Source organism: Brevundimonas naejangsanensis (genome assembly GCF_003627995.1).
GTDB lineage: Bacteria > Pseudomonadota > Alphaproteobacteria > Caulobacterales > Caulobacteraceae > Brevundimonas > Brevundimonas naejangsanensis_B.
On sequence record NZ_CP032707.1, the window covers coordinates 2,405,456 to 2,630,638 of the forward strand.

Genomic DNA, 225,183 nt, shown 5'->3' on the forward strand with positions numbered 1-225,183 from the left:
TTCGGCACGCCCGCCCAGCGCGCGGCCTCGGTCGGCTCCTGGGCGAAGACGTCCAGCGCCGCGCCGCCCAGGCGGCCGTCGCGAAGCGCCGCGATCAGGGCGTCCTCGTCCACCAGCTGCCCGCACGCGACGTTGACCAGAAGGCCCGACGGCCCCAGGGCCTCGATCACCTCGGCCGAGATCAGGCCCCGGTTGCTCTCGTTCGCCCGGCAGGCGACGACCAGGATGTCGGACCCGCGCGCCAGGTCGATCAGGCTGTCGGCGCGGGGCCAAGCGGCGTCCTTGTCGCGCGGTCCCCACCAGCGGACGTCCATGCGCATGACCTCGGCGCGCCGCGCCACGGCTTCGCCGATGTGGCCCAGGCCGACGATGCCCAGGCGCTGGCCGCCGAGCGAGGTGGTGATGCTGCGCGTGGACAGGCTCCATTCGCCCGCGCGGATCGTGCGATCCCCCTCGGCGATCTGGCGGCGCGCGGCCAGGATCAGACCGATGGCGTGGTCGGCCACGTCCTCATGGTTCACGCCGGGCGCGTGGGTGACGGGCAGGCCGCGCGCGCGGCACCACTCCACGTCGATGCCGTCGTACCCGGCAGTGAAGCAGGCAATCAGCGACAGGTTCGGCAGGCGCTCGATCAGGGCCTTGTCCAGCTCGAACTCGCCGGCGACGACCAGGGCGCGGATATCCTGCGCCGCCTCGATCGGCGGCCCTTCCCAGAAGCGATAGACGTCGTAGGCGCCTTCCAGGAAGGCGCTCAGCGGGGCCAGATGCCGCTGCATGATCAGGACGGCGGGACGCTGGGTCATGGGCGCAGACTATCCCGCTTTCGCCGGAGCGCCAGTCTTCTCCTTTTCACCGCTCATCCCGGCGGACGCCGAGATCCAGTGCTTTGGCGACAGGAGCGACGTTCGATCTCCTGGTGACTTGGGCTCTTACTGGATCCCGGCGTCCGCCGGGAGGAGCGGGAGGGGAGGGCATAGAAAAACGGCCCCCCGATTGCTCGGAGGGCCGCTTGTCAGTCTGTCCGCTGGATCAGCGACCGAACTTCTGGTGCTGGATGCGCTTGGGAATGATGCTGTCCGCGCCCAGGCGGCGCATCTTGTCCTGTTCGTAGGCTTCGAAGTTGCCCTCGAACCATTCCACATGGCCGTCGCCTTCGAAGGCGAGGATGTGGGTGGCCAGACGGTCGAGGAACCAACGGTCGTGGCTGATGACCACGGCGCAGCCGGCGAACTCTTCCAGAGCCTCTTCGAGGTTCTGCAGGGTTTCGATGTCCAGGTCGTTGGTCGGTTCGTCGAGCAGGATCAGGTTGCCGCCGGTGGCCAGGGTCTTGGCCAGGTGGACGCGGTTGCGCTCACCGCCCGACAGTTGGCCGACCTTCTTCTGCTGGTCGCCGCCCTTGAAGTTGAACGAGCCGACATAGGCGCGGGTGTTGATCTCGCGCTTGCCGACCATCATCACGTCGGTGCCGCCCGAGATGGCCTGCCAGATGGTGTCGTCCGGCTTCAGGTCGTCGCGCGACTGGTCGACATAGGCCAGCTTGACCGTCTCGCCGACCTTGATGGTGCCGCCGTCGGGCTGTTCCTGACCGGTGATCAGCTTGAACATCGTCGACTTGCCGGCGCCGTTGGGGCCGATGACGCCGACGATGCCGTTGGGCGGCAGTTTGAAGTTCAGGTCGTCGAACAGGACCTTGTCGCCATAGGATTTCTTCAGGCCGGTCACTTCCAGGACGACGTTGCCCAGGCGCGGGCCGGGCGGAATCTGGATGGCGGCGAAGGTCTGGGCCTTGGCGGAGCTCTCCTGCTCGGCGACCATCTTCTCATAGGCGGCCAGACGGGCCTTGGACTTGGCCTGACGGGCCTTGGCGCCCGAACGGACCCATTCCAGTTCGCGGGTAAGGGCGCGCTGGCGGGCTTCCGATTCCGACTGCTCCTGCACGACGCGCTTGGTCTTGGCTTCCAGCCACGAGGAGTAGTTGCCCTCGTGCGGGTGGCCCTTGCCGCGGTCCAGCTCCAGCGTCCACTTGGTCACCAGGTCCAGGAAGTAGCGGTCGTGGGTCACCAGGATGACGCAGCCGGGGAAGTTCTCCAGGTGGTGCTGCAGCCAGGCCACCGACTCGGCGTCCAGGTGGTTGGTCGGTTCGTCGAGCAGCAGCATGTCGGGCTTGGACAGCAGCAGGCGGGCCAGAGCCACGCGGCGCTTTTCACCGCCCGACAGGTTGGTGACTTCCCAGTCGTCGGGCGGGCAGCGCAGGGCTCCCATGGCCTGGTCGATGCGGCTGTCGATGTCCCAGACGTCGCCGGCGTCGATCTTCTCCTGGAGGGCGGTCATCTCCTCCATCAGCTCGTCGGTGTAGTTTTCGCCCAGTTCGTTGGCGACTTCGTTGAAGCGGTTGACCCACTGCTTCTCTTCGCACCAGGCCTCGACGTTCTGGCGAACGTTCAGGTTCGGGTCGAGCTGCGGTTCCTGCTCCAGGTAGCCGCGCTTGACGCCGTCGGCGGCGCGGGCCTCGCCCTGGAACTCGTGGTCCAGGCCGGCCATGATCTTCAGCAGGGTCGACTTACCCGAGCCGTTGACCCCGACGACGCCGATCTTGGCGTCGTTGTAGAAGCTGAGCCAGATGTTCTCGAAGACCTTCTTGCCGCCGGGATAGGCCTTGGTCAGGCCCTGCATCTGGAAAATATATTGTTGCGCCATGAGGTGCGTTTACGCCCTGTCGTCTGATCGAATGGGAAGTCGCGCGGGATGTAGCCGTCGCGCGCCCTTTGAGCAAATCTCTAGCCGTAACGCGGGGCGGTTTGAAGGCGCTGCATTCCTGCGACGGTCTCTATCCGCTGCGACCGTTAGGGGACGCTGCTGGCGGCGCTAGGGCCTGGTAGGCAGGACCGCCATCAACGCCCGCGTGAAGCCGACGGGGGCGACCGTCAGGTGGTCCTCGTCTTCCAGCACGGTCGACTGCACGCTCAGACCCGGATAGGCGCGCGATTTCAGCAGCCGCTCCATGGTGCGCATGTCGCCGACCATGTCCGTCTCGTTGTCGTGGCGGGCGGTGGGGCCGGGGCCTTCGAAGCCGCCGACGTACATGAAGACCTGAGCAGGCAGGTCGCGGTGGGTGCGGGCGTAGTCCGCCTCCATCTTCATCATGTGACGCTTGTCGTACCAGAAGGAGGGGCTGCCCAGCACATAGCCGCCGAACATCGTCGGATCGGTGAACATGATCTGGGCGCCCAGCAGACCGCCGTAGGAATGGCCCAGCAGAACGCGACGGGCCGGATCGGTCCGGAACTTCTGGTCCACGAAGGGCAGGGCCTGGGTCTTCAGATAGGCCTGATAGGCCGCTCCGCCGCCGTGCACTGCGTCGCCCGAACTGCGCGGGCCGTTCGGCGTCGGGGTGTAGTCGCGGCGGCGGCTGTCGGCGCCGCCGTCGCCTCTGGCGTAGGACAGGCCGACCAGGATGAACTCCTCGATCACCGGACCGTCCAGATTCACGCGCCGCGCGATCTGGCGGATGATGGGGAAGGCGTAGTCGGCGTCGGTGACATAGAGGACCGGATAGCGCCGGTTCGGCTCGGCCTCGTAGCTGGCGGGCAGGCTGACGAAGACCTCGTAGTCACGGCCCGAGACCGGATCAGGCACGCTCCAGACCTGGGTGCCCTGCAGCACATAGGGCGCGCCCTCGGCGGTGGATTCGGCCGTTGTACGGGCGTCCGCCCGCTCGCCGCAGCCCGCGGCGAGGCTCGCCGCCACCAGCATCGTCGCCAGTCCCAATGCCCGCATGGTAGCCCCCTCAAGCTTCACCTTGAGGGCAGGGTTCAGGGCAAATGCGGCGCGGAAAGGGCGGTCAGGCGTAGTTGAAGCTGATCGAGATGCGCTGTTCCTCGGCGCGGTTGGCGGGCACCTCGTGGCGCAGCCAGCTTTCCCACATCAGCACCGTGCCGGGCGCGGGCTTCAGATAGACGAAGGGCTGTTCCGCTTCGCCGGCCTCCGGCGTCAGGCCGGGGCGGGCCATCATCATGGCCAGGCGCGGGTCCTCGATCTTCAGCGAAGAGGCGCCGTCGGGTACGTGGATGTAGATGGTGCCGGACAGGACGGCGTGCGGGTGGATATGGCCGGTGTGGCCGCCGCCGGGCATCAGGACATTGACCCACAGATTGTCGAGCTGGAGCTTCTTGGCCAGATCGAAATTCAGAGCCTTGGCGAAGGTTGCCGCGTGCTTGTCCAGCAGGCGCTTCAGCGCCGCGAACTCGGGAAACCGCTGCGGCAGGTCGTTGATCGAGCCGTAGGAGGTGTAGCCCGGATAGTGGTTGGCCCGGCACCATTCGATGCCGGCCTCGTCCTCCTCGGCCATGACCAGGCAGAGGTCGAGCAGTTCCTCGTTCAGTTCGGGCCAGCCGCGCGTCTGGGCGAGGGAGGCTTCATAGACCTGGGTGGCGAAGAGGGAGCGCAGGGACATGGGGCGAAATAACGCGTCCGGTTTGGCGCGAGAAGCAAAAACGAAGGAAGGCAGGCCGACCTCTCCCTCCCCGTCACGGGGAGGGAGAGGTCGGCGTTCAGAACCCCAACCCCGCCTCGCCGCGCAGGATCGCCTCGGCCTCCGGGCTGTGCTTGGCGTCGGAACGGTCGTGCAGCACCAGGGCGGGCAGCAGGCGCAGCGGCGCCTTGCCGGTCTTGATCGCCTGGACCAGCACCCGCTTGGCCGGCTGGTCCGCATAGGGCTGGATCGGTCGGATGGCGAAGGAGCCGGCCTTGGGCGACAGCAGCGACAAGATGTCCGCCAGGCGGTCGGCGCGGTGGATGATGACGATGCGGCCGCCTTCGCGTACCGCCTTCAGCAGGAAGCCGGCCCAGGCCGTCAGGCCGTCGTCAGCCATCCAGGCCCCGCGCTTGCCTTCGGCCGGGGCGCGCAGGGCGCCGGGATCGTCGAAGAAGGGCGGGTTGCTGACCGCCCAGTCGAAGGGCGGCAGGTCCAGGGCCCGAAAGCCGCGCGCCACGTCGCCGTCCAGGATGGTCGTGCGGGCCTCGGCGCCGTTCAGGGCGGCGTTCTGGCGGGCCAGGGCGGCGGCGGCGGCGTCGCGCTCCAGTCCGGTCAGGAGGACGCCGGGGCGCCGGGCAGCGACCTGCATCAGCACGGCGCCCGCGCCGCAGCCGGCCTCGATCAGCCGCTCGCCGGGGCGCGCCTCGACGGCGGCAGCCAGCAGGGCGGCGTCCATCCCCGCGCGATAGCCCTTGGCCGGTTGGCGCAGACGCACGCGTCCGCCCAGCAGGGTGCATTCCGCGACGTCGGCGACGCAGGCGGCGAGGGAGGCGGGGGCGGACTCGTCTTGACCCATCATGGCGCCGCCACCATTGTGCGCCGCGTCGCGTTCGGGCAAGCGGATGCGCATCAAATCCGGGCGAATCTCCCCCTTCGCCCCCAGTGTTGAAAGAGATTTTCGTGGACGCAGCTCTCGCCGTCGCTTCCCGCCCCAAGGGCGATGTGGAGGCCCTTGTTCGTCTCGCCAAGGACGACATGGCGGCGGTCGACGCCCTGATCATCGCCCGCATGCAGTCCGACGTGCCCGTGATCCCCCTGCTGGCCGAGCATCTGGTGTCGGCGGGCGGCAAGCGCCTGCGGCCGCTGCTGACGGTCGCCGCCGCGCGCGCGGTCGGCCAGGCGGACGACATCGAGGGGCCCAAGAAGCTGGCCGCCTCGGTCGAGTTCATCCACACCGCCACCCTGCTGCACGACGACATCGTCGACGGCTCGGAAATGCGCCGGGGCAAGGTCGCGGCGCACCTGATCTGGGGCGCGGCCTCATCGGTGCTGGTCGGCGACTTCCTGTTCGCCCGCGCTTTCGAGCTGATGGTCGAGACGGATTCCCTGCGCGCCCTGGGCATCCTGGCCACGGCCTCGGCCGTGATCGCCGAGGGCGAGGTGCTGCAGCTGACGCGCGCCCATGACCTGAACCTGGACCTGGACACCTATCTGCAGATCATTCGCGCCAAGACGGCCGAGCTGTTCGCCGCCGCCGCCGAATCCGGCGCGGTCGGGGCGGGCGCGACGGACGCGCAGGTCGCGGCCCTGCGCGACTACGGCATGGCCCTGGGCATCGCCTTCCAGCTGGCGGACGACGCCCTGGACTATGGCGGCGCGACCGAGACCCTGGGCAAGAATGCGGGCGACGACTTCAACGAGGGCAAGGCCACCCTGCCGCTGCTGCTGGCCGTCCAGCGCACCAAGGGGACCGAGGACCTCTTCTGGGACCGCGTCATCACCAAGGGCGACCGCCAGCCCGAGGATTTCGAACGGGCCCGCCAACTGATCCTGAGCAGCGGCGCCTTAGCCGCCACGCTCGACACCGCGGGGGACTATGCCGACCGGGCCAAGGCGGCGTTGCAGGTCCTGCCTGCCGGCCCCTGGCGCTCGGCGCTGGAAGACCTGGCCGATTTCGCCGTCAGCCGGGCGACCTGATGCTGGCGGCTCTGCTCGTCGCTGGGCAAGTAGCCGCGCAGGAGCCGCCGCGCTTCACCATGACGCCTGAAGCTGGCGACGCCCTGACGGCGGAGCTGTTCCGGCTGGAGCCCTCGAACGTCGATGCGCAGGTTGCATCCCTGCTGGATGGCGGGCGTGATCAGCAGAGCGGGGAAGTGGTGGCGGTGCGGTCGCCCGACGGGCTGAACATGGCCTATCGTGAGGGTACGCTGCCTTACGGACCGATCGTTCTCTATGCCGGATCAGAGGTGGAGTGGCAGCCGGACTCCATCTGCCGCATGACCCGCGATCCAGAAGGCGTTGTCGATAATTCCGAGCGCGCGGCGCGGTGGTGTCTCAGCTTCGTGATGCGATGGGCGCCGACGGTGGTTATCCCGCCGGCGCCGGTTCACTAGCGGCAGGCGAGATGAACTTCACCCTTCCCACTCGATGGGGAAGGGGGCGGGGATGGGGTGAGCGCGAGACAGGTGGAGCGAGCGAGACGCGACGGCGTCTCCGAGACCTCATTCCAGACGGCCTGCCTACATCCCCGCCCAACCCTCCCCCATCGAGGGGGAGGGCTTGCAGAGTATTTATTTCAGGCTGGCGCAGAAGCGCTGGATGCGGGTGCAGGCTTCTTCCAGCGCCGCGTCCGAGGTGGCGTAGCTGACGCGGAAGTAGGGGCTCAGGCCGAAGGCCGCGCCCTGGACCACGGCCACGCCCTCGGCGCTCAGCAGTTCAGCGGTGAAGGTCTCGTCGTTGTCGATGACCACGCCCGACGGCGCCGTCTTGCCGATCAGGCCCTCGATCGACGGATAGACGTAGAAGGCGCCTTCCGGCGTGGGGCAGCGGACGCCTTCGGCCTGGTTGAGCATGGAGACGACCAGGTCGCGGCGCTTTTCGAAGGCGGCGGCGCGTTCGGCCAGGAAGTCCTGCGGTCCGTTCAGCGCCTCGACCGCGGCCCACTGGCTGATCGAGGCCGGGTTGGACGTCGTCTGGCTGGCCACCTTGCGCATCAGGTCGATCAGCGGCTTGGGGCCGCCCGCATAGCCGATGCGCCAGCCGGTCATGGCGTACGCCTTCGACACGCCGTTCACCGTCAGGGTGCGGTCGTAGAGGTCGGGCGCGACCTGGGCGATCGTCAGGTATTCGAATCCGCCATAGACGAGGTGCTCATACATGTCGTCGGTCAGGATCCAGACCTGCGGGTGCTTGCGCAGCACCTCGGCCAGGGCTTCCAGCTCGGCGCGGGTATAGGCGGCGCCGGTCGGGTTCGACGGCGAGTTCAGGATGATCCAGCGGGTCTTGGGCGTGATGGCCGCGTCCAGCACCTCGGGGCGCAGCTTGAAGCCGTCGGCTTCCTGGCCGATCACGGTGACGGGCTCGCCGCCGGCCAGCAGCACCATGTCCGGGTAGGAGACCCAGTAGGGCGCCGGCACGATGACTTCGTCGCCGGGGTTCAGCGTGGCCACCAGGGCGTTGTAGATCACCGGCTTGCCGCCCGAGGCGACGTGAATCTGGTTGGTCTCGTACTTGAGGCCGTTCTCGCGGGCGAACTTGGCGACGATGGCCGCCTTCAGTTCGGGCATGCCGTCGGCGTCGGTGTACTTGGTCTCGCCGCGGTTGATCGCCTGGATGGCCGCCGCCTTGATGTTGTCCGGGGTGTCGAAGTCCGGCTCGCCGGCGCCCAGGCCGATGACGTCGCGACCCTGGCGTTTCAGTTCGCGCGCCTGGGCGGTCACGGCCAGGGTGGCCGAAGGCTTGACGCGGGCGAGGGCGGAGGACTGAAGGCTGGACATGTCTATCCCGTCTGGAGGATGTGAGGGCCGGGGGAGGCGAGGCTTGCATACGAAACCCCGCCGGGGGGCACAATGTTTGTGCTCTCCGCCGAGCAGGAAAAGGCGATAAAGGCGAAGTTCATGCGAAGAGTCGTCGATTTTCTGCTGAACATGGAGGCGCGGCGCTGGCGGACCCTGGCGGTCAGCGTGCTGCTGCTGGGCGGAATCGTCGTGCTGTTCGCCTTTGGCAAAAGCCATCTGGCCCTGGGCGCGGAACACCGGCTGGAGTCCTGGCTGGCGGGCTATCGCGTCGGGCCGTGGGGATTGATCGCGGCCATCGTGGTCTTCACCCTGTCGGCCTTCATCGGCGTGCCGCAGTTCCTGCTGATCGCGGCCTGCGTCGTGGCCTTCGGGCCGTGGTTCGGCTTTCTGTACAGCTGGATCGCGACGGTGGGCTCGGCGGCGGTCACCTATTGGCTGGGGCGTGGGCCGACCGCGCGGACGCTGGAGCGTCTGGGCGGCGGGACGGTGGAGCGCATCCGTAACTTCGTCGGCCGCAACGCCTTTTCCGCCAGCTTCATCATCCGCAACGTGCCTTCGGCGCCCTTCATCGTGGTGAACATGGCCTTCGGCGCCGTGCGGGCGTCGTTCCCGGCCTATCTGGCCGGGTGCGCCCTGGGCGTGCTGCCCAAGACGGCGCTGGTCGCCTTCTTCGGCGGGTCCTTCATGGCGGCGGTCAGCGGCGACGGGGTATGGACCTCGCTGATCCTGGCGGCGGTCGCGGTCGCCTGGCTTGTGCTGATGCTGGCCGTGCGCGAATGGGTGAAGCGCCGCGAGGCGGCGCGCAACCTGTAGTCGATTGATCGGAAGAAGATTGATGCTGAAGCTCTATTATTCGCCCGGCGCCTGCGCCATCGCCTCGCACATCGGCCTGGAAGAGGCGGGCGCGACCTATGAGGTTGAGAAGATCGACCTGCGCGCCGGCCAGCAGCGGACGCCGGAATATCTGGCGATCAATCCGGCCGGCGTGACGCCGGCGCTGGCGACGCCCCGGGGCGTGATCACCCAGAACGCGGCCATCCTGGCCTATGTCGCGCAGACTCATCCGGACGCCAGACTGGCCGATCTGGACGACCCGTTCGCCTTCGCGCGGTTGCAGGCCTTCAACGGTTGGCTGGCGTCGTCGCTGCATCCGGCGATCGGCAAGGCGCTGTTCTCCAGGCCGCCGCTGGAGGGTCCGGCCAAGGACGAGGCGATCCAGATCGCGCTCCAGAAGTACGACCTGGCGGAAAACCACCTTCTGGCCGGCGCCTGGGTCATGGGCGCGGATCATTCGATGGCGGATGGCTATCTGATGGTTTTCACGCGCTGGGCGCGTCAGGCGGGGCTGCTGGATCTGGCGCGCTTCCCCAAGCTGAATGCGCATCTGGACCTGGTTCAGTCGCGCCCGGCCGTGCAGCGCGTGCTTAACGCCGAGGGCCTCGCCGCCGTCTGAGCGGTCGCCTCGCAAGCGGGGCTGGAAAGCTTGACCGGCAAGGCTTTCCAGCCTTGCCGTGACAAGCCTGTGATCGAGGCGTCATAGGCGCTTGCAATCGCCGCGTCATGAGGGCAAACGGGCCTGTAGTCGGCTAGGCGAAGACGGTCAGGACAGCTTTGCGCCCGCGTGGAGCAGGGGAAGGGCGTCGCCGGAGCGGACGAATAAAACTCACGCCCTTGCAGGCCCGAACAAGCGGTAACCGACGCCCATGCTTTCACCCCTCTTCGGCATGATTTCCAATGACATCGCTATGGATCTGGGGACGGCCAACACCCTGATCTACATGCGCGGCAAGGGGATCGTCCTGAACGAGCCGTCGGTTGTCGCCCTGCGCAACGTCGGCGGCCGCAAGATCGTCCACGCCGTCGGCCTGGAGGCCAAGCAGATGCTGGGCCGCACGCCGGGCCACATGGAAGCCATCCGCCCGATGCGCGACGGGGTCATCGCCGACTTCGAAGTCGCCGAGGAGATGATCAAGCACTTCATCCGCAAGGTTCACAACCGCAAGGGCTTTGTGAATCCGAAGATGATCGTCTGCGTTCCGTCGGGCGCCACGGCGGTGGAACGTCGCGCCATCAACGACTCCTGCCTGAACGCCTCGGCCCGCCGCGTCGGCCTGATCGACGAGCCCATGGCCGCCGCGATCGGCGCCGGCCTGCCGATCCACGAGCCGACCGGCTCGATGGTCGTCGACATCGGCGGCGGCACGACCGAAGTGGCCGTGCTGTCGCTGTCGGGCATCGTCTATTCGCGTTCGGTCCGCGTCGGCGGCGACATGATGGACGACGCCATCATCAGCTACATGCGCCGCAACCATAACCTGCTGATCGGCGAAACGACCGCCGAGCGCATCAAGAAGGACATCGGCACCGCCCGCATCCCGGCCGACGGCGAAGGCCTGTCGATCGAGGTCAAGGGCCGCGACCTGATGCAGGGCGTGCCGCGCGAAGTGAAGATGAGCGAGCGTCAGGCTGCTGAAGCCCTGGCGGAACCCGTCTCGCAGATCGTCGAGGCTGTGAAGGTCGCCCTGGAAGCCACGCCGCCGGAACTGGCCGCGGACATCGCCGACAAGGGCATCATGCTGACGGGCGGCGGCGCCCTGCTGCGCGGCCTGGACGTCGAGATCCGCGACCACACCGGCCTTCCGGTTCAGGTGGCCGACGATCCGCTGTCCTGCGTCGCCATCGGCTGCGGCAAGGTGCTGGAACACCCGTCGTGGATGAAGGGCGTCCTCGAGTCCACGCTCTGAGGCTGTAGCCTGTCGCCGGCCGACTTCTCGGGGGCGCGGTTCGTGCGATAGGCTTTCACCCGCCGGCGGACGCTGATCCGCCGGTCCCGATTCTCTAGCAGGAAGGCTGGCCGTGGCGTTTCGCGACGGACCGTTCGAGAATCTGAAGGTGCCGCTGGCCTGGACGGCCGCGGTCACGGTGGTCGTCGGCGTCGTCGCCGCCGTCATGCTTCTGCTCGCCGATCGCCGACATTCGGCTGTCGATGAGTTGGAGCCCGCGCGTGCGGCCTTCGAGGTCGGTGCGGGGACCGCTGGCGGCGTGCTGGCCGCGCCCGTCCGCTGGACCGGCGGCGCCATCGACTATGTGAAGGGTTATTTCTTCGCTGTTTCCGAGAACCGCAGGCTGCGTCACGAACTGGTCGAGATGCGGGCCTGGCGCGACGAGGCCCTGGCGCTGAAGAACGTCAACGCCCGCTATGAACAGATGCTGGGCGTGCAGACCGAGCCGCCCGTGCCCATGGCGACCGGCCGGGCCATCACCGACGCGCGCGGCCCCTTCGCCCGGTCTCGCTTGCTGAACGTCGGCGGCGCCAAGGGCGTGCGCATCGGCAATCCGGTGCTTAGCGAGCACGGCGTGGTCGGCCGCATCGCCGGCGTCTCGCCGGGGATCAGCCGCATGGTCCTGCTGACCGACGTGGCGTCGCGCGTGCCGGTCCTGATCGAGCGCACCGATGCGCGGGCCATGTTGACCGGCGACGGCAGCCCCAGCCCGCGTCTGGATTATGTGCGAGGCGCCGGGGCGGTGCAGGCGGGCGACCGCGTCCTGACCTCGGGCGACGGCGGCGGATTCCCGCGCGGCCTGCCGGTCGGCGTCGTGGCCAAGGGCGTCGACGGCTCCTGGCGGGTCAAACTCTACAGCGACCGGACGGCCATCGATTATGTCCGCGTGGTGCTGTTCCAGGATTTCGGCCAACTGGCCGACCAGAACGCCCTGAACGCGCCGCCCCTGGCCAGTCTGAACACCGCGCCGCCGCCCAGCCCGGCCCAGGCCGCGGTCATCCAGGATGTGGCCACGCGCCGCGCCGCAGCGGCCGCGGCCGCCGCTGAACGTGTGCGCGCCGCCAACGCCGCCCCGCCGCCGGTCGCGCCTGCGCCCTCGGCTTCGGCGCCGCCTGCTCAGCCGGCGGCCCAGCCCGCCGCTTCTCCTGAGGGGGGGCCGGATGAGGCGCACGATCACGGTGCGTATGGTCGGTCCGATGCAGTGGATCGGCTATCCGGCGCTGATCGCTGCGGCCGCCACCGTCCTCTTCGCCATACCGCTGCGCCTGTTCGGCCTGCCGCTGCCCGAGCCGGTCTGGCCCTTGGTGCTGGCCTTCGCCTGGCCGCTGATCCGCCCGTCGATGCTGGCGCCGGCCGTCCTGTTCGTCCTGGGTCTTTTCCTCGACCTGTTCTGGGGTGGGGCGTTGGGCCTTTGGGCGATCAGCCTGCTGGCGGTTTACGGCGTCATCCTGCTGGCGGCCAAATTCCTGTCGGGCCAGGCGACCATCGTGCTGTTCGCCCTCTATGTGATTTCGACGGGGCTGGCCTTCACCGTGGCCTATGCGGTGACGCGCATGGATGCGGGCAATGGGCCCAGCCTGCTGGCCATGGCGGGGCAGGTGATTCCGACCTTGCTGCTGTTCCCGCTGGCGGACTGGCTGATCGAGCGGTTCGACGACGCGGACGTGCGATTCCGATGAGCAGCGAACCGTCCATCTTCTTCTCCGACGTCAACGAGCGGCAGGGCTCATTCCTGCGCCGCACCCTTCTGCTGGGCGGTGGCGCGACGCTGGGCATCGTCGCCCTGACCGGCCGCCTGGCTCAGCTTCAGGTGGTCCAGGCCGAGGAATACGCCACCCTCGCGACCAACAACCAGTTCAACTTCCGCCTGGTCCCGCCGCCGCGCGGCCTGATCAAGGACCGCAACGGCGTCGTCATCGCCGGCAATCGGCCCAGCTTCCGGGTCCTGGTCGTGCGCGACGAGACCAAGGACCTGGACCAGACGCTGGATCTGCTGGGCCAGTTGCTGCCCGACACGCTGGAGCGCCGCCGCACCATCATCCGCGAGGTCAACGCGGCTCCGCGCTTCTCTCCGGTTCCCGTCAAGAGCGACCTGACCTGGGAGGAGTTCTCCCGGGTCAATTTGCACGCCGCCGAGCTGCCGGGCGTCATGGCCGACATGAACGAGGCCCGCTACTACCCCCACGGCGGGGCCTACGCCCATGTCGTCGGCTATGTGGCCAAGGTCTCGGACCGCGATGTGAAGGCCATCCGCGACAAGGGCGAGGATCCGCCCTCGATCCTGTTCAATCCCGGATTTCGGATTGGCCGACAAGGCATTGAAAAATCGTTAGATCTTGACCTCCGTGGCGTCGCTGGCGGCAACCGGGTCGAGGTGGACGCCCGTGGCCGCGTCGTGGCCGAGGACATCGCCGGATCGCGGCCGGCGGTGCAGGGGGCCGAGGTCGTGCTGACGCTGGACAACGACGTCCAGCAGCGCGCGCTGGAGGTCTTCGGCGAGGAGTCGGGCGGTTGCGTGGTCATGGACGTGCGCAACGGCGACATCCTGGCCATGGTGTCGTCGCCGTCGTTCGATCCCAACCTGTTCGTGTCGGGCGTGCCGTCCAAGGTCTATCGCGCCCTGGCTGACTATGAGCGCAAGCCCCTGCTAGACAAGGCCATCTACGGCACCTTCCCGCCGGGCTCGACCTTCAAGATGACGACGGCTCTGGCCTTCCTCGACGCCGGCATCGATCCTGCCGAGCGCGTCGTCTGCACCGGCGGTTATCGCTACGGCGGGCGCACCTTCCGTTGCTGGAAGCGCGGCGGGCACGGGGCGATGGACATGCACAACGCCATCAAGAACTCGTGCGACACCTACTTCTACCATCTGTCCAACCGGGCGGGCGTGGACCGGATCGCGCGGGTGGCCGAGGATCTGGGCTATCATCAGACTTATGACATCGGCATCGCCGGCCAGTCCAAGGGGCTGATGCCGACGACGGCCTGGGTCAAGAAGGCGCGGCCGCGCGATCCCGTCTGGCATCCCGGCGAGACCCTGTCCGTGGCCATCGGACAGGGGGCGGTGGCGGCCACAGCCTTGCAGCAGGCGGTCATGGTGTCGCGCCTGGCCAACGGCCGAAAGGCGATCCGGCCTCGGCTGATCAAGTCGATCGGGGGCAAGGAGCAGCCCTCGGGCGGCGACGTGCCGGACCTGCCGTTCAGCGACCAGCACCTGGACATTGTGCGCGCGGGCATGGCCGCCGTGGCCAACGACGTGACCGGCACCGCCTATCGCGCCTCGCAACTGGGCCTGGGCGACATCAAGATGGCCGGCAAGACCGGCACGGCCCAGTCGCGCGACTACAAGGCCGGGGAATCGCGCGGGCCGCGCAACGCCGTCTGGAGCCGTCGCGACCACGCCCTGTTCGTCGCCTTCGCTCCGCACGACGCGCCGCGCTACGCCATCGCCCTGATCATCCAGCACGCCCCGTCGGGCGGCTCGGCCGACGCCGCGCCGCGCGCCCGCGAGGTGATGAAGGTGGCCCTGCTGAAGGACCCCGAGATGCGCGCCCGCATCGAACGTCCCCTGCCGCCCGAGCCGACCGGCCCGATCAGCGAGGAGGAGGCCAATTTCGGCGCCGCCCCTGATGCGCCTGTCGACGAGGCTGCGCCGTCCGCCCGTCCGGCCCCCGCCGCATCCAGCGGGCCGCGCCCCTATCTGTCGGAGGAGCCGCGATGACCGCCTCGGCCCTGACCCGCCCCGGCGAGCGCGAACGCCTTTCAGTCAAGTTGGGCCAGATCGACTGGCGGCTGGTCATCCTGGTGACCATCGTCTCCGGCGTCGGCGCGTTGATGCTCTATTCGGTGGGCAAGCAGTCGTGGCAGCCGTGGGCGGCCAACCATCTGATCCGTTTCGGCGTCTCGGCGGTGCTGATGCTGATCCTGGCGCTGATCAGCCTCCGTTGGTGGTATCGGCTGGCCTATCCGATCTATTTCGTTGCTCTGTTCCTGCTCGTCTGCGTTGAGTTGTTCGGATACACGGCGATGGGGGCGACGCGCTGGCTGGACATCGGCGTCACCCGCATCCAGCCGTCCGAGATCATGAAGATCGGCGTCGTTCTGGCCCTGGCCCGCTGGTATCACGGCGCCTCGGCCCAGGACGCCCGGCTCAGTTGGAAGCTGCTCTGGCCCGTGACGATCATCGGCGCGCCCTTTCTGCTGGTGGCGCACCAGCCGGACCTCGGCTCGGCCATGCTGATCGGCCTGACGGGGGCGGCCATCATGTTCATGGCAGGCTTGAGCTGGCGGATCATCGGCGCGGCGGCCATCGCCGCCATGGTGCTGGTGCCGCCCTACATCATGTTCGGCATGCACGAGTACCAGCGCCACCGCGTGCTGACCTTCCTGAACCCCGAGGCCGACATGTCGGACAAGGGCTATCAGATCGTCCAGTCCAAGATCGCCATGGGTTCCGGCGGCCTGCTGGGCAAGGGCTTCGGCCTGGGCAGCCAGAGCCAGCTGGAGTTCCTGCCCGAGAAGCAGACTGACTTCATCTTCGCCGCCATGGCCGAGGAATTCGGTCTGGTGGGATCGGTGGGCCTGCTGGCCTGCTATGTGGCCATCATCCTGATCAGCCTGCGGATCGCCTCCCTGTCGCACAGCCACTTCGGCCGTCTGGCGGCGGCGGGGGTGACGGCCACCTTCGCCGTCTATGTGCTGATCAACGGGGCCATGGTCATGGGTCTGGCGCCTGTGGTGGGCGTGCCCATGCCGCTGCTGTCCTATGGCGGCACCGTCATGCTGACGGTCATGATCGGCTTCGGCCTGGTGATGGCGGTCAAGGTCAATCGTTACGCCGAATTGCCCAAGGGACACGGCCTCTTCTGATCCAGCCGCAGCGGCGTTAATCTAGGGCCATGACGGACCCGACCGACGCCGCTCCCATCCCCAAGGCTGATCCGGCCATGTTCTCCGACTGCGGCGACACGCCCTGTCCGCAGCCGATTCTCGCCGATCCCAAGAATGAGGCGGCGGTCCAGGTCGAGGGCCTGCGGATGCGCGACAACCCGGCCGAGTGGGCCTTCGTCCGCCTGTCCAAGCTGATCGAGGAGTTCGAGGCCAACCTCGACAAGGACGAGGAGATCGGCGCCCGTGTCGTCGGCCTGCCGGGCGAGGGGACGATGCAGATTCTGGACGTCGGCTTCTGGGGGCCGGACCTGATCATGTTCTTCGGCCGCAACGCCGACGGCAAGCCGGTGCGTCTGATCCAGCACTACAGCCAGATCAACGTGGTGCTGAGCGCGGTCAAGAAGCCCGAGGAGCGCGAGGCGCGCCGCATCGGCTTCCAGCTCAGCGAAATGGTGCAGAAGACCAATCCGAAGCCGACGGGCTGACTTTGCCACGCGTCATCCCGGCCAAGCGGCGCGAGCCGCGCCGAGCCGGGACCGCCACGGGCGCAGGACTGTCAGATGTCGGCGCTTCCGGCGGTCCCGGATAAGGGCTGCGCCCTTTCCGGGATGACGAAGAATGGCCGGGATGACAGATTATAAGGCCGCAGCCCAGTCGGTGGCGCGCACCAGACTGTCGATGATGCCGGGCTCGGACGAGGCGTGGCCGGCGTCGCCGATGATGTCCAGATGAGCCTCGGGCCAGGCGCGGTGCAGCGACCATGCGCCCGAGATCGGCGTCACCACGTCGAAGCGCCCCTGGGCGATCCAGCAGGGGATTTGGCGGATGCGGTCGATGTTCTCGAGAATCCAGTTCTCGCTGTCGAAGAAGCCGCCGTTGGTGAAGTACCAGTTCTCGATGCGGGCGAAGGCCACGGCGAACTCGGGGTCGGCGAACTTGTCCGGCTTGCCCGTCGGCCCCTGGATGCTGACGGTTTCGCCTTCCCAGGTCGACCAGGCCACGGCGCAGCGGTTGCGCTCCTCGACGTCGTCGCCGGTCAGACGCTTGTAGTAGGCGGCCATCAGGTCGCCGCGCTCGGCCGCGGGGATGGGCGCCAGGAACCGCTCCCAGGCGTCGGGGAAGATCATCGAGGCCCCCTCCTGATAGAACCAGTGCAGTTCTTTCCTGGTCAGCAGGAAGATGCCGCGCAGCACCAGGGCCAGGCAGCGCTCCGGGTGCTTGATGGCGTAGGTCATCGACAGGGTCGAACCCCAGGACCCGCCGAACACCACCCACTTGTCGATGCCCAGCATGACGCGCAGTCGCTCGATGTCGGCGACCAGATCCCAGGTGGTGTTGTTCTCCAGCGAGGCGTTGGGCCGCGACAGGCCGCAGCCGCGCTGGTCGAACATGACGATGCGGTATTTGGCCGGATCGAAATAGCGCCGCATCCCCGGATTGACCGCCCCGCCGGGGCCGCCGTGCAGGACGATGACCGGCACGCCGTGGGGATTGCCGCTTTCCTCGTAATAGATCTCGTGAATGCTGTCGGTCTTCATCCAGCCCGAGGCGTAGGCTTCGATTTCCGGGTAGAGGTCGCGGCGCGGAGTGCTGTTCACGGTTGATGCCATTCTGAAGATTGCTCGGGCCTGTTCGTCAGGCCCTGGCGAGGTTGGACTGTAACGCGGCGAAGACGATCAGGACCCATCCGGCGATCATGAGGGCGCCGCCGATCGGCGCCACGGCGCCCATGGCGGGCAGGTTCATCAGGCCGATCATGGCCAGGGCCAGGCAGAAGATCAGGCCGCCCGCGCTGGCCAGCCATCCGGCCAGGGTCAGCAGGCGTCCTGATCCGAACAGCGCCAGGGCGGCGGCGAGTACGGCGTGCACCATCTGATAGTGGCCGCCCGTCGTCAGCAGCGTCTTGACGGCGGGGGCGGCGCCGTGGGCCGCGAAGGCGCCGAGGGCCACAGCCATGGCGCCGTTGAAACCAGCGAAGGCGAGCAGTTTGCGGTCAGGGCTCATGCCTAATGTCTAGACCACAAAAAACGCGAAGTCTGCTATCGCGGCGCCCATGACGTCCGCTCCGCGCATGGCCCTGCAATACATCCTGCTGTTCAGCGCCAGCGGCGTGACCCTGCCGTTCGCCGGCCTGTGGTTCCGCGATCAGGGGCTGAGCGGCGCCCAGATCGGCGCCCTGTTGGCCATTCCCATGCTGGCGCGGGCGCTGACGGGGCCGCTGCTGGCGGTCTGGGCCGACGGATTCGTCCTGCGGCGCACGCCCATCGCCCTGCTGGGCCTGGCCATGGCGGCGGGATACGGCGGGGCGGGCCTGGTCGAGGGTTTCCTTCCTTGGGCGCTGTGCTGGCTGGTCGGGGCGACGGCCGCGGCGGCCCTTATCCCGCTCAGCGACGTGATGACCCTGCGGCTGGCGGGGCGCGACGGCTTCGCCTTCTCCCTGCCGCGTGGCTGCGGTTCGGCGGCCTTCGTCGTCGCCAATCTGGCCATGGGCGCGCTGCTGACCCACGTCTCGTCGGACGCCGTGATCGTCTGGGCGGTCGCGGCCTCGCTGCTGATCGCCGTCACGGCCTGGCGCGTCCTGCCCGCCGAGCCGGTGGCGGAGGGCGGTCCCGTCTCGCGGCTGGAGCGGTTCCAGGGCCTGGGGCGGCTGCTGCGCCGGCCGGTCTTCATGGCGGCCATCTTCGCCATCGGGGCGGTGCAGGCGACCCACGCCTTCTACTACGGCTTTTCAGCCATCGCCTGGCGCGCCCAGGGCATGGCCGAGAGCGTGACGGGCATGCTGTGGGCTTTTTCCGTCGTGGTCGAGATCGGCTTCATGTGGTGGATCGAGCCGTGGCGGCGACGCGCCGGGATCGGGCCCTGGACCATGCTGTTCATCGGCGCGGGCGCGGCCGTCCTGCGCTGGAGCGCCATGGCCTTCGCCCCGCCGCTGTGGCTGCTGGGGCCGCTGCAAATGCTGCACGCCCTGACCTTTGCCGCCACCTATCTGGCCGGGGTGCAGATCGTCGAGCGGCTGTGTCCGCCTGACAGCCATACGGCGGCCCAGACGTTGAGCTCGGCCCTGTCGGCCGGGGTGCTGATCGGCCTGGCGACCCTGGCGAGCGGCCCCTTGTACGACGCGGTCGGGCTGAAGGCCTATCTAGGCATGGCGGCGCTGGCGATGGTCGGCGGCCTGGTTGGCCTCTGGGTGCGGTCGCAGGACCCGGCCGCGTCGAAGCCCGCTTCAGGCCACGCTTGAGCGGGGCAGGGGGGCCAGGCGACGCGCCATGGCCGAGGCCGCCGTCTTGACCGCTGTGCGGACGGTGCCTTCGCTCTCGCCGTCGGGAATGCGCAACAGGCCGATCGAGGGGGAGTTCAGACTGTCCGGAAGGTCCGCCAGGACCCGGTAGAGGATGTAGCTTCCGGCGTCCTCTTCGGCGTCGGACGCGGCGACGGCCGAGACGCCGGCCGTCGCCAGATCACGCAGGATGTCGGCGACGGGCGCGGTGACCCGCGCGACGCCCGGGCCGGTGCTGTCCAGGCGGCCAGCCTCGCCCAGGCGGCGGTTTTCGGCGCGCATCTGCACGCGGAAGGCCCCGGCATGACTGGTTCGACCGACCAGCAGCAGGGCCGAGCATTCGCCGCGCGCCAACTGTTCGGTGAGCCGCTCGGCCAGGGCGTCGGGCGAGGCGTCGCCGGGCGTCGCGAGCGTGCGCGCTCCAGGCGGATTCCAAGGTTCGCCGGACAGGTCCTCGATCGGATCCCAGGCCCGATAGAAGGGCGACCAGACGCAGATGGCGATGACGGGCCGCCGGTCAGGGCGGCCGCTGGAATCCAGATCCATCAAAGGAGAGAGGCCCCCATTTGCGCCCCCCGGCGCGTCTCTGTGCGAGACGGTGCTGCGAAAAGCGGCATCAGGTCAAGTCCGCGAAGCGCCGAAGTGCGGTGAAGCCGAGGCGCCGGTCAGCCAAGGTCGCCCACGGCCGCGTCCAGCAACATGAAGGCGCGGCCTTCGTCCGTCGCCAGCCGGGCCTGCACGTCGCCGGCGTCTCCACGCTCGGCCTGAAGTTTCAAGCCGTGGGCGAAGGCGCGGACATAGGCTTCGGCGTCGGTGCGCAGGTCGTCGTCGCTCAGCACCCGGCGCGACACGCTGCGGACGGCGGCGGGGGCCACGCGGCGCACGATCTGGCGGGCGCGAGCGGGGTCGTGGCCGGCGAAGGCCTGGGCGGCCTCTTCCACGCGTGGGCGCGGCAGCAGGGCGTTGGGGTCGACCCCCATGCGCCGGATGGCTGCGGTGACGCGCGCCGCCAGGGCGTCGATCTCTTGCGGCGAGCCGATGGCGGCCGTCAACTCCAGCGGTTCTGACGGGTCGGCCTGGGGGGCGGGCGGCTGTTCGGGCTGGACCAGGTCCTGCCAGTCGAGCGACCCGCCCGCGTCCAGCACGGGGTCGGCGGGCGGCGTCTCGATCGGGGCCGGAGCGGCGGGAATGGCCTCGATCCCGGCATCGGGGGCGACAGGGCGCAGACGGCCGCGCAGGCCGAAGCTGGACGTCAGGCTGGACGGCGGCGCCGCTCGCCTGGGTTCGGTCGAGGCCGGGGGCGCGGCCTCGCGCGGAGCCGGGACGGTCGGGCGACGACGCGCTCCGCCGTCGCTGGACACGGCGCCCATCAGGCGAACCGCCTCGGTCAGCATCTCATAGTTCCGGCGCACGCGGTCCTGGAAGCCGGCGTCCAGGGCCTCGGTGTCCTCGGCCGCCTTTCGAGAGGCGGCGGTCAGGGCGTTCAGGCCCTCCTCGACCGTGGCGCGCACGGCGTCGACCCGCGCCCGGGCCTCGTCCGGGAGGCGGGCGGCGCGTTCGTCCATCTCGGCGACAGCCTGTTCGACGGCGCCCAGGATGTCTGTCACTTGGGCCAGGGTGGTCTGCAGGCTTTCGACCAGCTTCTCGCCGGTCATGTCGACCATGTCGGCCGTCTGGGCGACGATGCGGCGGGCGCCGTCGATGCGGGCCTCCGCGGCCTCGTCGGCCTTCTGCGCCGCGTCGAACAGGGACTCGCCCAGACGGTCGGCGCGGATCTGCGCCTGTTCGATCGCGGCCTGGGCGGCGGCGCGTTGCTCGTCGGCGGTGGCCTGCAGGGCCTCCAGCGCACGCCGCGTCTCCTCGACCAGCAGGTCGCGGGATTCGGCGGCCAGGGCCTCGAACCGGTCCAGCGACAGCTTGGTGGCATGGTCGAAGCCGTCGGCTTCGCGTTGCGACATCTCCACCAGGGCCTTGAACTGGTCGACCACGGCATCGACCTGGGCCTTGATGGCGGCGGCGGCATGGTCGCCTTGCCGGTTCAGGTCTTCGGCGGCGGCGCGAGTCTGGGACAGATGATCCAGAAGTTGGGCGCGCTGACTCTCGATCTGGGCCGAGAAGTCCTCCTGGTCGGTGCGCAGGGCGTAGGCGGCCGTGACCAGGGCGGCGCGCTGCTGCCCCAGACCTTCCTCGACCGACTGGATCTGTTCGGCGACGCCGGAACCGGCGGTCTCCAGCCGCAGGGTCTGACGCGCCAGATCGTCGGACGCGGCCCGGGCGGCTTCCTGCGCCTCGTTGGCGGCGGCGGCCAGGTCGGCGGCGCGTGCGGCGAGGGCGGCCTCGGCCTCGCGCAGCTGGGTCTGGGCCAGGTCGGAGGCGTCGGCGACCATGCGCGACTGGCGCTCGACCGTCTCGACCACGGCCGAGGCCTGGCCTTCCAGCTTGCCGCCCAGCACGCCCATCTGTTCGCGCTCGTGCGACAGCTGTTCGGCGAGGCGGCGCGCCGTGCCGCCGGCCAGTTCCGCCGCCTCGTTCAGCAGACTGGATTCCTTGACGAGGGCCTCGCGCAGGGACGCCAGGTCGTCGCGTGCGCGTTCCGCCGACTGGGCTGCGCGGTCGATGTCGTCGCGCAGGGTGTTCAGCACCTGTCCGGCCTGATTGGCGGCCAGGGCGGTCGGGCCGACCAGGGCGTCGGCCATTTCGCGTGCGCGCCGGGTTTCCTGGGCCAGGCCGGCGCCCTGACGCACCGCGTGGGCGAGCAGGATGGACAGGCCGACGGGCGCCAGCAGGATCAGGGCGTAAACCGCCAGGCGCAGGGGATCCAATTCCAACATTCCCGAGCCCAGCTCATAGGCGAACCAGGACGCCAGGCCGCCGACCCACAGGGCCGAGGCCAGGCCGGCGATCAGATAGGCGTTGCCGGCCCCGGCCGTGGCGGGTGTCTTGCCCCCATGCTTGGCCGTTTGGCGGGCCGGAGGCGCTGCGGGCGGGATGGTCGCGGGCGGGGCGTCGGCGGATTCGGCGAAAGGCGACAGGGCGCGCTCGGCCTTCTCGGCCTCGGCGGCGCGCTTCTCGGCCAGGGCCTGCTGCTCGGCCAGGCGGCGGCGCTGGCGCTCGGACATGGGGCGCGGCGGCATGGAGTTGGGTGCGGGTTCGAGAACGGGCTGGAGTTCGGCGGGCGACAGGGACGCTTCGTTCGCGGCCTCGACGGCTTCAGGCGTGGTCGAGGACCCCGTCTCCAGGGAGGCGGGTTCGGACTCGGTCAGGTTGAGCGGCGGCCGATGGCGGGATTTCATGGGCGTCGTTCTCGATCACTAATCGCCAGGCGAAAGGCGGCGAAGGGCGCAGGCGATGGACCCTAACGGCTGGATCGGAAGGCGAAAAGGCTCGTGCGCGGAATAGGTCGCCGATTGACGACGGCGATCAGCGTGATCTGTGGATCAGCAGGAGGCGGGGGCGGTCACTTGGACCTTGGTCGCCGGCTTGTTGTCGCCGCATTCCCGCACCCTTTGGATTTCGCGGTCGGGCTTGGGCGGCGCGTTCAGATCGACGCCGAATTGCGACAACGCCGCTGCGGCGAGCAGGGCGATCAGGCCGGCCAGCATCTCGATCAGGGCTTGCATAATCTCAATATGCCAGAATCCGCTTCGGGCGACAATGCGGCGAAGGCGTGAAGCGTCACCATTGACCCGACTGATGCGAAAATGGAACGATCCGTCCCGGCCGGCGTCTGAACTGAACGGGACGCGCATTCGGCCGTCACCCGAATCAGCCATTGCGGGGGGTATGCGAGCAGACCAGTTCTACGAGGGCAGCCTGCTGGAGACGGCCACCGGGGTGTGGCGGTCGGCGACGGCGCACCGGTTCGCCCCCCTGATGGAGAACAAGGCCTATTTCGACGCCTTGTCCTCGGCCCTGCACAAGGCCGAGCGCTCCATCCTGATTCTGGGCTGGCAGTTCGACCCGCGGACGCGCTTGAATCCCGAGGGCCCGCTGACCGATCAGCGCGCCGAGATCGGCCATCAGTTGAAGGCCCTGGTGCGGCAGAAGCCCGAGCTGGACGTGCGGTTGCTGATCTGGCGCTCGCCGCTGCTGATCGCGGCGACCCAAGGCTTCTATCCGCACAAGGCCCAGCGCTGGTTCCGGCGGCGCATCGTGGAGTTTCGCCTGGACGGTCCCGGCATTCTGGGCGCCTGCCACCATCAGAAGGTGGTGGTGATCGACGACCGCATCGCCTTCTGCGGCGGCGGCGACATCTCGACGGACCGCTGGGACACCGAGGAGCACGCCTCGGGAGATCCGCGCCGCTGCGAGCCGACGGGTATCATTCCGCCCCCTCGGCATGAGGTGATGTGCGTGATGGACGGACCGGCGGCCAAGGTCCTGGGCGACCTGGCGCGTGAGCGCTGGCGGCGGGAGACGGGCGACGTGATCGGCCCCCATCCGGCCGCCGGAGGGGCCGACCCCTGGCCCGACGGAGTGGCGCCGACGCTGACCCAGGTCCAGGTCGGCGTGTCCCGCACCGAGCCTCGCGTGCACGGACGGCCAGAGGTACGCGAGAACGAGGCTCTGCACCTGGAGGCCATCCGGCGCGCGCGGTCGCTCATCTATCTGGAGAACCAGTATTTCACCTCCCCCCTGCTGGCGGCGGCCCTGGCCGAGCGGCTGGCCGAGGAGGACGGGCCTGAGGTGGTCCTGGTCTCGACCGGCCGCAGTCCCAGCTGGTTCGACGGCCTGACCATGGACACCGCCCGGGCCGAGGTCCTGTATCGGCTGGAGCAGGCCGACCGCCATGATCGCTTCACCGCCTTCTATCCGGTGACGGCCGAGGGCGAGCGGATCATTGTCCACGCCAAGATGACGATCATCGACGACAAGCTGCTGCGCATCGGCTCCAGCAATCTGAACAACAGGTCCATGGGGCTGGACACGGAATGCGACGTCTCGGTCGAAGCGACGACCGCCGAACAGGTCGAAGTGATCCGCCGTTTCCGCCATCACTCGCTGGGCCACTTCATCGGCGTTTCGGGCGCCGCCTTCGCCGAGGCGGAGTCCCTGCTGGGATCGGCGGGGCGGGCTATGCAGACCTTCGGTTCGGACCGGATGAAGCTGCTCGGCGCGGCCGAGCCGACGCGGATCGAGCGGATGTTCGCCGAGTGGCAGTTCGGGGACCCGATGTCCGCGTCCGACGCCTGGCGGCCGTGGAAGCGGCTGAACCGCTCGCACCGCACCCGGCCGCGCTCGGAAGGCGGTCAGGCGCCGGGCTGACCGACCTCGAAATCGATGATCAGCGGCAGATGGTCCGACGCCGTCCGCGCCAGGGCCGACATTGACGTCATGGCCCCCGTCACCCGAATTTCGGGGCTGACGAAGCAATGGTCGATGCGAATGGCGGGAAAGCTGGACGGAAAGGTCTTGATCGAGGGCTTGAGCCCCAGGCGCCGCTGGGCGTCGTCCAGCCGCCGCGCCAGGGCGTGATAGGGGCGGGTGATGGAGGTGGCGTTGAAGTCGCCGGTCAGGATGGTCGGCCCCTGGCACATGGGGTCGCCGAGCCAATCGCGGCCGACCAGGGCGGCGGCCTGAAGGCGCTGCTCGCGCGGCACCAGGCCCAGGTGGGTGTTCAACACATTGACCACCACCCCGTCGAAGTCGATCGCCGACCATAGGGCGCCGCGCGGCTCCAGGCCCTTCAGATTGGGCAGGGTGGGCAGGGCGGCGGCGCGGACGAGCCGTTCGGGCCGGTGGGTCAGGATGGCGTCGCCGTAAAGCTCGGCCTCGACCCGCATGGCGGGGTGGAACTGCACGCTCATGGCCAGGCGCTGGGCGATGGCGAAGGCCTGGTCGACCCAGCCGGTGCGGGCGCGGCCGACGTCCAACTCCTGCAGGCAGACGACGTCGGGCTCGTGCTCGGCGATGACGTCGGCGATGCGGTTCACGTCCAGCCGGCGGTCGACGCCGACGCAGCGATGAACGTTGTAGGTCAGAAGTCTCGGCATGGATTCCTTGCCCAGCACACGCAGCGACCGTCGCGCTTCAATGCGGCCGTCGCGAGGTCCCCTGTAACCGGGCTAGATGACAACCAGCTTATCAGGAATCTCATTCACATCAGCGGGCCGAGGCGGAAACCGTTCCGCCAGGACCCGGCCGCACAGGCTGACCGCCTTTTCGAAGCCCTCGACCGGCTGATCCTGGCGCAGGGCGCCCGTCAGGGCGGCCACGGCGTCGGCCCAGACCTCGGGGCTGACGCAGGAATGGATGGCCTCGTCGGCCACCAGCTCGACCTGGTGATCGTCCAGGGCCGCGAAGATCAGCACCCCGGTCCGCGCCTCGGTCAGGTGCAGGCCGTGGGCCAGGAACTGCTGCAGCGCGGCGCGGCGCACCCGGGTCCGCTTCAGCGCGGCGGGCGTCAGCAGGCGCCGGACCGGCGGAATCAGGGTGACGAAGAAGACCGCCAGGAAGATCATGGCCTGAACCAGGGCATAGGCGCCCAGCGCTCGGCCGATCGCGCCCACGCCGCCCGTGTCATGCGCCGCCTGCCAGCCGCCGCCGAACGCCAGCCAGTCGCCGTTGAAGCCGAAGGGGATGAGCCCCAACGGCAGCAGCAACGCCGCCGCCGCCGCCCAGCCCAGGCTGACGTCGCGATAGGAGGACACCTGCCGCGCCACGACGCAGAAGATCTCGCCCGAGGTGTCGGCCTCGGCGCGGGCGATGGCCTGGGCGACGCGCGCATGGTCTTCGTCCGTGAATCGCATCACCACCCTCCCGAGGCGCCGCCGCCGCCGAAGCCGCCGCCGCCACCGCCAAATCCGCCGCCGCCGCCGCCGCCGAAGCCGCCGCCGCCCCAACCGCCGCGTCCCCCGCGACCCTGGTTCCTCAAGGCCTCGCTGGCGGCCCAGATCAGGATGGGGGCCAGGCCGTTCCCCCGACCGCGATGTTTCCGGCCGCCAGCCGCCGCGCGCGCCATGCTGAAGACGATGAAGGCGAAGATCATCAGAATGACGACGGCGGGCAGGACGGGCGTTGTCCGCTCGGGGGCGGCGCTCTTGGCCGCCTCGGCGCGGGCCTGGGCCTCGGCCGGATCGGCGGTCAGCTGGGCGATGATGGCGTCGGTCCCGGCCAGGATGCCCGCCGCATAGTCGCCCTGGCGGAAGGCGGGCAGGATGTCGTTGCGGATGATCAGCGAGGAATAGGCGTCGGTTAGCACGCCCTCGAGCCCATAGCCGACCTCGATCCGCACCTTGCGCTCATTGGGGGCGACGATCAGCAGGGCGCCGCCGTTGTTCGCCTTCTGGCCGATGCCCCAGTGACGGCCCAGTTGATAGCCGTAGTCCTCGATCTCCTGATCCTGCAGCGAGGGCAGGGTGACGACCACCAGCTGGTCGCCGGTCTGCTGCTCCAGGGCCGCCAGCTTGCCGGTCAGGGCCTGTTCCTGTTCGGGCGTCAGCAGTTGGGCATCGTCGACCACCCGACCGGTCAGGGCCGGGAACTGGATATCGGCGGCCAGGGCGGGAAGGCCCGCCAACCACAGGACGAGGCCCAGCAGCAGCGCCGCGATCAGGAGCGGCGCGGGCCGGTCTTTCGCTGCAAGGGCCGAAGGGGTCATGTCAGGCTTACTGCGCCGCCGGAGCGGGAGCCGGAGCCGGAGCCGGAGCCGGAGCCGAGGCCGGGGCTGCGGCGGGCGGGGTCGAACCGGGCGCGGCGCCTGGCGCGGTCGCGGGCGCGCCGCCTCCGGGCTGGGCGCCGGGTACGCCGAGGTTGAAGTTCACGCTCGGGGCGCTCTGGGCCTCGGCGGTGGCGGTGAACAACTGCATGGGCTTGGAGCCGCTCTGCAGCGTCTTGGCCCAGATCACCGTCGGGAAGGTGCGCAGGCTGGTGTTGTAGTCCCGCACGGCTTCGTTGTAGTCGCGGCGCGCCACGGCGATGCGGTTCTCAGTGCCTTCCAGCTGCGATTGCAGGGTCAGGAAGTTCTGATTGGCCTGCAGTTGGGGATAGGCCTCGACCGTGACGAGCAGCCGCGACAAGGCCGACGACAGCTCGCCTTGAGCTTGTTGGTATTGCTGGAAGGCGGCGGCGTCGCCCAGTTTGGAGGCGTCGATGTTGACGCTGGTGGCCTTGGCGCGGGCCTCGATCACCTGGGTCAGGGTGGTGCGTTCCTGAATGGCCGCGGCCTGGACGGTGGCGACCAGGTTCGGCACCAGGTCCGAGCGGCGCTGATACTGGCTCTGGACGTCAGCCCAGGCGGCCTGGGCCCGCTCTTCCTTGGTCGGAATGGTGTTGTAGCCGCAAGCCCCCACGGCCGGGGTCAGGACGACGACGGCGGCGACAGCCGCGATGCGGGGCGAGAAACCAGCCATGAAAGTCCTCCGAGCGGTCGTCAGGACCGCTGATCCGCTAAAGACTATCGGAGCCGAAAGGCTCCGCTTCAAGGCTGGAATTTTCAGAGAATGATCCCCCTTCCCCCTCGATGGGGGAAGGGCAGGGGATGGGGGTGAGGGCGGGACGCTTCAGGGAGTGGTGCACGAGGCGCGCCGGGCATCTCCGCCGCCCCATGGGATGTCGCCTGCCTGCACCCACCCAACCCTCCCCCATCGGGGGGAGGGCTAGCAATTTCAGCCGCCCAGGTCTTCCGGCTCCACGCCCGCCGCGCGGCAGGCGGCGGTGTAGGTGTTGGCCAGCAGGCAGGCGATGGTCATGGGACCGACGCCGCCGGGGACGGGGGTGATGCGGCCCGCGACCTCGACGGCTTCGTCGAAGGCCACGTCGCCGACCACGCGGGTCTTGCCCTCGGCCGCCTTGACCGGATCGCGCGAGGGGACGCGGTTGATGCCCACGTCGATGACGGTGGCGCCCGGCTTGATCCAGTCGCCCTTGATCATCTCGGGACGGCCGACGGCGGCGACCAGGATGTCGGCGGTGCGGCACAGGGCGGGCAGGTCGCGGGTGCGAGAGTGGGCCACGGTGACGGTGCAGCTTTCGCCGATCAGCAGCTGGGCCATAGGCTTGCCGACGATGTTGGAGCGGCCGACGATGACGGCGTTCAAGCCCGACAGGTCGCCCAACTGGTCCTTCAGCAGCATCAGACAGCCCAGCGGCGTGCAAGGCACCAGGCCCGGCAGGCCGACGGCCAGGCGCCCGGCGTTGACCACGTGGAAGCCGTCCACGTCCTTGTCCGGCGAGATGGCGTCCAGCACGGCGGTCGAATCGATGTGCCTGGGCAGGGGCAGCTGGACCAGGATGCCGTGGATGCCCTTGTCGGCGTTCAACTGGGCGATCAGGGCCAGAAGTTCGTCCTGGGTCGTGGTGTCGGGCAGGCGATGGGTGTCCGACCGCATCCCGGCCTTCAGCGTCGTCTCGCCCTTGTTGCGGACATACAGCTGGCTGGCGGGGTCTTCGCCGACGATGACGACGGCCAGGCCGGGCTTGAGGCCGTGCGCCTTTTCCAGCCGCGCGGCGGCTTCTGCCACGCGCGTCACCAGGGTCTGCGAGAAGGCCTTGCCGTCGATCAGGGTCGCGCGGGCGGGTTCGGCAGCCATGGCGGCCTCCATTATCCGGAACTGGAAAGCGTGGCCGCGATTTACAGCCGCCGTGCTTCGGCGTCTATGATGGACGCCTAGAAAGAGGTTTTTCATGCGCCACTCCCTGTTCTTCGCGGCCAGCGCGATCGCCCTGCTTACTGCGGGGGCAACTGTGGCGCAGTCGGCGGTCGATGCCCGGCTGGGCGAGGAGGTTCGCGGCCGTCTGGAGGAGAACGACGCCCGCACCCGGGGCGAGAACGCCTATCGCTACGACGACTATCGGGTGCAGTTGCGCGCGGGCCAGCGGCTTCAGGCGGAGCTGAGGTCCGACGACTTCGACGCCTATCTTGAGGTTTTTGCCGAAGGGGAGACGGCGCGCGCGGCCCTGGCCAGCGACGACGACGCGGCGGGCGAGTTGAACGCGCGCTTGCGGTTCACGGCGCCCCAGGCCGGGCGCTACATCGTGCGCGCCCGCACCTTTGCCGGGCTGGAGACCGGCGACTACGTCCTGGCGCTGAGCGAGCGGCCGGCCGTGCGCGCGCCGCGGCCGGGCCGGATCGCCATCGGCCGTGACGTGACGGGGCGGCTGACCTCCAACGACGCCGAGGACGACGACGGACGGGTCTATGACGCCTACGCCTTCCGCGCGGCGGCGGGCGAGCGGGTGGCCATCCGGCTGGATTCCGACGATTTCGACGCCGTGCTGCGCGTCGGCCGCATGGTCGGCGGCTCCTTCGTGCAGCTCGCCGAGAACGACGACGGCGGGAACAGCGGATTGAACGCCCGCCTGATCTTCACGGCGCCCGAAGCGGGAGAATATGTCGTACAGGCGACCGCCTACAGCGACGGGGCCGAGGGCGGCTATCGCCTGTCGCTGGAGCAGGGCCCGCCGCCGCCTGAAACCAGGCCCGCCGTCATCGGCGAGGAGATTCGCGGACGCCTGACCGACGCCAGCAGGGTCAGCGATTCCGGCGCTCCGTCGGACCTCTACCGCTTCACCGGCCGCGAAGGACAGCGGGTGGCCATCAGCCTGAACGCCGACCGCTTCGACACCTACCTCGAACTGTTCGACGCCAACCACAACAGCCTGGCGACCGACGATGACAGCGGCGGCGACCTGAACGCCCGCCTGACCTACGTCCTGCCTCAGGACGGCGATTACCTGGTCGAGGCGCGCGCCTTTTCCAGCGGCGAGGGCGCCTATACGCTGAAGATCGAGGAGGTCGCGCCGCCGCCGCCGCCTGCCGCCATCGCCTTCGGCCAGACGGTCGATGGGGAACTCGCCGACGGCGACGCCACGGATGACGAGGGCCGGCTTTACGACGCCTATGGCTTTAGCGGGACCGAGGGGCAGCGCGTCCAGGCCGTCATGCGCTCCGGCGATTTCGACGCCTATCTGCAGATCGGCGCGGCGGGCGATGGGTTCTCCGTCCTGGCCAGCGACGACGACGGCCTGGGGCAGGGAACGGACGCCCGCCTGACGTTCACCCTGCCGTCGACGGGAGACTATGTCCTGCGAGCGCGCCCCTGGGCGCGCGACAGCCAGGGCTTGTATTCTCTGGAATTCATCGATCTGGGCGGCGAGCCGACGCCGGGCAGCCTGCTGGTCGGGTCCACCGCGCGCGGGACCCTGTCCGAGCGGGACGCCATCACGGACGACGGAATTTATTACGACGCCTATCGCTTCCGGGCCAAGGCCGAGGAGAAGCTGCGTTTCACCATGATCGCCCCCAGTTTCGACGCCCTGGTCGAGGTCGGCGAGGAGCGGGACGGGGAGTTCGTCAGCCTGGCCCAGGACGACGACGGCCTCTCCGACACCCATGCCCGCCTGAACTGGACCGCGCCGCGCGACGGCCTCTATGTCGTGCGTGCCCGCAGCTATGGGCCGAACGCGACCGGCGACTATGTGCTGATGGTGGAGCGCCAGCCCTGAGCGACGCGGCAGACAGCACCGCAGCCCTGATCCTCGGCCGCAAGGACCAGCATCTCGATGTCGTCCTGGCCGGCGGCGGACGACACGCCCTGTCGGCGGGCTTCGACGACTGGCGTTTCGTGCACGAGGCCCTGCCGGACCTGGACCACGCCAGCATCGACCTGGGCGTCGACTTCCTGGGGCGGCGGCTCAAGGCGCCCTTTCTGATCAGCGCCATGACCGGCGGCCCGGCCCGGGCCGAGGCGATCAACGCCCGCCTGGCCGAGGCGGCCCAGCACCTGGGCATCGCCCTGGCGGTCGGGTCGCAGCGCGCCGCCCTCGAGGGCGGGGCGACCGGCGGCCTGGACGCCGGCCTGCGGCGCAGGGCGCCGGACACGCCGATCCTGGCCAATATCGGCGCCGCCCAGCTGACGCGCGGCTTCGGCCGGGACGAGGCGCTGCGCGCGATGGAGATGATCGGCGCCGACGCCCTGGTCGTTCACCTGAATCCTCTGCAGGAGGCCTGCCAGCCCGAGGGCGACCGCGACTGGTGGGGCGTGGGCGCCGCGCTCCAGGCCCTGATCCGCGACCTCGACGCGCCGGTCATCGTCAAGGAGACGGGGGCGGGCATCTCCGCCGTGACGGCCCAGCGCCTGATCGCCATGGGCGCGGCGGGCGTCGACGTCGCTGGGGCCGGGGGCGCCAACTGGGGGCTGATCGAGGGCGAGCGGGCGACTGATCCGGCCGACAAGGCCCACGCCCTGGCCTTCGCCGACTGGGGCATTCCCACCGCCCGCGCCGTGGCCGAGGCGCGCAACGCCCTGCCGGACGCCCTGCTGATCGGTTCGGGCGGCGTGCGCGACGGCGTGGACGCGGCCAAGGCCATTCGCCTGGGCGCCGACCTGGTCGGCATGGCCTCCGGCGTGATCCAGGCGGCGACGGTGTCGACCGAGGCGGTCATCGACCGCTTCCAGCTGGCGATCCGCCAACTGCGCACGACGTGTTTTTGCGTGAACGCCGCGAATTTAGCGGCGCTTAAACGAGTTCCGTTGCTTCCTGCCAAATGAACTGGGCATTTCCGCCCCTTACGATTCGCGCCGCACTTTTGAGGAGATTCCCATGCGCGCCTTGCTGATGACGTCGGTCCTGACGGCGGCCCTGGCCGTGGCCGGCGGTGCCGCCGCCCAGAGCACCCTCCGGCCGGGGCAGACCGTCACCGGAAACTTCAGCGGCAAGGACGCCCGCATGGACGACGGGTCGCACTACCGCTGCTACGTCGTCCAGACGCAGCAGAACCAAGTCTATACCGTCACCATGCGGTCGTCGGACTTCGACGCCTATCTGATGGCCGGCCCCGGCGCCGACTGCGACGACACCACGGTCAGCAATGACGACGGCCCCGACATGGGCACGGATTCCCAGCTGCGCTTCACCTCGACGGGCGGACTGTGGGTCATTCGCGCCAACACCCTGAGCGAGGGCGAGACGGGCTCCTTCCAGCTCAGCGTGTCCGCGGGTCAGCAGCTGCGTCCGACCACCCAGGTCCTGCCGATCTCGGTCGGGGAGGGCCGTCAGGGGCGGCTGGAGTTCAGCGACCGCCAGGCCAGCGACGGCTCCTTCTACGACTGCTACGCCCTGACCGTCAGCCGCGCCGGCCGCGTCGCCGTGCGCATGGATGCGGCGGGGTTCGACGCGTACCTCTCGCTGCATGAAGGACCTCAGTGCGACGGAGACAGCCTGGCCTCCGACGATGACAGCGGCGGTGGCACCAGCGCCATGATCACCCAGGACCTGCGTCCGGGCGCATATTCCTTCCGCGCCAACAGCCTGAGCGCCGCTCAGGAAGGCGACTACACCGTCACCGTCACCACCATGCGCTGACAAGGAAAAGGCTCCGGCTTCGCCGGGGCCTTTTTCAATAGAAGATGCTGTCAGGGGCGGCGGGCGGCGCTTTCGACAGGGCGGACTGACGCGCCTCGCGTTCGGCGGCGTAGTCCGGCCGGGGCGCATCGAAGCCGAAGTTGTAGTCGTTCCGGTCCAAGGTCGGCGCCGGAGGCCGGGCCGGCGGGGGCTCCAGCGGAACGGCCACGATGATCGAAGTCGGCGCGGGCAGGGGCGGATACCATTCCAGCCAGGCGCTTTCGACCGGCAGGTCTGACGCCGCCGGTCCCTTCAGCCTTTCGGGATCGTGGTGATAGCCGTTCCGTAATTCGCCGACCGAGAGGATTGGGCCCGGCCGCAGATTCGGCTCGCGCGGGGGGACCACCTCGATGGCGATGGTCGGGCCCGCCTGGCGTTCGCCGTGGGCCGCCGAAGTAGAGTTCCAGGCCGCCCACCCCGCCGCGCCCAGTCCGGTCAGGGTCAGGGCGGCGGCGGTCAGCAATGCGGCGGTCAGCAATGCGGCGCTCTTGGCCATCGGCGGCGTCCTGCTTTCGTGCTGAGACGAAAGCGATCGAGCCGCCGAAGGGTTCAGGCCGAGGGCAGCAGATCACCCGCGAAGGCGCGGTAACGGCCCGCGCGCACGCCTTCGGTCGCCCGGGCGATGTCCGGGGCGAAGTAGCGGTCTTCGGCATAGGGCTCGGCCGCCTCGCGCACGATGGCGTAAACGGCCTCCAACTCCTTCGACGAAGTCAGCGGACGACGGAAGTCGATTCCTTGCGCCGCTGCCAGAAGCTCGATTCCCACCACGGTCGCCGTGTTGGCGGCCATGTCCAGCAGGCGGCGGGCGCCGTGGGTGGCCATGGACACGTGGTCTTCCTGATTGGCGCTGGTCGGCACGGTGTCGATGACGCAGGGGTGGGCGACCATGCGGTTCTCGGCCACCAGGGCCGCCGCCGTCACCTGGGCGATCATGAAGCCCGAGTTCACGCCGCTGTCCTTGACCAGGAAGGCGGGCAGGTCGGTCATCTTGGGATCGACGAGGATGGAGGTGCGGCGTTCAGAGATATTGCCGATCTCGCACAGGACCATGGCGATCTGATCTGCTGCATAAGCAACGGGTTCTGCGTGGAAGTTGCCGCCCGAGATGACGTCACCGTCCTCGATGAAGACCAGCGGATTGTCGGTCACGGCGTTGGCCTCGCGCTCAAGCATGGCGGCGGCGTTGCGCAGCACGTCCAGCGTCGCGCCCATGACCTGCGGCTGGCAGCGCAGCGAGTAGGGGTCCTGCACCTTGGCGCAGTCGTGGCGGTGGCTGTCGCGGATGGCGCTGCCGGTCAGCAGTTCGCGCAGGCGACGGGCCACGTCGATCTGACCCGGCTGGCCGCGCAGGGCGTGGATGCGGGGATCGAACGGCGCGTCCGAGCCCAGCAGGGCGTCGACCGACAGGCCGCCGGCGGCGATGGCGGCGGCGAAGACGTCTTCGGCCGCGAACAGGCCGGTCAGGGCCAGGGCCGTCGAGCACTGGGTGCCGTTCAGCAGGGCCAGACCTTCCTTGGGGCCCAGGACGACCGGCTTCAGCCCGGTCTTGGCCAGGGCCGAAACGGCGTCCAGCGTCTGACCTTGCCAGCGGGCCTCGCCGACGCCGATCAGGACGCAGCTCATGTGGGCCAGGGGGGCCAGATCGCCCGAGGCGCCGACCGAGCCCTTGGCCGGGATCAGCGGCAGGACTTCGGCGTTGACCATGCCGATCAGGGCCTCCAGCGTGTGACGCCGCACGCCCGAAGCGCCCTTCGACAGGCTGGCGATCTTCAGCACCATCAGCAGGCGGGTGACGTTCTCGTCCAGCGGCGCGCCGACGCCGCAGGCGTGGCTGAGCACCAGGTTCTTCTGAAGGGTTTCAAGGTCTTCTGAGGCGATGCTCGTGTTGGCCAGTAGGCCGAAGCCGGTGTTGATGCCGTAAACCGTGCGGCCCTCGGCCAGGATGGCGGCGACGACCGCGGCGCCCTTCTCGACATTGGCCCAGGCGGCGTCGGTCAGGCTGACCGTGACCGGGCCGCTCAGGGCGGCGCGAAGCTGGGCGAGGGTGAGCGGCGCGGCGCCGATTTCAATGGTGGTGGTCATAAGCTTACAGGTCCAGCGAGGGCAGGTTCAGGCCGTGTTCGCGCGCGGCGTCCTTGGCGATTTCGTATCCGGCGTCGGCGTGGCGCATGACGCCGGTGGCCGGGTCGTTCCACAGGACCCGCTCCAGACGCTTGGCGGCTTCCTCGGTGCCGTCGGCGACGATGACGACGCCCGAGTGCTGGCTATAGCCCATGCCGACCCCGCCGCCGTGGTGCAGCGACACCCACGACGCACCCGACGCCGTGTTCAGCAGGGCGTTCAGCAGCGGCCAGTCGGACACGGCGTCCGAGCCGTCCATCATGGCCTCGGTCTCGCGGTTCGGGCTGGCGACCGAGCCGCTGTCCAGATGGTCGCGGCCGATGACGATGGGGGCGCTCAGTTCGCCCGAGGCCACCATCTCGTTGAACATCAGGCCTGCGCGGTGACGGTCGCCCAGGCCGATCCAGCAGATGCGCGCCGGCAGGCCCTGGAAGGCGATGCGCTCGCCCGCCATGTCCAGCCAGCGGTCCAGGCCGGCGTTGTCGGGGAAGAGCTTCTTCATCGCCTCATCCGTCTTGCGGATATCCTCGGGATCGCCCGACAGGGCGGCCCAGCGGAACGGGCCGATGCCGCGGCAGAACAGCGGACGGATATAGGCGGGGACGAAGCCGGGGAAGTCGAAGGCGTTGGTCACGCCCTCGTCGAAGGCGACCTGACGGATGTTGTTGCCGTAGTCGACGGTGGGGATGCCCATGGCGTGGAAGTCGAGCATGGCCTGAACGTGGACGGCCATGGATTTCCGCGCGGCGGCCTCGACGGCGGCGGGGTCGCTGACGCGCTTCTCCTCCCACTCGGCGACGGTCCAGCCCGAGGGCAGGTAGCCGTTGACCGGGTCGTGGGCGCTGGTCTGGTCGGTCACCAGATCGGGACGCACGCCGCGCTTGACCATTTCAGGCAGAAGATCAGCTGCATTGCCCAACAGACCGATCGACAAGGGTTTCTTGTTCTTGAACGACTGCTCCAGAAGGGCCAGGGCCTCGTCCAGGGTCTCGGCCATGACGTCGACGTAGCGGGTGCGCAGGCGGAACTCGATGCGGCTGCGCTGGCACTCGATGGTGATGCACGAGGCGCCGGCCATGGTCGCGGCCAGAGGCTGGGCGCCGCCCATGCCGCCCAGGCCCGCCGTCAGAATCCACTTGCCCGACCAGTCGCCGCCATAGTGCTGCCGACCCGCCTCCATGAAGGTTTCATAGGTGCCCTGAACGATGCCCTGGGTGCCGATGTAGATCCACGAGCCGGCGGTCATCTGGCCGTACATGGCCAGCCCCTTCTTATCGAGCTCGTTGAAATGCTCCCAGGTCGCCCACTTGGGCACCAGGTTGGAGTTGGCGATCAGCACGCGCGGGGCGTCGGCATGGGTGCGGAACACGCCGACCGGCTTGCCCGACTGCACCAGCAGGGTCTCGTCGGCTTCCAGCTTCTGCAACTGCTCCACGATGACATCGAAAGCCTGCCAGTTGCGGGCCGCCTTGCCGATGCCGCCATAGACGACCAGGTCCTCAGGACGCTCGGCCACCTCGGGGTCGAGGTTGTTCATCAGCATCCGCATGGCGGCTTCGGCCGCCCAGGTCTTGGCGGTCTTTTCAGACCCGCGCGGGCTGCGGATGATGCGGGTGTTGGGCGTGGCGCTCATCGATTCCTCCATGCGGCCCCGTATGCAGTTTGGGCCGTCTATGGGGGGCAGTGTTATGTCTAGACATTAACGCGCGCAAGGGGCAGTTTCGCGTCATGGATCAGGAGCCGCTTCATCGCCGCATCGCGGGCGACATCGAGCGCCGCATCGCCTCGGGCGAGTGGCGGCCGGGCTTCCGCATCCCGACCGAGGCCGAGCTGACGGCGGAATACGGTTGCGCCCGCATGACGGTGTCGCGCGCCATGTCGGACCTGTCGGCGCGCGGACTGGTGGTGCGTCGCCGCCGCGCCGGGACCGTGGTGGCCCATCCGCCGGTCCATTCGTCGGCCCTGGTCTCCATCCCCGGCATCCAGTCGGAGGTCGAGGGCAGGGGGCTGGCCTATTCCCACCGCCTGCTGGGCCGGATCGTCCGCCCCGCGCGCGCCGACGAGGGACTGGGCGAGCGGGTGATCGAGCTGGAGACGCTGCATCTGGCCGACGACCTGCCCTTCGTTTTCGAGCGCCGCCTGATCTCGCTGAGCGCCGCCCCCGAAGCGGAGGCCGCCGATTTCACCGCCCAGCCGCCGGGCGGCTGGCTGCTGGCCCACATGCCCTGGACCGAGGCCGAGCATCGCATCTCGGCCGTCGGCGCCGACCACGAGACGGCGGCGGGGTTGGGTCTGGCCGATGGCGCGCCCTGCCTGCGGCTGGAACGCCGCACCTGGCGCGACGGCCAGGGCGTGACCTGGGCCTCACAGATTTTCCCCGGCGCGGCCTATGATCTGGTCGCGCGCTTTTCCCCGACCAAAGGATGACCCCGATGAGCCAACCGTCTGAAGCCCTGGGGTGGCGCTCTGTGGCGGATCTGGTGGGCCACCATCCCGACGCCCCCGTCGCCTTGATCGGCGCGCCGCTGAATGAGCGGTCGCTGACGCCGGGTCGGTGCGACCTGGGCCCCAAGACTCTGCGCGCCGTCCTGCCGCGCCTGTCGACCTATGACGTCGAGACGGGGCTGGAGCTGGAGATCAAGGTCCACGACGCCGGCGACGTGGCGCTGAAGGCCGTCTCGCCTTTCGATTCCTTTGAGCCTGTACGCGACGCCGTTGCGGCTCAGGCGCATCGCGCCCTGACCATTCTCGTCGGCGGCAACAACGCCATCACCCGTCCGGGCGTCCACGCCCTCGGTCTGGATCGCGTCGGCGTGCTGACGCTGGACGCCCATTTCGACCTGCGTGACACGGATCAGGGCCTGACCAACGGCAACCCGATCCAGGCCCTGCTGGACGACGGCATGGACGGCCGGCGCATCAGCCAGGTCGGCCTCGCCCCCTTCGCCAACACCCGCCGCGCGCACCAGAAAGCTGAAGCGGCCGGGATCAGCGTCCGTACGGCGCGCGAGTGCCGTCAGCGCGGTCTGGAAAGCGTCGTGGTCGAGGAACTGGAGCGCCTGTCGTCGCTGTGCGACGTCATCTACGTCGACTTCGACATCGATGTCATCGACCGCAGCCAGTGGCCCGCCAGTCCCGGCGCGCGCCCCGGCGGGGTCTCGGTGCACGACTTTTTCGACGCCGCCCGCGCCATTGGGGCCTGTCCCAAGGTGCGCGCCGTTGACCTGACCGAATACGACCCGTCGCTGGAAGTCGGCGACCTCGGCTCCCTGACCGCCGGGCGCTGGTTCTGCGAAATCCTGGCTGGAGTGGCCGCGCGATGATCACGATGTTTTTCCCTTCTCCCCTCGTGGGAGAAGGTGGGCCGCGCAGCGGCTCGGATGAGGGGGCTGCCAGCCTCTCGTGCTTCATTGGCCAATCATCCCTCTCGCTTCGTGAGCCACCTTCTCCCACGAGGGGAGAAGGCTCATGATCTACGACCGCCTCATCACCGATTGCCACGTCGCCACCATGACCGAGGGCGGTGCCCCCTATGGCGCGATCGAGGACGCCGCCATCCTGATCAAGGACGGGCGCATCGCCTGGGTCGGGCCGCGTGCCGATCTGCCTGTGCATAAGGCTGTGGAAACCGAAAGTTTGGGCGGCCGCTGGGTCACGCCAGGTCTGATCGACTGCCACACCCATCTGGTCTTCGGCGGGGACCGCTCGGGCGAGTTCGAGCGGCGACTGGAGGGCGCGACCTATGAAGAGATCGCGCGCGCCGGGGGCGGCATTGTCTCTTCGGTCAAGGCGACGCGCGAGGAGACGGAGGATCAGCTCTACGCCTCGGCTTGCAAACGTCTGGAGGGGCTGAAGGCCACCGGCGTCACCACGGTCGAGATCAAGTCCGGCTATGGCCTGGACCACGACGGCGAGCTGAAGATGCTGCGTGTCGCCCGGCGGATCGGGCGCGAGGCCGGGGTGCGGGTCCGCACCTCCTATCTGGGCCTGCACGCCGTGCCGCCCGAGCATAGGGCCGACCGCGCCGCCTATGTGGATAAGGCTGTGGATGACATCCTGCCCGCCGCCCACGCCGAGGGTCTGGTCGACATGGTCGACGCCTATTGCGAACCCATCGCCTTCTCGGTCGAGGAGGTCAGCCGCCTGTTCGACAAGGCCGAGGAACTGGGATTGCCGGTCAAGCTGCACGCCGACCAGCTGTCGAACGGCGGCGGCGCGGCGCTGGCCGCCCGCTATCACGCCCTGTCGGCCGACCATATCGAGCACACGACCGAGGCGGGCGTGAAAACCATGGCCGAGGCGGGCGTGACAGCGGTCCTGCTGCCCGGCGCCTTCCTGATGCTGCGCGAGACGCAACTTCCGCCGGTCGCCTTGTTGCGTCAGCATGGCGTGGCCATGGCGGTGGCGACGGACTGCAACCCCGGCACTTCGCCGCTGACCTCCATGACGGCGGCGATCAACCTGGCCTGCGTCCAGTTCCGCCTGACGCCGGAAGAGGCCTTGGCGGGCGCCACGCGGAACGCGGCCCGCGCGCTGGGCCTGCAGGACGAGATCGGCACGGTCGAGGCGGGCAAGGCCGCCGATCTCGCCGTCTGGGATATCAGCCGCCCCGCCGAACTGGCTTACTGGCTGGGCAAGCCGATGCTGCATCGCCGCTATCTGGCGGGACGCGCGGCCTAGGACTAGCGTGGCTCCCTCGATCGGGGAGGGAGCGAGCATGGCGGAAACACGGGCGGACGTCGTTATTCTGGGCGGCGGGCACAACGGACTGGTCTGCGCCTTCTACCTGGCGCGGGCCGGGCTGAAGGTGACGGTGCTGGAGCGGCGGGGCGTCGTCGGCGGCGCGGCGGTGACGGAGGAGTTCCATCCCGGGTTCCGCAACTCGACCGCCAGCTACACCGTCAGCCTGCTGAACCCGCGGGTGATCGCCGACATGGAGCTGCCGCGCCACGGCCTGCGGGTGGTCGAGCGGCGAGTCGCCAACTTCCTGCCTCTGGAAGATGGGCGCTACTTCCTGGCCGGCGAGGGCCGGACCCAGGCCGAGGTCGCCAGATTCTCGACCCGCGACGCTGAACGCTTGCCCGACTATGAGGCGCGGCTCGAGACGGTGGCCGCCATCCTGCGCGACTTGATCCTGACCACGCCGCCTAACGTCGTCGAGGGCGGCTGGCTGGCGGCCTTGCCGGAGATGCTGAAGGCGGCGTCGCTGGGGCGGCGGGTTTCGGGGCTGGGCATGACCGCGCAGCGCGACCTGCTGGACCTGTTCGCCAAATCGGCGGGCGACTGGCTGGACGGCTGGTTCGAGAGCGATCCGATCAAGGCGCTGTTCGGCTTCGACAGCGTCGTCGGCAACTACGCCAGCCCCTATACGCCCGGCTCGGCCTATGTGCTGCTGCACCACGTCTTCGGCGAGGTGAACGGCAAGAAGGGCGCCTGGGGCCACGCCATCGGCGGCATGGGGGCCATCACCCAGGCCATGGCCGCCGCCTGCGCCGAGCAGGGCGTCGACGTCCGGCTGGACGCGCCTGTCGCTGAGGTGCTGACCGAAAAGGGCAGGGCGGTCGGCGCTGTGACCGAGGCGGGCGATGTGGTCCGCGCCCGCGCCGTCGTGTCCAACCTGCATCCGCGCCTGTTGTTCGACCGGCTGGTCGATCCCGGCGTGGTCCCTGCGGACTTCACCGAGGGGATGAGCCGCTACGCCTCGGGCTCGGGCACCTTCCGCATGAATGTGGCCTTGTCCGAGCTGCCGCGCTTCACCGCCTTGCCCGAGCGGGGCGACCACCTTACGGCGGGCATCATCATCGCGCCGACGCTGGCCTACATGGACCGCGCCCACGCCGAGGCGCGGCTGAACGGCTGGTCGTCCAAGCCCATCGTCGAGATGCTGATCCCCTCGACCCTGGACGACCGTCTGGCGCCGGAGGGCCAGCACGTCGCCAGCCTGTTCTGCCAGCACGTTTCGCCCGATCTGGCGGACGAGCATCGCGACACGGTGGCCGATCTGATGATCGACACGGTCGACGCCCATGCGCCGGGCTTCAAGGCCTCGGTGGTGGGGCGGCTGTCGCTGGGGCCGCGCGATCTAGAGCGGCGGTTCGGTCTGATCGGCGGTGACATCTTCCACGGGCGGCTGACGCTGGATCAGCTGTTCAGCGCGCGGCCCGTTCTAGGCCACGCCGATCACCGGATGCCGGTCCCCGGCCTCTACCTGTGCGGGTCGGGCGCTCACCCCGGCGGCGGCGTGACGGGAGCCCCGGGGCACAACGCGGCCCAGGCGGTCCTGAGGGATCTCAAAAGGCGTTAATCTCGTCAGGGTTGTGACGAGGACGAAATTCAATCTAGTGTTGCTTCGCTTGTTCGGGGGAGCAACCTATGGATGTGGAAGAATTCATCTCGCGATGGTCGACGGCGACGATCAGCGAGCGGTCGCACTATCAAACCTTCATCAGTCAACTCTGCGCCCTGATCGGCGTGCCGGCGCCGGACGAGGAAAGGGTCGGCGACCTGGATTACTGCTTCGAGCGGCCGGTGCGCTTTGTCCACGAGGACGGAAGCAGTCAGTCAGGCGCCATAGACTGCTATCGGCGCGGCGCCTTTGTGCTCGAGGCCAAGCAGTCGAGGAAACGGGGGGCGGGCGGCGACCTGGATCCCCTGCCGCACCTGGCTTTGTTGGCGGGGCGCGGGCGCAAGCGGGTTCAGCCCTGTGGCGGCGCTCTTGAGCGCATCATGCTCAACGCCAAGCGGCAGGCTGAGAACTACGCCAAGGCGCTGGACGAATGGCCGCCGTTCATCGTGGTGGTCGATGTCGGTCGTTCGATCGACCTCTGGGCGGACTTCAATCGCCAGGGCAAGGGTTACGCCCCCTTTCCCGACCGCGCCCGCTATCGCATCGGGATGAACGACCTGCGCGACGCCGCCGTGCGTCAGCGTCTGCGTTCCGTCTGGGCGGACGCCATGAGCCTGGATCCCGCCGCCCACGTGGCCGAGGTGACGACCGACATCGCCGAGCGTCTGGCCTGGCTGGTGCGGTCGATCAGCAGCCGGATTCCCAAGGACGAGAACGGCCGCGCCGATCCGGTCGCCAAGGCCGCAAGAGCCAGCCGAACGGCGCTGTTCATCATGCAGTGCATCTTCGCCATGTTCGCTGATAGCGTGAACTTGATCGAGAAGCGGGGTTTTCTGCGGTTCCTCGAGAGCTACCGGGGCGCGGCCGACCGTTTTCACCTGGGGGCGGACGACTTCTTTCGACGCATGGACCAGGGCGGCCATTGCGCCGCCATTCGCCAGGATCTCAAGCGTTTCAATGGCGGGCTGTTTCAGCATTCGGCGGCCCTGCCGATCACCGAAGCGGAACTCGAGGCACTGATCGCGGCTGCCCAGCGCGACTGGGCCTCGGTCGAACCGGCGATCTTCGGGGCCCTTCTGGAGCAGGCGCTCGATCCGGCCGAGCGCGTTGAACTGGGGGCCCACTATACGCCCAAAGCCTATGTCCGGCGGCTCGTGGAAGCGACGGTCATGGAGCCACTGCGCGCCGATTGGGAGGCGCATGAGGCCGATGCCCTGGGCGCTTATCTGCGCGGCGAAGTGCTGGGCGCGCGCGGGATCGTCCGCCAGTTCCACACGACCCTGTGCAAGACGCAGGTGCTGGATCCTGCCTGCGGCACAGGCAATTTTCTCTATGTCGCCATGGACATGATGAAGGATCTCGAAAGTGAAATCCTGACGTCCCTGGCTGATCTGGGCGAAGGCCAGGCAGCGCTGGGCCTAGACGGCCACACGGTCACTCCTGAACAGTTCTGGGGCCTCGAGAAGAACGAGTATGCGGTCTGGATCGCCGAAATGGTGATGTGGATCGGCTATCTCCAGTGGCATTTCCGGACGTGGCGCAACGCCATGCCGTCCGAGCCCATCCTGCGCAATTTTCATCGCATCCATCAGGTCGATGCGCTGATCACCAGCGATCGGGAAGAGATCCGACGCGACGCCGTCGGTCGTCCCCTGACCCGCGTACGGACGATGCGAAGGGGCCCGGCGGGCGTCGATCCGCTTGGCCCGCGTCATGAGGAACGCGAGGTGGTGCGCCTGATCGATCCGCGCCCGACGGCGTGGCCCGCGGCGGACTTCATCATCGGCAATCCGCCCTTCATCGGCGGAAAGGACCTGAGGGCCGAACTGGGCGACGGCTATGTCGACGCCCTGTGGCAGGTGCGCCAGGGGCGCTTCCGCTCGGCCGATCTGGTCGCGGCCTGGTGGGATCGCGCGGCCGAAATTCTGACCGCCAAGGGGAGTCGGTTGCGTCGGTTCGGCTTCATCACCACCAACTCCATCAACCAGACCTTCTCCCGCCGTGTGCTCGAGCACCACCTGAACGGCGAGCCGCCGATGCGCCTGACCTTCGCCATTCCCGACCATCCGTGGATCAAGGGCGTCGGCCGCGCCGACGTGCGGATCGCCATGACGGTGGCGGAGCGGGGGCGGCCCGATGGTCAGGGACGACTGCTGACCGTGATCGAAGAACGCGAGGCCGAGGCGGAAACGCCGGACATCGTCTTTCGCGAACGACGGGGCGTGATTGGTCCTGACCTGACCCTGGGCCTTTCCCTCAACGCGCCGAAGGCGCTGAAAGCCAATGCCTTGCTCTGCTCGGCGGGCGTCAAGCTGCATGGCGCAGGCTTCATCGTTTCCGAAGAGCGCGCCGCCATGTTGCTGGCGGCGTCGGACGAGGAGGCGGGGCGGCCCATCTTCGCCTATCGCAACGGTCGTGATTTGGCGTCGCGGCCCCGCGATGCGCGCGTGATCGACCTGTTCGGATGGTCGGAGAGAGAGGCGCGGCTGCGCCATCCCGCCGTCTTTCAGCACCTGCTTGAAACGGTGAAGCCTGAGCGGGATCTGAACAACCGCCAATCCTACCGCGACAACTGGTGGATTTTCGGCGAGCCGCGCAGCGAGTTTCGTCCGGCGCTGGAGGGCCTGTCCCGTTACATCGCCACGGTCGAGACGGCCAAGCATCGCTGGTTCCGTTTCCTCGAGGCCGACGTCCTGCCCGACAATGCGGTGATCGCCATCGCCTCCGACGACCCGCGCGTGCTGGGCGTCCTGTCGTCACGGGTGCATGGCCTGTGGGCGCTGGCCCGGGGCGGGCGGCTGGAGGATCGGCCCACCTACACCAAGACGGCCTGTTTCGATGCCTTTCCCTTTCCTGAACTGGACGGATGGATCGGAGAGGAGACCGGGGTTCTGGCGAAGGAAATCGACGACTTGCGTCAGGATGTTCTGGCCCGTCATGACGATCTGACGATGACGGGCCTCTACAACCTGCGTCAGCGCCTGATCGTCGGTGCAGACTTCAGCGCCGCAGAAAGGGACCAGTATGAGCGGGGGCACGTCCATTTGCTTCATCACCTGCATCAGCGCCTCGATGACATGGTGCTGACCGCCTACGGCTGGGACGGTGGCATGGGCGACGACGCCATGCTCGGTGCGCTGATGGCCTTGAACCGCGCGCGACGGGAGGAGGAGATGAGGGGAGTGATCCGCTTCTTGCGCCCGGCCTATCAACAGGGACGGGTCAAGGTTTCGGTCCGCGCCGTTCAGACCGAGGTGTCGCTCGATAGGCCCATCGTGCGCGAAGCGTGGCCCGGGACGCCCGCCGCCCTCGCGGGCGCCCTTCTCGAACACCTGAGGCGCGAGGGCGGTCCGTTGCGGCCGGTCGAACTGGCGCGCCGTTTCAGTGATCGGCCCGGACGTCGGATGACGGATCGGATCGAGCAGACCCTGGCGGTCCTGGCGGTCGCGGGTTCGGTCCGGCGCACGGACGACGGCTGGTTCTCGCCGCGCCGGGTCTGATTTGGCCTAGCCGTGGGCTGCGGCGATCATTAAGTCAGTGAGGGCGGTTCCGGCGGGACCGCCCTTTGCTTTACCGAAGAATTCCAGCCTCGACCGACGACGCGCCCGCGTCGGCCGTCGGGGAAACGAGATGACCATGCTTGAGAAGACGTTCGAACCCAAGGCCGCCGAGCCGCGCATCTACTCCCAGTGGGAGGAGAGCGGCCTGTTCGCCCCGCGCGCGGCCAAGCCCACTGACGGCGCCGCCGACGCCTATTCGATCGTCATTCCGCCGCCGAACGTGACGGGCAGCCTGCACATCGGCCACGCCCTGAACAACACGCTCCAGGACATCCTGGCCCGCTATCACCGGATGAAGGGCAAGGCGGTCCTTTGGCTGCCGGGCACCGACCATGCGGGCATCGCCACCCAGATGGTGGTCGAGCGCAAGCTGGCGGCCGAGGGCGCGCCGGGTCGGCGCGACATGGGCCGCGACGCCTTCATCGAGAAGGTGTGGGAGTGGAAGGCCGAATCCGGGGGGACCATCGTGCGCCAGCTGCGCCGCCTGGGCGCGTCGTGCGACTGGTCGCGTGAACGCTTCACCCTGGACGAGGGGCTAAACGCCGCCGTCCGCAAGGTCTTCGTGCAACTGCATAAGGACGGCCTGATCTATCGCGACAAGCGGCTGGTAAACTGGGACCCGCATTTCCAGACCGCCATCTCGGACCTGGAGGTCGAGCAGAAGGAGGTCGACGGCGCCTATTGGCACTTCGCCTATCCGCTGGCCGACGGCGTGACCTATCAGCACCCGGTCGCCTTCGACGAGGACGGCAAGGCGACCGAGTTCGAGACGCGCGGCTTCATCGTCGTAGCGACGACCCGGCCTGAGACCATGCTGGGCGACACCGGCGTGGCGGTTCATCCGGAGGACGAACGCTACAAGGGCCTGGTCGGCAAGTTCGTGACCCTGCCGATCACCGGCCGTCGCGTGCCGATCGTCGCCGACGACTACGCCGATCCGACCAAGGGCTCGGGCGCGGTGAAGATCACGCCGGCGCATGATTTCAACGACTTCGGCGTCGGAAAGCGCGCGGGACTTGAAGCCCTGAACGTGATGGACGCCTTCGGCCGCATCACCGCCGCCGACACGCCGGACGTGCCCGCAGAATACGAGGGCCTGGACCGCTTCGCCGCGCGCAAGGCCATCGTCGCCCGCGCCGAGGAAGAAGGCTGGCTGCGCGAGATCGAGAAGACCAAGCACATGGTCCCGCACGGCGACCGCTCGGGCGTGGTCATCGAGCCGTGGATGACGGACCAATGGTACGTCGACGCCAAGGTCATGGCCCAGCCCGCCCTGAAGGCGGTCGAGGACGGCGCCACCGTCTTCGAGCCCAAGAGCTATGAGAAGATTTATTTCGAGTGGCTGCGCAACATCGAGCCGTGGTGCATCTCGCGTCAGCTGTGGTGGGGCCATCGCATCCCCGCCTGGTATGGCCCGAATGGCGAAATCTACGTCGCCGAAACGGAAGAGGACGCCCGCGAACAGGCGCTGTCGGACTATGATTCCGAGGTCATGCTGACCCAGGACGAGGACGTTCTGGACACTTGGTTCTCGTCCGCCCTGTGGCCCTTCTCGACCATGGGCTGGCCGGAGAAGACCGAGGATCTGGAGCGCTTCTATCCGACCAGCGACCTGGTCACGGCGGCGGACATCATCTTCTTCTGGGTCGCCCGGATGATGATGATGGGCCTGCACTTCATGGACGAGGTTCCGTTCAAGCGGGTCATCATCAACGGTCTGGTCCGCGACGAGAAGGGCCAGAAGATGTCGAAGTCCAAGGGCAACGTCATCGACCCGCTGAACATCATCGACGAGCTGGGCGCCGATCCCTTGCGCTTCACCATGGCGATCCTGTCGGGCACGCGCGACATCAAGCTGTCGAAGCAGCGCATTGAAGGCTATCGCAATTTCGGCACCAAGCTGTGGAACGCGGCTCGCTTCAGCCAGATGAACGAGGCGCGCCGCGTCGAGGGCTTCGACCCCGCAGGCGTGCAGCAGACGATCAACCGCTGGATCCGCGGCGAACTGACCAAGGCCGAGCGCCAGGTGGCGGACGCCATCGAGGGCGGGCGCTTCGACGATGCGGCGGGCGCGCTGTACCGCTTCATCTGGAACGTCTTCTGCGACTGGTATCTGGAGCTGGCCAAGCCGGTGTTCAACGGCTCGGACGAGGCGGCCAAGGCCGAGACCCGCGCCATGACGGCCTGGACCATCGACCAGACGCTGAAGCTGCTGCACCCGGTCATGCCCTACATCACCGAGGAGCTGTGGGCCGAACTGGGCAAGGAAGGCCCGGCCCGCGACGGCCTGCTGATGGGCGAGACCTGGCCGGTGCTGCCGGACGCCTTCGTTGACGCGGACGCCGAAGCCGAGATCGGCTGGCTGGTGGAGTTGATCGGCGAGATCCGCGCCTTGCGGGCCGAGATGAACGTGCCGCCGTCGGCCAAGCCGCCGCTGGCCTTCGTCGCCCCGGACGCCGGCACGGCCGAGCGCATCGCGCGTCACCGCGACCTGATCCTGACGCTGGGCCGCGTGTCCGAGGTGGCCGTGGCCGACGCCGCGCCCGCCGGGGCTGTGACCTTCGTCTCGGGCGGGGCGACGGTCGCCCTGTCGCTGGCCGGGATCATTGATCTTGCCGCCGAGCGCGCGCGCCTAGAGAAGGAGATCGCCGCCTTCGACAGCGACATCGGCCATGTGAACAAGAAGCTGGGCAACCCCAACTTCGTCGCCCGCGCCGCCGCCGAAGTGGTCGAGGAGCAGCGCGCAAAACTGGCCGAGGCCGAGGAAGGCAAAGCCAGGCTCCAGGCCGCCCTCAAGCGGCTGGAAGCTCTGTAAGGACTTCCAGGGCGTGAGGATCGACCTGCTTCTCGTCGCGCGTGGCGTCTTCGACACCCGCGCGCGCGCACGCGCCGCCATCGAAGCAGGCTTGGTGAAGGCGGACGGCCGCCTGGTCGCCAAGCCCTCCGAAAAGGTCGCCGAGGACGCCGAGATCGAAGCCGAGGCCGCTCATCGCTGGGTGGGACGCGGCGCGCTGAAGCTGGAACGGGCGCTGGACCTGTGGCCGGTGGCGGTCCAGGGGCGCATCGTGCTGGATGTCGGCGCCTCGACGGGCGGCTTCACCGAGGTCTGCCTGGATCGCGGCGCGGTGCGGGTCTTCGCCGTGGACGTCGGCACGGGGCAACTGCATCCCAGGGTCGCCGCCCATCCGCGCGTGACCAATCTGGAGAGAACGGACGCCCGCGACCTGACGCCCGCCGTGATCACTGAGGCGCCGTCTCTGATCGTCTGCGACGCCAGCTTCATCAGCCTGTCGAAGGTGCTTCCGGCGGCCCTGGCCCTGGCGGCGTCGGGCGCGGACCTGATCACCCTGGTGAAGCCTCAGTTCGAGGCGGGCGGTCCCAAGGCGGTCGGCAAGAAGGGCGTGGTCAAGGATCCGGAGGCCCACGCCGCCGCCGTGGCCAGGGTGCGCGCCTGGCTGGAGCAAAGCGGCTGGCCCGTGCGCGAGGTCGCCGACAGCCCGATCACCGGCGGTGACGGCAATGTCGAGTTCCTGCTCTGGGCGCGCAAGGCCTGACCCCAAACGATTTGAGGGCCGCCGGATGTCCAGCGGCCCTCATCACATCGTCGATTGACAGGGGGGCTGAAACTTAATCGACGACGCGATAGCGGCCCGATTGGTCCATGCAGGTGCGCACGTAGCGCGTCTCCATGCGACCGTCGGGAAGGCGGATGTTGCTCTCGGCCAGGCGGCACTCGTCGGTGTCGCGGCGCGAAGCGGCGTAGGAGTCGGGATAGTCCCGATAGTAGTCAGAACCATCGCGGCGATCGTCGTAGCGACGGTCGTCATAGCCGCGGTAGTCGTAGGGCCGGTTGTCGTAGCCATAGGCCGGGGGGACGTAGGTTCCCGAATAGCCCGTGTCGCGACGATAGGGGCTGTTGCAGGCGGCAGAGCTGTTGCCCACGCCTGCGCCGATCGCGGCGCCCAGGACGCCGCCCAGGGCGCTGCCCTCGGTGCGACGGCCACGCGCGGCCAGTTGCGAGCCGGCGACGGCGCCGATCGCGGCGCCCAGCAGTCCGCCCGTCGTGGCGCGTTCACGCTGATCGCGGACGCAGGGATCGTAATAGCTTCCCTGGCTGTAGGAACCGTAGCCGTAGGCCGGCGGATAGCCGTAGCTCTGGGCCGAAGCAATGCCGGGAAGGGCGACGGCCGAAGCGCAGGCAATGATGGCGACGGCAGCGGCCGAGGCTTTTTTCGAGAGAGGAGCAATCATCGTTTTTGTCCCTTCGACGGATGTCGTCCTGAACGGGTCAGGCCGCCGTCTGTTGCAGCCCTTGATAGGGCGGCGAAGCTGAACGGCTTTTGATCGCTGCGTTCATCTTCGTTCATGTTTCGATTTCGACGTCGAAACGGCTAGAAGCCGCCGCATGACGCATCCGATGACGCAGACGCTGACCATCGCCCGCATGGGCCATCAGGGCGACGGGATCGCCGACACCGCCAATGGGCCGGTCTTCGTGCCCGGGGCCCTGCCCGGCGAGGTGGTGGCGGCCGAGGTCAAGGACAGCCGGGCCGCGCGCTTTGAATTGCTCGAGGCCAGCCCCGACCGGCGGCCGATCCATTCCGAGACCTATGCCGAATGCGGGGTCGCGCCGCTGCAGCACTGGGCCGACGAGCCCTATCTGGCCTGGAAGCGCGAGGTGGTGATCCAGACCCTGGCCCGCGAAGGGCTGGAGACCGAGGTCGAGCCGACGGTGGCGACGCCCTTGGCCAGCCGTCGCCGTCTGGCGCTGCACGCGCGCAAGGGACCGGACGGACGAGTCATCCTGGGCTTCAAGGCGCGCAAGTCGTGGCGGGTGGTCGAACTGACCGACTGTCCGTTGTCGGACCCGCGCCTGACTGCGGCGCTGCCGGCGCTGGCGAGGGTCGCCGCGCCCTTCCTGGGCCATCCGAAGTCGGCGCCGACGCTGCACGTCACCTTGACCGACGCGGGCCTGGACGTCGACGTGACGGGCGTCGAGAAGCGTTCGGGCGGCCTGAACGGGGACCAACTGGCTCTGGCCATCGCCGCCGCGGCCGAGGCCGATCTGGCCCGGCTCAGCCTGGACGGAGACACGCTGGTGATGGCGCGCCAGCCGCGCGTTCGCTTCGGCCGGGCGTCCGTGCCCCTGCCGCCCGCCGCCTTCCTGCAGGCGTCGCCTGCCGCCGAGGCGGCCATGGTCGAGCGCGCGGTGGCGGCGGTGAGAGGGGCCAAGAAGGTCGCCGACCTGTTCTGCGGCGCAGGCACCTTCACCTTCCCCCTGGCCGAGGTCGCCAGCGTCATGGCCGCCGATTCCGCCGCCGCCTCCATCGCCGCGCTGAAGGCTGGCGTGAGCACGGCCCACGGCCTGAAACCCATCGAGGCCCAGGCGCGCGACCTGTTCCGCCGGCCGCTGTCCCCGCATGACCTGAAGGGCTGCGAGGCCATCGTCCTGGACCCGCCGCGCGCCGGCGCGCTTGAGCAGACGCAGCAACTTCCGGGGACCAAGGCCTCGGTCATCGTCGGCGTGTCGTGCAATCCCCAGACCTTCGCTCGCGACGCGCGGGTGTTGGTCGACGCCGGTTTCCGGCTGGAGAAGGTCACGCCGATCGACCAGTTCATCTGGTCGACGCACATCGAACTGGTCGGCGTGTTCCGCCGCTGATCAGGACGCAAGATCGAACAGGTCCAGTTGCGGCCGAGCGTCGGCCGGGACGCGGAACTGGCTTTCATCCAGCGCGTGGCGAGGGCCATCCAGGCCGTAGCGTTTGACCGCCGCCTTGAAACGGGTGGCGATCAGTTCGGCGACGGGGCCGGTTCCTTTCATCCTCTGGGCCCAGTCGGGGTCGTAGTCCTTGCCCCCGCGCGCCTGGCGGACCAGGGACATGACCCGCGCCGCGCGGTCGGGCCGGGCGTCGGCCAGCCACTCGCGGAACAGGTCCTTGATCTCCAGCGGCAGGCGCAGGGTCACATACATGGCCGAGGTCGCGCCGGCCTGCTGCGCCGCCTCCAGCACGGCCTCAAGCTCATGGTCGTTCAGCCCGGGGATGACGGGAGCGAAACCGACGCCGACCGGGCATCCCGCCTCGGCCAGACGGCTGATCGCCTCCAGCCGCTTGGCGGGGGTGGAGGCGCGCGGCTCCATCGCCCGCGCCAGCTTGCGGTCCAGGGTGGTGATGGAGACGAAGGCCGAGGCCAGGCCCCGCCGCCCCATGTCGCCCAGGATGTCGGTGTCGCGGGCGATCAGCACCGACTTGGTGATGATGCTGAACGGCTGTCTGAATCGTTGCATGACCTCCAGGATCGAACGGGTCGATTTCGTCTCGCGCTCTACCGGCTGATAGGGGTCGGTGTTGCCCCCCACGTGGATGCGCCGACAGACGTATCGGGGCTTTGAGAGCTCCTGTTCCAGCAGACGCGCGGCGTCGGGCTTGAAGAAGATCCGGCTCTCGAAATCCAGGCCCGGGGATAGGCCCATCCAGGCATGGGACGGACGGGCGTAGCAGTAGATGCAGCCATGTTCGCAGCCCTTGTAGGGGTTGATGGAGCGATCGAAGCCGACGTCTGGACTGGTGTTACGGGCGATGATGGTGCAGGCGCGTTCCGGGGACAGGGTGGTGCGAAGCGGGGCGGCCGCCTCGTCCTGATCCGTCCAGCCGTCGTCGTAGGCCTCGCGCCGGTCGGCTTCATACCGACCCGAGGCGTTCGAACGTGCGCCGCGTCCACTCATCGCCTTACTCATGGGGGCATGATGCGGCTATGAGCGGAACAAATCAAGAACAAAATGGGCGCGCCGGGAACAGGGGCGATGGGGGACTCGGCGTTCCTTAGCGTCTGGCGGCGTTGGGTCTGCGGTCGCGCCGGTCGCCGCCCGGGCGGGGGCCTTCGCGGCGCCAGCGGACGGACAGGCTGGCGTCGCCTTCACCGCCGAACTTGGAGCTGATCGCCAGGTTGCGGCGCACCTGCCATTCGACGTTGACCGCCGCCCCGCCTTCGCCGCCGCCGATGACTTCCAGATAGACCTTGTCGGTGATGTAGCGGCCGCCCGCGACCGTCAGGCTCGAGGCCTCGCCGCTGAAGGACAGCCGGTCCAGCCCAGCCAGTTCGCGGAGGTTGCCGATGACGTCGAAACCGCCGCCGCCCGCCAGCGAGGCCACGGCCGAGGCCAGCTGGGCCGCCTCGAACGGCGATAGCTGCGCCGCCGAGCGGCCGAACAGCACCTGCGACAGGATTTCGTCCTGGGGCAGGGCAGGGGTGGAGGTCAGGGCGATCTTGGGCTCGGCCGCCGTGCCGGTGACCTTGATCACCGCCGTCAGGGCCGGGTCCTCGCGCACGGCCTCGAGGTTCAGGCGAATGCGCGCCGGATCGGTGGAGAGCGTGACGGAGCCTCGGTCGTCGAAGACGAACCGCTTGCCGGCGAACTCATAGTCGCCGCGCACCACATTGGCTGTGCCCGTCAGCTGCGGCCGGGTGATGGTGCCGCGCACGCGAGCGTTGGCGGACAGCTCGACGTTCAGCCCCCGGCCGCGCACGTGAATCTCGCGCCCGGTCAGGTTCAGGTTGAGGCCGATCTGGGGGCCGCGCCCTCTCTGTTCGGTCTCGACCAGGTCGCCGCCGGGGCGGTTGATCTCGACCACGTCCATCTTCACCACCCCGTTCGAGCCGGGCAGGTTGGGCGAGATTTGGCCGTCGTCGATATCGAGATCGCCGCTCAGCTGGATGTTGCCGTCGGCGCCGCGGACGGCGGTCAGCTGGCCGTTGGCGCGGGCCTCGGCGATGTCGTTGTCGATGATGCGGAAGCGGGTCAGCTCCAGCCGCAGGGTCGAGCCCGAGCCTTGGCGCAGGCCGATGTCGCCGCCGCCGGAGACCACGCCCTTGACGCCGTCGGTGGCCTCGAACCGTTCGATCACGGCGCGGCTGTCGTCGAAGCGGCTGGCCAGGGTCACGTTCTCAAGCCGCAGGCCCGTGACGCTGTCGCGGAAGGCGCCCTGGCTGAGGTCGAGGCGGCCGTTCAGGCGCGGCGCGTTCAGCGTTCCCGCCAGGGTCGCGCGGCCGTTCACCTGGCCCGACAGCGACTGGGCGCCGCCCAGGAACAGGTCCCAGATGGGCTGGATCTGCCCCTGGATGGCGACCTGGCCGGACATGTCGCGGGTGCGGGCGATCGCCAGGCGCAGCGGGGCGGCCGAGGCCTCGACCGGCAGGGACACGTCGGCCGTCGCCTGAACCGCCGTGCCGTCCTGGGCCTGAGCCCGCAGCCGCAGGACGTTGTCGTTCAGTTCGACGCTCAGCGCCCCGTCGACGGCCAGGCCGCGCGGCGCGTCTATGCTGCGCAGCTGGCGCAGGTCGACATTGGCCGAGCCGCGCAGGGTCTCGCCCTGACCCTGAAGGGACACCCGGCCGGTGACCTGGCCGCGCAGGTCTGGGGCCAGGGAGCCGATCTCGACATTGGCCAGGTCGGCCTGGACAACGCTGCCCTGCTTGTCCTGCTTCAGCTCGCCGGTCAGCACCCCGCCGCCGACGCCCAGGTCCAGGCGGGCGACGCGGCCGTCGCCGCTGATGGCGAACACGGCCGGACCGCGGGTGGTGAAGGCGACGTCGCGCACACGCCCGCCGCCGCGCAGGGTCACGCTCTGGGCGCCGCCCTGGCGCGAGTATTCCCCCGTGCCGTTGAACTGGATCGGATTGGCGCCGCCGACGTCGGCGGCGAGGGTGAAGGGCAGGCGCTCCAGCGTGCCCTGGCCCTTCAAGGCCAGATTGCGCACGGTCCAGGTCTGGCCGGCCAGGCGGACGTTGCGTCCGGTGACGTCCAGGATGGCGGTCTGATCGCCGCCGCCTTCGGTCAGCCGAACCCGGCCGCTGGCCTCGCCCGAGGCCAGGAAGGCGCCCTGGCGCGCGCTGAAGACCAGATCGGCGCTGGAGGGGAAGTTGTTGGACAAGGCGACGTCTCCGCGCGCCGTCACCCCGCCGGCGTTCACGTCCACGTCCGTCAGCCGCAAGCGCGGCCCGCCCAGGTGGAAGTTGCCCGAGGCGCGCGCCGGTCCGTAGTTGGAGCCGGAGTTCAGCACGATCCGTCCGTCCGAGGCGTCGTCCCCCTTGCGGAAGCTGAGGATCAGGTCGGCGTTGGTCAGGGTCAGCCCTCCCGCCGCCAGCTTGTCGAAAGCGGCGCGCAGGTCCGCGCGCGGCTGGGCCCAGGTGCCGGTCAGGGCCCCGTCGCCGGTCATCGCGCCGTCGATGGCCACGGGACCGACCCCGAACGGGCCGTGGGCGTTCCAGTCCAGCGCCAGGCGCAGCTTGGAGCCTTCGATCAGGCCCTGGGCGCCCATGCGACCCGCGGCGCCGGTCAGTTCGGCGCTATCGACCGACACCACGCCCTTGTTGAGCGATCCCGTCATTTGCAGGCGCGGCGTCTGGCCGAGCAGGCGGTCCAGTTCTTCCATGCCGACGGCCATGCCCGCGCCCCGCCCGTCGAAGCTGAAGGTCCAAGGGGCGCCGGCCCTGGCCGAGGCGGCGCGGATCGGTCCGCTGAAGGCGCCGCGCGCGGCCGGTCGGATGCGCGACAGATCGGTCAGGACGGCCTGGCCGTTGAAGTTCAATCCGCCGTTCAGGCTGCGCCCGCCGGATCCGGTCAGGGTCAGGCCCTGGCCGCGCAGGTCGGCCTTCTTCACGAGATAGGCGCCGTCGACTATCCGGGCGCCTTCCAGTTGAAGGCGCGGCGTCGCCCCCAGCAGGGCGCCGATGATGCCGGCCGAAGAGCCGCCGACGGCGCGGGCGTCCGTCGTCACGTCGTATCGGCCCTTGTTGGCGGCGATGTTAACCGGGCCGGAAATGCGCGCTGCCCGATAGGAGGCGAGGTCGGCGTTCAGCAGACTGGCCGAGCCTTGCAGGGTCCAGACCTCCGCGTTGCCCTTGAACACGCCAGTATAGGCGGCCGGCCCCGCGATGGGCCGGCCGATCAGGCGGCTGAGCGACGGGGTGTTGATCTCTAGGCTGATGCCTTCGGGCGCGGTGCGGTCGCTTGTGCGGATCAGGCCGCGCGCGCTGGACTCAATGTTGTCGGCGATCAAGCGCCAAGCCACGCCCTGCACGCCGTCTTGCGCGGGGTCCGGCGTGGTGGCGAAGCCGAAGCGGGCGGTGCGGCCGATGCGCTCGACGAAGGGCTGTAGCAGGTCCGAGCCCGAGAAGTCGGCATAACCCGAAATCCGGGAGCCGTCGTCGCCATAGCGGCCTTTCACCAGCAGGGGGGTGAAACGACCGGTGCGCACCGCCACGTCCACGACCTCGCCGTTGACCACGGCCACGGCCGAGAAGGGCTGGTCCGGCGAATAGCCGAGGGCGCCGGCGATGGGGCCCCCTTGCGCCTCGGTGGCGCGCAGGTTGACGCGCAGGTCCTCGGGCTTGTCGCCGAAGGCGGCGGCCAGGCGCAGATAGTCGCCCTTGCGGCTCAGGCTGTAGGCGTCGACGTTGGCCTTCTTGACGCCCTTGCGCGGAATGGCGGCGTCGCCGCTCAGGGCCCAGCGGCCGTATTCCTTGGAGAAGTCCTCCAGCAGTTCGACGTTGGCGCTGAAGCGGTCGATGTCGACCGACAGGGCCTGCGGGGCGCTGGGCTCGAGCTTCGGCTCCAGTTCCGGGCGGCGGATCAGGCGGATCTGGCCGGCCGTGATCTCGGTGGCGTGAAAGCGCCGCGCCAGCAGCGGCCAATAGGACCAGTCGACCCGAACGTCCGTGGCCTCCAGCCACACCCCTTGGCGTCGGTTATGGTGACGCGCTTGAGCCGGAAGTCATCGAAAAGGTCGCCTTGCAGGCCCTCGACGTTGATGCGGCCGTAGCGGCTGATCTTCTTGCCGGCCACGAAGCTGGTGATCAGTTCTCGACCGGGATCGGACACTAGATACATCCGCCCGCCGACGGTCAGGATCACCGTGAGCGCCAGCAGACCCGCGACGACCATCCCTGCGATGAAGGCGGCCAGTTCCAGGCGCGTGCGCTTGCGCTTCGCCTTTTCCGCGGGGGTGTCGGCGGCGGCCTCGTCCGGTTGGTGGGGCGGGGGAGTGTCGGTCAAAACGCCTGGCCGATGCTGACGTAGAGCTGGAACCCGGAATCGCCTTCGCGCTTGTTCAGCGGAAAGGCCACGTCGGCGCGCACGGGACCGAACGGCAGCTTGTAGCGGACGCCCATCCCCGCGCCGTAGCGCATGTTATTCAGGTTGGGCGTTTCCTGGAAGCCGACGGCGCCGGCGTCGACGAAGGCCACGGCCTGGAACTTCTCGCCGATGTCGCGACGCACCTCCACCGAGGTCTCGAACATGGACAGGCCGCCGCGCGGCTTGTTGTTCGGCAGGCGGGGGTTGATGCCCTGAAAGGAATAGCCGCGAACCGACCCGCCGCCGCCGGAATAGAAGAGGCGGTCCGAAGGCACCGTCAGTTCCTGGCCGCCGATAATGGAGCCGACGCGGAGACGTCCAGCCAGCACCGTCCTGGCGCCGTCCTGAAGCGGCAGGTAGGCCGTGGCCTGGCTTTCGGTGCGCAGGAACAGCACCGTGTCCTCGCCGGCCACTGCCGTGGGCTGGGCCGAGACTGACAGGCGATAGCCCGTCGTCGGGTTCAGGGGATCGTTCGAACGATCCATGTAGGCCCCGCCGCGCACGGTCACGATGGCCAGGTCGCGGTCGAAGGTGAGCGGCTCCTGGGTGACCGGATCGAACCGGTTTTCGGTGTACTGGCCCGCATCGACGCCCAGGCCGTAGCTGAACCAAGAGGTCTTTCCGAGGCGCTGCGACAGGTCGGCGGCGACTGTGATGGCGCTGCGATCGTAGGCGTCGGTCTGTTCGTTGACGATGAAGGACGACAGCTTCAGCGTCCGCCCCGGCCGCCGCCAGTGGGGCAGGGACCATTCCCCGCCGATGCGGCTGTCGATGCTGGCCAGGCGGGCGCCGTATCTCAGGGTGTCGGCGCGGCCGAAGCGGTTGTAGCGGGTGCGGAACACGTCGACGCCGGCGCCCTCGGCCGTCGAATAGGTGGCGCCGGCCTCCAGCAGGCTGCTCGGTCGGTCGGCCAGGGTGACCACCACCGGACGCAGCCCATCGGGCCGCACGTCGTCCAGCGGGGACAGGGCTACGCCGACCCCGTCATAAACGCCGGTGTCCAGCAGGCGGCGCTCCAGTTCCGCCACATCCTCGGGGTCATAGCGATCGCCTGCGGTCCAGGGCGCCAGACGTTCCACCCAGTCGGCGCTGGTGGGGCCGCGCGTGCGCAACTGGATGCCATCCAGGCGCACCAGGGCGCCGGATGCGATGTTGAAGGTCGGCTGAACGGCGAAGGCGGCGTGATCCACCACTACGCGTCGCGGCTCGGCCTTGGCGTCGGCGTAGCCGCGCCGGGTCAGCCCCGCCACCAGACGCCCTTCGGCCGCCAGGATGTCCGCCGCACGGCCAGGTTCCCCCGGGGGCAGCTTCATTTCTGCGACGACCGCCTGGCCGGTCTCGACGTCCGGCGCGGGGGCGACCCAGTCGACCACGGTGTCGCCCAGCAGGAAGCGACGGCCCGGCGACACCTGCACCACGGCGACGGGGTGCTCCTCGCCCTCGACCTCATCCTGGAGCGAGGCCTGGTAATAGCCTTCCGAACGCAGCAGGGCCTCGGCCGAGCTTAGGGCCGCTCGGGCGCGGCGGCGGGCCTCGAATCGATTGGCGGGCGCGCCGTCGACTTCACCGATCGCACGCTCCAGCTGCCGTTTCAGTTCAGCATCCAGTTCGCCGCGAATCTGGGCTCGGGGCTCCGCCAGGGCGTGGCTGCTTATGCCGCACAGCGCCATCCCGGCGAGAAGGAGAGGAAGCCTCGACGTCAATTCTGAACCCTGGCTGCGTACGGGCGACTCGGAGACAGCGGCTCCGAGCAGTGGAATCAGTAAAACAGCGTATCGCTTTCCGGCTGCACCGTCTGTTCGGAGGTGCGCTGGTCCGTCGGCAGGGCTTCGACCGGCGTCGCGGGTTCGACGGCTTCGGGGGCTTCGTCCGTGACGGGGGGCGCGGATTCCTCGGCGACGGGGGCGGCTTCTTCCACCATGGGCGGTTCCGCAGGCTGCGGCCGGGGCTGCGGCTCTTCACAAGCGGCCAGGGCGGCGGTCGTGGCCAGGCTCGCGCCCAGCAGCAGTCGGTTCAGGATCGAGCGGTTCAACGGAAATCCCCCTTTTGGGTTGCAACGTGGATCAGGCGCGCGAGTTCCCGCCGTTTCAACCCCCGAATGGACTGGCCATCCTGAACCTCGGGTGAACCTCGTCCTCGTTAAACAGCGCAGTCGCAGCATTTCCGGTTCGATCCGAAATTCTATCAACATTTTCTGCAATTGACGGCTTGTCGGTTCGATCGGACGCTCGTATGTTCCGCCCCGCTTCGCCAGTGCGATGTGCGCCCCTAGCTCAGTTGGTTAGAGCATCTGACTTTTAATCAGAGGGTCCCCGGTTCGAGCCCGGGGGGGCGTACCATTTTCCCCTTATTTTGCAGCTATTTGTGCGACCCTGGTCTCGGGCGTTCTCCGCTGCACGTCTCCTTGGGGTCCATATGGGGTCCACATAGTTTCGCATTTCATCGCGTTGCAACAGGTTTCATTTGTTCCTGCACTATCTGTAGGCGGCGTCGCCGCGGGCCCCTGAGATCGACATGGCGTCTACTGGGCGCGCCAGTGTTCTCAGGCGAGGTCCCATCGACGCGTCGCGCACCTCGGGCACGATTGCTCAGACGCCAGTGGAGCCAGGGGCGCCTTTCCTACCAAACCAGGGAGCGGAAAGACTCAAAAGAAAGGCCCCGCCGGCAGCGCCGGCGGGGCCTTGAGATCATGGCGCGAGGTGCTTTCGGTCCAATGCAAACTTGTCTCCATGACAGCCGCGTCCGAAAAGCGAGCGTCGGGCTCCGGCCAATACGACAAAACCCCCGCAACGCCTCGCTGCGGGGGTTACTGCCCGGGAGCCTCACGCCTGGCGAAGGGATCAGGCCAGCGGCAGGGCCGGCTTGATGATGGCCTCGCAGGGGCCAAAGCCGATGGAGACGTAGCCGTCAGCCGTGGCGCGGGCCGACAGGGCGATCTGGTCGCCGTCCTCGGCGAAGGTGCGGACGCCGCCGGGGATTTCAACCGGCTCTGCGCCTCCGCGGGTGATTTCCATCAGCGAGCCGAAGCCTGAGCGTTCCGGGGCCGAGATGGTGCCCGAGCCGAGCAGGTCGCCGGGGTTGAGATTACATCCGTTCGAGGCGTGGTGAGTCACGATCTGGGCGACGGTCCAATACATATTGGTCGCCGGGCCTTCGCTCAATTGCATGGCCGCGACGCCGTCCTTGCGCATGGCTTCGCTGGTGATGGAGACCTTGAGGTCCACCGACAGAGCGCCGCCGGCCTGGTCCGCTTCGTCCCAGATGTATGGCAGCGGCTGGGGGTCGCCTTGCGGGCGCGCCTTCTGGGCCACGAAGAAGGGCGCCATGGCTTCGATGGTGATGACCCACGGCGAGATCGTCGACATGAAGTTCTTGGCCAGGAACGGGCCAAGCGGCTGGTATTCCCAGGCCTGGAAGTCGCGCGCGGACCAGTCGTTCAGCAGGCAGAAGCCGGCGACGTGGTTCAGGGCGTCCTCGATCCTGATCGGCTGGCCCAGTTCGTTGCCCGCACCGATCCAGACGCCGATTTCCAACTCGTAATCCAGACGCTTGGTCGGTCCGAACGACGGCGCCTCGGCGGTCGGGGCCTTGGTCTGGCCATTGGGGCGAACCACCGGCGTCCCTGAGACGCGGATCGACGAGGCCCGGCCGTGGTAGCCGATCGGCACGTGCTTGTAGTTGGGCAGCAAGGGGTTTTCTGGCCGGAACAGGGCGCCCACGTTCATCGCGTGGTGGATGCCGACGTAGAAGTCCGTGTAGTCGCCGATCTGAGCGGGAAGATGCATGGTGCAGTCTGCGGCGGGGTGCAGCAGGGGCTGGACCTTTGCGGCGTTCGCATCCTCGGTCAGCAGCGCCGACAGGGCGTGTCGCAGAGCCCGACGCTGGCTGGCGGGCAGGCCCATATAGGTGTTCAACGTCCTGGCCTCGAGCGCCTCGGCCGACTGGCCCGGCAGCAGGCCTGCGCCAAAGGCGGCGCGGACATCGAGGATGAAGTCCCCGATGGCGACGCCGATGCGCGCATCGCCACCCCGCGGCGAGAAGACGCCCAGCGGCAGGTTCTGCACGGGGAAATCGGCGTGGCCGTTGGCGCCCTCGACCCAGGTCTTCAGATCCGGGGCGTGGGTATGGTCGACTACTGGACGGCTCACGAGTGGGGATTTCCTTTTTCGAAATTGGACCAGACGTCGTCGTAGTCCAGCTGCATGGCGGGGCTTTCCATGGCGAAGTCGGTCGTGCGGATCACGGCGCGGCTTTCGAACATGAAGGCCATGGTGTTTTCTTGCTTGTGCGGCTTGAGGTCCGCGTTGACGGCGGCGTCGTAGCTGGCCTGATCGGGGCCATGGCCGCTCATCTGGTTGTGCAGCGAGGCGCCGCCGGGCGAGAAGCCGTCGGCCTTGGCGTCATAGGCGCCGGTGATCAGCCCCATGAACTCGCTCATGACGTTGCGGTGGAACCACGGCGGGCGGAAGGTGTGCTCGGCCACCATCCAGCGCGGCGGGAAGATCACGAAGTCGCAGTTGGCCGTGCCCGGGGTGTCGGTCGGGCTGGTCAGGACCGTGAAGATCGACGGATCGGGGTGGTCGAAGCTGACGGTGTTGATGGTGTTGAAGCGACGCAGGTCGTAGCGGTAGGGGGCAAGGTTGCCGTGCCAGGCCACCACGTCGAACGGCGAGTGGTCCAGGGTCGTGGTCCACAGGCCGCCCTGGAACTTCTGCACCAGCTCGACCGGCTGATCGATGTCCTCATAGGCCGCGACCGGCGTTTCGAAGTCGCGCGGGTTGGCCAGGCCATTGGCGCCGATCGGACCCAGATCCGGCAGGCGGAACAGGGCGCCGTAGTTCTCGCAGATATAGCCCCGCGCGCTGGCGCCCTTCAGTTCGACCCGCATGCGCACGCCGCGCGGAATGACCGCGATCTGCTGCGGCTCCAGGTCGATCACGCCGAACTCGGTGACGATGGTCAGTCCGCCCTGTTCAGGCACGATCAGCAGTTCGCCATCGGCGTTGAAAAACACCCGCTCCATCGAGCGATTGCATGCGTAGACGTGGATGCCGATGCCGCCGCCGGTCCCGACGTCGCCGTTGCCGCCATAGGTGACGATGCCGTCGATGAAGTCGGTCGGCTCGCTCGGGATCGGCAGGGGATTCCAGCGCATGCGGTTGGGCGAGGGCGGCCGCTGGAACGGGGCCGTCTCCAGCCGGGTCTTGACCTCATAAGGCTTGAATGCCCCGTGGTTGGCCGAGGGCCGAAGGCGATAGAGCCAGCTGCGGAAGTTGTGCAGGCGGGGCGCGGTGAAGGCCGTGCCCGACAGTTGCTCGGCATAGAGGCCGAACGGGGTCTGCTGCGGCGAGTTCTGGCCAACGGGCAGGGCGCCTTCAATCGCCTCGCTGGCGAAATGGCTGCCGAAACCGGTCATATAGGCTCGCTGGTTTGAGCCGGAGACACCCCCAGACGGCGGGTTGTTCGAAGCCTGAACGATCATGTGCATCCGTCCCTATTTAGTTTCATTTGAAACCAGTTTGACGCGACGCCCCGAGGGTGTCAACTGTCGGTCATGAGCCCGAAGCCCGCTTTCCGCCTCGACGACTTCATCCCCTATCTGCTGTCCGTGGCGGCCAATGCGGTCAGCGACGCGGTGGCCGCCACCTATCGGACCTCGCATGATCTGGGCACGCCGGAATGGCGGCTGATCGCCGTCCTGGCCGAGGATGGCGCGCTCACGCCGCAAGCCATCGGGCGTCGCACCCGCATGGATAAGGTGACGGTCAGTCGCGCCGCCGTCGTCTTGCTAGAGCGGGGCTTTGTGCGCCGCTCTCCCAATCCCCTCGATCAACGTTCGCATATGCTGAGCCTGACGGCTGCAGGCCAAGCCGTCTATCAAGAGGTGGCGCCCCAGGCCCTACAGGTCCAGGCGAGAATCCTGGAGGGCTTCACGCCCCAGGAGATCGAAATGCTTTCGCGCCTTCTGACCCGAGCGGAAGCTGCGGCCTCCTCTGGTTCGAGATGACACGGGATCGCTGATCCTCAAGCCGCCCCTCACGTTTATTTGAGAAGCTCGGACAGAGCCCTGGCGCAGGCCATGACGTGCAGACGCGAGGCCTCGACATCAAGGTTGTTCAAAGCCACCACGCCGACGCTGGCCTCGATCCCGCTGAAGGTGTTGCCGGGCATGAGCACGGGGCTCGCCACGCCCACGGCTCCGGGCTGGATCTCGCCGATCGAGACGCTGACTCCTTTGGCGCGGGCCTGAATCACGGCCTCGCTGTCGGTGTCAGACGGCGGACGGCTGGCCAGGATGGCGTGGCCAGCGGCCCCGCGCGTCAGCGGGTGGCGGCTGCCGATCCTGTAGGTGACATGCAGGACGCTGGCGTCGGCATCGACCACGTCGATGGGAATGCAGTCCTGACCATCCGCGATCGAGATGAAGGCCGAGGCATTGGATTTGTTGGACAAGTCCTGGAGCAACGGTCGCGCGATCGACCGCAACTGCGGGGCGAACCGCGACGACAGGGGCAGGACGCCAGCGCCCAGGAAGAACTTTCCGCCAGACGCCTTCATCACCAGGCCGTGCAATTCCAGCGTCCGCACCAGTCGGTAGGTGATGGCGCGATGGAGGCCCATGCGCACGGCCAATTCGGCGACGGTCAGGCCTTCCGCGGCCTGTGAGACGGCGTGCAGGGCCGTCAGCCCGCGGTCGAGGGTCTGGACCACGTTCGGGTCTTTTTGGGCGTCCTTGCCAGCGTTTCCGACAGTTGACTGACGTGGAGCCATGCCGAGCGAATCCTTCCTCTAGAGGGGGCCTCGATCACCTAGCACGCCCCCCGCGTCCCGCGACCTGGTCTCGCATGCCTCTTGACACCGTTGGGCCAATGAGATCGATTTTAGAGCATACAAGCTCGATAAACGAGCATTCAATAATGAAAGGGAGATCATGGACGGTCACAACATGATCGGCGCTGACGCGAAATCTGCGGGGTCCTGCCCGTTCAGCGGCGCCACGCCGTCGCCCGTCGCGGACGTTTCCCGGGCGGGCAAATGTCCGTTCGACGCGACTCCCGAGACCTTCGACATGTTCGAGGGGCCGTATCAGATCGATCCGGCCGAGGCCCTGCGGTGGTCGCGAGACCGCGAGCCGGTCTTCTTCAGCGAGAAACTGGGCTACTGGATTGTCAGCCGCTACGAGGACGTGAAGGCGGTCTTCCGCGACAACATCACCTTCTCGCCGTCGATCGCCCTCGAGAAGATGACGCCCAACTCGGCCGAGGCGAACGCCGTCCTCAAGAAGTACGACTATGGCATGAGCCGTACCTTGGTGAATGAGGACGAGCCGGCGCACATGGCGCGCCGCCGCGTCCTGATCAACTCGTTCCTGCCCGAGAACCTGATTCATCACGAGGACATGGTTCGTCGCGTGACCCGCGAGTGCGTGGATCGGTTTATCGACAGCGGCGAGACCGATCTGGTCAAATCCATGCTGTTCGAGGTGCCGCTGACGGTCGCTCTTCACTTCCTGGGCGTGCCCGAGGAGGACATGGAGACGCTGCGCAAATATTCGATCGCGCACGTCGTCAACACCTGGGGACGGCCGACCGTCGATGAACAGGTCGCCGTAGCCGAGGCCGTGGGCAACTTCTGGAAGTTCTCGGGCGAAGTCCTCGACAAGATGCGCAAGGACCCGTCGGGCAACGGCTGGATGGAATATTCCATCCGCATGCAGAAGGAGATGCCGGGCGTCGTCACCGATTCCTACCTGCATTCGATGATGATGGCCGGCATCGTCGCCTCGCACGAAACCACGGCCCACGCGTCGGGTAACGCCTTCCGCCTGATGCTGGAAAACCGTTCGGCCTGGGAAGCCATCTGCGCCAATCCGGCCCTGATCCCCAATGCGGTCGAGGAATGCCTGCGCTTGTCGGGTTCGGTCGTGGCCTGGCGCCGTCTGGCCATGAAGCCGGCGGTGGTCGGCGGCGTGGATATTCCCGAAGGCGCCAAGGTGATGGTCGTACAGGCCTCGGCCAACCACGACGAGCGCTTCTTCGAGAACGCCGATGTCCTGGACATCTATCGCGAGAACACCACCGATCACCTGACCTTCGGCTATGGCAGCCACCAGTGCATCGGCAAGAACCTGGCCCGGATGGAAATCCGTATCTTCTTCGAGGAGCTGACCAAGCGTCTGCCTCACATGGAGATCGTGCCGGATCAGGAGTTCCACTACCTGCCGAACACGTCGTTCCGCGGTCCTGACAACCTGCTGGTTCGCTGGGATCCAGCCAAGAACCCCGAGCGCGCCAACCCGGGTCTGCTGGAAAGCCGGCTGCCGGTGAAGATCGGACCGCCGTCCAAGCAGGACCTGACCCGCGAAATGGTCGTGGCCGGTCTGGAACGCATTGGCGAGAACGTCCTCGGCGTCACGCTAAAAGACCCGAAGGGCGCGAGCCTGCCGCGCTGGAGCCCAGGTTCGCACGTCGATTTCGAAATCGGCGAATACAGCCGCAAATATTCGCTGTGCAGCGAGCCCTCGGCCGATACGCTCAACATCGCCATTCTGCGCGAAGACGGCGGGCGCGGCGGGTCGCTCTATTTCCATCAGAGCCTGAAGGAAGGGATGACGGTCCGCATTCGGGGCCCAAGAACCACTTCCGCCTCAAGGAAGACGCCGCCAGCTACACTTTGATCGCGGGGGGCATCGGCATTACGCCGATCATCGCCATGGCCGATCGCCTGAAGGCCCTGGGCAAGCCCTATCGCGTCCACTACGCGGGACGCGCCCGCGCCAACATGGCCCTGGTCGAGCGTCTGCTGCGCGACCACGGCGACGTCGCCACGCTTTATTGCGCCGACGAGCAGCGTCGCCTCAGCCTGGCCGAGGTGATCGGCACGCTCCCGCAGGACGGACACGTCTATGCCTGCGGCCCGGAGGAGATGCTCGCCGAGCTTCAGACCCGGATGGAGGCCGCGCCCGACCGCCTGCACATCGAGCATTTCTCGGCGGTCGGCACGGGGTTGGATCCCGACAAGGAGACGGCCTTCGAGGTCGAGCTGGCCGACAGTGAGCGCACCCTCACGGTGGCGGCGCACGAAACCCTTCTGGACGCGCTCGAAGCCGCTGGCATCGATGTCCAGAGCGATTGTCGCGAAGGCCTGTGCGGCAGCTGTGAGGTGCGTCTGCTCGAAGGCGAGGCCGATCACAGGGATAAGGTCCTGACGGCGTCCGAACGGGCAGAGGGCGGCCGCCTGATCTCGTGCTGTTCGCGAGCCCGTGATGGCGGACGACTGGTGCTCGCCCTCTAAAAGGCGCGCGCCCAACAATAAGAAACGGACAATAAGTTCATCAAATTGCGCCCGGTCAGCCGGGCCGGGGAGACCATAGTGAAACGCGTTAATCTCATGGTGGCGAGTACAGTCGGCACCACATTGGAATGGTACGATTTCTTCGCCTTCGCCATGTGCGCGGTGCTGGTGTTCGACAAGCTCTTCTTCAGCGCGGCGGACCCTTTCATGGCCACGCTGCTGGCGCTGGGCACCTTCGCGGCGGGCTTTCTGGCCCGCCCGCTGGGGGGCGTCATCTTCGGCATTCTGGGTGATCGGATTGGCCGCAAGCAGGTGCTGGTCGTCAGCCTGCTGATGATGGGCTTCGGCACCTTCGCTGTCGGCCTTCTGCCCACCTACGCCACCATCGGCATAGCCGCGCCCATTCTGTTGCTGGTCCTGCGCATCGTTCAGGGCATCGCCGTGGGCGGCGAGGCGACGGGCGCCATCCTGATCATCGCCGAATCCATGCCGTCGCGGCGCCGCGCCTTCTGGACCAGCTTCACCATGTTCGCCGGTCCCCTGGCCAATGTGCTGGCCGCCGTCGTCATCCTGGTCGTCCAGCGTCTGTTCGGCAGCGACGGCTTCCTGGAATGGGCCTGGCGCGTGCCCTTCTTCCTGTCGGCGCTTCTGATCTTGCTGGGCTTCTGGACGCGTCGCCGGGTCGAGGAATCCCCCGAGTTCGTCGAGCTCGCCTCCAAGCGCGCGACGGTCGAACACGCCCCGCTCAAGGAAGCCTTCGCGACCCAGTGGCGCCGCATGCTGACGGCGTTCTTCCTGAAAGCGTCCGAGAACACCTTCCTCTACATTTTCAGCACCTTCCTGGTGCTGATGGCGACGACCTACCTGGGCTTCGAGCGCGGGCCGGTGATGACCGCCCTGCTGTGGGCCTCGCTGTTCGAGGTCGGAGTCGTCCTCGTCGCCGCTCTTGTGGCGGACCGCATCGGCCGTCGTCCGGTCCTGCTGGTCGGCTTGTTCCTGTCGGCCATCACCAGCTTCGCCCTGTTCACGCTGAAGCCGGCTGAGACCACCCAGATGGAGCTGCAACTGTTCACCATGCTCTGCATGGGCTCGCACGGTATCATTCTGGGAGCCATGGCCGCCTTCATGGCGGAGCTGTTCCCGACCCGCATCCGCTTCACGGCCCTGTCGACCAGCTATCAGCTGGCGTCGGTGGCGGGCGGCTCGATCGCCCCCATCCTGGGCGCGATCCTGCTGAAGGTGACCGGCAGCGGTCTCGCCGTCGCCATCTATGCAGCCGTGATGTCCATACCCGCGCTGATCGTGGTCTTCCGCACCCCGGAAACCCGAGACAACCCCGCGCCTGACGCTGTGGCTCGGGTGAGCCCGAGCGCTGCGGCCAACTGATCGCTGGCCGTCTCTTCCCCGATGGCCTTCGGGCGTTCGGGGAAGGGACGGCTCGCTCCAGAACAACAAATAAGAACGAGGAAACCCCTATGGCGACCACCTTCTGGCGGCGTGCGACCCCGTGCGCCCTGAGCCTCCTGGCGACCTGCGCCCTGGCCCCCTGGCGCACGCCCAGGATGCTGCGGCCCAGCCTGTCGTCTTCGCACCCCTGCCTTACGATGACGATTTCTCCTATCTGGCCGACCCGGCGCTGCGCACCTCCCCGTGGGCGAAGCTGAAATACATCCCCGTGGGAGGGCAGGCCTATCTGACCCTGGGCGGCGAGGCGCGCCTGCGCACCGAAACCCGCGAGCACCTGAACTTCGGCCGAGGCGTCGAGGATGACGGGTTCGACTTCCAGCATCGCCTGCGCCTCTGGGGCGACCTGAACCTGACGCCGAACCTGCGCGTCTATGGCGAACTGCAGGCCACCGGGACCAATGGCGACAACGTCCCGACCCGCAACCCGGTCGACCATAACGACATCGAGGGGCATCAGCTTTTCGTTGAATACGCGGCTGACTACGGCGACGACGGCCGCTTCTTCGCTCGCGGCGGGCGACAGGAAATCCTGCTGGGCAAGGGGCGGCTGATGGACCCGCGCAACGGGCCCAACACCCGTCGCGCCTATGACGCCCTGCGCGTCCAGGCCGCCCAGGGCGACTGGCGTCTGGGCCTGATCGGGGGCCAGACGGTGCGCGATCTGAACGGCGCCTGGGCGAACGAAAGCAACAGCGACTTCACCTTCCTGACCGCCCACGCGGCGCGCAAGGTGGACGGCGTTCTGGGCAAGGGCGAGATCGAGTTCGTCTACATCCATACCGACCAGGAGACGGCCCGCGTCGCCGACTTCATTGGCGAGCGCGACACCTATTCGCTTCGTGTCGCCGCGAAAAAGGACGCCCTGTCCTATGACGTCGAAGCCATGCTTCAGGGCGGCGAGACAGCCACGGGCCAGGATGTCGAAGCCTGGTTCGTCGGGCTTGAGGCGGGCTATCAACTGCCCGGAGCGTGGAAGCCGCGTATCGGCGCCCGCATCGACGCCGGCTCGGGCGATGACGACCCGACCGACGACAAGGCCCAGGGGTTCGACGCCCTGTGGGGCCGCGGTCAGTCCTTCACGCCCGAGTTCGGCTATACCAACATGGTCCACGCCGGGATGAACCTGAACCTCAATCCGATCCCTAAGCTGAACGCCAACTTTGGCGTGACGGCCCTGCGCCGCCTGTCACGAGACGACGGCGTCTACAGCCTGGCGCCCGCGCTGATCCGGGGCGCCGATGAGGGGCAGTCGCGAGAGGTCGGAATCCGAACCACAGCCCGCTTCGACTACGACTGGAGCCGCCACGTCTCCACTGGCTTCATGGTCAACCACGTCTCGGCCGGCGACTTCCTCAAGGAAACCGGCGACGGCGAAGACCTGTTCTACACTTCGGTTTTCATCACCGCCCGTTTCTAGAGCGGCCGCATCTCCTGAATACATCAGGGTCTCACCCAGGCAGCGGGGTGAGACCCTGATTTTCAGGGAGAGGTTGCGGAGACAGCCGGAAGGGGAGTGCGGCGCATTCGAACTGGGGGTGTCGTTTCGCGGAATGGCCCCTATGCACAAAATGAGGCTTGGGGGCGAATAGCCGGACCTGACTCATCTCGGTCAATCCGAGAGTCCGCTTTCGGGATGGATGGTCGCCACGCCTGAGTGTCCGCTTGCGGACCGGGGACCTTCGTCGCTAACCGACCCTCAGGAGACTTTATCTTCGCGCGCCCTGTGAGATCAGGAAGGCAGACACGTCATGATGGCGATTACGATGCGCCTGACTTAACGGCGAGCGTAACTCTGTGCCGCCGGATCGAAGATCGACCCTAACGGCCAAGTTGACGTCCGCGCCCCTGGCGACGAGATGTCGAACTGTTTCAAGATGACCCTCTCTTGCCGCGTTGATCAGCGCAGTTTCATCATCCACGACGATGGCGTTTACGTCCGCGCCCTGTGCGATGAGATAATCAACCACCTCTGTATGGCCATGTGCAGCGGCGGCGATAAGGGGATTCCCGTCGCCAGCGGCTGGCTTGTTGACATTGGCGTCTTGCTCCAACAGCAGGCGGACCATGGCGATGTCGCCCTTTGCGGCTGCGACAATCAACGGTGTTCCGTCGCCGGAACGGAAATGATCAACATCCGCTCCATGGGCGATAAACACGCGGGCAGCTTCCGTTTCACTGTTTCGAGCCGCATCCACGAGCCAACCACCTGATGCAGTAGGGGCTACGCTTTGAGCTGCAGCGTTGAGCGCCATGCCGCCGATGACAATAGCCAGCGCCGCAGCACTGAGGAGCGTTGCCCCGCTGGAAAACCCCGTCGACTTGGACATGCATAGCTCCCTAGTGAGAGCCAACATGACAGAAACCGCGCTCTTGCCAGCTTAAGGTTTTGTCATGCGCCCGCGAGCGGACCGTCCCAATCGGAGGGGCGTCTCATGAAAACACTGATGCTGAGTTTTGGAACTGGTGAAAATTTTGATCTCGGTGGACATCGAGATGACGGCCGCTCGCGCCGCCTCGCAGCCCTTCGGGCGGCTTTCGAGCTAGGTCCCGCGTGGCACGGCGGGCGGGACGCACTCTTTCTCAGGACGGACAAGACTGTCGAGGAAGTCGTTCAATACGTCCTGCGCTTGATGGATGATCGTGATCTACGGTTGGTCGTGGAAATAGCCGATGGCGCAGACGTGAGGTTTGGGGGAACGCGTTTCGACGAGGATGGGTTCGACAAAATTTTCTCGATGGCGACAGAGGTCGATCATCCGAAAGTGTGGGCTGAAGTTCACGCTGCCCATGCAGCAGCACTAGCCAATGGCGGAAGCGACGAGGGCGCTCCTGGCCCCGCCCGCAATACGGCCCCAACTTCTATGGAGCCTACGTCCGTGATCTTGACGGCAACAAAATGAGCTTCGTTTAATTCCGCGAGCCTGCCTGATCTTTCAATGGAAAAGTCCGCTTCGGTCGTGATCGGAATTTCGCTTAAGGGTGGGAAGCGGATGATGCTGGATTATGCGGCCCGCATTTCTCCAGCGTTCAAAAACGGCGTCACTGCCGCCATCGCGCGCTGGACGTATTCCGCCTTCTCGCCGACGGGCGCGACGTAGTGGATGGCTTCTTCCGCGTCATACGGGGTCGCCGAGCGCGCAATCATCCAAGCGGCAAGGTATTGTGAGGCTAGGCAGCCACCGGCAGTCGCGACATTGCCATGGGCAGCGAAGGGCGCATCCACGACATTGATGCCCGCCTCAATGACCCAAGGCTTAGTCGTCAAATCGGTGCAGGCGGGCAGGTCGCCGATCAGCCCCAGCTTGGCTAGTAGAAGCGTGCCAGAGCACTGGGCGCCGATCAGCTGACGAAACGGGTCCAGCGGGAGGAGCGACAGGAACGTGGGGTCGGCGGCGTAATCGCGGGTCTTGATCCCGCTGCCAATCAGCACGGCGTCGGCGTCGGCCAAGAACTCCAGCGGCTTCTGGCGCTGGATCGTCACCCCAGCCATCGAGGTGACTTCCGGCGTAGGACAGGTGATGTGGGCTGCCCAGCCCTGTGACTTCATCCTGTTCAAGATGCCTGCTGCGATGAAGGAATCGAGCTCGTTGAATCCGTCAAGAGTTAGGATCGCGATCTGCATGACTGGCCTGGCTCGGGAGATGAGGATGAAGAGACAGCACGTTTGCCGGGTTACGCTGCCGACTCAAGAGCGGACATTCTCAGCGTCTGCAAAGAGTGGTTTGCGGACCTACCCCGCACTCTCTGGCAGGCGGCAATAGGCCTCCAGCAATGCAGCAAAGGACGGAGCGACCTGCTCGACCGTGCCCAAATCATGATCCCAGATGTAGACGGCGTCACTGCGATCTTTCATGCGAAACGAGAGCAGGTTGCCCGAGCTATCGGTCGCGAAAGGGGCCAGATCATCAGGATAACCGAGCGGCCTCCAATCTCGGGTAGCTTCGACAGCCTCGTCTGGTGTCAAGAAGTCGCCCAGGTGCGGAAGATCCGATCTATCGTCTATTGCGTCCCATAGTTCGACGGTCGGTCTCGGCAGGCCAATGGTTAGGACCGCGCTGCGATAGGAGCCTGGATAGGTGTAGGCCAACGCCTTCTCCGCCCGTTCCAAGGCGACCGGACGCACCTCAACTGGTGGATAGGCCTCGTGAGACCAGCGTTGACTAAGAGCGCCAAGCCAAGCCGCTGGATCATTTTTCATAGCCACCTCACAGCTTGCTGCTTCAACGGGGGACGGCGCAGTCATGCCCACAATTAGGGCCGCCGCAAGCGATGAGAGAAGGTTCATGCCTCGATCCTAGCCGGGCAGGCAATGTCCGCAACGGGTCGAACTTGGCCCTCGGCACACTGCCCAAAAGCGGACGTCCGCGCGAGGATCGGAATGTCGGCTTTCGGCGCAGGTGCGAATGGCCGCTCCTGGCGCTTCCCGACGGTGGGCTTGACCCTGTATCTACTACAGGGTGCACGATCCGCTCATGGCTAATTGCTGCGGCGACACCCTGTGCGAAACGGATCGGCCACCGGAAGGCCGATGGCGACTAGGACGGCGGACCGACACCAAGGTCGAGACTATCCGCTATTACGAGCGTATTGGCCTGCTGGCCGCGCCTGCTCGCACCGAAGGCAATTGCCGCGCCTATGGCGAGGCGGAACTGAACCGCCTCTCCTTCATCCGCCGCGCCCGCGATCTGGGCTTCTCCATCGAACAGGTGCGCGACCTTCTGGCTCTATCGGATCGCCGCGATCAGTCCTGCGCCGAAGTCGATGAACTTGCAGGGGCGCATCTGGCCGAGGTCGAACGCAAGATCGCCGATCTGGAGGCCCTGCGCCGCGGACTGTCGGCTCTGCTATCCCAATGCCGCAACGGCACGATCTCGACCTGCCTGATTATCGAGGCCCTGGGGCCCAGGCAGGCCGACTAGATGTCAGGCGAGGTGGCAATGGCCGCTCTTGATGCTGTGGCGCGAGGAGATGCTGAGAGCGTAGACTGGCAACTGACAGGGAGGCGATCGTGGTCGCGGAGGTCCAAGTCCGAGAGCCGAATCCTCTATCGGTGGCCGGCCGACACCGGGGCAGAGGAGAGGCTGCAAGCGACGCTCTCCTCATTCCAATCCACCGCGATCGTCGGGTGCTCGATATTGAACTCCGTCTTCAGTAGTCGCTCCACCGCCTGGACCACTGTGCGTGCGTCCACCTCCGGCGTCGGCCGCACATGCATGGTCGCCAGGGAGCGACCGGAGGTGATGGACCAGATGTGGACGTGGCTGATCTCGGCGACGCCCGGCACCGCTTCTTTCGCCCGCTTGATGACCGCATCCGGCGTGGCGTCGTCGGGAGCCCCTTCCAGCAGGATGTGCAACGACTTTCCAAGCAGCTTCCAGGCGCTGCCGAGGATGAGCAGGGACACCACCACGGACAAAATCGGATCGATCGGCGTCCAACCGGTCAGGGAGATGACGATGGCCGCAGCTACGGCTCCGACCGACCCCAGAAGGTCTCCCATGACATGCAGGGCGGCGCCCTTGATATTGACATGTTCGGCGTCTCCGCGGGTCAGGATCCAGAACACTAGGACATTGACAAGGAGTCCCGCGATGGCGACGGCCAGCATCGGCTCTGCCAGCACCGCCGATGGCGCCCGAAAGCGCTGCCACGCCTCGTAGACGATCCACCCGACAATGGCGAAAAGCGTGATGGCGTTGATGAAGCCGGCGACCACCTCGAAGCGAAGGTAGCCGAAAGTTCGTCTGGCATCGGCCAAGCGACGGCCGAAGCGGAAGGCGAGGTAGGCCAGTCCGAGTGCCGCCGCGTCGGCCAGCATATGACCCGCATCCGCCAGCAACGCCAGCGAGCCCGAAAGCAGGCCGCCGACCGTTTCGACGATCGTGAAGGTGAAGATCAGGCCAAACGACAGAAGGACCTTGCGCTCGTTGCCCTGGGTGACGACCGGCGTGTGGTCGTGATCGTGGCCCGCATGATCATGACAGGCGTGTGCGTGCGACATGGAATGCCCCTTCCGGAACTCAGTTGGGCGCAGCTTCACGCGTTCGCTGCATGAAAACGGGGGCGGTGATGAGGATCAAGCCAACATTGGTCGCCACATGACCCCAATCGAAATAGGCGACATGGATGACCAGCATCGTCGTCTCAAGCGTCAGCATCAGCATCGACGCCAACACAAGTACGGGGCGCCCCAAAGACCGCGAGAAGAGCGGGGCCACCACTGCGATCGCCAGCAAGACCTCCACCGCACCGAGGGCGCGGACCATTTCCAGAGAAACCTGGGCCGGCCATGACAGGAGAATGACCAGCATGTTCATGGGTTCAGTCAGCTTGGCGTAGCCGGCGGCCAGGAAGAACATCGCCAGCCAGCCCTGCAGGGTCCAAATTGCGAGGTTTCGGTAGGTTTCGGGCCAATGTCTCATGCCTTTTCAGCCTCCGGCATGCGACGTCGCGTTGAGAAACAGGTCGTGGCGAGGCCCTCCAACACACGTGTTGGAAGAGCTGTCGCGCTATACGCCTCGCCGGCCGCCCGGGTCCGGGCGCGCTCGACAGATGCGGCAGGCGCAGCAGCCCCGGGCGCATGTTCAAGAAGGCCGTCGCCTGCCGCGAACATCGAGCGTCCGACGCAGGCAAGACCAGAGGCGCCTTTCGGCAAAGACCCATCGACACTTGGCCGCAGGGCGATGATGGAGGCCATTGGAACTGCTCCCGCTATGACATCCGACATGGAATGGAGTTTCCAACGATGGGCAGGTCAACCCCCTCGCCATCTCCCTTTCGCGCCGCTTCCTGCCCTCCGAACCACGAGCATTTGCGTCCGAAAGTCATTCGCCCTAGGGCGATTGACTAGTCCATTAAAGACCAATGGTCGCATTCGAAAAACTCGAAGCTCAAGCAGACGGTTGACTCTCCCATAGGGGCAAAGTTTAGACCGGCCACGGTTACTGCTGAAAGGTTTGCCTCATGTCGGCCCCGCCGTGCGGATTTATAGATTTGTCGATTCCCGATATGAAATTCGGAGGCTGTGTCGCTTCCATTGAGAAGGCGAACCATACAGTGGATGCCCCCGCTTCGATCAGGGCCGATATCCAGGCACACAGCATTAAGGTCGCGACCGGTTCCAGTCGTCAGGGTCGGCTGAGGTCGCTGAATGTCGCGGGCTATCCGGCAAGGGAGGATTGAGCATGGACAGGCGGAAGATCACTTCCCTCGCCGTCGGCGCCGCCCTCCTGGGGAGCGCTGGCTTTGTGCTGGCTGGCCTGCCCACTACCGTCCAGGCCTCGGAGATGACGGTTTACAAGAGCGACTCCTGTGGCTGTTGCGGCGGTTGGGTCGAACACATCCGCAAGGCCGGCTACGCCATTCGTATCGTCCCGACCGACGACCTGGGCCCGGTGAAGGCGCGACTCGGGGTGCCGGAATCTCTTTGGAGCTGTCACACGGCCGTGGTCGACGGCAAGGTGATCGAGGGGCACGTCCCGGCCATCGCTGTGAACGCCTTCCTGAAGGCTCCTGGCGCCTCACGAGGCATCGGCGTGCCCGGAATGCCGATCGGGTCGCCCGGCATGGAGGCGCCCGGCTATGTTCCGGATCGCTACGACGTCATGCGCTTTGGGGCGGGTCGAACCGCGCCCTTCATGACGTTCCGAGGCGCTGAGCCTGCAGCGCGCTAGCCGCAAGCGGTCCCCTAAGATGGTGAGGGACGCGCGCGCCCGGCGCGTAGATCACATCGCGGCCAGTGTCGGCCAGAGACTGTGGAGACTGCGCGTGCGTCATTCAAACCTCGCCTCTTTCGTGGCCGTCGCAGCGGCTGTGACGAGCCTTGCCGGGCCGGCGGCGGCGCACGCCCGTCTCGTCAGCGCGACGCCGGCGCCCGGTTCCGCCGTGTCCGCGCCCCGGTCGATCAGCCTGACCTTCAGCGAGCGGACCGTGGCGGCCTTTTCCGGCTTCGACGTCGTGAACGCCGCGGGCGCGAAGGTCGCCACCAGGGTCGCTGTCTCACAGGACGGCAAGACCCTGACCGGGACGCTGGCGCGGCCGCTGCCCGCCGGCGCCTATGTCGTCAATTGGCGCATCGCTTCCAAAGACGGCCACCGCATGACCGGCCGCTACGACTTCACCGTCCGCTGAAATGGTCGACATCTGGATCGTCGTCCTGCGCGGCGTGCAGTACGCCGCCGGGGCGTTGCTGCTGGGGCTGCCCGCCTTCATGCTCTACAGTCAGCGGGCCGTCGCGTCGCTGGAGCTGCGCTGGCCGCGTCAGGTCCTGATCTGGGCGGCGGCGGCGCTGGCTGTGGCCGCGCCCGCCGCCTTGCTGGCCCAGACCGCAATGATGGCCGGGTCGTTGAATGAAGCCGTCAAGCCCGCCTCCCTGGCGTTCATGGTCACAGGCATGGGATTGGGCAAGGCGCTGATGGTGCGGACGCTGGCGGCCGCCCTGGCCCTGGGGGCGACCCTGCTGCTGCGGCCCGGTCGTCCGACGTGGAGCGTGCTGACGCTGCTGGGCGTCATCGTCTCGGCTAGTTTCGCCTGGACCGGCCACGGCGCGGCGACCGAAGGCGCGGGCCATGCGGTGCATCTGATCTCGGACGTGGTCCACGCCGTGGCCGCCTCCATCTGGATCGGGGCCCTGGCCGCCTTCGCCGTCCTGATAGGTCGGCGGCCGTCCAGCAATCCCTCCTGGGACGCCAGCGTGGCGCGTAGCCTGACCGGCTTCGCCGGGGTCGGCACGGCGGCGGTCGGCGCCCTGGTCGTGACCGGCCTGATTAACAGCGCCTTCCTGGTCGGGCCGTCGAAGGCGCTTGAACTGTGGACCAGCCCCTATGGCGATCTTCTGATGATCAAACTTGTCCTGTTCGGCCTGATGGTCGGCCTGGCGGCGGTCCACCGCTTTCGCCTCGCGCCTCTGATGGCCAGGGACGCCGGTCAGGCGCTTCCCCATCTGAAGAAGAGCCTGACGGTCGAGTTCGCTGTGGCCTTGGCGATTCTGGCCGTGATCGCGGTCATGGGAACGCTGCCGCCACCCGCAGCCCTGTAGCGACGGGTCCTAGAGGGCGGCCTTGCGGCGGGCCGCCCGCACCGCCCGCACGGTCTTCAAGTCGCGCGCCAGGCGGATCCACAGCAGGATGAAGCCCGTTACCACGATGCTGAGCGTCAGGGCCGTCAGGCCGATCAGTAAGGGGTGGTTGAAGTTGTCGCCGTCCTCGAAGTCCAGGATGTGGAGCCGCCAGAAGAAGTCGTAGAAGCGCCAGACCGCCGAGCGCCGCGTCACCACCTCGCCGGTCTGCGGCGACAAATAGAAGGTAGTGCGCTCGGCGTTGTTGAAGTCCACGCGCCAGATCGGCCCCTCGCGCCCCGTCTCCTTCGGCGCCTGATCCAGCAGGACCGCCGGCCTGGGCGCCGCCTCGCCTCGATAGGCCGCGACCGCCAGGGCCGAGGCCTCGTCCGCCGTCATGGCCGTGAAGGGCCGGCCGGTCGCAGCGGCCACGGTGACGGGCGCGCCCTCAAGCGGGGTCAGGACCCAGGCCGGCCCGCGCTGCGTGGTCTTCAACTCGGCGCGCGCGGGCGCCACGCCGGCCAGACGCGCGGCTTCGGCCAACGGCAAGGCCTGATCCAGCGGCAAGGCGGCGGGCGCCGCAGCCTTCAGACGGTGCTCGCTGCGCACGGTCTCGATCGGAATGGCGGTCATGACCAGGCCGCCCGCGACCCAGAACAACACCTGCAGCCCCACCGCCAGGCCCACCCACTTATGAATCTGGGTTGAATAACGCAGAACCTTCATCGCTTCCCCCTCAAGCTCAAGGCGCAGCGGCCGCGACGGCCGAATGAACCCTATACGCCTATCGACGCGCGCCCCCTCATGCGCTTTCAAGGGAAGGAACGACGGGGCGCGTATCCACCGTCGGGGCCGCGAGGATTTGCAATGACCGACGACATCGAGCGCATGCTGGCGACGCCGCTTTCGAGCGACGAAGCGGCGCACCTGACTGGGCTGGAAGGCCGCGTCTGGCGGCGCATAGAGGAGCGGCAGGCGCAGCGCCGCCAGGGTCAGGTGCGCCTGGCCGTCCTGGCCTTCGCGCTGCTGGTCGGCGTGACCAACGGCGGCGTCCTCGGCCAGACCTTCAAGCCCCGGCCGTCCGACATTCAGGTCTTCAGCGTCTCGGCCGGCCTGTCGCCGATGACGAGCGTCGAGTTTGGCGGATGAGCTCGAACTGGAAGTCGATCGCCCTGACCGTGGTCCTGGCGGGCCTGGCCAGCGCCGGCGGAGCCTGGCTGGGCGCCGGCTGGATGATGCAACGGCATGAGACGCCCGGCTTGCATGAGATCGTGCATCAGAAGCTGGACCTCACGGTCGAACAGGACATCCGCCTGGACGAGATCGAGGCCCGCTTCGCCGTTCGGCGCGAAGCGCTGGAGGCCGACGTCCGCGCCGCCAACCGCGAACTGGCCCAGGCCATCGCCGCCAGCCAGGGCGACAGCCCCGAGGTGCGAGCCGCGGTCGATCATTTCCACGACGCCATGGGCGCGCTTCAGAAAGCGACCATCGCCCATGTGTTCGAGATGCGCGCGGTGCTGACGCCGGAACAGGCTCGGGTCTTTGACAGGGAAATCGCCGGCGCCCTGACGCAAGAGCCCAGGTAAGCCCGGGGTGGCGGCCGACGACGACACAGACGAAATCCGTGCCGCGCAGGGCGATCGACGCGCCTTCTCCGCCCTGATGGCGACGACCAGCGGCGAGCTGTACCGCTTCGTCCGCCGGTATGTCGGCGATGCGGACGAGGCTCAGGACCTACTGCAGGAAACCTACGCCTCCGCGTGGCTGGCCATCCGGCGCTATGATCCGACGCGGCCCTTTGCGACGTGGCTGCGCAGCATCGCCGTCAACAAGTGCCGCGACTGGGGCAGAAAGCGGACCGTGCGCCGCATTGTGCGCGGCGTCATGGGATTGGACGGTCCCGAAGCCATGGCCGTGGGCGAGGAGGCGCCCGAGGCCGAGGCACGGCTGGACGCCCGCCGCCGCATGGCCGACCTTGATCGCGCCCTGGCCGACCTGCCCGACGCGCTGAAGGCGCCGCTTCTGCTGGCCGCCCTGGAAGGCCGCTCTCACGCAGAGATCGCCGAAGTCCTCGGCGTCACCCCCAAGGCGGTGGAAACCCGCATCGCCCGCGCGCGACAGAAACTGAACCTGGCCCTGATGGGTTGAGGCCGACGCACGTCGAAAACCAGAGGTCTGGACCTTGGCAGAGCCTGCGGCGCCCTGCCGCAACAGGGGGGGCGAGGGGCCATCGCATTCTTCGCGTATCACCATCATCCTCTTTCCCGCGCGCCAGCCTTGGCGAACGGCTACCTTGAGATCTGAACGACATGGCGACATCATCCCTGGACCGTCGAACCCTGTTGAGAGGCGCCGCCCTGGGCGGCGGCATCCTGGGCCTTCAGGGCCTGTTGCCCGCCTGGGCCCAGACGGGGTCGGCTGGCTTGCGCGCCGACCTGCCGACGCTGACGGGGCCGAACATCGACCTGACGGTGGGCCGCTCCGACTTCACCGTCGGCGGCCGCACGGGCCACGCGGTGACGGTCAACGGCCTCTTGCCCGCGCCCCTGCTGCGGATGCGCGAGGGCCAGAACGTGCGGCTGTCGGTCACCAATACGCTGGACGAGGACACCTCGATCCACTGGCACGGTCTCCTGCTGCCCTTCCAGATGGACGGGGTGCCGGGGATCAGCTTCCCCGGCATCAAACCGCGCGAGACCTTCGTCTATGAGTTCCCGATTAAGCAGTCGGGCACCTACTGGTACCACAGCCATTCGGGACTTCAGGAAGCGATCGGCCACTATGGTCCCATCGTCATCGACCCGGCGGGCGCCGATCCGGTCGGGTATGACCGTGAGCACGTCCTGGTCCTGTCGGACTGGAGCTTCCTGCATCCGCACGAGATCCTCGACAAGCTGAAGAAGAGCCCCGGCTACTTCAACATGCAGAAGACCACCCTGGCCGGTCTGCTGGACGGATCCGACCGCATGAACCTGGCCGAGCGGCGGATGTGGGGCTCCATGCGCATGGACCCGCGCGACATCCTGGACGTCAACGGCTCGACCTATACCTACCTCGTCAACGGCCACGGGCCGGACGAGAACTGGACCGGCCTGTTCCGGCCCGGCGAGCGGGTGCGGCTACGCGTCATCAACGCCTCGGCCATGTCGATCTTCAACGTCCGCATTCCTGGGCTGGCCATGACCGTGGTCAACGCCGACGGCGAGAACGTGCGCCCGGTCGAGGTGGACGAGTTCCAGATCTCGGTCGCCGAGACCTATGACGTCATCGTCCGTCCCACTGAGGATCGCGCCTACACCATCGTCTCCGAGGCCATCGACCGTTCGGGCATGGGCCGGGCGACGCTGGCGCCGCGCCTGGGCATGGCGGCCGAGGTCCCGCCGCTGCGTAAGGTCCCGAACCTGACCATGAAGGACATGGGCATGGGCGGCATGGATCATGGCGGAATGGACCACAGCGCCATGGGCCACGGCGCTGCCGACGCCGACCACGCGGCCATGGGCCACGGTACGGCGGCGGGCGCGGCCGCAACCGCCGCGCCGATGAACCACGGCGGCATGAGCCACAACATGCGCGACCCGAACAACGCCCCGGCCGACATGGCGGTCGGCGTCGGCGTGGACATGATTTCGCCCGCCCCCTCCAACCGCCTGGCCGACAGGCCCCAGGGTCTGGATGACGTCGATCACCGCGTACTGGTCTACGCCGATCTGGTCTCGCTGACGCCGAACCAGGACCGCCGCGAGCCCTCGCGCACCATGGAGATCCACCTGACCGGCAACATGGAGCGGTTCATGTGGGGCTTCGACGGGCGGAAATTCTCTGAGGTTGTCGAGCCGATCCGCTTCGAGCTGAACGAGCGCGTGCGCGTCACCCTGGTCAACGACACCATGATGGCCCACCCCATCCACCTGCACGGCCACTTCTTCGAACTGGTGAACGGTCATGACGGCCACCAGCCGTTGAAGCACACGGTCAACGTCGCCCCCGGCGGCAAGGTCACCTTTGACCTGACCGCCGACGCGCCCGGCGATTGGGCCTTCCACTGTCACCTTCTGATGCACATGCACGCGGGCATGTTCAACGTCGTGACCATTCGCCCGCTGGATGGAGCCGCCTCGTGAAGTCCCTCTCTCTCTCGCTTGCGCTCGCACCGCTGATGCTGGCCGCGGGCGGCCCCGCCCTGGCCCAGAGCCATGCCGGACATGCCGGACATGCGCCCGCTGCCGCGCCCGCTGCTCAAGCGGCGACTCCGTCGGCCAAGCCCGCGCACGACTGCCCGATGATGCGTGACGGCAAGCCCTGTCCCATGCACGGCGCAGCCTCCAGCGCACAGGCCGGACCGCACGGCGGCCATGACATGAGCGGTCAGCCCGGACCCGGCACTGCTGCGGCCGATCCCCACGCGGGCCACGCCATGGCTCCGGCCACAACGGCCCAGGCTGACCCGCACGCCAGCCACGACATGAGCAGCCACGCTGGACACAGCGCTGCTGCGGCCGATCCCCACGCGGGCCACGCCATGGCTCCGGCCACAACGGCCCAGGCCGACCCGCACGCCGGCCACGACATGAGCAGCCACGCTGGACACAGCGCTGCTGCGACCGATCCCCACGCGGGCCACGCCATGGCTCCGGCCCCAGCGGCCCAGGCCGACCCGCACGCCGGACACGACATGAGCAGCCATGCCGGACACAGCGCTGCTGCGGCCGATCCCCACGCGGGCCACGCCATGGCTCCGGCCCCAGCGGCTCAGGCCGACCCCCACGCCGGTCATGACATGAGCGCGACACGCGGCGATCCGAATATCCCGACCAGCGTGGACGCCGTCGGCGGCCGCATGGTCGAGACTCCGCCCCCCGCCGCGGCCCGCGCAGCCCCGGCCCACGCCGCCGACCTGCTGTTCGACCCGGACGTCATGGCTGCAGCGCGCAGGCAGTTGCTGGCCGAGAACGGCGACATCCGCTCGACCGCCGTATTCATCGACACCATCGAAGCCAATTTCGGCGACGGCGCCGAGGGCTACAGCTGGGAAGCCCAGGGCTGGACGGGCGGCGACATCAACCGCTTCTGGTGGAAGACCGAGGGCGAAGGCGAGTTCGGCGGCAAGCTGCACGAGGCCGAGTTCCAGGCCCTCTACAGCCGCGCCATCGCCCCCTTCTGGGATCTGCAGGCAGGCGTGCGCCAGGACATCCGTCCCGACGGCGACGACACGACCCACCTGACCGTCGGCGTCCAAGGCGTGGCCCCCTACTGGTTCGAGATGGGCGCCGCCGCCTTCCTGTCGACCGAGGGCGACCTGACCGCCCGCTTCGAAGCCGAATACGACCAGCGCATCACCCAGAAGTGGATCCTGCAGCCGGCGCTCGAACTGGACATGTCGGCGAGCGACATCCCGGAACTGGAGCTCGGCTCGGGCCTGACCTCGGTCACGGCGGGGCTGCGCCTGCGCTATGAAATCCGCAAGGAGTTTGCCCCCTATGTCGGCGTCGAGTGGAGCCGCTCGCTGGGTGACACGGCCGATTACGCCAAGGCCCGCGGCCAGGATCCCGAGGACACGCGCTTCGTGGTCGGCCTCAAGGCCTGGTTCTAACACTGAAGGATAGCTGACAATGATGCGCACCTTGGCTTTCACCACTGCGCTGGCTCTCACCGCCGGCGCGGCCTTCGCGCAGGATCCCCACTCCGGCCACGCCGGAATGCACCCGCAGGCATCAGCCGCCTCGGGCATCGTCACCAACCCCGCTGACGGCGCCATGACGCACGGCTCGCCGGAGCGCTTCAACGTGACCTTCCCCCATCCGATGATGCTCAGGACCGTCACCCTGACGATGGAGGGCCAGGCGCCGATTGTGGTCACGGCCCCGGAAGCGCCCGCCGCTCTGAGCGTCGGCGCCCCCTTGCCGCGTCTCGCGCCCGGAATCTATCGGGCGACGTGGGCCGCAGAGGCGCCGGACGGCCACCGGATGACCGGGACCGTCAGCTTCATGGTTCACTAGGAAGGGCGCGGCCCGAGGCTCCGGCCTCGGGCGCTTTGGGCGCTCATGTCTCGTCCACCGAAACCCGGGAGATGGCGTCGGCGGCCTGCCGTTACAGTTTCACGCTTCGCAGTCGCGCGGCGTTGGCGATCACGCTGACCGAGGACAGCGCCATGGCGGCGGCGGCGATGATCGGCGACAGCAGAATGCCGAAGACGGGGTAGAGCACGCCCGCCGCGACCGGCACGCCCAGCGCGTTGTAGATGAAGGCGAAGAACAGGTTCTGTCGGATGTTGCGCATGACCGCGCCCGACAACTGCCGCGCCCGGACGATCCCGGTCAGATCACCCCTGAGCAAGGTGACCCCGGCGCTCTCCATCGCCACGTCTGTGCCTGTGCCCATGGCGATGCCGACATCGGCGGCGGCAAGGGCGGGCGCATCATTGACCCCGTCTCCAGCCATCGCGACGACTTCGCCTGCCGCCTTGTGCCGCTGCACCACGGCGCTCTTCTGATCAGGAAGAACCTCGGCCTCGACCTCGTCGATGCCGAGCTGGCGGGCCACGGCTTTCGCCGTCGTCCAGTTGTCGCCGGTCAGCATGACCACTCGTATTCCCTGCGCCTTCAGCGCCGCTAGCGCTTCGGGCGTCGAGGCCTTGACCGGGTCGGCAATGGCGAAGATCGCCGCGACGCGGCCATCGACCCCCATGAAGATCGCCGTCGCTCCATCCTCGCGCAGCCGGTCGGCCTCTTCAGCCAGCGGCGCCACGTCGACGCCCTGTTCAGCAAGGAATTTCGCATTGCCGAGCGGGATGCGCTGGCCGTCGACTACCCCCAGCGCCCCCTTGCCGGTCGGCGAGTCGAAATCGGCGACCGGCGCGGTCGTGACGCCACGCTCCTCGGCCGCCCGCACGATGGCGAGCGCCAACGGGTGCTCGCTGGCCCGTTCCACGCTGGCGGCGAGACGCAAGGCTTCCTCTTGCGTGAACCCCGGTGCGGCGACGATGGCTGTGACGGCCGGCCGGCCCTCGGTCAGCGTGCCCGTCTTGTCGACGATGATCGTGTCGACCTTTTCCATATGCTCAAGCGCCTCGGCGTTCTTGATCAGGACGCCCGCCTGCGCGCCTCGCCCGACGCCGACCATGATCGACATCGGCGTGGCCAGTCCAAGCGCACAAGGACAGGCGATGATCAGAACCGAAACCGCCGCGACCAGGCCGAAGGAGAAGCGCGGCTCCGGCCCCCAGACCGACCAGGCGATGAAGGCCAGGACGGCGACGGCGATGACCGCCGGCACGAACCAACCCGCCACCAGATCGGCAAGCCGCTGAATCGGCGCGCGCGAGCGCTGCGCCTCGGACACCAGTTGGACGATCTGCGACAGCATGGTGTCGCGCCCGACCTTCTTGGCCTGGATGACCAGCGCCCCGGACTGGTTCATGGTCCCCCCGATCGCCGTCGCGCCGATGTCCTTGGTCACCGGCATGGACTCGCCCGTGACCATCGATTCATCCACGGCGCTGCGCCCTTCGACCACCTCGCCGTCAACGGGCACCTTTTCGCCAGGACGCACGCGCAGTCGGTCGCCGACCTGCACCGAATCGAGCTGGACCTCTTCTTCGGTCCCGTCGCCGCGAATGAGCCGGGCCGTCTTCGGGGCCAGATCAAGCAGGGCGCGGATCGCGCCGCTGGTGCTCTCGCGGGCGCGCAACTCCAGGACCTGGCCAAGCAGCACCAGGACCGTGATGACCGCCGCCGCCTCGAAATAGACGGCGACCGAACCGCCCGGCTGCCGGAAGGCGTCAGGGAAGACGTTGGGCGTCAGCGTCGCCACCACGCTGTAGGCCCAGGCCGCTCCCGTGCCCATGGCGATCAGGGTGAACATGTTCAGCTTGCGGGTGACGAGCGATCGCCAGCCGCGCTGAAAGAACGGCCAGCCCGCCCAGAGAACCACGGGCGTCGCGAGCGCAAGCTGCAGCCAGTTCGAAATCCCTTGGCCGATCACATGGTTCAGGCCGAGGAAGTGCCCGCCCATCTCCAGCACCACCACAGGCAGCGCCAGCACAAGCCCGATCCAGAACCGCCGCGTCATGTCGATGAGTTCTTCGTTCGGCTCGGCTTCGAGACTGACCAGAACCGGCTCCAGCGCCATGCCGCAGATCGGGCAGGACCCCGGCCCGACCTGCCGGATCTCCGGATGCATAGGGCAGGTATAGATCGTCCCCTCGGGCGCCGGTTCGGCTTCTGCGGCGGCCACGGGGTTGAGATATCGATCAGGCTCGGCCAGGAACTTCGCCTGACATCCCGCAGAGCAGAAATAGTAGGTGCGGCCGCTATTGTCCGCCCTGTGCGGGGTTGAATGCGGATCGACCGACATGCCGCAAACCGGATCACGGGCGCTGTGCGACCCGTTATGAGCAGCTTGGTCCGAAGAGGCGTGAAGGTGTTCCATATCTCGATCCAGATTGCTTTGCGGAAATACTGGACCAATCCGGAGAGCGAATACAGGCGCCACCGGCACGCTTAGAAATCCGCCAGGCCGGTAGTCATCGCCCGAGACGGCTAGGGTCAACACAGGTTTTCTCGCTGGATTCCCTTGACCCTGACACGGTTGGATGCCCCAGCTTGAGCGACATGAGACCCAGACAAGGAGAAATCTCATGGAACTCCGAATAGAGAAGATGACCTGCGGGGGGTGCGCCCGATCCGTAACCCGGGCGATCCAATCCCTCGACCTGAATGCCAGGATCGAGGCCGATCCTGCCTCTCGCATGGTCAAGGTCGAGACGACGGCGACCATGGCGGCCGTTCTTCAGGTTCTCGAAGAAGCCGGGTATCCCGCAGTCGCGGGCTGAGAAACAGCGGTCCAGGTCTGGGCCGAGGCTGCGATTGAAAAAGGCCCGCCGCGAGGAACTCGCGGCGGGCCTTATCTTTGGGCCGCAGTGGCCAGGGGCGAACCTACGTGAGGGGCTCCTGGGGGTATAGAAGACGTCGGCGTGCATATCCTCCCTCTGCAGGCCGCGTGCAAAGGTCGCCTCCATGGCCGCATCCACCATCTGCGGCGGTCCGGCGACATAGGCTTTCCATCCAGCGAGGTCGGCGAGATCCTGCTCCAAGGCCTGCGTCACGTATCCGCTCCGATACTGCGCGGACGGTCCTTCGGACAGAACCGGCGTGAAGGTCAGGTTGGCGTGCTTTCTGGCGAGGGCTTGGAAATGTTCGACAAGGTAGAGGTCGCGCACGGCTCGAGCTCCGAAGTAGACGTGAACCGGCTGATCCATTCCGTGAGCGAGGGCGGTTTCGACAATCGACTTGATGGGCGCGAGCCCCGAGCCGCCGGCCAGGCACAGGATGGGACCTGAATGGTCTCGGCGCAGAGCGGAGGAACCGAGCGGGAATTCGAGCTGGGCCTGGTCGCCGGGGCTCAGGGCGTCATGCACATGCTCTGAGGTAGCGCCGCCCGGGACGCGGCGAATGTGGAATTCCAAGCTATCGCCGCCCGGGCGGTTGGCCATGGAATAGCTGCGGGAGGGGACGCCCTTGAAGCTGACGTGCGCATACTGTCCGGCGGAAAAGTGCAAGGGCGTTGCGTTCTCGGGGACGATTCGAACCAGTTTGATGTCATGGGTCAGGTCCTCAAGCCAGGTCACGACGCCGTTCATACGATTTGAGGGTTGGGCGGCGTCAGGCTCGTCGCTGTCTAGCCAAGCCACGGCCGCATCCGTAAGAGGAAGCGCTCGACAGGCCAGGATCAGGCCTTGGGCCTTTTCTTCCTCGCTGAGGGCGAAGCGTGAATGTGGGAGTAAATCCATCTCGCCTTCAATCAGCCTAGACTTGCATGAGCCGCAGCGTCCCGACCTGCAACCATGAGGATAGGCCACGCCGGCAGCGAGCGCCGCCTCCAGGAGGGTCTGGCCAGGCGACGCTTCAAGGCTGATCCCGACCAGCCGGATGTCAATGCGATTGACCGTCATCACACCGGTCCTCAGGCGTTTTTCGTCAAACCGAGCGCCTTGGTCAGACCTGGCTTCTGGCTCGGGAATGTGCCGTAGAAGACTTCTGTGCCGACCAAGGTGATCGGCGCCACCCGCACGCCCGTGCGGGCCTTGGCCTCTTCGGCGATCTGCGGTTCGGTCAGATCGCGTTCTTCATAGGCGACGCCCTGCTGGGTAAGCCACCGTTTCAGGGCGTGGCAGTCGGGACAGGTCGGGGTGGTGTAGATGAGCACGTGGGGCGGGGCGTCGATCATGGCGGGGCCTTCTTCAAGGTGACACGGCTGTAGGCGCGCCGATCGCTTTTCGAACTATCGGCGACGCAACCATTGTTCGGCCAAGGGTCGAGCTTCCAGCACTGGTAAGGTCAAGGGGCTTCGCTCCGGCCCCGAGACAGGCATTTCGAAAGCGGCCACGGGTATTGGCGACGGTCAGATGCGGCGCATGCGTCGATCGCCGGCCCGTGTGCAGTTGGGTCGTGATCGCAGCCTTCGCCGGTCAGCCTCTCCTAGGCATTCGGATTTTCAGCTCGGGGTGTAGGACAGGCCGGCGACCTTGCCGGAGTGGTCCACCCTGTGAGGCAGGCCGGCCTTGGCGTCATCGGTTCCGCCTGCGCGCATTCGCAGACTGGCGGAAAGGGCGCGTGCCAACGAAGTCGGGAGGCTTGACCTTACAAGGGTTGTAGCTGGCACCAGCCGTTGATCGGTAGGAGAGCACCCCGGCATCGGGCCGGAATTCGCGGCGCTCCTCAGGATCGGAACGAATGCGAATATCGAAGAAAGCTGCGGTGGTCGCAGCAGGAGGCCTCCTGATCGGCGCTGGCCTGATCTACGTGGTCCAGGACACCCCCTTCGCGCAGGGCGCGGCCGCTGCGCCGGGGACGCCGACGGTCCCCGTCGCACAGGTGATTACCCGCGAAGTTGCGCCGGCCGCCGAGTTCACCGGCAGTCTGGCGTCGCCGGAAGCGGTCGACCTTCGGCCCCAGGTCAGCGGGCCGATCCAGAGCGTCAGTGTGCCCGAGGGCGGGTTCGTACGCCGCGGTCAGCTGTTGTTCCAGCTGGATTCCAGGCCGTTCCAGGTCGCGCTCGAAGCCGCCCAGGCCCAGTTGTTGCAGGCGCAAGCCCAACTGACGCAGGCTGACGCGGATCTTGGCCGCGCGGAAAGTCTGGCCCCCAATGGCGCGGTCTCGGTGAAGAGCCTGGAGACGGCCCGGTCGACGCAACGTGAACGGCAGGCCCAGGTGCAGGCGGCCCGTGCAGCCGTGAATGCGGCGCGTCTGGACCTCTCCTACACACGCGTGACGGCGCCCATCAGCGGCCGTGTCGACCGCATCATGACGACCAAAGGCAATGTGGCGACGGCGGGCGCGACCGTGCTGACGACGATCGTCTCCGTAGACCCCCTCCAAGTCTACTTCGACATTGATGAAGCGACCTATCTCGACTTCGTCGCCCGGGCCCGTCCGGACAGCGCCGGTCGCACCACGGCGCAACTGCCGGTGCGCATCGGCCTGATGAACGAAGAGGGCTATCCTCATACAGGCGTGCTCGACTTCATCGGCGCGCAGGTCCATCGCGGCACGGGTACGGTGCGGGCCCGCGCGGTGATCGCCAATCCCGAAGGCCGACTCGCGCCGGGGCTGTTCGCGCGGATCCGACTGGATACCGCCGCCCCGCAACAGGCGGTGCTCATAGACGACCAAGCCGTCGGCTCGGATCAGGGCCAGACCTATGTTCTGGTCCTGGGGACAGGGAACAAGGTCGAGTACCGCGCCGTCAGCCTTGGCCGTGTGGTGGACGGTCTGCGCGTCGTCGAGAGCGGGCTGGAGCCCGGTGAAACGATCGTCATCAAGGGGCTGGTGCGCCCCGGCATGCAGATTACGCCGCGGCGCACGTCCATGCAGTCTCCTGCCGCAGCAACCGCGCCGGCCGCGCGCGCAGCGACGCCTGCAGCGGAGGCGGTGCGATGAGGTTTCCCCGCTTTTTCATCGACCGCCCTATCTTCGCGGTCGTGCTTTCGGTGCTGATGCTGATTGCAGGCGGGCTCGCTCTGCTGCGCCTGCCGCTGAGCGAATACCCGGCCGTGACGCCGCCCATGATTCAGGTCACGGCTGCCTATCCGGGGGCGAGCCCCGACATCGTCGCGGCAACCGTGGCCGCGCCGCTCGAGCAGGCCATCAACGGCGTCGAGAACATGCTCTACATGAGCTCCCAGGCGTCCAGTGATGGCCGGATGTCGATAAATATCTCCTTCAAACAGGGGACGGATCCGGATCTTGCGCAAATCCAGGTGCAGAACCGGGTGGCGCGGGCCCTGCCACGCCTTCCGCCGGAAGTGCAGCAGATCGGGGTGGTCACCGACAAGACCTCTCCCGATGTCCTGATGGTGGTGCACATGCGGGCCACGGACAAGCGCTACGACCCCCTGCACGTCTCCAACTATGCGGCCCTGAACGTCCGGGATGAACTGGCGCGTCTGCCCGGCGTGGCCAATGTCCTGATCAGCGGGGTGGGAGAGTACGCCATGCGCGTCTGGCTGGACCCGGCCAAGGTCGCGGCCATGGGGCTCACGGCCAGCGATGTCGTCGCCGCCATCCGCGAACAGAACGTCCAGGTCGCCGCCGGTTCGGTCGGTCAGCAGCCGGACGCGCGCTCGGCCTATCAGATTTCCGTTAACGCCCTGGGGCGGCTGACCACCGTTGAACAGTTCGGCGACATCGTCGTGAAGGCCGGTGAAGAAGGTCAGACCGTCAAGCTGAGCGACGTGGCGCGCATCGAGATGGGTTCGGACGCCTACACCATGCGCAGCCTGCTGAACGGCCAACCCGCCGTGGCCATGCAGATCCTGCAAAGCCCAGGCGCCAACGCGCTCGATGGCTCGAAGGCCGTGCGCGCGACCATGGAGCGCCTGAAGACCGACTTTCCCGAGGGCCTGACGTATGAGATCGCCTATGATCCGACGATCTTCGTGCGCGCCTCCCTGAAGTCCGTAGCCGTGACCTTGCTCGAGGCGACGCTGCTGGTGGTTCTGGTGGTGGTGCTCTTCCTGCAAAGCTGGCGGGCGTCCATTATTCCGCTCGTCGCCGTGCCCATCTCCCTGGTGGGCACGCTTGCTATGATGCATCTGTTCGGCTTCTCGCTGAACACCCTGTCGCTGTTCGGTCTGGTGCTCTCGATCGGCATCGTCGTCGATGACGCCATCGTCGTCGTCGAGAATGTCGAGCGGCACATCGCCTTGGGCAAGTCGCCCAAGGAGGCGGCGCGTGCGGCCATGGACGAAGTGACGGGACCGATCCTGGCCATCACCGCAGTGTTGGCGGCGGTCTTCATCCCGTCTGCCTTCCTCTCGGGCCTGCAGGGCGAGTTCTATCGGCAGTTCGCCCTGACCATCGCCATTTCGACGATCCTCTCGGCGATCAATTCGCTGACGCTTTCGCCGGCCCTGGCCGCCGTCCTGCTTCGTCCTCACCTTGGCGTCACCGAGCGGGACCGACTGACCCGCCTGATTGATCGCTTGTTCGGCGGCTTCTTCTCGCGCTTCAACCGTTTCTTCGACAGGTCGTCCGAGCGCTACGTCTGGTCGGTACGTCGGGTCGTTCGCGCCAGCGGCGCGGTCGGCATCCTGTATCTGGGCTTCCTGGGCCTGACCTGGCTGGGCTTCCATCAGGTGCCCGCGGGTTTCCTGCCGATGCAGGACAAATACTTCCTGGTGGGTGTCGCCCAACTTCCTACCGGCGCGTCGCTGGACCGGACAGAGGCCGTCGTCCAGCGAATGTCGGACACGGCCATGGCTGAACCCGGGGTCCAGAGCGTGGTCGCCTTCCCGGGCCTGTCGTCCAACGGCGGGGCCAATCTGCCCAACTCCGCACTGATGTTCATCATGCTTGATGACTTTGACGAACGGACAACCCCCGAGCTGACGGCCAACGCCATCGCCGGCAAGCTGATGGGCAAGTTCAGCCAGATCCCTGACGGGTTCGTCGGCGTGTTTCCGCCGCCTCCGGTCCCCGGCCTTGGCGCTCTCGGCGGATTCAAGCTTCAGATCGAGGATCGCGCAGGCCTGGGTTACGAGGCGCTGGCCCAGGCGCAGGCGGCGGTTATGGCCAAAGCCATGCAAACGCCGGAACTGGTCGGCATGCTGGCCAGCTTCCAGACCAACGCTCCGCAGCTGCAGGTCAGCGTCGATCGCGTCAAGGCCAAGGCACAGGGCGTGACTCTATCGGACGTCTTCGAGACGATGCAGATCAATCTTGGGTCTGTCTACGTCAACGACTTCAATCGCTTCGGTCGAACCTACCGCGTCATGGTGCAGGCCGACGCCCCCTTCCGCGAGCAGGCCGAGGACATCGGTCAGTTGAAGGTGCGTAACGGCGCTGGAGAGATGATTCCGCTCTCGGCCTTGGTCACCATCACTCGCAGTTCAGGGCCTGATCGGGTCATGCACTACAACGGCTATCCCTCGGCTGACATCAGCGGCAGTCCGGCGCCGGGCTATTCTTCGGGCCAGGCCACGGCGGCTATCGAGCGGATTCTTGACGAAACCCTCCCCCCTGGCATGACCTATGAGTGGACCGATCTGACGTTCCAGGAGAAGCAGGGCGGCAATACCGCCATGTTCGTCTTCCCTCTGGCGGTGCTGCTGGCTTTCCTCATTCTGGCAGCTCAGTACAACAGCTGGTCGCTGCCGCTGGCCGTCCTCTTGATTGCGCCGATGGCCCTTCTGTCCGCCATCGTGGGCGTCTGGCTCTCGGGGGGAGACAACAACATCTTCACCCAGATCGGCTTTGTCGTTCTCGTCGGTCTGGCCGCCAAGAACGCGATCCTGATCGTGGAGTTTGCGCGGGCCAGGGAAGACGAGGGCGTCGATCCGCTCAACGCCGTGCTTGAGGCGGCGCGGCTTCGCCTGCGACCGATCCTCATGACGTCGCTCGCCTTCATCGCCGGTGTCGTGCCCCTCGTCCTGGCTTCAGGCGCGGGTGCGGAGATGCGCCAGGCCATGGGGGTGGCCGTCTTCGCGGGCATGATCGGCGTGACCCTCTTCGGACTGATCCTGACGCCGGTCTTCTACGTCGCCGTTCGCCGCTTCGCGATGCGGGCAACACCCCGCGCCGTGTCGGCGCCAGCGGTCGCGCCGGACTGATCCCAGGGTCTCCAAGGGCCTCCATCCGTCGCCGCCTGGTCGGCGGCGGATGGTCGGGCTTTCACTCCTATTTCTAAGGACCGCCATGTTTGCTGTTCCTCTTGCAGCCTCGCCGCGAAGCGACTTCGTGCCCTCCGGGCCCTCACGTCCCCGCATCGGCGCCCATTCCTTGAGGGCGTTGCGTCATGCCGCGACGCTGACGGCCTTCGCCCTGTTGGGCGGCTGCGCCTTGTCGCCGGTCTATCAACGCCCTGAGGCGCCCGTCGCAAATGCCTATCCAACCGGGGACGCCTACGATCCGGCGGCCGCCGTTGCGATGCGCAGCCTGGCGGCCGATATCGGCTGGCGCGACTTCTTTCAGGATCCGATCCTGCAGGTCCTGATCGAGAGCGCCCTCGACAACAACCGCGACATCCAGATCGCGGCGCTCAACGTCGAGACGGCGCGGGCGGCCTATCGCGAGCGGCGCGCCGAACTGCTGCCGCGGGTGGACGGCGTCGCGACTTCGACGTCGCAGCGCACGCCAAGCGACCTCGCCGCGCCCAGAACGCCCGAGATCACCCGGGCCTACCAGGCGTCCGGCGCCGTCTCGGCCTGGGAACTCGATCTCTGGGGACGAGTCCGCAGCCTGAACGATCAGGCGTTGGCCGCCTATCTTGCCCGGGAGGAGACACGGTTGTCGGTTCAGCTCTCTCTCATGGCGGAGGTCGCCAACGCCTATCTGACGCTGCGCGCCGACCAGGCCATGCTGCGTCTCGCCGAGGAAACGGTCGCAACGCAAACACGCGCCTTCGCTCTAACCCGGCAGCGCGCCGAGGCCGGTGAAGCGGGGCGGATCGACATGCACCAGGCCGAGGCCGCCCTGCGCGGCGCCGAGGCGGATCGCTCTGCCTACCAGCGGCAGGCGGCGCGGGACCGGAATGCTCTGGTTCTTCTTCTGGGGCGCCCGATCACGCCGGAACTGAGCGCCAGTCTGGATGGGGCCGACACCTTGCCCGACGATCTGGCCATGGCCGATCTGCCGCCCGGCCTGCCGTCCGAGCTGCTCATTCGTCGTCCGGATATTCGCGCGGCGGAACAAGCCTTGATTGCGGCCAACGCCAATATCGGCGCCGCAAGGGCGGCCTTCTTCCCGGCCGTCAGCCTGACGGGGTCGATCGGGTCGGCCAGCAGCGATCTCGACAGCCTGTTTTCGTCCGGGACCCGGGCATGGGGCTTCGGGCCTCAGATCACCACGCCGCTCTTCAGGGGCGGGGCTCTGCGCGCGAGCCTCGATCGCGCGCATCTCCTCAAGCAGATCGAAGTCGCCCGCTATGAACGGGCGGTTCAGGTCGCCTTCCGCGAAGTGGCGGACGGATTGGCCGGGCAGGGGACGTTCAGCGACCAGATCTTCTCGGAAATGCAGCGTGTCGATGCGAGCCAGACGACCTACGACTTGGCCGAGCAACGGTTCCGCGAGGGCGAGGACAGCTATCTCGCCGTCCTTGACGCGCAGCGAACACTCTACGGTTCGCAGCAGGCGCTGATCCGTGCCCGCCTGATGCGCCTGAGCAATCACGTCGACCTTTACAAGGCTCTCGGCGGCGGATGGGCGGAGCACTCCGTGACGGCAGCCCGTCCTGTCGAACCTGAAGCCTGAAACTTCAGGATCGGTCGCTCGCCGTCCTCAAGACTTGCGTCTGTTTCCGTGCGACAAGGCTGCCGCGCTCCTCACATCACAACGGCGCGCTGATGAGGATGCGCTGGTGCTCAAAGAGCGCCCGGCTCATGTCCCACGGTGTCGCCATCCGGCATTCCGTGGGAAGCGCGTTCCGCCAGCGGAAGCCTTCAGGTTTCCAGGCGATCCGACGCATCTGGCATCCTCATGTGCAGCTGAACCAGGCGAGGCGAGTGGGCGACGGCGTGGGGAACCTGGGTCTGTCGCAGGCCCAGGTCGGCCTTCGAGGCTGGCGGCTCGGGCGCCTGAGGCGTGAGAAGCGGCGGCGGGAGATATTCTGCGAAAGCGGCCGCCAGCCAAGCGGGCCTATGTCCGGAGCGACATGGGCCAGCGGCATTCAGGAAGACAGCGCCGGGAACCAAGAGCTCCGCCTGCCCATCCCAGCCTCAGTGCCCATGCCTCATACAAGAAAGCGCGCCGGCGTGCCGCGCGCTTGAAGTTCGGCAGGCGAGGACGTCCTGCCGTCCGGCCTGATTCTTGGGGCCAACCCGGCCTTCATCATCGCGATCTGGCCTTGCTGAGCGGTGATGACGTTCGGGCACGGGCCCTCACCCCGGAGTCCGTGCCTTCTCGAGGGCGACACTACGCGGCATGGATTGCGGAGGCGGAGCGGCCTGCAGCGGCGTGCTGAGACGCCGCTGTGGTCTTCGTTCATTGCACGAGACGAGCCACGGCGCCGCGGCGAGGCTTGATGGTTCGATCCTCGTCCTTGGCGTCGGTCTCCAGGCTTTGCAGGATCGGGCAGTGCGGGCGGTCGTCTCCATGGCAGGCGTTGACGAGCACGGTCAGCGTACGGGCCATGTCTTGGAGGCCCTTGATCTTCTTTTCCAGTCCCTCGATGTGGACCTGCGCCATTCGCTTGACCTCGGCGCTCTGTCTGGTCTCGTCGCGCCACAGGCCGAGAAGGTCGCTGATCTCTGCGATCGAAAACCCGAGGTCGCGCGCCCGCCGGATGAAGCGCAGCATATAGGCATCGGTGTCCGAATAGTCTCGGTAGCCGGAAGGCTTGCGGTCGGCAGCCGGAATGAGGCCGGTCTGCTCGTAGTAGCGGATCATCTTGGCGGAAACGCCGGAGGCCTTGGAAGCCTGTCCAATGTTCATCGGTATTCTCCCTGAACGCGTGCGGCGGTCGATCCAAAAGCCGGACCAACCGCCGAACGGATTGTCAATGGGGCGCCCTGAACGAGCGCAGCCGCAGCGCATTGCCGAGGACGAAGACGCTCGACAGGGCCATGGCGCCGGCCGCGAAGACGGGCGACAGCAGGACGCCGTAGGCAGGGTAGAGAAGGCCTGCCGCGACCGGGACCAGGGCTGTGTTGTAGGCGAAGGCCCAGAACAGGTTCTGGCGAATATTGCCTATCGTCGCCTTGGACAGGGCGATCGCATTGGGCACGCCCTGCAGGCTGCCCGACATCAGGACCACGTCCGCTGCCTCGATGGCGATGTCGGTGCCCGAGCCGATAGCGAGGCCCACGTCAGCTTCGGCCAGGGCCGGAGCGTCGTTGATGCCGTCGCCGACGAAGGCGACCTTGCCGTATGCGGCCCTGAGGCGGCGAACCGCCTCTACCTTGCCGTCAGGCAGGACTTCGGCCACCACCTCGTCGATGCCCAGTCGGGCAGCAATGGCCCCTGCCGTGCGGGCGTTGTCGCCGGTGATCATCGCGACCTTGAGACCAAGGGCGTGCAGGGACTTGATGGCCGCGGGCGTGGCCGCCTTGATCGGGTCAGCGACGGCGATGATGGCCGCAAGCCTGCCGTCGATCGCGGCGTAGAGGGGCGACTTGCCTTCGTCTCCCAGACGCTCGGCGACCGAGGAGAACGCCGACACGTCAAGGCCGAGTTCGACCATGTAGCGGTCGGCGCCGATCTCGATGCGTTGTCCATCGACCATGGCTCTGACACCGAAGCCGGTGACGGATTCAAAATCCGAAATGGCCGGCAGGGTGAGGCCTTCCGCTGTGGACGCCTCAACGATGGCGCTGGCGATCGGGTGTTCCGACCTGGCCTCGACTGCGGCGACGAGGCGCAGAACGTTCAAGCGCTCGAAGCCGGCGGCCAACTCCAGATCGGTCAGGGAAGGCTTGCCCTCCGTCAGGGTGCCGGTTTTGTCGAGCGCCACGACCCTGGCGTCTTTCAGCAGCTGAAGGGCTTCGCCCTTGCGGAAAAGCACGCCGAGTTCTGCGCCGCGTCCGGTGCCCACCATGATGGAGGTCGGAGTCGCCAGACCCATGGCGCAGGGGCAGGCGATGATCAGGACGGCGACGGCGTTGACCAGGGCGAAGGTCAGAGCAGGCGAAGGGCCGAAGAAGAGCCAGGCCGCGAAGGTCAGCGCCGCGACGAGGAAGACCGCCGGCACGAACCACATGGTGACCTTGTCCACCAGAGCCTGGATCGGCAGCTTGGAGCCCTGGGCTTCCTCGACCATGCGGATGATCTGCGAGAGCACGGTGTCGCCGCCAACGGCCGTGGCGCGGTAGGCGATCGCGCCCTTCTGGTTGACGGTGCCGCCGACAACGACGCTGCCGGCCGATTTGGAAACCGGGATCGGCTCGCCGGTGATCATCGACTCGTCGACATAGCTGGCGCCTTCGATGACCTCGCCGTCGACAGGCAGACGTTCACCTGGGCGCACCTCGACGATGTCGCCCGAGACGACCGAGTCAATCGGGAGATCGATTGTCTGGCCGTCTTTGCGGACGCGCGCCGTCTTGGCCTGAAGTCCTGCCAGTCGCTTGATCGCCTCGGAGGTCCGCCCCTTGGCGCGAGCCTCGAGCAGGCGACCCAGAAGGATCAGCGTCACGATGACCGCGGCGGCTTCAAAATAGACGTTGATCGTGCCGGGCGGAAGTACGCCCGGCGTGAAGGTCGCGATCAGCGAATAGCCGTAGGCGGCCAGTGAACCGACCGCCACCAGCGAGTTCATGTCCGGAGCCAGACGCCACAGCGCCGGCAGCCCCTTGCTGTAGAAGCGGATGCCCGGAATGAAGAGGACCAGGGTCGTCAGGACGAACTGGATGTACCAGTTGTTCTGCATGCCGATCGTCGACTCGATGAGGCCATGCACGCCCGGAATGAGGTGCGATCCCATCTCCAGAAGGAAGACCGGCAAGGTGAGCGCCGCCGCGACGGTGAAGTCGCGGGTCAGTTCGCGGCGTTCCGCGTCCTTCTTGGCCGCGCGCGCGGCGTTCTCATCGCCACTGCTGGCGGACAGACCGACCAGTTTGGCCTCGTACCCCGCGTCCTTGACGGCGGAGATCAGGATCTTGGCGTCGACGCGTCCCTGGACCGTGGCGCGCTCTGTCGCCAGGTTGACGACCGCCTCCGTCACGCCGGGGATCGCTTTCAGGGCGCGCTCGATGCGACCGACGCAGGAGGCGCAGGTCATGCCTTCGATCGAAAGTTCAGTGGCGCCGGCTGAGCCTGAGGTCTCTTCCGGCACCGAATAGCCTGAATCTTCGACGGCTTTGACAAGCCTGGCGCGGGCGACGCCCGAATTCGTCGTGATGCTCGCCCGTTCCGTCGCCAGGTTGACCGAAACGGTTTCAACTCCGGGAACGGCCTTCAGCGCCCTTTCAATGCGACCGACGCAGGACGCGCAGGTCATGCCCTCGATGGGGAGCGATATCGCTCCGAAGAAGTCTGTTGCTCGAACGGGAGCATTCATAGCCGCCTCCTTTTCTCGTTCCTAATTTCAAGTTCGAACGGAGGTTGAGGCTTCCAACCATAGGAAGGTCAACACCAGTTTTTATGGATGCTTTGAGGCGGCGCCGCCGGCGGTTCGAATGGCCGAAAAGGTCGGATATGGGTCCTTTCAGACCTCAGGCCTTGCGGTCTACAAAAGCGCTATGCCGCCCGCCCGCAGCCAGACCCCCTCTCATGCAGATCGGCCGATCACCGTGGCCGTGCTGGGCTTCGACGGCGTGAATGCACTCGACCTTGTCGGCCCGCTCGAAACATTGTCAGAAGCCCGCGCTCATGGTGGTCCCGATTACCGAATTGATATCGTGGCGTTGAGCGGCCTGGAGTTTCGCTCGGAGTCCGGCGTCATCTTTCGCGCCGGGGGAAAGGCGTCATTGAACGCCTACTATGACACCATCATCGTTCCCGGTGGCGCCGGCCTGCGCGAACCGAGGAACCTGGACGCCGCCGCCGCCTGGTGCCGCAAACACTCCCAAACCGCCCGGCGGGTCGTGTCTGTTTGTACCGGCGCTTACGCTCTGGCTGCCGCGGGTTTGCTGGACGGACGGCGAGTGACCACGCACTGGCGATTTATGACAGATCTGGTCCGTCTCCATCCCGCCATCCGCCCTGAGCCTGGCGCGCTGTTTGTCAAGGACGGGCCGATCTATACGTCCGGGGGCATCACCGCTGGCATGGATCTGGCGCTCGCCTTGATCGAAGAGGACTGCACCTCACGCACCGCCCTTGCTGTGGCTCGGGAACTCGTGATGTTTCTCAAACGGCCGGGGGGGCAGACGCAGTTCTCCGAACCGCTGGCGATGCAGATGCGGGCGGGAGATCGGCTCGCCGATCTGGTCGTGGAAATGCGGTCAGCCCTGAAAAGCGACCTGAGGGCAGAGGTGCTCGCCGCCAAGGCGGGTATGAGCCCGCGCCACTTTTCTCGAGTGTTCACTCGGAAAATCGGGGAAACGCCGGCTAGGCACGTGGAGAGTCTCAGGATCGCCGCCGCGCGAGAGCGACTGGAAAGCAGTGACGACATGATTGCGACCATTGCAACCGACGTCGGCTTTGCGAGCGATGACGCCTTCGCGCGTGCATTTGAGCGGCGCCTCGGCGTTCGACCTGAGGCCTACCGGCAAAGATTCAAATTATGTCCGCCGAATGTCGGCAAAGTCCTGAAGGGATAGGGTTCAATGAGCATCTGGACGAGACGCGGGCTGGTGATCCAGGCCGGATTGGGAGCTGCCGCCGCAGGGGTGGCTGCCCCGGTTCTCGCTGACGAAAGACTGCCGCACCAGGCGCGGGGCTGGATCTGCGTGCCGTGCGGATGCGCTATGACCGGTTTGGTGTTCGACGCACCCGGAGAATGCCCCGCTTGCGGCATGACTTTGGTCGCCAATTCTGAGGACGGCGAGGGAGAAGCTCCCGACTGGCTCCCGCCGCAACTTGAAGTCGCCGTGCTGCACCAGCCTACCGCTTTTCCAGCTGAACGGCGACTGCATCTTGTCTATGAGGTCCACCTGCGCAACCACGGCCGCTCCGGCCTGCCGATCCGTGCAATCGAAGTGCACGATCCGGACCGGCTGGAGCTTGGTTCTCTGGCCCTGGTGAGCGGGCGTGACCTGGCTGGCCTTCTTGTGCCTTTGGGCCGGCGGGCTCTTGCGATTGGCGGGAGCGAAAGCAGAGTTTTGCCTGGAGGCGGGAGCGCTGTCGCCTTCCTGAGTTACAGTGTGGAGGCGGGACAGCCGGCGCCGGAGCGGGTGAGCCATCGTATCTTGCTGGAGGCAGGGACCGTCGCGGGTCCGACGGTCCGCGCCACAAGCACCGAGTTGAAAAGGCTGCTCCCGCCGGTGGGCGGGACAGGCTGGGTAGCCGACGGAGGGCCGGCGAAACCATCACATCACCGCTTCGGCCTGATTGTGTTCAACGGTGCGACGTGTCTGGCGCGGCGGTATGCGATCGACTGGAAGCGCTATTTGGAAGGCGCAACTTTCAGTGGAGACCCCGCCGATCCGCGATCCTATCACTGTTATGACCAGCCCGTGATGGCGGTGGCCGACGCCGTGGTGGCGCTTGCGGCGGACGGCTTCCCCGACAATGTTCCGCGGACGTCGGCAGGGTTTTCACCAGCGATTCCGGTCTCCCTCGACACAAGCGCGGGGAATATGGTCGTATTGGATTTGGGCGGCGGTCAGTACGCACACTATGCCCACCTCAAGCCCGGAAGCATCCGCGTGCGATCCGGAGACCGAGTGCGTCGCGGACAGATTTTGGGCCACATCGGCAATTCTGGCGACAGCCGCGAGCCCCATCTGCATTTTCATGTGAGCAACGGGCCCGAAATTCTCACGAGCGAGGGGCTGCCCTATGTGCTGGACGAATTCTGGGCTCATACGGCTCATGGTCGGGAGCACCGGCGAAGTGAGCTTCCTCTCGGCGGGGCGCGGATTGACTTCGCTAACTTCGACCGGTCGCAAGTTTAGACGGAGGAGCGGCTCTCTAGGCCCGGCGGGCGAGGCGGGTCTCGGTCTAGGATAGTTCTTGCGCCGGCAATGTGTGACGGTCCGCTTCCCCAGAGCCGCGTCCCCCTCCGCTTTCCGCCAGACCGGGCCGCCGCTTCGTCGCGGCGGCGGTCGCGCGATGCGAGCGCTCCCGATAGAAGCTTCGGCATCGCTGTTGCGTAGAGCGACGGCTCAGTAAGGAGCAGTTCGCCGAAATGTGGGAGAGCCGGCTTGAAGGCGCGTGTCTGCGCCGTCGCCGATCAGATCCGTTCGATCGCCACGGCCGTGGCTTCGCCGCCGCCAATGCACAGGGCGGCGACGCCGCGGGTCTCGCCGCGCCGCTCGAGGGCATGAAGGAGCGTGACTATCAGACGCGCGCCCGTCGCGCCGATGGGATGGCCCAGGGCGCAGGCGCCGCCGTGCACGTTCAGCCGCTCGCGCGGGACGCCCAACTCGGATTGGGCGGCCATGGCCACCACCGCGAACGCCTCGTTGATCTCGAACAGATCGACGTCCTCGACGCTCCAGTTCACGCGTTCCAACAGCTTACGGATCGCCGGGATCGGCGCGGTCGTGTACCAGGCTGGAGCCTGGGCGTGGGCGGCGTGGCCGCGAATTGCCGCCAGGACCGGCAGGCCCATGGCCTCGGCTCGCGAGCGTCGGGTCAGCACGACGGCGGCGGCGCCGTCCGCGTTGGCGGAGGCGCTGGCGGCGGTGATGGTCCCATCGGCCCGGAACGCAGGCTTCAGCAGAGGGATTTTCTGCGGCGACACCTTCAGCGGATGTTCGTCGTGCTCGACCACGATGCCGCCGACCGAAATCGGGGCGATCTCGGCCCGGAAGGCGCCTTCGGTCACGGCGGCGCGGGCCCGCTCCAGAGTCTCGGTCGCGTAGGCGTCCTGGGCTGCCCGGTCGAACCCAAACCGCTCTGCTGCGGCCTCGCCGAAGTCGCCCATTGGCCGGCCCGGCTCGTAGGCATCCTCTAGCCCGTCCAGCATCATATGATCGAAAACCCGGTCGTGGCCGGCCCGGTAACCGCCGCGCGCACGCTTCAGCAGGTAGGGGGCGTTCGACATCGACTCCATACCACCGGCCACCATAACCCCGGCCGAGCCAGCCAGGATCTGGTCATGGGCGAGCATGGTCGCCTTCATGCCCGAGCCGCAGACCTTGTTGATGGTCGTCGCGCCGACCCCGTCGGGCAGACCGGCCGCGCGCGCCGCTTGCCGGGCCGGGGCCTGGCCGTGGCCGGCCGGCAGCACGCAGCCCAGCAGAACTTCATCGACGTCGCTGAATTCCACGCCCGATCGGGCCAGGGCGGCGGAGAGCGCGTGGCTCCCGAGTTCAGGGGCGGAAAGGGGGGCTAGCGCTCCCATCTGCCGGCCTAGCGGGGTGCGCACCGCGGCGGCGATGACGACGGGATCGAGGTCCGGCATGGCGAGCGTCCTTTGTCCGGGGCCGCAGGGCGCCGGGAGGTGAAGGTTGAAGGAAGGAGGCGGGGGCGCGTTGACCCGTCAAAGCGGAAGCCATTGGAGGGGATGCCTTTGGCATCGGGGTGTCCGCCGTGGTCGCTTTCCCCAAATAGATCACGCCCGGCTGATCTGGTCGCGGCCCCACCGGCGCCATCCGCGTTTGGCGTAAAACCGCATCGCGGGAATGTTCTTTTCGGCGACGCTGAGGCGCGCGCCAGCGTTGCCCCGCTGGCGCAGCAGCGTCATCGCCTGGTCATCCAGAGCCGCCGCCAAGCCCGATCCGAGATGACGATGAGCGGATGGGGTCCGCCTGCGATCGCCGCCTTCGGCGCGAGTTGGGCGAACTGCGTGCTCAGCCCGACGGGTCGCGGCTTCGCACCGGGGGGGATAGAATAGGTCACGTGTATCGGCTTGTGCCCGGGGCCTGGCGCCAGCGCCTCGGCGACCCCGACCGGGCGCGCCGGGCGCGGGGCTGTTGCCACAACAAGACCGCCGAGCGCGATCACGGCCAACATCGCTAGCCCGGCGAGGCCCGCAAAAAATCTTCAGAACCAGTTTCATCACGCCCCCCGCCTAAGTCTGTTCACTGGCGGCAGGCTTCGCCACGGCGAAGATCACGGAAGCGTTCACGCCCCCGAACCCGAATCCGTTTGAAAGCCCGTAAACGGCCTGGGTGCGGCGAGCGTGGGCTCCGATGAGATCAAGCCCCTCGGCCGCCGCGTCGGGTCTCTGCAGGTTCAGCGTAGGCGGCAGTATCCCATCCCGAAGGGCGAGAATCGTGAAGACCGCCTCGAGCGCCCCTGCGGCGCCGAGAAGATGGCCAGTCGCCGATTTGGTCGAGGATATTGCGGGGCCGGCGCCTGATCCGAAGACCGCGCGGATCGCATTCAGCTCGCCCCGGTCCCCTACCGGAGTGGAGGTGGAATGAGCGTTCAGGTAACCGATCTGCTCCGGGGCGAGACCGGACTGCGCGAGCGCCATCCGCATGGCGCGCTGGGCGCCCTCTCCGTTCTCAGGCGCTGCGGTCACATGGTGGGCGTCCGCGCTTGTTCCATAGCCCAGGACCTCGGCCAGGATCGTCGCGCCGCGCGCCGTTGCGTGCTCCCAGGATTCGAGAACAAGGCAGGCAGCGCCTTCGCCCATGACAAAGCCGTCGCGGCCCTCGTCGAACGGTCGCGAGGCCGCCATGGGCGTATCGTTGTACTGGGTGCTGAGCGCGCGCGCCGCCGCGAAGCCCCCGAAACTGACCGTGTGAATGCAAGCTTCTGCACCACCAGCCACGATGACGTCCGCCTCGCCGGTGCGGATCAGGCGCGCTGCATCGCCAATCGCCTGAACGCTTGCGGCGCAGGCCGTCACCGGCGCTCCGAGCGGCCCTTTCAGACCATGACGGATTGAAACCTGCCCGGCGGCGAGATTCACCAGCAGGGAGGGGATGGTGAAAGGGGAGAGTCGCTTGACGCCCTGGTTGTCGGTGACGCGCGTCGCGTCCACGATCACCGGGAAACCGCCCACGCCTGAGGCGATGATGGTCCCCGTGCGCTGCCTCTCGCTTTCGGTCTGTGGCGACCACCCTGACTGGGCGATCGCCTCATCGGCGGCTGCGATAGCCAACTGGATGAAGCGATCCACACGGCGCTGTTCGCGATGAGGCATATAGCGGTCGGGATCGAAGCCGCCCTCGGGATCCTCGTTGATGCTTGGGACCATAGCCCCGACCTTGCAGGCAAGATCGGCGACGATCGCCTCGGGAAGGCGACGCAGGCCGGAGCGTCCGGCAATAAGGCGGGACCAGGCCAGCTCCGTTCCGCAGCCCAGCGGCGAAACGACGCCGAGCCCAGTGATGACTACGCGATGCATGAGGCCGTCTCCAGGTTGACCGATCGTGGGCAGGTTTCGGGTGAAGCCCGTCTTGACGGGGCGGCCGACCATCCGCCCCCCAGCACGCGAAACAAGCGGACTGTCGCGCGTGAGGCGTCGGCGCGTGCTGCCGCGGCGGCGTCCTCTACTTCGAGAAGGCGGCGTTTAGCATCCAGAGCGTCCCTGAGGCTCAGGCCGCCCAGATCATAGGCAGTCCGCGCGGTCGCGCTGGCTCGCGCCAGCGCGGCTTGGCTTTCAGTCGCCTCCAGAGCGTGCCTGTTGCCCCGCGCGAGACGGGAGAAGCCGTCCTCGGCTTCTGATGCGGCGCGCAGGACCGTCCAGCGGTAGGCGGCGGCGGCCTCGCGCGTTCGGCCTTGCGCAATATCCACCCCGCCGCGCGCCGCGCCGAAGTCGAGCAGACGTCCCGACAGCCCGGCCGAACCCGCGATCTGCAGCGTGTCCTCGGATATGAGTCCGGACAGTCCCGAAGAAAGGAACCCCGCCAGGCCCTGGATCGTGAGGCGGGGGTAATAGGCCGTGACGGCTTCGGTGAGGCGGGCGTCCGCCGCCGCCAGTCGGTTCTCGGCCGCGACGATGTCGGGCCTGCGAATCAGTAGGGCGGCGGGCTCGTCGTCGGTTGTGACCGCAAGCGCAGGCGGAATGACGCCCCCGCCGAGAATGGTCGCAGCATGGCCCGGCGCGCGTCCGGACAGCAGGTCGATGCGATTGAACGCTTCGTCGCGTCCGGCTTCGATCAGCGGAAGCAGCGCCCTCGACGCCGAGGCGTCGGCACGGGCCTTCTCCAGTTCCAGGCGGGAGGCGGCGCCTTCCTCATGGCGCAGGGCGATCAATTCGAGCACTTCGTCGGAGGTGCGCGCCCGCGCTTGCGCGATTGCTACGCGCGTCTGAAGTTCGCGGGCGGTGATGTAGGCGCTCGCGATCTCTGCGGCGACGCTGAGACGTGCGCCTTCAACGTCGATCGCCGCAGCCCTCTGGTCCGATACAGCCGCGCGCCGCGCAACTGACAATCTGCCAAAGAGATCCAATTCCCAGGACGCCGCAGCATCCAGTCCATAGAGGTCGCGGTTTCTGTCGTAGTCAGGAGACGCCGACGCGATCCGCGCCAAGGGATCTTCCAGGGACTGTCGCCCAGCCGATCCGGATGCGCTGAACGTGGCGGATGGCAGGTGGTTGGAGGTCGCGATCCGCGACGCCCCGGCGGCCTGCTGCAGCCGGGCCGCGGCCGCCTCTATATCGAGATTGCCGAGCAGGGCTCCCTCGACGACACGATCGAGAACGGGGTCGCCGAAAGCGCGCCACCAGTCCGGTTCGAGGCGGGCTGGCCGTAAACCGCCAGCTTCAACTGTCGCAGCGGCGAACGTCCTGGGCAGATCCACAAGCGGCGTGGGGGACGACTGGCTCGCGCAGGCTGGCAGCGATATCGTGGCCAGCAGGATGGCAGGTAGAGGCGCCCTCATGGCGAAATTCCTTGCTCATAATAAAATGATGGAATATATTATTTTTCATGGATAGCAAGACGCACCGCCCAGAGCTCGGCGTGAAACGTCCCGGGCGCCCGGCTGTAGATCGGCGAGAAGAGATTCTTGACGCGGCGCAGCGCCTTTACGAACAGATCGGGTTCGAGAAGACCACGATGGGCGACGTGGCTCGCGAGCTGGGCATGTCGCCTGCCAATCTGTATCGAAGCTTTCCGAACCGGCAGGCGATCGACGAAGCGATCGCCGGCCGGAGCCTCTCGAGCATTGAGGACAGGGCCTGGATCGAGGCGCGTGCGGTGCGGCCGGCGAGCGAGGCCCTTCCGGCCTTAAGTCGCGCTGTGCTGGAAGAAATGATGTTGCGCCTGTTCAGCCAGCAACGAATGCATCATCTATGCGCGGTCGCCGCGCGCGAGCAGTGGCCCGTCGTCAAGACCTATATGCAGGGGCTGAGAGGCGCGGTGCGCCACGTCATCATGGAGGGGCAGCGGTCGGGTGAACTGATCCAGGCTGACCCGGAGCGGCTGGCCGACACAGTATGCGCCGCCCTCACGAGGGTGTGGCATCCGCAGATGGTCGAAGCTTTCGTGCACGAGGGCCTGGCGGACACAAGCGATCGGCTTTGCGAGCTGATCCTGTCCGGCCTGAAAAAGTGATATAAATTGTCATTTTTCATCTTTTAATGCGGCGAAGATGGCGATAGGGGAGCGAGAAAGCAACGCTCTCTCAGGCTCGCCATGTCAAGAATTCGTCTCGCCGCACCAGCAGTTCTCGGGGCGCTTGCGCTCGTGGCCTGCAGGTCCGAAGTGCCGGCGGCCGACGCGCGACCGCTCGTTCGAACAGCTCTGGTCGGCGAGGCCGACGCCGCGGTCCTTCGCTACACCGGCGTCGTTCGCCCCCGGACGGAAAGCGACCTGGGTTTCCGCGTCGGCGGCAAGGTCGTTCAGCGCCTCGTTGATCCTGGTCAGCGCGTTCGGCGCGGACAGGTTCTGATGCGCATCGACGCGACCGACCTGCAGCTGGAGGCCAGCGCGTCGCGCGATCAGTTGCGATCCGCCGAAGCTCGGGCGGCTCAAGCTGTCGCGGAGGAAACGCGTCAGCGCCGGCTGCTCGACGCGGGCGCTGTGTCTCGGTCCGCCTATGACGCCGCTCTGGCTGCCTCGGAATCGGCCCAGGCGGCCGTCGCGGCAACCCGTGCAAGCGCGCGTCGGGCGGGCAATCAAGCCGGCTACGGCTCTCTGCTAGCGGATGCCGACGGCATCGTCACCGACGTCCTGGCGCAGCCGGGGCAGGTGATCGCGCCCGGCGAGGTGGTCCTCCGACTGGCGCGTGCCGGCAATCGTGAGGCTGCGATCGCGGTGCCGGAAACACAGCTCGCCACCCTGCCGCGAAACGGTCGCGCCTATCTGTACGGCTCAACCACGCCGATCCTCGCCCAGCTTCGCGAGGTCGCGGGTGTCGCTGACCCCCTGACGCGGACGTTCGACGTCCGCTTCGTCCTCAGCCAGTCCGAACTGCCGCTGGGATCGACCGTGACGGTCGAGCTGCCCCGCGCGACGTCGGCTGAGATCCAGGCGCCGCTGACGGCGCTCCACGATCCGGGCTCGGGTCCCGGTGTCTGGGTGGTGCAGAACAACAAGGTCCGCTTCCGGCCGGTCCGGGTCGCCCGACTGGGCGAAGAAACTGCGTCGATCGCCAGCAGCTCGCTCCTGGCCGGGGAGCGGATCGTGATCTTGGGGGCCAATCGGCTCCGCGAAGGCCAAGCTGTCCGCCTGGCGGCTCCAAGCAGGGCGGTGCGTCCGTGAAGATTCCCAATCTTTCGGCGGCGGGCGTCCGTCACCCTTCGGTCACCCTGTTCCTGATTCTGGCCGTGCTCGCGGCGGGGGCCTTCGCCTTCTTGAAACTGGGACGTGCAGAGGATCCGGGTTTCACCATCAAGGCGATGACCGTCACCGCCGTCTGGCCGGGCGCGACAGCGGAAGAGATGCAGAACCAGGTCGCCGACCGTCTTGAAAAGCGGCTGCAGGAACTTCGCTACTATGACCGCGTGGAGACGCTCGCGCGGCCCGGCGTCGTGACCATGACACTGGCGCTGCTGAATTCCACGCCGCCCGGCTCCGTTCAGGATGAGTTCTATCAGGCTCGCAAAAAGCTTCAGGACGAGGCCGTCAACCTGCCGCGCGGCGTGATCGGCCCCATCATCAATGACGAATACTCCGACGTCTATTACGCCCTGTTCGCTCTGCAGGCCGAGGGGATGCCGCACCGTGAACTGGTCCAGGAGGCGGAGATTCTGCGCGAGCGACTGCTTCAGGTCGAGGGCGTCAAGAAGGTCGCCGTCATCGGCGAACAGCCTCAGCGCATCTTCGTCGAACTGTCGAACCGCAGGCTCGCCACGCTCGGCGTCACACCCGACCGCATCATCGGGGCCCTGGCCCGCCAGAACCTGCTGACCGGCGACGCTACGGTCCAGACGGGCTCCCAGTCGGTCAACATCCGGTTTGGCGGCGCCTTCGACGGCGTCGAGGCGGTGCGCAATACGCCTGTCGCCATCGATGGGCGCAGCTTTAGGCTGGGCGATATCGCTGAGGTCAGGCGCGGCCATGCCGATCCGGCGGCCTATCTGGTCCGGCACGACGGTGCGCCGGCCATCATGCTGGGCGTGGTGATGCGCGAACGCTGGAACGGCACCGTGCTCGGCGGGGCGCTGGCCCGCGAGGTCGCCGCCATCCGCGCGGAACTGCCTGTGGGCATGACGATAACGCAGACGGCTGATCAGTCGAAGAATATCGCCCACGCCTACAACGAGTTCATGCTGAAATTCGCCATGGCGTTGGGCGTGGTCATGATCGTCAGCCTGCTCGCTCTCGGATTCCGGGTCGGTCTGGTGGTCGCCGCCGCTGTGCCGCTCACCCTGTCGGCCGTCTTTGTCATCATGCTGATGACGGGCCGGGACTTCGATCGCATCACCCTGGGCGCATTGATCCTGTCGCTCGGCCTGTTGGTCGACGACGCCATCATCGCCATCGAGATGATGGTGGTGAAGATGCAGGAAGGGATGCACAGAACCGCTGCTGCAACCTTTGCCTGGGGGGCGACCGCCGCGCCCATGCTCACCGGCACTCTCGTGACCGTGATCGGCTTCCTGCCCGTCGGCTTCGCCCAATCAACGGCCGGAGAATACGCCGGCGACATCTTCTGGATCGTCGCCTTCGCCCTGCTCGTATCCTGGGTCGTGGCGGTCTACTTCACCCCCTATCTCGGCGTGAAATTGCTTCCGAAGATCAAGGTGGAGGAGGGCGGTCACGACGCCCTCTACGCCACCAGGCGCTATGACCGGTTCAGGGGGTGGGTCCGCCGGGCCGTCGCCAGCCGGGGCAAGGTGTCTCTGGCCGTCGTGGCGGCCCTGGTCATCGCGGGCGGACTGATGGCGGTCGTCGTGCCCAAGCAGTTCTTCCCAAACTCCGACCGGCCCGAACTCCTGGTCGAGGTGGCGATGCCGAAGGGCACGAGCATTCGTGCAACCGAGGCTCTGGTCGCCCGCATTGAAACCGATATCCGCCGCCACGACGAGGCGTTGTACGTCGACTCCTATGTCGGGGCCGGCGCCCCCCGCTTCTTCCTGTCAGCCAATCCTGAATCGCCGGACCCGTCATTCGCCAAGATGGTCATCCTGACCGAGGGTCGCGAGGACCGCGACGAACTGCGCCGGCTCATAGCCGAGCGCATTGAAGCCGGCGCCTATCCGGAGGCTCGGGTTCGTCTTTCCACCCTGCTGTTCGGGCCGCCGGTGCCCTATCCCGTCGCCTTCCGCGTTTCCGGTCCCGATCCCGACAAGCTGCGTCAGATCGCGGCCCGGACCGCCGACATCGTCAGGGCCGACCCTCGCACTGTCGGGGTGCATGCAGACTGGGGCGAACGCGCTCCCAGCGTACGGCTCGAGTTCGACGAGGTGCGCCTGAGGCTTCTTGGCCTCGACCCCGCCAGCGTGTCGCAGCAGGTTGGCGCCCTTATGTCCGGCGTCACCGTTTCTCAGATGCGAACCGATAATCGCACGGTCAATGTCGTCGTTCGCGCCGATCAGGAGGACCGCAGGAATCTCGACGGGCTCGATAGCTTGGTCATCACCACGGCGGATGGGCGGCCGGTCCCGCTCAGCGGCGTCGCCCGGCTGACGCCGAGCTTCGAGGATCCGATCCTGATGCGGCGCGATCGACGGCCGACGATTACAGTGCGGACCGACATCGTGGGCCATGTCCAGCCGCCGGTCGTAACGGCTGCCATTCTCTCCAGACTCAAGGATCTGAAGGCCAGCCTGCCGGAAGGCTATGAGATCACAACAGCGGGCTCAGTCGAGGAATCGGCCAAGGCCAGCGCCGCCCTGGCGCCGCTCTTCCCGCCGATGATCATCCTGATGCTGACCGTCATCATGCTCCAGACACGGTCATTCAGGATGACCGGCCTGGTGTTCGCCACCGCCCCCTGGGCCTGATCGGCGCCGTTCCGGCTTTGATGATCACCGGCACGCCTTTCGGCTTCAACGCTATTTTGGGCCTTATCGGTCTGGCCGGGATCCTGATGCGCAACACTCTGATCCTGGTCGATCAGATCGAGGCCGAACGTGCGCGGGGGCTGGATGAGGTCGAGGCCGTGGTCGAGGCGACCGTCCGCCGTGCTCGACCGGTTCTGCTCACCGCGCTGGCTGCTGTGCTCGCCTTCCTGCCCCTGACGCTGTCGACCTTCTGGGGGGCGCTTGCCGTGGTTCTCATCGGCGGCACCCTGGTCGGAACCTTGCTGACGCTCTTCTTCCTGCCGGCGCTGTACGTCCTCTGGTTCGTCCGGCGACCTTCGACCGAACCCTCAACAGCGAAGCACCTGGTCGCGCAAGACGGATCGATATTAGGAAGCAGCGCCACGTAGCAGCGCCATCAGTTTTTGTAATGAGGATTCAACAGCTCAATATAGGGACTAAATCATGAATAGAATTGGTTTGGCTTGTGCCGCATCCGTGGCTTTGTTGTTCTCAACGCCAGCTGCCGCTGCAGAAACCGTACGGGAGTTCCTGGCGACTGCCGACAGCATTCCCAGAAATCCAACCGCGCTCCTGCATCCGGGGATGCGACATCTCCTCAAACAATTGCGGGGATCAATGGCCGAAATTCGCGCAGAACAGGCGGGCCTGGTCGCTCGTGGGCAGCCCCGGACGATCTGCTTGCCCGAGAAGGTCCCCGTGACAGACCGCTCGATCACGGAACGTTTCGAAGCAATCCCCGAAAGCCGCCGGGGGATGTCTGTCACCCAGGCCGTGCGCGAGTGGATGGCTGAACGCTATCCCTGCTGAGACGAGCCAACTCAGGTCAATCTCGAGTGGGCGATGACCCGGTCCCTAATAGGGCGCCGGGTCTCTCCTTTGGACAGGGCGCGATCGGATAGACAAGGATGACCGCCCCACAACGAAGCAGCGGCCAACCAAACCGCGAGGGTTCAACTGTGAATAAAAATATGCTTGCGCCGCAGCTTGCCGTCTTGGCGGCAGCTACTGTCCTGTGCTCCTTAACATCCGCGGACCTCGTCAAGGCTGAGGCCCCAAGAGGCTCTCTGGATAAGGTCGTTCAGGAAGCCCCGCAGAGCGCGTCGCTGACGACGACCCCGCCCGTCGCTGGCGCCGCCTTACGCGCGTACCTGCGAGACACCTACCCCTCTTTTGCTTATGTAGAGCGATACCGTAGCGCCTATCCGGAAGAAGTTCAGGGCTCGAATGCTCTTTGGTCAGACGAGGCGCCTCCACCCGCATCTACCGCAGAAGATCTCGTATTTGCGCTATCAGGTCTTCAAGACTATCACGTTTCGTTAAAAGGTCCCGGAGCGGGAAGAACTGAAACCTTGGGCGTATTGTTTCGTACGTCCAGCGACAATCAGATGATTGTCTGGCGCCTGTTCGACATGAGCGCCGCTTCCGTCCAGTCAGGCGACGTCGTGTTGTCTGTTAACGATATGCCGGCGGCGGCTTGGCTTGATCGCGTTCAGGCGGTTACTTTCGGCGGGAACCGCCGGTCGAGAGCGGCCCAGGCCGCATTCAATCTAGGCATGGGCACACGCGCGACCCATGAGATCCAGGGCATCGGTGAAACGGTGTCTTTGACGGTGCAGACCGGAGAAAGCGCGCCGCGTAAAGTCACGCTCCACTATCAGCCCATGACGGAGGAGCGCGCCGCGGCGATGGTGGAAGCGGTCGAGCAGCGCGACTTGCCACGCATTTTTTCCGCCGCCGACATGCGCATTGGCACTGTCCGGCTGGGGCTTTTTGCTCCGCAGTTCGACGCCGCGTTCAACGAAGCCAATGCGCTGGCGGAGTCGGCGCCGGGCGTCAGTGAAGAACAGGCGATGATCGCCGGTTTTTGCGCTGTAGTTCGAAACTTCATTGCAGAGTTTGACGCTGTCGCCGCCGAGGCGGATCTGATGGTCGTGGATTTGCGCGGAAACATGGGCGGTTTCGGCCGTATAGCGAAGCTGCTCGCCACCGCGATGACGTCAGCTTCGATCCCGACGTTTGACGTATTTCCTTCCGGCAAACCGGGGGTCCTGAAGCTTGTGGCGCAACCGGACGATCCTGCATGCGGGCACGTCGTGAGCCGGAAACCCATCGTGGTCATGACGGATGCGGGGACGCGATCTGCAGGGGAGCACATGGCGGCGTGGTTGTGGGCAGGCAAGGCGATGCTTGTTGGCGAACGCACGATTGGCGCAGGTGGCGGCCTTGAAGCCGGCTCTAAAGGATATGCTTTGCCGAACTCAGATTTCAGCATCAGCGCGAGCGAAAGCTTCGCATTTTTCGACCCGGACAGCGAACTGAAGACGGGAGAAACAGACGAAATGGCGCTGATTGAACTAGTCGCCGCTGATCGTTTCGCGCCCAGTCGTGAGCGCCCGTTTGCGACCCAGGCTGTTGGCATGCGACCTGATGTAGAAAGCGAAAGCACGCTGGCCGATTTGCGCGACGGCGGACAGGCTCAGATCGTGCGAGCAATCAATGCTCTCCACGAACAAGGGCTGCTTTCCTTGCCGATTAGCCGTTAGTTTGTGGCAGTTGCGCTTGGGCCAAGACTTTGTCCGGTTGCCTGTCATGGCAGGTGCGTTGGTGTGGAGTGTGGTTGGTTGTACATCTTACCGCTGCCGAGGAAGCGGCGGCGGACGCCGCAGCCGACGCGGCGGCGAGTAAGGCAACGCCGATGACGGCCCGGCCGTCACTACCGCCGCTTCCACGCCCACGACGCCCGCGTCCGCGCTTGCGGCGCCGGGTGCGGCGCGCATCGTCGAAACGTCCTCACGCTCCAGCCCGACCAGGGCGCCGAGATCAAATTGGTCATGGAAGAAGACGCTAAGGCGTTGTTGACCGGAACAGCTGCGGCGGCAAGATCAACTTTGACACCGACGCCGATCGGCCGGGCGTGTCCTGCCACGGCAACGGCAAGCGCTCGTCCCAACGTGAAGGGAAGGCGTCCTGACGGCCGCCTTCGCCGGCAGCCACGGCTGGTTCTGGGGCAATCGCACCTGCGAACCGGTTCCCATCACCCTCAGGTCAGAGGGTGTCTACACTCAGGTCAAACGTCGCCTGACGGCAATCACAGCCTATGAGACGAGGGCCCGCCGCTGAGGCACGCCCTCTTTCTTCACGGGGCGCAGCGACGCTGCTTTGGCCACCGGCGGTGATTGTCGTCAATCACGACCGGGTGGACGTGCGCAACTCCAGCGGGGTCAGGACGCGTTCCTTCATTGAGGTGCTCATGATCCGGGTCCAGCTCATCGTGATGATGCAATAGATTCTGGGGATCATGGGCGGGCCAAACGGCCAGAGCCAGGAGCGTGCCGAAGCCGCACAGCGCCGCGAGCACCACGAAGGCAGCCTGTGGATCGGCCTCCGCTGACACCAATCCGGCCACCGGATAGGCGATCAGCCAGCAGGCGTGCGACAGGGCGAATTGGGCCGCAAACAAAGCGGGACGCTCTTCAGCCGTCGATGACCGCCGCAGTGCGCGCCCAGCAGGGGTAATGGTCAGGGAATAGCCGAAGCCCATGATGATCCAGAGCACGATCAGCATCGGGTAGCTGCGCGCGAACAGAGCGCCCGCGATCAGCACCGTCGTCATGAGCAACGCACCCGCGACCATGGTGCTGCGGTCCGTAGCTCGCTCCAGGGTCTTGGGCAGAAGCACGGCGGCCGTCATCGATCCGCCCCCGAAAGCCGCCAAGGCCCAGGCGGTGGCCTGTTGCGACAATCCGAAGTTCGACTGCACCAGGACGACCGTATTGACGAAGACCATGGCGCCGCCTGCCGCAGTCGCCAGGCTGACCGCGAGCAATCCACGCAGACGCGGTGTCAGCACGAACAACCTCACGCCCCCGGTCAGGCGGCGGAGGAACGGCAAGGTCTGAGCGACAGAGAATCGAGGCAGAATCGCGGTCACGACGAAGCCGGCGGATAGGATGAAGCCGAACGCCGTGCCGACGAACAGGCTGTGATAGCTGATAACCGAAAGCAGCACGGCCGCCAGGACGGGACTGGCGACGCTTTCCAGATCGGAAGCCAGGCGGGAAAGCGATAGGGCTTTGGTGTACTCACCCTCATCGTCAAGCAGGTCGGGAATCATGGCCTGGAACGCCGGTGTGAAGGCCGCGGAGGCGACAAAGAGCACCGTCATCAAGCCATAGACCTGCCAGGCTTCATTCACGAATGGCAGAAACGCGGCGACGGCTGCGCGCACCGCGTCCAACGAAACAAGTAAGGTCTTGCGCGGCAATTGGGCGGCCAGGGCGCTGGCGAAGGGCGCCACGCTGACATAGGCGATCATCTTGATCGCCAGGGCGACCCCAAGGACTTCACCGGCTCCAGCCCCCGCCAGCTCATGGGCGAGCAGGCCCAACGCCACGGTCGCCATGCCGGTGCCCAGCAGGGCCGCGACCTGGGCGATAAAAAGGTGGCGATAAGCGGCGTTCCGGAGCGGGGAGAACATCAAGTGGCTTTCAGCGCGGCGTTTAGGCGTTTGACTTATCCCTACCAGGGGGAAAGGTTAAACGCATGGCACACATCTCTCATGCGTCGCACCCGGAAATTATCAAACGCCTCAAGCGCGCCGAGGGGCATCTGCGCACAGTCGTTCAGATGATGGAGGACAAGCGGGCCTGCGTTGATCTCGCCCAACAGCTTCACGCCATTGAAAAGGCGGTCGCGGCTGCGAAGAAGACTCTAATCCACGACCACATCGACCACTGCCTGGCCCATGCCGCTGACGGCGAGCCGGTCGCGGCGAAGCAGGCGATGGCGGAGTTCCGCGCGGTGACGAAGTACCTGTAGTGGACAGACGTTCGGACGCGCGCGCGTCGCCTGCCAATTCACCGCTGGCGAAGCTAGGTGGCGTGCGCGCGGTCGCGGCCGTTTGCCGGGGAGACGCATCCGACGCCGCCTTGTCGTTAGAGTGCGCACGGTCAGTGAAACGAGGCCATGACCGTTTCCGCGATGTCTTTGGACCGCCTCGTTGACCTTGACGGGCCTGCTCCTCAGGTTTCTGCAGCGTGGCGGCCGTCCTCGGCGATGGGATCGCCGCCGCCTTGCTTCGCTGGCCGGGCCACTGCCCGCGCCGCGACTTCTCTTACTGCGCTCGGGTGCTTACGCCGTCACCTTGTCGCCCCTGTGGGGGTCACGGATAGAAGCTGATCAATCCCGATCTCTGCAATTTCCCTGAGGCGAGCCGGTCCCTCGCCCGCTCTCGCGCGTATCGCCAAGCTGTGCAGAAGCGCAGCTAAGAGCGGCGCTAATCCATGAGCTGCGCCAATCAGTTGACCTTCTCCCTCGGCCTTCCCGAGCCTCTCGGCGAGCAGGGTGTCTACTTCATCCAATGTGGCCGCAAGAACTGCCCTAATCTCCGGATCGTGCGCCGCTTCGGCCGGCGTAGTGCAGAAAACGAGGCAGCCAGGAGCAGAATTATCGCCGCCGGCGTAAACGTCGATGATCGCATCAAAGAAGGCTTTAACGGCCAAGCGTATGTTCGGTTGGGCAAGCGTCGCTTCGCCCCGAGAGCGGAGGTCGCTTCGGAAGAGCTCAATCGCAGCAAGATATAGGGACTTGCGGTCACCGAAAGCTGCACTGAGGCTTGGGCGGTGCACGCCCGCCGCCCGTGCTAGGTCCGCCATCGATGGGCTGGCAAAGCCTCGCATCCGGAAAAGATCCATCGCGCTGCGAAGCGCGCTTTCCGGATCGTACTTGCGGGGACGCCCGCCAGCTCCGCTTCGTCTTGTGCTGGCCCCCATATAAGTTCTCGCTCCGTGTTGTTTATGCCATTGTGCATTGACGCCGGCGCCGATGTTGGCTCCAGCCTTGGCGGATGGTCATGTGACCGTGCGCTTCTAAGGCTGTGCTTCAATCTCTGAGGTCCCGTCTTTCTCCTGAAACATGTTGGAATGGATCCGGGGGTGCCTTGCCGCCTGAAATCCCCGTCATGATCGCCGCCCGGGTGCCCTGGCGATGATTAGCTGTTTCAAACTTCAGCGCATCGATGACGCCATCGCGAGGAAAGCGCGTCAAAACCTGTTCAAGGCTTCTCTGCGTCAGCCGGCGTCGGCCGGCCCCGAATAGATCACAGAACGCACCCCGCGACAGGAGGTGAGCTTCCGCCCCGTGCCGTCTTTTCGACACCCAAGCATTCAAATGAAGAGCAATGGCATCCCCAACATTCCGTCCGAGTTCCGGTGGATGGCCTTTGGCGATCAGGTATTGGTGAACGCGTTCGCCGCCACTTATTGCGAAGCAACGAGCGCACAGGGTTGGTGAATGGTCATCAGTCAATCCGACGTCATGCAGTATGGCTGAGGCAAAGAAAATAGATTTATCAAACTCGATGCGTTCTTGTTTTGCGAGCATTGCGCCAAAGAAGTAGGTCCTCCAGCTATGGAGGATGAGTGCCTGCTGGTGCGTCGTGGTCGCCAGTTCTAATGCATCCGCGACAAGAGCGGTCTGCGGCGGCATTAAAGCTTCGAGGGGGGTATCCGTTGGGCGGAGCAATCCTAGCCGCTGTCCTAGAAAATCGAGCGTCTCAAGCATTTGCACATAGGCCAGATTGCCGAGCAGTCGGCATCTTTCGGCTGCTGCAAGTTCTCCTGCGTTCGCCTCGCCCCAGGCAAGCGTGCCCATTGCAGCCGGTTTGGCCTCGGATCGATTCATGTTGGCCCCCTAGTTTTGTTCCATCTCGCACGAAATACACCCAGGTGAGTTTTGTGCAAGTCGGAACAATATGGCTATGCGCCAAGGAACGACCGTTTCGTGCGAATTAGGCTCAGGAAGGTGCGGACTCGCGCTTCAGTCGTTCGAGAGGAGCCGGGCAGTTCGGATAGGAGAGCGCTATCGAAACGCTTGTCAGACTGGGACGTCGCCGTTGCCCGAAGACGGCGCGTCCCCGGTCCGCGCCCAGCGCCGCCGCGCCGATCATGGCGTGCACGCCCGTCGAACTGAACCAAGGTTGCCGAGGTTCGTTCAGCTCAAGGCCAGACACGGCCCCAGCCGCGGACACGCCGTTCGGTTGGCAGGCGGCTTGATCCAGAGGGTTTGCCCCCATGCTCAACATCACGCAAAAGCCCGTCACACGGACGGCCATCGCCTTGTCAACACTTTCCCTGCTCGCGGCTGGATGCGCGGGCGCGCTGAAACCCGGTGCGGTCCCGCGGGGTCAACCGATGGCCGGCATGCAGATGCCCCAGGCCGCCCAGGATCAGCGAATGATGGGCCAGGACCATGCGACGCCGCCGGGCATGAGCATGCCTCGGACACCCTTTACCGAGGCGGAAATGAGCATGCATCGCTCCATGATGATGGCGACAGACGTCAACACCCAGCGGACTTGGGCCAGGAAGATGATCGCCCATCATCGAGGAGCTATCGCGATGTCGCAGGCTCTGCTTGCGAGTGATGCGACCGATGCTGAAATACGTCGCATGGCTCAGGCGGTTATCGACGCGCAGACCAGAGAAGTCACGGAACTCGAATCCTGGCTTGCGCGCCATCCCGGCTGATCCTGTCAGCCCAGGCGAAGCCCGACATGCTGTAACCGTCAACGTGAGAAGCTCCTTCAGGGGCTACGGCCCGGAGGAGATAGGGCGCGTTTCGGCGTGTCCGCACAAGTGGTGCGGAACGGGCGGCATCTTGGAGAGCAGCCTACGCCTGCCCGCCTATACGCTGGCCAAGGCGGCGGCTTATGTGAAGGTGCGCAACGTCACAGTGTCGGCCAACATCGATAACCTGTTCGACGAGGAGTATTTCACCCCTTCGGCGGAGGTCTACAAGGAAGTCGCTGTCATGCCCCGCCTGCCGCGTATGTTCCGCGTGAACCTGGCCTATCGCTTCTAGGACCCAGATCCTTTCTGCCCGGCGGCCGGTCTTCCGGCCGCCGGGACGCCTTTCCGCGCCGTGTGCTGGGCGCATTTCGAACGAAATGAAGAGTAGGTTCGATGACGCATAACCTTCGTCTATCGCGTCGCGGCGCATTGGCTCTGGTGACCGGCGGCGCCGCGCTGGCCGGCCCTGTCGCTGCGCGTGAATCAGTCGATCCGGCTGCGTTCACACATGGGCTCGCGGCGGGTGATCCGACCCAGGACGGCTTCGTGATCTGGACCCGCGCGGTAGGGGAGGGGAGCGCCGTCGCTCTGCGCTGGGAGGTGGCGGAGGACGCCGGGTTCACCCGTGTCGTCCAATCCGGAACGACCCTGGCGAAGACGGCGCGCGACCACACGGCCAAGGTCGATGTCACAGGTCTTCACTCTGGCCGGGAGTATTTCTATCGCTTCCATAGCGCGGACGCCGTCTCGCCCGCCGGGCGCGCACGCACCCTGCCGTCAGGCGATGTCGAGCGCGCCCGTCTGGCCGTCGTGTCCTGCTCTCACTACGGCTTCGGCTATTTCAACGCTTATCGGGCCATCGCCGAACTGGAGGAACCGGTGGACGCCGTCGTCCACCTCGGCGACTATATTTATGAATACGGCGTCGACGGCTATGGCGGGCCTGAGAGCCGCGCCTTGGGGCGCGAGCACGATCCGGCGCATGAGATTCTCACCCTGGACGACTACCGCCGCCGCTTCGCCCAGTACCGCGCCGACCCGGACCTGCAGGCCGCTCACGCCCGCGCCGCCTTCATCACCGTCTGGGACGACCACGAGACGGCCAACAACAGTTGGATGGGCGGGTCATCGGCGCATAACGAAGATACAGAAGGCCCTTGGGATCGGCGTCGCGATGCGGCGATCCAGGCCTATTTTGAATGGCTGCCCATGCGCGACCCGGCGCCTGGACGCCCGGCTCATGTGCTGAACCGCGTCTATGACTTCGGCGATCTGCTGTCCCTGATCGCGGTCGAGACGCGCCTGACCGGCCGCACCCAGGCGCCCAGCGCCTCGCGCGAGATGATCTTTGACGCCGAGGGCCGCCCCGACGCCGCCCGCTTCGAGGCTGCGGTGCTGAACCGCCCCGAACGCTCCATGATGGGCGCGACGCAGGAAGCGTGGCTGGAGGACGCCCTGACCGCCTCCGTCCAGCGCGGAACAGCGTGGCAGATGTTGGCCAATCAAGTCATCGTGGCCCGGATGCGGGCGCCCGACTTCATGTCCATCTTGCCGGACGAGATGCTCGAAGAAGCGCTTTCGCGGCCGGGCTCGCGCCGGTGGCTGGAAAGCACGCGCCTGGGCCTGCCGATCAATCTGGATGCGTGGGATGGTTATCCGGCGGCGCGCCTTCGTCTGTATGACGCCGCCCGTCGCAGTGGAGCCAATCTGGCTGTTCTGAGCGGCGATACCCATATGTTCTGGGGCAACCGTCTGCATGATCCGCGCGACGATAGTTTCATCGGAGTGGAATTCGGCGTGGGCAGCGTCACGTCGCCGGGCGGATATGAAACCATCAGCCCGGACCCGCGCATCTATGAGATCGCCGAGACAGCCCTGGTGGCCAGGAATCCCGACGTGCGCTTCGCCCATGTCCGGGACCATGGTTTCCTGATTGTGGAGATCACCCGCACAGCCTTGCGCTGTGATTATCATCAGGTCGCGGACATCAAGACCCGCGATGGCAGGGCCACGCGCTTCGCCTGCATCACGACCGACCGGGCAGGCGGCTTCAATGTCGGGGAAGGCTGAGATGCGGCGCGCCTTTCTCAGCGCTTTCATCGGGCTTGCCCTGGCCGGGTGCGCCGCCACTTCGGACGCTGGCAGGGACATCACCCTGTGGCAGGGTTATGCCGACCACCCCAAGGGCTATCTTGCACCCGCGGCCGGGTTTGAAGCCCTGGCCTTCCTGCCGCCGCCGCCGCAGGCAGGCTCTCTGCGTGCTCAAAATGACGTTTCGGTCTATCGTGAAACCCGCGCTCTGGAAGGCTATCCGCGATGGGCTCAAGCGGCCGCTGACGCCGAAATCGTCACGCCAGCCGCTCCGCGCGTGTTCAGCGAGGCGCTCGGCAGCCCCTTCGATCCACAACAGACTCCGGCTCTCGCCCTGCTGCTGGGACGGCTTCATGCCGACCTGGAAGCCGTTCAGGCCTCGGCCAAGGCAACCTATGCTCGCTCGCGGCCCTTCGTGGCCGAACCGGCGAACATCTGCATCGAGGCCGAGCCCTGGCTGGCCCAAAGCGGGTCCTATCCGTCCGGCCACGCAGCCATAGGCTGGGCCTGGGCGCTGGTGCTGGCGGAATTGGCGCCGGATCGAGCCGAGGAGATTCTCGCCCGGGGACTGGCCTATGGCGACAGTCGCGTCATCTGCGGCGTCCACTACGTCAGCGATGTCGAGGCGGGACGTTTGGTCGGCGCAGCACTCGTCGCACGGCTCAAGGCCGAGCCTGAGTTCCAGCGCGACTTCGGACGCGCCAGAGGCGAACTGACGACGTCGAACGCCAAGAGCTCGCAATAGACCCGGACTGTAAGCCAGGCGTCACATCCTGCTGCTACGCTTGCCGATGGCGGTGTCTCGAGAACGCGCGGAATGGGTCGGGAAGTCTTCCCCACGAGAACGCCTTGCGCGCCTGGTTAGCGCGTCATGGCCGGCGACACCCACGCCTTCTGGGTCAATGAGCTCAAGGACGCCAGCGGTGCGCGTCGCGCCGTCGAGTTCGGGACCAGCGCCGTCTCCAGCCCTTCGATCGGCGGCGTTCTGGGCGGGTTCCCGCTGTACGCGGCGCTGGTGCAGGCCAACGACGAGGTCGTATTCTGCGATCAGTCGGCCAAAGGCTTCATCGTGCTGATCTGACGCAAACCGCTGAAGCGCGGTTGGTCCATGTCTCGACCATTCTGGCCAAGCCCTTCGAGGTCGTAGTGATTAAGCGCTTCCGCCTGGACCTGAACAGCGGTCTGACGGACGACACCGCCCTGGCGGCGCCCTAGCCGTCGTCTCCGAATCCCGGGGGGCGACCGGGTTTCCGCTCTGACCAGCCTGGGCAGGGTGCGGCTTCAGGCGGATGCGGTGCGCGCGTTCCTCCAAGAGGGCGTTCCTTTCGTAGAGGCAGGCCAGCTGCAGCAAGCGAAGCCGTGAGACCTCGGATGACGCCACGGGCGCGCGTCAACGCCGCCCAGGAAAACGACAGCGAGCGCGCCGAGCCGGAAGCCAGTCATTGGCTGCTGGGCTCGAAGTCCGGCGCGGCGGGCTCGCTCCACTGCGATCTCTGGCGCGGTCGGGTGATTGAGCTGGCGGGCCTGACGCCATCGCAATCTTTCCGGTTGGCGGGTGGTGGAAGTCCCATTCAGGACAAAGGCGCGGCGACGAACGGGCACGCTACAGCCTGCTGATCAGCCTTTTCGCGCGGAGATCGCTCTGGACATCAATGCAAGGCTAGCAGCGTGCTGCATTAGCGGGCCCTCGGCATGTCTTGAAATAATTTCATGATAAAAACTTGAGACATGATCTGAATATCAATTCGAGATTTGATGTTTTCTCTCTGAAGGATGTGCGCGTTCTGCATGAGCGGTCAGGATTGAGCCGAGTAGGCGATCCCAGGCAGCGAGGGCTGCGCGTTTCTCCGACATGAAATCATAGAGGGCATAGGTCGACAGGGTTACGGAGGCGGCTCCGCCTTTTTCACTCGTGTGATTGAGAAGCCGACCAATGACAAAGGGCGAAATCCGAAGGCGTTCGCTCGCCATCATGGTGGCGGCTGTCCGCCTCAGGTCGTGGGGGGTGAGGCAGGGGAGAGCCAGGGCGGATCTGACGTCCCGTAGGGAGCGGGTGAGCGAAGCCGGTGAGAGCGACTTGTCACGATCCCATCGTGCGGGAAAGACGAACCGAGATGGGGTAGCGTGGCCGGCGTCGGCGAGGCTGATCGCTTCGCGAATGAGTTCGACCGCGCTCGGTGAAAGCGGCACCAGGGTGGGGCGTCCGTTCTTGGTTCGAGAGCCCGGTATCGACCAAACCGCTTGATCGAGGTCGACCTCAGTCCGCATCATGCCGGCGATCTCATGACGACGTTGGAGGGTCAGCAGGAGCAGCTTGATCGCCAGTCCGACGGGGCGACTGACATAGACTCGTTGGTTGGCGCGGCGGGTTCCTGTTGCGCTGACCAGGCTTTCGGGATCATCAAGGGCGGCCCAGATTGACCTGATTTCCTCATCCTTCAATACGCGGTCGCGTGGAACTTCGCTTCCCTGAGCCGGAACCCGGGACACCGGGTTGAAGGCAGCGGCCTCCGCTTCGAGGATGGCGTAGTTGAACATCTGACGGATCTGGGCGCGGACGCGGTTTGAGCTCGTGTCCTGTCCTTTCGCCAGAAGCTTGCGCAAGAGTTCCTTGATAGCAGCGGGGGTCACGTCCTCCAGTCGGAGCGAACCCAGCGCAGGCTCGATATGCTTGGTCCAGAGCCATTTCTCGGCTGCGATTGTCGAAGGCCGCTTGCGCTTACCGCGTGGCTTCCATTCGCCCCGATCTGTCGCGTCGAAATAGGCGACGCTGAGATCTCGAAATGTCTTGATGGTCTGTGATTGTCGCTCGACCCTCTTGCGGCGCTTTTCGCCGGCGGGATCGACGCCGTCTATCGCCTGCAGGCGCGCCTGGGCGCAACGTTTGCGAGCCTCGACCAACGAGACGTCGGGGTACAGACCAAGACTTAAGCGACGTTTGTCGCCGTTCTCGGTCCGGTAGCGGAACGTCCACGCCTTCCGTCCGGTTTCGCTCACCCGCAACATGAGGCCCGCGCCTCGCGGGTTTTCATCATGGACGTCAAGGCGCTTTCCGGGGGGAGCGGAAACCGATGCGACGAATTTGTCTGTCAATCGGACCTTGGGCATGGCGTCAGTGTTGCAGATTTGGCCTTGGACCCCAAGTCATTTTGGGGTCCATATGGGGTCCAAAAAGCTGAAGCAGTCTGCATGCGGCTGAGACCGACTGAAACAATATCCCCTAAGAAAACAATATATTAGAGGTGAGGGTCGAAACCGCTTGCAACCCAATGAAACCGGTACTTTGTCTGACTTTTAATCAGAGGGTCCCCGGTTCGAGCCCGGGGGGCGTACCATTCCCCTTTCAATCGTTATCGAAGACGCAGGGCTCCATGCCCGGCGAAGGCTTGGCTTTGGCGGCTGGGCCATGATTTAACAGAACCATGCGTCAGATTCCGGTTCCCGTCATCGCTCTTTCGTTGCTGCTCGGCGGATGCAACGCCGGGGCCTCGGCCAAGGGCGGGGTCGAGCAGGTGGGGGCCGGTCTGGGCGGCGCCGTGACCGCACCGCTGGAAGACCTGAACCTGCGGCGTCAGGAGATTCCGACGGTCCTGCTGCAGGCGGAGTCCAACCCCTACGACCTGCGCAACATGAACCGCTGCGCCACCATCGCGGCCGAGATCGCCCGCCTGGACGAGGCCTTGGGGCCCGATGCGGACGCGCCGCCGTCGCAGGACGGTTCCTTCATCAGCGAGCGGGCCGCCGCCGCCGCCGCCGGGGCCACGCTCGACGCCGTTCGCGGCACGATGACGGACTTCATTCCGGCGCGCGGCTGGGTGCGCCGACTGTCCGGCGCCGACGCCCACAGCAAGCACGTCCAGTCCGCCATTCAGGCAGGGTTGCGTCGGCGCTCCTTCCTGAAAGGGGTGGGGATGCAGCGAAACTGCGCCCCGCCCGCCGCGCCGGCCGGGTTCGTTCCGCGTCGCAGCTAGGCCTTCAGGTGCCGGGCGCGGAAGTCGCGACGGAACTGCTCGAACCGGCCTTCGCTGATCGCCTCGCGCATGGCCGCGGTCAGGGCCTGGAAGAAGGCGATGTTGTGCCAGCTCAGCAGGATCTTGCCGAGAATCTCATCTGCGCGGATCAGGTGGTGCAGATAGGCCTTTGAATAGTCCTGTGAAGCCGGGCAGGGGACGCCCGGGTCCAGCGGGTCCTGATCCTCGGCGAAGCGGGCGTTCTTGAGGTTCAGCGGGCCGTCCCAGGTCCAGGCCTGGCCGTGACGCCCGGCGCGGGTCGGCAGGACGCAGTCGAACATGTCGACGCCGCGATAGACCGCCTCGACCAGGTCGATGGGCTTGCCGACGCCCATCAAATAGCGCGGCCGGTCCTTGGGCAGGAACTCGGGGGCGAAGTCCAGCACCTCGCACATGGCCTCATGGCCCTCGCCGACGGCCAGACCGCCGATGGCGTAGCCGTCGAAGCCGATCTCCTGCAGGCGCTCGGAGGACTCGCGGCGCAGGTTTTCATAGGTCGAACCCTGCTGGATGCCGAACAGGGCCTGCGCATCGCGCGTGCCGAAGGCGTTCTTGGAGCGCTGGGCCCAGCGCGCCGACAACTCCATGCCCTCGCGAGCGCGCTTTTCTTCAGCGGGCCAGGCGACGCATTCGTCCAGCTGCATGACGATGTCGGAGCCGAGCCGGTCGGCCTGGATCTGGATCGAGCGCTCGGGCGTCAGGATGTGCTTGGAGCCGTCGATGTGGCTGGAGAAGGTCACGGCCTCCTCGGTCAGCTTGGAGATGCCTGACAGGCTCATGACCTGGAAGCCGCCGGAGTCCGTCAGGATCGGCTTGTCCCAGCGCATGAAGTTGTGCAGCCCGCCGAGGCGCTCCATCCGCTCCGGTCCGGGGCGCAGCATCAGGTGGTAGGTGTTGCCCAGCAGGATGTCCGCGCCGGTCTGCTTGACCTGATCCACCGTCATCGCCTTGACGGTGGCGGCGGTGCCGACGGGCATGAAGGCGGGGGTGCGGATGTCGCCGCGCGGGGTCTTCAGCACCCCGGTGCGGGCGCGGCCTTCGGTGGCGAAAATGTCAAACGGGAAGGGCAACAGAGACTCCGCTCATCCCGGCCGACGCCGGAATCCAGTGAGAGCCGCAGACGGGCGGCGTGTTTCGAGACTGCTCAACCACGGAACGGCACGCCCTGTCACCCCTGGCGTCGTCATCCCGGCCTTGAGCCGGGATCGCGACAAGCGTCACGTTCAGCGTTGCGGTTTGAGCGGTCCCGGATAACGGCTTCGCCGTTTCCGGGATGACGGGCGCAAGAGTTAGCGCAGGCTTTCCAGCATTTCCGCGCGTTGCAGGTCCTTGGGGCGGCCGAACAGGCGGCAGGTCTCGATCTGCTCGTTGATCGAGGGCGTGAAGACGGTGAAGTCCTCGACCGCGATGGGCAGGCGGGTCGAGAAGGTCACCGGAACCCAGTCGCCGCCGGCCCGCACGTCCATGCCCGCCATGACGTCGAGCGGCACCGGGGTGGTCAGGATCTGGCCGAACACCTGCGACCGGAACAGGCCCTCGCCGGGATCCTCGACCACCTGGCCGTACAGGCCCTCGATCAGGCGGCGCGCGTCGCGCGGGCTGCACATCACGTCGATGTCGGGCGCGCGCCAGTCGCGTAGCCCCCATAGCATCATCGCTGCCCCGCCGAAGACCCACCACGGGTCCTGAAGCTCGCTCGCCGCCGAGGCGAGGATGTCCAGGGCCGTGATGAAATCGTCGGGCAGGTCGTCGGTCATGCGTCCTTCCTGAACAGCAGGCTCCCGTCGCCATAGGAATAGAAGCGATAGCCGCTGTCGATAGCGTGGGCATAGGCGGCGCGCATGGTCTCCAGCCCGGCGAAAGCGCTGACCAGCATGAACAGGGTCGACTTCGGCAGGTGGAAGTTGGTCATCAGCACGTCGCAGGCGCGGAAGCGGTAGCCCGGCGTGATGAAGATGGCGGTGTCGCCGTGGAAGGGCTGGACCATGCCGTCCTCTGTCGTGGCGCTTTCCAGCAGGCGAAGCGAGGTGGTGCCCACGCAGACGATGCGGCCGCCCGCCGCGCGCACGGCGTTCAGGGCGGCGGCGGTCTCGGCCGAGACCTCGCCCCACTCGGAGTGCATCTTGTGGTCGGCGGTGTCGTCCGCCTTGACCGGCAGGAAGGTGCCGGCGCCGACGTGCAGGGTCACGGCGTGGGTTGCGACGCCCCGAGCGCGGATCGCGTCCAGCAGGGCGGGCGTGAAGTGCAGACCCGCCGTCGGGGCGGCGACCGAGCCGTCATAGGTCGCGAAGACCGTCTGATAGTCCTTCAGGTCGCGGTCGTCCTCGGGCCGCTTGGCCGCGATATAGGGGGGCAGGGGCATGACCCCGACCTCGCGGATGACGTCGTCCAGCGCCGGTCCAGCCAGATCGAAGCGCAGGGTGACCAGGCCGTCCTCGCCCTTGGCGGTGATCTCGGCGTCGATCTGGCCCAGGAAGCAGGCGTTGTCTTCCTCGCGCCCGAAGCGCACCCGGTCGCCGATCTTCAACCGCTTGCCCGGCTTCATGAAGGCGGACCAGGCGTCAGGCGCATCGCGGTGGTGGAGGGTCGCCTCGACCGGAACCGACAGAAGCTCGCCTTCCGGCCCCGTGCGGTGGCGCACGCCTGACAGCCTCGCGGGGATCACGCGCGTGTCGTTGAACACGAGGGCGTCGCCCGGCTGCAGGAAGTCCGGCAGGTCGCGGATGATCCGATCCTGCAGGTCGCCATCCTTCACGACCAGAAGGCGCGCGGAATCGCGCGGGTCGGCGGGGCGCAGGGCGATGCACGCCTCGGGCAGGTCGAAGTCGAAATCGGATGTCCGCATGGTGCGGGGAATGCTCATGCCCCGCCTTTCCGGTCAAGCGAGGCGCCAGAGAAACGGCCGGCTGGCCAATCACGCAGAAGCCTCTATGTCATCGGCCGAAGTAGGGAGTTGCGCATGACCGATCGCTATCTGGATGACCTCGCCGTCGGCGAAGCCTGGGAGGGGGAGCCCTTCACCATCACCGAGGAAGAGATCGTCGCCTTCGCCGAGCAGTTCGACCCCCAGCCCATGCACATCGACAAGGCGGCTGCCGAGGCGGGCCGGTTCGGCGGCCTGATCGCCAGCGGCTGGCATGTCTGCGCGCGGGTCATGCGCGAATACGTCGATGTCGGCTATTTCGGCGCCACGCCCATGCTGGGCATCAGCATCGACGACCTGCGCTGGTTGCGCCCGGTACGGCCCGGCGACACGCTCACGGTCCGTCGCGAAATCCTGGCCATCACTCCGTCGCAGAGCCGCCCTGACCGGGGAACGGTCAAGACCAGAACCTGGGTCCGCAATCAGGACGGCGACGTCGTCATGACCTTCGAGAACCTGATGCAGTTCCCCAAGGACGCCTCGGTGCGGCTCTGATCGTCCCGCCGCGGTTGACCGCGGGCGCGCAAGGCTTCAAAGCCCGTTCATGCTACAGAACCTCGAAACCCTGTCCCGTGAGGCCCGTTCGTGGCCGTTTGAGCAAGCGCGCAACCTGCTGGCCCACGTGCTCAAAAAACGGCTGTCTGACGCGGAGCGCGATGCCGCGAAACTGCTGATCGACGCGGGCAAGACGGACGAGGCTCTGGCCACCTTCGAGGCGCTGAACAAGCCGGTGATCCTTGAGACGGGTTATGGCCCATCGGGCCTGCCGCACATGGGCACCTTCGGCGAGGTGGCGCGCACGACCATGGTGCGCAACGCGTTTCGCGCACTGACCGGCGATCATTGGGCCACGCGCCTGATCGCCTTCAGCGACGATATGGACGGCCTGCGCAAGGTGCCGGAAGGCATCCCCAATCCGGAGATGCTGCGCGAAGACCTGCATTTGCCGCTGACCAGGGTGCGCGATCCGTTCGGCACGCACGACAGCTTTGGCGCGCACAATAACGCCCGCCTGCGCGCCTTCCTCGACAGCTTTGGCTTTGACTATGAGTTCATGTCCTCGACCGAGACCTATCGGTCGGGTCGGTTCGATACGGCCCTGCTGACCATGCTGGAGCGTTTCGACAAGGTCATGGGCATCATGTTGCCGACCCTGGGCGAAGAGCGCCGGGCCACCTATTCGCCCTTCCTGCCGATCAGCCCGATCACCGGCCATGTGCTGCAGGTGCCGACGCTGGAGCGCAACGTCGAGCGCGGCACCATCGTCTTTGACGATCCCGCAGGCGGCCGTACCGAGGTTCCTGTCACCGGCGGCCATGTAAAGCTGCAGTGGAAGCCCGACTGGGCCATGCGCTGGACGGCGCTGGATGTCGATTATGAGATGTCGGGCAAGGACCTGATCGAGAGCGTGCGCGAGTCGTCCAAGCTGTGCCGCGCCATCGGCGGAGTTCCCCCGGAAGGTTTCAACTACGAGCTCTTCCTCGACGTCGAAGGTAAGAAGATCTCCAAGTCCAAGGGCAATGGCCTGACGATGGAGGAGTGGCTGCGCTACGGCACGCCCGAGAGCCTGAGCTGGTACATGTTCCAGTCGCCGAAGTCGGCCAAGAGCCTGCACTTCAACGTCATTCCGCGCGCGACCGACGACTATCTGTCCTTCATCGAGCAGTACAAGACGCAGGAACCGGCCAAGCAGATCGACAACGCCGTCTGGCACATCCACTCGGGCCAGCCGCCCGAGAGCGCCTCGCCGGTGTCCTTCGCCCTGCTGCTGAACCTGGTGGGCGTGGCCAACGCCTCGACCAAGGACCAGCTGTGGGCCTATTTCGCCAAATACCTGCCCGACGCCACGCCCGAGAGCGAGCCGGTGCTGGATCGCCTCATGGGCTATGCGCTGAACTACTACGAGGACTTCGTGAAGCCCTCGAAGACCTATCGTCTGCCCGACGACAAGGAGAAGGCAGCGCTGCTGGACCTGGCGGAAAGGCTGAAGGCTCTGCCGAGCGATACGACCGACGGCGAGGTCATCCAGTCCGAGGTCTATGCAGTGGGCAAGGAACACGCCTTCGACCCGCTGCGGGCCTGGTTCGGCGCCTTGTATGAGGTGCTGCTGGGCGCGTCCCAGGGGCCGCGTTTCGGATCCTTCGCCGCCATCTACGGTCTGCCGCAGACGATCGAACTGATCGAAAAAGGCGCCAGTGGCGCCTTGGCCGAAGGGTGAATGTTTCGGGCCGTCGAAATCTCGGCGGCCCGTTTTCCTGTCGGGGTGGATCAGGCCGTGAACAGGGCGCCGACCAGGGAGGCGAAGGCCAAGGTCAAGAGCAGGCCCTCGAACGGGGACAGCAGCCAGATTGAACGTCGATGGCGTCGGGTTCGGGTGCTGGGAACCATGATTTTTGCTCGCATTCCATAATGATCTGCAAGGCGAGCTCGGGAGAGCCTGAGATCGGCAGCGGCTGGCCGTAAAGGCTGCGCCACAGCACATCCAGCGCCACATCTGCTTTGCCGAGATCGCCCATGGGTCTATTCCGCACGACAAAGCGGTCTCTGCCCATCCCCCTAATTGGGGAGGAAATGAACAATATTCGTTTTTCGTTAAACGCTTAGGCGCGGATGGCGTGGCCGTCGGCCGGGCGGAAGCCGAGAAATATGAACCGAATATAACGGTGCGGCTGGGCGAGCCTTCAGCTTGGCCGAGGCATTCTCGCTCCATCGACAACTCGATGACAGGAGAGCCCTATGTCGAAGACCTTCAAGGCGGGTTTGGCCGCCACCGCTATGTTCGCCGCCCTGAGCGCCGCCGCCGTTCCGATGAGCGCCAGCGCCATGCCCCAGGCCAACGGGATCACCAACTGCGACGCGCCGGGTGGCCGTCAACAGGCAGGCGCCGCCATCGGCGCCGTTCTGGGCGGCCTGGCCGGCAGCCAGGTGTCCAAGAATGAGCGCGCTCTGGGTGCGGTGGTCGGCGCCGGCGCCGGCGCGGCGGCCGGCTCCTACATCGGCTGCAACCAGCAGCGCACGCGCGCCGCCGCCCAGGCCAACGCCAACATGTATCGCGCCACCTCCAACCTGCGCATCCGCACCGGGCCGGGCACGCAGTATCGCCAGGCCGGCAGCTTGTCGGCCGGCCAGCCCTTCACGGCGGTGGGATCGCAGGGCGAATGGGTCCAGATCGCCGGCGGCGGCTGGGTCAACGCCCACTACGTCACCCGTAACTGATCGGCGGATTTCTCCCCCGCGTCGATTGGAACGAGGGCCGCCCGCAAGAGGCGGCTCTTACCGCGTCCGCTATTGGCTGACCCACAGGATGCGGGCCATCCACACCACCTCGTGGCGGGGCAGGGTGCGTGGTGCATAGTGCGGATTGGCCGAGGCCAGGGTCACCTCGCGCCCGTTCAGGGCGGCGATCTCCTTGGCCAGGGTTTCGCCGTTCGTCGTGCGCACCACGACCCGGTCGCCGCGGCGGACCTCGGTAGCCTCGAGGTCGACGATCACGCGGTCGCCGGGGCGATAGACAGGCTCCATGGAATCGCCGTCGATGGTGAGACTGAACAGGCTGTCCTTGCGGGCGGGCAGTTCGGTCTGGTCCCACCCCTCGGCCATGGGCAGGCCCGCATCGTCGAAAAAGCCCTCGTCGCCCGCCCGAGCCAGGCCCAGCAGGGGGATCGAGCGCGGCTGCGGCGCGGCGTCGTCGGCCAGGGCGGCGAATTCGCCGAGGCTGAGCCCCGTCGCCTCCAGCACCCGCATCAGGCTCTCGGTCGAGGGCCAGCGCGGACGCGGCGGCTGTCCTGGTCCCAGCCGCTTCGAGGGGTTGAAACTGGTGGCGTCCAGGCCCGCGCGCCGCGCCAGACCCGAGGCCGAAACGCCCTCGCGCCGCGCCAGAACGTCAAGCGCCTTCCAGATCTGGGCGTGAGAAAGCGGCACGACGTAGGCTCTGAAACTGAAAGGTTCGGATTACCATTTTAGCCTACTCGTATAGGAATATCTACCTAGGTCTCTTCAAGCCCCACGGCGCGCCGCTCCTGCCAGGCGATAAAGGTGCCAAAGGCAATGGCGATCATGATGCCGTAAGCGGCCATATTGAGCACCGTGTAAAAGGCTGAAATTTCGGGCCGCAGCTTCAGCAGAACCATGACGTGGCTCGCCACGGCCAGGAGTTGGAAGGCAGCCGCCCATACCGGCCAGGATCGGGGAGCTTTCCAAACGAGGGCGACAAATACGGCGAGGACGGCCAAGTCGATCAGGAACATCGGCCATTGGACCGAAGCATAGCCCAGAAAGGTCTGGGATAGGATAGAAAGAAACCAGGCGCTCAACATGGTTCCTGCACCGATGCGTTCGGGACGACCGCCCTTCGTTAGCGCGAAGAGGCAAACCAGGAGTACGCCTCCGGCGCCGACGTATCCCCAAATAAAGTTGAACAACGAATGCCCCCATCATCGTCCAGACAATGGGGGCATTCCTACATTATGCGGTGCGGAAAGCGGAGACCTGATCCGCAAGGTTACGCCGAATTCACGCGACGCGCAGATGACGCTCCTGGTGGCCCATCGGGCGGCTGTCCCATTCGTCCGGCTTGTCCACCGGACCGGCAGCGTAGGTGCCGAAGCCCAGGCGGCGGTGGTCCTTCTGGAGTTCGGCGTGGCAGGCGACGGCGGATTCGCGCGCGGTGCTGAGGGCGGCGATGACTTCCATTGCCTTGGTCTGGGACATGGCACCAGCCACCGGCGAGATCGACAGGGCCGTGCGGGCGCCGATCATGGCCTGAACCAGCGTCGTGGCGTGGGTGATGGCGTCATCCAGCGCCTTCTCGGTGGCATGCAGTTCGCTGGCGACGCCGGCGATGACTTGAGTGTGGTCCATGACTTACCCCTCGTAGAAAGAACGATGGTTAAGCTTTAACCTGTATTAACGATTTTTGGTAGGGATTTGTTTACATTCGTTAACGCGAACGCGGGTGCGCGACTTTTCGGTCACGCTGGCGGCGTCTCATCCGGATCCAGCAGGAAATGGGCGGTCAGGGCGGCGATCGGCTCGTGGCGGGCGTCCTGCCAGGCCTCGGCCACCACATGGGCGACGCGGCGGCCGGCCTTGTTGATCCGCGCGCGGGCGAAGACGTCGACCGGACGCCCCGAGCGCAGATAGGCCACGGTGACGTTGATCGGGCGCGGCAGACGCAGGCGAGGATAGGTGAGCGAGACCTGGGCCATGGCCGCCATCTCCAGCAGGGCGGCGGTCGCGCCGCCGTGCAGGGCGGGCAGCATGGGGTTGCCGATCAGGCGGTCCGCGAAGGGCATGACGACGGTGATCTCGTCGCCGTTGATCTGGGTCTGGAGGTTGAGGAAGCGGGCGTAAGGCAGGCTGTCGAGCAGGGAGGAGGTCATGCCGCGCCCTCCGTCGTGCGCCGGGATTTCAGGTTTGCGCCGGGGCGATGGTCGCCCTCGGCGCTGACCATGTAGGCGGACTGGGCCGCGGCGACGGGATCGGTCGGGTCGTCCTCGAAGGCCCAGGCGCGTACGAAGGCGAGGTTGCGCGTCAGGCGGTAGCAGCGCGCCTCGGCCAGCAGGTCGCGTCCGGGCGTCGCCGCCCGCATATAGTCGACGCGCAGATCAAGGGTCGCCACGGGGCGGAAGGTCCCTAGCGTCACCCAGACGGCCAGGCCGCCGACGTGGTCGAGCAGGGTCGTCACCAGCCCGCCCGCCAGAATGCCTGTCTCGGGATCGCCGATCAGGTCCTCGCGATAGGGGACGCGCATGCGGACGCGATCGCCCTTCAGGCCTTCAAAGGCGAAGCCGAGCGCATGAGTATGAGCCGCGCCTGAAGCGAGTTGGGGCAGCAGCGTGTTTAGGAACGAATCCGTCATCAAGGCGTCCTGTGTTGCGCTTGTCCTTGGTCGCCCGCCGGGCGCGCCCTTGTCCAGCGGACGCATCGCTTAATGACCCGACCTGAAGAACTGTTGCGTCCGACCCCGGCCGGTCTCTACTGCCCGCCCGGCGACTTCTATGTCGATCCGGTGCGGCCGGTGGATCGTGCGGTGATCACCCACGGCCATTCGGACCACGCGCGGTCGGGCCATGGGGCGGTGCTGGCTACTCCCCAGACCTTGGCCATCATGGCCGAGCGTTATGGTCCGGAATTCGCCGGGCGCGTCCAGGCCGCCGCCTATGGAGAGACGACGCAGATCGGTGGGGCGACGGTACGTCTTGTGCCGGCCGGGCATGTCCTGGGCTCGGCCCAGGTCGTGGTTGAGCGGGGCGGCCTGACCATGGTGGTCTCGGGCGATTACAAGCGGCGCCGCGACCCGACCTGCCCGCCGTTCGAGCCGGTTCCCTGCCATGTCTTCATCACCGAGGCGACCTTCGGTCTGCCGGTGTTCGTCCATCCACCGGATGAAGAAGAGATCGGCCGCCTGATCCATTCCCTGACCCAGTTTCCCGATCGGGCTCACCTGGTGGCCGCCTATGCCTTGGGAAAGGCTCAGCGGGTGATCTGTCTGCTGCGCGAGGCGGGCTGGAGCCGGACCATTCATGTTCACGGCGCGCTGGAGCGCCTGAACCGCCTCTATCAGCGCGAGGGCGTCGATCTCGGCTCCCTGGCGCCCGCGACGGGGCTGGCGGCCGGAGCGCTGGGCGGAGAGGTGGTGATCGCCCCGCCATCCGCCATTCAGGACCGCTGGGCGCGCCGGTTCGCCGATCCGGTCGCGGCCTTTGCCTCGGGTTGGATGGGGGTGAGGGCGCGAGCCCGGCAGAGAGGGGTGGAACTGCCCCTGGTCATCTCCGACCACGCCGACTGGCCGGAACTGATCCGGACCTTCGAGGAACTGGGCCCGGAAGAGATCTGGATCACGCACGGGCGCGAGGAAGGCTTGCTGCGTTGGGCCGAGTTGAGCGGCGTGAAGGCTCGCGCCCTGCGTCTTGTGGGCTATGACGAGGAAGACGAGCAGGCGCCGGACAGCACGATCCCGGCCTGATCGCTCAGCGGCGATCCGTCAGGCGGCGCCGCGGGCCCGGGCGGGAGTCTGGGCGACCGCCGGCTCCAGGGCGGTGTTCATGGCCAGGCGCAGTCGTTCCGGCTTGATCGGCTTTTCGACCACGGCGGCCATGCCGGCGGCCAGGTAGGCCTTGGCGTCGTCGGGATCGGCGTTGGCGGTTAGGGCGATGATGGGAATGTCGCGCTGGGCGCTGGCCAAGGCGCGAATGGCGCGAGTGGCGCCGATGCCGTCCAGGCGCGGCATCTTGATGTCCATCAGGATCAGATCGAACGGCCGCGACTCCACAGCCTCGACGGCTTCCTGTCCATCCTCGACGGCTTCCGAGGTGCAGCCGAACATTTCGCAGAGGGCCTGGGCGACCACGCGGTTTGTCGCGTTGTCGTCAGCGATCAGCACATGGGGGCGTGTGTGAAGCTGGAACTGGTCCAGATCCGCGACGTTGGTCGGCTCTTCGCGCTCGATGAAGGCGATGGGCGCGGACAGGTCGAAGGCGAAGGTGGCGCCGCGCCCGGTGTTGTTCTCGGCCCAGATGCGTCCGTCCATGCATTCGATCAGGCGTCGGCTGATCGCCAGGCTCAGACCGGCGTCGTCCGCGGAAGGGTCGATCAGCCCGCCCGCGCGGTTGTCGTCCGATGGGCCGTCGTCGCGGACGCGGGCCTCGATCAGGACGCGATCGCCCTGGGTCTGAACCTTCAGGCTGGCCTCGACCATGCCGTGTCGCGCGAATTTCAGCGCGTTGCCGATGAGGTTGTTGAACACTTGGCGCAGCCGGCCCTGATCGACCATGGCCGCCAGTTCGGTGTCGCCTTCGTAGCCGACCATCAGGGTGACGCCGTCCTGAGCCGCGCGCGGGGACCAGTGACTCTGGATATCGTCCATCAGGGTGCGCAACGGCGTAGCGGCGGCGGCGATTTGCAGTTCGCCTGCTTCGGCGCGAGCGAGGTCGAGGGCGTCGCGCAGGTTGTCCAGCATGTCCTCGGCCGAATCCATGATGGTCCGGGCGTGAGCCTTGGCCGCGTCGTTGAGGGGCTGGCGGTGCAGGAGTTCGGCCACGGCCAGCACGCCGTTCATCGAAGTGCTGAGTTCGCGGTTGAGAAGACCCATGAAGCGGCTCTTGTCGCGCGCGGCGGTCAGAGCCGAGCGCTCGGCCTCGTCGGCTGAGCGAAGCTGTTCGACCAGGCTCTGGTTCTCGTGACGCTGATCTTCGTTGATGGCGCGCAGCAGGGCGACGGCCGTGCCCACGCCGCGATAGGCCCCGCCATGGGTGACGATGAAGCCGCGCATCAGCGCGCCCGGCCCGCTTTTCAGGATGATGGAGGAAAAGGCGTCCACACGAACCCCGGCGTCGATCACGGCGGGTTCCGGGTCCATCAGGTGCGTGACCTCGCGCCCCCCGTACAGGCTCTGGCCGAGGGGGCCCGCGAGCTTCAGCAGGAAGTCGCCGCGTTCGATCAGGCCGATGGGGCGATCGCCGTCGACGACGGGAATCACCATCGTGTTCGGCTCGCGCTCGAACCGCGCCAGAATCTCGCCGGTCATGGCGGTCTTCGCCACCGGTTCTACGCGATCAGTCAGCACTTCGATCGTCGGCATTCGGCCGGACTCCTACTGAGGTGCTTTTACATTCTCAGAGAATCATTTGCGGAAGGGTTAAGCGTGGCCGTTTCTTCTTCCCGTACGACTTCCTTTTGCCGTGTCCCGGCCACTGGCGTATAGGAAGCGACGTCCCATCTTCTGATCCCGGTTTCTTTCTGGATGCGCGCGGCCTGCGGCCGACCGCAGATTTGTCATGAGCGTAATCGCGCAACACTCTGAAAAATCAGCCCTCGTCTTGTTCTCGGGCGGCCAGGACAGCGCCACCTGCCTGGCCTGGGCGCTGGAGCGTTTCGATCGGGTCGAGACCGTGGGTTTCGACTACGGCCAGCGTCATGCGGTGGAGATGCAGGCGCGCCAGTCGGTGCGCGCGGAACTGGTTAAGGCGCTGCCGCAGTGGGTCGACCGTCTGGGCGATGATCACGTGGTCGATCTGACCGGCTTCGGCGCCATCGGCGAGACGGCGATGACCACCGAACGCGCCATCGAGGCGGACGCCCGCGGCCTGCCCAACACCTTCGTGCCGGGACGCAACCTGATCTTCCTGGTCGCGGCGGCCGCCCTGGCCGACCGCCGGGGGCTGGAGGTGCTGATCGGCGGCATGTGCGAGACCGACTATTCCGGCTATCCCGACTGCCGCAATGAGACGATCCAGGCCACGGCGCGCGCCCTGTCTTTGGGCCTGGACAAGTCCGTTCCGGTCGAGACGCCGCTGATGTTCCTGACGAAGGCCCAGACCTGGGCGCTGGCGGACCAGATCGGCGGACGCGCCCTGGTCGAGACGATCATCGAGTTCAGCCACACCTGCTACCTGGGCGACCGGACGCATCGGCATGCCTGGGGCTATGGCTGCGGGACCTGCCCGGCCTGTGAACTGCGCGCGGCGGGCTATGCTGAATGGGCGGCCGCATGACCTATTCGGCCAAGGAAGTCTTCCTGACGGTGCAGGGCGAGGGCGGGCAGGCGGGCCGCCCGGCCGTCTTCCTGCGCTTCGCCGGCTGCAATCTGTGGAGCGGGCTGGAGCGGGACCGCGCGAGCGCCGTCTGCACCTTCTGCGACACGGATTTCGTCGGGACCAACGGCGACGGCGGCGGCAAGTTCAAGACCGCCGACCTGATGGCCGACCATGTCGCCGGGATGTGGCGAGGCCGCGAGGGCGATCCCAAGCTGGTCGTCTGCACCGGCGGCGAGCCGCTGATGCAACTGGACGCGCCCCTGATCGAGGCCCTGCACGCGCGCGGGTTCGAGATCGCCATCGAGAGCAACGGCACGCTTGCGGCGCCTAAGGGTATCGACTGGATCTGCATCAGCCCCAAGGCCGACGCGCCCGTGGTCCAGACGTCAGGCCAGGAACTGAAGCTGGTCTTCCCCCAGGCGCTGGCCATGCCCGATCGCTTTGAACACCTCGATTTCGAGCGCTTCTGGCTTCAACCGATGGATGGGCCCGATCAGGCCGCGAACACCGCGGCCGCCATCGAATACTGCCTGACGCATCCGCAATGGCGGCTCAGCGTCCAGACGCACAAATATATCGGGGTGCGGTAGGGATCAGCAGGCTTTGCCCTGTCGCTGTCTTTGTTCGCAGCGGCGTTGTTCGCGTTCCCATTCGCGCTGCTCGCGCTCGCGCTTGGCCTTGGTTTCCTCGTCCGAGGTGGTGACGGCGTCGAAGCCGGCGCCGACGGCCGCGCCCGTCACCTTGGCCGCGCCGCCGACTACGGCGGCTCCAGCGCCGACGACGGCGCCCGCGACGCAGCCCTGAAGCATCAGGGCGCTGGTCAGGCAGAGGGCGAGAGTGGTGAGGCGCTGGATCATGGCGGCAGTCTGCCCGCGCGCGCCGGTCCTGTCAGCGCGCAAAAAGAAAGGGGGCGCCCTTTCGAGCGCCCCCTGTGGTCTTTGGACCAGATCGTCGTTTTACAGGCTGTCGACCATCACCAGTTCGGCGTCTTGCTTGGCCGTGATGGTGATCGTCGGCTCGTCGATGATGCCGGCGCCGTCGCGGGCGTTCAGCGCCGTGCCGTTGACGTCCACCCGGCCCACAGCGGGCACCAGATAGGCGCGGCGACCGGCGGCCAGGTCATAGGTCAGGCTCTCGCCCGCCTTCAGCGTGGCGGCCAGGACGCGGGCGTTCGCGTTGATGGTCAGGGCCTCGTCCGCCGGATCGCCCGAGGCGACGACGGTGAAGCGGCCCGAGCGGTCGCTCTTGGGGAACTCGCGCTGGCCCCAGGACGGCTGGGCGCCGGGCCGGTCCGTCTCGATCCAGATCTGGAACAGGGTCGTGAGCTCGTTCTCCATGTTGTACTCGGCGTGGCGCACGCCGGTGCCCGCGCTCATCACCTGGACATCGCCCGCCGCCGTACGGCCGGTGTTGCCCATGGAATCCTGGTGGGTGATGGCCCCGGTGCGGACGTAGGTGATGATCTCCATGTCCGCGTGCGGGTGGGGCGGAAAGCCGGACTTGGCCGCGATCTCGTCGTCGTTCCAGACGCGCAGCCGGCCCCAGCCCATGCGCTTGGGGTCATAGTAGTTGGCGAAGGAGAAGTGGTGCCTGGCGTTCAGCCAGCCGTGGTTGGCGCCGCCGAGGGTGCTGAAAGGTCTGACGTCGATCATGGTGCGGTCTCCCATCCGAGGAATGCTTGAGGCCTAGATAGGATCGCGAAACGGTATATGCAACAGTAGTTGTTTCTAATGGTTGGCGCAGGGGTCCGCATCAGCCACCGTGTAGCCATTCCGCCATAGGTGTCGCTGTCGCTGTAGGTGAATCCGAATAGGCGAAGGCGGCGGAGGCTGTTCAAGCTCACCCCAACTGCGCCCGATGCCGCAGCATGGCGTCGGCCAGCACGATGGCGGCCATGGCTTCGACCACGGGGACGCCGCGCAGGGCGACGCAGGGGTCGTGGCGGCCCTTGGTGCGCAGGTCGACCTCTTCGCCGTCGCGGTTGATAGTCCGGCGCAGGGTCAGGATGGAGGAGGTGGGCTTGAACGCTACCCGCGCCGTCAGCGGCTGGCCGGTGGAGATGCCGCCCAGGACGCCGCCCGCCTTGTTCGACAGGAAGACCGGCAGGCCGTCTTCGCCCAGGCGCATCTCATCGGCGTTGTCCTCGCCCGTCAGCTCGGCGGCTGCGAAGCCCGCGCCGATCTCGACGCCCTTGACGGCGTTGATGGACATCAGGCCGGCCGCCAGTTCGGCGTCCAGCTTGCCATAGAGGGGCGCGCCCCATCCGGCGGGCACGCCCGTGACCTCCAGCGCCACGACGGCGCCGATGGAGGAGCCGGCCTTGCGGACGCCGTCCAAGTAGTTTTCCCACGCGGGCACGACCTCGGCTGAGGCGGCGAACAGAGCGTTGTCATAGACGGTGCCAAAGTCGATCGCCTCGTCGGCGATGCGGTGCGGCCCCAGCTGGACTACCCCGGCGCGGATGCGGATGTTGTCGCCGAGCACCTTCCTCGCCACGGCGCCGGCCGCCACGCGGCTGGCCGTTTCGCGGGCCGAGGAGCGGCCGCCGCCGCGTGGATCGCGCACGCCGTACTTGGCCTGATAGGCGTAGTCGGCATGGCCAGGGCGGAAGGCGCGGGCGATCTCGCCGTAGTCCTTGGACCGCTGGTCGGTGTTCTCGATCATCAGGCTGATCGGCGTGCCGGTCGTGACCGGGCCGTTTCCATCGTCGAAAACGCCGGAAAGGATGCGGACCTGATCGGCCTCCTGCCTCTGGGTGACGAAGCGGCTGCCGCCGGGCTTGCGCAGGTCAAGCAGGGGCTGGATGTCGGCTTCGGTCAAGGGGATCAGCGGCGGGCAGCCGTCGACGACGCAGCCGATGGCCGGGCCGTGGCTTTCGCCCCAGGTGGTGACGCGGAACAGATGGCCGAAGGTGTTGTGCGACATGATAGCGACGCTTAGGCCGCCATCCGCTCCGGCGTCCAGACCCGAGTGAAGCGCAGCAGCATGTCTTCGGCCGCCGAGGGCAGGTCGTCGGAGGGGATCAACTTGACGAAGAGGTCGCCGGCGGGGCGTTTTCCGCGCGCGGTCAGGCCCAGGCCCGGCAGGCGCAGCCGCACCGGTTCGATCATGTCCGGCACCAGCCAGGCGGACTGCGGACCGGCATGGGTGTCGATCTCGATCCGTCCGCCGTCGCGCATCATGCGAGGCGCGATGGGCCAGTCCATGAACAGGTCCGCCCCCAGCACCGACAGGCCGTCGGCCGGGCGGATCAGCACCCGCAGCAGGCCGGGGCAGCCCTTCAACCGAACATGGTCGGCGGTGCGCACGCCGGGCGGAACATGGACGAGCAGGCGCCGGCCCCAGGCCTCGACGACCACGCTGGCCCCGGTCAGGGCCTGCATCGGCGTCAGAACGACCAGCGGTGCGGGGGCGGAGGTGAAAGAAGAAGTTGTATGATCGGCGGGACGAGCGGCGGGGGGCGGCGCGCCCGTGTTGGGCGCGGGCAGGGCGGGCGCTTCAGTCTGCAAAAGGCGATAGGCGGCGATCACGCGCCGGAACCGCTCGGCGTCGCCGCCCGGCTGGTCCGGCCGAGCCGCCTTGACGGCCGCGCGGAAGGCGGCGGCCAGCGCCTGCGGCCCCGCCGGGGCGTCGAGGCCCAGCAGGCGCCGAGCGTCCGAGAATGGAAGGCTGTCCGCGCGCATGGCGCGAAGCCTGACGTGGATATGGTCAAGGCCGAGTTAACCCTGTCGACGTAGCGCCTTTTTTGGGGCTGATTGGCGGGCGCTGCGTTCTATTGTCGACGCAGCGACGCCGTGAGGGAAAGCCGCCCTCGCCAAGCTGGAAGGAAATGCCATGCGCGTAATGGTGATGATGAAGGGCACGGACGCCATCGAGTCTGGGGTTCAGCCCAGCGAAGCGCTCATCCGTGACATGACGGTCTTCAATGGGGAACTGGCCGCAGCCGGCCTCCTGCTGGCCGGGGAGGGGTTGCAGCCCTCGTCCAAGGGCAAGCGGGTGATCTTCGGCGGGAATGGCGAGCCGCCTGTCGTGGATGGACCCTTCGCCCAGACCAGGGAATTGATCGCCGGCTTCTGGATATGGAAGGTCAAGGACATGGACGAGGCCGTGGCCTGGGCGCGGCGTATTCCTGATACCGACAGGCTGCACGGTGAGGTCGAGATCCGCCCCATCCTGGACATGGAGGACTTCGAAGCCTTGACGCCCGAACTCCAGGCCCGAGAGGCGGCCTTGCGCGAGGCGACCGGACATTACAGCGAAGCCTGAGCACGGGTCCGGGTGACGCAGGTTTGAACGCCCAGCCTGTGACGCGTGGCGCAAGCGGGACTATAGGACCGGCATGACCCAGTCCGTAATCCCGCCCAGCCCGTCTCGCGAAGACTATGCCGCCCAGCTGGCGGCCAATGCCGACGAAACCATCTTCCAGCGCGACGACCCCATTGCGCTGTTCGTGGAGTGGCTGGACGCCGCACGGGCGTCCGAACCGAACGATCCCAACGCCATGGCCCTGGCCACCGTGGACGCCGAGGGCAACCCCGACGCGCGCATGGTCCTGCTGAAGGACGTCGATGCGCGCGGCTTCACCTTCTATTCCAATCAGGAGAGCGCCAAGGGCGAGCAACTTTGGGCCAATCCGTCCGCCGCCCTGCTGTTCCACTGGAAGAGTCTGCGCCGCCAGGTGCGGGTGCGTGGCTCGGTCGAGCCGGTCAGCGTCGAGGAGGCCGATGCCTACTTCGCCAGTCGAGCGCGCGAAAGCCGCATCGGCGCCTGGGTGTCGGATCAGTCGCGTCCCCTGGCCGACCGGGCGACGCTGGAGGCGCGGGTGGCGGACCAGACGGCGCGCTTTGACGGGCATGAGGTGCCACGCCCGGATCGCTGGACAGGCTGGCGGGTGAACCCGGTCCAGATCGAGTTCTGGCGCGATCGGCCCTTCCGTCTGCACGATCGTCTGCGCTTCGATCGGACGGCGGGGGAGTCGGACTGGCGTCGCCTCCGTCTGTGGCCGTAAGGGCTCGCGCGCCGCTTCAGGCGGCGTAGCGCGCCAGGAAGGTTTCGACCGCGTCTTCGGCTATGCTGGCGGGGGACCGTGCGGGCAGAACCTGGTCGCCGGTCACCATGGGCACGAAAAAGAGCGGATGCTCGACCATCCCCATCAACTGGCTGGCGGCCCAGGAAGCCTTGTCGACCTTTAGTTCGCCCTTGGCGGCCATTTCGGTCAGCGCGGCGACCAGCACGGCGCCGAAATCCTGTTTGGCCTGTTCGTAGAAGGCCGTGGCCACGCTTTCAAACCGATGGCGCTCGGTCATGACCAGTCGGAAAATGGCTCTGACGAACGCGTCGCTCAGGAATTCTGCATAGGCGGTCAGGAAGCTGGTCAGCCTGGGACGAGGCGGTCCGGTGCAGGCCTTGACGCCAGCCATGCGCTTCGTGAAGTCGGCGGACGCCTCGTCGATCACCGCCGCGAAGAGAGCGGCCTTGCTGTCGAACATGGCGTAGAGAGTCGCGGTGGACACTCCGGCTTCGCGGGCGATGGGCTCCATCTTTGTTCCGGCATAGCCTTCGGAGACGAAGTGCAGACGAGCCTGACGCACGAGGGCGTCGCGTCGAGGGTCGTCGAGAGCGTAGACCGAAACGGTCATCGGATCATCACCAGTCGTTAGGCGCCGACACTGCCTTTAATTTGACACGATTGCAACGATCACCGTTAATATCAGAGTTCTTCGAGCGTCAATTACTACTTGAGCCAGGGCGCCAGCAGCGGATGAGCGAGGACCGGCGCGGCCAGTCGGATCACGGCCTGAGGGTCGTCCAGACGCACGGCGGCGGTGGCGTCCGCAACGATGAAGTCGGCGTGGACCCGCGACGGCTCCGTCAGTCGCTCGTGGCCGGGCCGAACGGTCGCGAGATATTGCTGGATCACGGATTCCGCCGTCCGGCCGCGCTCGACCTGATCGCGGAGCAGGCGGCGGATGAATCGGATGTCGGCCGGGGTGTCCACGAAAACCCGGATGTCGAACAGGGCGGCCAGCGCCGGGGTGCACAAGAGGTGCGTACCCTCGACGACCACCACCTCGGCGGCCGGCACCGGCTCGCCGCCCGGTTCGCGCCCGTGATGGATGAAGGAGTAGAGGGGGGCGGTGACGTTGCGCCCAGCCTTCAGATCCGTCAGGTCGGAGATCAGCAGATCGTGATCGCGCGCCGCGACGTCGTCGAAATCATGCGTCGCCGGATCGAAGCCGGGAATGGAGGCGGCGTCCAGATAATAGGAGTCCTCGCGCAGCAGGGTCGCCACGCTCTCGGGCAGGGAAGAAATCAAGGCCTCGGCCAGGGTGCTCTTGCCCGAGCCGGAACCGCCGGTGATCGCGATCAGAATGGTCATGGGCGGCTCATTCACCCGGACGGGCGGGGATGCAAGCCTTGAGCGCGCGCGTAACGTCGATCTGTCGCGGCCAGGCTTCCCTTGCGGCACGTTGCTTGACGCCGTTGACCTGTCTTAGCGTGCATCCAAGCGCTGCAGACGCATAGACGAGGGAAGACGCCGAATGCTGGGTATGATGCAGGACTGGCCGCTGACGGTCGACAAGATCCTCGATCACGCGAAGACCTGGCACGGGCGACGCGAGGTCGTCACCCGGTCGGTCGAAGGGCCGATCGTCCGCACCACCTACGCCGCCATCCACGAACGGGCGCGCCGGGTGTCGGGCGCGCTCCTGGCCTGGGGCGTCAAGCCGGGCGACCGCGTCGGCACCCTGGCCTGGAACACGGGTAACCACATCGAGACCTGGTACGGCATCATGGGCATCGGCGCCGTGTGCCACACCCTGAACCCGCGCCTGTTTCCGGAACAACTGGCCTACATCATCAATCACGCCGAAGACCGGGTCATCTTCACCGACCTGACCTTCGTGCCGCTGCTGGAAGCCATCCTGCCGCACTGCCCCACCGTCGAGCGCGTCATCGTCATGACCGACGCCGCCCATATGCCGCAGGCCAAACTGCCCAAGGCCGAGGTCTATGAGACCGTGCTGGAACAGGCGTCGGGCGATGTGACCTGGGGCGGGTTTGACGAGCAGACGGCCTGCGGCCTCTGCTACACCTCGGGCACGACCGGCAATCCGAAGGGGGTGCTGTATTCGCACCGCTCGAACTTCATCCATACCCTGCTGGGCCTGCAGTCGACGGTCATGGGCGCGACGCCCAGCGAAGTGATCTTGCCGGTGGTGCCCATGTTCCACGCCAACGCCTGGGGCATCGCCTTCGCCGGCCCGGCGGCGGGCGCCAAGCTGATCATGCCGGGCGCCAGGATGGACGGCGCGGCCCTCTATGAGTTGATCGAGGCCGAAGGCGTCACCTTCTCCGCCGCCGTGCCCACCGTCTGGCAGGGCCTGTTCGCCCACATGATCGAAAACGGCCTGAAATTCTCCACCTTGAAGAAGGTGCTGATCGGCGGTTCGGCCTGCCCGGAAGCCTTGATCCGCGGCTTCCAGGACAGGTTCGGCGTCGAAGTGGTCCATGCCTGGGGCATGACCGAGACCTCGCCTATCGGCACCATCGCCAACCTGACGCCTGAACTGAAGGCGCTGCCCTATGACGAGCAGATGGCCTGGCGCATGAAGCAGGGGACGCCGCCGCTGGGCGTCGAGCTGAAGATCAAGAACTACGGCGGCCAGGAGATGCCGCACGACGGCAAGACCTTCGGCCGCGTCATGGTCAAGGGGCCGACCATCGCCGGCGCCTATTTCAAGGGCGAGGGCGGCGACATCCTGGATCACGAGGGCTTCTTCGATACCGGCGACATCGCCAGCGTCGATCCTCAGGGCTTCATGCAGATCACGGACCGCGCCAAGGACGTCATCAAGTCGGGCGGGGAGTGGATCAGCTCCATCGACATCGAGAACATCGCCGTCGGCCACCCCAAGGTCGCCCTGGCCGCCGTGATCGGCGCGGCCCATCCCAAGTGGGACGAGCGGCCGGTGCTGCTGGTCAAGCTTAAGGACGGCGAGGCGCAGGACAAGCAGGAGCATCTGGACTTCCTGCAGGGCAAGATCGCCAAATGGTGGATGCCGGATGACGTGGTCTTCGTGGATGACATCCCCCTGGGCGCCACCGGCAAGATCGACAAGAAGACCCTGCGCGAGCGAATGACGGACTACCGGCTGCCCACCGCCGGGTGATTCCACGGAAGGACGCCATGTCGACCCAACGCCCCAAAGGCCAGCTGCTGGCCGTCCTGCTGCTGCTATTGGCGCTTCTGGCGCCGGGCCTGCTGCTGGCCGCCGTCTTCGGCACGCGCCTGGGGCTGTGGGACGCGGACTTCGGCATGGGGGTGCTGGCGCTGAAGGCGGGACGCCTCCTGGCCTATCTGGGGCTGGCGGCCGCCTTGGTCGCCGTGATCCTGGCCTTGCGAGATCGGCGGCTGCTGGGCCTGGCGGGCGCCGCCTTGCTGGCGGCCGGTTTGTGCGTCGGCGGCTATTGGGTCCAGGATCGACGCTTCGGCGAGGCGCCGCGCGACGTCGCCACCGATCCGTCCGACCCGCCCGCCTTCGCCCGCTTGCTGACCGCCGAGCGTCGCCTAGCCAAGGCGCCCCAGACCCGACCGCAGGCGTGCGATGGCCTGACCCCGGCGCCGACCCAGGTCGCGCCGGAAACGGCCGCCTGGGCGCTTGAAAAGGCCGGGTTCACCGTCCTGGGCACGGCGCCGTTCCGGGTGGACGGTCGCAAGGAAGGGGTCTGGTTCGGCCTGACCCACGACGTCAGCGTCCGCATCCGCCCCGGCCGCACCGACGTGCGCGTCGCGGCGCGCGACAGCCTGCCGGTGGGTGACGAAGCCTGTCGTCTCGCCAAGGCCGTCGTCGCGGGCCTGACGCCCTGACGGATCAGAAGGCCGGGTCGTTCAGGCTCCAGTTCGCGCCGAGGTCCGGCTGGGGCGAGGCTTGGGCGCGGCCCTCCTTCTCCAGCTTGATCAGGTGGGCCAGGACCGACAGGCTGGCGGCCGGCCACAGGCGCTGATCGACGGCGGCGTAGAGGATCGGCACCATCTCGGCGATCGTCCGGTCGCCTGCCGCCAGGCGGGCCATGACCTGGGCCTCGCGCTCCAGCCGGTGGTCGCGATAGGCCTTGAGGAAGGGCGCGACCTGGGTGATCGCCGGGCCGTGCGTCGGCCAGATCGTCGAGAACCCGCGCGCCAGCACCGCGTCCAGGCTCTTCATATAGTCCGCCATGTCGCCGTCGGGCGGGGCGACGACGGTGGTCGACCAGCCCATGACGTGGTCGCCGCTGAACAGGGCGTTCTCCTGACGCAGCACGAAGGCCATGTGGTTGGAGGCGTGCCCCGGCGTGGCCAGGGCCTCCAGCGTCCAGCCGTCGCCTTCGATCCGTTCGCCGCCGCTCAGGACCACGTCGGGTCGGAAGTCGGCGTCGTCTTCCTCGTCCAACGCGCCCGACGCGTGGATCGTCCGTTCGGGCGGGGCGGCGGCCAGGATCGGCGCGCCGCCGACGGCCTCTGCCAGCGGGCGGGCGAGGGGAGCGTGGTCGCGATGGGTGTGGGTCACCAGGATGTGGCTAACGATCCGCCCCTCGATCGCCTTCAGCAGGGCGGCCAGATGGGCGTCGTCGTCGGGCCCCGGATCAATCACCGCGACCTCCGCTCCCGGTCGGTCGCGCCCGATGATGTAGGTCCCCGTCCCGGTGAAGGTGAAGGGGCCCGGGTTATCCGCGATCACCCTCTGGATCAGGGGCGAGACCTGGTCTCGACGGCCGTAGGCGAAGTCGAACTGGCGCAGATAGGGAATCATGACCGGGCTCCTGGACGCGCAGGCGTCGCGCGGACGAGCCTTCCCTAGAGGGGCAGGCGGCTCAGATCATAACCCGCCTGGCGCGCCGTCGCGCGCAGATCCTCGGGATCGGCGCCGTTCAGGCGCTCGGCCATGGCCCAGGCGGCGGTCGAGCGCATGCCCGAGCGGCAGAACATCAGGGTCGGTTCGCCGTGCGACAGGACCAGGGCGGTCGCTTCCACCGCCTCGGCCGAGGGCAGGCCGCTGACCGGCGCCGCGACATAGACCAGCCCGGCCTCGGCCGCGACGGCGGCGAGCTCGGCCGAGGTCGCCTGGCCCGCCTCTTCATGATCGGGGCGATGATTCACCACCCGCTTCAGGCCCAGGCGGACGGCCAATTCGGCCAGGCGCTGCGGAGACATCTGGCCCGTGATCCAGACGTTGCTGACGAGAACGACGGGTTCGCTCATTGCTACTGCCTTTTTACACGCACCGCGCGACTGGCGCCGGCGGTCAGAAGATAGCTGCCCAGGGCGGCGCGACGCACGCGAATTTCCGTCCCTGCGCGATTCTGGAAGCGAACCGGCGCGGAATCGATCTGTCGCCATTCGCTGCCGTCCGCGAGACGGAAGGTCCACTTGCCTTCATGGTCCTGGCCCGCGCCGAGCAAGGTGGTCTCGACGGCGTCGACATCAGCGCCTTCCGCCCCATCGTCGCCTCGGCTGAAGATTGAGGGCAGGGCGGGGGCGCTGAATCCGAAGAGCTGTCGGCGGGCCTGGCGCACCTGGTCGCGATCCATAACCACGAGCTCGCCCTGCTGTTCGGCCGCATCGAGAGCGTCGGCTGTCCGGTCGAAGCAGCGCAGCCGTTCAGCATCGTCGGCGATGGAGCGACACTCGGAAAGCGTTCTCATGAGGCTGGCGCGCTCAGGGGAGAAGGATTGCGCTGATATGTCGCGAGACGGGACGGAAACCGCAATTGTTGTCGCGGCTATTGCCAGAGTTATCCGCATTTTTCTCGTATCTCGATAATTTGATTTGTCTGTATTCATCCATCTTTCGGCGCTTTGTCGCCTGTCGGTCAAAGTCATGGCGTGGCTAATTTATGACAGAGTGGCGGCCTGATCGCCATGCTCATGTAATTCGCATAGCCCTTATTAGGGACTCGTGCCTAACCTGCAAATTATCGACCGAACGTCCTTTGGGGGCGGGGGCCGAGACTAGCTGTGGCCGGCGGGTGGGGACGACTTCATCGGTGTCGACCGCAAATCAGGAGGACGAATCTTGAATATCAAAATCAAACGAGAACGTCTGTTAGCGTCGACGATGATCGCTGGACTTGCGTTCGCCGGCCTGGCCACGCCGGCCCTGTCGCAGACCACGCCCGCGCCGCAGACCGACCAGCCTAGCCAGGTCGGCGACATCGTCGTCACCGGCTCTCGCCTGCGTCAGCCGAACCTGACCACGACCAGCCCGGTGACGCAGGTCACGGGGGAAGACATCGACGTGCAGGGCGTCACCCGCGTCGAGGATCTGGTGAGCCAACTGCCGCAGGCCTTCGCGGCGCAGAACTCGACCGTTTCGAACGGCGCCTCGGGCACGGCGACGGTGTCGCTGCGCAACCTGGGTTCGTCGCGCACCCTCGTGCTGATCGACGGCAAGCGCATGGGCTACGGCTCGCCCCAGGATGACGCGGCCGACCTGAACCAGATTCCCGGGCAGATGGTCGAGCGTGTCGAAGTGCTGACGGGCGGCGCCTCTGCCGTCTATGGTTCGGACGCCATCGCCGGCGTCGTGAACTTCATCATGCGCAAGAATTTCGAGGGCATCGAAATCGACGCCCAGTACGGCTTCAACCAGCACAACAACGACTATGACGGCGTCGGCAACGTGCGGAACGTCGTCGCCGGTCGCGCGGCCAGCAACCCGTCGCAGTTCAAGCTGCCGGACGACAACGTCTACACGGGCTTCAGCCGTGAAGTGAACATCTTGATGGGCGTGAACGCCCCTGACGACCGCGGCAACATCACCCTGTATGCGGGCTACCGCAAGAACAACAAGGTGCTGGGTCGCGACTACGACTACGCTGCCTGTTCGCTCGGCGCTCCTGCCACTGCGACGCCGGACAGCTTCCAGTGCGCGGGGTCGGGCACCTCGTTCCCGGGTCAGTTCGCCGACTTCGGCTCGAACTCGTTCCTGATCGATCCTGATAACAATCCGGACACGAAGAACAGCATCGACGTCAACCCGATGCCGGGCTTCACCTTTACGGTGGGCGGTCCGGGCTTCCGGAATTACTCGGCCGCTACGGATGCCTACAACTTCGGCCCGTTGAACTATTATCAGCGTCCCGATGAGCGTTACACCCTGGGGGCTTTCGGTCACTATGACGTGACCGACAAGATCGAAGTCTATACGCAGCTGATGTTCAGCGATTATTCGACGATCGCCCAGATTGCGCCGTCGGGTAACTTCTTCGGCGAGTTCAAGAACGGCTTCCGCACCACCGACGGCTCGTCGTTCATCAACTGCGACAACCCGCTGCTGAGCGCTGCGCAAGCGGCGGCGATCGGTTGCGGCGCCCTGGCGCAGCAGGCGCACGACACCTTTGTCTGGTTCAACCCGGCGACGGAAGCGTTTGAGCTTTCGGATGCTTCGAACCCTGACGCGTTCCGCCTGCTGGACGACCCCAACCTGGTGCCGATGTACATCGGTCGTCGCAACGTTGAGGGCGGCGGTCGTCAGTCCGACATCCGCTTCCAGGCGTACCGTGGCGTGTTGGGCGCTCGAGGCGATCTGAACGACGCCTGGAGCTATGACCTTTCGCTGCAGTATTCGCGGTCGCAGTTCACCAACATCTATCGTAACGAGTTCTCCAACACGCGCCTGGCGCGCGCGCTGGATGTCGTGACCGATCCGGTGTCCGGTCGTCCTGTCTGCTCGGCCGTTCTGGCCGGCATCGACGCGAACTGCGTGCCGTATAACATCTTCTCGGCCGGCGGCGTGACCCAGGAAGCGCTGAACTATCTGCAGGTGCCGCTGGTCGCGACGGGCTGGACCACCCAACAGGTCGTTTCGGCCTCGCTGACGACCGACCTCGGCGCCTATGGCGTCAAGTCGCCGTGGGCGACGCGCTCCGTTCAGGCGGCCTTCGGCGCCGAGTATCGCCGTGACGCTCTGGATCTGACGCCCGACGTGTCGTTCACCAGCGGTGACGGCGCCGGTCAAGGCGGCCCGACCCCGGCCCTCGGCGGCGCCAACCAAGTCTACGACATCTTCGCCGAAGCCCAGATCCCGATTGCGGAAGACATGGCTTTCGCTCACCAGTTGTCGCTCGATCTGGCCTATCGCCACTCGGAGTACGAACTGGGCGGCGGCACGGATTCGTGGAAGGTCGGCGGCGACTGGGCTCCGATCCCGTCGGTTCGTTTCCGCGCCAGCGCTCAGCGCGCTGTCCGCGCGCCGAACGTGATCGAGCTGTTCACCGCCCAGGGCTTCAACCTGTTCGACATGGACTTCGATCCTTGCGATGCGGTCAACCGTCCGGCGGCGGAAGGCCCGGTTCCGGCTTCCTGCATCGGCAATAATCCGTGGCAAGTGACGGCGGGTCAATCGACCGGCGGCAGCCTGTCCAGCCCGGCGGGCCAGTATAGCTTCCTGCAGGGTGGCAACCAGTCGCTTACGCCGGAGGAATCCGACACCCTGACCCTCGGCGTCGTGTTCACCCCGGAGTTCCTGCCGGGCTTCAACATGACGCTGGACTACTTCGACATCCAGATCGACAACCTCGTGTCGACGATCGGCGCCCAGAACTCGCTTGACGCTTGCTATAGCTCTGGTCTGGCAGCGGCCTGCGCCAACATTCGCCGTAACTCCAACGGCCAGCTGTGGGTCGGGACCGGCAATGTGATCGATCTCAACACCAACATCGGCGGTCTCTCGACCTCGGGTGTGGACGTTGCCGTCAACTACAACATGGATCTGGGCGACTTCGGCTGGGATCGCGCCGGCACCCTGGGCTTCGCCATGGTCGGCACCTGGCTGGACAAGCTCGAGACCGATACCGGCCTCGGTTTTGCCAACTCGAAGTATGACTGCGCCGGCTTCTTCGCGAACCAGTGCGGCGTTCCGAACCCGGAATGGCGTCACCGCTTGCGCGTTGACTGGGGCACGCCGATCGAGGGGCTGAACGTGAACGGTACGTGGCGTTACTACGGCGGCTCTGAAATCGCCGTCCTGGGCGCCGACGGCAGCCTCGACAACTCGCCGACGACCCGCATCGATCGCGAGTTCGACGCCATCAACTACTTCGATCTGGCGGCCACCTGGCAGGCCCGTGACAACGTGTCGGTGCGCGCGGGCGTGAACAACGTCTTCGACACTGATCCGCCGCTGTCCTATTCGGTCGGCACGACGGGTAACAACAACACCTACCCGCAACTTTACAACGCCATGGGCCGCTACTTCTTCTTCGGCGTCACGGCGAACTTCTAAGTATTATCGGTTTAAAAGATGGGGCGGCGGATTTCTGATCCGCCGCCCTATTTCATTTTGACGTGTCGTCCGAACTGAACGGCCCGGTTGGTATCAGGCTCGTTCCGCCTATTCGCGACGCACGCGTACGGCGCGGTTGGACGCGAGGTTCAGGAAGTAGCTGCCGAGGGTCGCACGTCTCACTCGGACCTCATCTCCCTGAACCGGGCGCAGGTGATAGGTTTCGTTATCGACCTGTCGCCATTGGCTGCCGTCTGTCAGGTGAAAGAGCCAGCGGCCCTGGTTGTCTCGCACGGCGCGGTCCAGCGTGGTCGATATGGCTTCGATTTGCTCACTCGGCTCATTTTTTCCGAACAGGGCGGGCAGGGGCACGGTCGAGAAGCCAAAAAGCTGGCGCCGAGCCTCCTGCACCTGGGCGCGGTCAATGACCGACAGATCTCCATTCTCGCGCGCCTGTAGGACGCGCGCCAAGGTGAAATCAAAACACGCCAGGCGCGCTTCGTTGGGCGTGATTTCTTGGCATGCCGCCATTTCCTCAAACGGAGCTTTCTTGTCCTGGGCAAAAGCGTGTCCGCTAACGCTCAGGAGCAGGCCGATTGTGGCTGGTGGGAGAGCGATGATGGAAAATATGTGTTTCATATGTGGCTCTTTGCGCGCAATTTTTGAAAAAGGGTTGTTCTCACTAAAGAGATGGCTAGATCGTGCAAGCATTTACCGTGGCGTTTTTGCGACATTTGAAGGGCCAGTTGATTTCTGGGGGCAATATATCTGGCCCTCATCCGAAGGCGTCGGCTAAGCCCATCGCAGTCAGTCGCCTTGAGTCTCTAAAAATTGTGGGGGAGGGGCGCTGATAGCGCGGGCAGACGGGGCCGAGGCATCGTCGGGGGCCTGGCGCAACCTAGGAGGATAATAGTTTGAAATTTCAGTTGAAGCGTGAGCGGCTGCTCGCGTCCACCATGATTGCAGGGGCAGCGCTTTTCGGCTTTGCCGCTCCGGCCCTGGCGCAGGACACGAGCGCTCAAGAACAGACCAGCCAAGTGTCTGACATCGTTGTGACCGGTTCGCGTATCCGCGTTCGCGACACGACCGGCAGCAGCCCGATTGTGACGGTCGGCGCCGAGCAGTTGGAAGAGATCGGCACCGCGACGATCGAAACCTATCTGAACGCCCTGCCGCAGCTGTCGCCCAGCCTGACCAAGACCAACAACAACCCGTCGTCGGGCGGCGCCGCCTTCCTTGACCTGCGTCAGCTGGGCACCTCGCGCGGCCTGACGCTGGTCAACGGCCGTCGTCTGGTTCCGGGTTCCTCGAGCGGCGCCGTGGACATCTCCATCCTGCCGTCGGGCCTGATGGATCGCGTCGAGATCATCACCGGCGGCGCCTCGGCCGTGTACGGCGCCGACGCCGTGTCGGGCGTGGTCAACTTCATCCTGAAGGACGATTTTGAAGGCGCTCAGGTCTCCGCGCAGTACGGCATCTCGCAAGAGAACGACGGCAAGGAAGTCCAGTACAACATGGTCCTGGGCGGCGCTTTCGCCGACGGCCGTGGCCACCTGACCTTTGCTGCGTCGCACAACACGCGTGACGGCATTCAGCAGACCGCGCGCGACATCTCGCGCACTGCGCAATACTGCTTCAACGACGGCACCTGCGTGCCGGACGGCTCGCCGACGACCGGCGACGGCACGTTCACCATTTCCGCGGTGACGAACGCCGGAGACGACGACGCCAACAAGGCTGCGACGGATGCCCGTCTTGACGCCTTCCGCACCTACTTCGCCGGTCGGGGTCTGACGAACCCGAACCTCATCCGCGTCGGTCAGCGCCTGGGCTTCAACCCCGATGGCTCGCTGTTCGTCGCCGGCGACTTCAAGGGCGACGGCGTTTTCGGCTACACTGGGCCGAACACGAACGGTTGGGATCCGGCCGACACGTTTGTCTACGACTTCAACCCGGTGAACCTGCTGCAATCGCCGTATGAGCGGACGAACTTCTACAGCCAGATGAAGTACGATCTCACGGATCGTATTCAGTTCTACGGCGACGCGCTGTTCAGCACCTACAGCAGCACCAACGAGTTGGCGGAATCGCCGGCGGGCTTCGCAATCCCGGTTGCGACGACGGGCACGCTGTCGCCTGAGATCAAGACCCTGCTGGCCAATGCCAACATTGCGTCGTTCACGCTGTCGCGTCGGACGAACGAATTGGGCCCGCGTACCTATAACTACGACACCACGGCCTATCAGGCCACGGGCGGGTTCCGCGGCGATCTTCCTGCGATCTTCGGCAAGGAATGGGCCTATGACGTCTATGCGTCGTACGGCAAGTATCGGAGCACCCAAGAGTACATCGGCTTCCCCGAAGCCAACCGTATTCGCGCCGCCCTGGCCGGTTGCCCGGCCGGTTCGCCCACGGGCCCCGTGGGCCGCAAGGGCACTCCGACCACCTGCGTGCCGCTGAACCCCTTCGGCGCCAACAACATCACGGCTGATCAGGTCGACTACATCACGGCCAAGGGCCAGGTTGCCGTCACCGAGATCGAGCAGAAGAACGTCGTCGCCTCGGTTACGGGCGACCTGTTCACCCTGCCTGCCGGCCCGGTCAGCTTCGCCTTCGGTGGCGAATACCGCGACCTGGGCTACAGCGATCTGCCGCCGGAAGGCGTGCAGACCGGCACCCTGCTGGGCGGCAACTCGGCCGGTCCGGTTGTGGGCGGCTATGATGTCTGGGAAGTGTTCGGCGAACTGCGTGTGCCGATCCTGGCCGACAAGCCCTTCGCCCATTACCTGGGTGTCGAAGGCGGCTATCGCTGGTCGGACTATTCGATCGGCCAAACCACCGAGACCTGGAAGTACGGCGGTGAGTGGGCTCCGGTCGACTGGATGCGCTTCCGCGCCCTGCAACAGCGTGCCGTTCGCGCGCCGTCGCTCGGCGAACTGTTCCGCACCCAGCAGGAAAGCTATCCGGGCGTGACGACCGGCAACCTGGATCCGTGCGACAAGGACAGCGCGGCGCGTACCGGCGCCAACGCTGCCCAGGTTCTGGCGCTCTGCCAGGCTCAGTCGTCGCAGATCACGGCGAGCTGGGACTCGGTGGGCAGCCAGTACCGGACCTTCTCGGGCGGCAACAAGAACCTGAACCCGGAAACCGCGGACTCCACGACCATCGGCGTCGTGCTCCGTGCTCCGGCTTCGGTTCCGTCCTGGGCGTCGAGCCTGACGGCGACGGTTGACTACTTCGACATTCAAATCGACGACGTCATCAGCTCGATCGGCTTCTCGACCTCGCTGTCGCGCTGCTTCAACGCGGACTTCAACCCGACGTTCAGCAACGCGAACGTGTATTGTCAGAACCTGCACCGTGACGCTGACACGGGCTATCTGACCAGCACGGGTCTGAACGGCTTCATCACCGCCACCAACGCCAACCTGGCGCAGTTCAAGGCTTCGGGCGTCGACCTGGCCGTGAACTACAACATCACGCCGGCTGATTACGGCGCTCCGGCCTGGCTGGGCCGTCTGGCGCTCTCGACCCAGGGCACCTGGTACGAGAACCAGCAGTTCCAGTCTGACTCGGCCAGCCCGATCAGCGGCAACTTCGTTGGCGGCATCGGCGACGGTACCCCGGGTGAAACCACCCTGCCGGAGTGGAAGTTCAACACGCGCTTCTCGTGGGCGTATGAGGACTTCTCGGCGTCGCTGCGCTGGACCTACATCAGCAGCGTCGTTGATGACGCTGCGGACGTGGCGGCCGGTGATATCGGCGAGATCGATGCGTACAGCTATTTCCACCTGAACGCTTCGTGGGCCGTGAACGATACGCTGGAAGTGTTCGGCGGCATCGACAACCTGTTCGACAAGGCCCCGCCGCGCTACGCCAGCGGCTTCCAGTATCAGACCGATCCGTCGACCTATGACGTCATCGGTCGCTACTTCTACGTCGGCGCTCGCGCTCGCTTCTAAGAAGTAGTCAGTACCTAGGGGGAGGGCGGCGGATCGTATGATCCGTCGCCCTTTCTTTTGGTCGAAGGCAGGTGCTGAAAGCGTATGGGCTGTTTCAGGCAAGCAGGTGCTGCCCTGGCTTGGGAAGACAAGCGAGGGTCCTGTGGGGCGCCTAATGTCGCAAAAGACAGCAACCGGCGGCCCGTCCTAGGCGCGTGTGTCAATCATCGAATGAAATGGATGCGGCTTGTCAGCGCGCTCATCGCTTGAAAGCAGATGCGCCACTCCATCATTCTTCATGAGGAGTGGCGCGAGTGACGGGGCTCGAACCCGCGACCTCCGGCGTGACAGGCCGGCACTCTAACCAACTGAGCTACACCCGCTTGGCTCCCCCGCGAGGAGGAGAAGGGGCGAATACGGGGGACCGGGCCTTCGGTCAAGCGCCTTGTGCCGCTTTCGCTAAAAATTCTGCGAAATCAGGCTTTAGCTCCGCTCGATCGGCTTTCGGTTCAGGCGTTCACGCCTTCTCCCAGCCCTTTTCGACGGCCCAGACGGCGAAGGCGTAATCGTGCGCGATGTCCTTCAGATAGTCGAAGCGGCCGGAGGAGGCGAAGTGGCCCGCCTCCATGTTGATCTTCAGCAACACCGGCTTGCCCGAGGTCGAGGCCGGACGCAGCTTGGCCACCCACTTCTCGGGCTCCCAATACGTGACGCGTGGATCGGACAGGCCGCCGGTCGCCAGCACGGCCGGGTAGGGCTTGGCCTCGATCTGGTCGTAGGGGCTGTAGCTGAGCATGTAGTCGTAGGCAGCGGCGTCCTCGAGCGGATTGCCCCATTCGGGCCATTCCGGCGGCGTCAGCGGCAGGCTGGTGTCCGACATGGTGTTGATGACGTCGACGAAGGGCACGCCGCCGATGACGCCCGCCCACAGGTCCGGCCGCATGTTGGTCACGGCGCCCATCAAGAGGCCGCCGGCCGATCGCCCCTCGGCCACGATGTTTCCGGCCTTGGTGTAGTTCCGCGCGATCAGGTGGTCGGCGGCGGCGATGAAGTCGGTGAAGGTGTTCTTCTTGGTGAAGCGACGCGCCGTCAGGAACCAGTTCCAGCCCTTGTCCGAGCCGCCGCGGATATGGGCGATGGCGTAGATGAAGCCGCGATCCACCAGCGACAGACGGTTGGTCGAGAAGCCGGCCGCCATCGGGATGCCGTAGGAGCCGTAGCCGTAGAGCAGCAGGGGCGCCGAACCGTCGACCGGGGTGTCCTTGCGGCGCAGCACCGTCACCGGCACCAGCTCGCCGTCAGAGGCCGGGGCGTTTAGCCGCTCGACCACATAGTCCGCCGGGTTGTGGCCGGAGGGGATTTCCTGAACCTTGCGCAGGGTGCGCTCGCGCGTCTTCAGGTCGTAGTCATAGGTCGAGGTCGGCGTGGACGGCGAATTGTAGCCATAGCGCATGACCGTGGTGTCGAACTCCGACGCCCCGCCCAGCGACAGGGCGTAGGCGGGCTCGTCCGCGGCGATCTCGTGCTCGGCGCCGGCGCGGTCGCGGATGACGATCTTGGTGTTGGCGTCGGCGCGCTCCTGACGACCCAGATAGTCCTTCACGAGGGCGACGCGCTCGATGAAACGGCCCGGCGTATGCGGGATCAGGTCCTTCCAGTTCGACTTAGCCGGGGCGTCGGTCGGGGCCTCGACCACCTTGAAGTCGACCGCGTCGTCGGCGTTGGTGCGGATCACCCAGCGGTCGCCCCAGTGGTCCAGTTCGTACAGGCGGCCGACGTGGCGCGGCTCGACCACCACGGGCGTCGCCGTCGGAGTCGCGCCCGAGATGATGCGGCCTTCCGAGGTTTCCTGGTTGGCGATGCCGATGACGATGAAGGCGTCGTCGGACGTGCGGCCGACGCTCTGGAACATGCCGTCGTCGGTTTCCTCATAGACCAGGGACGTCTCGCCGCCGCGCGCGGGGCGACGGAAGATCTTGTCCGGGCGGCCGTTGTCGTCGCGGTTGGTCCAGAAGATCCACTGGCTGTCCGGCGAGAAGGTGAAGTTCTCGGTCGCGGATTCGATGGGGTTGGGCAGGACCTCGCCGGTGGCCAGATCCTTCACATAGATCTTGAAGACCTCCGAGCCCTGGGCGTCCTCGGCATAGGCGAACAGGGCGTGGTCAGGGCTGTACTCGGTCGCCGACACTTCCGAATAGGCCTTGCCTTCAGCCAGCTTGTTGCAGTCCAGCAGAATGGTCTCGCCGTCGCTGCGCCCACGCGGACGACGGCAATAGAGCGGGTGCTGGTCGCCGGTGTTGTAGCGGACGTAGTATTCCCAGGCGCCGTCGGCGGCGGGGACGGAGCTGTCATCCTCCTTGATGCGGCCCTTCATCTCCTCGAACATCGCCGTCTGCAGCGGCAGGGTCGAGGCCATCATGGCCTCGCGATAGGCGTTCTCGGCGGTCAGGTGTTCCTTGACGTCGGCCTTGATCAGCGACGGGTCGCGCAGCACCGCCTGCCAGTTGTCGTCCTTCATCCACTGATAGTCGTCGACGCGGACGCGGCCCAGCTGCTCGATGCGGACAGGGACCTTCTTGGCGACGGGCGGTTGGGGCAGGGACATCGAGACTCCGGTAGTTGGGCGGGCGAAAGCGGGGGAGGCGGCGACCACGCCGACGGCGGCGGTCGAGGCGATCAGTTCGCGACGGTTCATAAGACGGGCTCCCCCAGAGGTCATGATTTGAGCCGGACCTTGTGCCCCGCGACGCTCGGCGTCAAATGGCGTCATGGTCATTCAGGATCTTCCGCCCGAACAACCCGCCGTCGTCGCCTCCGCTCCGCCCGAATGGGACCTGACGGTCGGCATGATCAATGCCACGGTGCAACTGGATCAGCCGATCAACGGCAGCCAGCGGAAGGTCGGCACGGGCTTTCTCATCGCCGCGCCCCGGCCCGACGGGGCGCCGCGCGTGGTGCTGGTGACGGCCCGTCATGTCCTGGACGTCATGCCCGGAAGCGAGGCGCGCATCGGCTGGCGCACGGCCGAGGCGGACGGCGCCTGGAAGTTCGCGCCCGGAACGCTGGCGATCCGCGACGCGGACGGCGCGCCCTTGTGGACCGCCCATCCCGAGCGCGACGTGGCGGTGATGGAGATTGCGGCGCCGCCGGCCTTCGCCCAGGCGGCGATTCCCGTCGGCTGGCTGGCCGAGGCGGACGCTTTCGACCGTTGGCGCATAGGGCCGGGGGACGAGCTCATGGCTCTGGGCTATCCGCACGGCCTGTCGGCCAACCGGGCGGGGTTTCCCATTCTGCGTCTGGGCCGGATCAGTTCCTGGCCTCTGACGCCGATCCGGCATTTCCCGATCTTCCTGCTCGATTTCGTGGTGGCCGAGGGCAATTCGGGCGGGCCGGTCTTCTGGACTCCGGCCGCGCGCCGCATGCCGGGCGCGCCCGTGCCGGATCATCCCTTCATCGCCGGGGTTCTGGTGCAGGAGGTTCAGGGCGGCGGCGAGGGCATGGACCTGGGCGTCGTGGCCCACGCGCAATATGTGCGCGAGACGATCGAACGGCTGGACATTTCCTCCCCATGAAATGGGGAGGGGGACCGCATAGCGGTGGAGGGGCAGCGCCGCCTGCGCCCGTCGCACGGCCCCTCCGTCACGTCGCTGACGCGCCGCGCCACCTCCCCATCGGCGCCGCCGATAGGGAGGAGAAGTCCTTATCCCGCCAGAGCCTCGACCGTCATCCGTTGCAGCAGGTCCCCGCCCTGGCCGACGGCGGCCAGGCGGCTGGAGACGTGGCCCAGGACGTTGGCGGCATAGACTTCATAGAGGTCCAGCTTGCCCTGCAGCCAGGCGGGATCGCCGTCGTCGGCGTTCAGCTTCGCCTTGGCGGCCAGGGCGCCCTTGGCCAGCATCCAGCCGCCGACCACGTCGCCCATCAGCTTCAGATAGGCGTCGGCGCCGGCCAGGACGTCGGCGGCGCGGGCGGCGTCGGTCTTGGCGTCCAGCAGCCACAGGGTGGCGTCCTCGACCGCCTCGATGGCCGTGGCGAAACGTTCGACCGGCTTGCCGCTGTAAAGGCGGTCGATCTGGGCCAGGGTCGCCTTCATCTCAGCGATCAGGGCCTTGGCGGACTCGCCGCCGTCCATCGACAGCTTGCGGCCCACCAGGTCCATGGCCTGGATGCCGTTGGTGCCTTCGTAGATCGGGGCGATGCGCGCGTCGCGATAGTATTGGGCCGCGCCGGTCTCCTCGATGAAGCCCATGCCGCCGTGGACCTGAACGCCCATGGAGGCGACCTCGCAGCCGATGTCGGTGGACCAGGCCTTGGCGATCGGGGTGAAAAGGTCCTCGCGACCCTTCCAGACCTTGCGCTCCTCCTCGGTGGCGGCGTGGCGAGCCAGGTCGGCGGCGACGCCGGTCGACAGGCAGATGGCGCGGGCGGCGGCGACCTTGGCCTTCATCACCGACAACATGCGGCGCACGTCAGGGTGGTCGAAGATCGCGGCGTCCTTCTCGCCGGTCCAGACGCTGCGGCCCTGACGGCGTTCCAGCGCATAGGCCAGGGCGTGCTGATAGGCGCGCTCGGCGATGCCGACGCCCTCGACGCCGACGGCCAGGCGGGCGGCGTTCATCATGACGAACATATGGGCCAGGCCCTGGTTCGGCTGGCCGACCAGCTCGGCGCGGGCGCCCTCATAGCTCATGACGCAGGTGGGTGAGGCGTGAATGCCCAGCTTGTGCTCGACGCCGACCGGGCGGAAGGCGTTGCGCTCGCCCAGCGAACCGTCGGCGTTGACGGCGAACTTGGGCGTCAGGAACAGGCTGATGCCCTTGGGGCCGGGAGGCGCGTCGGGCAGGCGGGCCAGCACCAGGTGGACGATGTTGTCTGCCGCGTCGTGGTCGCCCCAGGTGATGAAGATCTTCTGGCCGGTCAGGGCGTAGGTCCCGTCGCCATTGGGAACCGCCGTCGCCGTCAGGGCGCCCAGGTCGGACCCGGCGTGCGGCTCGGTCAGCACCATGGCGCCGGTCCATTCGCCGGACACCAGCTTGGGGAGGTAGGTCGCCTTCTGATAGGCGTTGCCGACCTGCTCCAGCGCCTCGATCGAGGCCAGCGACAGCATGGGGCACAGGCCGAAGGCCATGTTGGCAGCGTGGACGGTCTCATAGGCCGCCAGCTCCAGCGCCTTGGGAAGGGCCTGCCCGCCAGCCTCGACCGAGGCGGTCAGGCTGGTCCAGCCGCCGGCGGCGAACTGCTGATAGGCGTCGGCGAAGCCGGGGGCGGCCGTCACGGCGCCGTTGGCGTATTTCGCGCCGGCCAGGTCGCCGGGGCGGTTCAGCGGGGCCAGAACCCCTTCCGAAAACTGAGCGGCCGCGTCCAGCACCGCCGAGGCGACGTCGGCGTCATAGTCGGGAAAGGCGCCGGTCGCCGCGACCTGGCCGATGCCGGCCACGGCGTCGAGGGCGAAGGCGATGTCGCGGACAGGGGCGCGGTAGGTCATGGCGGTCTCCAAATCTCGATACGCTTCTGGCGCCCGAGTTGACGCTGATGCAAGGGTGCTTGGACTTTGGTCGTGGTTCCGCCAAGCTGTGGCGCCGTGCCGTCACGGAAGGAAAGACCCCTTGGCCGAACCTCGCAGCCGATATTCGACAGTTTCACTGATCCTGCACTGGACGATTGCGGTCGCCGTGCTGACCCAGATCGGCCTGATCATGGCCCGAGACGCGACCCAGGGCGAGGCGGCGCGACAGCTCCTGCAGACGCACAAGGCCCTGGGCCTGACCATCCTGGTGCTGACGCTGGCGCGCCTGGGCTGGCGGCTGGCCAATCCGCTGATCGCCCTGCCGTCGGGCACGCCGACGTGGGAGCGAATTCTGTCGCGGGGAACGCAGTTCCTGTTCTACGCGGTGCTGTTGATTCTGCCGCTGACCGGCTGGCTGGCGTCGTCCGCCGCCGCGCGGGAGATCAGCTGGTTCGGCCTGTTCGACTGGCCCCTGCTGCCGATCGGCGGCGGGCGCGAGGTCGCGGGGCGCTTCATGGACGTGCATGAGATGGTGGTGAAGCTGCTTTACCTCCTGATCGTCCTGCATGTGGCCGGGGCGCTGAAGCATCACTTTATCAATCGCGACAATGTGTTGCGGCGGATGCTGCCCTTCATCGCGCCTCGCCCATGACCAGCGACGCGCCAGAAATCGCCGCCGAGGCGCTGAAGACGGGCCGCCTGGTCATCCTGCCGACCGAGACGGTCTATGGGCTGGCGGCTGACGCCTCCAATCCTCAGGCGGTGGCGCGCATCTTCGAGGCCAAGGGGCGGCCGCGCTTCAATCCGCTGATCGCCCACGTCGCCAATGCGCTGGACGCCGAAGAGATCGCCGTGTTCGACGCCCGCGCCCGCGCTTTGGCCGAAGCCTTCTGGCCGGGACCGCTGACCATCGTGGCGCCCGTGCGGGATCGCGAACGGGTGTGCGATCTGGCGCGGGCGGGGCTGGACAGCGTGGCCGTGCGCGTGCCCGGCCATCCGCGCGCGCGGGCGGTCATCGGCGCCTTCGGCGGCCCCGTCGTGGCGCCCTCGGCCAACCGCTCGGGCCGACCCAGCCCGACGACCTTCGCCGACGCCCTGGAGGAGACGGGCCACGCCGTCGGCGCGGCCGTCGACGGCGGCCCCTGCGCCGTCGGGGTCGAGAGCACGGTCGTGTCGGTGCTGGACGGACAGGTCGCCCTGCTGCGTCCCGGCTCGGTCACGCGCGAAGAGATCGAGGCCGTGGTCGGGCCGCTGGCCGAAAATGGGCAGGGGCATCGCTCGCCGGGGCGGCTGGCCCTGCACTATGCGCCGGACGCGCCGGTGCGGATCGAGGCCGAGGGGGCGAAGGAGGGCGAAATCCTGCTGGGTTTCGGTCCCGGCGTCGGTGATCCGCGCTGGAGCCTCAGCCCGGCCGGCGACCTGCGCGAGGCGGCGGCCAACCTGTTCCGCCTGCTGCGCGAGGCGGATCGGACCAAGCCTGCGGGCATCGCCGTCTCGCCAATTCCGGCGAAGGGGCTGGGCGAGGCGATCAATGACCGCCTGCGCCGCGCGGCAGGGTTCGTCGGCTAGGCAGTTCCCTGTCCGTCATTCCGGCCGAACCCTCGTGTCTTGTCCTGAGCGGTCCCGGATAACGGCTGCGCCGTTTCCGGGATGACGCGGGCGGCTGCTGGCGCGAGCGGTCTATTGAGCCGTCCAGCCGCCATCGACCGAGAAATGCGAGCCGTTGGCCGAGGCGCCGAGATCGGACGCCAGATAGAGGAAGACGCCCGCCAGTTCGTCGGTCGTGACGAACCGCTTGGTCGGCTGCGAGCCGAGGATGACGGACTTCATCACCTCGTCCTCGCTCATGCCGCGCGTGCGGGCCTGGTCCTGAATCTGCTTGGCGACGATGGGGGTCTCGACGAAGCCGGGGCAGATGGCGTTGCAGGTGATGTTCTGCTGCGCCAGTTCCAGCGCCACCGTCTTGGTGAAGCCGATCACCCCGTGCTTGGCGGCGACATAGGCCGACTTGAACGGGCTGGCGACCAGGCCGTGAGCCGAGGCGATGTTGATGATCCGGCCGCGTCCCTGCGCCTTCATGATCGGCACCGCCGCCCTGGTGGCGTAGAAGGTCGAGGATAGGTTGATGGCGATGATCTTCTCCCACGCCTCGGCGGGGAAGTTCTCGACGGCCTCGACGTGCTGGATGCCGGCGTTGTTGACCAGGATGTCGAGGCGGCCCAGTTCGCGATGCGCCGTGGCGATCATGTCCTCGATCTGATCCGGCTGGGTCATGTCGGCCGGGTGGTAAAGGACGCGCACGCCCGTCTCGGCCGCCAGGTCTGCGCGCGTCTTCTCGATGGCGTCGGGATCGCCCAGGCCGTTCAGCATCACGTCGCCGCCGCACAGGGCCACGGCCCGCGCCAGCGCCAGTCCGATGCCGGAGGTCGAGCCGGAGACGACCGCGACCCGGCCCTTGAGATCGTTCATGGCGAACATGAAGCTGCTTCCACCCATTAGAATATTTGGTTTGGGGCGGAGCCTAGCGACAGACGAAGCGTCTGGCGATCAGGAATTTCCTTCTCTGATGAATATCCAGTCGGAATCGGTGGAAAGGCTCTTGTCGAACCGATAGCCGTCGCGGTCGAAGGCCTTGAGATCCTCGACCTTTTCCAGCCGGTTCTCGATGGCGAAGCGGGCCATGCCGCCGCGCGCCTTCTTGGCGTAGAAGGAGATGATGCGGGCCTCGCCGTCCTTCCGCTCCTTGAAGTGGGGGGTCACGACCGGCAGCTTCAGCGCCTTGGCGTCGACCGCGCCGAAATATTCGTGGCTGGCCAGGTTCACCAGGGTGCGTTCGGGCAGCTTTTCAGCGTCCTCGTTCAGACGCAACGAGATGCGCTCGCCCCAGAAGTCGTACAGGGTGGCGCCGCGCTTGGTCTTCAGCCGAACGCCCATTTCAAGGCGATAGGGCTGGATGGCGTCCAGCGGCCGCAGCAGGCCGTAGAAGCCCGACAGGATGCGCAGGTGATCCTGCGCCCAGGCCAGGTCGTCGGGCGACAGGGTGCGGGCCGACAGGCCTTCATAGACGTCGCCGGCAAAGGCGAAGACGGCCTGCAGCGCGCCTTCGGACGTGTCGTTGTCGAAGGCCTGGAAGCGTTGATAGTTGAGCTCGGCCAGGGCGTCGGAAATGGACAGGAGCCGGCGCAGGTCCGCCCGGCTCAGCTGGCGCGTCACCTTGGCCAGTTCGACCGTCTCGTCCGCGCATCGCCGTGGCGTCGCGGGCACGTCGAGGGCGGGCGGGTTGAAGTCCAGCTTCTTGGCCGGGGACAGGACGATCAGCAAAACAACTGACTCCGCAGCGTCGGGAAGCGGGCCTCATAGGCCGCTTCCGTGACGATTTGAACCGCCCGCGACGTCAGCCTCGGTCGCGGGCTCTCAGAACAGGACCGCTGGGTTCATGATGCGTTTGGGGTCGAGGGCAAGGCGGATCGCCTGCATGGTCGCGATCTCGACTGGCGACTTGTAGCGACGGGCTTCCTCGGTTTTCAGCCGCCCCAGGCCGTGTTCGGCCGAGATGGAGCCGTCGTAGCGGGCGACCACGTCGTGCACGACCTCCGACCCTTCCATCCAGCGGGCGATGAAGGCGGCCACGTCCTCGCCCACGCCGGGGATCACGTCATAGTGAAGATTGCCGTCGCCGACGTGGCCGAAGACCGACACCCGGCAGCCCGGATGGAACCGCTCAACCGCCGCTGTGGCCTCGTCGATGAAGTCGGCGATTCGCGAGACGGGGACGGAGACGTCGTGTTTCCAGCCGCCGCCCTCGGGCTTGAGCCCGGCCGAATGCTCCTCGCGCAGGCGCCAGAAGGCGGCCTTCTGGGCGTCGTTCTGGGCGATGGCGGCGTCGCAGATCAGCCCTTCCTCGAAGGCGGCGGTCAGCAGCCGCTCCATCGCCGCTTCGGCGCCGCCGGGCTCGCCCGAGGCCAGTTCGATCAGCACGTACCAGGGCGGCGCCGTTTCCAGCGGCTCGCGCGTGTCGGGGATGTTCTTGAGCACCAAGCTCATGCCCAGGCGCTTCATCAGCTCGAACGCCTCGACCCCGCCGCCGGTCTCGGCCTTGGCGCGGGCCAGAAGCGTGACCGCGTCGTGGTGGCTTTCCAGGCCGACGATGGCCGTCGCCCGGCTGCGCATGATCGGGAACAGCTTCAGCGTCGCGGCGGTCACGACGCCCAGGGTGCCCTCGGCGCCGATGAACAGCTGCTTCAGGTCGTAGCCGGTGTTGTCTTTTCTCAGCCGCTTCAGGCCGTTGAACACCTGACCGTCAGGCATGACCACCTCTATGCCCAGCACCAGATCGCGCATCATGCCGTAGCGCAGCACCGCCGTGCCCCCGGCGTTGGTCGAGATGACGCCGCCGATGGTGGCCGAGCCCTCGGCCGCGAGGCTGAGCGGGAAGAAGCGGTCCTTTTCCCTGGCCAGTTCCTGCGCCTCCAGCAGGGTCACGCCCGCCTCGACGGTCATGGCGTCGTCCAGCGGCGTCACGTCGCGCACGGCGCGCAGCTTGCGCGTGGACAGCAGCACCTCGCCATAGGGAATCTGACCGCCGACCAGGCCGGTGCCGCCGCCCTGGGTGACCAGCGCCACGCCGTGACGGGCGCAGATCTCGACCGCGCGGGCGACTTCCTCGGTCGTGCGCGGCTGCAGCAGCAGGGGGGTCTCACCGGTCCAGCGGCCGCGCCATTCGGTCAGCCAGGGCGCCATTTCAGCGGCGTCCTGGGTCCAGGCGCCGGGCAGGGCGGCCTTGAGTTCGGCGAGGGATTCAGGCGTGGGGAGGGTCATATCGGCCTTGTGGCAAAAGGCGCGTCGTGGTGGAAGCGCAAAACCTTGCCTCCAGGCAGTCATTTCAAGGGCGAAATATGATTCCGACCCCCGCCGTGGGCGTGGTGTGCCTGAAAGGTGACGAGGTGCTTCTGATCCGCCGCGGCGCGCCGCCACGCCAGGGGGAGTGGAGCCTGCCCGGCGGGCGGCTGGAACCCGGCGAGCGTCTGGCCGATGCGGCCCTGCGCGAACTGCGCGAGGAGACCGGAGTCGAGGCGGAGCTGATCGGCCTGGTCGACGTGGTGGACGGCCTCTTCCCCGAGGCCGGGCGGCACTACGTCCTGATCGACTACGCCGCGCGCTGGCTGTCCGGCGAGCCGGTCGCGGGCGATGACGCGGCCGAGGCGGCCTTCTTCCCGTTCGAGACCGCGCTGGCCAAGGTGGATTGGGACGAGACGCGGCGCATCATCCGCACGGCTCGGCGCATGGCTGACGGGGATGTCATCCCGGCGGAACCGGATTCGGTGGCGCGGCCGACGCCCGACGGCTAAGCTGGCCTTCACATCGGAGGGCCTTATGAATTTTTCGCTGATATTCTTTGTGATGTTCGCGGTCTTCGCGATCATCTTCCTGTTCAGCGTGATCAAGATCGTGCCGCAAGGCCGTGAATTCACGGTGGAACGGTTCGGCAAGTACACCAAGACCCTGACGCCGGGCATCCATATCCTGACCCCGTTCGTCGAGCGCATCGGCCGCCGCATGAACATGATGGAGCAGGTGCTGGACGTCCCGACCCAGGAGGTCATCACCCGCGACAACGCCATGGTGAAGGTCGACGGCATCGTCTTCATCCAGGTGATGGACGCGGCCAAGGCGGCCTATCGCGTCGATGACCTGACCTACGCCATCTCCCAGCTGTGCATGACCAACCTGCGGACCGTGGTCGGCTCCATGGAGCTGGACGAGGTGCTGAGCCAGCGCGACAGCATCAACACCCGCCTGCTGCACGTCATCGACGCCGCGACCGAGCCCTGGGGCATCAAGGCCAACCGGATCGAGATCAAGGACCTGACGCCGCCGGTGGACATCACCAACGCCATGGCCCGTCAGATGAAGGCCGAGCGCGAGCGTCGTGCCGTCATCACTGAGGCGGACGGCGAGAAGCAGGCCGCCATCGCCCGCGCCGAGGGCGCCAAGCAGGCGGCCATCCTGGAAGCCGAGGGCCGCCGCGAAGCCGCCTTCCGCGACGCCGAGGCCCGCGAGCGTGAAGCCGAGGCCGAGGCCAAGGCCACCGCCATGGTGTCGGAGGCGATCGCGCGCGGCGACGTCAACGCCATCAACTACTTCGTGGCCCAGAAATACGTCGAGGCCTTCGCCGAACTGGCCCGCAGCCCGCAGCAGAAGACCGTCATCGTTCCGGCCGAAATGGGCGCCCTGGTCGGCACCATCGCCGGCGTCGGCGAACTGGTCGGCCTGGCCAAGGAACAGCAGCACGTCCGCACGGATGCACGCCAGGCGGCACGCGCCGCTGCGCCTGCGCCCACGCCGGCGCGCCCGGCCGCCTCGCCGCGCCGTCCGGGCGGCGCCGTGCCGACGACGGAGTAGGCCATGGACTGGCTCATTTCCCTCTACGCCGCCCAGCCGTTCTGGCTGTGGCTGGCGGTCGGCGTAATCCTGTTGGGGATCGAGGCGGCGGCTTCGACTGAATGGCTGCTGTGGCCGGCGGTGTCGGCGGGGCTGACGGCCCTGATCTCGGCCCTGGCGCCCCAGTTGGGCCTGCCGGTCGAGATCGGCGTCTTCGCCGCCCTGACGGTGGCCTCCACCATCCTGTCGCGCCGCCTGATCAAGCGGGTGAACCCCAAGGAGCAGCCGGACATCAACGACCGCGACAGCCGCCTGGTCGGCGAGCGGGCGCGCGTGGTCGAGGCCTTCGTCGACGGCCGGGGCCGGGTCTTCGTCTCCGGCGCCGAATGGCCCGCCGACATTGAGGACGCCTCGCCCCTGGCGGGCGAGAGCGTCATCGTCGAATCGGTGTCCGGTCCGCGCCTGAAGGTGCGAGCGGTCTAGACTGCTCTAATTTCGCAGGGATGAGCGGGGGAGGGGTGTTTAGCGCCCCCGCATGTCCGGCACGCCGCGATTGGCCAGGCCGTCGGCCCGCTCGTTCAGGGCGTGGCCGGCGTGGCCCTTGACCCAGTGCCATTTGACCTCGTGGCGGCTGCGGGCCTCGTCCAGGCGTCGCCACAGGTCCTCGTTCTTGACGGGCTTCTTGTCGGCCGTCTTCCAGCCGCGCGCCTTCCAGCCGCGGATCCATTCGGTGACGCCCTGCATGACGTATTTGCTGTCTGTGTGCAGGTCGACGCGGCAGGGACGCTTCAGCGCCTCCAGCGCCATGATCGCGGCCATCAGCTCCATGCGGTTGTTGGTCGTCAGAGGCTCGCCGCCCCACAGTTCCTTTTCGTGGCCGCCGCCGGTCTGCAGGATCGCTCCCCAGCCGCCCGGTCCGGGGTTGCCCTTGCAGGCGCCGTCGGTGTGAATGATGACGTGATCGTTGGGATTCATGGTCGCGATGCCTACAGCCTCCCTTGGCGCATCGCCATCACTCAGCCTATATGACGCACAACAATCAGTCGGTGGGGCCGCGTATCCGGCGAGTCCCTTTGAGGAGGTATCTCCATGGGCTCCATGAGCATCTGGCACTGGGCCATCGTCGTCGTCGTCGTGTTGGTCCTGTTTGGCGGTCGCGGCAAGCTGTCCGGCATCATGGGCGACGCGGCCAAGGGCATTCGCGCCTTCAAGGACGGTCTGAAGGACGACACGGACGCCAAGGGCAAGGAGGGCGCGGGCGCCCTGCCGCGCACCGAGGCCGAAAAAGAAGAACTGAACCGCTGACGCTCGCCGGAAGACGCTGAATCATGGGTGGTCTTGGCCCCGGCGTCGGCGGGTTCGAAATCCTTGTCATCGGCCTGGTGGCCCTGCTGGTGGTGGGGCCCAAGGACCTGCCCATGCTCATGCGCAAGGTCGGGCAGTTCGTCGGCAAGGCGCGGGCCATGGCCAACGAATTCCGCGCCAGCTTTGACGAGATGGCGCGCCAGTCCGAGCTGGACGAACTCCGCAAGGAGGTCGAGGCGCTGCGGTCGGGGCAGGGGATGCACGCCCTGGGCGTCGATGCGGACGAGGCTTTCAAGGATATTCGCAAGGAGCTGGAGGCGCCGCTGGATGCGCCGGCCCTGACAGGGCCCGAGCCCTCGCCCGTGGCGACCGGCGTCGACGAGTGGCCGGATGCGGCGGCCGTCCCCGCGCCCGAACCTGAGCCCGCGCCCAAGCCCGCCGCCAAGCCGCGCGCGAAGAAGAAGACGGCGGAGACCGACGCCGCCCGTCCCAAGGCCAAGCGCACGAAGAAGGTCGACCTATGAGCCGCGACGACCGCGACGAAGCCGACATCGAGGCCTCGCGCGCGCCCCTGATGGATCACCTGATCGAGCTGCGGTCGCGGCTGATGGTCTGCGTGGTCGCCTTCATCATCGCCTTCATCGGCTGCTTCGCCTTTTCCGAGACGCTCTACCTGTTCCTGGTGAAGCCCTATGTGGTTTCGGCCGCCTTCCACCAGACGGTGGGGGCGCACGGCCATGTCTCGCCGTTCAGCCTGATCCTGGGCACGGCCGGGCTGATCCCGGTGCCGGACGTCGACCACAACAGCGTGCGCCTGATCTACACCGCGCCGCTGGAGATTCTGTTCACCAAGATGAAGCTGGCGGGCCTGGGCGCCGTCATCGTGGCCTTCCCGGTCCTGGCCTGGCAGCTGTACCGCTTCGTCGCGCCGGGGCTGTATCGCAATGAGAAGGGCGCCTTCCTGCCGTTCCTGATCGCGGCGCCGGTGCTGTTCCTGCTGGGCGCGGCTCTGGTCTATTACGTCATGCTGCCCTTCGTGATGTGGTTCTCGCTGAGCCAGCAGATCATCGGAGCGGGCGTGTCGGCCGAACTCCTGCCCAAGGTGTCGGACTATCTGAACCTGGTGACGGCCCTGATCCTGGCCTTCGGGCTATGCTTCCAACTGCCGGTCGTGATGACCCTGCTGGGCCTGGCGGGCCTGATTAACAGCCAGATGATGGCCAAGGGCCGCCGCTACGCCATCGTCGCCGTGGTCGTGGTCGCCGCCGTCGTGACGCCGCCGGACCCGATCAGCCAGCTGATGCTGGCCGTGCCCATGGTCCTGCTCTACGAAATCTCGATCTGGTGCGTCCGCATCATCGAACTGCGCCGCAAGAAGGCGGACGCGCTCGCGGCCTGACAGGGGCGTCCCTAGTGGCGTCCATCCCGCTCGTGCTTCTTTTCCTGGGACGTAGCGTGCTTGGCGTGCTTCGCCTTGGCCGAGTGGCCCTTGTGCACGTCGCCTTCGCCGCCGCCGCCTGAAATCTGGTGGCGAGGCGAAAGATGATCGGGCGCGTCGGCGTCCTTCACCACAGGATCGGGCTTGGGCTTGTTGCGGTTCTCGTGGCTGGCTCCGGGGCCGCCCCAGCGATCCGTGTCGGCGTGTTTCTGAACCATGGCGATGCTCTCCTACGCCTAGGCAAACCGCGCAGGGCGGCGGTTGTTCCGGCTTCGCCGAAAACGAAAAAGGCGCCGGACGTAGCCGCCCGGCGCCTCTGGATCGTCAGTTTCTCAACCTAGTCGCCTAGATCGCTCAATTCAGGCGAAGCCCCAGGAATCCTGGGTCGTCGCCGACCTTCGCCTTCGACACCCGCGCCAGAGAGACGCAGCGACGATCCTGGCGTTCATGCGGCAGCTCTATCCACTCCATAGCGTATAGCTGCACGCCGCCGCCTCGCGGATGGACGTAGATCGGCTCCAGCGTGCCGGCGACCCGCAGGCCGCACACCTGATCTCCTTCGATCGCGGCGCCCGAGAAGGCTTCACGTTCGCCTTGTCCGCCTGCATAGGACAGAGTCACACGCTCCTGCGCGCCTGGCTTCGAGAGGGCGTCAGAGACGATGGACCGACCGCGAGCAATGTTCTGGTGCGTTTCCGAGGCATCGAAGGTGGCGCAACCCTGCAAGGCTACGGCCAGGATCAACAGTGTTGCAATGCGCATGATGTCACCCATGAAAGCCTGAAGATCCCTATGTCGTTTGAGACGTGTGTCGGTAGCCGAGAAAAGGGGCCGAAGGATCTGCCTTCGGCCCTCTTCAACGCTGTTGATCAGCAGCTGTAGTACATGTCGAACTCGACCGGGTGCGGGTGCAGTTGCAGCCGGGCGACCTCTTCCTGCTTCAGGGTGATGTAGCTGTCGATGAAGTCGTCATCCATCACGCCGCCCTTCTTGAGGAAGGCGCGATCGGCGTCCAGGGCCTCCAGGGCCTCCTTCAGCGAACCGGCGACCTCGGGGATCGAGTGGCGCTCTTCCGGCGGCAGGTCGTACAGGTTCTTGTCGGCGGCCGCGCCCGGATCGATGCGGTTCTCGATGCCGTCCAGGCCCGCCATCAGCAGGGCCACGAACGTCAGATAGGGGTTGCCCATCGGGTCGGGGAAGCGGGCTTCCAGGCGCTTGGCCTTGGGCGAGGTGACGTGCGGGATGCGGATCGACGCCGAGCGGTTGCGCGCCGAGTAGGCCAGCTTCACCGGGGCTTCATAGCCGGGAACGAGGCGCTTGTAGGAGTTGGTGGTCGAGTTGGCGAAGGCGTTGATGGCCTTGGCGTGCTTGATCACGCCGCCGATGTACCACAGGCATTCCTGCGACAGGCCCGCGTACTTGTCGCCCGCGAACTGCGGCTTGCCGTCCTTCCAGATCGACATGTGGACGTGCATGCCCGAGCCGTTGTCGCCGAACATCGGCTTGGCCATGAAGGTCGCCGACTTGCCGTAGGCGTGGGCCACGTTGTGGACGATGTATTTGTACAGCTGCATCCGGTCCGCCATGGTCAGCAGGTCGCTGAACTTCAGGCCCAGTTCGTGCTGCGCCGGGGCGACTTCGTGGTGGTGCTTCTCGGGGTCCAGGCCCAGATCCTTCATGACCGCCAGCATCTCGCCGCGCAGGTCCTGGCCCGAGTCGACCGGGTTGACCGGGAAGTAGCCGCCCTTGGGTCCCGGACGGTGGCCCAGGTTGCCCTCGGCGTATTCGGCGCCGGTGTTGGCGGGCAGCTCGGTCGAGTCGAAGCTGTAGCGGGTGTCGTGCGCGGCGGTGCTCCAGCGCACGTCGTCGAAGACGAAGAACTCGGCTTCCGGGCCGAAGAAGACGGTATCGCCCACGCCCGACGACTGGACATAGGCGAGGGCCTTCTTGGCCATGGAGCGGCTGTCGCGGTTATAAGGCTCGGCCGTGTCCGGGTTCAGCACGTCGCAGAACATGAACAGGGTGGTCTGCTGGTAGAAGGGGTCGACATAGGCGCTCGACAGGTCCGGCTTCAGCAGCATGTCGGACTCGTTGATGGTCTTCCAGCCCGCGATCGACGAGCCGTCGAACATGGTGCCGTCTTCCAGGAATTCTTCGTCCACCATGCCGATGTCGAAGGTCACGTGGTGGACGCGGCCGCGCGTGTCGGTGAAGCGAAGGTCGACGTACTGGACGTCCTTGTCCTTGATCTCTTGCAGGATCTTTTGGGCGGCGCTCATGGGGAGGAGTCCTGTGGCTGAGGAATTGAAATCGGCCGCCTCGAGAGGCGGCCGTTGGGTCTAGATGGCTTGGGCGCCGGTTTCGCCCGTGCGGATGCGGATGACGTCTTCGAGGGTGGTGATGAAGATCTTGCCGTCCCCGATCTTGCCGGTGCGGGCGGCGTTTTGAATCGTCTCGACCACGGCGGGGGCCAGATCATCCGACACCACCACCTCGATCTTGATCTTGGGCAGGAAGTCGATGACGTACTCGGCGCCGCGATAGAGTTCCGAATGGCCCTTCTGGCGGCCATATCCCTTGGCCTCCAGCACGGTCATGCCCTGCACCCCGATGTCCTGGAGCGCATCCTTCACTTCATCCAGCTTGAATGGCTTGATGACGGCTTCGATCTTCTTCATGGCGGATCCCGAGCCGGCTCCTTGTTTGGTCCGACGCTCGGGCGCTAAAGGGACATTGCATCGCACAAATTGGCAAGCGATTTTCGCATCGTGACGCCATCCGTGAACGGAAATCCACATGAAGTCCGGCAACGCTCCTTCCGAATGGCGTCATTTGCTCCCCCGGCCGGGGCCGGATGCCCACAAACACGCGCGCGGACGGCTGGGTGTGGTGTCGGGCGGCCCCTTGAACACGGGAGCGGCGCGGCTGTCGGCGCGCGCGGGCCTCAGGATCGGGGCAGGTCTGGTCAAGGTGTTCTGCCCGCCGGACGCGGCGCCGGTCCTGGCGCCGACGCTGGAGGCGGTGATGCTGGCCAGCTTCGCTTCGCCGGATCAGTTGCAGAACCTGGCCGAGCCCATGGACGCCGTGGTGATCGGCCCCGCAGCGGGGCTGACGGAAGGCACCGCCCTGAACCTCGGCGCATTGGTGCGGACGGGAGCCGCGCTGGTAGTCGATGCGGACGCCTTGACCCTGTTTCGTGACCGATCCGACGAACTGTTCGCCTGGCTGGACCGCGACGACGTGCTGACGCCCCACGAGGGCGAGTTCGAGCGGCTGTTTCCCGGCCTTCTGGAGGCCCTTGGTCGCGAGGGGGCTGCAGCGGAGGCGTCGCGGCGCGCCGGCGCTGTTGTCGTGCTGAAGGGAAGCGCAACCGTCGTCGCGGCGCCGGACGGACGCATGACGGTCAATGGGGGTGGCTCGCCCTGGCTGGCGACGGCAGGCAGCGGCGATGTCCTGGCCGGGATGATCGGCGGCCTGGTCGCCCAGCACATGGACAGCTTCGATGCGGCGCGGGCGGCGGTGTGGATGCATTCCGAGGCCGCGCGGCGGTTCGGACCGGGCCTGATCGCCGAGGACCTGCCGGACGGTCTTCCGGCGGTGCTGGCCGACCTGCTGGGGAACTGAAGGACCTGGTGCGGATGAGAGGAGTCGAACCTCCACGCCTCGCGGCGCTGGAACCTAAATCCAGTGCGTCTACCAGTTCCGCCACATCCGCATAGGTTCGCCCGTGGCTGTAGGGGGTTTCGTCACCCCCAACAAGATGAAAACAGGGGCGTTACGGGCGGCGCAGCCTGATCGTCAATGGATCAGCCTGACCAGGTGGCCCCAGTTCCGAACGATCATCGAAAGCACGCCGACGATGATGCCGATCGCCTGGATCGACAGGATCGGACGCCGAAACTTGTGCATCCACCACAGGACGTCCCCGGCGGTAACCATGCCACTGTAACTCCGTGTCGTGTTGGCCTGGCTTCCAAGAGCCACGCCCTCATCAAGATAGACGGCGTGACCGCAAGGGCGCCTCATGGCGTGAAGGGCCATTCTGATAAAAAAAGGCCCCGGATCGCTCCGGGGCCTTTCCATTCCGAAGGATCAGTCCTTCTTGTTGTCGACGCCGTGGCCCATGGCCTCGACCGCCGTTTCCAGGGTCGAGTCCTCGGTGATGTCGATGCCCTTGGCCAGCTTCGAGTGGGCGAAGCCGTAGAGGCCGTAGATCAGGGCGCCGACCAGGGCGTAGACGCCCAGGATGGTCAGCGGCAGCGGGTTGTCGTTCAGCGCGTGCGTCACCATCGGGATGAAGTTGAACGACGCCAGCGTCAGACAGGCCAGGATGCCCAGCACGGCCGTGACCATGCCGCCCGGCACCTTGAACGGACGCTCCATCTCCGGGTGCTTGATGCGCAGAACGATGACAGACAGGCAGACGATGGCGAAGGCCGTCGCCGTGCCCAGCGACACCAGGTCGCCCAGGATCGAGATGGGCAGGAAGGACGCCGCGATGGCGATGACGATGCCCAGCAGGATGGTGCCGATCCACGGGGTGCGGAACTTCGGGTGCACCATGGCGAAGGCCTTGGGCAGCAGGCCGTCGCGCGCCATGGTGTAGAAGATGCGCGTCTGGCCGTAGCATAGCACCAGCATGACCGAGGACAGGCCGGTGATGGCGCCGATCTTAATCATGAAGGCGATCAGGTTCAGCTTGCCGCTCGGCGCGCCGGCCAGCGGAATGTCGGCCCAGGTAAGGGCCATGCGGTCGATGGCGACGGCGATCGGGGCCGGCGAAGCCAGCTCCAGGTAGGGCACCACGCCGGTCATGACGGCTGCCACGACCATGTAGATCAGGGTGCAGACGAACAGGGCGCCCAGGATGCCGATCGGCACGTCTTTCGAGGGGTTCTTGGCCTCCGCGGCGGCGGTCGAAACCGCTTCAAAGCCGACGTAGGCGAAGAAGATGATCGAGGCGCCGCGGAAGATGCCGCCCACGCCGAACTGGTCCCAGGTCGCGCCCTGCGGCGGGATGAAGGGGTCCCAGTTGGCCGGGTTGATGTACTGCAGGCCGACGGCGATGAAGGTCAGCAGGACGATGATCTTGATGACCACGATGGCGTTGTTGATGTTCGCCGATTCCGACACGCCCAGCACCAGCAGGCCGCAAACGGCGGCGATGCCGACGGCCGCGACCAGGTTGAAGGTGCCCGTCAGCGGGAAGCCCGCATTGGCGCCCGACGACACGTACTGGATCAGCGGGGTGGCCCACTGGGGTCCTTCGCCGCCAGGATAACTTATTGTCGGGAATAGACTGGCGCTGACCCCGAAGTCGTTGAGGATCGACACCACATAGCCGGACCAGCCGACCGCCACGGTCGAGGCCGCGACGCCGTATTCCAGCACCAGCAGCCAGCCCATGATCCAGGCGAAGATCTCGCCCAGGGTGCCGTAGGCGTAGGTGTAGGCCGAGCCCGAGACCGGCATGGTCGACGCCAGTTCGGCGTAGCACAGGCCCGCCAGGCCGCAGGCGATGCCGGCGATGACGAAGGAGAACATGATGGCCGGACCGGCATGGGCCGAGGCCACCTGACCCGTCAGTACGAAGATGCCGGCGCCGATGATGGCGCCGATGCCGAGGCTCATCAGGTTCAGCGGGCCCAGGGTCCGTTTCAGCTCGCTCTTGGCGGCCTCCTTCTGGATCTGGGCGATGGATTTTTTAAGAAATAGCCGGTTTCCGGCTGGCTTTACGCCATCTGCAGACATGCAGGTGCGCCCCCAAACTTATCGACGACCCCTCCCGGGTCGCCTTCTTGGGCGGGGACGCTAGCCATCTGTAGGCTCAGGCGCAACGCGGTTTACGAGGGATGACGCATCGACGACGCTTTCGTGAACCCGGCCGAAGGCGCTACAGCCCGCTTCATGTTGCCGATTCACGCCGTTCTTGAGTCGCTGAAGGCGGCCCTGGCCCAGACCAACGTCGCCGTTCTGGCCGCCCCGCCCGGGGCGGGCAAGACCACGGTCGTGCCCTTGGCCTTGCTGGATCAGCCGTGGCTCGGCGACGGCAAGGTGCTGGTTCTGGAGCCGCGCCGGCTGGCCGCGCGCGCCGCCGCCGACCGCATGGCCGCCACCCTTGGCCAGAAGGCGGGCGGAACCGTCGGCTATCGCACCCGTCTGCAGAGCCGGATCGGCCCCGACACCCGAATCGAGGTCGTCACCGAGGGCGTGTTCACGCGGATGATTCTGGACGACCCGGCGCTGGAAGGCGTGGGCGCCGTCCTGTTTGACGAATTCCACGAGCGCAGCCTGGACGCCGACCTGGGCCTGGCCCTGGCGCGCGAGAGCCAGTCGGTCCTGCGCGACGACCTGCGGCTTCTCGTCATGTCGGCGACCCTGGACATCGCAGGGGTGTCGAAGCTGTTGGACGGCGCACCCGTCATCGAGGCCGAGGGGCGGATGTTCCCGGTCGAGACCCGCTACCTGGGCCGCAACCCGGTCGAGCGGTTCGAGGACGCCATGGCCAAGGCCGTGGTCCAGGCCCTGCACGACGAGACCGGCTCCGTCCTGGCCTTCCTGCCGGGGCAGGGCGAGATCCACCGCACGGTCCAGCGGCTGAACGAGCGGCTGCGCGATCCGACCGTCGATGTCGTCGCCCTGTACGGCGCGCTGGACAAGGGCGAGCAGGACCGCGCCATCGAGCCCGCCGCTCCGGGCCGCCGCAAGGTGGTGCTGGCGACCTCCGTGGCCGAAACCAGCCTGACCATCGAAGGCGTGCGGGTGGTCATCGACGGCGGCCTGTCACGCGTGCCGCGCTTCGAGCCCTCCAGCGGCCTGACCCGGCTGGCGACGGTCAAGGTCAGCCGATCGTCGGCCGAGCAGCGGCGGGGCCGCGCGGGCCGCGTCGAGCCCGGCGTCTGCTATCGCCTGTGGGACGAGGAACAGACGCGCGGCCTGGTCGCCCATCAGCGGCCGGAAATTCAGGAGGCCGACCTGACCGCCTTCGCCCTCGACCTAGCGCGCTGGGGGGCGAAGTCGGTCGAGGGGCTGGCCCTTCTGGACCCGCCGCCCGCCGGGGCCATGGCCGAGGCGAGGAAGGTGCTGGCCCGGCTGAGCGCGCTGGACGCCAAGGGCGATCTGACCCCGCATGGACGCCGCCTGACCCGCATCCCCCTGGCGCCGCGCCTGGCGCACATGGTGGCCGTCGCCTCGGATCAGGGCGATGCGCTCGGCGGGGCGAGGATCGCGGCGGTGCTGAGCGAGCCGGGCCTGGGCGGGAACGGCGTCGATCTGCACGACCGGCTGAAGGGGTTGGAGCGGGACCGCTCGCCGCGCGGTCGCGATGCGATGAAGCTGGCCGAACGCTGGGCGCGGGCGGCGGGCGGCGGCCGGGACGGAGAGGCGGACGCGGGCCTGCTGCTGGCCGAGGCCTTTCCCGAGCGGATCGCGCGGGCGCGCGGCAAGCCGGGCGAGGTGCTGCTGGCGTCCGGGCGGGGCGCCTTCGTCGAGCCGACAGACCATCTGGCGCGCGAGCCCTGGCTGGCCGTGGCGGAACTGGGCGGCGGCGACGCGCGCGACCGCATCCGCCTGGCCGCCGCCCTCGACGCGACGACGCTCGAGGCCGACCTGGCGCGCCTGATCGAAGTCGAGGACCGGATGGCGCGCGAGCCGTCCGGCAAGCCGGTGATCCGCCGCATCCGGCGCATCGGCGCCCTGGTGCTGGATGAGAAGGTCGTCGGCGCGCCGGACCGGACGACCATGACGGCTGCGCTGAAGTCGGAGATCGAGGCGGGCGGCCTCGGCGCCCTGAAGTGGGGCGAGCAGGCGGCAGCGCTGCGGGCGCGGCTGGCCTTCCTGCGCGGACTAGACGCGGCCTGGCCCGACGTGTCGGACGAAGGCCTTCTGGCGGCGCGCGAGGACTGGCTGTGGCCGCTGCTGGACGGGGCGCGATCCCTGGCCGACATCGGCGACGGCAAGCTGGCCGAGGCGCTGCGCGGCCTGATCCCCTGGGACCTGCAGCGCAAGCTGGACGACCTGGCGCCGACGCGCCTGACCACGCCGCTGGGCTCCGCCGGCATCGACTACGCCGCCGAGGGCGGCCCGCGCGTCGAAATCCGGGTGCAGGAGCTGTTCGGGGTGAAGACCCATCCGACCGTGGGCGGCGGCCGCGTTCCCTTGACGCTTAGCCTGCTGTCGCCCGCGCGACGGCCGGTGCAGGTGACAAAGGACCTGCCGGGCTTCTGGGCCGGGTCCTGGGCGGCGGTGCGCAGCGATATGCGCGGCCGCTATCCGCGCCATCCCTGGCCGGAAGACCCGGCCAATGCGATGGCGACCAACCGGGCCAAGCCGCGCGGAACCTGATCCGGTCCGCTTGACGCACGACGGCGGCGCGCCGCAATGATCGTGCGTCAACTGCAGGAATTTCGTGTGACCGACGCCGCTGTTTCACCGCCGTCCGCCTCCAAGCGGCGCGTTCTGTTCGCCAGCCTGATCGGCACCACGATCGAGTTCTACGACTTCTACATCTACGCCACGGCGGCGGTTCTGGTCTTTCCGGACCTGTTCTTCCCCGGCGGAGACCGGATGACGGCCATGCTGGCCTCGTTCGCCACCTTCTCCATCGCCTTCTTCGCCCGGCCGATCGGGGCCGTGGTCTTCGGCCATTTCGGCGACCGGGTGGGTCGCAAGGCGACACTGGTGGCGGCCCTGATGACCATGGGGCTGTCGACCATCGCCATCGGCCTGCTGCCGACCTGGCATTCGGTCGGCATGATCGCGCCCCTGCTGCTGGCCCTGTGCCGGTTCGGCCAGGGCCTGGGCCTGGGCGGCGAGTGGGGCGGGGCGGTGCTGCTGGCGACCGAGAACGCCCCGCCGGGCAAGAAGGCCTGGTTCGGCATGTTTCCCCAGCTAGGCGCGCCGATCGGCTTTATCCTGTCGACCCTCAGCTTCATCGTCCTGGGCCAGGTGATGAGCGACGGCCAGTTCATGGCCTGGGGCTGGCGCATCCCCTTCATCGCCAGCGCCTTGCTGGTCATCGTCGGCCTGTGGATGCGGCTGAAGATCACCGAGACGCCCGAGTTCAAGCGCGCCATCGACCGCGCCGAGCGGGTCGAGGCGCCCGCCCTGACCCTGATCTCGCGTCACAAGTGGGTGCTGCTGACCGGGACGCTGGCCGGGCTGGCGACCTTCGTCCTCTTCTATCTGATGACGGTTTTCGCCCTGGGCTGGGGCACCACGGCGATGGGCTATACGCGCGAGCAGTTCCTGCCGATCCAGTTGCTGGGCGTCTGCTTCTTCGGCCTGTTCATTCCGCTGGCGGCGCTGGCGGCGGATCGTTGGGGGCAGGGGCGGACGCTGCTCGCGACCTCCGTCGCCATCGCTCTGTTCGGCCTGATCCTGGCGCCCCTGTTCGGGAACGGCGGCATGGTCGGAGTGATCGCCTTCTTCGTCATCGGCTTCAGCCTGATGGGCTGCACCTACGGCCCGCTGGGCGCGGCGCTGGCGCGGCCCTTCCCGACGGCGGTGCGCTACACCGGCGCCTCCATGACCTTCAACCTGGCGGGCATCCTCGGCGCCTCGCTGGCGCCCTATGCCGCGACCTGGCTGGCGGGCCATTACGGGCTTCAGGCCGTCGGCGCCTATCTGACGGTCGCAGCCCTGCTGACGGTCCTGGCCCTGATCGGCATGGGCCGGATCAGAACCGAGGGCGAAGCCTAGAGGCTGGAGCCGTAGGCCGCGTCCGTCACGGCATAGACCATGATCCCCGTGGCGACGGCCAGGTTCAGGCTGTCGGCCCGGCCGCGCATCGGAATCTTGACGTTCAGGTCGCAGGCGGCAGCCAGGTCGTCGGTCAGGCCCGCCTGTTCGTTGCCCATCAGGATCAGGGCCGGATGGCGCACGGGACTGTCGCGATAGCCGTGCGTCGCGTCCAGGCGCGTGCCGATCACGCTGCCGGGCCATGAGGCGCGCCAGGCCAGGAACTCTTCGCGCGTCGCCTTGCTGATGCCGACGGCGAAGACCGAACCCATGGTCGCGCGCACGGCCTCGACCGAGAAGGGATCGACGCAGTCGCCGATCAGGATGACGCCGCCGCACCCGGCCGAGTCCGCCGTGCGGATGATGGTGCCCAGGTTGCCCGGATCGCGCACCTGCTCCAGCGCCACCCAGCAGGGCTTGGCGTCGGGCCGGATGGCGTCCAGCGGCGTATAGACCTGTTCGAACACGCCCAGCACGGTCTGCGGATTGTCGCGACGACTGATCTTTTCGAGGATGGCGTGGGTGACGACGATGATCTGGCCGCCGCTCTTCAGCGTCTCGGCCTTGGCGCGGTCCAGCAGGGGGTGGGGCCGGGCGTCCTGGCCGACCAGCAGCATGACAGGGGCGCGGCCCTGATCCAGCGCCTCGCCGATGAATTTCAGCCCCTCGGCCAGGAACCGGCCCGTCGCCTCGCGCTCCTTGCGCATGTGCAGGGCGCGCACGGCCTTGATGGTGTCGTTGGTCAGAGAGGTGATGAGGCGTTCGGACATCAGGCGCTCCGGCTTTCCTGGCTCCATCGGGCGAAGAAGCTCAGGCCGATGGCGCGGGCGTCCTTGCCGTCCTCCGACAGGGCCAACTCGCCCCAGTCGATGCGCCCGCCGCGATCGTGCGTGGCTTCAGCCATCATGTGGGCCAGCGACAGGCCCGAAATCCGCGCCGCATAGGCGTTCAGCAGCAGGAAGGAGGCGTCGTCGGACAGCAGGGCGGCGCAGTCTTTCAGCAGTTCCGGCATGTCCTCGAACAGGCGCCAGACTTCGCCATTAGCCCCGCGACCGTATTTCGGCGGGTCCAGGATGATGCCGTCATATTTGCTTCCGCGTCGCACCTCGCGCGCCACGAACTTGCGGGCGTCCTCGACGATCCAGCGGATCGGGCGGTCGGCCAGCCCCGAAAGCTCGGCGTTCTCGCGGGCGTAGGTCACGGACTTCTTGGAGGCGTCGACATGGGTGACGTGCGCGCCTGCCGCCGAGCAGGCCAGGCTGGCCACGCCGGTGTAGCCGAACAGGTTCAGGATCTTCGGTTGGTTCAGGGTGCGCACGCGCGCGTCCAGCCATTCCCAGTTGGCCGCCTGCTCGGGGAAGAAGGCCAGATGCCGGAACGGCGTGAACCGGCCCATGAAGCGCACGTCGCGCCACTTCAGCGGAAAGGCGTCGATCGGCCCGTGCTGGTCGAAGCGCCAGCGGCCGGCGTCCTCTTCCTCCTGCTGCGGGTCGAACATGGCGTTGGCGCGTTCGAACGCTCCTTCGTCGTGGGCTTTCCAGAAGCACTGGGGCTCGGGGCGAACGACGGTGTACCGGCCGTAGCGTTCCAGCTTGCGGCCGTCGCCGCTGTCGAGAAGGGCGTAGTCCGACCACCCGTGCGTGACGAGGGTTTCGGGCGTGGAGGAGAGAACCGGAGCCATGCGCGCTGATAGGCGCTCAGGCGGCCGCTCGTCCAGCGCGGGGACAAGGTTGTGACGCGGATATCGGGTTCCGGCTCCGGCTGATGAGGGGTCTTGTCCCAGCGGTGCGGCTCGAAGATCAGTCGGATGGCCGCATGGGCGAAGGCCAGGCTGAGCAGGCACCAATAGGCGAGGGAGGCGACCATGTCGCCGGGGCCATAAGGCGCGCCCGCCCGTCGGGCTCCCTTATGCTTCATCAGCCAGGCCGCGCCGATGCCCGTGATGAGAACGGCGCTGCCCAGGGGCGAGAACTGCGGCAAGCGACCTGCGACGAAGGCCGTCATGGCGACGCTGAAGATCCAGGCGACGCAGGCCGCGTGGATCGCCGCCGAGGCAAGGCCGGCGCCGATGGTGACTCCTATGGCTGCCCAGCCGCGCCATCCCATGCCGCCGACGCAGCGCGTATGGACGGCCAGGGTCTGGAGATAGCCTTTCAGCCAGCGCGTGCGTTGCGGCAGCCAGAGCCGCAAGGGACCCGGCGGCGGCTCATAGGTCGGACGTTCTATGACCCCCAGGCGATAGCCCGCGCGCCAGATTCGGAAGCCCAGATCCGCATCCTCGGTGACGTTGAAGGCATCCCAGCCGCCCAGGGCGCGCAGCACAGGAACACGGAAATGATTGCTGGTGCCGCCCAGGGGGAAGGGCAGGCCCAGGCGACTCATGGCCGGCAGGGTGATCTCGAACAGGGCCGCGTATTCGGCGGCGAACTGGCGATCGAGGAAGGGGGTGGCGCTGTATTTATGCCTGCGCCGGATGCGCAGCGGCGCCTGAAGGCAGGCCAAGTCGTCGCCTTCCGCAGCGAAGCGGGCGGCGGCCTCGCGCAGTTGCAACGGATCGGGATCGTCTTCCGCGTCATAGATGGTCAGAAGGTCGCCGCGCGCGCGTGACAGCGCGTAGTTGAGAGCGCGCGGCTTGGTGCGCGGGACGCCAGGCGGGACGATCAGCACCTGCAGCCAGTCGGGGCGCGGCAGCTTGAGAGCCGTCTCAATCGTCGTCTGATCGTCTGCTTCGAGCGCCAGGAAGCCTTCGAGACGGCCCGGCGGATAGTCGATCTCGGCCAGACGCTCGATCAGATAAGGCAGAATTTCCGTCTCATGATAGAGCGCAGCCACGACCGTATAGCGCGGCCATGTCGCGGGCGAAGGGGCGGTCGGCGGTCGCCACCCTCGAGCTGCGCAGATCAGGAAAAGACGCCATGCCGCCAACGTCAGGAAGCCGATCTGCAAGCCCATCAGCATCGCGGCGGTGGATGGCGGCGTGACGATCGCCGCCGCCAGAATGACGGCCAGAATGGCGCAGAGGCAAAGGATCTGGCGCGGCGTCAGGGTGGTGCGCGCGGACGTCAGAGCATCGCCGCTCGTGAGGACTGTTGCCCCCCTCCGCATCGCCTTCTCCCCCGTTAAGTCATCGCTAATATCAAAGTTATCCGAAAGCAAGCATTTGGCCCGCGGCGGCTTTCCGGCTATCAATGACGTCAGACTCGGGGTTCTGGCTTTGGGGAGTATTCGAGTGTCGATCGCCTCCGTCGCCTCGCCGCGTTCGACCCGCAAACCCAAGGGGGAGGGGCACGTTCGGCGCGCTGAAATCCTGGCGGCGGCCGAGGGCATCTTCGTCGAGCATGGCTATGAAGGCGCCACTATCCGCAAGATCGCGGACGAGGTGGGTCTGTCTTCGACGGCCCTCTACATGCACTTCGCCGACAAGGGCGAGATCCTCAACGAAATCTGCCGCAACGCCTTTGATACCCTGGCCGAGGAGCATCGGCTGATCCTGGCCGAGGATGCGCCGCCACTGACGCGGCTGCGTCGGATCGCCGAGAACTACATCGCGTTCGGCTTCGCCAATCCCAACGCCTATCGCCTGGCCTATCTGACGCCGATGGTCGAGACGCGCCACGGCGCCGAGACCGTGGCCCAGCAGACCGGGGCGGAGCTGTTTCGCGCCTTCGTCTCCGTGGTCGAGGAAGCGGTCGAGCAGGGCGTGCTGCGAGGAGAGCCGCGCGTTCTGGCGCAGGTCATCTGGGCCAGCGCTCACGGCCTGGTCGCCATCATGACCACCAAGCCCTATTTCGAATGGGCGGACCGAGAGACGCTGGTCCGCACCCAGATGGACGCCCTGTTCGCCGGACTGACCGCCTCGTGAAGGCGGTGATCGGGGCGCTCGCCCTGGCGATGGCGGGATGGAGCGGAGCGGCGACGGCGGCGCCCCTGCGCGTCATGGCCCTGGATCAGTGCGCTGACCAATTCGTCCTGGCCCTGGCGCCCGATGCGGAACTGGCGCTGTCGCCGCGCGCCGACGACCCGGATTCCTGGATGCGGGCCCAGGCCGAGGGGCGCCGACGCGTGCGGCCGACGCTGGAGGCCGCCGTGGGGTTTCGGCCGGACGTGGCGGTGCGCTACTGGGGCGGCGACGCGCGCCTGCTGGCCGCGCTGGAGCGGGACGGCGTCCGCACCGTGACCATCGCCGACGCCTCGGACCTGGACGGCGTGCGCGCCAACATTCGCGTTTTGGCCCAGGCGCTGGAGCGCCCCGAGCGCGGCGAAGCCCTGGTGCGGCGCCTGGACTCCCAACTGACGAAGGCCGAGGGCGCGGGGCGCGGTCGAAAGGCTGTCTATGTCACCGCCGGCGGCTTCACGACGGGGCCGGGATCGCTGATGGACGCCGTGCTGCGCGCGGCGGGTTTCCGCAACGGCGTCGAACGGGCCGGGTATCAGCCGCTGGGGCTGGAGCGGGTGTTGCTGACGCCGCCGGCCCTGTTCGTGAAGGGCTTCTTCGATCTGGCGCGCTCGGACTGGCGGGGGGCGGGGCGGCATCCGGTGATGCGACGCGTCATGCAAGGGCGGACAGCGGCCGAGCTGCCGGGCGCTGTCCTGACGTGCCCGGCCTGGTTCGCGGGCGACGCCGCCGCCTTATTGGCCGAGCAGGCGTCATGAGGCGGTCGGTCGTTCTGAACGCCGTCCTGGCTGCAGCGATCCTGGCGGCGCTGGCCTTGGCCGTGACCCTGGGCGAGACCCGCTTCAGCGGCGCAGACTATGCCAAGGCCTTGGCCGAGCCACGGTCCGGGACGGGCGAGGTGCTGTGGCTGGTGCGCGCGCCGCGCGCCGTCTGCGCCCTGTTCGTGGGCGCCGCCCTGGGGCTGGCGGGGGCGGTGATGCAGGGACTGTTGCGCAATCCGCTGGCGGAGCCGGGCGTGCTGGGGGTGTCGGCGACCGCCGCCTTCGCTGCCGCGACGGCGATCGTCCTGGGCCTAGCCGCCGTGCCGGGCGCGGTGGAGATCGCGGCCCTGATCGGCGCGGGACTGGCGGGCGGTCTCCTGATCGCCATCGCCGCCAGGGTGCGCGCGCCCGAGGCCCTGATCCTGTTCGGGGTGGCCCTGTCCAGCTTCGCGGGCGCGGCCACCGCCCTGATCTTCAATCTGTCGCCGTCGCCTATCGCCTCCGCCGAAGTGATGAGCTGGCTGCTCGGTTCGGTCGAGAACCGCAGCTGGGTCGACGTCGCCTGGGTCGGGCCGGTTCTGGCGGTCGCGGCCGTCCTGGCCGCAGGGGCGGCGCCGGGGCTTCGCATGATGACGCTGGGCGAGGAGGCGGCGCGCGCCTCGGGCCTGTCGATGGGCCGGATGCGCGTCCTGGCTCTGGCCGCCTCGGCCCTGGCGGCGGGGGCGGCGGTGGCCGTGGCGGGCGTGATCGGCTTCGTCGGCCTGGCCGCGCCGCATCTGGTGCGGGCGGCGGTGCGCGGCGATCCGGGGCGGCTGCTGGCGCCCTCGGCGCTGGCGGGCGGGTTGATGCTGGTGCTGGCCGATCTGCTGGCGCGGATGCTGCCGACGGATCAGGAGCTGAAGTTGGGCGTGTTCACCGCCCTGGTCGGCGCGCCCCTGTTCGCCCTGATCGCCTGGCGCGCGGCGCGGGAGTGGCGGCTGTGACGGCGGCGCTGCTGGAGCTTGAGGACGCCCACGCGCGGCTGGCCGGGGCTCCCGTGCTGGACGGGGCCGACCTGAGCGTGCGTCCGGGCGAGGTCGTGGCCCTGTGCGGCCCCAACGGCGCGGGCAAGTCGAGCGCGATCCGCGCAGGTCTAGGCCTGCTGCCGCTGAGCCGGGGCGCGGCGCGGCTGGGCGGTGACGAGGTGCGTCGCCTGTCGGAACGCGCGCGCGGCGCCCGCGCGGCCTATCTGCCGCAGGAGCGGTCGATCGCCTGGAACCTGCCCGCCGTCGAGGTGGCCGCCCTGGGCGCGCCCTTCCTGGCGGGCGCGGCGGCCCTGGATCGCGCCCGCGCGGCGCTGGATGAGGTCGGGATCGGCCACCTGGCCGACCGGGGCGTGGGCGAGATGTCCGGCGGCGAGCGCGCGCGGGTCCTGTTGGCGCGCGCGCTTGTGGTGGACGCGCCGCTGTTGATCGCGGACGAGCCCATCGCCGGGCTGGACCCCGACGCGCAGCTTTTGGTGCTGGAGCGGCTGCGCGCGCGCGCCGACGCGGGCGGCGGGGTGCTGGTCAGCCTGCACGACCTGACGCTGGCGGCGCGCTACGCCGACCGCTTGGTGGTGATGAGCCGCGGGCGCGTCGCGGCCGACGGGCCGCCGACCGAGGCCCTGTCGCCGGCGGTCCTGAGGTCGGCCTTCAACCTCGACGGCGTCTGGCTTGAGGCGCTGGACGGGCCGCTGCTGGCGGCCCGTCGCCTGCATCAGGGCTGATAGGGGCGCGGTCCGGCGTAGGGCGGCGTGCCCCGCGCCAGGTCCGCCGACGGCGTCAGCGGCGCCGACCCGCCGTTCAGCCGGGCGCGATAGACCTGCATGTTCTCCATGACCCGCATCATGTAGTTGCGCGTCTCGGTGAAGGGGGCGCACTCGATGAAGTCGATGGGGTCGACCTGGCTCTGACGCGGATCGCCGCAACGGGCCGTCCATTGCGGCGGGCGCGCCGGCCCGGCGTTGTAGCCGATGGTCGCCAGCAGGGGCGATCCGCCGAAATTATTGATCAATTCGCCCAGGTGATAGCTGCCCAGGGTCATGTTGACCTCAGGGTCCCACAATTGCTCGGCGCTGAACGAGCGACCCATGCGGCGGGCCACGCCCTGGGCCGTAGCGGGCAGGAGCTGCATCATGCCGCGTGCGTCGGCGCCCGAGCGGACCAGGGGATCAAAGCTGGACTCCTGACGCGTGATCGCCAGGGCGAACTCGTTCGGCGCCATGCCCGCCACCTGCTGCGGCAGACGCACCGGATACATGCGCTCGGGCATGACGAAGCCGCGTTGGCTGGCGGCGCGGCCAACCATCATCGAGCCGAACTGGTCGCCGTAGCCCTGCATCAGGTCGAACAGCTGCGCCAGGTCATAGGGCGAGGGCAGGGCGTCATCCAGGTGATAGGCGAAGACCCGCATCAGGGTCTGTTCGCCGCCAATCTGGCCCAGGATGCGGGTGGCGCGCACCACCTCATTGCCCTCGAAACGGTTCACGTCCTCGCGCGTGGGGGCCGGTTCGCCGGGGAGAACCAGCGTCGTGGCCCCCGCCTTTTCCGCCGCCAGCTGGCCGTAGAAGGTCTGCCAGTGCTCGGCTCCGGCCTGATACCAGCGCTGGGCGCCGTCGCGGTCGCCCTTGGCCTCGGCGGCGCGGCCCAGCCAGTAGAGGGCGCGGCCCTGGGTGATCGGGGTCGAGGAGGCGTTGCGCAGGGTCTCGAAATGCTGCGCCGCCGTGGCCGGATCGTTCAGCTTGGTCAGGGCGACCCAGCCGGCGAAGAACTCGGCGTCGACCTTGCGCTCGCCCGAGGGGAAGCCGTGGCCGTTCATGGCGGCGTAGGCGGCGCGGGGATTGCCCTGCTGCAGGGCGTCCAGGAAGTAATTGCGGCGCTCGCTCCACAGGGTGTTCTGGCCGTCCAGGTGCGAGGGCGCCGGGGGCAGGGCGGCCAGGATCGGGAAGGCTTCGGACTGGCGTCCGGCCGAGCGCAGCAGACGCACCCGCTCCAGCACCACGGCCGGGTCATTGGCCTGGGCCGGCGTCAGGCCCGCGACGATGGCGTCGGGAGAATAGGCGGCGCGCAGGGCCATCACGGCGTTGGCCACGGCCTGGCGGTCGGCCGGGGCTAGGGCGACCATGGCGCGGGTCGCCGGACCATGCGGGCCAAGCAGCAGCATGTTCAGGCGCGCCGCATGGTCGTCGCTGGTCAGCCAACCGCTCCAGCGCGAATAGATTCGGCTTTGCTGAGCCTCTTCAAAGCTCTGGGTCCGCCACCAGTCGCGAATCAGGGCCTGGGCCTCCGGGCGACGGCCGGACTGTTCCAGCGCCCCGGCCAGGGCGATGGCGCCCTGGGCCGTCGTCGGCGCGCTGCCGTTGAAGAAGGCCAGGACGGCGTTTGGCGACTGGCCCGCCATGTCCAGGGCGCGCTCGCCCGCCGCCCGACGCGATTCGCCGCGCGGCCAGTTGGTCAGGTCGGTCTGGGCGCGCGCGAGGTCGGCGTAGGACAGCTGCTTGTCCGAGGTGTCGACCAGGGCCCATTCGACCAGCTTGCGCGCCGTGGGGTCGGAAATCCGGGCCATGATGGATTGCGTGCCCGTCACGTCGCGGGCGCGTGCGGCCGCAAGGCCTTGCTGCACCAGAACGGCGTCCTGCGGGCTGATGATGCCGCTCTGGCTGGCTGAATAGGCGGCGGGCGCGCTGTTCAACACGTCCTGAGCAGGCGGAGTCAGAATCGCCAGGGCGGCGGCCACGGTCGTCGCGATCATCAGTCGGCTGATCCTCATTCATCTCTGGTTGCGGCCGGGCGGCGGGCAACCTACCCTTTGCCGGTCAGTCGGGCGGAACCGCCGCCCCTTCTCTCCGCGCAGGTACCTTGTTCCCATGACCGCCCCCTTGTTCAAGGGCGTGATCACCGCCCTGATCACACCTCTTCGTGACGGAAACGTGGACGAGGCCGCTTTCAAGCGCCTGTTGGAACGTCAGATCGCCGCCGGGGTTCACGGCGTGGTGCCCATGGGCACCACGGGCGAGAGCGCGACTCTGCACCTGGATGAGCACAAGCGCGTGGTCGAGCAGTGCGTCGAGATCGCCGCCGGCCGCATCCGCGTGATCGCGGGCGCCGGCTCGTCCGCGACGGACAAGGCGATCGAATTGACCCGCTTCGCCAAGACGGTCGGCGCCGACGGCGCCCTGGTCGTCACGCCCTATTACAACCGGCCCTCTCAGGCCGGGATGCAGGCGCATTTCGAGGCGCTGGCCGACGCGGTGCAACTGCCGATCCTGCTCTACAACGTGCCGGGACGCACCGGCGTGGACCTGGCCAACGAGACGGTGGCGGCCCTGTCGGCCCACCCGAACATCGTCGGCATCAAGGACGCGACGGGCGAAATCGCGCGCGCCAGCTGGATGCGGGCCAACATCGCGGGCGCCTTCGACCTGATCTCGGGCGATGACTCCAGCTATCTGGGCTACGCCGCGCACGGCGGCGTGGGGGTGATCTCGGTCACCTCCAACGTGGCCCCCGAGGCCATGGTCGCCCTGCATGAGGCGGTCCAGGCCGGCGATCTGGCCACGGCGCGCGCCTGGCAGGAGCGGCTCATCGGCCTGCACAAGGCGCTGTTCCTCGACAACTCGCCGTCGCCGACCAAATACGCCCTGGCCAAGCTGGGCCTGTGCACTGAAGAAGTGCGCTTGCCTCTGGCGCCGACGGCCGACGCGGTGAAGCCCGCCATCGAAAAGGCGCTGGCGGAGGCGGGGATCGCCTGATGGCCGCCGACGCGCCGAAACAGAAGACGCTCGCCGAGAACCGCCGCGCCCGCTTCGACTACTTCCTCGAGGATCACATCGAGGCCGGAATCCAGTTGCTGGGCACGGAGATCAAGTCGCTGCGCGACGGTCGGGCCAACATCACCGAGAGCTACGTCTCGCCCGAGGGGCGCGAACTGGTGCTGATCAACGCCGACATTCCGCCCTACAAGATGGCCAACCGGTTCAACCACGAACCGCGCCGCCATCGGAAGCTGCTGCTGCATCGCAAGCAGATCGACAAGCTGATCGGCGCGGTTCAGCGTGACGGCCGCACCATCGTGCCCCTGCGCCTCTATCTGAACGAGGCGGGCAAGGCGAAGCTGGAAATCGCCCTGGCCAAAGGCAAGAAGCTGCATGACAAGCGCGAGGCCTCGGCCGAGCGCGACTGGCAGCGCGACAAGGCGCGCCTGCTGCGTGACAAGGGATGACGGGGGGCTGGTTTGCTGTTCCGCTTTGCGCGCCGCCCGACGCGCGGTAAACGACCGTTGATGGGGTGCGTCTTGCGGAGTTCACGGTGAGGATAGCCGAACGCTGGTTCGTCATGGCGGGCGTGGCCCTGCTGGGCGCCATCGCCGTGGCCGGCCTGGTGGTGGCGATCTACGCCGCCTGGGTGCTGCACGACATGCCTGACGCTTCGGAGCTGGCCGACTATCGTCCAGCGACGGCGACGCGGGTCTATGCCGGAGACGGCACCCTGATCGGCGAGTTCTCGGACCAGCGCCGCATCTACGTCACCTATGAGCAGGTGCCGCCGACGGTCGTTCACGCCTTTCTGGCGGCCGAGGACCAGAACTTCTTCAGCCACGGCGGCATCGACGTGTCCGGCATCGGCCGGGCCATGTTCAAGAACGTCTTCAACGTCCTGTCGGGACGGCGACTGGAAGGCGGCTCGACCATCACCCAGCAGGTGGCGAAGAACGTCCTGCTGACCAGCGAGACCAGCCTGAACCGCAAGCTCAAGGAAGCGATCCTCTCGAGCCGCCTCGAAGCGACGCTGACCAAGGAGCAGATTCTTGAGCTCTATCTGAACGAGATCTACCTCGGCTATCGCTCCTATGGCGTGGCTTCCGCGGCCTTCAACTATTTCGGCAAGTCGCTGGACCAGCTGACGCCGGACGAGGCGGCCTTCCTGGCGGCCCTGCCCAAGGGACCGAGCAACTATCATCCGAAGCGCTATCCCGAGGCCGCCCTGGGCCGTCGGAACTGGGTGCTGGAGAAGATGGCCGACAACAAGTGGCTGACGCGCGAACAGTTGGCGACCGCCCTGGCGCGTCCGTTGAACACTCGCGCCGCGCCGCGTCGAGCCGAGTACGCCGACGCCGACTTTTTCGTCGAGGAGGCGCGGCGCCGCGCCATCGCCCTGTTCGGCCAGGAAGAGGTGAACCGCGGCGGTTACTACCTGCGCACCACCCTGGATCCCAAGCTGCAATCGACGGCGCGCGACGCCTTGATGAAGGGGCTGGAAAACTATGACCGCCGTCACGGTTGGCGGGGGGCCTGGGGCGAGACCGACTTCGCCGACGGCTGGCAGGCCGAGGCGCTGAAGAAGACGACCCCGCCCGAACGCCGCACCTGGCAGGCGGCGGCGGTCGAGAGCGCCGCGGGCAATCTGGTGCGCGTCCGCACCGCGCGCGACGGCCAGACCGGAGCCCTGATCGCCGCCGACGCCGCCTGGGCCAACGCCGGTCGTCGTCCGCTGAAGCGCGGGGACCTGATCTTCGTCGAGCGCCAGGGCGGCCAGTTCGCCCTGAAGCAGGTGCCCGCCGTCAACGGCGCCCTGGTCGCCATCGAGCCCCAGTCGGGCCGAGTGCTGGCGATGGTGGGCGGTTATTCCTACGCCCTGTCCAGCTTCAACCGGGCGACCCAGGCGAAGCGCCAGCCGGGCTCGGCCTACAAGCCCTTCGTCTATGCGGCGGCGCTGGAAGGCGACTTCACCCCGGCCTCCATCGTGCTGGACGCCCCGATCAGCTTCCCCGGCGGACCCGGCGGCCGGGCCTGGACGCCCGAGAACTACAGCCGCGAATATTACGGGCCGCAGACCCTGCGTCGCGGGCTGGAGCTGTCGCGCAACGTCATGACCGTGCGCCTGGCCCAGGCGGTCGGCATGAAGAACGTCGTCGACCTGTCCAAGAAGATGGGCGTGGTGGACGACATGTCGCCGAACCTGGCCATGTCGCTGGGGGCGGGGGAGACGACGCCCTATCGCATCACCGCCGCCTACGCCGCCTTCGTCAACGGCGGGCGCAAGATCGACCCCTATCTGATCGAACTGGCCCAGGACCGGAACGGACAGACCATTCACCGCGCCGACCGTCGCCAGTGCCGCGACTGCAGCCGCGGCTTCAGCGGTCAGGAATCGCCGCGCCTGCCGGATCGCGGAACCCAGGTGATCGATCCCATCACCGCCTATCAGATGAGCTCCATGCTGGAGGGCGTGGTCCAGCGCGGGACGGCCGCCCGGGCGCGCAGCCTGGGTCCCTGGGTCGGCGGCAAGACCGGCACGACCAACGAGTACCGCTCGGCCTGGTTCGTCGGCTTCTCCAGCGACATCGTGGTCGGCGTCTTCGTCGGCTTCGACGACAACCGCTCGCTGGGCGGGGGCGAGGCGGGCGCCTCGACCGCCGTGCCCATCTTCATCGACTTCATGCAGGAAGCGCTGAAGGAACGGCCCGCGCGCCCCTTCGTGAAACCCAAGAACGCGATCTTCCGCACGGTCAACGGCATCGAGGAGGCCTTCCGGCCAGGCACCGAGCGCCATCTGCGCGAGGAAGCCCCGCGTCCGACGGAGCCTCAAGGGCCGCAAAGCTACAACGACGTGATCCGCCGCGAGCAGGAGGCCGCCCAGGCCCCGTCGAGCGCCGCGCCTGCCGCAGTCGCGCCGCCGCCGCCGAAGAAGCAGCCGGCCGAGGACTTGAGCGGGCTCTACTGAGGCTCTAGTTACACCGCCAACCCGGCGCGCCTGATCGGCAGGCGCGCCGTTTCCGTTGTCTCCCTGTCGGGCCGCGTGCGGCGTGGCGCTGTTTGGGAGGCGTTGTTCGCATGGAGATTGCGATGAGACCGGATGTCGAGGCCATGAAGGCCGACATCGAGCAGAGCGTCGCTCTGCTCAGGAGGCGACTTTGACTGGGATGTCGCTCTGGGAAAGCTCGATGAGCTGAACGCGCGGGTCGAGGATCCGACCCTGTGGGACAATCCCGAACAGGCCCAGGCCGTCAGCCGCGACCGCTCGCGCCTGGAGGCTCAGGTCAACGCCGTCAAGGAGATGGAGCAGGGCCTTGAGGACGGGATCATGCTCGCCGACATGGCGGACGAGGAGGGCGACGAAGCCACCCTCGAGGAAGCCCGTGAACAGCTCAAGGCCATCAAGGACCGCGCCGCCCGCGCCGAGCTGGAGGCCCTGCTGTCCGGCGAGGCCGACGGCAACGACGCCTATCTGGAGGTCAACTCCGGCGCCGGCGGCACCGAGTCCAACGACTGGGCCGGCATGCTGCTGCGGATGTACAGCCGCTGGGCCCGTTCGCACGGCTATGACGTCGAGCTGCAGGAAGAGGAATCCGGCGAACAGGCGGGCATCAAGTCCGCGACCTTGCTGATCACGGGGCCGAACGCCTATGGCTGGTTGAAGTCGGAATCGGGCGTTCACCGCCTGGTGCGCATCAGCCCCTATGACGCGGCGGCCAAGCGGCATACGTCGTTCGCCTCGGTCGGGGTTTCGCCGGTCGTCGACGACAGCATCGAGATCGAGATCAATCCGTCGGACGTGCGCACCGACACCTATCGCGCTTCGGGCGCGGGCGGCCAGCACGTCAACAAGACGGACTCGGCGGTGCGTCTGACCCACATTCCGACCAACACCGTGGTGGCCTGTCAGGCCGGCCGCTCGCAGCACCAGAACCGCGACCAGGCCTGGAAGATGCTGCGCGCCCGCCTGTACGAGCTGGAGCTGCAGAAGCGCGAGGCCGCGGCTCAGGCCCTGGCCGACGCCAAGACCGACATCGGCTGGGGGCACCAGATCCGCTCCTACGTCCTGCAGCCGTATCAGATGGTCAAGGACCTGCGGACCGAGGTCGAAACCTCGGACACCCAAGGGGTTCTGGACGGCGATCTGGATCAGTTCATGGGCGCCGCCTTGGCGGCCCGCGTGGGTGAGACCCGCGAAGGCTGATTAAAAAGGGGCGGCCCGGCGGGTCGCCCCTTTTCAATTCTTTCCTCGGGTTTGACCTGAGGATCGGCCTGTCACCGTCAGGCTGCCGGCTTGACCTCGGCCTTGGCAGACGCGGGCTTCTCGGCCGGAGGCGGGGCATCCAGCATGCTGGCGCCCGGCGTGTCGCGCTTGGCCTGGGTGCAGCGGCCCTGGAACCAGGCGCCCTGTTCGATCGACAGTTGTTCCTGGGTGATGTCGCCTTCGACGCGCGAGGTGGCGAACAGCTTCACCTGCTTGGCGACGATGGCGCCCGAGACCCGGCCGCGCACTTCCAGGACGTCGGCGTGGACCGTGCCCTCGACCGCGCCGCCTTCGCCGATCACCACGCGCACCACGCGGATGTCGCCCTTGAGCGAACCGTCGACCTGAAGCTCGCCGGCGCCCGAGATGTTGCCCTCGTATTTCACTCCCGCCGACAGGGTGGACAGGTTGGACGAGCGGCCCGCCGGGCGCGCGGGCTCGGGCGCGCGAGGCGCGGCGGCAGGGGCGGCCGGGGCCGTGGACACAGGTTGGGCAGGCGTCGGATTAGCGGCTCCGGGCGGCGTTGGAATGCCCATCTCGCTCGAAGGCTTGTTGTCGAAGGGTTTGTTCTTGGTGAACATGGTGGTCTCCGCGTTTCACCGACGGCGCCGGCAAAGGTCCAGTGTCAGCCCCCCGGGATACAATCCCTGACATCAGTTAGGGGGCGCACGAGCGGAGAGGTCAAGCGGGGCCTTCCGAACCCCGCTCGCCGATCAGAGCGCTTCGGCGGCGGCCAGCACCTCTTCGGCGTGACCCTTCACCTTGACGTTTCTCCAGGCGTGGCGGACCACGCCCTGGCCGTCGATCAGAAAGGTGGCGCGCTCGATGCCCATGTATTCGCGGCCATAGAGCTTCTTCGGCACCCACACGCCCCAGGCTTCGGTGACCACGCCGTCCTCGTCCGAGCCGAGCACGACCTTCAGATCATGCTTGGCCTTGAATCGGTCCAGCTTCTTCACCGCATCGCGCGACACGCCGATCACCACGGCGTTCGCCGCCGCGAACCGGTCGGCCAGGGCCGAGAAGTCGAGCCCCTCGGTCGTGCAGCCCGGCGTGTCGGCCTTGGGATAGAAGTAGAGGACGACTGTCTTCCCCTTCAGCCCGTCCAGCGACACGCGGCCGCCATTGTCCGTCGCCAGCTCGAAGGCGGGGGCAGGGGTGTTGTCGGTGATGTGCGTCACTCTGGGTCTCTTTCTTTTCCGCTCGTCCCCGCGCACGCGGGGACCCAGTCCGATGCATCCTTGAGGCCGCCCAGTCGTATGCTGTCAAACAGGTCGAGCCATTCTGGATTGGTCTCTTCAATCAGTTGCAGCTTCCAGCGCCGCTTCCATTTCTTCAACTGCCGCTCGCGTTGGAAGGCTTCTTCGCGTGAGCCATGCGCTTCGAACCAGACCAGGCAGGTCACGCCATGCTGGGCCGTGAAGCCGCCGAACGAGCCTGCCTTGTGCTGGCTGATGCGCGCGATGAGGTCGTCGGTCGAGCCGATGTAGAGCGTGCCGTTCCGTCGACTGGCTACGATGTAGACGTAGAAGGCCACAGTCGAGCACGCTCCATCTGGATCCCCGCGTGCGCGGGGATGAGCGGAAGAAGGGGGGCTTAGACCGGCTTGACCAGAACGATCTTCTTCTTGCCCGCGCCCAGCTTCAGCACGCCGTCCGCGTTCAGGTCCGCCTCTTCGATCAGGCGCGCCCCGTCGTTGACCACCGCGTCGTTCAGGCGCAGGCCGCCGCCCTGGGCCAGGCGGCGCGCCTCGCCATTGGAGGCGCTGAGGCCGGCCTTGGTGGTCACGGCCGCGATCATGGCGCCGATCACCTCGTCGCGGGGCAGTTCGACCGTCGGCAGGTCGGCTGACAGTTGGCCCTTTTCGAAGGCGGCCTCGGCGGCGGCGCGCGCGGCTTGAGCCGCTTCCGAGCCGTGCAGCATCGAGGTGGCGGCGTCGGCCAGGGCCTTCTTGGCCTCGTTGATCCCGGCTCCTTCCATGGCCTCGTAAAGGGCGATCTGGTCCAGGGGCAGGTCGGTGAACAGGCGCATGAAACGGCCGACGTCGGCGTCCTCGGCGTTACGCCAGAACTGCCAGTAGTCGTAAGGGCTCAACTGGTCGGCGTTCAGCCACACCGCGCCCTGGGCCGTCTTGCCCATCTTGCCGCCCGAAGCGGTCGTCAGCAGCGGCGTGGTCAGGCCGAAGGCGGCCTTGTGGTCCACGCGACGCACCAGGTCGACGCCCGAGGTGATGTTGCCCCACTGGTCCGAGCCGCCCATTTGCAGCGTCACGCCCAGCGAGCGGTTCAGCTCCAGGAAGTCCACCGACTGCATCAGCATGTAGTTGAACTCGAGGAAGGTCATCGGCTGCTCGCGCTCGAGACGCAGCTTGACCGAGTCGAAGCTCAGCATCCGGTTGACGGTGAAGTGCGTGCCGAAGTCGCGCAGGAACTGGATGTAGCCGAACTTCGACAGCCACTCGTCATTGTTGACCATGACCGCGTCGGTCGGGCCGTCGCCGAAGGTCAGGAAGCGGGCGAAGACCTTCTGGATGCCGTCGATGTTGGCCTGGATTGTCTCGTCGGTCAGCTGCGGGCGCGAGGCGTCCTTGCCGGTCGGGTCGCCGACCTTGGTCGTGCCGCCGCCCATCAGGACGATGGGCTTGTGACCGGCCTGCTGCAGGCGACGCAGCATCATGATCTGGATCAGGCTGCCGACGTGCAGGGACGGCGCCGTGGCGTCGAAGCCGATGTAGGCCGTCACGATCCCGCTCGAGGCGGCCTCGTCCAGCTCCACCGGGTGGGTCACCTGGTGGATGTAGCCGCGCGATTGCAGGGTCTTGAGGAAGTCGGACTTGAAGGCTTGGTCGGTCATGGACGGCTCCGTAGCAGGGATGCTGGCGGCCGTCTTCCTTTCGGGAAGTCGCGCCGCCAGCGAAGGCGGCACGAGATCGCGGCCGCTCGCTAGCTCAGCGAACGGTAGTACAGGCCGGAAATGGCGCGGGCGGCGATCATGGGCGCTAGCTACGTCGCGCCTGACGTGGCAGTCAACCCGCCATGACGACCTCCCCGAAAAAGACCCTGCGCGTGCTCGGCTTCATGACCGGCACCTCGCTCGACGCCGTGGACATGGCGGTGATCGAGACCGACGGCCACGACATCCTGTCCTTCGGCCCGGCCGGGGAGATGAAGCTGGACGCCGAGACCCGCGCCGTCGTCGAGGAGGCCATCGAGGACGCCTTCGACTGGGAACGCGACGAAGAGGAACCCGACAGCTTCGAGGACGCCCGCATGGCCGTGGCCGACGCCCACCTGGCCGCCGCTCTCGGCTTCATGGCGGTGAACGGGGTGAAGTCCAGCGCTCTGGACCTGATCGGCGTCCACGGCCAGACCGTGCTGCACGAGGCGCCGACGCCCGAGCGGCCCGGCCGCACGGTGCAACTGATCGACGCCGTCAGTGTGGCCGAGGGCCTGGGCGTGCCGGTCGCCTATGATTTCCGCAGCGCGGACGTGGCGGCGGGCGGGCAGGGCGCGCCCCTGGCGCCCGTCTATCACGCGGCGCTGGCCCGAAAGGCCGGGATGCAGGGGCCGGTCGCGGTCCTGAACCTCGGCGGGGTCGGCAACATCACCCTGATCCGCGCCGACGGCGAGCTGGAGGCGTTCGACACCGGCCCGGCCAACGGCATGGTCGATCTGCTGGTTCAGTCGCGCATGAAGAAGCGGATGGACGAGGGCGGCCGTCTGGCGGCGGCAGGAACGGTCGATCAGGCCGTGCTCGACACCTATCTGGCCCATCCCTATTTCGCGGCGAGCGGCCCGAAGTCGCTGGATCGTTTCGACTTCTCGCTGGACCCGGTGGCGGATCTGTCGCTGGAAGACGCCGCCGCCACCCTGACCGCCTTTGCGGCTCAGGCCGTGGCGCTGGGCGTCGCCCGCTGTTCGGAGCAGCCGAAGGAGATCGTCGTTTGCGGCGGCGGTCGTCACAACCCCGTGCTGCTGGCCGCCATTCGCGAGCGTGTCGGCGTCCCCGTCTCGACGGCGGAGAACAAGGGCTGGCGCGGCGACTCCATCGAGGCCGAAGCCTTCGCCTTTCTGGCCGCCCGCTGCCGTTTGGGCCTGCCGATCAGCTTCCCCGGTACGACCGGCGTTCCGGCGCCGATGACCGGCGGCCGTATCGTCGAGCTGGGAGCAGAATAATGGCGGCTTCATCGCGTTTCTGGGGCGTCGCCAGCGGTCTGGCGGCGGGCGCTCTGTGGGGGCTGGTCTTCCTGGCGCCCAAGGTCGTGCCCGAGGCCTCGCCCCTGCTGCTGACGGCGGGACGTTACCTCGCCTACGGCCTGATCGCGGTTCTGCTGATCGCGCCGCGCTGGCGGCGCGTGACGGCCGCCCTGACGCGCAAGGCGTGGGGCGCGCTGGTCTGGCTGAGCCTGGCCGGCAATCTGGTCTATTTCGCCTTTCTGGTTGTCAGCGTCCACTACGCAGGCGTCGCGGCCTCGGCCCTGATCGTCGGCATGGTGCCCGTGGTGGTGGCCTTGTGGGGGCTGCGGGACAAGGATTCGCCGCCCCTGTCGCGCGTCGCGCCGCCCATCGCCGTGGCGGCGCTCGCGGTCGGCCTGATCGGGTGGCAGTCGCTCAGTCAGGGCGGCGGCGCGGCGGCGCAGAGCGGCACGGCCACGCTGATCGGTCTGGGGTGCGCCCTGGCGGCCCTGCTGTCCTGGACCGCCTTCGCTGTCGGCAACAGCCGCTGGATGGGGCGCCTGCCGAACGTCACCCCGCATGAGTGGTCGCTGCTGACCGGCGTGGTCACCGGAGGGCTGGCTCTGGTCCTGGTGATCCCGTCGCTGTTCATGCTGGACGGCATGACGGACGCGGCCTGGCTGCGTCTGATCGTCGTCAGCGCGGGCGTGGCGATCTTCGCCTCCGTCATAGGCAACGCCTTCTGGAACCAGGCCAGCCGCCTGCTGCCCCTGACCATGCTGGGCCAGATGATCGTGTCCGAGACCCTGTTCGCCTTCATCTACGGCTTCATCTGGGAGCGGCGCGGCCCGACCGTGGTCGAGGTCGTCGCCATGATCCTGATGATCGTCAGCGTCGTCTGGTGCGTCCGCGCCCACCGCCCCGCCGCCGAGGCCGCCGCCGAAGGCGAGCACTGAAGAACGCCGTAATTCGGACTGAATCTGCGGCCCACATCCTGTCAGGGAGGGCCGCATGACCGCATGGATCGCCGCACTGTTTCTGTTCGCTCAGCCGCAAGCCGCTGAAGCGCCCGTCGAGTTGAGCGCAGAGGCCCGCGCCATGATCGCGTCGGTTCAAGATGCGATCGATCAGGAAAGGGCGCGCCAGGCGGCGCTGCCGGCGCCTGCTTCCGATGCGCAGCGGCTGGAGCGCATGGGCGAGCTGGATCAGGTCGGCCGCCGGGTGGCGGTCGCTGTCGATGTCAGCAGCCTGCCGGAACGCGAACAGCCTGCGACGACGAGCGCCGTCTGGGCGCCGGTGATGGCGCTGGACGACGCCTTGCTGGCGGAGCTGCTGCAGATGCTGCCGCCCGAGGGCTGGTTCCTGCGGAGCCGATATGGATGGGAGGCGGCGAATGCGGCCTTCCTGATCATCCAGCACTCGGACATCGAGCAATGGCGGCGTTTTGTGCCTGTTCTCGAGCCTCTGGCGGCGGCGGGCGAGGTCGAGGCGACGCAGTTCGGCTTGATGTACGATCGTCTGGCCGTGAACGAAGGTCGTCCACAACGGTACGGTACGCAGATGATCTGCAAGGGCTCGCGCTGGGTCATCGATTACGACAACCTGGAAGACCCCGAGAACGCCGATCGACGCAGGGCCGAGGCGGGCTTTCCGCACACGCTGGCGCAGTATGAGGCGCGGTTCAGCGCCTATCCTCCCTGTCGCGAAGATTGAGCAACGTCCGTCGCCGCCAAGCGTTGGGCACCAGCGGACCGGGCCCCTCTGGCGACCATGTATCGCGATGTCGGCCGCGTCGTTGAAACCGACTCGCGAAGGCGTCGATGGAGTGGTTGTTTCTGGAGTGGATGAGCAAGCCGGCCTGGATGTGGGGTGGCTTCCTTCTGGCGGTTCTGGCGCTGCTGGCGCTGGATCTCGGCGTGCTGAACCGCAAGGATCACGAGATCGGCGTGCGGGAAAGCCTGGCGCTGTCCGCCTTCTACATCACCGTGGCCCTGGCGTTCGGCGGGGTCGTGTGGGCGCAGTTGGGCGCGGACAGCGCCGTCGAATACCTGACCGCCTATGCCGTCGAGAAAAGCCTGGCGATGGACAATGTCTTTGTCATCGCCCTGATTTTCAGCGCCTTCTCCGTCCCGCGCCTCTATCAGCACCGGGTGCTGTTCTGGGGCGTGCTGGGCGTGATCGTGTTGCGGGCGGTGATGATCGGCGGCGGGGCGGCGCTGATCGGGCGCTATCACTGGGTGCTGTATCTGTTCGCGGGGTTCCTGATCCTGACGGGCGTGAAGATGTTCTTCGCGCGCGGGGAAGAGACTGACATCACGGACAATCGTCTGCTGAAGTGGTTCCGCCGTCGGATGCGGGTGACGAATGAGCTGCACGGCCACGCCTTCTTCGTCAGGTCGCCTGGCCGCTCGGGCGAAGCCAGGCTGCACGCGACGCCGCTGTTCCTGGCCCTCGTGACGATCGAGATCGCGGACGTGATCTTCGCGGTGGACTCCGTGCCGGCGGTCTTCGCCATCACGACGGACGCCTACGTCGTCTACACGTCCAACATCTTCGCCATCTTGGGGCTGAGGGCGCTCTATTTCGCCCTGGCGGCGGTGATCCACCGCTTCGCCTATCTGAAGCAGGCGCTGGCGATCCTGCTGATCTTCATCGGGGGCAAGGTGTTCGCCGCGCCCCTGATCGGCATTGAGAAAGTCCCGCCCGTCGTCTCCCTGTCGGTGACGGCGGCGATCCTGACGGCGGGCATCCTGTGGTCCCTGTGGCGGACGCGCGCGGAGGCGGGGCCTCCGCGCTGATCCTGGGGAGCGTCAGGCCGGCTTTTCAGCCAGGCGCTTGTCCAGATAGGCGCCGACGCGGCGCTCGACGGCGTCGATGTGGTCCTGCCAGAAGTGGCTGGCGCCTTCCTCCAGCTCATAGTCGATGACGATGCCCTTCTGGGTGCGCAGCTTGTTGACCACGCGCTCGACCTCGGCCGGCGGCACCACGGTGTCGGCCGTTCCGTGCAGGAACAGGCCCGAGGCCGGGCAGGGGGCCAGGAAGCTGAAGTCGTAGATGTTCGACGGCGGCGACACCGAGATGAAGCCGTCGGTCTCGGGGCGGCGCATCAGCAGTTGCATGCCGATGTAGGCGCCGAACTGATAGCCCGCGACCCAGGTCTGGGTGGCGGCGGGGTTATTGGCCTGCAGCCAGTCCAGGGCCGTGGCCGCATCGGCCAGTTCGCCGATGCCGCTGTCGAACTCGCCCTGCGACTTGCCCACGCCGCGGCTGTTGTAGCGCAGGGTGGCGAAGCCGCGTTGCACGAACAGCTGGTGCAGCGTCAGGGTGACGGGGTTGTTCATGTGACCGCCCGCCTTGGGGTGGGGGTGCAGGATCAGGGCGATCGGCGCATCGGGGCGCTTGCCGGGCGAATAACGGCCTTCGATGCGGCCAGCGGCGCCGGGCAGGATGACTTCAGGCATGGATCGCGGTCCCTACAATCAATAGAGGTTTCGCCGGGCGGATAATACTTGACCGAGGAGGTAGGACTTTCTAAGTCCCCGGTGCGCGACGCACTCGCCAGCGAGGCCGGGGGTCTTAGCATGGCCGCCCCGAAAAGCGTTAGAATTTTGAGGTTACTGGGATGCGCCTGTCGACAAAGGGACGTTACGCCGTGATGGCGATGGCCGATCTGGCGAAAAACGGCTCGGGTCGCGCCGTGTCCCTGGCTGAAATCGCCACCCGCCAGGAAATCTCCCTGTCCTATCTGGAGCAGTTGTTCGCGCGGCTGCGCAAGGGCGGCCTGGTCAAGAGCGTGCGCGGTCCGGGCGGCGGCTATCGGCTGGCCAAGGCGCCGGGCGAGACCGTCGTGGCCGAGATCGTCCTGGCCGTGGACGAGCCGATCCGTGCGACCCGCTGCGCCTCTCATGGAGGACCGCGCGGCTGCATGATGGGCGGCGAGCGCTGCATCACTCACGACCTGTGGGAAGACCTGGGTCAGGAAATCCACCGCTATCTGGCCGGCGTCAGCCTGGCCGATGTGATCGAACGGCGCACGGGGCGCGCTCGGATGAGCCCTCAGAACGCCCAACCTCTGGAGGCCATGGCGTGAGCGTCTATCTGGATTACAACGCCTCGGGCCTGGTTCGTCCTGAAGTTCAGGAGATCATGGCCAAGGCCCTGGCCGATAACGGCAATCCTTCGGCCGTCCACGCTGCGGGCCGCCGCGCCCGCGCGCGCATCGAGACGGCCCGCGCCCAGGTGGCCGATCTGGTCGGCGCCGATCCGACGGCGATCATCTTCTCTTCGGGCGGGACCGAGTCCAACGCCCAAGCGATCCACAGCGCCCTGGCCGCGGGTTGCGAACGGTTGATCGTCGGGGCGACCGAACACCCCTGCGTGGCCGAGGCCGCCGCCGTCAGCGGCGCGCCGGTCGAGGTTCTGCCGGTGGACGCCGATGGCGTGGTCGACCTAGCCTGGCTGGCTGAGGCCCTGGCCCGTCCGGGCCGCGCGGTCGTCGCCATCCACCATGCCAACAATGAAAGCGGCGTGATCCAGCCCATCGCCGAGGCGGCGAAGCTGGTGCATGCGGCGGGCGGCTGGCTGCACGTCGACGCCATCCAGTCGGCGGGCAAGATTCCCGTGACCATGCGCGCCCTGGGCGCGGACAGCCTGACTCTCTCGGCGCACAAGCTGGGCGGACCCCAGGGCGTGGGTGCCCTGGTGCTGAAGGACGGCGTCTCGGCCGTGCGCATCCTGCACGGGGCCGGGCAGGAGCGCGGCCTGCGCGCCGGGACCGAGAACGTGCCGGGCATCGCCGGCTTCGGCGTCGCCGCCGACTGCGCCGCCCGCGACCTGGACGCCGCCATGGCCCACGTCGCCTGGCGCGACGCGGCCGAGGCCAAGGTCAAGGCGGCGGGCGCGACGATCATCGGCGGCGCGGTTCCGCGCTTGCCCAACACCCTGTTCATGGCCGTCGAAGGCTGGGACAGCCCGCAGCAGCTGATCACCCTCGACCTGGTCGGGGTCATGGTCTCGGCCGGTTCGGCCTGCTCGTCGGGCAAGGTCAAGCCGTCCAAGGCGATCAGCGCCATGGGCCTGCATCACCTGGCGACCGGGGGCGTGCGCGTCTCCGGCGGCTGGGGCACGACCGAGGCCGACTGGGCCCGGTTCGCCGACGCCTGGGTCGCGGCCTGGGACAAGCACAAGACGCGTTTGCAAGAGCGCGCGAAGGAAGTCGCGTAACTTATGGCTATCGTTCAGGAAACAATCGATACGGTCGCGGAGCTGGAGCGGTACAAGTACGGCTTCAGCACGGACGTCGAGCAGGAGTTCGCGCCCAAGGGCCTCAGCCCCGACATCGTCCGCTTCATCTCCGAAAAGAAGGGCGAGCCGGAGTGGATGCTGGAGTGGCGCCTGGCCGCCTATGAGCGCTGGCTGGCGATGGAGGAGCCGACCTGGGCGGCGGTGAAATACGAGCCCGTCGACTATCAGGACCTCTACTACTACGCCGCGCCGGTGAAGAAGGAGGGGCCGAAGTCGCTGGACGAAGTCGATCCCGAACTGCTGGCCGTCTATGAAAAGCTGGGCATCCCGCTGAAGGAGCAGGAAGTCCTGGCCGGGGTCGAGGGCGCGCCGCGTTATGCCGTGGACGCCGTGTTCGACAGCGTCAGCGTGGTCACCACCTTCAAGGAGGAATTGGCCAAGCATGGCGTGATTTTCATGCCGATTTCCGAGGCCTTGCGCGAATATCCTGATCTGGTGCGTCAGTATCTCGGCACGGTCGTTCCGGTCAGCGACAACTATTTCGCGGCCCTGAACAGCGCGGTCTTTTCCGACGGCAGCTTCGTGTACATCCCGCCGGGCGTGCGCTGCCCGATGGAGCTGTCGACCTATTTCCGCATCAACGCCAGCCAGACCGGCCAGTTCGAGCGCACCCTGATCATCGCCGACAAGGGCAGCTACGTCTCCTATCTGGAAGGCTGCACCGCGCCGATGCGCGACGAGAACCAGCTGCACGCGGCGGTCGTGGAGATCGTCGCCCTGGACGACGCCGAGGTGAAATACTCGACCGTCCAGAACTGGTATCCCGGCGACGCCGAGGGCAAGGGCGGCATCTACAACTTCGTCACGAAGCGGGCCGACTGCCGCGGCGACCGCTCCAAGGTGTCCTGGACCCAGGTCGAGACCGGCTCGGCCGTCACCTGGAAATACCCGTCCTGCATCCTCAAGGGCGAGGAAAGCTCGGGCGAGTTCTATTCCATCGCCATCACCAACGGCCACCAGCAGGCCGACACCGGCACCAAGATGATCCACCTGGGCAAGAACAGCCGCAGCCGCATCATCGCCAAGACGGTTTCGGCCGGTAAGTCGGACTCGACCTATCGCGGCCTGGTGTCGATCCACCCCAAGGCGACGGGCGTGCGCAACTTCACCCAGTGCGACAGCCTGCTGATCGGCAAGGAGTGCGGCGCCCACACCATCCCCTACATCGAGGTCCGCAACGGCTCGGCCCAGCTGGAGCATGAGGCGACCACAACCCGCCTGTCCGAAGCCCAGCTCTTCTACGCCCAGCAGCGCGGCCTGTCGGAAGAGGAAGCCGTGGCCCTGCTGGTCAACGGCTTCGTCCGCGACGTCCTGCAGGAACTGCCGATGGAGTTCGCCGTCGAGGCCCAGAAGCTGGTGGCGATCAGCCTCGAAGGCTCGGTCGGCTGAGTGAGTTGAAGAAGAAAAACAATGCTTAAGATCAATAATCTCCACGTCTCTGTCGCCGACAAGCCGATCCTCAAGGGTCTGACGCTCGAAGTGCCCGCCGGCGAAGTCCATGCGGTCATGGGGCCGAACGGGGCGGGCAAGTCGACGCTGGGCTACAGCCTCTCCGGCCGCCCCGGCTATGAGGTGACGGACGGTTCCGCCTCGTGGAACGGCCGGGACCTGCTGGACCTTGATCCGGCCGAGCGCGCGGCGGCGGGCCTGTTCCTGTCGTTCCAGTATCCGATCGAGATCCCAGGCGTTCCGGCCATGACCTTTATCCGAACGGCGCTGAATGCCCAGAAGCGCGCGCGCGGCGAGGAGGAGGTCTCTGCCCCCGCCTTCCTGAAGCTGGTCAAGGCGGCGTCGCAGTCGCTGAAGATGGACTTCGACATGCTGAAGCGCCCGCTAAACGTCGGCTTCTCCGGCGGCGAGAAGAAGCGGATGGAGATCCTGCAGATGGCCCTGCTGGAGCCGTCGCTGCTGATCCTGGACGAGACGGACTCGGGCCTCGATATCGACGCCTTGCGCATCGTCGCCGACGGCGTGAACGCCATGCGCAGCCCGGAACGGTCGATGCTGGTGATCACCCACTATCAGCGCCTGCTGGACTACATCAAACCGGACCGGGTGCACGTCCTGGCCGGCGGCCGCATCGTCGCCTCGGGCGGACCGGAGCTGGCGCTGGAGCTTGAGGCTGAGGGCTACGACAAGTTCCTGCCGGAGGCGGCGTGAGCATCCTTCTCCCCTTGTGGGAGAAGGTGGGCGGCGGAGCCGCTCGGATGAGGGGTTTCTCTGAGCTTGAAGGACGTGGTTCGATGACAGTGACGGTTGGGTCGGCGCGACCCCTCATCCGTCAGCCTTCGGCTGCCACCTTCTCCCACAAGGGGAGAAGGGCATGAGCGCGCTTGATCTGCGCAACGCCGCCACCTTCCCCTCGCGGCGGGTCGAGGAATGGAAATACAGTGACCTGAAGCGCTTTCTTCGTGAAGCGCCTGAACCGTCGGGCACGGCGGTCGTCGACGCGCCGGGGCCGTTCTACGACCTGGGAGGCGATGCAATCGTCTTCGCCAACGGGCGTCCGGTCGGGGTGACGGACTTCATCGCTTCGGGCGACCAGACCCTGCGCCTGCGCTTCATCTCCGACGCCGTGGGCACGGGTCACACCGCATCGGCCCGCATCGCCGCCCGTCCGGGCGCGCGCCTGCTGCTGCTGGAGACGCACGAGGGCAAGGGCTCGGCCTATGTCGCTCACAACAAGGTCGAGATCGACGTCGCCACCGACGCCGAGGTGACGCGCATTGTCCTGACCGATGAACCCGCCGACTCCATCTCGGTGGCCGAGGCCGAGGTGCGGCTGGCGGCCGGCGGACGCTATCGCCAGACCATCGTCGCCACCGGCGCCAAGCTGCAGCGCCAGGAGACCCGCCTGCGCCACGGCGCCGAGGGCGCGGACGCGCGCGTGGACGGCATCTATCTGCTCGGCGGCTCGCGCCACGCCGACCTGACCTCCGTGATCGACCACGTCGCGCCGAACGGCACGACCAGCCAACTGATCAAGGGCGTGGTCCGCGGCGAGGCGCGCGGCGTCTTCCAGGGCAAGATCCTGGTCCAGCAGGGCGCCGACGACACGGACGCCCGCATGGGCCACCATGGCCTGATCACGTCCGAGCGCGGCGAGATCGACGTGAAGCCCGAGCTGATCATCTACGCCGACGAGGTGCAGTGCGCCCACGGCGCCACCGTCGGGACGCTGGACGAAAGCGCCCTGTTCTACATGCAGCAGCGCGGCATCTCGGCTGACGAGGCTCGCGCCCTGCTGACCCAGGCCTTCCTGATCGAGGTCGTCGACCGCATCGAGCATGAAGGCGCCAGAGAGGTGGTGCGGGAATGGCTGACGGCTCGCCTGTGACCAACGCATCCGTGACAGGGTTCGACCCCTATGCCGCCCGCGCGCAGTTTCCGATCCTGTCGCGTCAGGTCAACGGCAGGCCGCTGGTCTATTTGGACAGTGCCGCCTCGGCTCAGAAACCGCGCGCGGTGATCGCCGCCCTGGTCGCGTCGATGGAAGGCAGCTACGCCAACGTTCACCGGGGCCTGCACACCCTGTCGAACGAGGCGACCGAGGCCTATGAGCGCGCGCGAGAGATCGTCGCCCGCTTCCTGAACGCCCCGTCGCCCGAGACCATCGTCTGGACCAAGGGCGGGACCGAGGCGATCAATCTGGTCGCCAACGGCGTCGGCCTGTCGATCCAGCCGGGCGACGAGATCATTGTCACCGAAATGGAGCACCACTCCAACATCGTGCCTTGGCACATCCTGCGCGAGCGGCGCGGGGCGGTGCTGAAATGGGCGCCGATCAAGGACGACGGCTCGCTGGACATGGAGGCCTTCGCCGCCCTGCTGGGGCCGAAGACCAGGCTGGTCGCCGTCACCCACATGTCGAACGTGCTGGGCACCATCAATCCGGTCGCCGAGATCACCCGCCTGGCCCACGCGGCCGGGGCGCGAGTGCTGATCGACGGCTGCCAGGGCGCGGTTCATGCCGCGCCGGACGTTCAGGCCATCGGCTGCGACTACTATGTCCTGACCGGGCACAAGCTGTTCGCCCCCACCGGCATCGGCGTCCTTTACGGCACGGCCGAGGCGCTGGACGCTCTGCCGCCGTATCAGGGCGGCGGCGAGATGATCGAGACGGTCGAGAAGGAGCGCGTCACCTACGCCAACCCCCCGCATCGGTTCGAGGCCGGGACGCCGCCGATCCTTGAGGCGATTGGCCTGGGAGCGGCGATTGAATGGCTGTCGCAGTATGATCCCGCCGCCGTTCAGGCGCACGAAAAGGCCCTGTATCGCCACGCAGTCGAGCGTCTGGCCGAGCATGACTGGCTGCGCATCCTGGGGCAGGCGGAAGGGAAGGGCGCTTTGCTGACCTTCGCCGTCGAGGGCGCCCATGCTCATGATGTGGCTCAGATCATGGATCGTTACGGCGTCGCCGTTCGGGCCGGGCTGCACTGCGCCGAGCCCCTGGCGAAAAGACTGGGCGTGACCTCGAGCACGCGCGCCTCCTTCGCCCTATATAACACCATGGAGGATACAGACGCCTTCGTGGACGCGCTGATCAAGGCGCGCAACTTCTTCGTGTGACGAGTATGGACGCCAAGACCGACAACGCGATCAGCGACAGCGACGCCTTCGCCGCCAGCTGGGACGAGCCGCAGAAGAGCGCCCTGTCCCAGGCTGAGCTGGACAAGCTGACGGACGACCTGATCGAGGCGCTGAAGACGGTGTACGATCCGGAAATCCCGGTCGACATCTATGAGTTGGGCCTGATCTACAAGGTCGACGTGTCCGACGACCGCGACGTCCTGGTCGAGATGACTCTGACGGCGCCCGGCTGTCCCGTGGCCGGCGAAATGCCGGGCTGGGTCGAGGACGCGGTGAAGAAGGTCGAGGGCGTGCGCAGCGCCAAGGCCAATCTGGTGTTCGATCCGCCGTGGGACGCCTCCAAGATGAGCGACGAGGCCAAGCTGGCCCTGAACATGTTCTGAGGAGGCCCTGATGACCGAGCTTCAGACCACGACCCGACCCCGACGCCCCCGGCCCAAGGCGGTGACCCTGACGGACGCCGCCGCTGCGCGCGTGCGCGAGATCATGGCCAACGCCGAGAAGGACTATGTCGCCTTGCGCGTCGGCGTGAAGAACGGCGGCTGCGCCGGGCAGGAGTACATCTTCGCCTATGCCGAGGAGATCCAGCCGCTGGACGAGGTGGTCGAGGACAAGGGCGTCACCATCCTGATCGACCCCAAGGCGGTGCTGTTCCTGATCGGCAGCGAGATCGACTATGAGACGACCAAGCTGTCGTCCAAATTCGTCTTCCGCAATCCGAACGAGACCGACGCCTGCGGCTGCGGCGAGAGCGTGACTATCATCCCCGCCGCCGCCCTGGACGCCGACTGACATGATCCGATTGGAGGGCGTGACCCGGCGCTATCGCAGCGCGGCGGGCGACCGCACGGCGGTGGACGCCGTCGATCTGCACGTCGCGCGCGGCGAGGTGTTCGGCGTGGTGGGGCGTTCGGGGGCAGGCAAGTCCACCCTGATCCGCGCCATCAACCGGCTGGAGACGCCCGACGCCGGCAAGGTCTTCGTCGATGGGCGGGAGATCACCGCGCTCAACGCCGCCGACCTGCGCGCCGCACGGCGCCGCATCGGCATGATCTTCCAGCACTTCAACCTGCTGAACGCCAAGACCATCGAGGACAACGTCGCCTTCCCTCTGCGTCTGGAAGGGCGGCCCGAGGCCGAGGTGAAGGCGCGGGTGAAGGAACTGCTGGCTCAACTTGGCCTGGCTGACCACGCGAAAAAGCACCCGGCCCAGCTGTCAGGCGGCCAGAAGCAGCGCGTGGGCATCGCCCGCGCCCTGGCCTGCGGCCCCAGCGTCTTGTTGTGTGACGAGGCGACCAGCGCTCTGGACCCCGAAACGACCGAAGACATTTTGAACCTGCTGGACGGGCTGAACCGCGATCTGGGCCTGACCATCGTCCTGATCACCCACCAGATGGAGGTGGTGCGCCGCGTCTGTGATCGGGTGGCGGTGCTGAAGGACGGAAAGATCGTGGAGCAGGGCGCGACGGCTGACGTTTTCCTGCACCCGCAGCACGCTGTGACCCGCGCCATGCTGGCCGAGGGCGAGGAGGGGATCGACGCCTCGGTCGCGCCCGCCGGGGCGCGCATGGCTCGCCTGACCTTCCGCGGCCCCTCCACCTATGAGCCGGAACTGAGCCGCGTCGCGCGCACGGCGGGCGTGGACTATTCGATTCTGTCGGGCCGGATCAGCCGTATTCGGGGCGAGCCCTATGGCCAGATGACGGTGGCCTTCACCGGCGGCGACGCCGAGGCGGCTCTGGCGCAACTGGCCGCGCGCGGCGTCGTGGTGGAGGCGGTCTGATGTTCGCCAATGTGGACTGGGCCGATATCGGCAAGGCGACGATCGACACCCTGCTGATGCTGGGCGGATCGCTGGCGCTGACGGTGATCCTGGGCGTGCCGCTGGGCGTGCTGCTGTATCTGTCGGGCAAGGGGCGACTGGCGGCCAATCCGGTGCTGAACGCCGTGCTGTCCTTCGTGGTCAATGTGCTGCGTTCGGTGCCCTTCATCATCCTGCTGATCGTCATGCTGCCGGTGACGGTGCTGCTGGTCGGCACCTCGCTGGGCGTCGCCGGGGCCATCCCGCCGCTGGTCGTGGGGGCCGCCCCCTTCTACGCGCGGCTGGTCGAGACGGCTCTGCGCGAAGTGGACAAGGGCGTGGTCGAGGCGACCCAGGCCATGGGCGGTTCGACCTTCCAGATCGTCACCCGCGCCCTGTTGCCGGAAGCCCTGCCGGGCATCATCGCCGGCGCGACCGTCACGGCCATCGCCTTGGTCAGCTACACCGCCATGGCGGGCGTGGTGGGGGCGGGCGGTCTGGGCGACCTGGCCATCCGCTTCGGCTATCAGCGGTTCCAGACCGACGTCATGGTGGTGACCGTAGTTCTGCTGCTGATCCTCGTACAAATTCTGCAGATGATCGGCGACCGTCTGGTCGCTAAGGTCTCGCACCGCTGATTTCCTGAGAGCCCGCCCCATGATCCGCCGTTCGCTGCTGCTGTCCGCCGTCGCTGTCCTGACGCTTGCCGCCTGCGGCCAGGGCGCGGGCAAGAAGGCCGGGGGCGAAGGCGCGCCGTTGCTGGTCGGCGCCACCGCCGTGCCACACGCCGAGATTCTGGAGCAGGTGAAGCCCATCCTGGCCGCCGAGGGCGTGCCGATCGAGATCAAGGTCTTCAACGACTACGTTCAGCCGAACGTGCAACTGGCTGAAAAACGGCTGGACGTGAACTACTTCCAGACCAAGCCCTATCTGGACGAGTTCAACACCGCGCGCGGCACGACCCTGGTCACGGTCGCGGGCATCCATGTCGAGCCGCTGGGCCTCTATTCGCGCAAGCACAAGGCGCTGGCCGACCTGCCGAACGGCGCCCAGGTCGTGCTGCCCAACGACGCCTCCAACACCGGCCGCGCCCTGCTGCTGCTCCAGGCGGCGGGCCTGATCACCCTCAAGGACCCGCAGAATCCGCTGCAGACGGTGCGCGACATCGCCACCAACCCCAAGGGGCTGAAGTTCCAGGAAGTCGAGGCCGCCACAATCCCGCGCATCCTGCCCCAGGTCGACGCAGCGGTGATCAACACCAACTACGCCCTCGACGCCGGGCTGAAGCCGAAGACGGACGCCCTTCAGCTGGAAGGCGCCGACAGCCCCTATGTGAACTATCTGGTGGCCCGCCCGGACAATCAGAACGACCCGCGCGTTCAGGCCCTGGCGACGGCCCTGCGCAGCCAGGCGATCAAGGACTTCATCGCCTCGAAATATGAGGGCGCGGTGATCCCGGCGGCCTGAGCGTTCGCCGGGCGGCCGCGCGCCTGGCTCAGGATCAGGCGGCGGCCGGCGCGGCGGTGTCGGCGTTGGTGACTTGGTTTCGGCCGCCGCGCTTGGAGGCGTAGAGCGCCTCGTCGGCGCGTTCCAGCACCTGGATCGCCGTCTCGCCCGGGCGACGCTGGGCGAAGCCGACCGAGATCGTGACCGCGCCCAGGTCGTCGTTGGTCGAGCGACGGCGCAGGGCGCGCGATCCAATCTCTTCGCGAATGGCGTTCAGGGCGGCCTCGACGGCGCCCGACGTCTCGCCGGGAAAGATGACGGCGAACTCTTCGCCGCCATAGCGGGCGGCGACGCGCGGCGTGCGCGCGATCCGAGCCAGGACGCTGGCGACATAACGCAGCACCTGATCGCCCGTCTGGTGGCCCCAGGTGTCGTTGAAGCGCTTGAAATGGTCGATGTCGATCAGCGCCAGCCCGATGGGCGAACCCTCGGTCTCGGCCTGGTCGCACATGCGCAGCAGCTGCTCGTCAAAGGCCTTGCGATTGGCGAGGTTGGTCAGGGCGTCGGTCATGGCGTCGCGTCGGACCTGCTCCAGGTGATCGCGCAGCTTGACGACCTCGCGGTTGGAGGATTCCAGCCGGCGCTCCAGCGCCGAGGTATGCCGGCGTATCCGCCGCGTGGCGTCGCTGAGCGAGGAGACGATGACGCCCAGGCTGGCGGAATCCGGGGCCGCGGCCATGCGATCGGCCGCCTCGGCCAGGGTGTCTCCGTAGTTGGCCTGGCTCTCGCGCGCCTTGTCGATGGCCGACGCGACCGCCGCCAGTTCGCGGTTCAGCACGGCGCCGGCGTCGCGAATCTCTTCGGAGAGGCGGCTGCGGGGCAGGAACTCGGCGGCTAGCATTTCGGCCGTCGATTCCGTGAAGGGAGCGCCGCTGGCGAGCAGGCGGGCCATTTCCTGGCTCAGAGGGCTGTCAGGCGCGCTCAGATAGTGCAGCCAAAGCTCGAAATTCAGTGGGGTCGGCCAAACAGCGGCCTCCTGCATGGCGTCCACCACCCGATGGGCCAAGGAATAGGCTTCCGGACTGCGGACCGTGGTTTCGACCTGACTGGCCATGCCTTGAATCGCCCCTGGGAAGTTCAGGCCGGGATCCTAGCCCGGCCTTCCGTAACGCAGAGTTAAATCAAGAACTGCTCGTCAATCGGTGAAAACGACCGGCCGACGGAGAAAGGCGGGCACATCGTCACCGAAGGCGCTGCCGCGAATCTCGGCGGCCGGTTTGGACGACGAGGTCGGGATCGCCGGGGAGGCGACGGAAGGACGGTCCTCCGCCTTCTTGCGGCTGCGCGAACGGCGCTTGGCTTCGTCAGGCTTGGCCGGGACGGGTTCGGTCGCAGGGGCGACAACAGTCTCGATTTCGGCGACGGCTTCTTGCGGCGCAGCTTCGACGGGCTTGCGCGAACGGCTGCGTTCGCTGCGTTCACCGCGCCCCCGGCCCCGACCCGAACGGCTGTCCTCGCGCGGGCGGTCCTTGATCGAGGAGAAGTCGATGTCGTCCAGCGGCAGTTCGACCGGCTCTTTCTTGATCAGCTTCAGCACCTTGTCCAACGACTTGTCGTCGGCGGGCGTCACGATCATGAAGGCCTCGCCCAAGCGCCCGGCGCGGCCGGTGCGGCCGATGCGGTGGACGTAGTCGTCGGCGTGGTGCGGGACGTCATAGTTGAAGACGTGGCTGACGGCCGGGATGTCCAGGCCGCGCGCGGCGACGTCGGAGGCCACCAGCAGCTTCAGTTCGCCGCTGCGGAAGTCGGCCAGGGTCTTCATCCGCAGGGACTGGTCCAGGTCGCCGTGGATCGGCGCGGCGTTGAAGCCGTGGACCTGCAGCGACTTGGCGACGATGTCGACTTCCGACTTGCGGTTGCAGAAGACGATGCCGTTCTGAACGTCGCCGCGCTCGACCAGGGCGCGCAGGGCGGTGCGCTTGGCCTTGGGGTCCGAGGTCGGCAGACGGGTGATGTGCTGGGTGATGGTGTCGGCGGTCGTGGCCGGGCGCGCCACCTCGATCCGGGTCGGATCCTTGAGGAACTGCTGCGTCAGGCGCGTGATCTCCGGCGGCATGGTGGCCGAGAAGAACAGGGTCTGGCGACGCGGCGGCGTCAGCTTGAAGATGCGCTCGATGTCCGGGATGAAGCCCATGTCCAGCATCCGGTCGGCCTCATCGACCACCATCAGCTCGACCCCGGTCAGCAGCATCTTGCCGCGATCGAACAGGTCCAGCAGGCGGCCCGGGGTGGCGATCAGCACGTCCACGCCCTTGTTCAGGGCGGCGACCTGGTCGCCCATGGAGACGCCGCCGATCAGCAGAACCCAGTTGAGCTTGGTGCCCTTGGCGTATTTGGCGAAGCTCTCGGCCACCTGGTCGGCCAGTTCGCGGGTCGGGGCCAGCACCACGGCGCGCGGCATCCGGGCGCGGGCGCGGCCCGAGGCCAGGCGGTCGACCATGGGCAGGGTGAAGGCGGCCGTCTTGCCGGTGCCGGTCTGGGCGATGCCGAGGACATCGCGTCCGGCCAGGGCCACCGGGATGGCCTGTTCCTGGATCGGGGTGGCGGTCGTGTAGCCGGTATCGGCGACCGCCTGCAGGGTCGTGGGCGAAAGGCCCAGCTTGGAAAAATCAGTCATGCAGTCCTGAAGGGACGGAGGATAAACGCCTAAACGTCTTCGGCCTTACGGAACCGCCCCTCTTGGGCGAGCGGGCGGCGCGCATCGCCAGTCCTGTCCCGAGCCTGCGGCGGTATATGGAAGGCCCTACGCCTCAGTCAAGTATTTCCGTTCGGAACCGACCGCTTGGCAAGGACATTCGGCTCTGTATTGTCCGCGCAAAGGATTGGGAGAGGGACGCCGCATGCGCGCTGCCGTACTGATAGCGCTGGCCTTGATCGCGCCTGGCGCCGCCTGGGCGTCCGGGCCCGGCGGCGCTGAGGCCATGCAGGCCGCCTTCGGCAACACCATCGTCTCTCACTATCCCGACGGCCACTGGGTCAAGCACTGGTTCGACCGCGACGGCGACTATCGCGCCCAGTTCTGGGACGGTCGGCGGCTGACGGCGCGCTGGGCGCGCGAGGGCGACAAGATCTGCCTGAACAACATCCAGCCGCGCATGATCCTGTCGCGCTTCTGCACCCCTCTGGTCGAGGCCAGCGTGGGCGAGACCTGGCCGGGCCGCGACCCCCTGGGCCGCCGCGTCCGCAACGAACTGGTGGCGGGGCGGTAGGCTCGTAAATCCGCCCTGCGCTCCCTTCCCCCTCGATGGGGGAAGGGCAGGGATGGGGGTGCGTGCGCGACGGTGAAGGTCAGACGCATGAGACGCGTCGGCGTCTCCGGCGGCCTCATTGGAAGGGGCCTGCCTTCACCCCCGCCCAACCCTCCCCCATCGAGGGGGAGGGCTTTCAGCCTTATTCGGCCGCCTTGGCCTTGGTCGTCTTCTTTGCCGGGGCCTTCTTTGCAGCCGGTTTCTTGGCCGCAGGCTCCTTCTTCGCCGCGGGCTCCTTCTTCGCTGCAGCCTTCTTGGCGGGCGCCTTCTTCTTCGGCGCGGCGCCGGCCTTGGCCGCCAGCAGGGGCAGGGCCGCCTCCATCGTCATGTCCTCGGGCGCCGTGCCCTTGGGCAAGGTGGCGTTGATCTTGCCCGACTTGACGTAGGGGCCGTAGCGGCCGGCCATGACCTGCACGGCCTCGCCCGTTTCCGGGTGGGCGCCCAGCTCCTTCAGCGGCGCGGCGGCCGAGGCGCGGCCCGCACGGCCCGCACGCTTCTCGGCCAGCAGGGCCACGGCGCGGTTCAGGCCGACGTCGAACACCTCGTCGATGTCCGCCACGTTGGCGTAGGTGCCAGCGTGGGCCACGAACGGGCCGTAACGGCCCAGGCCCGCCGTGATCATCTTGCCGTCTTCGGGGTGCGGACCCACGTCGCGCGGCAGGCTGAGCAGGCGCAGCGCCTTCTCCAGATCGATCGAGGCCGGGGACCAGCCCTTGGGCAGGGACGAGCGCTTGGGCTTGTCCGCGTCCGGCGGCGTGGTTTCGACATAAGGACCGAAGCGGCCGATCTTGAGGTGCACGGGCTGGCCGGTCGCCGGATCGACGCCGAGTTCGCGATCGCCGCTCTCGGCGCCGCCGTCCGCCGCGTCGGGCGAGGCCACGGCGCGGGTGTATTTGCACTCCGGATAGCGGGAGCAGCCGATGAAGGCGCCGAAACGGCTGGTCTTCAGGCTCAGCTGCCCCTGATGGCAGACCGGGCATTCGCGCGGATCGGAGCCGTCGCCCTTGTCCGGGAAGATGTGCGCGCCGAGCGCCTCGTTCAGGTGATCCAGGATGGCCGTGGTGCGCAGTTCGCCCGCGGCCTGGGTCGCGGCGTGGAAATCCTGCCAGAAGCGGCGCAGCAGGGTCTTCCAGTCCAGGTCGCCCGCCGAAACCTCGTCCAGCTGGGTCTCCAGCGCGGCGGTGAAGTCGTACTCGACCCACTTGGCGAAGAACTGCTCCAGGAAGGCCGTGACCAGCCGGCCCTTGTCCTCGGGATAGAAGCGGTTCTTGTCCATGCGGACGTATTCGCGGTCGCGCAGGGTCGTCAGGATGGAGGCGTAGGTCGACGGACGGCCGATGCCCAGCTCTTCCAGCTTCTTGACCAGGGTGGCTTCCGAGAAGCGCGGCGGCGGCTCGGTGAAGTGCTGGTCGGTGCGGATCGCCTCGACCTTGGCCTTGGCGCCTTCCTTCAGCGCGGGCAGGCGGCCGCCTTCGTCCTCGTCTTCCTCGGCGCCCTTCTGCTTCTCGTCCCGGCCTTCCTCGTAGGCGGCGATGAAGCCGTCGAAGGCCACGACCTGGCCGGTGGCGCGCAGGCCGGTCTGGCCGTCCGGCGTCTCGATCTCGACCGTGGTGCGGTCCAGGCGCGCCGATTCCATCTGCGAGGCGATCATCCGCTTCCAGATCAGCTCATAGAGCCGCTGCAGGTCGCTATCGAGCCGCAGGGTGTCGGGGCTGCGCAGGATATTGGTCGGACGGATGGCTTCGTGCGCTTCCTGGGCGTTCTTGGCCTTGGTCTTGTAGTAGCGCGGCTCGGCCGGGACATAGGCCGGGCCGAAGCGCCGGCCGATGGCCTCGCGCGCCTGGGCGATGCCTTCGGGCGTCACATAGACGCCGTCGGTACGCATATAGGTGATCAGGCCGCCGGTGTCGTCGACGCCCTCATACAGCTTCTGCGCCGCCTGCATGGTGCGCTGGGCGGTGAAGCCCAGCTTGCGCGCGGCCTCCTGCTGGAGGGTCGAGGTGGTGAAGGGCGGAGCGGGGGACCGCTTGGCCGGCTTCTTCTCGACCGACTTGATGGTGAAGTCGCCGCTGTGGACGGCCTCGCGCGCAGCCATGGCCATGGCCTCGGACACGATGTCCAGGCGCTGGACGCGCTTGCCGTCATGCTTGACCAGGCGGGCGGTGAAAGGCGGGCTGTCGGCGATCAGGTCAGCCTCGACCGACCAGTATTCCTGGGCCTTGAACCGCTCGATCTCCATCTCGCGGTCGACGACGATGCGCAGGGCGACCGACTGCACCCGGCCCGCCGAACGGGCGCCCGGCAGCTTGCGCCACAGCACCGGCGAAAGGTTGAAGCCCACCAGATAGTCCAGCGCCCGGCGCGCCAGATAGGCGTCGACCAGCTCCATATCCAGCTGGCGCGGGTTGGCCATGGCCTCCAGCACCGCCGACTTGGTGATGGCGTTGAAGGTGACGCGCTGCACCTCGGTGTCCTTCAGCGCCTTCTTCTTGTTCAGGACCTCAAGCACGTGCCAGCTGATCGCCTCGCCCTCGCGGTCGGGGTCGGTGGCCAGGATGACGCGGTCGGCGGCCTTGGCGGCCTCGGCGATCTCGGACAGGCGCTTGGAGGCCTTGGCGTCCACCTCCCAGTGCATGGCGAAGTCATCGTCGGGCAAGACCGATCCGTCCTTCGACGGCAGGTCGCGGACGTGGCCGTAGGAAGCCAGAACCTTATAGTCCGAGCCCAGGTATTTGTTGATGGTCTTGGCCTTGGCGGGGCTCTCGACGATGACGAGATTCATGGCGCTCTATCGGGGAAAAGGGGGCGCGAACGTGGTTGCGGCGGGCGCGGAAGTCAATCGGCGCATTTTATATGAGCAACCAATAGGCGTAACGCGAGTTTACAAAACACTCTAGGTTGTGCTTCTCTCATGCGTTCTCGGGAGGGTTGACCATGGAAAAGTCAGCGCCGCGGCGCAGGGAGACGGCGAGCCTCGATCCGGTGGATTATCCGATCCGCGAATATGTGGCGGCCATGGCGATGGAACTGGCCGGAATGGCCCGATGGGACGGCGACGAGCGCCTGGCGGGCCTCCTGGAAAGCGCAGCGGATTTGGCGCGCCGCACGGCGTCCGCCTAGCTGGCGGCCAGGCCGCCCGGCAGCAAGGTCGCGCGCCCTGCGAGGTGCAGCTCCAGCAGGGCGGCGGCGGTTTCCGCGATCGACAGGCGCGCGGCGCGCGCCAGTTCGTCGCGGGCGATGGGCGTCGGCGACAGCAGAGCCTCGACCCGGTCCAGCAGGGCGTCGTCGATCTGATCCGGTTGGCCGGGGTCGAACGGCGAATCAGCGGACGGCTCGCGCAGGGTTCTCAAGGAAGCGAAGGCGCGCTCGATATCCTCGATCCCTTCGCACAGGATCGCGCCTTGCCGCAGCAATTCGTTCGGCCCCTTGGAGCGCGGGTCCAGGGGCGAGCCGGGCACGGCGAAGACGTCGCGACCTTGTTCGGCCGCCAGCCGCGCGGTGATCAGGGAGCCGGAGCGGATTTCCGCCTCGACCACCACCACGCCCCGCGACAGGCCCGAGATGATGCGGTTGCGGCGCGGGAAGTCGCGCGCCTGGGCCCGCGCGCCGACAGGGCTTTCGGAAACGATGCAGCCGCGCTCGGCGATCTGGCGATACAGGTCGGCGTTGTCGGACGGATAGATGTTGTCCACGCCGCCGCCCAGAACGGCGACCGTGCCGGTGTCCAGAGCGCCAAGGTGCGCCGCCGCATCGACCCCGCGCGCGAGGCCCGAGACGACGACGTGACCGCTTTCACCCAATTGTTGCGCCAGTCCGCGCGCGATCCGCTGGCCCCCGGCCGAGGCGATGCGCGCGCCGACGATGGCCATGCAGGACCGCTGCATCAGCGTCGGGTCGCCAAGGGTCCACAGCAAAGGCGGCGGCGGATCGACGGCGGCGAGGGCTTCGGGATAGGCGGCCTCGCTCCACAGGATCAGTTGCGCGCCGATGCGGGCGCCCGCCTCAAGCTCGGCCTCGACGGCGTCGGGCGCAGGTATGGCGTAGCCGGTGCGTCCCCGATTGCGGATCAGATCGGGCAGGGCGTCCAGCGCGCGCTTGGCTGAACCGTACCGCTGGAGCAACTGGGAAAAGGCCACGGGGCCGACGCGGTCGGTCCGGGCGAGCCGGAGGCGGGCGAAACGCTCGGCTTCCGACAGCGGCGTCACGCCTTCTTGGCCCCGATCTTGGGCTCGGCGCCTTTGAGCAGGCGGCCGATGTTCTCATGGTGGCGGATGAAGATCAGCACGGCGGTGAAGACCGCGAGGACCAGGATGGGCGCGGGCGCAGGCAGGCCTAGCGCGGGCAGGGGCAGCAGGGCGTAGAGCGGCGTCAGCGCCGCCGCCGCCAGGGCCGACAGCGAGGAGTAGCGCAGGGCGAAGGCCATGATCAGCCAGGTCGCCGCCGCCAGCAGGCCCAGCGGCCAGCAGGCGGCCAGGATCAGGCCGAAAAAGGTCGCCACCCCCTTGCCGCCCTTGAAGCCCAGCCAGACGGGGAAGAGGTGGCCCAGGAAGGCCGCGCCGCCGGCGATGGCGCCCACGGCCTCGGACCCGAACAGATGCCGCGCGATCAGCAGGGCGACCGCGCCCTTGCCCGCATCCAGGATCAGGGTGGCGATAGCCAAGTCCTTGCGCCCGGTGCGCAGGACGTTGGTCGCGCCGATGTTGCCCGAACCGATGTTGCGCACGTCGCCCGCGCCCGCCGCGCGGGTCAGGATGACGCCGAAGGGAATGGAGCCCAGCAGGTATCCGCCAATAGCCACAAGCCCGAGCGTAAGGAGCGCCGGCCCCGCCAGATCCTGCAAGTGATTCGCTCCCCTTAACGTGCGTCGTGGACGATGCGGCCCGAAACGACGGTGAGCAAGACCTTCCCTTGCAGTCGCCGCCCATCAAAGGGCGAATTCTTCGATTTGGAGCGAAGCGTCGCGGCGTCGATCACCACCGGCGCCCCCGCGTCGAACAGCACCAGATCGGCGGGCGCCCCTTGCGACAGCTCACCAGCCTCCAGCCCCAGCAGGGCTGCGGGCCCCTGCGTCATCGGCCGCAGCACGTCCAGCAGGTCGACGCCGTATTCGTGGTGCAGCGTCAGGGCGGCGGGCAGCAGGGTCTCAAGACCCACTGCGCCCGGCTGGGCCTCGGCGAACGGGCGGCGCTTGTTCTCGGCCGGTTCGGGACAGTGGGCCGAGGTGATGACGTCGATCAGGCCGTCGCGCACCGCCTCGACCAGGGCCTGCCGGTCGCTCTCGGCGCGTAAGGGCGGGTCCAGCCGGTAGAAGGTGCGGTAGTCGCCGATGTCGATTTCGTTGAAGCACAGGTGATTGATCGAGGCCGAGGCCGCGACCTCCAGCCCGCGCGCCCGAGCGCGGGCCAGCGTCTCCAGCGCGCCCTCGGTCGAGATCTGGTCGATCAGGAAGCGCGCGCCGGTCTGCTCGACCAGGGCCAGATCGCGCTCCAGCTGGATGCGCTCGGCGATGGCGGGCGCGCCCGACAGGCCCAGCCGGGTCGCCAGTTCGCCCGAGGTCGCCACCGCGCCTTCCGACAGCCACGGCTCGGTCGGGCGGCAGGCGATAAGGGCGTTGAACGAAGCGGCGTAGCTCATGACCCGTTGCAGGGTGCGGGTGTTGCGGATCACCCGGTCGCCGTCGGTGAAATAAAGGGCGCCCGCCTCGTGCATCAGGCCGATCTCGGCCATGCGCTCGCCGTCGCGGGCTTGCGTGGCCGCGCCCGCCGCGCGGACGTGGACCAGATCGAGGGCGGCACCGCGCCGCTGGATGTGGTCGATCATCGCCGGGTCGTCGATGGCCGGATCGGTGTCGGGCTGGACGACGATAGTGGTGACGCCGCCCGCCGCCGCCGACAGGCTGGCCGACTTCAACGTCTCCTTGGGTTCATTGCCCGGCTCGCCGGTCTTGACCCGAATGTCGATCAGGCCGGGCGCCAGGCAGCGGCCCTCGGCGTCTATGATCTGCACGCCCTCAGGGCGTTGGGTGGCCTGGCCGTGGATGACCTCGACGATGCGGCCGTTCGCGATCAGGACCGCGCCGGGGCCGTCATAGTCGCTGGCCGGGTCCAGCAGGCGGGCGTTGACAATGGCCAGAGCCTTGGGGGCGATAGGTTGAGCGGCGGTCATGCGGCGCCTCCCGCGCGGCGGTGGGCGAGGGCGGCCAGAACGGCCATGCGGGCGGCGACGCCCATCTCGACCTGATCCTGGATCAGGGAGACGCTCAGATCGTCGGCTACGTCGGAATCGATCTCCACGCCCCGGTTCATCGGGCCGGGGTGCATGACCTTGGCGTTCGGCGCAGCCCAGGCCAGCTTCTCGCGGTCCAGACCCCAGAAGCGGAAATACTCGCGCGTCGAAGGGATCAGAGCGCCCGCCATCCGCTCCAGCTGAAGGCGCAACATCATTACGACATCGCAACCGGCCAGACCCTCCTTCATGTCGTGGAAGACCTCGCAGCCCCAGCGGTCGGCGTCGCCGGGCACCAGCGTCGGCGGTCCGATCAACCGCACCCGCGCGCCCATCATCTGCAGCAGGGCGACGTTCGAGCGCGCCACGCGGCTGTGGGCGATGTCGCCGCAGATGGCGACCGTCAGCCCGCCCACATCGCCAAAGGCGCGGCGGATGGACAGCAGGTCCAGCAGGGCCTGCGTCGGGTGTTCATGCCTTCCGTCGCCCGCGTTGACGACGGCGCAGCCCACCTTCTGCGACAGCAGGTCCACCGCGCCGGAAGACGCATGGCGCACGACCAGAATCTCCGGCTTCATGGCGTTCAGCGTCACGGCGGTGTCGATCAGGGTCTCGCCCTTCTTCACCGAGGACGAGGCGACCGGCATGGTCACCACGTCGGCGCCCAGACGCTTGGCCGCGATCTCGAAAGAGGAGCTGGTCCGCGTCGAGTTCTCGAAGAACAGGTTCACGACCGTCTGACCGCGCATCAGGTCGACGCCCTTGGCCGATTGTCGGTTGAAGTCGACGAAGGCGTCGGCCAGGTCCAGCAGCGCCAGAGCCGCGGGCGGGTTCAGATCGCCTGCGGCCAGGAAGTGATCGCGGGGGAACGGCGTAAGCCGTTCCTGGATGAGTTCGGTGACGGGAGCGGCTTGGGTCATCGAGACGCCGCTATAGGCGGGACTCAGGCCAGATGGAATAGCAGCAGGGCCATCGGGATGCCGATCACCGAGAATACCGTGGTCGCCGCGATGATCCCGGCCATCAGCGGCGCGTCCCCGCCCATCTGTCGCGCCAGCACATAGGCCGAGGCCGCGCCGGGCGCCGAACCGCACAGCAGGGCGATTCCCTGCGCTGTCTCATCGCCGCCGTAGAGGCGCGCCAACTGCCACATGGCCAGGGGCGTCACGATCATCTTGACCACGACCACGACGCTGACCGTCACCCGCGTGCGCGCCAGTTCGCGGAAGCTGAGGCCTGCGCCCGCCACGATCAGGCCCAGCGGCAGGGCGGCTGATCCCAGCAGTTGCAGCGTCTCGGCCACGCCCGGCGGCTTGGGCGCGCCCGAAAAGTTCAGCGCCAGCCCCAGCAGACAGGCCAGCAGGATGGGGTTGGACATCATCGCCCGGAACAGGGCCTTGGGCGAGGCGCCGCGCTGGTCCGCGCCCCATTTGGCCAGGACGACGACGCTCAGAATGTTGCTGACCGGGATCATGGCGGCGATGACCACGGCGGCTAGGCCCACGCCTTCCGGCCCGAAGGTGGCCTGAACGACGGGCAGGAAAACAAAGCTGTTCCAGCGGATCATGCCCTGAAACACGCTGGTGTAGGCCGGGCCGCTGAGGGGCAGCAGGGGCTTGGACAGCAGGGTCAGGGTCGAGATGATGATGGATACGGTGACGGCGGCGGCGCCCGCCGCGCCCGCGGCCGATCCCGACAGGTCAGCGTTCCAGATCGCCGGGATCAGGAAGCCGGGATAGAGGACATTGATGGCCAGCTTCTCGATGGGCCGCCAGGCGGCGTCGGGCAGATAGTCTGATTTCTTCAGGCCATAGCCGAGCGCCAGCAGCAGGAAGACCGGCAGGACGCCCGCGAGAATGGCCGCCATCTCAGGGGCGCAGCCGGTCCAGCGCGCCTTGCAGGATCCAGGCGGCGGCGGTGCGGTCCACCACGTCGGCGCGGCGCTTGCGGGTCAGGTCCAGCTCGTCGATCAGGAAACGCTCGACCGCCGTGGTCGACAGCCGCTCGTCCTGAAAGGCCACGTTGACCGGCCGGAACCGCTCCAGGTTGCGGGCGAAGGCGCGGCACGACTGGGCACGCGGCCCCTCTGTCCCGTCCATGTTCAGCGGCAGGCCGATGATCAGGGCCGAGACCTTGCGTCCGTCCATGATCTTGAACAGGCGCTCGGCGTCCTGGGTGAATTTGGTCTTGCGGATCAGCTCCAGCGGGCTGGCGATGATGCGCCCGGCGTCGGAGGCGGCGACGCCGATGGTGTTCTCGCCCAGATCCAGACCCAGCCAAGGGGTGTTGGGCGGGCAGGCGGCGGACAGGTCGAAGAGATCGAAGACAGGCACAGCCGGGCGTTAGGGCCTGCGGCGGCGCGTGTCAAAGCGCGCGACCTTTACTACCGCTCATCCCGGCGGACGCCGGGGTCCAGTAAGAGCATCGCGCGCGACGCTGCGCGGGTACGTTTGCCGCGAAAGCACTGGATTCCGGCGTCCGCCGGGATGAGCGGGAGAGGAGGGCTCAGATGTCGTCATCCCCGACCGGCCCGCCTTCATTTTCCAGGCGGCGGATGGAACGGACCTCCTTGCGCGTGAACTTCAGCCGCACGCCTAGGCCGCCGTCGTCCTCGCTCAGGAACACGGCGCCGCCTTCTTCCAGCGCGGCTTGCAGACGGCTGCGCGCCTCCTCTCCGGGGTCGATGTTCTCGCGCTCGAAGCTCGCCAGGGCTTCGAGCGTCAGGCCGGCCAGACGGGCCACATGCTCGCGCGGCCATTGCACCAGGGCGCGGGCGGCGCGGGCTTGGGGGCCGGTGATCTTCATGGCGGCGTCTCCTGTGGTCGGAGTCCCATATTTAGGCGCCGTCCGCGCCTGCGACAGGGGGCGTTTGGCCGCAATGGCCGAGCCGGCTGTCCCCCTGCGCCCAAATCCTTGTCGAAGCGGCGTCGAAACGCTAATCCCGCCCCCTTAGACTCTCATGCTTTGGAGGGCCGCATGGCCATCGACGCCGCGACGGTGCGCAAGGTTGCGCATCTCGCCCGCATCAAGACCCCCGAGGATCGCCTGGAGCCGCTGGCCCAGGAGCTGAACGGCATCCTGAAGTGGATCGAACAGCTGGACGAGGTGGACGTGCAGGGCGTCGAGCCGATGACCTCCAACGTGTCCCAGCCGCTGCGCCTGCGCGACGACGTCGTCACCGACGGGAACAAGGTCGCCGACGTCCTGTCCAATGCACCCAAGTCCGCCGACGGCTTCTTCGTCGTGCCCAAGGTCGTGGAGTAAGTCATGACCGATCTGACCAAACTGACGCTGACGGACGCCGTCGACGGCCTGAAGGCCAAGACCTTCTCGTCCGAGGAACTGACCCAGGCCTTCCTGTCGAACATCGAGGCCTCCAACCCGACGCTAAACGCCTATATCGAGGTGACGGCGGACAAGGCGCTGGAACAGGCGCGCGCGTCCGACGCCAAACTGGCCAAGGGCGAGGGCGGGGCGCTGGAAGGCGCGCCGCTGGGCATCAAGGACCTGTTCTGCACCGAGGGCGTGCAGACGACCGCCGCCTCCAACATGCTGCGCGGCTTCGTCCCGCCGTATGAATCGACCGTCACCGCCAATCTGTGGCGCGACGGAGCGGTCATGCTGGGCAAGCTGAACATGGACGAGTTCGCCATGGGCTCGTCCAACGAGACCTCGGCCTTCGGCCCGGTGAAGAACCCGTGGAAGTCCAGGGGCTCGAACGCCGACCTGACGCCGGGCGGCTCGTCCGGCGGTTCGGCCTCGGCCGTGGCGGCGGACCTTTGCCTGGCCGCGACCGCCTCGGACACCGGCGGCTCGATCCGCCAGCCCGCCGCCTTCACCGGCACCGTGGGCATCAAGCCGACCTACGGCCGCGCCAGCCGCTACGGCATGGTGGCCTTCGCCAGCTCCTTGGACCAGGCGGGGCCGATCGCCAAGACGGTCAAGGATTCGGCCCTGCTGCTGAACTCCATGTGCTCGTTCGACGCCAAGGACTCGACCAGCCTCGACGTCCCGACCCCCGACTGGACCCAGTCGGTCGGCCAGTCGGTCAAGGGCCTGCGCATCGGCGTGCCCAAGGAATACGTCCTCGACGGCATGCCCGCCGAGATCCAGAAGCTGTGGGAGCAGGGTGTCGAGTGGCTGAAGGCCGCCGGCTGCGAGATCGTCGAGATCAGCCTGCCGCACACCAAATACGCCCTGCCGACCTACTACATCGTGGCCCCGGCCGAGGCGTCGTCGAACCTGGCGCGCTATGACGGCATGCGCTTCGGCCATCGCGCCGAAGAGTTCACTTCGCTGGACGACCTTTATGCGACCTCGCGCGCCGAGGGCTTCGGCAAGGAGGTCCAGCGCCGCCTGACCATCGGCGCCTATGTGTTGTCGGCGGGCTTCTATGACGCCTACTACGTCAAGGCGCTGAAGGTGCGTCGCCGCATCGCCCAGGACTTCGACAACGTCTGGGGCCAGGTGGACGCCATCCTGACGCCGTCCACCCCGTCGGCCGCCTTCGCCATCGGCGACAAGCAGATCGACCCCCTGACCATGTATCTGAACGACGTCTTCACGGTGACGACCAACCTGGCCGGCCTGCCGGGCATCTCTGTCCCCGCCGGCCTCAGCGCCGACGGCCTGCCGCTGGGCCTTCAGGTCATCGGCAAGGCCCTGGATGAAGCGACCGTCTTCCAGGTCGCGGGCGCCCTCGAAGACGCGGCGGGCTTCGTCGCCAAGCCGGACCGTTGGTGGTGAGCATGACTGAGAACTCCAAACTGATCCAAGGCCGCACGGGTGCTTGGGAAATCGTCATGGGTCTGGAGATCCACGCCCAGGTCGCCTCGAACGCCAAGCTGTTCTCGGGCGCGGCGGTCGGCTTCGGCGCCGGGCCGAACGAGCAGGTGTCGCTGATCGACGCCGGCTTCCCCGGCATGCTGCCGACCCTGAACAAATACTGCGTCGAGCAGGCGGTGAAGTCGGGCCTGGGTCTGCGCGCCCAGATCAACCTGAAGAGCCAGTTCGACCGCAAGAACTACTTCTATCCCGACCTGCCGACCGGCTATCAGATCAGCCAGCTGTATCACCCCATCGTGGGTGAGGGCGTGGTCGAGGTGGAGGCCGAGGACGGCAGCTTCTTCAACGTCGGCATCGAGCGTCTGCATCTGGAACAGGACGCGGGCAAGCTGATCCACGACCTGTCGCCGACGGAATCCTACGTCGACCTGAACCGGGCGGGCACGGCGTTGATGGAGATCGTCTCGCGCCCCGACATCCGCACGCCGGAAGAGGCGGTCGCCTACGTCAAGAAGATCAGGACCATCCTGATCTACCTCGGCACCTGCGACGGCGACATGGAGAAGGGCAATCTCCGCGCCGACGTGAACGTGTCGGTCTGCCGCGCCGGGAACTACGACAAGTTCAAGGAAACGGGCGACTTCAGCTTCCTGGGGACGCGCTGCGAGATCAAGAACGTCAACAGCTTCCGCTTCATTTCTCAGGCGATCCAGTATGAGGCGCGCCGCCAGATCGAGATCCTGGAGGACGGCGGTTCGATTACCCAGGAAACCCGTTTGTTCGACGCGGTGAAGGGCGAGACCCGTTCCATGCGCTCCAAGGAAGAGGCGCAGGACTATCGCTACTTCCCGGACCCCGACCTGCTGCCGCTGGTGTTGGAACAGGCCTGGATCGACGAGATCAAGGCCAGTCTGCCCGAACTGCCCGACGACAAGCGCCGCCGCTTCATGAGCGAGTACGGCCTGTCGCAATACGACGCCGGCGTGCTGATCTCGGAACAGGCCAAGGCCGACTATTTCGAGGCCGCTGCCAAGGGTCGCGACGCCAAGCTGGTGTCCAACTGGGTGACGAACGAGGTTTCGGCCCGTCTGGCCGCTGATGGCAGGGATTTCAGCGACAACCCGCTGCCCGCCGCCCATGTGGCCCAGTTGGTCGAGCTGATCGAGACGAACGTCATCTCGTCCAAGATCGCCAAGGAAGTCTTCGACTACGTCTGGAACGGCGAAGGCTCGCCCGCCGAGGTGGTCGAGAAGCACGGCCTGAAACAGGTCACGGACACCGGCGCCATCGAGAAGGCGGTGGACGAGATCATCGCCGCCAACCCGGACAAGGCCGCCGCCGTCGCCGAGAAGCCCCAGGCCATCGGCTGGTTCGTCGGCCAGGTCATGAAGGCCACCGGCGGCAAGGCCAACCCGGCCGCGGTGAACGACATCCTGAAGGCCAAGCTGGGGCTTTGATTTAAGGTTTGTTCTTGGGGGCTGCGGCCCCCAAACCCCCGGCTGGTCGCTAACGCTCGCGACGCGGTCGCTCGCTGCTTGAGCGACAGGATGCGCGTGAATGGCCGGGCTGCGTCGGGTCGAGAAGGCGGGGCCTTCTGACCGCAGCCACAAAAAAGGCCCCGGAGAGCAATCTCCGGGGCCTCTTCTTTGCGATCTGTCTGCGCCTACCAGTACCAGGCGTCGCGGATCACCTCGATGATGTAGCCGTCGTAGTCGTCGATCAGATAGATCGAGTTGTCGACATAGACCCATCGCGTGCCCGGAGGCGGATAGCCCAGACCGTAGGTCCGCCAGTCCTCGACCCGATAGCGCCAGAAGATGTCCGGCAGGTACTGGCCGACGTACCATTGGCGGTTCCAGTAGCTGCGCGGGACGCTGTAGTAGCCGTAGCCCGGCGCGAAGTAGAAGCCGAGCCGCACGCCGTTCCAGCCCCGGAAGCGCCGGTCGTTGCGCCACCAGTCATTGCGATGACGTTGGTTCCAGTCGCGGCGCCACTGGTCGCGGTTCCAGCGGTTGTGGAAGTCGCGATAGTCGCGATCGCCGTTCCACTGGTTGGGCCGGTCCGGACGGCCAGGGCGGTTGGGCCGCTGATCGGGGCGCTGGGCGCCGGGGCGATCCGGTCGGTTCCAGTCGGGGCGATCAGGGCGGCCGGCGCCGGGCCGAGCGCCGTCAGGACGGCCGTCAGGACGAACGCTGTCAGGACGTCCGGGGCGGTTCCAGTCCGGCCGATCAGGCCGGTCAGGCCGCGATTGATCGGTGCGGGCAGGACGGTCGGGCCGGGCCGCCTCGGGCGGCCGATCCGGGCGGTCGGGCCTGTTCGGCCGTTCGGCCTGTTCGGGCCGTCCCGGACGATCGGGGCGCTGGGCGTCGGGGCGGTCCGGGCGGTTCCAGTCGGGGCGCTGCGGCCGCTGATCCTGCTCGGCGGGGCGGGCTTCTGAGCGCTCGGGACGTCGCTCCATGCGCGGCTCTTCCTGGCGCTGGCGCGGGCTGACGGCCATGTCGCCGCGCTCGCGCTGCGGCTGGCCTCGGCGTTCCCCGCGGCGCGGGCCGTCTTCCTGCGCCTGGGGCTGGTCCTGGGCCAGAACGGCCAGGGGCGCCGCGGCGGGCACGAGGAAGCTGGCGGCCGCCGCGAACATGAGGAGAGAACGTTTCATGGTCTTGATCCTCGCACGCCCGGATCGGGCGGCTTGAACGTACAAATGAGCCTCTGGCCATGAACTGCGGCTGAACGACGATCGCAGAGCGAGGTCATAAAAGAAACCCCGCAAGACAGCGTCTTGCGGGGCGAGGCGAAACCTCTGGACGAAGCTTCTTAATAGATGTCGCTGAGCACGCTGGCGATCAGGCCGGTGGCGACGGCGATCAGCAGGATGTCATTGCCCGCATAGACGTAGCGATAGCCGCGCGGCGCGGGCCTCAGGCCGTAGAAGTAGGGGTCGTCGACGTAATAGGAGCGGTAGGCCGGCGGCAGATAGGCCCCCGTGCGCCAGCGGTAGCCGTAGTAGCGCGGCTCGACCCGGTAATAGCCGTAGTTCGGCGCGTACCAGTAGCCGTTCCGGGCGCCGCGATAGTCGCGATACTCGGGACGGTGACGCCACCAGTCGCGGTTTTCACGGCTCCAGCGTTCATAGCGGCGCTGATCCTGACGCCATTCGCGACGGTCGTCGCGGCGGTCCTGGCGCCATTCACGGCGGCTTTCCCGCCACTCACGACGGTCGTCGCGGCGATCCTGGCGCCA

The 225,183-nt window shown here is 67.2% G+C and carries 206 protein-coding genes, 4 tRNA genes and 4 pseudogenes (2 of these 214 only partly in view); 111 read left to right on the plus strand and 103 right to left on the minus strand.

Translation table 11 applies throughout. The annotated features are described in order from the left end of the window. From D8I30_RS11355 to D8I30_RS11375, 5 genes are all read right to left on the minus strand, one after another. Positions 1-803: the 5' portion of a 2-hydroxyacid dehydrogenase gene (locus tag D8I30_RS11355; protein ID WP_121482845.1), read on the minus strand. The gene continues 127 nt to the left of window position 1, outside the view; 803 of the gene's 930 nt are visible here — the first part of the coding sequence; it begins with the start codon at positions 801-803; its stop codon lies off the left edge, out of view. A 226-nt stretch (positions 804-1,029) separates the two neighbouring features. Next, entirely contained in the window at positions 1,030-2,697 is a 1,668-nt protein-coding gene (gene ettA, locus D8I30_RS11360; protein ID WP_121482846.1) for an energy-dependent translational throttle protein EttA, read from the minus strand. Between the two features lie 168 nt (positions 2,698-2,865). Beyond that, the gene (locus D8I30_RS11365) at positions 2,866-3,777 is read right to left on the minus strand and encodes an alpha/beta hydrolase (RefSeq protein WP_121482847.1); all 912 of its coding nucleotides are present in this window, start codon (positions 3,775-3,777) and stop codon (positions 2,866-2,868) included. A gap of 64 nt (positions 3,778-3,841) precedes the next feature. Further along, a complete protein-coding gene (locus tag D8I30_RS11370; protein WP_121482848.1) occupies positions 3,842-4,453 on the minus strand; it encodes a TIGR02466 family protein in 612 nt (203 codons plus the stop codon). Between the two features lie 97 nt (positions 4,454-4,550). Continuing rightward, complete coding sequence (locus D8I30_RS11375; protein ID WP_121483508.1) at positions 4,551-5,333, minus strand: tRNA1(Val) (adenine(37)-N6)-methyltransferase; 783 nt, start codon at positions 5,331-5,333, stop codon at positions 4,551-4,553. Between the two features lie 101 nt (positions 5,334-5,434). Between D8I30_RS11375 and D8I30_RS11380 the strand changes: the two genes are divergently transcribed. Then, complete coding sequence (locus tag D8I30_RS11380) at positions 5,435-6,451, plus strand: polyprenyl synthetase family protein (RefSeq protein WP_121483509.1); 1,017 nt, start codon at positions 5,435-5,437, stop codon at positions 6,449-6,451. Then, positions 6,451-6,867, plus strand: a complete 417-nt coding sequence (locus D8I30_RS11385; protein ID WP_121482849.1) for a hypothetical protein — start codon at positions 6,451-6,453, stop codon at positions 6,865-6,867. The genes D8I30_RS11380 and D8I30_RS11385 overlap by 1 nt, the downstream gene beginning before the upstream one ends. Before the next feature lie 177 nt (positions 6,868-7,044). Here the strand turns inward: D8I30_RS11385 and D8I30_RS11390 are convergent, their stop codons facing one another. Then, positions 7,045-8,250: a pyridoxal phosphate-dependent aminotransferase gene (locus D8I30_RS11390; RefSeq protein WP_121482850.1), complete on the minus strand. Its 1,206-nt coding sequence runs from the start codon at positions 8,248-8,250 to the stop codon at positions 7,045-7,047. Positions 8,251-8,370: 120 nt separating this feature from the next. On the opposite strand from D8I30_RS11390, the gene D8I30_RS11395 reads away from it, so the two are divergent. The 8 genes and pseudogenes from D8I30_RS11395 (at position 8,371) to D8I30_RS11430 (ending at position 16,429) form a co-directional block, all read left to right on the plus strand. After that, on the plus strand, positions 8,371-9,084 hold the full coding sequence (locus D8I30_RS11395; protein WP_162938890.1) for a TVP38/TMEM64 family protein: 714 nt from the start codon (positions 8,371-8,373) through the stop codon (positions 9,082-9,084). Between the two features lie 22 nt (positions 9,085-9,106). Continuing rightward, positions 9,107-9,724, plus strand: coding sequence for a glutathione S-transferase family protein (locus D8I30_RS11400; protein WP_121482852.1), 618 nt, complete (start codon positions 9,107-9,109; stop codon positions 9,722-9,724). 250 nt (positions 9,725-9,974) lie between these two features. Further along, positions 9,975-11,015, plus strand: coding sequence for a rod shape-determining protein (locus D8I30_RS11405; RefSeq protein WP_121482853.1), 1,041 nt, complete (start codon positions 9,975-9,977; stop codon positions 11,013-11,015). Between the two features lie 112 nt (positions 11,016-11,127). Continuing rightward, positions 11,128-12,153: pseudogene (mreC, locus tag D8I30_RS11410) on the plus strand (rod shape-determining protein MreC); the annotation flags it as partial. Positions 12,154-12,214: 61 nt separating this feature from the next. After that, positions 12,215-12,733 carry a hypothetical protein gene (locus D8I30_RS11415; protein ID WP_346426496.1) on the plus strand — a complete coding sequence of 173 codons (519 nt, stop codon included), beginning with the start codon at positions 12,215-12,217 and terminating at the stop codon, positions 12,731-12,733. Then, positions 12,730-14,775 (plus strand): penicillin-binding protein 2, encoded by a 2,046-nt coding sequence (mrdA, locus tag D8I30_RS11420; protein ID WP_121483511.1) that lies wholly within the window; start codon positions 12,730-12,732, stop codon positions 14,773-14,775. Before D8I30_RS11415 ends, mrdA begins: the two co-directional genes overlap by 4 nt. Further along, positions 14,772-15,923, plus strand: coding sequence for a rod shape-determining protein RodA (rodA, locus tag D8I30_RS11425; RefSeq protein WP_121482854.1), 1,152 nt, complete (start codon positions 14,772-14,774; stop codon positions 15,921-15,923). The genes mrdA and rodA overlap by 4 nt, the downstream gene beginning before the upstream one ends. 29 nt (positions 15,924-15,952) lie before the next feature. Beyond that, a complete protein-coding gene (locus tag D8I30_RS11430; protein ID WP_121482855.1) occupies positions 15,953-16,429 on the plus strand; it encodes a DUF6173 family protein in 477 nt (158 codons plus the stop codon). 150 nt (positions 16,430-16,579) lie between these two features. Here D8I30_RS11430 and pip read toward each other — a convergent pair whose 3' ends face one another. Together pip and D8I30_RS11440 are read right to left on the minus strand one after the other, a co-directional pair. Beyond that, entirely contained in the window at positions 16,580-17,554 is a 975-nt protein-coding gene (gene pip / locus D8I30_RS11435; RefSeq protein ID WP_121482856.1) for a prolyl aminopeptidase, read from the minus strand. Between the two features lie 25 nt (positions 17,555-17,579). Then, entirely contained in the window at positions 17,580-17,948 is a 369-nt protein-coding gene (locus tag D8I30_RS11440; RefSeq protein ID WP_121482857.1) for a DUF423 domain-containing protein, read from the minus strand. A 49-nt stretch (positions 17,949-17,997) separates the two neighbouring features. Here D8I30_RS11440 and D8I30_RS11445 point away from each other — a divergent pair, with 49 nt between their 5' ends. After that, a complete protein-coding gene (locus tag D8I30_RS11445; RefSeq protein WP_121482858.1) occupies positions 17,998-19,182 on the plus strand; it encodes an MFS transporter in 1,185 nt (394 codons plus the stop codon). Here D8I30_RS11445 and D8I30_RS11450 read toward each other — a convergent pair. From D8I30_RS11450 to D8I30_RS14830, 3 genes are all read right to left on the minus strand, one after another. Then, positions 19,168-19,767: a hypothetical protein gene (locus D8I30_RS11450; protein WP_121482859.1), complete on the minus strand. Its 600-nt coding sequence runs from the start codon at positions 19,765-19,767 to the stop codon at positions 19,168-19,170. The two genes, D8I30_RS11445 and D8I30_RS11450, sit on opposite strands and share 15 nt — an antisense overlap. Before the next feature lie 119 nt (positions 19,768-19,886). Then, positions 19,887-22,514: a tipN gene (locus tag D8I30_RS11455; RefSeq protein WP_121482860.1), complete on the minus strand. Its 2,628-nt coding sequence runs from the start codon at positions 22,512-22,514 to the stop codon at positions 19,887-19,889. Between the two features lie 144 nt (positions 22,515-22,658). Further along, positions 22,659-22,970 carry a hypothetical protein gene (locus D8I30_RS14830; protein ID WP_240387227.1) on the minus strand — a complete coding sequence of 104 codons (312 nt, stop codon included), beginning with the start codon at positions 22,968-22,970 and terminating at the stop codon, positions 22,659-22,661. A 34-nt stretch (positions 22,971-23,004) separates the two neighbouring features. Between D8I30_RS14830 and D8I30_RS11465 the strand changes: the two genes are divergently transcribed. Further along, a complete protein-coding gene (locus D8I30_RS11465; protein ID WP_121482862.1) occupies positions 23,005-24,486 on the plus strand; it encodes a phospholipase D-like domain-containing protein in 1,482 nt (493 codons plus the stop codon). On the opposite strand, the gene D8I30_RS11470 is transcribed toward D8I30_RS11465, so the two are convergent. From D8I30_RS11470 to folD, 5 genes are all read right to left on the minus strand, one after another. Then, positions 24,471-25,214, minus strand: a complete 744-nt coding sequence (locus tag D8I30_RS11470) for an endonuclease/exonuclease/phosphatase family protein (protein WP_121483512.1) — start codon at positions 25,212-25,214, stop codon at positions 24,471-24,473. The genes D8I30_RS11465 and D8I30_RS11470 overlap by 16 nt on opposite strands. Before the next feature lie 72 nt (positions 25,215-25,286). After that, positions 25,287-25,970: a TPM domain-containing protein gene (locus tag D8I30_RS11475; RefSeq protein ID WP_240387228.1), complete on the minus strand. Its 684-nt coding sequence runs from the start codon at positions 25,968-25,970 to the stop codon at positions 25,287-25,289. After that, the gene (locus D8I30_RS11480) at positions 25,970-26,821 is read right to left on the minus strand and encodes a TPM domain-containing protein (RefSeq protein WP_121482864.1); all 852 of its coding nucleotides are present in this window, start codon (positions 26,819-26,821) and stop codon (positions 25,970-25,972) included. Before D8I30_RS11480 ends, D8I30_RS11475 begins: the two co-directional genes overlap by 1 nt. Positions 26,822-26,828: 7 nt before the next feature. Continuing rightward, positions 26,829-27,572 (minus strand): LemA family protein, encoded by a 744-nt coding sequence (locus tag D8I30_RS11485; protein WP_121482865.1) that lies wholly within the window; start codon positions 27,570-27,572, stop codon positions 26,829-26,831. 255 nt (positions 27,573-27,827) lie between these two features. Next, positions 27,828-28,751: a bifunctional methylenetetrahydrofolate dehydrogenase/methenyltetrahydrofolate cyclohydrolase FolD gene (gene folD, locus D8I30_RS11490; RefSeq protein WP_121483513.1), complete on the minus strand. Its 924-nt coding sequence runs from the start codon at positions 28,749-28,751 to the stop codon at positions 27,828-27,830. A 94-nt stretch (positions 28,752-28,845) separates the two neighbouring features. On the opposite strand from folD, the gene D8I30_RS11495 reads away from it, so the two are divergent. The 3 genes from D8I30_RS11495 to D8I30_RS11505 are packed head-to-tail and all read left to right on the plus strand — an operon-like array spanning position 28,846 to position 32,526. After that, complete coding sequence (locus tag D8I30_RS11495) at positions 28,846-30,666, plus strand: PPC domain-containing protein (RefSeq protein ID WP_121482866.1); 1,821 nt, start codon at positions 28,846-28,848, stop codon at positions 30,664-30,666. Positions 30,667-30,695: 29 nt separating this feature from the next. Then, positions 30,696-31,712, plus strand: coding sequence for a type 2 isopentenyl-diphosphate Delta-isomerase (fni, locus tag D8I30_RS11500; protein WP_121482867.1), 1,017 nt, complete (start codon positions 30,696-30,698; stop codon positions 31,710-31,712). A gap of 52 nt (positions 31,713-31,764) precedes the next feature. After that, on the plus strand, positions 31,765-32,526 hold the full coding sequence (locus D8I30_RS11505) for a peptidase (protein ID WP_121482868.1): 762 nt from the start codon (positions 31,765-31,767) through the stop codon (positions 32,524-32,526). A gap of 34 nt (positions 32,527-32,560) precedes the next feature. On the opposite strand, the gene D8I30_RS11510 is transcribed toward D8I30_RS11505, so the two are convergent. From D8I30_RS11510 to hutU, 3 genes are read right to left on the minus strand one after another with little or no spacing between them, the layout of a single operon-like run. Further along, positions 32,561-33,061 carry a hypothetical protein gene (locus D8I30_RS11510; RefSeq protein WP_121482869.1) on the minus strand — a complete coding sequence of 167 codons (501 nt, stop codon included), beginning with the start codon at positions 33,059-33,061 and terminating at the stop codon, positions 32,561-32,563. Positions 33,062-33,114: 53 nt separating this feature from the next. Beyond that, entirely contained in the window at positions 33,115-34,647 is a 1,533-nt protein-coding gene (gene hutH / locus D8I30_RS11515) for a histidine ammonia-lyase (protein ID WP_121482870.1), read from the minus strand. 4 nt (positions 34,648-34,651) lie between these two features. Then, on the minus strand, positions 34,652-36,319 hold the full coding sequence (gene hutU, locus D8I30_RS11520) for a urocanate hydratase (RefSeq protein ID WP_121482871.1): 1,668 nt from the start codon (positions 36,317-36,319) through the stop codon (positions 34,652-34,654). 95 nt (positions 36,320-36,414) lie between these two features. Here hutU and D8I30_RS11525 point away from each other — a divergent pair, with 95 nt between their 5' ends. The 7 genes from D8I30_RS11525 to D8I30_RS11555 all read left to right on the plus strand — a co-directional run bounded on the left by D8I30_RS11525 (position 36,415) and on the right by D8I30_RS11555 (position 48,146). Then, positions 36,415-37,113: a UTRA domain-containing protein gene (locus D8I30_RS11525; RefSeq protein ID WP_121482872.1), complete on the plus strand. Its 699-nt coding sequence runs from the start codon at positions 36,415-36,417 to the stop codon at positions 37,111-37,113. A gap of 5 nt (positions 37,114-37,118) precedes the next feature. After that, complete coding sequence (locus D8I30_RS11530) at positions 37,119-38,009, plus strand: agmatinase family protein (RefSeq protein ID WP_240387229.1); 891 nt, start codon at positions 37,119-37,121, stop codon at positions 38,007-38,009. A 145-nt stretch (positions 38,010-38,154) separates the two neighbouring features. Beyond that, a complete protein-coding gene (hutI, locus tag D8I30_RS11535) occupies positions 38,155-39,366 on the plus strand; it encodes an imidazolonepropionase (RefSeq protein WP_121482874.1) in 1,212 nt (403 codons plus the stop codon). 37 nt (positions 39,367-39,403) lie between these two features. Continuing rightward, positions 39,404-40,990 (plus strand): phytoene desaturase family protein, encoded by a 1,587-nt coding sequence (locus D8I30_RS11540; RefSeq protein WP_121482875.1) that lies wholly within the window; start codon positions 39,404-39,406, stop codon positions 40,988-40,990. Between the two features lie 68 nt (positions 40,991-41,058). Further along, complete coding sequence (locus D8I30_RS11545; protein WP_121482876.1) at positions 41,059-44,532, plus strand: class I SAM-dependent DNA methyltransferase; 3,474 nt, start codon at positions 41,059-41,061, stop codon at positions 44,530-44,532. 136 nt (positions 44,533-44,668) lie between these two features. Beyond that, positions 44,669-47,407 carry a valine--tRNA ligase gene (locus D8I30_RS11550; protein ID WP_121483514.1) on the plus strand — a complete coding sequence of 913 codons (2,739 nt, stop codon included), beginning with the start codon at positions 44,669-44,671 and terminating at the stop codon, positions 47,405-47,407. 13 nt (positions 47,408-47,420) lie between these two features. Continuing rightward, positions 47,421-48,146, plus strand: coding sequence for a TlyA family RNA methyltransferase (locus D8I30_RS11555; protein ID WP_121482877.1), 726 nt, complete (start codon positions 47,421-47,423; stop codon positions 48,144-48,146). A gap of 73 nt (positions 48,147-48,219) precedes the next feature. Here D8I30_RS11555 and D8I30_RS11560 read toward each other — a convergent pair whose 3' ends face one another. Beyond that, on the minus strand, positions 48,220-48,843 hold the full coding sequence (locus tag D8I30_RS11560; protein ID WP_121482878.1) for a glycine zipper 2TM domain-containing protein: 624 nt from the start codon (positions 48,841-48,843) through the stop codon (positions 48,220-48,222). Positions 48,844-49,009: 166 nt separating this feature from the next. Here D8I30_RS11560 and D8I30_RS11565 point away from each other — a divergent pair, with 166 nt between their 5' ends. Continuing rightward, positions 49,010-50,254: a class I SAM-dependent RNA methyltransferase gene (locus D8I30_RS11565; protein ID WP_121483515.1), complete on the plus strand. Its 1,245-nt coding sequence runs from the start codon at positions 49,010-49,012 to the stop codon at positions 50,252-50,254. On the opposite strand, the gene D8I30_RS11570 is transcribed toward D8I30_RS11565, so the two are convergent. From D8I30_RS11570 to D8I30_RS11585, 5 genes are all read right to left on the minus strand, one after another. Beyond that, on the minus strand, positions 50,255-51,331 hold the full coding sequence (locus D8I30_RS11570) for a PA0069 family radical SAM protein (RefSeq protein WP_121482879.1): 1,077 nt from the start codon (positions 51,329-51,331) through the stop codon (positions 50,255-50,257). It abuts the gene before it with no gap. A gap of 85 nt (positions 51,332-51,416) precedes the next feature. Next, complete coding sequence (locus tag D8I30_RS11575; RefSeq protein WP_240387230.1) at positions 51,417-55,328, minus strand: translocation/assembly module TamB domain-containing protein; 3,912 nt, start codon at positions 55,326-55,328, stop codon at positions 51,417-51,419. Beyond that, a complete protein-coding gene (locus tag D8I30_RS14835) occupies positions 55,226-55,648 on the minus strand; it encodes a hypothetical protein (protein ID WP_240387231.1) in 423 nt (140 codons plus the stop codon). The genes D8I30_RS11575 and D8I30_RS14835 overlap by 103 nt, the downstream gene beginning before the upstream one ends. After that, positions 55,645-57,432 carry an autotransporter assembly complex protein TamA gene (locus tag D8I30_RS11580; RefSeq protein ID WP_121482880.1) on the minus strand — a complete coding sequence of 596 codons (1,788 nt, stop codon included), beginning with the start codon at positions 57,430-57,432 and terminating at the stop codon, positions 55,645-55,647. The genes D8I30_RS14835 and D8I30_RS11580 overlap by 4 nt, the downstream gene beginning before the upstream one ends. 56 nt (positions 57,433-57,488) lie before the next feature. Then, positions 57,489-57,761, minus strand: coding sequence for a hypothetical protein (locus tag D8I30_RS11585; protein WP_121482881.1), 273 nt, complete (start codon positions 57,759-57,761; stop codon positions 57,489-57,491). 230 nt (positions 57,762-57,991) lie between these two features. Here D8I30_RS11585 and D8I30_RS11590 point away from each other — a divergent pair. After that, positions 57,992-58,068 (plus strand) — tRNA-Lys (locus tag D8I30_RS11590). Positions 58,069-58,569: 501 nt separating this feature from the next. Here D8I30_RS11590 and fahA read toward each other — a convergent pair. Both fahA and hmgA read right to left on the minus strand, forming a co-directional pair. Then, positions 58,570-59,877, minus strand: coding sequence for a fumarylacetoacetase (gene fahA, locus D8I30_RS11595; RefSeq protein ID WP_121482882.1), 1,308 nt, complete (start codon positions 59,875-59,877; stop codon positions 58,570-58,572). Then, a complete protein-coding gene (hmgA, locus tag D8I30_RS11600) occupies positions 59,874-61,145 on the minus strand; it encodes a homogentisate 1,2-dioxygenase (RefSeq protein WP_121482883.1) in 1,272 nt (423 codons plus the stop codon). The genes fahA and hmgA overlap by 4 nt, the downstream gene beginning before the upstream one ends. Before the next feature lie 138 nt (positions 61,146-61,283). Here hmgA and D8I30_RS11605 point away from each other — a divergent pair, with 138 nt between their 5' ends. Next, positions 61,284-61,736 carry a MarR family winged helix-turn-helix transcriptional regulator gene (locus tag D8I30_RS11605; RefSeq protein WP_121482884.1) on the plus strand — a complete coding sequence of 151 codons (453 nt, stop codon included), beginning with the start codon at positions 61,284-61,286 and terminating at the stop codon, positions 61,734-61,736. Between the two features lie 35 nt (positions 61,737-61,771). Here D8I30_RS11605 and D8I30_RS11610 read toward each other — a convergent pair whose 3' ends face one another. Then, the gene (locus tag D8I30_RS11610; protein WP_205570706.1) at positions 61,772-62,440 is read right to left on the minus strand and encodes an IclR family transcriptional regulator; all 669 of its coding nucleotides are present in this window, start codon (positions 62,438-62,440) and stop codon (positions 61,772-61,774) included. 220 nt (positions 62,441-62,660) lie between these two features. Between D8I30_RS11610 and D8I30_RS11615 the strand changes: the two genes are divergently transcribed. The 4 genes from D8I30_RS11615 to D8I30_RS11625 all read left to right on the plus strand — a co-directional run bounded on the left by D8I30_RS11615 (position 62,661) and on the right by D8I30_RS11625 (position 67,907). Next, the gene (locus D8I30_RS11615; RefSeq protein ID WP_205570707.1) at positions 62,661-64,406 is read left to right on the plus strand and encodes a cytochrome P450; all 1,746 of its coding nucleotides are present in this window, start codon (positions 62,661-62,663) and stop codon (positions 64,404-64,406) included. 35 nt (positions 64,407-64,441) lie between these two features. Continuing rightward, on the plus strand, positions 64,442-65,023 hold the full coding sequence (locus D8I30_RS14585) for a flavin reductase family protein (protein WP_205570708.1): 582 nt from the start codon (positions 64,442-64,444) through the stop codon (positions 65,021-65,023). Positions 65,024-65,101: 78 nt separating this feature from the next. After that, a complete protein-coding gene (locus D8I30_RS11620; protein ID WP_205570709.1) occupies positions 65,102-66,409 on the plus strand; it encodes an MFS transporter in 1,308 nt (435 codons plus the stop codon). A gap of 121 nt (positions 66,410-66,530) precedes the next feature. Next, positions 66,531-67,907 carry an alginate export family protein gene (locus D8I30_RS11625; protein WP_162938891.1) on the plus strand — a complete coding sequence of 459 codons (1,377 nt, stop codon included), beginning with the start codon at positions 66,531-66,533 and terminating at the stop codon, positions 67,905-67,907. A 289-nt stretch (positions 67,908-68,196) separates the two neighbouring features. On the opposite strand, the gene D8I30_RS11630 is transcribed toward D8I30_RS11625, so the two are convergent. Then, entirely contained in the window at positions 68,197-68,817 is a 621-nt protein-coding gene (locus D8I30_RS11630) for an ankyrin repeat domain-containing protein (protein WP_162938892.1), read from the minus strand. 105 nt (positions 68,818-68,922) lie between these two features. On the opposite strand from D8I30_RS11630, the gene D8I30_RS14590 reads away from it, so the two are divergent. Continuing rightward, positions 68,923-69,390 carry a hypothetical protein gene (locus D8I30_RS14590; RefSeq protein WP_205570710.1) on the plus strand — a complete coding sequence of 156 codons (468 nt, stop codon included), beginning with the start codon at positions 68,923-68,925 and terminating at the stop codon, positions 69,388-69,390. Positions 69,391-69,491: 101 nt separating this feature from the next. Here the strand turns inward: D8I30_RS14590 and D8I30_RS11640 are convergent, their stop codons facing one another. Both D8I30_RS11640 and D8I30_RS11645 read right to left on the minus strand, forming a co-directional pair. Then, the gene (locus tag D8I30_RS11640) at positions 69,492-70,112 is read right to left on the minus strand and encodes a DJ-1/PfpI family protein (RefSeq protein WP_121482888.1); all 621 of its coding nucleotides are present in this window, start codon (positions 70,110-70,112) and stop codon (positions 69,492-69,494) included. 108 nt (positions 70,113-70,220) lie between these two features. Next, entirely contained in the window at positions 70,221-70,775 is a 555-nt protein-coding gene (locus D8I30_RS11645) for an SMI1/KNR4 family protein (RefSeq protein WP_121482889.1), read from the minus strand. A 187-nt stretch (positions 70,776-70,962) separates the two neighbouring features. On the opposite strand from D8I30_RS11645, the gene D8I30_RS11650 reads away from it, so the two are divergent. After that, positions 70,963-71,409 carry a MerR family transcriptional regulator gene (locus tag D8I30_RS11650; RefSeq protein WP_121482890.1) on the plus strand — a complete coding sequence of 149 codons (447 nt, stop codon included), beginning with the start codon at positions 70,963-70,965 and terminating at the stop codon, positions 71,407-71,409. A gap of 125 nt (positions 71,410-71,534) precedes the next feature. Here the strand turns inward: D8I30_RS11650 and D8I30_RS11655 are convergent, their stop codons facing one another. After that, positions 71,535-72,491 carry a cation diffusion facilitator family transporter gene (locus D8I30_RS11655; protein ID WP_121482891.1) on the minus strand — a complete coding sequence of 319 codons (957 nt, stop codon included), beginning with the start codon at positions 72,489-72,491 and terminating at the stop codon, positions 71,535-71,537. A gap of 19 nt (positions 72,492-72,510) precedes the next feature. Further along, the gene (locus tag D8I30_RS11660) at positions 72,511-72,912 is read right to left on the minus strand and encodes a DoxX family protein (RefSeq protein ID WP_240387232.1); all 402 of its coding nucleotides are present in this window, start codon (positions 72,910-72,912) and stop codon (positions 72,511-72,513) included. Positions 72,913-73,674: 762 nt separating this feature from the next. Between D8I30_RS11660 and D8I30_RS11670 the strand changes: the two genes are divergently transcribed. From D8I30_RS11670 to copD, 3 genes are all read left to right on the plus strand, one after another. After that, the gene (locus D8I30_RS11670; RefSeq protein ID WP_121482892.1) at positions 73,675-74,163 is read left to right on the plus strand and encodes a DUF411 domain-containing protein; all 489 of its coding nucleotides are present in this window, start codon (positions 73,675-73,677) and stop codon (positions 74,161-74,163) included. A 121-nt stretch (positions 74,164-74,284) separates the two neighbouring features. Continuing rightward, entirely contained in the window at positions 74,285-74,620 is a 336-nt protein-coding gene (gene copC, locus D8I30_RS11675) for a copper homeostasis periplasmic binding protein CopC (protein ID WP_240387233.1), read from the plus strand. Position 74,621: 1 nt separating this feature from the next. Beyond that, positions 74,622-75,527, plus strand: coding sequence for a copper homeostasis membrane protein CopD (copD, locus tag D8I30_RS11680; protein WP_121482894.1), 906 nt, complete (start codon positions 74,622-74,624; stop codon positions 75,525-75,527). A gap of 9 nt (positions 75,528-75,536) precedes the next feature. On the opposite strand, the gene D8I30_RS11685 is transcribed toward copD, so the two are convergent. After that, entirely contained in the window at positions 75,537-76,271 is a 735-nt protein-coding gene (locus D8I30_RS11685) for a PepSY domain-containing protein (RefSeq protein ID WP_121482895.1), read from the minus strand. Positions 76,272-76,412: 141 nt separating this feature from the next. On the opposite strand from D8I30_RS11685, the gene D8I30_RS11690 reads away from it, so the two are divergent. From D8I30_RS11690 to D8I30_RS11715, 6 genes are all read left to right on the plus strand, one after another. Beyond that, positions 76,413-76,694: a hypothetical protein gene (locus tag D8I30_RS11690; RefSeq protein ID WP_121482896.1), complete on the plus strand. Its 282-nt coding sequence runs from the start codon at positions 76,413-76,415 to the stop codon at positions 76,692-76,694. Next, positions 76,691-77,131, plus strand: a complete 441-nt coding sequence (locus D8I30_RS11695) for a Spy/CpxP family protein refolding chaperone (RefSeq protein ID WP_121482897.1) — start codon at positions 76,691-76,693, stop codon at positions 77,129-77,131. The genes D8I30_RS11690 and D8I30_RS11695 overlap by 4 nt, the downstream gene beginning before the upstream one ends. A 7-nt stretch (positions 77,132-77,138) precedes the next feature. Further along, positions 77,139-77,693 carry an RNA polymerase sigma factor gene (locus tag D8I30_RS11700; protein ID WP_121482898.1) on the plus strand — a complete coding sequence of 185 codons (555 nt, stop codon included), beginning with the start codon at positions 77,139-77,141 and terminating at the stop codon, positions 77,691-77,693. Positions 77,694-77,854: 161 nt separating this feature from the next. Beyond that, positions 77,855-79,669 (plus strand): copper resistance system multicopper oxidase, encoded by a 1,815-nt coding sequence (locus tag D8I30_RS11705; protein WP_121482899.1) that lies wholly within the window; start codon positions 77,855-77,857, stop codon positions 79,667-79,669. Then, positions 79,666-81,138 carry a copper resistance protein B gene (locus tag D8I30_RS14840; protein ID WP_240387234.1) on the plus strand — a complete coding sequence of 491 codons (1,473 nt, stop codon included), beginning with the start codon at positions 79,666-79,668 and terminating at the stop codon, positions 81,136-81,138. Before D8I30_RS11705 ends, D8I30_RS14840 begins: the two co-directional genes overlap by 4 nt. 19 nt (positions 81,139-81,157) lie before the next feature. Further along, positions 81,158-81,544 carry a copper resistance CopC family protein gene (locus D8I30_RS11715; RefSeq protein WP_121482901.1) on the plus strand — a complete coding sequence of 129 codons (387 nt, stop codon included), beginning with the start codon at positions 81,158-81,160 and terminating at the stop codon, positions 81,542-81,544. Positions 81,545-81,635: 91 nt separating this feature from the next. On the opposite strand, the gene D8I30_RS11720 is transcribed toward D8I30_RS11715, so the two are convergent. The 3 genes from D8I30_RS11720 to D8I30_RS11735 form a co-directional block, all read right to left on the minus strand. Continuing rightward, a complete protein-coding gene (locus tag D8I30_RS11720) occupies positions 81,636-83,975 on the minus strand; it encodes a heavy metal translocating P-type ATPase (RefSeq protein ID WP_121482902.1) in 2,340 nt (779 codons plus the stop codon). 94 nt (positions 83,976-84,069) lie between these two features. Further along, complete coding sequence (locus D8I30_RS15130) at positions 84,070-85,497, minus strand: 2Fe-2S iron-sulfur cluster-binding protein (RefSeq protein ID WP_430804823.1); 1,428 nt, start codon at positions 85,495-85,497, stop codon at positions 84,070-84,072. An 11-nt stretch (positions 85,498-85,508) separates the two neighbouring features. Continuing rightward, a complete protein-coding gene (locus tag D8I30_RS11735; protein ID WP_121482904.1) occupies positions 85,509-85,772 on the minus strand; it encodes a glutaredoxin family protein in 264 nt (87 codons plus the stop codon). Between the two features lie 506 nt (positions 85,773-86,278). Between D8I30_RS11735 and D8I30_RS11740 the strand changes: the two genes are divergently transcribed. The 3 genes from D8I30_RS11740 (at position 86,279) to D8I30_RS11750 (ending at position 92,293) form a co-directional block, all read left to right on the plus strand. Beyond that, entirely contained in the window at positions 86,279-87,484 is a 1,206-nt protein-coding gene (locus tag D8I30_RS11740; RefSeq protein WP_121482905.1) for an efflux RND transporter periplasmic adaptor subunit, read from the plus strand. Then, on the plus strand, positions 87,481-90,654 hold the full coding sequence (locus tag D8I30_RS11745) for an efflux RND transporter permease subunit (protein ID WP_121482906.1): 3,174 nt from the start codon (positions 87,481-87,483) through the stop codon (positions 90,652-90,654). Before D8I30_RS11740 ends, D8I30_RS11745 begins: the two co-directional genes overlap by 4 nt. A gap of 85 nt (positions 90,655-90,739) precedes the next feature. Beyond that, positions 90,740-92,293, plus strand: coding sequence for an efflux transporter outer membrane subunit (locus D8I30_RS11750; RefSeq protein WP_121482907.1), 1,554 nt, complete (start codon positions 90,740-90,742; stop codon positions 92,291-92,293). Between the two features lie 76 nt (positions 92,294-92,369). On the opposite strand, the gene D8I30_RS14490 is transcribed toward D8I30_RS11750, so the two are convergent. The 3 genes from D8I30_RS14490 to D8I30_RS11760 form a co-directional block, all read right to left on the minus strand. Further along, positions 92,370-92,507 carry a hypothetical protein gene (locus D8I30_RS14490; protein ID WP_162938893.1) on the minus strand — a complete coding sequence of 46 codons (138 nt, stop codon included), beginning with the start codon at positions 92,505-92,507 and terminating at the stop codon, positions 92,370-92,372. 515 nt (positions 92,508-93,022) lie between these two features. Next, positions 93,023-93,472, minus strand: a complete 450-nt coding sequence (gene cueR, locus D8I30_RS11755) for a Cu(I)-responsive transcriptional regulator (RefSeq protein ID WP_121482908.1) — start codon at positions 93,470-93,472, stop codon at positions 93,023-93,025. A gap of 64 nt (positions 93,473-93,536) precedes the next feature. Further along, complete coding sequence (locus tag D8I30_RS11760) at positions 93,537-96,035, minus strand: heavy metal translocating P-type ATPase (RefSeq protein ID WP_121482909.1); 2,499 nt, start codon at positions 96,033-96,035, stop codon at positions 93,537-93,539. A gap of 118 nt (positions 96,036-96,153) precedes the next feature. Here D8I30_RS11760 and D8I30_RS11765 point away from each other — a divergent pair, with 118 nt between their 5' ends. Beyond that, the gene (locus D8I30_RS11765; RefSeq protein WP_205570711.1) at positions 96,154-97,239 is read left to right on the plus strand and encodes a GlxA family transcriptional regulator; all 1,086 of its coding nucleotides are present in this window, start codon (positions 96,154-96,156) and stop codon (positions 97,237-97,239) included. 6 nt (positions 97,240-97,245) lie between these two features. After that, on the plus strand, positions 97,246-98,535 hold the full coding sequence (locus tag D8I30_RS11770; RefSeq protein ID WP_121482910.1) for a peptidoglycan DD-metalloendopeptidase family protein: 1,290 nt from the start codon (positions 97,246-97,248) through the stop codon (positions 98,533-98,535). Between the two features lie 278 nt (positions 98,536-98,813). Here D8I30_RS11770 and D8I30_RS11775 read toward each other — a convergent pair whose 3' ends face one another. From D8I30_RS11775 to D8I30_RS11785, 4 genes are all read right to left on the minus strand, one after another. Next, a complete protein-coding gene (locus D8I30_RS11775) occupies positions 98,814-99,989 on the minus strand; it encodes an acetyl-CoA C-acyltransferase (RefSeq protein ID WP_121482911.1) in 1,176 nt (391 codons plus the stop codon). 150 nt (positions 99,990-100,139) lie between these two features. Continuing rightward, positions 100,140-100,298, minus strand: a complete 159-nt coding sequence (locus D8I30_RS14495) for a hypothetical protein (RefSeq protein ID WP_162938894.1) — start codon at positions 100,296-100,298, stop codon at positions 100,140-100,142. A gap of 300 nt (positions 100,299-100,598) precedes the next feature. Beyond that, positions 100,599-101,885 carry a beta-ketoacyl-ACP synthase II gene (fabF, locus tag D8I30_RS11780; RefSeq protein ID WP_121482912.1) on the minus strand — a complete coding sequence of 429 codons (1,287 nt, stop codon included), beginning with the start codon at positions 101,883-101,885 and terminating at the stop codon, positions 100,599-100,601. Further along, complete coding sequence (locus tag D8I30_RS11785) at positions 101,873-103,363, minus strand: efflux transporter outer membrane subunit (protein WP_121482913.1); 1,491 nt, start codon at positions 103,361-103,363, stop codon at positions 101,873-101,875. The genes fabF and D8I30_RS11785 overlap by 13 nt, the downstream gene beginning before the upstream one ends. Positions 103,364-103,410: 47 nt before the next feature. On the opposite strand from D8I30_RS11785, the gene D8I30_RS11790 reads away from it, so the two are divergent. The 5 genes and pseudogenes from D8I30_RS11790 (at position 103,411) to D8I30_RS11810 (ending at position 110,458) form a co-directional block, all read left to right on the plus strand. Then, positions 103,411-104,037, plus strand: coding sequence for a TetR/AcrR family transcriptional regulator (locus tag D8I30_RS11790; protein WP_121482914.1), 627 nt, complete (start codon positions 103,411-103,413; stop codon positions 104,035-104,037). A gap of 81 nt (positions 104,038-104,118) precedes the next feature. Then, positions 104,119-105,186 carry an efflux RND transporter periplasmic adaptor subunit gene (locus D8I30_RS11795; RefSeq protein WP_121482915.1) on the plus strand — a complete coding sequence of 356 codons (1,068 nt, stop codon included), beginning with the start codon at positions 104,119-104,121 and terminating at the stop codon, positions 105,184-105,186. A 65-nt stretch (positions 105,187-105,251) separates the two neighbouring features. After that, a pseudogene (locus tag D8I30_RS11800) lies at positions 105,252-108,301 on the plus strand (efflux RND transporter permease subunit). Positions 108,302-108,356: 55 nt separating this feature from the next. Continuing rightward, the gene (locus D8I30_RS11805) at positions 108,357-108,722 is read left to right on the plus strand and encodes a hypothetical protein (RefSeq protein ID WP_121482916.1); all 366 of its coding nucleotides are present in this window, start codon (positions 108,357-108,359) and stop codon (positions 108,720-108,722) included. 98 nt (positions 108,723-108,820) lie between these two features. Then, on the plus strand, positions 108,821-110,458 hold the full coding sequence (locus D8I30_RS11810; protein ID WP_121482917.1) for a S41 family peptidase: 1,638 nt from the start codon (positions 108,821-108,823) through the stop codon (positions 110,456-110,458). A 593-nt stretch (positions 110,459-111,051) separates the two neighbouring features. Here D8I30_RS11810 and D8I30_RS11815 read toward each other — a convergent pair. Then, the gene (locus tag D8I30_RS11815) at positions 111,052-112,392 is read right to left on the minus strand and encodes an MFS transporter (protein WP_121482918.1); all 1,341 of its coding nucleotides are present in this window, start codon (positions 112,390-112,392) and stop codon (positions 111,052-111,054) included. Positions 112,393-112,457: 65 nt separating this feature from the next. On the opposite strand from D8I30_RS11815, the gene D8I30_RS11820 reads away from it, so the two are divergent. Together D8I30_RS11820 and D8I30_RS14845 are read left to right on the plus strand one after the other, a co-directional pair. Continuing rightward, positions 112,458-112,733, plus strand: a complete 276-nt coding sequence (locus D8I30_RS11820; protein ID WP_121482919.1) for a metal-sensing transcriptional repressor — start codon at positions 112,458-112,460, stop codon at positions 112,731-112,733. Positions 112,734-113,197: 464 nt separating this feature from the next. Then, on the plus strand, positions 113,198-113,497 hold the full coding sequence (locus D8I30_RS14845) for a hypothetical protein (RefSeq protein WP_240387235.1): 300 nt from the start codon (positions 113,198-113,200) through the stop codon (positions 113,495-113,497). A gap of 45 nt (positions 113,498-113,542) precedes the next feature. On the opposite strand, the pseudogene D8I30_RS15135 reads toward D8I30_RS14845, so the two are convergent. Continuing rightward, positions 113,543-113,686, minus strand: a pseudogene (locus D8I30_RS15135) (hypothetical protein); the annotation flags it as partial. A gap of 109 nt (positions 113,687-113,795) precedes the next feature. Next, positions 113,796-114,596 carry an HD domain-containing protein gene (locus tag D8I30_RS11830; RefSeq protein WP_205570712.1) on the minus strand — a complete coding sequence of 267 codons (801 nt, stop codon included), beginning with the start codon at positions 114,594-114,596 and terminating at the stop codon, positions 113,796-113,798. A gap of 389 nt (positions 114,597-114,985) precedes the next feature. On the opposite strand from D8I30_RS11830, the gene D8I30_RS11835 reads away from it, so the two are divergent. From D8I30_RS11835 to D8I30_RS14850, 5 genes are all read left to right on the plus strand, one after another. Next, on the plus strand, positions 114,986-115,441 hold the full coding sequence (locus D8I30_RS11835; RefSeq protein WP_205570713.1) for a DUF305 domain-containing protein: 456 nt from the start codon (positions 114,986-114,988) through the stop codon (positions 115,439-115,441). Between the two features lie 130 nt (positions 115,442-115,571). Then, positions 115,572-115,775 carry a TonB-dependent receptor gene (locus D8I30_RS14500; protein ID WP_162938895.1) on the plus strand — a complete coding sequence of 68 codons (204 nt, stop codon included), beginning with the start codon at positions 115,572-115,574 and terminating at the stop codon, positions 115,773-115,775. A gap of 101 nt (positions 115,776-115,876) precedes the next feature. Beyond that, entirely contained in the window at positions 115,877-117,553 is a 1,677-nt protein-coding gene (locus tag D8I30_RS11845; protein WP_121482924.1) for an alkaline phosphatase D family protein, read from the plus strand. Then, on the plus strand, positions 117,537-118,319 hold the full coding sequence (locus tag D8I30_RS11850) for an acid phosphatase (protein WP_276118645.1): 783 nt from the start codon (positions 117,537-117,539) through the stop codon (positions 118,317-118,319). The genes D8I30_RS11845 and D8I30_RS11850 overlap by 17 nt, the downstream gene beginning before the upstream one ends. A gap of 126 nt (positions 118,320-118,445) precedes the next feature. Further along, a complete protein-coding gene (locus tag D8I30_RS14850) occupies positions 118,446-118,655 on the plus strand; it encodes an alkaline phosphatase D family protein (protein ID WP_240387236.1) in 210 nt (69 codons plus the stop codon). Between the two features lie 659 nt (positions 118,656-119,314). Here D8I30_RS14850 and D8I30_RS11860 read toward each other — a convergent pair. Continuing rightward, complete coding sequence (locus D8I30_RS11860) at positions 119,315-120,682, minus strand: tyrosine-type recombinase/integrase (protein ID WP_121482926.1); 1,368 nt, start codon at positions 120,680-120,682, stop codon at positions 119,315-119,317. A gap of 147 nt (positions 120,683-120,829) precedes the next feature. On the opposite strand from D8I30_RS11860, the gene D8I30_RS11865 reads away from it, so the two are divergent. Both D8I30_RS11865 and D8I30_RS11870 read left to right on the plus strand, forming a co-directional pair. After that, positions 120,830-120,909, plus strand: a tRNA-Lys gene (locus tag D8I30_RS11865). A gap of 87 nt (positions 120,910-120,996) precedes the next feature. Next, positions 120,997-121,545, plus strand: coding sequence for a hypothetical protein (locus tag D8I30_RS11870; RefSeq protein ID WP_121482927.1), 549 nt, complete (start codon positions 120,997-120,999; stop codon positions 121,543-121,545). On the opposite strand, the gene tgt is transcribed toward D8I30_RS11870, so the two are convergent. The 3 genes from tgt to queA form a co-directional block, all read right to left on the minus strand. Further along, positions 121,542-122,657 carry a tRNA guanosine(34) transglycosylase Tgt gene (tgt, locus tag D8I30_RS11875; protein WP_121482928.1) on the minus strand — a complete coding sequence of 372 codons (1,116 nt, stop codon included), beginning with the start codon at positions 122,655-122,657 and terminating at the stop codon, positions 121,542-121,544. The genes D8I30_RS11870 and tgt overlap by 4 nt on opposite strands. Before the next feature lie 216 nt (positions 122,658-122,873). Further along, positions 122,874-123,341 (minus strand): hypothetical protein, encoded by a 468-nt coding sequence (locus D8I30_RS11880; protein WP_121482929.1) that lies wholly within the window; start codon positions 123,339-123,341, stop codon positions 122,874-122,876. Next, a complete protein-coding gene (gene queA / locus D8I30_RS11885; RefSeq protein WP_121483519.1) occupies positions 123,338-124,429 on the minus strand; it encodes a tRNA preQ1(34) S-adenosylmethionine ribosyltransferase-isomerase QueA in 1,092 nt (363 codons plus the stop codon). The genes D8I30_RS11880 and queA overlap by 4 nt, the downstream gene beginning before the upstream one ends. A 114-nt stretch (positions 124,430-124,543) precedes the next feature. Between queA and D8I30_RS11890 the strand changes: the two genes are divergently transcribed. Then, positions 124,544-125,002: a MaoC family dehydratase gene (locus D8I30_RS11890; protein WP_121482930.1), complete on the plus strand. Its 459-nt coding sequence runs from the start codon at positions 124,544-124,546 to the stop codon at positions 125,000-125,002. A 49-nt stretch (positions 125,003-125,051) separates the two neighbouring features. Further along, entirely contained in the window at positions 125,052-126,725 is a 1,674-nt protein-coding gene (locus tag D8I30_RS11895) for a lysine--tRNA ligase (RefSeq protein ID WP_121482931.1), read from the plus strand. Positions 126,726-126,819: 94 nt separating this feature from the next. Here the strand turns inward: D8I30_RS11895 and D8I30_RS14595 are convergent, their stop codons facing one another. Beyond that, positions 126,820-127,023 carry a hypothetical protein gene (locus D8I30_RS14595; protein WP_205570714.1) on the minus strand — a complete coding sequence of 68 codons (204 nt, stop codon included), beginning with the start codon at positions 127,021-127,023 and terminating at the stop codon, positions 126,820-126,822. A gap of 220 nt (positions 127,024-127,243) precedes the next feature. Here D8I30_RS14595 and D8I30_RS11905 point away from each other — a divergent pair, with 220 nt between their 5' ends. Further along, positions 127,244-127,723 (plus strand): SH3 domain-containing protein, encoded by a 480-nt coding sequence (locus D8I30_RS11905; RefSeq protein WP_121482932.1) that lies wholly within the window; start codon positions 127,244-127,246, stop codon positions 127,721-127,723. 69 nt (positions 127,724-127,792) lie between these two features. Here the strand turns inward: D8I30_RS11905 and D8I30_RS11910 are convergent, their stop codons facing one another. From D8I30_RS11910 to D8I30_RS11930, 5 genes are all read right to left on the minus strand, one after another. Then, on the minus strand, positions 127,793-128,428 hold the full coding sequence (locus D8I30_RS11910) for a LexA family transcriptional regulator (protein WP_121482933.1): 636 nt from the start codon (positions 128,426-128,428) through the stop codon (positions 127,793-127,795). Positions 128,429-128,493: 65 nt separating this feature from the next. Further along, positions 128,494-128,928: a hypothetical protein gene (locus D8I30_RS11915; protein WP_162938896.1), complete on the minus strand. Its 435-nt coding sequence runs from the start codon at positions 128,926-128,928 to the stop codon at positions 128,494-128,496. 91 nt (positions 128,929-129,019) lie between these two features. After that, positions 129,020-129,367, minus strand: coding sequence for a hypothetical protein (locus D8I30_RS11920; protein ID WP_121482935.1), 348 nt, complete (start codon positions 129,365-129,367; stop codon positions 129,020-129,022). A gap of 110 nt (positions 129,368-129,477) precedes the next feature. Further along, positions 129,478-129,888: a PaaI family thioesterase gene (locus tag D8I30_RS11925; protein ID WP_121482936.1), complete on the minus strand. Its 411-nt coding sequence runs from the start codon at positions 129,886-129,888 to the stop codon at positions 129,478-129,480. Next, entirely contained in the window at positions 129,885-130,367 is a 483-nt protein-coding gene (locus D8I30_RS11930; RefSeq protein ID WP_121482937.1) for a PaaI family thioesterase, read from the minus strand. The genes D8I30_RS11925 and D8I30_RS11930 overlap by 4 nt, the downstream gene beginning before the upstream one ends. Before the next feature lie 72 nt (positions 130,368-130,439). Here D8I30_RS11930 and D8I30_RS11935 point away from each other — a divergent pair, with 72 nt between their 5' ends. Next, positions 130,440-131,474, plus strand: coding sequence for a ligase-associated DNA damage response exonuclease (locus D8I30_RS11935; protein WP_121482938.1), 1,035 nt, complete (start codon positions 130,440-130,442; stop codon positions 131,472-131,474). 18 nt (positions 131,475-131,492) lie between these two features. Here D8I30_RS11935 and D8I30_RS11940 read toward each other — a convergent pair whose 3' ends face one another. After that, a complete protein-coding gene (locus D8I30_RS11940) occupies positions 131,493-133,088 on the minus strand; it encodes a response regulator (RefSeq protein ID WP_121482939.1) in 1,596 nt (531 codons plus the stop codon). 205 nt (positions 133,089-133,293) lie between these two features. Here D8I30_RS11940 and queC point away from each other — a divergent pair, with 205 nt between their 5' ends. Both queC and queE read left to right on the plus strand, forming a co-directional pair. Continuing rightward, entirely contained in the window at positions 133,294-134,001 is a 708-nt protein-coding gene (gene queC, locus D8I30_RS11945; RefSeq protein WP_430805159.1) for a 7-cyano-7-deazaguanine synthase QueC, read from the plus strand. Continuing rightward, positions 133,998-134,633, plus strand: a complete 636-nt coding sequence (gene queE / locus D8I30_RS11950; RefSeq protein ID WP_121483520.1) for a 7-carboxy-7-deazaguanine synthase — start codon at positions 133,998-134,000, stop codon at positions 134,631-134,633. The genes queC and queE overlap by 4 nt, the downstream gene beginning before the upstream one ends. A gap of 3 nt (positions 134,634-134,636) precedes the next feature. Here queE and D8I30_RS11955 read toward each other — a convergent pair whose 3' ends face one another. The 4 genes from D8I30_RS11955 to D8I30_RS11970 all read right to left on the minus strand — a co-directional run bounded on the left by D8I30_RS11955 (position 134,637) and on the right by D8I30_RS11970 (position 137,726). Next, entirely contained in the window at positions 134,637-134,900 is a 264-nt protein-coding gene (locus D8I30_RS11955) for a hypothetical protein (protein WP_162938897.1), read from the minus strand. Positions 134,901-134,999: 99 nt separating this feature from the next. Continuing rightward, complete coding sequence (locus tag D8I30_RS11960) at positions 135,000-135,695, minus strand: pirin family protein (protein ID WP_121482941.1); 696 nt, start codon at positions 135,693-135,695, stop codon at positions 135,000-135,002. Positions 135,696-135,882: 187 nt separating this feature from the next. Further along, complete coding sequence (gene aroC / locus D8I30_RS11965) at positions 135,883-136,968, minus strand: chorismate synthase (RefSeq protein WP_121482942.1); 1,086 nt, start codon at positions 136,966-136,968, stop codon at positions 135,883-135,885. Between the two features lie 11 nt (positions 136,969-136,979). Continuing rightward, the gene (locus tag D8I30_RS11970; protein ID WP_121482943.1) at positions 136,980-137,726 is read right to left on the minus strand and encodes a J domain-containing protein; all 747 of its coding nucleotides are present in this window, start codon (positions 137,724-137,726) and stop codon (positions 136,980-136,982) included. Between the two features lie 151 nt (positions 137,727-137,877). On the opposite strand from D8I30_RS11970, the gene D8I30_RS11975 reads away from it, so the two are divergent. Both D8I30_RS11975 and pdxH read left to right on the plus strand, forming a co-directional pair. Next, complete coding sequence (locus D8I30_RS11975) at positions 137,878-138,309, plus strand: YciI family protein (RefSeq protein WP_121482944.1); 432 nt, start codon at positions 137,878-137,880, stop codon at positions 138,307-138,309. Between the two features lie 73 nt (positions 138,310-138,382). Next, positions 138,383-139,051, plus strand: coding sequence for a pyridoxamine 5'-phosphate oxidase (pdxH, locus tag D8I30_RS11980; protein ID WP_121482945.1), 669 nt, complete (start codon positions 138,383-138,385; stop codon positions 139,049-139,051). A gap of 16 nt (positions 139,052-139,067) precedes the next feature. Here the strand turns inward: pdxH and D8I30_RS11985 are convergent, their stop codons facing one another. Next, the gene (locus D8I30_RS11985; protein WP_121482946.1) at positions 139,068-139,682 is read right to left on the minus strand and encodes a TetR/AcrR family transcriptional regulator; all 615 of its coding nucleotides are present in this window, start codon (positions 139,680-139,682) and stop codon (positions 139,068-139,070) included. A 95-nt stretch (positions 139,683-139,777) separates the two neighbouring features. After that, entirely contained in the window at positions 139,778-140,422 is a 645-nt protein-coding gene (gene udk, locus D8I30_RS11990; RefSeq protein WP_121482947.1) for a uridine kinase, read from the minus strand. A 163-nt stretch (positions 140,423-140,585) separates the two neighbouring features. On the opposite strand from udk, the gene D8I30_RS11995 reads away from it, so the two are divergent. Continuing rightward, on the plus strand, positions 140,586-142,217 hold the full coding sequence (locus D8I30_RS11995) for a long-chain-fatty-acid--CoA ligase (protein ID WP_121482948.1): 1,632 nt from the start codon (positions 140,586-140,588) through the stop codon (positions 142,215-142,217). 17 nt (positions 142,218-142,234) lie between these two features. Continuing rightward, entirely contained in the window at positions 142,235-142,915 is a 681-nt protein-coding gene (locus D8I30_RS12000; protein ID WP_121482949.1) for a DUF1499 domain-containing protein, read from the plus strand. Positions 142,916-142,919: 4 nt separating this feature from the next. On the opposite strand, the gene D8I30_RS12005 is transcribed toward D8I30_RS12000, so the two are convergent. The 3 genes from D8I30_RS12005 to D8I30_RS14505 are packed head-to-tail and all read right to left on the minus strand — an operon-like array spanning position 142,920 to position 144,729. After that, a complete protein-coding gene (locus D8I30_RS12005) occupies positions 142,920-143,837 on the minus strand; it encodes an MBL fold metallo-hydrolase (RefSeq protein WP_121482950.1) in 918 nt (305 codons plus the stop codon). 44 nt (positions 143,838-143,881) lie between these two features. Continuing rightward, the gene (locus tag D8I30_RS12010) at positions 143,882-144,286 is read right to left on the minus strand and encodes a TIGR01244 family sulfur transferase (RefSeq protein ID WP_162938898.1); all 405 of its coding nucleotides are present in this window, start codon (positions 144,284-144,286) and stop codon (positions 143,882-143,884) included. A 2-nt stretch (positions 144,287-144,288) separates the two neighbouring features. Beyond that, positions 144,289-144,729 carry a hypothetical protein gene (locus D8I30_RS14505; protein WP_162938899.1) on the minus strand — a complete coding sequence of 147 codons (441 nt, stop codon included), beginning with the start codon at positions 144,727-144,729 and terminating at the stop codon, positions 144,289-144,291. 370 nt (positions 144,730-145,099) lie between these two features. On the opposite strand from D8I30_RS14505, the gene D8I30_RS12015 reads away from it, so the two are divergent. Beyond that, positions 145,100-148,309, plus strand: coding sequence for a TonB-dependent receptor domain-containing protein (locus D8I30_RS12015; RefSeq protein WP_205570715.1), 3,210 nt, complete (start codon positions 145,100-145,102; stop codon positions 148,307-148,309). Between the two features lie 108 nt (positions 148,310-148,417). Here D8I30_RS12015 and D8I30_RS12020 read toward each other — a convergent pair whose 3' ends face one another. Beyond that, on the minus strand, positions 148,418-148,948 hold the full coding sequence (locus D8I30_RS12020; RefSeq protein ID WP_121482953.1) for a hypothetical protein: 531 nt from the start codon (positions 148,946-148,948) through the stop codon (positions 148,418-148,420). Positions 148,949-149,223: 275 nt separating this feature from the next. Between D8I30_RS12020 and D8I30_RS12025 the strand changes: the two genes are divergently transcribed. Continuing rightward, positions 149,224-152,271 carry a TonB-dependent receptor domain-containing protein gene (locus tag D8I30_RS12025; protein WP_121482954.1) on the plus strand — a complete coding sequence of 1,016 codons (3,048 nt, stop codon included), beginning with the start codon at positions 149,224-149,226 and terminating at the stop codon, positions 152,269-152,271. 285 nt (positions 152,272-152,556) lie between these two features. Here the strand turns inward: D8I30_RS12025 and D8I30_RS12030 are convergent. Next, positions 152,557-152,633, minus strand: a tRNA-Asp gene (locus tag D8I30_RS12030). A 134-nt stretch (positions 152,634-152,767) separates the two neighbouring features. Then, positions 152,768-154,945, minus strand: a complete 2,178-nt coding sequence (locus tag D8I30_RS12035) for a S9 family peptidase (RefSeq protein ID WP_121482955.1) — start codon at positions 154,943-154,945, stop codon at positions 152,768-152,770. A 73-nt stretch (positions 154,946-155,018) separates the two neighbouring features. On the opposite strand from D8I30_RS12035, the gene D8I30_RS12040 reads away from it, so the two are divergent. After that, entirely contained in the window at positions 155,019-155,822 is an 804-nt protein-coding gene (locus D8I30_RS12040) for a S1 family peptidase (protein WP_121482956.1), read from the plus strand. A 128-nt stretch (positions 155,823-155,950) separates the two neighbouring features. Here D8I30_RS12040 and D8I30_RS12045 read toward each other — a convergent pair whose 3' ends face one another. After that, on the minus strand, positions 155,951-157,735 hold the full coding sequence (locus tag D8I30_RS12045) for an acyl-CoA dehydrogenase (protein ID WP_121483522.1): 1,785 nt from the start codon (positions 157,733-157,735) through the stop codon (positions 155,951-155,953). Positions 157,736-157,856: 121 nt separating this feature from the next. Between D8I30_RS12045 and D8I30_RS12050 the strand changes: the two genes are divergently transcribed. Together D8I30_RS12050 and D8I30_RS12055 are read left to right on the plus strand one after the other, a co-directional pair. Then, positions 157,857-158,408, plus strand: coding sequence for a cytochrome b (locus tag D8I30_RS12050; protein ID WP_121482957.1), 552 nt, complete (start codon positions 157,857-157,859; stop codon positions 158,406-158,408). After that, positions 158,405-159,325, plus strand: a complete 921-nt coding sequence (locus D8I30_RS12055; RefSeq protein ID WP_121482958.1) for an L-threonylcarbamoyladenylate synthase — start codon at positions 158,405-158,407, stop codon at positions 159,323-159,325. Before D8I30_RS12050 ends, D8I30_RS12055 begins: the two co-directional genes overlap by 4 nt. A 111-nt stretch (positions 159,326-159,436) precedes the next feature. Here D8I30_RS12055 and D8I30_RS12060 read toward each other — a convergent pair whose 3' ends face one another. From D8I30_RS12060 to D8I30_RS12070, 3 genes are all read right to left on the minus strand, one after another. After that, positions 159,437-160,234: a 3-hydroxybutyrate dehydrogenase gene (locus D8I30_RS12060; protein ID WP_121482959.1), complete on the minus strand. Its 798-nt coding sequence runs from the start codon at positions 160,232-160,234 to the stop codon at positions 159,437-159,439. 69 nt (positions 160,235-160,303) lie between these two features. Then, positions 160,304-161,077 (minus strand): peroxide stress protein YaaA, encoded by a 774-nt coding sequence (gene yaaA / locus D8I30_RS12065; protein ID WP_121482960.1) that lies wholly within the window; start codon positions 161,075-161,077, stop codon positions 160,304-160,306. Between the two features lie 93 nt (positions 161,078-161,170). Beyond that, complete coding sequence (locus D8I30_RS12070) at positions 161,171-162,574, minus strand: FAD-binding oxidoreductase (protein ID WP_121482961.1); 1,404 nt, start codon at positions 162,572-162,574, stop codon at positions 161,171-161,173. Between the two features lie 77 nt (positions 162,575-162,651). On the opposite strand from D8I30_RS12070, the gene D8I30_RS12075 reads away from it, so the two are divergent. Genes D8I30_RS12075 through D8I30_RS12085 form a run of 3 tightly spaced genes read left to right on the plus strand, consistent with a single transcriptional unit; the run spans position 162,652 to position 164,620 of the window. Next, the gene (locus D8I30_RS12075) at positions 162,652-163,104 is read left to right on the plus strand and encodes an NUDIX hydrolase (protein ID WP_121482962.1); all 453 of its coding nucleotides are present in this window, start codon (positions 162,652-162,654) and stop codon (positions 163,102-163,104) included. 25 nt (positions 163,105-163,129) lie between these two features. Beyond that, positions 163,130-164,158: an SPFH domain-containing protein gene (locus D8I30_RS12080; protein ID WP_121482963.1), complete on the plus strand. Its 1,029-nt coding sequence runs from the start codon at positions 163,130-163,132 to the stop codon at positions 164,156-164,158. A 3-nt stretch (positions 164,159-164,161) separates the two neighbouring features. Beyond that, on the plus strand, positions 164,162-164,620 hold the full coding sequence (locus D8I30_RS12085) for an NfeD family protein (RefSeq protein ID WP_121482964.1): 459 nt from the start codon (positions 164,162-164,164) through the stop codon (positions 164,618-164,620). A 39-nt stretch (positions 164,621-164,659) separates the two neighbouring features. Here D8I30_RS12085 and rnhA read toward each other — a convergent pair whose 3' ends face one another. After that, a complete protein-coding gene (gene rnhA / locus D8I30_RS12090) occupies positions 164,660-165,112 on the minus strand; it encodes a ribonuclease HI (RefSeq protein WP_121482965.1) in 453 nt (150 codons plus the stop codon). Between the two features lie 114 nt (positions 165,113-165,226). On the opposite strand from rnhA, the gene D8I30_RS12095 reads away from it, so the two are divergent. Genes D8I30_RS12095 through tatC form a run of 3 tightly spaced genes read left to right on the plus strand, consistent with a single transcriptional unit; the run spans position 165,227 to position 166,841 of the window. Next, entirely contained in the window at positions 165,227-165,442 is a 216-nt protein-coding gene (locus tag D8I30_RS12095) for a twin-arginine translocase TatA/TatE family subunit (protein WP_121482966.1), read from the plus strand. 23 nt (positions 165,443-165,465) lie between these two features. Continuing rightward, on the plus strand, positions 165,466-165,966 hold the full coding sequence (gene tatB / locus D8I30_RS12100) for a Sec-independent protein translocase protein TatB (protein ID WP_121482967.1): 501 nt from the start codon (positions 165,466-165,468) through the stop codon (positions 165,964-165,966). Then, positions 165,963-166,841 (plus strand): twin-arginine translocase subunit TatC, encoded by an 879-nt coding sequence (gene tatC, locus D8I30_RS12105; protein WP_121482968.1) that lies wholly within the window; start codon positions 165,963-165,965, stop codon positions 166,839-166,841. The genes tatB and tatC overlap by 4 nt, the downstream gene beginning before the upstream one ends. A gap of 11 nt (positions 166,842-166,852) precedes the next feature. On the opposite strand, the gene D8I30_RS12110 is transcribed toward tatC, so the two are convergent. From D8I30_RS12110 to D8I30_RS12125, 4 genes are all read right to left on the minus strand, one after another. Further along, positions 166,853-167,098 (minus strand): hypothetical protein, encoded by a 246-nt coding sequence (locus D8I30_RS12110; RefSeq protein WP_121482969.1) that lies wholly within the window; start codon positions 167,096-167,098, stop codon positions 166,853-166,855. Positions 167,099-167,234: 136 nt separating this feature from the next. Further along, a complete protein-coding gene (locus D8I30_RS12115) occupies positions 167,235-167,654 on the minus strand; it encodes a hypothetical protein (protein ID WP_121482970.1) in 420 nt (139 codons plus the stop codon). A gap of 95 nt (positions 167,655-167,749) precedes the next feature. Continuing rightward, positions 167,750-169,159 (minus strand): type I glutamate--ammonia ligase, encoded by a 1,410-nt coding sequence (gene glnA / locus D8I30_RS12120; protein WP_121482971.1) that lies wholly within the window; start codon positions 169,157-169,159, stop codon positions 167,750-167,752. Positions 169,160-169,219: 60 nt separating this feature from the next. Then, on the minus strand, positions 169,220-169,558 hold the full coding sequence (locus D8I30_RS12125; RefSeq protein ID WP_121482972.1) for a P-II family nitrogen regulator: 339 nt from the start codon (positions 169,556-169,558) through the stop codon (positions 169,220-169,222). Between the two features lie 118 nt (positions 169,559-169,676). On the opposite strand from D8I30_RS12125, the gene D8I30_RS12130 reads away from it, so the two are divergent. Beyond that, positions 169,677-170,504, plus strand: coding sequence for an NAD(P)H-hydrate dehydratase (locus tag D8I30_RS12130; protein ID WP_121482973.1), 828 nt, complete (start codon positions 169,677-169,679; stop codon positions 170,502-170,504). A gap of 6 nt (positions 170,505-170,510) precedes the next feature. On the opposite strand, the gene D8I30_RS12135 is transcribed toward D8I30_RS12130, so the two are convergent. The 3 genes from D8I30_RS12135 to D8I30_RS12140 all read right to left on the minus strand — a co-directional run bounded on the left by D8I30_RS12135 (position 170,511) and on the right by D8I30_RS12140 (position 172,631). Further along, positions 170,511-170,595 (minus strand) — tRNA-Leu (locus tag D8I30_RS12135). 83 nt (positions 170,596-170,678) lie between these two features. Next, positions 170,679-170,819, minus strand: coding sequence for a hypothetical protein (locus D8I30_RS14510; RefSeq protein WP_162938900.1), 141 nt, complete (start codon positions 170,817-170,819; stop codon positions 170,679-170,681). Between the two features lie 153 nt (positions 170,820-170,972). Continuing rightward, entirely contained in the window at positions 170,973-172,631 is a 1,659-nt protein-coding gene (locus D8I30_RS12140) for an amino acid permease (protein WP_121482974.1), read from the minus strand. A 156-nt stretch (positions 172,632-172,787) separates the two neighbouring features. Here D8I30_RS12140 and hrpB point away from each other — a divergent pair, with 156 nt between their 5' ends. Both hrpB and D8I30_RS12150 read left to right on the plus strand, forming a co-directional pair. Then, on the plus strand, positions 172,788-175,223 hold the full coding sequence (gene hrpB, locus D8I30_RS12145; RefSeq protein ID WP_121482975.1) for an ATP-dependent helicase HrpB: 2,436 nt from the start codon (positions 172,788-172,790) through the stop codon (positions 175,221-175,223). Positions 175,224-175,289: 66 nt separating this feature from the next. Continuing rightward, entirely contained in the window at positions 175,290-176,579 is a 1,290-nt protein-coding gene (locus D8I30_RS12150; protein ID WP_121483523.1) for an MFS transporter, read from the plus strand. Here the strand turns inward: D8I30_RS12150 and D8I30_RS12155 are convergent. From D8I30_RS12155 to D8I30_RS12165, 3 genes and pseudogenes are all read right to left on the minus strand, one after another. Next, positions 176,576-177,388: a TrmH family RNA methyltransferase gene (locus D8I30_RS12155; protein ID WP_121483524.1), complete on the minus strand. Its 813-nt coding sequence runs from the start codon at positions 177,386-177,388 to the stop codon at positions 176,576-176,578. The two genes, D8I30_RS12150 and D8I30_RS12155, sit on opposite strands and share 4 nt — an antisense overlap. Then, the gene (locus D8I30_RS12160) at positions 177,388-178,299 is read right to left on the minus strand and encodes a class I SAM-dependent methyltransferase (RefSeq protein WP_121482976.1); all 912 of its coding nucleotides are present in this window, start codon (positions 178,297-178,299) and stop codon (positions 177,388-177,390) included. The genes D8I30_RS12155 and D8I30_RS12160 overlap by 1 nt, the downstream gene beginning before the upstream one ends. Positions 178,300-178,670: 371 nt before the next feature. After that, a pseudogene (locus D8I30_RS12165) lies at positions 178,671-179,945 on the minus strand (glycosyltransferase); the annotation flags it as partial. Here D8I30_RS12165 and D8I30_RS12170 point away from each other — a divergent pair. The 4 genes from D8I30_RS12170 to D8I30_RS12185 are packed head-to-tail and all read left to right on the plus strand — an operon-like array spanning position 179,848 to position 183,021. Then, positions 179,848-180,480 (plus strand): TetR/AcrR family transcriptional regulator, encoded by a 633-nt coding sequence (locus D8I30_RS12170; protein ID WP_121482977.1) that lies wholly within the window; start codon positions 179,848-179,850, stop codon positions 180,478-180,480. The pseudogene D8I30_RS12165 and the gene D8I30_RS12170 overlap by 98 nt on opposite strands. Positions 180,481-180,509: 29 nt before the next feature. Then, entirely contained in the window at positions 180,510-181,271 is a 762-nt protein-coding gene (locus D8I30_RS12175; RefSeq protein WP_121483525.1) for an ABC transporter substrate-binding protein, read from the plus strand. Further along, positions 181,268-182,257: a FecCD family ABC transporter permease gene (locus D8I30_RS12180; RefSeq protein ID WP_121482978.1), complete on the plus strand. Its 990-nt coding sequence runs from the start codon at positions 181,268-181,270 to the stop codon at positions 182,255-182,257. The genes D8I30_RS12175 and D8I30_RS12180 overlap by 4 nt, the downstream gene beginning before the upstream one ends. Further along, positions 182,245-183,021, plus strand: a complete 777-nt coding sequence (locus D8I30_RS12185; protein ID WP_121482979.1) for an ABC transporter ATP-binding protein — start codon at positions 182,245-182,247, stop codon at positions 183,019-183,021. Before D8I30_RS12180 ends, D8I30_RS12185 begins: the two co-directional genes overlap by 13 nt. Here D8I30_RS12185 and D8I30_RS12190 read toward each other — a convergent pair. Next, complete coding sequence (locus tag D8I30_RS12190; RefSeq protein ID WP_240387237.1) at positions 183,012-185,045, minus strand: lytic transglycosylase domain-containing protein; 2,034 nt, start codon at positions 185,043-185,045, stop codon at positions 183,012-183,014. The genes D8I30_RS12185 and D8I30_RS12190 overlap by 10 nt on opposite strands. Positions 185,046-185,160: 115 nt before the next feature. On the opposite strand from D8I30_RS12190, the gene dapA reads away from it, so the two are divergent. From dapA to prfB, 4 genes are all read left to right on the plus strand, one after another. Continuing rightward, a complete protein-coding gene (dapA, locus tag D8I30_RS12195; RefSeq protein WP_121482981.1) occupies positions 185,161-186,045 on the plus strand; it encodes a 4-hydroxy-tetrahydrodipicolinate synthase in 885 nt (294 codons plus the stop codon). Further along, positions 186,045-186,515 (plus strand): SsrA-binding protein SmpB, encoded by a 471-nt coding sequence (gene smpB / locus D8I30_RS12200; RefSeq protein WP_121482982.1) that lies wholly within the window; start codon positions 186,045-186,047, stop codon positions 186,513-186,515. The genes dapA and smpB overlap by 1 nt, the downstream gene beginning before the upstream one ends. 113 nt (positions 186,516-186,628) lie before the next feature. Next, the gene (locus D8I30_RS12205; protein ID WP_121482983.1) at positions 186,629-189,016 is read left to right on the plus strand and encodes a penicillin-binding protein 1A; all 2,388 of its coding nucleotides are present in this window, start codon (positions 186,629-186,631) and stop codon (positions 189,014-189,016) included. Positions 189,017-189,138: 122 nt separating this feature from the next. Beyond that, a protein-coding gene (prfB, locus tag D8I30_RS12210; protein ID WP_121483526.1) for a peptide chain release factor 2 occupies positions 189,139-190,252 on the plus strand; the annotation gives its coding sequence in 2 pieces (ribosomal slippage) (positions 189,139-189,207 and positions 189,209-190,252; 1,113 coding nt in all). Between the two features lie 77 nt (positions 190,253-190,329). Here the strand turns inward: prfB and D8I30_RS12215 are convergent. From D8I30_RS12215 to tyrS, 4 genes are all read right to left on the minus strand, one after another. Beyond that, positions 190,330-190,893, minus strand: coding sequence for a bactofilin family protein (locus tag D8I30_RS12215; protein ID WP_121482984.1), 564 nt, complete (start codon positions 190,891-190,893; stop codon positions 190,330-190,332). 132 nt (positions 190,894-191,025) lie between these two features. Further along, positions 191,026-191,493, minus strand: a complete 468-nt coding sequence (locus tag D8I30_RS12220) for a peroxiredoxin (RefSeq protein WP_121482985.1) — start codon at positions 191,491-191,493, stop codon at positions 191,026-191,028. Next, positions 191,490-191,849: a GIY-YIG nuclease family protein gene (locus tag D8I30_RS12225; protein WP_121482986.1), complete on the minus strand. Its 360-nt coding sequence runs from the start codon at positions 191,847-191,849 to the stop codon at positions 191,490-191,492. The genes D8I30_RS12220 and D8I30_RS12225 overlap by 4 nt, the downstream gene beginning before the upstream one ends. Positions 191,850-191,908: 59 nt before the next feature. Next, the gene (gene tyrS / locus D8I30_RS12230; RefSeq protein WP_121482987.1) at positions 191,909-193,165 is read right to left on the minus strand and encodes a tyrosine--tRNA ligase; all 1,257 of its coding nucleotides are present in this window, start codon (positions 193,163-193,165) and stop codon (positions 191,909-191,911) included. A gap of 182 nt (positions 193,166-193,347) precedes the next feature. Between tyrS and D8I30_RS12235 the strand changes: the two genes are divergently transcribed. The 4 genes from D8I30_RS12235 (at position 193,348) to D8I30_RS12250 (ending at position 197,285) form a co-directional block, all read left to right on the plus strand. Beyond that, on the plus strand, positions 193,348-194,487 hold the full coding sequence (locus tag D8I30_RS12235; RefSeq protein ID WP_121482988.1) for an anhydro-N-acetylmuramic acid kinase: 1,140 nt from the start codon (positions 193,348-193,350) through the stop codon (positions 194,485-194,487). Beyond that, positions 194,487-195,443, plus strand: a complete 957-nt coding sequence (locus D8I30_RS12240; protein WP_121482989.1) for a DMT family transporter — start codon at positions 194,487-194,489, stop codon at positions 195,441-195,443. The genes D8I30_RS12235 and D8I30_RS12240 overlap by 1 nt, the downstream gene beginning before the upstream one ends. Positions 195,444-195,498: 55 nt before the next feature. Next, a complete protein-coding gene (locus tag D8I30_RS12245; RefSeq protein ID WP_121482990.1) occupies positions 195,499-196,200 on the plus strand; it encodes a DUF6624 domain-containing protein in 702 nt (233 codons plus the stop codon). A 107-nt stretch (positions 196,201-196,307) separates the two neighbouring features. Next, a complete protein-coding gene (locus D8I30_RS12250; protein ID WP_121482991.1) occupies positions 196,308-197,285 on the plus strand; it encodes a TerC family protein in 978 nt (325 codons plus the stop codon). Between the two features lie 12 nt (positions 197,286-197,297). Here D8I30_RS12250 and D8I30_RS12255 read toward each other — a convergent pair whose 3' ends face one another. Next, entirely contained in the window at positions 197,298-197,948 is a 651-nt protein-coding gene (locus D8I30_RS12255; RefSeq protein ID WP_121482992.1) for an alpha/beta hydrolase, read from the minus strand. A gap of 161 nt (positions 197,949-198,109) precedes the next feature. Between D8I30_RS12255 and D8I30_RS12260 the strand changes: the two genes are divergently transcribed. The 11 genes from D8I30_RS12260 (at position 198,110) to D8I30_RS12310 (ending at position 207,649) form a co-directional block, all read left to right on the plus strand. Next, positions 198,110-198,577: an Rrf2 family transcriptional regulator gene (locus tag D8I30_RS12260; RefSeq protein ID WP_121482993.1), complete on the plus strand. Its 468-nt coding sequence runs from the start codon at positions 198,110-198,112 to the stop codon at positions 198,575-198,577. Then, entirely contained in the window at positions 198,574-199,710 is a 1,137-nt protein-coding gene (locus tag D8I30_RS12265; protein ID WP_121482994.1) for a cysteine desulfurase family protein, read from the plus strand. The genes D8I30_RS12260 and D8I30_RS12265 overlap by 4 nt, the downstream gene beginning before the upstream one ends. A gap of 3 nt (positions 199,711-199,713) precedes the next feature. Continuing rightward, positions 199,714-201,180 carry a Fe-S cluster assembly protein SufB gene (sufB, locus tag D8I30_RS12270; RefSeq protein WP_121482995.1) on the plus strand — a complete coding sequence of 489 codons (1,467 nt, stop codon included), beginning with the start codon at positions 199,714-199,716 and terminating at the stop codon, positions 201,178-201,180. A gap of 21 nt (positions 201,181-201,201) precedes the next feature. Next, the gene (sufC, locus tag D8I30_RS12275; protein WP_121482996.1) at positions 201,202-201,951 is read left to right on the plus strand and encodes a Fe-S cluster assembly ATPase SufC; all 750 of its coding nucleotides are present in this window, start codon (positions 201,202-201,204) and stop codon (positions 201,949-201,951) included. Positions 201,952-202,114: 163 nt separating this feature from the next. Further along, positions 202,115-203,128: a Fe-S cluster assembly protein SufD gene (gene sufD, locus D8I30_RS12280; RefSeq protein ID WP_121482997.1), complete on the plus strand. Its 1,014-nt coding sequence runs from the start codon at positions 202,115-202,117 to the stop codon at positions 203,126-203,128. Continuing rightward, positions 203,107-204,360, plus strand: coding sequence for an aminotransferase class V-fold PLP-dependent enzyme (locus tag D8I30_RS12285; protein ID WP_121482998.1), 1,254 nt, complete (start codon positions 203,107-203,109; stop codon positions 204,358-204,360). The genes sufD and D8I30_RS12285 overlap by 22 nt, the downstream gene beginning before the upstream one ends. Before the next feature lie 5 nt (positions 204,361-204,365). Then, the gene (locus tag D8I30_RS12290) at positions 204,366-204,764 is read left to right on the plus strand and encodes an SUF system Fe-S cluster assembly protein (RefSeq protein ID WP_121482999.1); all 399 of its coding nucleotides are present in this window, start codon (positions 204,366-204,368) and stop codon (positions 204,762-204,764) included. A gap of 10 nt (positions 204,765-204,774) precedes the next feature. After that, on the plus strand, positions 204,775-205,173 hold the full coding sequence (locus D8I30_RS12295; RefSeq protein WP_121483000.1) for a HesB/IscA family protein: 399 nt from the start codon (positions 204,775-204,777) through the stop codon (positions 205,171-205,173). A 1-nt stretch (position 205,174) separates the two neighbouring features. Next, positions 205,175-206,164 carry a methionine ABC transporter ATP-binding protein gene (locus tag D8I30_RS12300; protein ID WP_121483001.1) on the plus strand — a complete coding sequence of 330 codons (990 nt, stop codon included), beginning with the start codon at positions 205,175-205,177 and terminating at the stop codon, positions 206,162-206,164. Beyond that, positions 206,164-206,820 (plus strand): methionine ABC transporter permease, encoded by a 657-nt coding sequence (locus D8I30_RS12305; protein WP_121483002.1) that lies wholly within the window; start codon positions 206,164-206,166, stop codon positions 206,818-206,820. Before D8I30_RS12300 ends, D8I30_RS12305 begins: the two co-directional genes overlap by 1 nt. Before the next feature lie 19 nt (positions 206,821-206,839). Further along, a complete protein-coding gene (locus D8I30_RS12310) occupies positions 206,840-207,649 on the plus strand; it encodes a MetQ/NlpA family ABC transporter substrate-binding protein (protein WP_121483003.1) in 810 nt (269 codons plus the stop codon). Between the two features lie 34 nt (positions 207,650-207,683). Here the strand turns inward: D8I30_RS12310 and D8I30_RS12315 are convergent, their stop codons facing one another. Then, entirely contained in the window at positions 207,684-208,742 is a 1,059-nt protein-coding gene (locus D8I30_RS12315) for a GGDEF domain-containing protein (protein ID WP_121483004.1), read from the minus strand. An 81-nt stretch (positions 208,743-208,823) separates the two neighbouring features. After that, positions 208,824-210,305 carry a DEAD/DEAH box helicase gene (locus D8I30_RS12320; protein ID WP_121483005.1) on the minus strand — a complete coding sequence of 494 codons (1,482 nt, stop codon included), beginning with the start codon at positions 210,303-210,305 and terminating at the stop codon, positions 208,824-208,826. A 223-nt stretch (positions 210,306-210,528) separates the two neighbouring features. Here D8I30_RS12320 and D8I30_RS12325 point away from each other — a divergent pair, with 223 nt between their 5' ends. After that, on the plus strand, positions 210,529-210,897 hold the full coding sequence (locus D8I30_RS12325; protein ID WP_121483006.1) for a hypothetical protein: 369 nt from the start codon (positions 210,529-210,531) through the stop codon (positions 210,895-210,897). Positions 210,898-211,078: 181 nt separating this feature from the next. On the opposite strand, the gene topA is transcribed toward D8I30_RS12325, so the two are convergent. After that, positions 211,079-213,718, minus strand: a complete 2,640-nt coding sequence (topA, locus tag D8I30_RS12330; protein WP_121483007.1) for a type I DNA topoisomerase — start codon at positions 213,716-213,718, stop codon at positions 211,079-211,081. Positions 213,719-213,870: 152 nt separating this feature from the next. Between topA and D8I30_RS12335 the strand changes: the two genes are divergently transcribed. Continuing rightward, complete coding sequence (locus tag D8I30_RS12335; protein ID WP_121483008.1) at positions 213,871-214,056, plus strand: hypothetical protein; 186 nt, start codon at positions 213,871-213,873, stop codon at positions 214,054-214,056. On the opposite strand, the gene dprA is transcribed toward D8I30_RS12335, so the two are convergent. From dprA to D8I30_RS12370, 7 genes are all read right to left on the minus strand, one after another. After that, on the minus strand, positions 214,053-215,141 hold the full coding sequence (gene dprA / locus D8I30_RS12340) for a DNA-processing protein DprA (RefSeq protein WP_121483009.1): 1,089 nt from the start codon (positions 215,139-215,141) through the stop codon (positions 214,053-214,055). The two genes, D8I30_RS12335 and dprA, sit on opposite strands and share 4 nt — an antisense overlap. After that, positions 215,138-215,776, minus strand: a complete 639-nt coding sequence (gene plsY / locus D8I30_RS12345; protein WP_121483010.1) for a glycerol-3-phosphate 1-O-acyltransferase PlsY — start codon at positions 215,774-215,776, stop codon at positions 215,138-215,140. The genes dprA and plsY overlap by 4 nt, the downstream gene beginning before the upstream one ends. Before the next feature lie 14 nt (positions 215,777-215,790). Next, a complete protein-coding gene (gene pyrC, locus D8I30_RS12350) occupies positions 215,791-217,101 on the minus strand; it encodes a dihydroorotase (RefSeq protein ID WP_121483011.1) in 1,311 nt (436 codons plus the stop codon). After that, entirely contained in the window at positions 217,098-218,081 is a 984-nt protein-coding gene (locus D8I30_RS12355; RefSeq protein ID WP_121483012.1) for an aspartate carbamoyltransferase catalytic subunit, read from the minus strand. The genes pyrC and D8I30_RS12355 overlap by 4 nt, the downstream gene beginning before the upstream one ends. A gap of 23 nt (positions 218,082-218,104) precedes the next feature. After that, the gene (locus tag D8I30_RS12360; RefSeq protein ID WP_121483013.1) at positions 218,105-219,028 is read right to left on the minus strand and encodes an AEC family transporter; all 924 of its coding nucleotides are present in this window, start codon (positions 219,026-219,028) and stop codon (positions 218,105-218,107) included. Position 219,029: 1 nt separating this feature from the next. After that, on the minus strand, positions 219,030-219,494 hold the full coding sequence (gene ruvX / locus D8I30_RS12365) for a Holliday junction resolvase RuvX (RefSeq protein WP_121483014.1): 465 nt from the start codon (positions 219,492-219,494) through the stop codon (positions 219,030-219,032). 172 nt (positions 219,495-219,666) lie between these two features. Beyond that, positions 219,667-219,966: a DNA-binding protein gene (locus tag D8I30_RS12370; RefSeq protein ID WP_121483015.1), complete on the minus strand. Its 300-nt coding sequence runs from the start codon at positions 219,964-219,966 to the stop codon at positions 219,667-219,669. Between the two features lie 171 nt (positions 219,967-220,137). Between D8I30_RS12370 and gatC the strand changes: the two genes are divergently transcribed. The 3 genes from gatC to gatB are packed head-to-tail and all read left to right on the plus strand — an operon-like array spanning position 220,138 to position 223,403. Further along, positions 220,138-220,425: an Asp-tRNA(Asn)/Glu-tRNA(Gln) amidotransferase subunit GatC gene (gatC, locus tag D8I30_RS12375; protein ID WP_121483016.1), complete on the plus strand. Its 288-nt coding sequence runs from the start codon at positions 220,138-220,140 to the stop codon at positions 220,423-220,425. 3 nt (positions 220,426-220,428) lie between these two features. After that, the gene (gene gatA, locus D8I30_RS12380) at positions 220,429-221,907 is read left to right on the plus strand and encodes an Asp-tRNA(Asn)/Glu-tRNA(Gln) amidotransferase subunit GatA (protein WP_121483017.1); all 1,479 of its coding nucleotides are present in this window, start codon (positions 220,429-220,431) and stop codon (positions 221,905-221,907) included. A 2-nt stretch (positions 221,908-221,909) separates the two neighbouring features. Continuing rightward, complete coding sequence (gene gatB / locus D8I30_RS12385; RefSeq protein ID WP_121483527.1) at positions 221,910-223,403, plus strand: Asp-tRNA(Asn)/Glu-tRNA(Gln) amidotransferase subunit GatB; 1,494 nt, start codon at positions 221,910-221,912, stop codon at positions 223,401-223,403. Between the two features lie 206 nt (positions 223,404-223,609). On the opposite strand, the gene D8I30_RS14855 is transcribed toward gatB, so the two are convergent. Then, the gene (locus tag D8I30_RS14855) at positions 223,610-224,599 is read right to left on the minus strand and encodes an RcnB family protein (protein WP_240387238.1); all 990 of its coding nucleotides are present in this window, start codon (positions 224,597-224,599) and stop codon (positions 223,610-223,612) included. Between the two features lie 158 nt (positions 224,600-224,757). Then, on the minus strand, positions 224,758-225,183 hold the 3' portion of the coding sequence (locus D8I30_RS12395) for an RcnB family protein (protein ID WP_121483018.1). It continues 99 nt past the right edge of the window; the window shows 426 of its 525 coding nt (coding positions 100-525); its start codon lies beyond the right edge, outside the window — the gene reads right to left on this strand; its stop codon occupies positions 224,758-224,760.

What these genes read in the sequence shown, in the direction of transcription:
- D8I30_RS12155 (WP_121483524.1), bottom strand. Translation starts at nt 177,388, where the DNA reads ATGTCCGAACGCCTCATCACCTCTCTGACCAACGACACCATCAAGGCC.
- D8I30_RS11845 (WP_121482924.1), top strand. Translation starts at nt 115,877, where the DNA reads ATGACGCATAACCTTCGTCTATCGCGTCGCGGCGCATTGGCTCTGGTG.
- D8I30_RS14510 (WP_162938900.1), bottom strand. Translation starts at nt 170,819, where the DNA reads ATGGTTACCGCCGGGGACGTCCTGTGGTGGATGCACAAGTTTCGGCGT.
- D8I30_RS11650 (WP_121482890.1), top strand. Translation starts at nt 70,963, where the DNA reads ATGGCTAATTGCTGCGGCGACACCCTGTGCGAAACGGATCGGCCACCG.
- glnA (WP_121482971.1), bottom strand. Translation starts at nt 169,159, where the DNA reads ATGAGCGCCGCCCAAAAGATCCTGCAAGAGATCAAGGACAAGGACGTC.
- D8I30_RS11525 (WP_121482872.1), top strand. Translation starts at nt 36,415, where the DNA reads ATGGATCAGGAGCCGCTTCATCGCCGCATCGCGGGCGACATCGAGCGC.
- D8I30_RS12020 (WP_121482953.1), bottom strand. Translation starts at nt 148,948, where the DNA reads ATGAAACACATATTTTCCATCATCGCTCTCCCACCAGCCACAATCGGC.
- mrdA (WP_121483511.1), top strand. Translation starts at nt 12,730, where the DNA reads ATGAGCAGCGAACCGTCCATCTTCTTCTCCGACGTCAACGAGCGGCAG.
- D8I30_RS12060 (WP_121482959.1), bottom strand. Translation starts at nt 160,234, where the DNA reads ATGTTCGCCATGAACGATCTCAAGGGCCGGGTCGCGGTCGTCTCCGGC.
- D8I30_RS12285 (WP_121482998.1), top strand. Translation starts at nt 203,107, where the DNA reads ATGGCTGACGGCTCGCCTGTGACCAACGCATCCGTGACAGGGTTCGAC.
- D8I30_RS11395 (WP_162938890.1), top strand. Translation starts at nt 8,371, where the DNA reads ATGCGAAGAGTCGTCGATTTTCTGCTGAACATGGAGGCGCGGCGCTGG.
- D8I30_RS11550 (WP_121483514.1), top strand. Translation starts at nt 44,669, where the DNA reads ATGCTTGAGAAGACGTTCGAACCCAAGGCCGCCGAGCCGCGCATCTAC.
- D8I30_RS14830 (WP_240387227.1), bottom strand. Translation starts at nt 22,970, where the DNA reads ATGCGCGTCCCGTTCAGTTCAGACGCCGGCCGGGACGGATCGTTCCAT.
- D8I30_RS11930 (WP_121482937.1), bottom strand. Translation starts at nt 130,367, where the DNA reads ATGACGGATTCGTTCCTAAACACGCTGCTGCCCCAACTCGCTTCAGGC.
- dapA (WP_121482981.1), top strand. Translation starts at nt 185,161, where the DNA reads ATGACCGCCCCCTTGTTCAAGGGCGTGATCACCGCCCTGATCACACCT.
- D8I30_RS11615 (WP_205570707.1), top strand. Translation starts at nt 62,661, where the DNA reads ATGGACGGTCACAACATGATCGGCGCTGACGCGAAATCTGCGGGGTCC.
- D8I30_RS11660 (WP_240387232.1), bottom strand. Translation starts at nt 72,912, where the DNA reads ATGAGACATTGGCCCGAAACCTACCGAAACCTCGCAATTTGGACCCTG.
- fabF (WP_121482912.1), bottom strand. Translation starts at nt 101,885, where the DNA reads ATGCATCGCGTAGTCATCACTGGGCTCGGCGTCGTTTCGCCGCTGGGC.
- D8I30_RS11795 (WP_121482915.1), top strand. Translation starts at nt 104,119, where the DNA reads ATGTCAAGAATTCGTCTCGCCGCACCAGCAGTTCTCGGGGCGCTTGCG.
- D8I30_RS14505 (WP_162938899.1), bottom strand. Translation starts at nt 144,729, where the DNA reads ATGAGAACGCTTTCCGAGTGTCGCTCCATCGCCGACGATGCTGAACGG.
- D8I30_RS12305 (WP_121483002.1), top strand. Translation starts at nt 206,164, where the DNA reads ATGTTCGCCAATGTGGACTGGGCCGATATCGGCAAGGCGACGATCGAC.
- D8I30_RS12320 (WP_121483005.1), bottom strand. Translation starts at nt 210,305, where the DNA reads ATGACTGATTTTTCCAAGCTGGGCCTTTCGCCCACGACCCTGCAGGCG.
- D8I30_RS11605 (WP_121482884.1), top strand. Translation starts at nt 61,284, where the DNA reads ATGAGCCCGAAGCCCGCTTTCCGCCTCGACGACTTCATCCCCTATCTG.
- D8I30_RS12010 (WP_162938898.1), bottom strand. Translation starts at nt 144,286, where the DNA reads ATGAGCGAACCCGTCGTTCTCGTCAGCAACGTCTGGATCACGGGCCAG.
- copD (WP_121482894.1), top strand. Translation starts at nt 74,622, where the DNA reads ATGGTCGACATCTGGATCGTCGTCCTGCGCGGCGTGCAGTACGCCGCC.
- D8I30_RS11450 (WP_121482859.1), bottom strand. Translation starts at nt 19,767, where the DNA reads ATGGATCTGGATTCCAGCGGCCGCCCTGACCGGCGGCCCGTCATCGCC.
- D8I30_RS11390 (WP_121482850.1), bottom strand. Translation starts at nt 8,250, where the DNA reads ATGTCCAGCCTTCAGTCCTCCGCCCTCGCCCGCGTCAAGCCTTCGGCC.
- pip (WP_121482856.1), bottom strand. Translation starts at nt 17,554, where the DNA reads ATGGCATCAACCGTGAACAGCACTCCGCGCCGCGACCTCTACCCGGAA.
- D8I30_RS12235 (WP_121482988.1), top strand. Translation starts at nt 193,348, where the DNA reads ATGACGACCTCCCCGAAAAAGACCCTGCGCGTGCTCGGCTTCATGACC.
- D8I30_RS11455 (WP_121482860.1), bottom strand. Translation starts at nt 22,514, where the DNA reads ATGAAATCCCGCCATCGGCCGCCGCTCAACCTGACCGAGTCCGAACCC.
- D8I30_RS12240 (WP_121482989.1), top strand. Translation starts at nt 194,487, where the DNA reads ATGGCGGCTTCATCGCGTTTCTGGGGCGTCGCCAGCGGTCTGGCGGCG.
- D8I30_RS11860 (WP_121482926.1), bottom strand. Translation starts at nt 120,682, where the DNA reads ATGCCCAAGGTCCGATTGACAGACAAATTCGTCGCATCGGTTTCCGCT.
- sufD (WP_121482997.1), top strand. Translation starts at nt 202,115, where the DNA reads ATGAGCGCGCTTGATCTGCGCAACGCCGCCACCTTCCCCTCGCGGCGG.
- sufB (WP_121482995.1), top strand. Translation starts at nt 199,714, where the DNA reads ATGGCTATCGTTCAGGAAACAATCGATACGGTCGCGGAGCTGGAGCGG.
- tyrS (WP_121482987.1), bottom strand. Translation starts at nt 193,165, where the DNA reads ATGACCGACCAAGCCTTCAAGTCCGACTTCCTCAAGACCCTGCAATCG.
- D8I30_RS12255 (WP_121482992.1), bottom strand. Translation starts at nt 197,948, where the DNA reads ATGCCTGAAGTCATCCTGCCCGGCGCCGCTGGCCGCATCGAAGGCCGT.
- D8I30_RS11530 (WP_240387229.1), top strand. Translation starts at nt 37,119, where the DNA reads ATGAGCCAACCGTCTGAAGCCCTGGGGTGGCGCTCTGTGGCGGATCTG.
- D8I30_RS11470 (WP_121483512.1), bottom strand. Translation starts at nt 25,214, where the DNA reads ATGCCGAGACTTCTGACCTACAACGTTCATCGCTGCGTCGGCGTCGAC.
- D8I30_RS12140 (WP_121482974.1), bottom strand. Translation starts at nt 172,631, where the DNA reads ATGTCTGCAGATGGCGTAAAGCCAGCCGGAAACCGGCTATTTCTTAAA.
- D8I30_RS11995 (WP_121482948.1), top strand. Translation starts at nt 140,586, where the DNA reads ATGCTGGGTATGATGCAGGACTGGCCGCTGACGGTCGACAAGATCCTC.
- D8I30_RS11760 (WP_121482909.1), bottom strand. Translation starts at nt 96,035, where the DNA reads ATGAATGCTCCCGTTCGAGCAACAGACTTCTTCGGAGCGATATCGCTC.
- D8I30_RS11400 (WP_121482852.1), top strand. Translation starts at nt 9,107, where the DNA reads ATGCTGAAGCTCTATTATTCGCCCGGCGCCTGCGCCATCGCCTCGCAC.
- tatB (WP_121482967.1), top strand. Translation starts at nt 165,466, where the DNA reads ATGGGTGGTCTTGGCCCCGGCGTCGGCGGGTTCGAAATCCTTGTCATC.
- D8I30_RS11705 (WP_121482899.1), top strand. Translation starts at nt 77,855, where the DNA reads ATGGCGACATCATCCCTGGACCGTCGAACCCTGTTGAGAGGCGCCGCC.
- D8I30_RS11975 (WP_121482944.1), top strand. Translation starts at nt 137,878, where the DNA reads ATGCGCGTAATGGTGATGATGAAGGGCACGGACGCCATCGAGTCTGGG.
- D8I30_RS12290 (WP_121482999.1), top strand. Translation starts at nt 204,366, where the DNA reads ATGGACGCCAAGACCGACAACGCGATCAGCGACAGCGACGCCTTCGCC.
- D8I30_RS11735 (WP_121482904.1), bottom strand. Translation starts at nt 85,772, where the DNA reads ATGATCGACGCCCCGCCCCACGTGCTCATCTACACCACCCCGACCTGT.
- D8I30_RS11935 (WP_121482938.1), top strand. Translation starts at nt 130,440, where the DNA reads ATGACCCGACCTGAAGAACTGTTGCGTCCGACCCCGGCCGGTCTCTAC.
- D8I30_RS12125 (WP_121482972.1), bottom strand. Translation starts at nt 169,558, where the DNA reads ATGAAGAAGATCGAAGCCGTCATCAAGCCATTCAAGCTGGATGAAGTG.
- D8I30_RS11695 (WP_121482897.1), top strand. Translation starts at nt 76,691, where the DNA reads ATGAGCTCGAACTGGAAGTCGATCGCCCTGACCGTGGTCCTGGCGGGC.
- D8I30_RS12075 (WP_121482962.1), top strand. Translation starts at nt 162,652, where the DNA reads ATGATTCCGACCCCCGCCGTGGGCGTGGTGTGCCTGAAAGGTGACGAG.
- D8I30_RS11745 (WP_121482906.1), top strand. Translation starts at nt 87,481, where the DNA reads ATGAGGTTTCCCCGCTTTTTCATCGACCGCCCTATCTTCGCGGTCGTG.
- folD (WP_121483513.1), bottom strand. Translation starts at nt 28,751, where the DNA reads ATGGCTGCCGAACCCGCCCGCGCGACCCTGATCGACGGCAAGGCCTTC.
- D8I30_RS12335 (WP_121483008.1), top strand. Translation starts at nt 213,871, where the DNA reads ATGGAAAAGTCAGCGCCGCGGCGCAGGGAGACGGCGAGCCTCGATCCG.
- D8I30_RS11830 (WP_205570712.1), bottom strand. Translation starts at nt 114,596, where the DNA reads ATGAATCGATCCGAGGCCAAACCGGCTGCAATGGGCACGCTTGCCTGG.
- hmgA (WP_121482883.1), bottom strand. Translation starts at nt 61,145, where the DNA reads ATGACCGGTTTCGGCAGCCATTTCGCCAGCGAGGCGATTGAAGGCGCC.
- D8I30_RS11540 (WP_121482875.1), top strand. Translation starts at nt 39,404, where the DNA reads ATGGCGGAAACACGGGCGGACGTCGTTATTCTGGGCGGCGGGCACAAC.
- D8I30_RS11925 (WP_121482936.1), bottom strand. Translation starts at nt 129,888, where the DNA reads ATGACCTCCTCCCTGCTCGACAGCCTGCCTTACGCCCGCTTCCTCAAC.
- D8I30_RS12130 (WP_121482973.1), top strand. Translation starts at nt 169,677, where the DNA reads ATGAAGTCCGGCAACGCTCCTTCCGAATGGCGTCATTTGCTCCCCCGG.
- D8I30_RS12325 (WP_121483006.1), top strand. Translation starts at nt 210,529, where the DNA reads ATGCGCGCTGCCGTACTGATAGCGCTGGCCTTGATCGCGCCTGGCGCC.
- D8I30_RS12160 (WP_121482976.1), bottom strand. Translation starts at nt 178,299, where the DNA reads ATGGCTCCGGTTCTCTCCTCCACGCCCGAAACCCTCGTCACGCACGGG.
- gatC (WP_121483016.1), top strand. Translation starts at nt 220,138, where the DNA reads ATGGCCATCGACGCCGCGACGGTGCGCAAGGTTGCGCATCTCGCCCGC.
- hutI (WP_121482874.1), top strand. Translation starts at nt 38,155, where the DNA reads ATGATCTACGACCGCCTCATCACCGATTGCCACGTCGCCACCATGACC.
- D8I30_RS12355 (WP_121483012.1), bottom strand. Translation starts at nt 218,081, where the DNA reads ATGACCCAAGCCGCTCCCGTCACCGAACTCATCCAGGAACGGCTTACG.
- pyrC (WP_121483011.1), bottom strand. Translation starts at nt 217,101, where the DNA reads ATGACCGCCGCTCAACCTATCGCCCCCAAGGCTCTGGCCATTGTCAAC.
- D8I30_RS11985 (WP_121482946.1), bottom strand. Translation starts at nt 139,682, where the DNA reads ATGACCGTTTCGGTCTACGCTCTCGACGACCCTCGACGCGACGCCCTC.
- D8I30_RS11565 (WP_121483515.1), top strand. Translation starts at nt 49,010, where the DNA reads ATGACGCAGACGCTGACCATCGCCCGCATGGGCCATCAGGGCGACGGG.
- D8I30_RS11870 (WP_121482927.1), top strand. Translation starts at nt 120,997, where the DNA reads ATGCGTCAGATTCCGGTTCCCGTCATCGCTCTTTCGTTGCTGCTCGGC.
- D8I30_RS12085 (WP_121482964.1), top strand. Translation starts at nt 164,162, where the DNA reads ATGGACTGGCTCATTTCCCTCTACGCCGCCCAGCCGTTCTGGCTGTGG.
- D8I30_RS11815 (WP_121482918.1), bottom strand. Translation starts at nt 112,392, where the DNA reads ATGTTCTCCCCGCTCCGGAACGCCGCTTATCGCCACCTTTTTATCGCC.
- D8I30_RS11570 (WP_121482879.1), bottom strand. Translation starts at nt 51,331, where the DNA reads ATGAGTAAGGCGATGAGTGGACGCGGCGCACGTTCGAACGCCTCGGGT.
- D8I30_RS11775 (WP_121482911.1), bottom strand. Translation starts at nt 99,989, where the DNA reads ATGCCGGACCTCGATCCCGTCGTCATCGCCGCCGCGGTGCGCACCCCG.
- D8I30_RS12070 (WP_121482961.1), bottom strand. Translation starts at nt 162,574, where the DNA reads ATGACCCTCCCCACGCCTGAATCCCTCGCCGAACTCAAGGCCGCCCTG.
- D8I30_RS11785 (WP_121482913.1), bottom strand. Translation starts at nt 103,363, where the DNA reads ATGAGGGCGCCTCTACCTGCCATCCTGCTGGCCACGATATCGCTGCCA.
- D8I30_RS11715 (WP_121482901.1), top strand. Translation starts at nt 81,158, where the DNA reads ATGATGCGCACCTTGGCTTTCACCACTGCGCTGGCTCTCACCGCCGGC.
- udk (WP_121482947.1), bottom strand. Translation starts at nt 140,422, where the DNA reads ATGACCATTCTGATCGCGATCACCGGCGGTTCCGGCTCGGGCAAGAGC.
- D8I30_RS11940 (WP_121482939.1), bottom strand. Translation starts at nt 133,088, where the DNA reads ATGCCGACGATCGAAGTGCTGACTGATCGCGTAGAACCGGTGGCGAAG.
- D8I30_RS11375 (WP_121483508.1), bottom strand. Translation starts at nt 5,333, where the DNA reads ATGATGGGTCAAGACGAGTCCGCCCCCGCCTCCCTCGCCGCCTGCGTC.
- D8I30_RS11670 (WP_121482892.1), top strand. Translation starts at nt 73,675, where the DNA reads ATGGACAGGCGGAAGATCACTTCCCTCGCCGTCGGCGCCGCCCTCCTG.
- D8I30_RS11920 (WP_121482935.1), bottom strand. Translation starts at nt 129,367, where the DNA reads ATGGACCACACTCAAGTCATCGCCGGCGTCGCCAGCGAACTGCATGCC.
- D8I30_RS14855 (WP_240387238.1), bottom strand. Translation starts at nt 224,599, where the DNA reads ATGAAACGTTCTCTCCTCATGTTCGCGGCGGCCGCCAGCTTCCTCGTG.
- D8I30_RS11485 (WP_121482865.1), bottom strand. Translation starts at nt 27,572, where the DNA reads ATGGCTGGTTTCTCGCCCCGCATCGCGGCTGTCGCCGCCGTCGTCGTC.
- D8I30_RS12245 (WP_121482990.1), top strand. Translation starts at nt 195,499, where the DNA reads ATGACCGCATGGATCGCCGCACTGTTTCTGTTCGCTCAGCCGCAAGCC.
- D8I30_RS11640 (WP_121482888.1), bottom strand. Translation starts at nt 70,112, where the DNA reads ATGCAGATCGCGATCCTAACTCTTGACGGATTCAACGAGCTCGATTCC.
- D8I30_RS11970 (WP_121482943.1), bottom strand. Translation starts at nt 137,726, where the DNA reads ATGCGCGCGGACAGCCTTCCATTCTCGGACGCTCGGCGCCTGCTGGGC.
- D8I30_RS12175 (WP_121483525.1), top strand. Translation starts at nt 180,510, where the DNA reads ATGGCGGGATGGAGCGGAGCGGCGACGGCGGCGCCCCTGCGCGTCATG.
- gatA (WP_121483017.1), top strand. Translation starts at nt 220,429, where the DNA reads ATGACCGATCTGACCAAACTGACGCTGACGGACGCCGTCGACGGCCTG.
- D8I30_RS11385 (WP_121482849.1), top strand. Translation starts at nt 6,451, where the DNA reads ATGCTGGCGGCTCTGCTCGTCGCTGGGCAAGTAGCCGCGCAGGAGCCG.
- pdxH (WP_121482945.1), top strand. Translation starts at nt 138,383, where the DNA reads ATGACCCAGTCCGTAATCCCGCCCAGCCCGTCTCGCGAAGACTATGCC.
- queE (WP_121483520.1), top strand. Translation starts at nt 133,998, where the DNA reads ATGACCTATTCGGCCAAGGAAGTCTTCCTGACGGTGCAGGGCGAGGGC.
- D8I30_RS11445 (WP_121482858.1), top strand. Translation starts at nt 17,998, where the DNA reads ATGACGTCCGCTCCGCGCATGGCCCTGCAATACATCCTGCTGTTCAGC.
- D8I30_RS11440 (WP_121482857.1), bottom strand. Translation starts at nt 17,948, where the DNA reads ATGAGCCCTGACCGCAAACTGCTCGCCTTCGCTGGTTTCAACGGCGCC.
- D8I30_RS11895 (WP_121482931.1), top strand. Translation starts at nt 125,052, where the DNA reads ATGCTACAGAACCTCGAAACCCTGTCCCGTGAGGCCCGTTCGTGGCCG.
- D8I30_RS14595 (WP_205570714.1), bottom strand. Translation starts at nt 127,023, where the DNA reads ATGGGCGATCTCGGCAAAGCAGATGTGGCGCTGGATGTGCTGTGGCGC.
- D8I30_RS14845 (WP_240387235.1), top strand. Translation starts at nt 113,198, where the DNA reads ATGAGCTGCGCCAATCAGTTGACCTTCTCCCTCGGCCTTCCCGAGCCT.
- D8I30_RS12180 (WP_121482978.1), top strand. Translation starts at nt 181,268, where the DNA reads ATGAGGCGGTCGGTCGTTCTGAACGCCGTCCTGGCTGCAGCGATCCTG.
- D8I30_RS11790 (WP_121482914.1), top strand. Translation starts at nt 103,411, where the DNA reads ATGGATAGCAAGACGCACCGCCCAGAGCTCGGCGTGAAACGTCCCGGG.
- D8I30_RS11495 (WP_121482866.1), top strand. Translation starts at nt 28,846, where the DNA reads ATGCGCCACTCCCTGTTCTTCGCGGCCAGCGCGATCGCCCTGCTTACT.
- D8I30_RS12310 (WP_121483003.1), top strand. Translation starts at nt 206,840, where the DNA reads ATGATCCGCCGTTCGCTGCTGCTGTCCGCCGTCGCTGTCCTGACGCTT.
- topA (WP_121483007.1), bottom strand. Translation starts at nt 213,718, where the DNA reads ATGAATCTCGTCATCGTCGAGAGCCCCGCCAAGGCCAAGACCATCAAC.
- D8I30_RS15130 (WP_430804823.1), bottom strand. Translation starts at nt 85,497, where the DNA reads ATGACGGTCAATCGCATTGACATCCGGCTGGTCGGGATCAGCCTTGAA.
- cueR (WP_121482908.1), bottom strand. Translation starts at nt 93,472, where the DNA reads ATGAACATTGGACAGGCTTCCAAGGCCTCCGGCGTTTCCGCCAAGATG.
- D8I30_RS12035 (WP_121482955.1), bottom strand. Translation starts at nt 154,945, where the DNA reads ATGAACCGTCGCGAACTGATCGCCTCGACCGCCGCCGTCGGCGTGGTC.
- D8I30_RS11820 (WP_121482919.1), top strand. Translation starts at nt 112,458, where the DNA reads ATGGCACACATCTCTCATGCGTCGCACCCGGAAATTATCAAACGCCTC.
- D8I30_RS11890 (WP_121482930.1), top strand. Translation starts at nt 124,544, where the DNA reads ATGACCGATCGCTATCTGGATGACCTCGCCGTCGGCGAAGCCTGGGAG.
- hrpB (WP_121482975.1), top strand. Translation starts at nt 172,788, where the DNA reads ATGTTGCCGATTCACGCCGTTCTTGAGTCGCTGAAGGCGGCCCTGGCC.
- D8I30_RS12040 (WP_121482956.1), top strand. Translation starts at nt 155,019, where the DNA reads ATGGTCATTCAGGATCTTCCGCCCGAACAACCCGCCGTCGTCGCCTCC.
- D8I30_RS12370 (WP_121483015.1), bottom strand. Translation starts at nt 219,966, where the DNA reads ATGAAGATCACCGGCCCCCAAGCCCGCGCCGCCCGCGCCCTGGTGCAA.
- hutH (WP_121482870.1), bottom strand. Translation starts at nt 34,647, where the DNA reads ATGACCACCACCATTGAAATCGGCGCCGCGCCGCTCACCCTCGCCCAG.
- D8I30_RS11720 (WP_121482902.1), bottom strand. Translation starts at nt 83,975, where the DNA reads ATGGAACACCTTCACGCCTCTTCGGACCAAGCTGCTCATAACGGGTCG.
- D8I30_RS11850 (WP_276118645.1), top strand. Translation starts at nt 117,537, where the DNA reads ATGTCGGGGAAGGCTGAGATGCGGCGCGCCTTTCTCAGCGCTTTCATC.
- D8I30_RS14850 (WP_240387236.1), top strand. Translation starts at nt 118,446, where the DNA reads ATGGCCGGCGACACCCACGCCTTCTGGGTCAATGAGCTCAAGGACGCC.
- D8I30_RS11630 (WP_162938892.1), bottom strand. Translation starts at nt 68,817, where the DNA reads ATGTCCAAGTCGACGGGGTTTTCCAGCGGGGCAACGCTCCTCAGTGCT.
- smpB (WP_121482982.1), top strand. Translation starts at nt 186,045, where the DNA reads ATGGCCGCCGACGCGCCGAAACAGAAGACGCTCGCCGAGAACCGCCGC.
- D8I30_RS11405 (WP_121482853.1), top strand. Translation starts at nt 9,975, where the DNA reads ATGCTTTCACCCCTCTTCGGCATGATTTCCAATGACATCGCTATGGAT.
- hutU (WP_121482871.1), bottom strand. Translation starts at nt 36,319, where the DNA reads ATGAGCGCCACGCCCAACACCCGCATCATCCGCAGCCCGCGCGGGTCT.
- D8I30_RS12260 (WP_121482993.1), top strand. Translation starts at nt 198,110, where the DNA reads ATGCGCCTGTCGACAAAGGGACGTTACGCCGTGATGGCGATGGCCGAT.
- D8I30_RS11545 (WP_121482876.1), top strand. Translation starts at nt 41,059, where the DNA reads ATGGATGTGGAAGAATTCATCTCGCGATGGTCGACGGCGACGATCAGC.
- D8I30_RS11835 (WP_205570713.1), top strand. Translation starts at nt 114,986, where the DNA reads ATGCTCAACATCACGCAAAAGCCCGTCACACGGACGGCCATCGCCTTG.
- D8I30_RS12360 (WP_121483013.1), bottom strand. Translation starts at nt 219,028, where the DNA reads ATGGCGGCCATTCTCGCGGGCGTCCTGCCGGTCTTCCTGCTGCTGGCG.
- D8I30_RS11810 (WP_121482917.1), top strand. Translation starts at nt 108,821, where the DNA reads ATGACCGCCCCACAACGAAGCAGCGGCCAACCAAACCGCGAGGGTTCA.
- D8I30_RS11465 (WP_121482862.1), top strand. Translation starts at nt 23,005, where the DNA reads ATGCGAGCAGACCAGTTCTACGAGGGCAGCCTGCTGGAGACGGCCACC.
- gatB (WP_121483527.1), top strand. Translation starts at nt 221,910, where the DNA reads ATGACTGAGAACTCCAAACTGATCCAAGGCCGCACGGGTGCTTGGGAA.
- D8I30_RS11505 (WP_121482868.1), top strand. Translation starts at nt 31,765, where the DNA reads ATGCGCGCCTTGCTGATGACGTCGGTCCTGACGGCGGCCCTGGCCGTG.
- D8I30_RS11880 (WP_121482929.1), bottom strand. Translation starts at nt 123,341, where the DNA reads ATGACCGACGACCTGCCCGACGATTTCATCACGGCCCTGGACATCCTC.
- D8I30_RS11480 (WP_121482864.1), bottom strand. Translation starts at nt 26,821, where the DNA reads ATGACCCCTTCGGCCCTTGCAGCGAAAGACCGGCCCGCGCCGCTCCTG.
- aroC (WP_121482942.1), bottom strand. Translation starts at nt 136,968, where the DNA reads ATGTCGCACAACACCTTCGGCCATCTGTTCCGCGTCACCACCTGGGGC.
- D8I30_RS11415 (WP_346426496.1), top strand. Translation starts at nt 12,215, where the DNA reads ATGAGGCGCACGATCACGGTGCGTATGGTCGGTCCGATGCAGTGGATC.
- D8I30_RS11365 (WP_121482847.1), bottom strand. Translation starts at nt 3,777, where the DNA reads ATGCGGGCATTGGGACTGGCGACGATGCTGGTGGCGGCGAGCCTCGCC.
- D8I30_RS11905 (WP_121482932.1), top strand. Translation starts at nt 127,244, where the DNA reads ATGTCGAAGACCTTCAAGGCGGGTTTGGCCGCCACCGCTATGTTCGCC.
- D8I30_RS12005 (WP_121482950.1), bottom strand. Translation starts at nt 143,837, where the DNA reads ATGATTCCCTATCTGCGCCAGTTCGACTTCGCCTACGGCCGTCGAGAC.
- D8I30_RS11475 (WP_240387228.1), bottom strand. Translation starts at nt 25,970, where the DNA reads ATGCGATTCACGGACGAAGACCATGCGCGCGTCGCCCAGGCCATCGCC.
- D8I30_RS12300 (WP_121483001.1), top strand. Translation starts at nt 205,175, where the DNA reads ATGATCCGATTGGAGGGCGTGACCCGGCGCTATCGCAGCGCGGCGGGC.
- D8I30_RS11690 (WP_121482896.1), top strand. Translation starts at nt 76,413, where the DNA reads ATGACCGACGACATCGAGCGCATGCTGGCGACGCCGCTTTCGAGCGAC.
- D8I30_RS11960 (WP_121482941.1), bottom strand. Translation starts at nt 135,695, where the DNA reads ATGATCGACGTCAGACCTTTCAGCACCCTCGGCGGCGCCAACCACGGC.
- D8I30_RS11655 (WP_121482891.1), bottom strand. Translation starts at nt 72,491, where the DNA reads ATGTCGCACGCACACGCCTGTCATGATCATGCGGGCCACGATCACGAC.
- D8I30_RS14490 (WP_162938893.1), bottom strand. Translation starts at nt 92,507, where the DNA reads ATGCGTCGGATCGCCTGGAAACCTGAAGGCTTCCGCTGGCGGAACGCG.
- D8I30_RS12045 (WP_121483522.1), bottom strand. Translation starts at nt 157,735, where the DNA reads ATGACCTACCGCGCCCCTGTCCGCGACATCGCCTTCGCCCTCGACGCC.
- ettA (WP_121482846.1), bottom strand. Translation starts at nt 2,697, where the DNA reads ATGGCGCAACAATATATTTTCCAGATGCAGGGCCTGACCAAGGCCTAT.
- D8I30_RS11685 (WP_121482895.1), bottom strand. Translation starts at nt 76,271, where the DNA reads ATGAAGGTTCTGCGTTATTCAACCCAGATTCATAAGTGGGTGGGCCTG.
- queA (WP_121483519.1), bottom strand. Translation starts at nt 124,429, where the DNA reads ATGCGGACATCCGATTTCGACTTCGACCTGCCCGAGGCGTGCATCGCC.
- D8I30_RS11560 (WP_121482878.1), bottom strand. Translation starts at nt 48,843, where the DNA reads ATGATTGCTCCTCTCTCGAAAAAAGCCTCGGCCGCTGCCGTCGCCATC.
- D8I30_RS11645 (WP_121482889.1), bottom strand. Translation starts at nt 70,775, where the DNA reads ATGAACCTTCTCTCATCGCTTGCGGCGGCCCTAATTGTGGGCATGACT.
- D8I30_RS14585 (WP_205570708.1), top strand. Translation starts at nt 64,442, where the DNA reads ATGGCCGATCGCCTGAAGGCCCTGGGCAAGCCCTATCGCGTCCACTAC.
- D8I30_RS12205 (WP_121482983.1), top strand. Translation starts at nt 186,629, where the DNA reads ATGGCGGGCGTGGCCCTGCTGGGCGCCATCGCCGTGGCCGGCCTGGTG.
- D8I30_RS12215 (WP_121482984.1), bottom strand. Translation starts at nt 190,893, where the DNA reads ATGTTCACCAAGAACAAACCCTTCGACAACAAGCCTTCGAGCGAGATG.
- D8I30_RS11750 (WP_121482907.1), top strand. Translation starts at nt 90,740, where the DNA reads ATGTTTGCTGTTCCTCTTGCAGCCTCGCCGCGAAGCGACTTCGTGCCC.
- D8I30_RS12190 (WP_240387237.1), bottom strand. Translation starts at nt 185,045, where the DNA reads ATGATCGCGACGACCGTGGCCGCCGCCCTGGCGATTCTGACTCCGCCT.
- D8I30_RS11770 (WP_121482910.1), top strand. Translation starts at nt 97,246, where the DNA reads ATGAGCATCTGGACGAGACGCGGGCTGGTGATCCAGGCCGGATTGGGA.
- D8I30_RS11370 (WP_121482848.1), bottom strand. Translation starts at nt 4,453, where the DNA reads ATGTCCCTGCGCTCCCTCTTCGCCACCCAGGTCTATGAAGCCTCCCTC.
- D8I30_RS12080 (WP_121482963.1), top strand. Translation starts at nt 163,130, where the DNA reads ATGAATTTTTCGCTGATATTCTTTGTGATGTTCGCGGTCTTCGCGATC.
- D8I30_RS12110 (WP_121482969.1), bottom strand. Translation starts at nt 167,098, where the DNA reads ATGGTTCAGAAACACGCCGACACGGATCGCTGGGGCGGCCCCGGAGCC.
- D8I30_RS11510 (WP_121482869.1), bottom strand. Translation starts at nt 33,061, where the DNA reads ATGGCCAAGAGCGCCGCATTGCTGACCGCCGCATTGCTGACCGCCGCC.
- D8I30_RS12115 (WP_121482970.1), bottom strand. Translation starts at nt 167,654, where the DNA reads ATGGGTGACATCATGCGCATTGCAACACTGTTGATCCTGGCCGTAGCC.
- rnhA (WP_121482965.1), bottom strand. Translation starts at nt 165,112, where the DNA reads ATGAATCCCAACGATCACGTCATCATTCACACCGACGGCGCCTGCAAG.
- sufC (WP_121482996.1), top strand. Translation starts at nt 201,202, where the DNA reads ATGCTTAAGATCAATAATCTCCACGTCTCTGTCGCCGACAAGCCGATC.
- D8I30_RS12095 (WP_121482966.1), top strand. Translation starts at nt 165,227, where the DNA reads ATGGGCTCCATGAGCATCTGGCACTGGGCCATCGTCGTCGTCGTCGTG.
- D8I30_RS11765 (WP_205570711.1), top strand. Translation starts at nt 96,154, where the DNA reads ATGGCCGAAAAGGTCGGATATGGGTCCTTTCAGACCTCAGGCCTTGCG.
- D8I30_RS11955 (WP_162938897.1), bottom strand. Translation starts at nt 134,900, where the DNA reads ATGATCCAGCGCCTCACCACTCTCGCCCTCTGCCTGACCAGCGCCCTG.
- D8I30_RS12000 (WP_121482949.1), top strand. Translation starts at nt 142,235, where the DNA reads ATGTCGACCCAACGCCCCAAAGGCCAGCTGCTGGCCGTCCTGCTGCTG.
- D8I30_RS11740 (WP_121482905.1), top strand. Translation starts at nt 86,279, where the DNA reads ATGCGAATATCGAAGAAAGCTGCGGTGGTCGCAGCAGGAGGCCTCCTG.
- D8I30_RS12055 (WP_121482958.1), top strand. Translation starts at nt 158,405, where the DNA reads ATGACCAGCGACGCGCCAGAAATCGCCGCCGAGGCGCTGAAGACGGGC.
- D8I30_RS11430 (WP_121482855.1), top strand. Translation starts at nt 15,953, where the DNA reads ATGACGGACCCGACCGACGCCGCTCCCATCCCCAAGGCTGATCCGGCC.
- D8I30_RS12295 (WP_121483000.1), top strand. Translation starts at nt 204,775, where the DNA reads ATGACCGAGCTTCAGACCACGACCCGACCCCGACGCCCCCGGCCCAAG.
- D8I30_RS12315 (WP_121483004.1), bottom strand. Translation starts at nt 208,742, where the DNA reads ATGGCCAGTCAGGTCGAAACCACGGTCCGCAGTCCGGAAGCCTATTCC.
- D8I30_RS12250 (WP_121482991.1), top strand. Translation starts at nt 196,308, where the DNA reads ATGGAGTGGTTGTTTCTGGAGTGGATGAGCAAGCCGGCCTGGATGTGG.
- tatC (WP_121482968.1), top strand. Translation starts at nt 165,963, where the DNA reads ATGAGCCGCGACGACCGCGACGAAGCCGACATCGAGGCCTCGCGCGCG.
- D8I30_RS14590 (WP_205570710.1), top strand. Translation starts at nt 68,923, where the DNA reads ATGAAAACACTGATGCTGAGTTTTGGAACTGGTGAAAATTTTGATCTC.
- D8I30_RS11805 (WP_121482916.1), top strand. Translation starts at nt 108,357, where the DNA reads ATGAATAGAATTGGTTTGGCTTGTGCCGCATCCGTGGCTTTGTTGTTC.
- rodA (WP_121482854.1), top strand. Translation starts at nt 14,772, where the DNA reads ATGACCGCCTCGGCCCTGACCCGCCCCGGCGAGCGCGAACGCCTTTCA.